At 60.3% G+C, this 187,127-nt stretch carries 167 protein-coding genes and 1 riboswitch; of the genes, 83 read left to right on the forward strand and 84 right to left on the reverse strand.

Annotated features, from left to right (window positions below; all coding sequences use genetic code 11):
- Positions 1-60: 60 nt before the first annotated feature.
- Positions 61-507 (reverse strand): response regulator, encoded by a 447-nt coding sequence (locus EJA70_RS21600; protein WP_158833378.1) that lies wholly within the window; start codon positions 505-507, stop codon positions 61-63.
- 252 nt (positions 508-759) lie between these two features.
- Here EJA70_RS21600 and EJA70_RS21605 point away from each other — a divergent pair, with 252 nt between their 5' ends.
- The 8 genes from EJA70_RS21605 (at position 760) to EJA70_RS21640 (ending at position 9,987) form a co-directional block, all read left to right on the forward strand.
- Positions 760-2,700 carry a DUF294 nucleotidyltransferase-like domain-containing protein gene (locus EJA70_RS21605; RefSeq protein WP_158833380.1) on the forward strand — a complete coding sequence of 647 codons (1,941 nt, stop codon included), beginning with the start codon at positions 760-762 and terminating at the stop codon, positions 2,698-2,700.
- Positions 2,697-3,404, forward strand: a complete 708-nt coding sequence (locus tag EJA70_RS21610; RefSeq protein ID WP_158833381.1) for a PolC-type DNA polymerase III — start codon at positions 2,697-2,699, stop codon at positions 3,402-3,404. The genes EJA70_RS21605 and EJA70_RS21610 overlap by 4 nt, the downstream gene beginning before the upstream one ends.
- A 245-nt stretch (positions 3,405-3,649) precedes the next feature.
- On the forward strand, positions 3,650-4,126 hold the full coding sequence (locus tag EJA70_RS21615) for an RNA polymerase sigma factor (protein WP_256677716.1): 477 nt from the start codon (positions 3,650-3,652) through the stop codon (positions 4,124-4,126).
- Entirely contained in the window at positions 4,123-5,097 is a 975-nt protein-coding gene (locus EJA70_RS21620) for a FecR domain-containing protein (RefSeq protein WP_158833383.1), read from the forward strand. Before EJA70_RS21615 ends, EJA70_RS21620 begins: the two co-directional genes overlap by 4 nt.
- 231 nt (positions 5,098-5,328) lie before the next feature.
- Positions 5,329-7,767, forward strand: a complete 2,439-nt coding sequence (locus EJA70_RS21625) for a TonB-dependent siderophore receptor (protein ID WP_158833384.1) — start codon at positions 5,329-5,331, stop codon at positions 7,765-7,767.
- Positions 7,768-7,841: 74 nt separating this feature from the next.
- Complete coding sequence (locus EJA70_RS21630) at positions 7,842-8,972, forward strand: PepSY domain-containing protein (protein ID WP_158833385.1); 1,131 nt, start codon at positions 7,842-7,844, stop codon at positions 8,970-8,972.
- Complete coding sequence (locus tag EJA70_RS21635) at positions 8,969-9,148, forward strand: hypothetical protein (RefSeq protein ID WP_158833386.1); 180 nt, start codon at positions 8,969-8,971, stop codon at positions 9,146-9,148. Before EJA70_RS21630 ends, EJA70_RS21635 begins: the two co-directional genes overlap by 4 nt.
- Before the next feature lie 209 nt (positions 9,149-9,357).
- Complete coding sequence (locus EJA70_RS21640; protein ID WP_158833388.1) at positions 9,358-9,987, forward strand: glutathione S-transferase; 630 nt, start codon at positions 9,358-9,360, stop codon at positions 9,985-9,987.
- A 208-nt stretch (positions 9,988-10,195) separates the two neighbouring features.
- On the opposite strand, the gene creD is transcribed toward EJA70_RS21640, so the two are convergent.
- Positions 10,196-11,566 carry a cell envelope integrity protein CreD gene (gene creD, locus EJA70_RS21645; protein WP_158833390.1) on the reverse strand — a complete coding sequence of 457 codons (1,371 nt, stop codon included), beginning with the start codon at positions 11,564-11,566 and terminating at the stop codon, positions 10,196-10,198.
- Between the two features lie 141 nt (positions 11,567-11,707).
- Here creD and EJA70_RS21650 point away from each other — a divergent pair, with 141 nt between their 5' ends.
- The gene (locus EJA70_RS21650) at positions 11,708-12,709 is read left to right on the forward strand and encodes an acyltransferase (RefSeq protein WP_158833392.1); all 1,002 of its coding nucleotides are present in this window, start codon (positions 11,708-11,710) and stop codon (positions 12,707-12,709) included.
- 2 nt (positions 12,710-12,711) lie between these two features.
- Here the strand turns inward: EJA70_RS21650 and creC are convergent, their stop codons facing one another.
- The 3 genes from creC to EJA70_RS21665 form a co-directional block, all read right to left on the reverse strand.
- On the reverse strand, positions 12,712-14,130 hold the full coding sequence (gene creC / locus EJA70_RS21655; RefSeq protein ID WP_158833394.1) for a two-component system sensor histidine kinase CreC: 1,419 nt from the start codon (positions 14,128-14,130) through the stop codon (positions 12,712-12,714).
- A complete protein-coding gene (gene creB, locus EJA70_RS21660; RefSeq protein WP_008078088.1) occupies positions 14,130-14,810 on the reverse strand; it encodes a two-component system response regulator CreB in 681 nt (226 codons plus the stop codon). The genes creC and creB overlap by 1 nt, the downstream gene beginning before the upstream one ends.
- Positions 14,811-14,878: 68 nt before the next feature.
- Complete coding sequence (locus EJA70_RS21665; protein ID WP_008078089.1) at positions 14,879-15,382, reverse strand: ATP-dependent zinc protease; 504 nt, start codon at positions 15,380-15,382, stop codon at positions 14,879-14,881.
- Positions 15,383-15,689: 307 nt separating this feature from the next.
- Here EJA70_RS21665 and EJA70_RS21670 point away from each other — a divergent pair, with 307 nt between their 5' ends.
- A complete protein-coding gene (locus EJA70_RS21670) occupies positions 15,690-16,577 on the forward strand; it encodes an acyltransferase (RefSeq protein WP_158833396.1) in 888 nt (295 codons plus the stop codon).
- A 1-nt stretch (position 16,578) separates the two neighbouring features.
- Here EJA70_RS21670 and EJA70_RS21675 read toward each other — a convergent pair whose 3' ends face one another.
- The gene (locus tag EJA70_RS21675) at positions 16,579-17,136 is read right to left on the reverse strand and encodes a DUF2780 domain-containing protein (RefSeq protein WP_008078091.1); all 558 of its coding nucleotides are present in this window, start codon (positions 17,134-17,136) and stop codon (positions 16,579-16,581) included.
- 150 nt (positions 17,137-17,286) lie between these two features.
- Between EJA70_RS21675 and EJA70_RS21680 the strand changes: the two genes are divergently transcribed.
- Together EJA70_RS21680 and EJA70_RS21685 are read left to right on the forward strand one after the other, a co-directional pair.
- The gene (locus EJA70_RS21680; RefSeq protein WP_158833398.1) at positions 17,287-17,922 is read left to right on the forward strand and encodes an RNA polymerase sigma factor; all 636 of its coding nucleotides are present in this window, start codon (positions 17,287-17,289) and stop codon (positions 17,920-17,922) included.
- Positions 17,919-18,593: an anti-sigma factor domain-containing protein gene (locus EJA70_RS21685; protein ID WP_158833400.1), complete on the forward strand. Its 675-nt coding sequence runs from the start codon at positions 17,919-17,921 to the stop codon at positions 18,591-18,593. Before EJA70_RS21680 ends, EJA70_RS21685 begins: the two co-directional genes overlap by 4 nt.
- 120 nt (positions 18,594-18,713) lie before the next feature.
- Here the strand turns inward: EJA70_RS21685 and fdhA are convergent, their stop codons facing one another.
- The 8 genes from fdhA to EJA70_RS21725 all read right to left on the reverse strand — a co-directional run bounded on the left by fdhA (position 18,714) and on the right by EJA70_RS21725 (position 28,959).
- Complete coding sequence (gene fdhA, locus EJA70_RS21690; RefSeq protein ID WP_008086916.1) at positions 18,714-19,913, reverse strand: formaldehyde dehydrogenase, glutathione-independent; 1,200 nt, start codon at positions 19,911-19,913, stop codon at positions 18,714-18,716.
- Between the two features lie 201 nt (positions 19,914-20,114).
- Positions 20,115-20,972: a formyltetrahydrofolate deformylase gene (gene purU, locus EJA70_RS21695; protein WP_158833402.1), complete on the reverse strand. Its 858-nt coding sequence runs from the start codon at positions 20,970-20,972 to the stop codon at positions 20,115-20,117.
- Between the two features lie 232 nt (positions 20,973-21,204).
- Complete coding sequence (locus EJA70_RS21700) at positions 21,205-21,837, reverse strand: sarcosine oxidase subunit gamma (protein WP_008086919.1); 633 nt, start codon at positions 21,835-21,837, stop codon at positions 21,205-21,207.
- Between the two features lie 129 nt (positions 21,838-21,966).
- On the reverse strand, positions 21,967-24,984 hold the full coding sequence (locus tag EJA70_RS21705) for a sarcosine oxidase subunit alpha (RefSeq protein WP_158833404.1): 3,018 nt from the start codon (positions 24,982-24,984) through the stop codon (positions 21,967-21,969).
- Positions 24,981-25,310 (reverse strand): sarcosine oxidase subunit delta, encoded by a 330-nt coding sequence (locus tag EJA70_RS21710; RefSeq protein WP_016986286.1) that lies wholly within the window; start codon positions 25,308-25,310, stop codon positions 24,981-24,983. Before EJA70_RS21710 ends, EJA70_RS21705 begins: the two co-directional genes overlap by 4 nt.
- A gap of 156 nt (positions 25,311-25,466) precedes the next feature.
- Positions 25,467-26,717, reverse strand: a complete 1,251-nt coding sequence (locus tag EJA70_RS21715; RefSeq protein WP_003206307.1) for a sarcosine oxidase subunit beta — start codon at positions 26,715-26,717, stop codon at positions 25,467-25,469.
- A 20-nt stretch (positions 26,718-26,737) separates the two neighbouring features.
- Positions 26,738-27,991, reverse strand: coding sequence for a serine hydroxymethyltransferase (locus EJA70_RS21720; protein WP_008086924.1), 1,254 nt, complete (start codon positions 27,989-27,991; stop codon positions 26,738-26,740).
- A gap of 257 nt (positions 27,992-28,248) precedes the next feature.
- Positions 28,249-28,959, reverse strand: a complete 711-nt coding sequence (locus tag EJA70_RS21725; protein WP_158833406.1) for a TraX family protein — start codon at positions 28,957-28,959, stop codon at positions 28,249-28,251.
- Between the two features lie 126 nt (positions 28,960-29,085).
- Between EJA70_RS21725 and EJA70_RS21730 the strand changes: the two genes are divergently transcribed.
- Positions 29,086-30,126: a low specificity L-threonine aldolase gene (locus EJA70_RS21730; RefSeq protein ID WP_158833408.1), complete on the forward strand. Its 1,041-nt coding sequence runs from the start codon at positions 29,086-29,088 to the stop codon at positions 30,124-30,126.
- A 279-nt stretch (positions 30,127-30,405) separates the two neighbouring features.
- Positions 30,406-31,230 carry an NAD(P)-dependent oxidoreductase gene (locus EJA70_RS21735; RefSeq protein WP_158833410.1) on the forward strand — a complete coding sequence of 275 codons (825 nt, stop codon included), beginning with the start codon at positions 30,406-30,408 and terminating at the stop codon, positions 31,228-31,230.
- Positions 31,231-31,439: 209 nt separating this feature from the next.
- On the opposite strand, the gene gbcB is transcribed toward EJA70_RS21735, so the two are convergent.
- Entirely contained in the window at positions 31,440-32,540 is a 1,101-nt protein-coding gene (gene gbcB / locus EJA70_RS21740; RefSeq protein WP_007911227.1) for a glycine-betaine demethylase subunit GbcB, read from the reverse strand.
- Between the two features lie 297 nt (positions 32,541-32,837).
- Here gbcB and gbcA point away from each other — a divergent pair, with 297 nt between their 5' ends.
- Entirely contained in the window at positions 32,838-34,133 is a 1,296-nt protein-coding gene (gbcA, locus tag EJA70_RS21745) for a glycine-betaine demethylase subunit GbcA (RefSeq protein ID WP_008083155.1), read from the forward strand.
- A 764-nt stretch (positions 34,134-34,897) separates the two neighbouring features.
- Here gbcA and EJA70_RS21750 read toward each other — a convergent pair.
- The 7 genes from EJA70_RS21750 to EJA70_RS21780 all read right to left on the reverse strand — a co-directional run bounded on the left by EJA70_RS21750 (position 34,898) and on the right by EJA70_RS21780 (position 43,417).
- Positions 34,898-35,464, reverse strand: coding sequence for a GNAT family N-acetyltransferase (locus tag EJA70_RS21750; protein WP_158833412.1), 567 nt, complete (start codon positions 35,462-35,464; stop codon positions 34,898-34,900).
- A gap of 148 nt (positions 35,465-35,612) precedes the next feature.
- Entirely contained in the window at positions 35,613-36,383 is a 771-nt protein-coding gene (locus tag EJA70_RS21755; RefSeq protein ID WP_158833414.1) for an electron transfer flavoprotein subunit beta, read from the reverse strand.
- 9 nt (positions 36,384-36,392) lie between these two features.
- On the reverse strand, positions 36,393-37,613 hold the full coding sequence (locus EJA70_RS21760) for an electron transfer flavoprotein subunit alpha/FixB family protein (protein ID WP_158833416.1): 1,221 nt from the start codon (positions 37,611-37,613) through the stop codon (positions 36,393-36,395).
- Positions 37,613-39,562, reverse strand: a complete 1,950-nt coding sequence (gene dgcB, locus EJA70_RS21765; protein ID WP_158833418.1) for a dimethylglycine demethylation protein DgcB — start codon at positions 39,560-39,562, stop codon at positions 37,613-37,615. The genes EJA70_RS21760 and dgcB overlap by 1 nt, the downstream gene beginning before the upstream one ends.
- Positions 39,563-39,725: 163 nt before the next feature.
- Entirely contained in the window at positions 39,726-41,786 is a 2,061-nt protein-coding gene (gene dgcA / locus EJA70_RS21770) for a dimethylglycine demethylation protein DgcA (RefSeq protein ID WP_158833420.1), read from the reverse strand.
- 15 nt (positions 41,787-41,801) lie between these two features.
- The gene (locus tag EJA70_RS21775) at positions 41,802-42,332 is read right to left on the reverse strand and encodes a DUF5943 domain-containing protein (RefSeq protein ID WP_005792152.1); all 531 of its coding nucleotides are present in this window, start codon (positions 42,330-42,332) and stop codon (positions 41,802-41,804) included.
- 107 nt (positions 42,333-42,439) lie between these two features.
- Positions 42,440-43,417 carry a dipeptidase gene (locus tag EJA70_RS21780; protein ID WP_060542339.1) on the reverse strand — a complete coding sequence of 326 codons (978 nt, stop codon included), beginning with the start codon at positions 43,415-43,417 and terminating at the stop codon, positions 42,440-42,442.
- Between the two features lie 234 nt (positions 43,418-43,651).
- Here EJA70_RS21780 and EJA70_RS21785 point away from each other — a divergent pair, with 234 nt between their 5' ends.
- The 4 genes from EJA70_RS21785 to EJA70_RS21800 all read left to right on the forward strand — a co-directional run bounded on the left by EJA70_RS21785 (position 43,652) and on the right by EJA70_RS21800 (position 45,272).
- Positions 43,652-44,053 carry a lysozyme inhibitor LprI family protein gene (locus EJA70_RS21785; RefSeq protein WP_158833422.1) on the forward strand — a complete coding sequence of 134 codons (402 nt, stop codon included), beginning with the start codon at positions 43,652-43,654 and terminating at the stop codon, positions 44,051-44,053.
- Positions 44,054-44,264: 211 nt separating this feature from the next.
- On the forward strand, positions 44,265-44,519 hold the full coding sequence (locus EJA70_RS21790) for a type II toxin-antitoxin system RelE/ParE family toxin (protein ID WP_158833424.1): 255 nt from the start codon (positions 44,265-44,267) through the stop codon (positions 44,517-44,519).
- Positions 44,503-44,826: a helix-turn-helix domain-containing protein gene (locus tag EJA70_RS21795; RefSeq protein WP_158833426.1), complete on the forward strand. Its 324-nt coding sequence runs from the start codon at positions 44,503-44,505 to the stop codon at positions 44,824-44,826. Before EJA70_RS21790 ends, EJA70_RS21795 begins: the two co-directional genes overlap by 17 nt.
- A gap of 29 nt (positions 44,827-44,855) precedes the next feature.
- Positions 44,856-45,272, forward strand: coding sequence for a DUF3010 family protein (locus EJA70_RS21800; protein ID WP_158833428.1), 417 nt, complete (start codon positions 44,856-44,858; stop codon positions 45,270-45,272).
- A 143-nt stretch (positions 45,273-45,415) separates the two neighbouring features.
- On the opposite strand, the gene EJA70_RS21805 is transcribed toward EJA70_RS21800, so the two are convergent.
- The gene (locus EJA70_RS21805; protein ID WP_158833430.1) at positions 45,416-46,360 is read right to left on the reverse strand and encodes a GlxA family transcriptional regulator; all 945 of its coding nucleotides are present in this window, start codon (positions 46,358-46,360) and stop codon (positions 45,416-45,418) included.
- Between the two features lie 206 nt (positions 46,361-46,566).
- Between EJA70_RS21805 and EJA70_RS21810 the strand changes: the two genes are divergently transcribed.
- From EJA70_RS21810 to EJA70_RS21835, 6 genes are all read left to right on the forward strand, one after another.
- Positions 46,567-47,511, forward strand: coding sequence for a choline ABC transporter substrate-binding protein (locus tag EJA70_RS21810; protein ID WP_158833432.1), 945 nt, complete (start codon positions 46,567-46,569; stop codon positions 47,509-47,511).
- A 75-nt stretch (positions 47,512-47,586) separates the two neighbouring features.
- Positions 47,587-48,474 carry a 3-keto-5-aminohexanoate cleavage protein gene (locus EJA70_RS21815; RefSeq protein ID WP_123454174.1) on the forward strand — a complete coding sequence of 296 codons (888 nt, stop codon included), beginning with the start codon at positions 47,587-47,589 and terminating at the stop codon, positions 48,472-48,474.
- Between the two features lie 157 nt (positions 48,475-48,631).
- Positions 48,632-49,597, forward strand: a complete 966-nt coding sequence (locus EJA70_RS21820) for an L-carnitine dehydrogenase (RefSeq protein ID WP_158833434.1) — start codon at positions 48,632-48,634, stop codon at positions 49,595-49,597.
- Positions 49,598-49,730: 133 nt separating this feature from the next.
- Complete coding sequence (locus EJA70_RS21825; RefSeq protein ID WP_158833436.1) at positions 49,731-50,207, forward strand: thioesterase family protein; 477 nt, start codon at positions 49,731-49,733, stop codon at positions 50,205-50,207.
- Positions 50,208-50,230: 23 nt separating this feature from the next.
- A complete protein-coding gene (locus EJA70_RS21830; RefSeq protein WP_158833438.1) occupies positions 50,231-51,394 on the forward strand; it encodes a gamma-butyrobetaine dioxygenase in 1,164 nt (387 codons plus the stop codon).
- A gap of 411 nt (positions 51,395-51,805) precedes the next feature.
- The gene (locus EJA70_RS21835; protein WP_158833440.1) at positions 51,806-52,069 is read left to right on the forward strand and encodes a hypothetical protein; all 264 of its coding nucleotides are present in this window, start codon (positions 51,806-51,808) and stop codon (positions 52,067-52,069) included.
- Positions 52,070-52,182: 113 nt separating this feature from the next.
- On the opposite strand, the gene EJA70_RS21840 is transcribed toward EJA70_RS21835, so the two are convergent.
- The 3 genes from EJA70_RS21840 to EJA70_RS21850 all read right to left on the reverse strand — a co-directional run bounded on the left by EJA70_RS21840 (position 52,183) and on the right by EJA70_RS21850 (position 55,422).
- Positions 52,183-53,286, reverse strand: a complete 1,104-nt coding sequence (locus EJA70_RS21840) for a GlxA family transcriptional regulator (protein ID WP_053124577.1) — start codon at positions 53,284-53,286, stop codon at positions 52,183-52,185.
- A gap of 514 nt (positions 53,287-53,800) precedes the next feature.
- Positions 53,801-55,177 (reverse strand): L-serine ammonia-lyase, encoded by a 1,377-nt coding sequence (locus EJA70_RS21845; protein WP_158833442.1) that lies wholly within the window; start codon positions 55,175-55,177, stop codon positions 53,801-53,803.
- A 65-nt stretch (positions 55,178-55,242) separates the two neighbouring features.
- Positions 55,243-55,422, reverse strand: a complete 180-nt coding sequence (locus tag EJA70_RS21850; RefSeq protein WP_045123272.1) for a hypothetical protein — start codon at positions 55,420-55,422, stop codon at positions 55,243-55,245.
- A gap of 191 nt (positions 55,423-55,613) precedes the next feature.
- On the opposite strand from EJA70_RS21850, the gene EJA70_RS21855 reads away from it, so the two are divergent.
- The 3 genes from EJA70_RS21855 (at position 55,614) to choV (ending at position 58,648) form a co-directional block, all read left to right on the forward strand.
- A complete protein-coding gene (locus EJA70_RS21855; protein ID WP_158833444.1) occupies positions 55,614-56,561 on the forward strand; it encodes a choline ABC transporter substrate-binding protein in 948 nt (315 codons plus the stop codon).
- A 66-nt stretch (positions 56,562-56,627) separates the two neighbouring features.
- A complete protein-coding gene (gene choW, locus EJA70_RS21860; protein WP_008085763.1) occupies positions 56,628-57,473 on the forward strand; it encodes a choline ABC transporter permease subunit in 846 nt (281 codons plus the stop codon).
- Entirely contained in the window at positions 57,470-58,648 is a 1,179-nt protein-coding gene (gene choV, locus EJA70_RS21865) for a choline ABC transporter ATP-binding protein (RefSeq protein ID WP_158833446.1), read from the forward strand. Before choW ends, choV begins: the two co-directional genes overlap by 4 nt.
- Before the next feature lie 253 nt (positions 58,649-58,901).
- On the opposite strand, the gene betT is transcribed toward choV, so the two are convergent.
- On the reverse strand, positions 58,902-60,899 hold the full coding sequence (gene betT / locus EJA70_RS21870; protein ID WP_158833448.1) for a choline BCCT transporter BetT: 1,998 nt from the start codon (positions 60,897-60,899) through the stop codon (positions 58,902-58,904).
- A gap of 429 nt (positions 60,900-61,328) precedes the next feature.
- On the opposite strand from betT, the gene betI reads away from it, so the two are divergent.
- The 9 genes from betI to yccS all read left to right on the forward strand — a co-directional run bounded on the left by betI (position 61,329) and on the right by yccS (position 75,419).
- Positions 61,329-61,922 carry a transcriptional regulator BetI gene (betI, locus tag EJA70_RS21875; protein ID WP_158833450.1) on the forward strand — a complete coding sequence of 198 codons (594 nt, stop codon included), beginning with the start codon at positions 61,329-61,331 and terminating at the stop codon, positions 61,920-61,922.
- A gap of 88 nt (positions 61,923-62,010) precedes the next feature.
- Positions 62,011-63,483, forward strand: coding sequence for a betaine-aldehyde dehydrogenase (betB, locus tag EJA70_RS21880; RefSeq protein WP_158833452.1), 1,473 nt, complete (start codon positions 62,011-62,013; stop codon positions 63,481-63,483).
- 141 nt (positions 63,484-63,624) lie between these two features.
- The gene (gene betA, locus EJA70_RS21885) at positions 63,625-65,328 is read left to right on the forward strand and encodes a choline dehydrogenase (protein WP_008085774.1); all 1,704 of its coding nucleotides are present in this window, start codon (positions 63,625-63,627) and stop codon (positions 65,326-65,328) included.
- A 281-nt stretch (positions 65,329-65,609) separates the two neighbouring features.
- Complete coding sequence (locus EJA70_RS21890) at positions 65,610-67,052, forward strand: TldD/PmbA family protein (RefSeq protein WP_158833454.1); 1,443 nt, start codon at positions 65,610-65,612, stop codon at positions 67,050-67,052.
- Positions 67,052-68,389: a TldD/PmbA family protein gene (locus EJA70_RS21895; RefSeq protein WP_158833456.1), complete on the forward strand. Its 1,338-nt coding sequence runs from the start codon at positions 67,052-67,054 to the stop codon at positions 68,387-68,389. Before EJA70_RS21890 ends, EJA70_RS21895 begins: the two co-directional genes overlap by 1 nt.
- A gap of 190 nt (positions 68,390-68,579) precedes the next feature.
- Positions 68,580-70,007 carry a multidrug transporter subunit MdtD gene (gene mdtD, locus EJA70_RS21900; RefSeq protein ID WP_158833458.1) on the forward strand — a complete coding sequence of 476 codons (1,428 nt, stop codon included), beginning with the start codon at positions 68,580-68,582 and terminating at the stop codon, positions 70,005-70,007.
- A 296-nt stretch (positions 70,008-70,303) separates the two neighbouring features.
- Positions 70,304-71,689 carry an ATP-dependent RNA helicase DbpA gene (dbpA, locus tag EJA70_RS21905; RefSeq protein WP_008085781.1) on the forward strand — a complete coding sequence of 462 codons (1,386 nt, stop codon included), beginning with the start codon at positions 70,304-70,306 and terminating at the stop codon, positions 71,687-71,689.
- Between the two features lie 148 nt (positions 71,690-71,837).
- A complete protein-coding gene (locus tag EJA70_RS21910; protein WP_158833460.1) occupies positions 71,838-73,016 on the forward strand; it encodes an NAD(P)/FAD-dependent oxidoreductase in 1,179 nt (392 codons plus the stop codon).
- Between the two features lie 219 nt (positions 73,017-73,235).
- Positions 73,236-75,419 (forward strand): YccS family putative transporter, encoded by a 2,184-nt coding sequence (gene yccS / locus EJA70_RS21915; protein ID WP_158833462.1) that lies wholly within the window; start codon positions 73,236-73,238, stop codon positions 75,417-75,419.
- Between the two features lie 127 nt (positions 75,420-75,546).
- Here yccS and EJA70_RS21920 read toward each other — a convergent pair whose 3' ends face one another.
- The gene (locus tag EJA70_RS21920; RefSeq protein ID WP_158833464.1) at positions 75,547-76,284 is read right to left on the reverse strand and encodes an ABC transporter substrate-binding protein; all 738 of its coding nucleotides are present in this window, start codon (positions 76,282-76,284) and stop codon (positions 75,547-75,549) included.
- A 255-nt stretch (positions 76,285-76,539) separates the two neighbouring features.
- Here EJA70_RS21920 and EJA70_RS21925 point away from each other — a divergent pair, with 255 nt between their 5' ends.
- A complete protein-coding gene (locus tag EJA70_RS21925; protein ID WP_158833466.1) occupies positions 76,540-76,992 on the forward strand; it encodes a GNAT family N-acetyltransferase in 453 nt (150 codons plus the stop codon).
- 122 nt (positions 76,993-77,114) lie between these two features.
- On the opposite strand, the gene EJA70_RS21930 is transcribed toward EJA70_RS21925, so the two are convergent.
- The 3 genes from EJA70_RS21930 to EJA70_RS21940 form a co-directional block, all read right to left on the reverse strand.
- Positions 77,115-77,411 carry a helix-turn-helix domain-containing protein gene (locus EJA70_RS21930; protein WP_008081019.1) on the reverse strand — a complete coding sequence of 99 codons (297 nt, stop codon included), beginning with the start codon at positions 77,409-77,411 and terminating at the stop codon, positions 77,115-77,117.
- Between the two features lie 77 nt (positions 77,412-77,488).
- On the reverse strand, positions 77,489-77,980 hold the full coding sequence (locus EJA70_RS21935) for a M48 family metallopeptidase (RefSeq protein WP_158833468.1): 492 nt from the start codon (positions 77,978-77,980) through the stop codon (positions 77,489-77,491).
- A gap of 45 nt (positions 77,981-78,025) precedes the next feature.
- The gene (locus tag EJA70_RS21940; RefSeq protein ID WP_158833470.1) at positions 78,026-80,149 is read right to left on the reverse strand and encodes a bifunctional diguanylate cyclase/phosphodiesterase; all 2,124 of its coding nucleotides are present in this window, start codon (positions 80,147-80,149) and stop codon (positions 78,026-78,028) included.
- A gap of 321 nt (positions 80,150-80,470) precedes the next feature.
- Between EJA70_RS21940 and EJA70_RS21945 the strand changes: the two genes are divergently transcribed.
- Positions 80,471-81,139 (forward strand): polysaccharide lyase family 7 protein, encoded by a 669-nt coding sequence (locus EJA70_RS21945; RefSeq protein WP_158833472.1) that lies wholly within the window; start codon positions 80,471-80,473, stop codon positions 81,137-81,139.
- A 190-nt stretch (positions 81,140-81,329) separates the two neighbouring features.
- Here EJA70_RS21945 and EJA70_RS21950 read toward each other — a convergent pair whose 3' ends face one another.
- The 7 genes from EJA70_RS21950 to tkt form a co-directional block, all read right to left on the reverse strand.
- Complete coding sequence (locus EJA70_RS21950; RefSeq protein ID WP_158833474.1) at positions 81,330-81,704, reverse strand: DUF6124 family protein; 375 nt, start codon at positions 81,702-81,704, stop codon at positions 81,330-81,332.
- A 396-nt stretch (positions 81,705-82,100) separates the two neighbouring features.
- Positions 82,101-83,165 carry a class II fructose-bisphosphate aldolase gene (gene fba, locus EJA70_RS21955; RefSeq protein WP_007913760.1) on the reverse strand — a complete coding sequence of 355 codons (1,065 nt, stop codon included), beginning with the start codon at positions 83,163-83,165 and terminating at the stop codon, positions 82,101-82,103.
- A 245-nt stretch (positions 83,166-83,410) separates the two neighbouring features.
- A complete protein-coding gene (locus EJA70_RS21960) occupies positions 83,411-83,743 on the reverse strand; it encodes an MliC family protein (protein ID WP_008081029.1) in 333 nt (110 codons plus the stop codon).
- A 57-nt stretch (positions 83,744-83,800) separates the two neighbouring features.
- A complete protein-coding gene (locus EJA70_RS21965) occupies positions 83,801-84,022 on the reverse strand; it encodes a hypothetical protein (protein WP_007913756.1) in 222 nt (73 codons plus the stop codon).
- A gap of 34 nt (positions 84,023-84,056) precedes the next feature.
- Positions 84,057-85,220 carry a phosphoglycerate kinase gene (locus tag EJA70_RS21970; RefSeq protein WP_008081033.1) on the reverse strand — a complete coding sequence of 388 codons (1,164 nt, stop codon included), beginning with the start codon at positions 85,218-85,220 and terminating at the stop codon, positions 84,057-84,059.
- Between the two features lie 12 nt (positions 85,221-85,232).
- Positions 85,233-86,285: an erythrose-4-phosphate dehydrogenase gene (gene epd, locus EJA70_RS21975; RefSeq protein ID WP_158833476.1), complete on the reverse strand. Its 1,053-nt coding sequence runs from the start codon at positions 86,283-86,285 to the stop codon at positions 85,233-85,235.
- A 159-nt stretch (positions 86,286-86,444) separates the two neighbouring features.
- Entirely contained in the window at positions 86,445-88,442 is a 1,998-nt protein-coding gene (gene tkt / locus EJA70_RS21980; protein ID WP_158833478.1) for a transketolase, read from the reverse strand.
- Between the two features lie 258 nt (positions 88,443-88,700).
- Here tkt and EJA70_RS21985 point away from each other — a divergent pair, with 258 nt between their 5' ends.
- The 4 genes from EJA70_RS21985 to EJA70_RS22000 all read left to right on the forward strand — a co-directional run bounded on the left by EJA70_RS21985 (position 88,701) and on the right by EJA70_RS22000 (position 93,302).
- Complete coding sequence (locus tag EJA70_RS21985; protein WP_158833480.1) at positions 88,701-89,696, forward strand: metalloregulator ArsR/SmtB family transcription factor; 996 nt, start codon at positions 88,701-88,703, stop codon at positions 89,694-89,696.
- An 18-nt stretch (positions 89,697-89,714) separates the two neighbouring features.
- Positions 89,715-90,905, forward strand: a complete 1,191-nt coding sequence (gene metK / locus EJA70_RS21990; protein ID WP_008081040.1) for a methionine adenosyltransferase — start codon at positions 89,715-89,717, stop codon at positions 90,903-90,905.
- 236 nt (positions 90,906-91,141) lie between these two features.
- Positions 91,142-92,809, forward strand: coding sequence for an NAD-dependent DNA ligase LigB (gene ligB, locus EJA70_RS21995; RefSeq protein ID WP_158833482.1), 1,668 nt, complete (start codon positions 91,142-91,144; stop codon positions 92,807-92,809).
- 97 nt (positions 92,810-92,906) lie between these two features.
- Complete coding sequence (locus tag EJA70_RS22000) at positions 92,907-93,302, forward strand: DUF1090 domain-containing protein (RefSeq protein ID WP_158833484.1); 396 nt, start codon at positions 92,907-92,909, stop codon at positions 93,300-93,302.
- Positions 93,303-93,469: 167 nt separating this feature from the next.
- Here the strand turns inward: EJA70_RS22000 and EJA70_RS22005 are convergent, their stop codons facing one another.
- Positions 93,470-93,919: a cytochrome c gene (locus EJA70_RS22005; protein WP_158833486.1), complete on the reverse strand. Its 450-nt coding sequence runs from the start codon at positions 93,917-93,919 to the stop codon at positions 93,470-93,472.
- A gap of 127 nt (positions 93,920-94,046) precedes the next feature.
- On the opposite strand from EJA70_RS22005, the gene EJA70_RS22010 reads away from it, so the two are divergent.
- On the forward strand, positions 94,047-95,231 hold the full coding sequence (locus EJA70_RS22010) for a murein transglycosylase A (RefSeq protein WP_158833488.1): 1,185 nt from the start codon (positions 94,047-94,049) through the stop codon (positions 95,229-95,231).
- 139 nt (positions 95,232-95,370) lie between these two features.
- Here EJA70_RS22010 and EJA70_RS22015 read toward each other — a convergent pair whose 3' ends face one another.
- Together EJA70_RS22015 and EJA70_RS22020 are read right to left on the reverse strand one after the other, a co-directional pair.
- Positions 95,371-95,754 carry an MAPEG family protein gene (locus EJA70_RS22015; protein WP_158833490.1) on the reverse strand — a complete coding sequence of 128 codons (384 nt, stop codon included), beginning with the start codon at positions 95,752-95,754 and terminating at the stop codon, positions 95,371-95,373.
- Between the two features lie 39 nt (positions 95,755-95,793).
- Positions 95,794-96,627, reverse strand: coding sequence for an EamA family transporter (locus EJA70_RS22020; protein ID WP_158833492.1), 834 nt, complete (start codon positions 96,625-96,627; stop codon positions 95,794-95,796).
- Positions 96,628-96,941: 314 nt separating this feature from the next.
- Between EJA70_RS22020 and EJA70_RS22025 the strand changes: the two genes are divergently transcribed.
- Together EJA70_RS22025 and EJA70_RS22030 are read left to right on the forward strand one after the other, a co-directional pair.
- Positions 96,942-98,111, forward strand: a complete 1,170-nt coding sequence (locus EJA70_RS22025) for an MFS transporter (RefSeq protein WP_158833494.1) — start codon at positions 96,942-96,944, stop codon at positions 98,109-98,111.
- 291 nt (positions 98,112-98,402) lie between these two features.
- Positions 98,403-99,665, forward strand: a complete 1,263-nt coding sequence (locus EJA70_RS22030) for a sodium:proton antiporter (RefSeq protein ID WP_158833496.1) — start codon at positions 98,403-98,405, stop codon at positions 99,663-99,665.
- 83 nt (positions 99,666-99,748) lie between these two features.
- Here EJA70_RS22030 and EJA70_RS22035 read toward each other — a convergent pair whose 3' ends face one another.
- A complete protein-coding gene (locus EJA70_RS22035; protein WP_158833498.1) occupies positions 99,749-101,032 on the reverse strand; it encodes an amidase in 1,284 nt (427 codons plus the stop codon).
- The gene (locus EJA70_RS22040) at positions 101,019-101,435 is read right to left on the reverse strand and encodes a VOC family protein (RefSeq protein WP_158833597.1); all 417 of its coding nucleotides are present in this window, start codon (positions 101,433-101,435) and stop codon (positions 101,019-101,021) included. Before EJA70_RS22040 ends, EJA70_RS22035 begins: the two co-directional genes overlap by 14 nt.
- A gap of 112 nt (positions 101,436-101,547) precedes the next feature.
- Here EJA70_RS22040 and EJA70_RS22045 point away from each other — a divergent pair, with 112 nt between their 5' ends.
- Positions 101,548-102,444: a LysR substrate-binding domain-containing protein gene (locus EJA70_RS22045; protein ID WP_158833500.1), complete on the forward strand. Its 897-nt coding sequence runs from the start codon at positions 101,548-101,550 to the stop codon at positions 102,442-102,444.
- Here EJA70_RS22045 and EJA70_RS22050 read toward each other — a convergent pair.
- Positions 102,420-103,301 carry a formate/nitrite transporter family protein gene (locus EJA70_RS22050; protein ID WP_158833502.1) on the reverse strand — a complete coding sequence of 294 codons (882 nt, stop codon included), beginning with the start codon at positions 103,299-103,301 and terminating at the stop codon, positions 102,420-102,422. The genes EJA70_RS22045 and EJA70_RS22050 overlap by 25 nt on opposite strands.
- Positions 103,302-103,499: 198 nt before the next feature.
- Complete coding sequence (locus EJA70_RS22055; RefSeq protein ID WP_016984776.1) at positions 103,500-103,907, reverse strand: acyl-CoA thioesterase; 408 nt, start codon at positions 103,905-103,907, stop codon at positions 103,500-103,502.
- A gap of 190 nt (positions 103,908-104,097) precedes the next feature.
- Positions 104,098-104,197: riboswitch (S-adenosyl-L-homocysteine riboswitch) on the forward strand.
- Between the two features lie 23 nt (positions 104,198-104,220).
- Here EJA70_RS22055 and ahcY point away from each other — a divergent pair.
- The 4 genes from ahcY to EJA70_RS22075 all read left to right on the forward strand — a co-directional run bounded on the left by ahcY (position 104,221) and on the right by EJA70_RS22075 (position 109,752).
- Positions 104,221-105,630, forward strand: coding sequence for an adenosylhomocysteinase (ahcY, locus tag EJA70_RS22060; protein WP_123593618.1), 1,410 nt, complete (start codon positions 104,221-104,223; stop codon positions 105,628-105,630).
- A 191-nt stretch (positions 105,631-105,821) separates the two neighbouring features.
- Complete coding sequence (gene metF, locus EJA70_RS22065; protein WP_008083100.1) at positions 105,822-106,667, forward strand: methylenetetrahydrofolate reductase [NAD(P)H]; 846 nt, start codon at positions 105,822-105,824, stop codon at positions 106,665-106,667.
- 169 nt (positions 106,668-106,836) lie between these two features.
- Entirely contained in the window at positions 106,837-107,649 is an 813-nt protein-coding gene (locus EJA70_RS22070; protein WP_158833504.1) for an ABC transporter substrate-binding protein, read from the forward strand.
- 222 nt (positions 107,650-107,871) lie between these two features.
- Positions 107,872-109,752, forward strand: coding sequence for a DEAD/DEAH box helicase (locus EJA70_RS22075; protein ID WP_008083103.1), 1,881 nt, complete (start codon positions 107,872-107,874; stop codon positions 109,750-109,752).
- 323 nt (positions 109,753-110,075) lie between these two features.
- On the opposite strand, the gene EJA70_RS22080 is transcribed toward EJA70_RS22075, so the two are convergent.
- The 3 genes from EJA70_RS22080 to EJA70_RS22090 form a co-directional block, all read right to left on the reverse strand.
- The gene (locus EJA70_RS22080; RefSeq protein ID WP_008083105.1) at positions 110,076-110,651 is read right to left on the reverse strand and encodes a YceI family protein; all 576 of its coding nucleotides are present in this window, start codon (positions 110,649-110,651) and stop codon (positions 110,076-110,078) included.
- 31 nt (positions 110,652-110,682) lie between these two features.
- The gene (locus EJA70_RS22085) at positions 110,683-111,234 is read right to left on the reverse strand and encodes a cytochrome b (protein ID WP_007913713.1); all 552 of its coding nucleotides are present in this window, start codon (positions 111,232-111,234) and stop codon (positions 110,683-110,685) included.
- A gap of 347 nt (positions 111,235-111,581) precedes the next feature.
- Positions 111,582-113,351 (reverse strand): flavin monoamine oxidase family protein, encoded by a 1,770-nt coding sequence (locus tag EJA70_RS22090; protein WP_158833506.1) that lies wholly within the window; start codon positions 113,349-113,351, stop codon positions 111,582-111,584.
- Between the two features lie 222 nt (positions 113,352-113,573).
- Here EJA70_RS22090 and EJA70_RS22095 point away from each other — a divergent pair, with 222 nt between their 5' ends.
- Both EJA70_RS22095 and EJA70_RS22100 read left to right on the forward strand, forming a co-directional pair.
- Positions 113,574-114,980 (forward strand): adenosylmethionine--8-amino-7-oxononanoate transaminase, encoded by a 1,407-nt coding sequence (locus EJA70_RS22095; protein WP_007913711.1) that lies wholly within the window; start codon positions 113,574-113,576, stop codon positions 114,978-114,980.
- 209 nt (positions 114,981-115,189) lie between these two features.
- On the forward strand, positions 115,190-115,909 hold the full coding sequence (locus EJA70_RS22100) for a 16S rRNA (uracil(1498)-N(3))-methyltransferase (protein WP_099757406.1): 720 nt from the start codon (positions 115,190-115,192) through the stop codon (positions 115,907-115,909).
- 111 nt (positions 115,910-116,020) lie between these two features.
- On the opposite strand, the gene EJA70_RS22105 is transcribed toward EJA70_RS22100, so the two are convergent.
- A complete protein-coding gene (locus tag EJA70_RS22105; RefSeq protein ID WP_007913708.1) occupies positions 116,021-116,638 on the reverse strand; it encodes a hemolysin III family protein in 618 nt (205 codons plus the stop codon).
- Between the two features lie 162 nt (positions 116,639-116,800).
- On the opposite strand from EJA70_RS22105, the gene EJA70_RS22110 reads away from it, so the two are divergent.
- Entirely contained in the window at positions 116,801-117,721 is a 921-nt protein-coding gene (locus EJA70_RS22110; RefSeq protein WP_158833508.1) for a LysR substrate-binding domain-containing protein, read from the forward strand.
- A 189-nt stretch (positions 117,722-117,910) separates the two neighbouring features.
- On the opposite strand, the gene madM is transcribed toward EJA70_RS22110, so the two are convergent.
- From madM to pilG, 16 genes are all read right to left on the reverse strand, one after another.
- Entirely contained in the window at positions 117,911-118,675 is a 765-nt protein-coding gene (gene madM / locus EJA70_RS22115; RefSeq protein WP_095049482.1) for a malonate transporter subunit MadM, read from the reverse strand.
- 1 nt (position 118,676) lies between these two features.
- Positions 118,677-119,093, reverse strand: a complete 417-nt coding sequence (gene madL, locus EJA70_RS22120; RefSeq protein ID WP_008083127.1) for a malonate transporter subunit MadL — start codon at positions 119,091-119,093, stop codon at positions 118,677-118,679.
- Between the two features lie 66 nt (positions 119,094-119,159).
- Positions 119,160-120,080 carry a malonate decarboxylase subunit epsilon gene (gene mdcH / locus EJA70_RS22125; protein ID WP_158833510.1) on the reverse strand — a complete coding sequence of 307 codons (921 nt, stop codon included), beginning with the start codon at positions 120,078-120,080 and terminating at the stop codon, positions 119,160-119,162.
- The gene (locus tag EJA70_RS22130) at positions 120,077-120,697 is read right to left on the reverse strand and encodes a malonate decarboxylase holo-ACP synthase (RefSeq protein ID WP_158833512.1); all 621 of its coding nucleotides are present in this window, start codon (positions 120,695-120,697) and stop codon (positions 120,077-120,079) included. Before EJA70_RS22130 ends, mdcH begins: the two co-directional genes overlap by 4 nt.
- Positions 120,691-121,476 (reverse strand): biotin-independent malonate decarboxylase subunit gamma, encoded by a 786-nt coding sequence (mdcE, locus tag EJA70_RS22135; RefSeq protein ID WP_158833514.1) that lies wholly within the window; start codon positions 121,474-121,476, stop codon positions 120,691-120,693. Before mdcE ends, EJA70_RS22130 begins: the two co-directional genes overlap by 7 nt.
- Positions 121,473-122,324 carry a biotin-independent malonate decarboxylase subunit beta gene (locus tag EJA70_RS22140; protein ID WP_158833516.1) on the reverse strand — a complete coding sequence of 284 codons (852 nt, stop codon included), beginning with the start codon at positions 122,322-122,324 and terminating at the stop codon, positions 121,473-121,475. The genes mdcE and EJA70_RS22140 overlap by 4 nt, the downstream gene beginning before the upstream one ends.
- Complete coding sequence (locus tag EJA70_RS22145) at positions 122,317-122,616, reverse strand: malonate decarboxylase subunit delta (RefSeq protein ID WP_007913697.1); 300 nt, start codon at positions 122,614-122,616, stop codon at positions 122,317-122,319. Before EJA70_RS22145 ends, EJA70_RS22140 begins: the two co-directional genes overlap by 8 nt.
- Positions 122,616-123,488, reverse strand: a complete 873-nt coding sequence (locus EJA70_RS22150) for a triphosphoribosyl-dephospho-CoA synthase (protein ID WP_158833518.1) — start codon at positions 123,486-123,488, stop codon at positions 122,616-122,618. Before EJA70_RS22150 ends, EJA70_RS22145 begins: the two co-directional genes overlap by 1 nt.
- Positions 123,488-125,158, reverse strand: coding sequence for a malonate decarboxylase subunit alpha (mdcA, locus tag EJA70_RS22155; RefSeq protein ID WP_158833520.1), 1,671 nt, complete (start codon positions 125,156-125,158; stop codon positions 123,488-123,490). The genes EJA70_RS22150 and mdcA overlap by 1 nt, the downstream gene beginning before the upstream one ends.
- A gap of 321 nt (positions 125,159-125,479) precedes the next feature.
- Positions 125,480-125,845 (reverse strand): DUF6124 family protein, encoded by a 366-nt coding sequence (locus EJA70_RS22160; protein ID WP_158833522.1) that lies wholly within the window; start codon positions 125,843-125,845, stop codon positions 125,480-125,482.
- A gap of 530 nt (positions 125,846-126,375) precedes the next feature.
- Complete coding sequence (locus EJA70_RS22165; RefSeq protein WP_158833525.1) at positions 126,376-126,846, reverse strand: chemotaxis protein CheW; 471 nt, start codon at positions 126,844-126,846, stop codon at positions 126,376-126,378.
- Positions 126,839-132,736 (reverse strand): Hpt domain-containing protein, encoded by a 5,898-nt coding sequence (locus EJA70_RS22170; RefSeq protein ID WP_158833528.1) that lies wholly within the window; start codon positions 132,734-132,736, stop codon positions 126,839-126,841. Before EJA70_RS22170 ends, EJA70_RS22165 begins: the two co-directional genes overlap by 8 nt.
- A gap of 11 nt (positions 132,737-132,747) precedes the next feature.
- A complete protein-coding gene (locus EJA70_RS22175; protein ID WP_008084308.1) occupies positions 132,748-134,808 on the reverse strand; it encodes a methyl-accepting chemotaxis protein in 2,061 nt (686 codons plus the stop codon).
- Positions 134,809-135,065: 257 nt separating this feature from the next.
- On the reverse strand, positions 135,066-135,605 hold the full coding sequence (locus EJA70_RS22180) for a chemotaxis protein CheW (protein ID WP_007913675.1): 540 nt from the start codon (positions 135,603-135,605) through the stop codon (positions 135,066-135,068).
- 10 nt (positions 135,606-135,615) lie between these two features.
- Positions 135,616-135,981, reverse strand: coding sequence for a twitching motility response regulator PilH (pilH, locus tag EJA70_RS22185; RefSeq protein WP_008084306.1), 366 nt, complete (start codon positions 135,979-135,981; stop codon positions 135,616-135,618).
- Between the two features lie 60 nt (positions 135,982-136,041).
- Positions 136,042-136,446: a twitching motility response regulator PilG gene (gene pilG / locus EJA70_RS22190; RefSeq protein WP_007913673.1), complete on the reverse strand. Its 405-nt coding sequence runs from the start codon at positions 136,444-136,446 to the stop codon at positions 136,042-136,044.
- 225 nt (positions 136,447-136,671) lie between these two features.
- On the opposite strand from pilG, the gene gshB reads away from it, so the two are divergent.
- From gshB to EJA70_RS22225, 7 genes are all read left to right on the forward strand, one after another.
- A complete protein-coding gene (gshB, locus tag EJA70_RS22195; RefSeq protein WP_158833530.1) occupies positions 136,672-137,643 on the forward strand; it encodes a glutathione synthase in 972 nt (323 codons plus the stop codon).
- 166 nt (positions 137,644-137,809) lie between these two features.
- Positions 137,810-138,709 carry an energy transducer TonB gene (locus tag EJA70_RS22200; protein WP_008077848.1) on the forward strand — a complete coding sequence of 300 codons (900 nt, stop codon included), beginning with the start codon at positions 137,810-137,812 and terminating at the stop codon, positions 138,707-138,709.
- A 240-nt stretch (positions 138,710-138,949) separates the two neighbouring features.
- Positions 138,950-139,522, forward strand: coding sequence for a YqgE/AlgH family protein (locus tag EJA70_RS22205; RefSeq protein WP_008077846.1), 573 nt, complete (start codon positions 138,950-138,952; stop codon positions 139,520-139,522).
- Positions 139,522-139,959 (forward strand): Holliday junction resolvase RuvX, encoded by a 438-nt coding sequence (ruvX, locus tag EJA70_RS22210; RefSeq protein ID WP_158833532.1) that lies wholly within the window; start codon positions 139,522-139,524, stop codon positions 139,957-139,959. The genes EJA70_RS22205 and ruvX overlap by 1 nt, the downstream gene beginning before the upstream one ends.
- Before the next feature lie 80 nt (positions 139,960-140,039).
- Positions 140,040-140,546, forward strand: coding sequence for a bifunctional pyr operon transcriptional regulator/uracil phosphoribosyltransferase PyrR (pyrR, locus tag EJA70_RS22215; protein WP_122604421.1), 507 nt, complete (start codon positions 140,040-140,042; stop codon positions 140,544-140,546).
- Between the two features lie 27 nt (positions 140,547-140,573).
- Positions 140,574-141,578: an aspartate carbamoyltransferase catalytic subunit gene (locus EJA70_RS22220; protein ID WP_007913665.1), complete on the forward strand. Its 1,005-nt coding sequence runs from the start codon at positions 140,574-140,576 to the stop codon at positions 141,576-141,578.
- On the forward strand, positions 141,575-142,846 hold the full coding sequence (locus tag EJA70_RS22225) for a dihydroorotase (RefSeq protein ID WP_158833534.1): 1,272 nt from the start codon (positions 141,575-141,577) through the stop codon (positions 142,844-142,846). The genes EJA70_RS22220 and EJA70_RS22225 overlap by 4 nt, the downstream gene beginning before the upstream one ends.
- Before the next feature lie 83 nt (positions 142,847-142,929).
- Here the strand turns inward: EJA70_RS22225 and EJA70_RS22230 are convergent, their stop codons facing one another.
- Positions 142,930-143,349: a TM2 domain-containing protein gene (locus EJA70_RS22230; protein WP_008077835.1), complete on the reverse strand. Its 420-nt coding sequence runs from the start codon at positions 143,347-143,349 to the stop codon at positions 142,930-142,932.
- A 250-nt stretch (positions 143,350-143,599) separates the two neighbouring features.
- On the opposite strand from EJA70_RS22230, the gene EJA70_RS22235 reads away from it, so the two are divergent.
- The gene (locus tag EJA70_RS22235) at positions 143,600-144,223 is read left to right on the forward strand and encodes a C40 family peptidase (RefSeq protein ID WP_008077834.1); all 624 of its coding nucleotides are present in this window, start codon (positions 143,600-143,602) and stop codon (positions 144,221-144,223) included.
- Between the two features lie 83 nt (positions 144,224-144,306).
- On the opposite strand, the gene rpoH is transcribed toward EJA70_RS22235, so the two are convergent.
- The 4 genes from rpoH to ftsY form a co-directional block, all read right to left on the reverse strand.
- Positions 144,307-145,161, reverse strand: coding sequence for an RNA polymerase sigma factor RpoH (gene rpoH / locus EJA70_RS22240; RefSeq protein ID WP_158833536.1), 855 nt, complete (start codon positions 145,159-145,161; stop codon positions 144,307-144,309).
- A 114-nt stretch (positions 145,162-145,275) separates the two neighbouring features.
- Positions 145,276-146,301: a permease-like cell division protein FtsX gene (gene ftsX / locus EJA70_RS22245; protein ID WP_158833538.1), complete on the reverse strand. Its 1,026-nt coding sequence runs from the start codon at positions 146,299-146,301 to the stop codon at positions 145,276-145,278.
- Complete coding sequence (gene ftsE, locus EJA70_RS22250) at positions 146,298-146,969, reverse strand: cell division ATP-binding protein FtsE (protein ID WP_008065082.1); 672 nt, start codon at positions 146,967-146,969, stop codon at positions 146,298-146,300. Before ftsE ends, ftsX begins: the two co-directional genes overlap by 4 nt.
- On the reverse strand, positions 146,966-148,501 hold the full coding sequence (gene ftsY / locus EJA70_RS22255) for a signal recognition particle-docking protein FtsY (RefSeq protein WP_158833540.1): 1,536 nt from the start codon (positions 148,499-148,501) through the stop codon (positions 146,966-146,968). Before ftsY ends, ftsE begins: the two co-directional genes overlap by 4 nt.
- Between ftsY and EJA70_RS22260 the strand changes: the two genes are divergently transcribed.
- From EJA70_RS22260 to EJA70_RS22285, 6 genes are all read left to right on the forward strand, one after another.
- Positions 148,500-148,694: a hypothetical protein gene (locus tag EJA70_RS22260; RefSeq protein ID WP_025112092.1), complete on the forward strand. Its 195-nt coding sequence runs from the start codon at positions 148,500-148,502 to the stop codon at positions 148,692-148,694. The two genes, ftsY and EJA70_RS22260, sit on opposite strands and share 2 nt — an antisense overlap.
- Before the next feature lie 152 nt (positions 148,695-148,846).
- Positions 148,847-150,202, forward strand: a complete 1,356-nt coding sequence (locus EJA70_RS22265) for a pitrilysin family protein (protein ID WP_008077830.1) — start codon at positions 148,847-148,849, stop codon at positions 150,200-150,202.
- Positions 150,195-151,685 (forward strand): pitrilysin family protein, encoded by a 1,491-nt coding sequence (locus EJA70_RS22270; protein ID WP_158833542.1) that lies wholly within the window; start codon positions 150,195-150,197, stop codon positions 151,683-151,685. The genes EJA70_RS22265 and EJA70_RS22270 overlap by 8 nt, the downstream gene beginning before the upstream one ends.
- The gene (rsmD, locus tag EJA70_RS22275) at positions 151,685-152,299 is read left to right on the forward strand and encodes a 16S rRNA (guanine(966)-N(2))-methyltransferase RsmD (RefSeq protein WP_158833544.1); all 615 of its coding nucleotides are present in this window, start codon (positions 151,685-151,687) and stop codon (positions 152,297-152,299) included. The genes EJA70_RS22270 and rsmD overlap by 1 nt, the downstream gene beginning before the upstream one ends.
- A gap of 63 nt (positions 152,300-152,362) precedes the next feature.
- Positions 152,363-153,358: a hydrolase gene (locus EJA70_RS22280; protein WP_158833546.1), complete on the forward strand. Its 996-nt coding sequence runs from the start codon at positions 152,363-152,365 to the stop codon at positions 153,356-153,358.
- Positions 153,355-154,185, forward strand: coding sequence for an AraC family transcriptional regulator (locus tag EJA70_RS22285; protein WP_158833554.1), 831 nt, complete (start codon positions 153,355-153,357; stop codon positions 154,183-154,185). The genes EJA70_RS22280 and EJA70_RS22285 overlap by 4 nt, the downstream gene beginning before the upstream one ends.
- 77 nt (positions 154,186-154,262) lie before the next feature.
- Here EJA70_RS22285 and EJA70_RS22290 read toward each other — a convergent pair whose 3' ends face one another.
- On the reverse strand, positions 154,263-155,117 hold the full coding sequence (locus tag EJA70_RS22290) for a sulfurtransferase (protein WP_158833556.1): 855 nt from the start codon (positions 155,115-155,117) through the stop codon (positions 154,263-154,265).
- A 32-nt stretch (positions 155,118-155,149) separates the two neighbouring features.
- Positions 155,150-155,821, reverse strand: coding sequence for a TetR/AcrR family transcriptional regulator (locus EJA70_RS22295; RefSeq protein WP_008088393.1), 672 nt, complete (start codon positions 155,819-155,821; stop codon positions 155,150-155,152).
- A 146-nt stretch (positions 155,822-155,967) separates the two neighbouring features.
- On the opposite strand from EJA70_RS22295, the gene EJA70_RS22300 reads away from it, so the two are divergent.
- From EJA70_RS22300 to EJA70_RS22320, 5 genes are all read left to right on the forward strand, one after another.
- Positions 155,968-157,398 carry a coniferyl aldehyde dehydrogenase gene (locus EJA70_RS22300; RefSeq protein ID WP_158833558.1) on the forward strand — a complete coding sequence of 477 codons (1,431 nt, stop codon included), beginning with the start codon at positions 155,968-155,970 and terminating at the stop codon, positions 157,396-157,398.
- 28 nt (positions 157,399-157,426) lie between these two features.
- Positions 157,427-157,972 (forward strand): twin-arginine translocation pathway signal protein, encoded by a 546-nt coding sequence (locus EJA70_RS22305; protein WP_158833560.1) that lies wholly within the window; start codon positions 157,427-157,429, stop codon positions 157,970-157,972.
- Positions 157,973-158,103: 131 nt separating this feature from the next.
- On the forward strand, positions 158,104-159,699 hold the full coding sequence (locus tag EJA70_RS22310; RefSeq protein WP_158833562.1) for a GMC family oxidoreductase: 1,596 nt from the start codon (positions 158,104-158,106) through the stop codon (positions 159,697-159,699).
- A 115-nt stretch (positions 159,700-159,814) separates the two neighbouring features.
- Positions 159,815-160,294: a pantetheine-phosphate adenylyltransferase gene (gene coaD, locus EJA70_RS22315; RefSeq protein WP_008088403.1), complete on the forward strand. Its 480-nt coding sequence runs from the start codon at positions 159,815-159,817 to the stop codon at positions 160,292-160,294.
- A gap of 145 nt (positions 160,295-160,439) precedes the next feature.
- Positions 160,440-160,691, forward strand: coding sequence for a YfhL family 4Fe-4S dicluster ferredoxin (locus tag EJA70_RS22320; protein WP_003213796.1), 252 nt, complete (start codon positions 160,440-160,442; stop codon positions 160,689-160,691).
- Positions 160,692-160,766: 75 nt separating this feature from the next.
- On the opposite strand, the gene EJA70_RS22325 is transcribed toward EJA70_RS22320, so the two are convergent.
- From EJA70_RS22325 to EJA70_RS22335, 3 genes are all read right to left on the reverse strand, one after another.
- Positions 160,767-161,090, reverse strand: coding sequence for a multidrug transporter (locus tag EJA70_RS22325; protein WP_158833564.1), 324 nt, complete (start codon positions 161,088-161,090; stop codon positions 160,767-160,769).
- Between the two features lie 69 nt (positions 161,091-161,159).
- Entirely contained in the window at positions 161,160-161,972 is an 813-nt protein-coding gene (mutM, locus tag EJA70_RS22330) for a bifunctional DNA-formamidopyrimidine glycosylase/DNA-(apurinic or apyrimidinic site) lyase (RefSeq protein WP_158833566.1), read from the reverse strand.
- A gap of 12 nt (positions 161,973-161,984) precedes the next feature.
- Entirely contained in the window at positions 161,985-162,797 is an 813-nt protein-coding gene (locus EJA70_RS22335) for an HDOD domain-containing protein (protein WP_178116960.1), read from the reverse strand.
- Between the two features lie 227 nt (positions 162,798-163,024).
- Here EJA70_RS22335 and EJA70_RS22340 point away from each other — a divergent pair, with 227 nt between their 5' ends.
- The 6 genes from EJA70_RS22340 to ilvD all read left to right on the forward strand — a co-directional run bounded on the left by EJA70_RS22340 (position 163,025) and on the right by ilvD (position 170,889).
- Positions 163,025-163,564, forward strand: coding sequence for a type 1 glutamine amidotransferase domain-containing protein (locus EJA70_RS22340; RefSeq protein WP_158833570.1), 540 nt, complete (start codon positions 163,025-163,027; stop codon positions 163,562-163,564).
- Between the two features lie 323 nt (positions 163,565-163,887).
- Entirely contained in the window at positions 163,888-165,084 is a 1,197-nt protein-coding gene (locus tag EJA70_RS22345) for a class I SAM-dependent rRNA methyltransferase (RefSeq protein WP_008088415.1), read from the forward strand.
- Positions 165,085-165,528: 444 nt separating this feature from the next.
- The gene (locus EJA70_RS22350; RefSeq protein ID WP_158833572.1) at positions 165,529-166,602 is read left to right on the forward strand and encodes a SagB family peptide dehydrogenase; all 1,074 of its coding nucleotides are present in this window, start codon (positions 165,529-165,531) and stop codon (positions 166,600-166,602) included.
- Positions 166,599-167,576 (forward strand): diiron oxygenase, encoded by a 978-nt coding sequence (locus EJA70_RS22355; RefSeq protein WP_158833574.1) that lies wholly within the window; start codon positions 166,599-166,601, stop codon positions 167,574-167,576. Before EJA70_RS22350 ends, EJA70_RS22355 begins: the two co-directional genes overlap by 4 nt.
- Positions 167,569-168,792 (forward strand): MFS transporter, encoded by a 1,224-nt coding sequence (locus tag EJA70_RS22360; protein ID WP_158833576.1) that lies wholly within the window; start codon positions 167,569-167,571, stop codon positions 168,790-168,792. The genes EJA70_RS22355 and EJA70_RS22360 overlap by 8 nt, the downstream gene beginning before the upstream one ends.
- 255 nt (positions 168,793-169,047) lie before the next feature.
- A complete protein-coding gene (gene ilvD, locus EJA70_RS22365; protein WP_008088424.1) occupies positions 169,048-170,889 on the forward strand; it encodes a dihydroxy-acid dehydratase in 1,842 nt (613 codons plus the stop codon).
- Positions 170,890-171,143: 254 nt separating this feature from the next.
- On the opposite strand, the gene EJA70_RS22370 is transcribed toward ilvD, so the two are convergent.
- Positions 171,144-172,205, reverse strand: coding sequence for a haloacid dehalogenase-like hydrolase (locus tag EJA70_RS22370; protein ID WP_158833578.1), 1,062 nt, complete (start codon positions 172,203-172,205; stop codon positions 171,144-171,146).
- A gap of 241 nt (positions 172,206-172,446) precedes the next feature.
- On the opposite strand from EJA70_RS22370, the gene EJA70_RS22375 reads away from it, so the two are divergent.
- Positions 172,447-173,838 (forward strand): L-cystine transporter, encoded by a 1,392-nt coding sequence (locus EJA70_RS22375; protein WP_008088428.1) that lies wholly within the window; start codon positions 172,447-172,449, stop codon positions 173,836-173,838.
- Between the two features lie 110 nt (positions 173,839-173,948).
- Here the strand turns inward: EJA70_RS22375 and EJA70_RS22380 are convergent, their stop codons facing one another.
- Positions 173,949-174,461, reverse strand: a complete 513-nt coding sequence (locus EJA70_RS22380; RefSeq protein WP_158833580.1) for a dihydrofolate reductase — start codon at positions 174,459-174,461, stop codon at positions 173,949-173,951.
- Positions 174,462-174,546: 85 nt separating this feature from the next.
- Here EJA70_RS22380 and EJA70_RS22385 point away from each other — a divergent pair, with 85 nt between their 5' ends.
- Both EJA70_RS22385 and EJA70_RS22390 read left to right on the forward strand, forming a co-directional pair.
- Entirely contained in the window at positions 174,547-175,920 is a 1,374-nt protein-coding gene (locus EJA70_RS22385) for a DUF2868 domain-containing protein (RefSeq protein WP_158833582.1), read from the forward strand.
- Positions 175,913-177,289 carry a GTPase/DUF3482 domain-containing protein gene (locus tag EJA70_RS22390; protein ID WP_158833584.1) on the forward strand — a complete coding sequence of 459 codons (1,377 nt, stop codon included), beginning with the start codon at positions 175,913-175,915 and terminating at the stop codon, positions 177,287-177,289. Before EJA70_RS22385 ends, EJA70_RS22390 begins: the two co-directional genes overlap by 8 nt.
- A 129-nt stretch (positions 177,290-177,418) precedes the next feature.
- Here the strand turns inward: EJA70_RS22390 and EJA70_RS22395 are convergent, their stop codons facing one another.
- From EJA70_RS22395 to EJA70_RS22425, 7 genes are all read right to left on the reverse strand, one after another.
- Complete coding sequence (locus tag EJA70_RS22395; protein ID WP_158833586.1) at positions 177,419-177,976, reverse strand: phosphonate degradation HD-domain oxygenase; 558 nt, start codon at positions 177,974-177,976, stop codon at positions 177,419-177,421.
- Entirely contained in the window at positions 177,976-179,109 is a 1,134-nt protein-coding gene (locus EJA70_RS22400; protein ID WP_256677718.1) for a TIGR03364 family FAD-dependent oxidoreductase, read from the reverse strand. Before EJA70_RS22400 ends, EJA70_RS22395 begins: the two co-directional genes overlap by 1 nt.
- Positions 179,110-179,252: 143 nt before the next feature.
- Entirely contained in the window at positions 179,253-180,278 is a 1,026-nt protein-coding gene (locus EJA70_RS22405; protein WP_034153698.1) for a putative 2-aminoethylphosphonate ABC transporter substrate-binding protein, read from the reverse strand.
- Positions 180,279-180,314: 36 nt separating this feature from the next.
- Positions 180,315-182,039 carry a putative 2-aminoethylphosphonate ABC transporter permease subunit gene (locus EJA70_RS22410; RefSeq protein ID WP_158833590.1) on the reverse strand — a complete coding sequence of 575 codons (1,725 nt, stop codon included), beginning with the start codon at positions 182,037-182,039 and terminating at the stop codon, positions 180,315-180,317.
- The gene (locus EJA70_RS22415; RefSeq protein ID WP_158833592.1) at positions 182,039-183,115 is read right to left on the reverse strand and encodes a putative 2-aminoethylphosphonate ABC transporter ATP-binding protein; all 1,077 of its coding nucleotides are present in this window, start codon (positions 183,113-183,115) and stop codon (positions 182,039-182,041) included. The genes EJA70_RS22410 and EJA70_RS22415 overlap by 1 nt, the downstream gene beginning before the upstream one ends.
- 258 nt (positions 183,116-183,373) lie before the next feature.
- Positions 183,374-184,237, reverse strand: coding sequence for a LysR family transcriptional regulator (locus tag EJA70_RS22420; RefSeq protein WP_053124875.1), 864 nt, complete (start codon positions 184,235-184,237; stop codon positions 183,374-183,376).
- 13 nt (positions 184,238-184,250) lie between these two features.
- Positions 184,251-186,506, reverse strand: a complete 2,256-nt coding sequence (locus tag EJA70_RS22425) for a heavy metal translocating P-type ATPase (protein WP_158833594.1) — start codon at positions 186,504-186,506, stop codon at positions 184,251-184,253.
- Between the two features lie 84 nt (positions 186,507-186,590).
- On the opposite strand from EJA70_RS22425, the gene cadR reads away from it, so the two are divergent.
- On the forward strand, positions 186,591-187,040 hold the full coding sequence (gene cadR / locus EJA70_RS22430; RefSeq protein WP_158833596.1) for a Cd(II)/Pb(II)-responsive transcriptional regulator: 450 nt from the start codon (positions 186,591-186,593) through the stop codon (positions 187,038-187,040).
- Positions 187,041-187,127 lie beyond the last annotated feature (87 nt).

Below are 187,127 nucleotides of genomic sequence, written 5' to 3' on the forward strand. Positions count from 1 at the left end.
CTCCTACATGAGATCACCTGTAGGAGCTGCCGAAGGCTGCGATCTTTTGATCTTCAAACCTCAGGACTCGATACCTAATTCATGTTTCACCAACGCCAATAACTTCACCGTATCAATCGGCTTGAGCAGAAAATCCACCACGCTCAAATGCATCGCCGCAATCGCGTCCTTCACATCGGCATCGCCCGAGACAATGATGATCGGCATCGCCGCCCGCACCGATTCGCGTACCTGCCGAATCAAATCCAGGCCATCGACATTGCCCATGCGCAGATCGGTGATCACCAGGCCAATCGAAGGTTTCTCGGCGAGCATCTTCAGGGCTGTCTCGCCACTGGCCGCCGTCATGCAACGAATACCGTCCAACGCGAGAATCTCCGACAACAGCTCCCGGGCGTCCTTGTCGTCATCGACGATCAGTACACGCTGCGGCGGCAGGTCGGGTTCGAGCATTACTGCGCTGAGCGCCTCTCGCTCGGCATCGCTCAAAATATCGTGGTCGGACATGGCGTTCTCTAAGTGTTCAAAACAGTCCCTTGGCAAGTGGTCAGACATCGCTGGGCAGAGCTTCAATGTGCACTTCGTCGGATTTTTTTCCAAGGGGGTAACCAAGGGAATTTCCGACTGTTTGCGTAGGGCATCTCCGAAACTTCGCCAATGGTGGCAAAACCTAGACTTACGTCCAATGGGCACCCTGTCCGTAGGGGCCGACCATGGCCGTAACGATCCGACAACAACAATTCGAAAAAGACTGCGGTAATGGTTATGAGTAAAGCGGACGCCTTCACCCAGGCAGGGAAAACCGCGGTATTGCAGAACATTCAGGGCACCCTGCAATTCCTCCAGCGCTTCCCGCCCTTCAATCAGATGGAACATGCCCACCTCGCGTATCTGGTGGAGCAATGTCAGCTGCGGTTTTACGCTCAGGGCGAGAGCATCATCAAACCCGTCGACGGCCCGGTCGAACACTTTTATATCGTCAAGCAGGGCCGGGTGGTCGGCGAACGCCAGCACATCACCAAACCCGGCACCGAGACCACGTTTGAAATCACCACCGGCGAGTGTTTTCCGCTGGCCGCCCTGCTCGGCGAACGCGCGACGCGCACCGAGCATCTGGCCGGCGAAGACACTTTCTGCCTGCAACTGAACAAACTGGCATTCATCAAACTGTTCGCCCTCTCCAACGCCTTCCGTGATTTTGCCTTGCGCGGGGTCAGCAGCCTGCTTGATCAGGTCAATCAGCAAGTGCAGCAGAAAGCCGTGGAAACCCTCGGCACACAGTATTCGCTGAACACCCGCCTGGGCGAGTTGGCCATGCGTCACCCGGTGACGTGCAGCCCGGACACGCCGCTGCGTGAAGCAGTGAAGTTGATGCACGAACAACAGGTCGGCAGCATCGTCGCCGTGGATGAACACAAGGCGCCGTTGGGGATTTTCACCCTGCGCGATTTGCGCCATGTGGTGGCCGAAGGCATCGGTGATTTCAGCGAAGCCATCGAACGCCACATGACCCGCGCGCCCTTCTATCTGTCGCCGGATCACAGCGCGTTCGATGCGGCGATTGCCATGACCGAACGGCACATCGCTCACGTCTGCCTGGTCAAGGATCAACGCTTGTGCGGCGTGGTCTCCGAGCGCGATCTGTTTTCCCTGCAACGGGTCGATCTGGTGCATCTGGCGCGGACGATTCGCAGTGCGCAACGGGTCGAACAATTGGTGACCCTGCGCGGCGAGATCGGCCAACTGGTCGAACGCATGCTCGCCCACGGCGCCTCATCGACGCAGATCACCCACATCATCACCTTGCTCAACGACCACACCGTGTGCCGGGTCATCGAGTTGACCCTCGCCGAAAAAGGCGACCCTGGCGTGCCGTTCAGTTGGCTGTGTTTCGGCAGCGAGGGCCGCCGCGAGCAGACGCTGCACACCGATCAGGACAACGGCATTCTGTTCGATGCCCGCGATGCGGCGCATGCCGCAGAAATTCGCGGCAAGCTGCTGCCCATCGCCCAGCAGATCAACCAGAGCCTGGCGCAGTGCGGCTTTACCCTGTGCAAAGGCAACATCATGGCCGGCAACCCCGAGCTGTGTTTGTCGCGGGCGGAGTGGGCGCGGCGTTTTGCGGCGTTTATTCGTGAGGCGACGCCGGAGAACCTGCTCGGGTCGAGCATTTATTTCGATCTGCGCGTGGTCTGGGGCGATGAAATAGGCTGCGAACAACTGCGCCAGGGCATTCTTGATCAGGTCGGCGACAACCGTTTGTTCCAACGCATGATGGCCGAGAACGCCTTGCGCAACCGTCCGCCGGTGGGGCGTTTCCGTGAGTTCGTATTGGCGCGCAAGAATGGCGAAAAAGCCACGCTGGATCTCAAGGTTCAGGGCCTGACGCCGTTTGTGGACGGCGCACGCTTGCTGGCGTTAGCCAACAGTATCGACGCCAACAATACCCTCGAACGTTTCCGGCAACTGGTCGACAAAGAAGTCATCGAGCGCCTGGATGGTGCGGCCTATGAAGAGGCGTATCACTTCATTCAGCAGACGCGCATGCAACAGCATCAGTTGCAGACCCGCGAGAATTTGCCGTACTCCAACCGTGTCGATCCCGACAGCCTCAATCACCTGGACCGGCGCATCCTCCGCGAATCCTTGCGTCAGGCGCAACGCCTGCAAAGCAGCCTGACCTTGCGGTATCAGCTATGAGCCTGTTTTCGTGGCTGCGCCCGGCGAGTCCGGTGGTGCCGGCGGAGTTGCAGCAGCGTCTGACCAAGCTGCCGGTGATCACCGAGCTGAGCGACTGCAGCCTGCGTGAGCAACGCTGGGTGGTGCTGGATCTGGAAACCACCGGGCTCAACCTGAACAAGGATCGCGTGCTGTCGATCGGCGCGGTGGTGATCGAGGACGGCGCGATCGACTTCAGCCAGCAGTTCGAACGCACGCTGCAATGCCGCGAGTTGAAGCTCAGCCCCAGTGTGTTGATTCACGGCTTGGGGCCGAATGCGATTGCCGCCGGCAGCGAGCCTGCCGAGGCGTTGCTGGAGCTGCTGGAGTTTATCGGCGACAGCCCGGTGCTGGCGTTTCATGCGCCGTTCGATCAGCACATGCTCGGGCGCGCGCTGAAGGAACATCTGGGGCACAAGTTGCAGCAGGTGTTTGTGGATGTCGCCGATATTGCGCCGCTGGTGTGCCCGCAAGCGCAGATTCGCGAGGCGGGGCTGGATGAGTGGATCGAGTGGTTTCGGCTGGAGGTGTTTGAACGGCATAACGCGAGCGCCGATGCGTTGGCCACGGCGGAGTTGGCGTTGATTCTGTTTAGCCGGGCGCGGGGGCAGCAGATTCATAGCCCGTTGAATTTGCAGCAGCGGTTGAGCCAGTGGAAGCGCCGCCAGCAAGCCCCCTCCTTCTAAAAGCCCCCTGTAGGAGCTGCCGCAGGCTGCGATCTTTTGACCTTGATCTGCAAAAACAAGATCAAAAGATCGCAGCCTGCGGCAGCTCCTACAGGTTTATCCAAACGTGTCACCTGACCAGTGGCCAATTGCTAACCATTCCCACCTCTGCCAGAATCGCGAACAATTCGCGTTAGTTAATATTTCCCAATCGGTGATGCCCGGTGTCGTCAGTCCCAAGCCCTCACAGTGAACTTGTTGGTGCGATGTATCGCGACCATCGCGGTTGGCTATTGACGTGGCTGCGGCGCAACGTGGCCTGCCCGCAACGTGCCGAAGACCTCAGTCAGGACACCTTCGTGCGCCTGCTCGGCCGCGACGAGTTGCTGACACCCCGCGAGCCACGAGCGTTTCTGGTGGCGATCGCCAAGGGCCTGCTGTTCGACTACTTCCGTCGCGCCGCGCTGGAACAGGCCTACCTCGCCGAATTGATGCTGATCCCTGAAGGTGAACAGCCTTCTATAGAAGAACAGCAACTGATCCTCGAAGACCTCAAGGCCATCGACCGCCTGCTCGGCAAACTGTCGACCAAGGCCCGCGCCGCGTTCCTGTATAACCGCCTCGACGGCCTCGGCCACGCCGAGATCGCCGCCAGGCTCGGCGTGTCGGTACCGCGCGTGCGCCAATATCTGGCGCAAGGCATTCGCCAGTGCTACATCGCCCTGTACGGTGAGCCGACGTGAGCCCGGCCAGTTCCCGCCCCGTCCCGGCGCATGTGCTGGACGCGGCGATTGCCTGGCAACTGACCCTCGATTCGAGCAGCCCGCTGGAACGCGAAGAGTTCGCCAAATGGCATGCGGCGCATGAAGAACACGCCCGCGCCTGGCGCCAGTTGGGCATGCTTGATCAACGTTTCAGTGTGGCCAAAGGCCCGGCGCGCAATGCACTGCTGCAATCACGCGAAGGCATTCGCCGGCGAGTGCGCAAGCTCGGCAGCGGGCTGGCCAGCGTTGTGGTGATCGTCGGTCTCGGGCTGTTCGCCAGTGAACGGTGGCTGCCGCTGGACTACTGGCTCGCCGATCAGCGTACGGCCACGGGCGAACAACGCACCGTGCGCCTGGCCGATGGCACCGTACTCAACCTCAACACCCACAGCGCAGTGGATGTGCGTTTCGATGAGAAGCGCCGACTGATCGTGTTGCAGGAAGGCGAGATTCTGGTCGAAACCGGCCACGGCGATGCGCGGCCATTTATTGTCGAAACCCGCGAGGGCAGCATGCGCGCCCTGGGCACGCGCTTCCTGGTCAAGCGCGAGGACGAAGGCACACGCCTGAGCGTGTTGCAGTCGGCGGTGGCGGCCCACGCGCAATTCAATCCTGAAGAACAGATCCTGCGCGAAGGCCAACAAGTGCTGCTGCGCAGCGATGGTCTGGGCTCGATTGTCGCCCTCAACCCCGGCGCCGATGCCTGGACGCGCGGCATGCTGGTGGTCGACAACGCACGGCTGGGCGATCTGGTGCATGAGCTCGGGCGTTATCGACGCGGACACTTGGGCGTGGCGCCGGAAGTGGCGGACTTGCGGATTACCGGCAGCTTTCCGCTGCATGACACCGATAAAGCCCTAAACGCCCTGCTGCCCACTCTTCCGGTGCAGATCGAGCAGCACACACAGTATTGGGTGACGGTCGCGAAGGCTGATTCCAAGCCTGAATGATCGGGTGGCTGAGCGGCCGCCATCGCTGGCAAGCCAGCTCCCACAGGGATCTGTGGTGAATATCAATTTTGTGAACAGCACTGAAACCTGTGGGAGCTGGCTTGCCAGCGATGAGGCCGCAGTAGCCTCCACTTTCAGTAAATCAAAATTATTTTCATCCAGCCCTATCACTTTTCGAGTTTCATCCGGCACACAGGCAATTGAGAAATATTTCCATTCAGGAGCCGCCGTATGTCCCGTTCGCTAGACACCTTGTTGCGCCCCAGTCTGCTGGCCGTCGCCATTGCTTTCAGCACACCGCTGATCAGCAGCCCGTTGCTCGCCGCTGAACAAGCATCCAGCGTGCGCGCCTACAACCTGCCGGCCGCACCGCTGTCGACCACCCTGAACCAGATCGCCAGCCAGGGCGGCCTCGCGCTGTCGCTGAATCCGGCGCTGGCGGCGGGCAAGACCTCGGCACCGGTCAGCGGCCAGTACGACGCGGCCGGCGCCCTGCGTGCGGCCCTGCGCGGCACCGGTCTGCAACTGGAGCAAAGCAGCGCGGGCACCTACAGCCTGGTCGCCGTGCCTGACGGCGCAATGGCCCTGCCGGAAACCGCGATCATCGGCGTCGAAAACACCGAAAGCGCCTGGGGCCCGGTTGAGGGCTACACCGCCACCCGCACCGCCGCCGGCACCAAGACCGACACCGCGCTGGTCGAAGCACCGCGCTCGATCTCGGTTGCGACCCGCCAGCAAATGGACGACCGCAGCGTACACAGCCTCGATGACGCCGTGCGCTACATGCCGGGCATCACCGCCAGCAGCTATGGCAGCGATACGCGCATCGACTGGCTGCGCGTGCGCGGTTTCGAGCCGACCCAATTCCTCGACGGTCTGCCGCTGCCACGTGGTGTGTACGCCAACCCGAAACCGGAAACCTGGAACCTCGACCGCCTCGCCCTGCTCCGTGGCCCGGCGTCGTCGGTGTACGGCCAGACCCCGCCAGGCGGTTTGCTCGACATGGTCAGCCGCCGGCCGAGCGCCGAAGCCAGCAGCGAAATCCAGTTGCAGTACGGCAGCGACAATCACCGTCAGATCAACTTCGCCAGCACCGGCAAGATCGATGACGCCGGCCAGTTCCTGTATGGCATCAGCGGCGTGGTGCGCGACAGCGACACGCAGATCGACCACATCGAAAACAAGCGCTACAACATCGCGCCGAGCCTGACCTGGAACATCGACGACGACACCAGGCTGACCCTGCTCACGCAGTTCACCCGCGACGATACCGGCGTCACCAGCCAGTTCTACCCGATCCAGGGCACCAAGATCGACATGCCGTTCGGCAAGATCTCTCACCACAAGAACCTCGGTGATCCGGACTACGACTACTACGACCGCACTTACTACGCGCTCGGTTATGCCTTCGAACATCGCCTGAACGATGTCTGGCAGTTCAAGCAGAACCTGCGTTACACCAAGTCGGATCTGGCGTTCCAGACCGTCACCGTCAACAGCTACAACCCGTCGTTCGCCGGTTTCACCGTGGACGATCAGGGCAATGTCGGCCGCGGCACCACCAACGTCGATGAAGACATCAGCCAATTCGCCGTGGACAACAACTTCCAGGCCGATTTCGCCACTGGCGACATCCGCCACACGCTGCTGCTGGGTCTCGATCATCAGCGCAGCAACACCAACTACACCTCGATCTTCGGCTCCGCACCGAGCATCAACGTCAACAACCCGATCTACGGCCAGACCATCGTGCGTCCACCGCGCTCCAGCGCGTTTTACGATTACGACCAGAAGACCACCCAGACCGGTCTCTACGTGCAGGACCAGATGGCCCTCGACCAGTGGCGCCTGACCCTCGGCGGACGTGAAGACTGGGTACACACCAGCACGCAGTTCATCAACAAGGGCGACGCCACCAACACCCAGCGTGACAAGGCGTTCAGCGGCAACGCGGCGATCAGCTACGTATTCGACTCGGGTTTTGTGCCGTACCTGTCCTACGCCGAATCGTTCCAGCCCACCAGCGGCGCCGACGCCACCTCGACCGACTCGTTCAAGCCGACCGAAGGCAAGCAATGGGAACTGGGTATCAAGTACCAGCCGCCGGGCAGCAAAACCCTGCTCAGCGCTGCGGTGTATGACCTGACCCAGAAAAACGTTTCGGTCAATTCCATCGTCAACAACGTGACCATCACCAGCCAGACCGGCGAAGTGAAAGTCAAAGGCCTGGAGCTGGAAGCAGTCTCCGACGTGACCGATAACCTGAAAGTCATCGCCGCCTACACCCTGGCCAAGTCCGAAGTGCAGAAAGGCGTCGACAAGGGCAACCGCCTGCAACTGATGCCGAACCAGCAAGCCTCGCTGTGGACCGACTACACCTGGCACACCGGCGTGCTCGATGGCTTCGGCGTTGGCGCCGGCGTGCGTTACACCGGCAACACCTACGGCGACAAAGGCAACACCTGGCTGGGCAAGGCGGATGCCTATACCGTGTTCGACGCGAGCGTGCATTACGACCTCGGCCGTCTGGACAACAGCCTCAAAGGCGCGTCGCTGGCAGTCAACGCGACCAACCTGTTCGACAAGGACTACATTTCCACTTGCGACGGTTTCTATTGCTACTACGGCGACCAGCGCAGCGTCGTCGCCAGTGCCACTTACAAGTGGTAAGCGACTGAGCTGAAACAGGCCCTGTTACCAGGCCGTCCCTCGGGGACGGCTTTGGTGTTTTTGAAGGTCATGAAATGAAAAGTAAAACAATTCGTCGCTGGTCGTTCATCCACACCTGGACCAGCCTGATCTGTACCGTGTTTTTGCTGATGCTGGCATTGACCGGTCTGCCGTTGATTTTCAGCCATGAAATCGACCACCTCCTCGGTAACGCCCCGGAACTGCGGGAGATGCCGGCCGACACGCCGCAGCTCAATCTGCAGCAACTGGTGGATGCCGCACAGAAACATCGGCCGGGCGAAGTCATGCAGTATTTCGGTTACGACGATGAAGACCCGAACGCGGCGTTCGCGATCATGGCAAAAACCGCCGGCACCGAACCGAACTCCTCGCACACCTTCATGCTTGATGCACGCACCGGTGAAGCGCTGGAAACCCCGTCGGCCAACGGCGGTTTGATGCTGTTTATCCTGCGCCTGCACGTCGACATGTTCGCCGGGCTGCCGGGCAAGTTGCTGCTGGCGTTCATGGGCTTGCTGTTTGTCGTGGCCATCGTGTCCGGGACGGTGCTGTATTTGCCGTTCATGCGCCGGCTGAAATTCGGCACCGTGCGCCAGGACAAATCGACGAGGTTGCGCTGGCTCGACCTGCATAACCTGATCGGCGTGGTCACGCTGACGTGGGCGTTGGTCGTCGGCGTCACCGGCGTGATCAGCGCCTGCGCCGACCTGCTGATTGCCGCCTGGCGCAACGATGCACTGACCGCGCTGATCGAACCATACCGCGATGCCCCGCCGCTGACGCACCTGGCGCCAGCCACACGTTTGCTCGACATCGCCGCTGAAGTCGCGCCAGGCATGAAGCCGGATTTCATTGCCTTCCCCGGCACACGGTTTTCCAGCGAGCACCATTACTCGGTGTTCATGAAGGGCGGCACGCACCTGACCTCGCATCTGCTGACGCCGGTGCTGATCGACGCGACGACTTTGCAGGTCACCGCCGTCGCCGAACGCCCGTGGTACATGGACGCCATGGGTATGTCGCAACCGTTGCACTTTGGTGACTACGGCGGCATGCCGATGAAAATCCTCTGGGCCACGCTTGATGTACTGACCATCATCGTCCTCGGCAGTGGCGTGTACCTGTGGGTGGTGCGACGCAAGGCCGCCAAACCGCTACTGGAAACGACGGAGGCGTCTGCATGAAACCGCGTCAGTCGAATTTCTGGAAAGTCTTCAGCACGCCGATCGTGATAGCGCTGCTCAGTGCGGCGGGGTTGTTTGCGGCGTTGCTGGGTGACGGGATCTGGGATGCGTTGAGCTGGGTCGGGCTGGGTGTGCCGGCGTTTCTGGCGCTCAGGGGATTGCTGCAGCGCCGGTGATTTTTGTGTTGTCGGTGATGGCCTCATCGCTGGCAAGCCAGCTCCCACAGGGGTTTACGCTGAATCTGAAATTTGTGTTCACTGCAAAACACTGTGGGAGCTGGCTTGCCAGCGATGGCGATCGCCAAGGCACCATCATTTCCCTCGCCAGCCACAGAGGTTGTGGCTAGGCTAACCTCCTGCTCTTCGACGATCACCGAGGTTTGCCAATGTCCGCCCCCAGCATGACCCTGTACCACAACACGCTCTCCCCGTTTGTACGCAAAGTGATGGTACTGCTGCACGAGACCGGCCAGCAGGATCGTGTCGCGTTGCAAGACTGTGTGCTCAGCCCGGTCAGCCCCAGCGCTGAACTCAACGCCGACAACCCGCTGGGCAAAATTCCGGCCCTGCGCCTGGCCGATGGCAACGTCATCCATGACAGCCGTGTGATCCTCGAATACCTCGACCATCAACATGTCGGCAACCCGCTGATCCCGCGCGAAGGCTCGGCTCGCTGGCGCCGTCTGACCCTCGCCTCGATGGCCGACGGGATCATGGACGCCTCGGTGATGGTGCGTTATGAACAAGTGCTGCGTGCCCCGGAAAAGCACTGGGACGAATGGCTGGAGGCCCAACGCGAGAAGATCCGCCGCGCCCTGAATCTGTTGGAGAACGACGCGATTGCCGAGCTGACCAGCCACTTTGACGTGGCGGCGATCAGCGTGGCCTGCGCGTTGGGCTACCTTGATCTGCGCTTCCCGGATCTGGGCTGGCGTGAGGCCAACCCGCAACTGGCTAACTGGTTTTTTGAAGTGAGTCAGCGACCGTCCATGATCGCGACCATGCCCAAGCCTTAGTTTTTTGGCGCCTGCTCCGGCCTCATCGCTGGCAAGCCAGCTCCCACAATGGAATCGGTGATGACACCAACCACCGATCCGCCACAAACCCCGTGGGAGCTGGCTTGCCAGCGATGGCGGCAACTCGGTTCCACAGGCAAATAGCCGATAATCCGCGTCATCAATTCATCCTTCCAGCGCTGATCCTCACGCAACCCCAGCGACCGGCTCATTGCATTGCCCCCACATCAAACTCCAATGGTTCTGCGGGTTTCTGCCCTATTCCGTACCAATCCAGTTTGCGCGTCAGCACCATGAACACGCCGAGCAGACCGAACAGCAACAGCGAGCCCATCAGCAAGGCGTAATCCTCGGCGCTGAGCAATCCATAAAGCAGCCCATACAACGCCGCCAGCCCCGCCGAAAAACTCAAGCCATGGCGCACGCTGCGCAGCACATGGCAAACGTAAAACCCGATCAACAACACGCAACCACTGGCCGACAGCAGATACGCCAGGGCAAAGCCGATGTGCTCCGACAACGACAGCAACAACAGATAAAAGAACGCCAGCGCGACACCCACCAATGCGTACTGCACCGGGTGCACCGCCAGGCTTTTGAGCACTTCGAAGAGAAAGAAACCGGCGAACGTCAGAACGATGAACAGCAGCGCATATTTGATCGCCCGGTCACTCTTCAAGTACTGATCCACCGGATCGATAAAACTCACGCCGAAACTGCGACCATTGAACGCCGCGCAGTCATTGCTGGCCACGCAACGGCTCATCGCGTCCTGCAAGTTGGTGGAGAAGAACGTGGTCTGCCAGTCCGCGTTGAAGCCCTGATCATTGATCTCACGCTTCGCCGGCAGGAAGTTGCCGATGAAGCTTGGATGCGGCCAGTTGGCACTGAGGCTGACACTGCTGGTTTTGCCCACAGGGAGCACTTGCAATGAACCGGTGCCTTGCAGGCGCAGGTCGAACGCGAAGGCCAGTTCGGTGTTTTTGCTGGTGTCGAGCAGCGGCAACGTCACGCGCACGCCTTCGCCGAGCCAGCCAACCTGCGTGCCCGGCACAAAGTCCAGGCGCTGCCCTTCGAACTCCAGTTTCAGGGCATTTTCGATTCCGCGAATGTCGCTGATACCGACAGCGAGAAACGGCGCATCGAACCGATAGTCAGTGAAGTCTTCCTTGATGCCCAATTGCGCCGGCAACGAGAAATGCCCGTCGATGCGATTGTCGGCATGAAACAGCCGCGCCTCGTAAATACCCCGGGCGCGCAGTTCAGTCTGCACCTGGCCATCGAGTTCGAAACGTTCCGGCAGGAAATACAGACGCCCGCGCTCTTCGCGTGGATCGTCGTAGCGCTGATTGGTCTTGTCGTTGATCTTCCAGTTGTGAATCACTTTCCGATACGGCACCACCATCACCGGCCCGCTTACCTGCTGGCTGTAACTGGAGCTGCGGGCGATGTCTTCAAGTACGCCGTCACGCAGTTGCTGACGCTCGTCGATGACGCCATCGATCATCAGCAGGGGAATCAGCAACAACAGGATCAGCAGGGCAATCGCCCCCAGTTTCAGTGCCAGACTTCGGTTCATAAGGTCGCTCCCTTGTTGGAATGGGGCGAGTCTGCGAGCGCTGTATGGTTTTGTGATGGAGGTTGTGTGGGATTTGCGTGGAAATACCTGTAAAAGGTTTTTCCCATTTACGGGGCAGTGCTCAGAGAAAGGACGATCACGTTGCGCAACAACTCATTCGATTTGATCAGGCACCTGGCAGCGTTGATGGTGCTGGTCAGCCATCACTTTGCCCTGTCGGGCCTGGAAGAACCGGGCATTGCCGGTTACAACTCGCTGGGCGGTATCGCCGTGACGGCGTTCTTTTCGATTTCCGGCCTGCTGATCAGCCAAAGCTTTCTCAACTCGCGCAGCTTTGCCGATTATCTGGGCAAGCGCGTGGCGCGCATTTTCCCGGCGTTGATCCTTTGCGCTTTTGTGATGACGTACCTCGCCGGGGCGGTGTTTGCCGACGGCTATGTCACGGGCTTCGGCGCCCTGCTCGACTTTCTGCGCATCTCGGTGTTCGGGCGGGCCAACATTGAACCGATCACCCAGGGATTTATTGTCAGCGAATCCTTCAACGGCAGCCTCTGGACGCTGAAGATCGAGTTCGGCTTTTACCTGTTGCTGGCGCTGGCATTGGGCATGTACAGACGAGCACTGATGCCGTGGGTGTTGCTGGCTGCGTTTGGCGTGGCGACTTACGTTCTGGGCAATCACGTGCCTGGCGCGCTGGCGCAAAAGCTGGCGGTTTACAGCGCGGCCGGCATCGCGTTCTTTGCCGGCGCAGTGATTGCCTTCAACCAGCAATACTTGAGCGATCGACGCGTGCTGGCAATCGCGCTGGTGACTGGGGCAGGCCTGATATTTTTCAGCGTCGGCACGCCGCTGGCCAGCGTGCTGGCGACCTTGGGTTTGTGCCTCGCGACCCTGAGCCTGGGCTTGCTGTACGTCGACAAAACCCTGCGCGGACGATTCGATATTTCCTACGGGATGTATCTGTACGCCTTCCCGGTGCAGCAACTGATCATCAACAAGACCTCACTGACGTTTGTTCCGTCGATGCTCGTGTCGGCCTTGATCGTGATTGTGCTGGCCACGATTTCGTGGCGCCTGGTCGAGCAGCCGGCGCTGCAGTTTGTCCATCGACGAAAGCGCGCGCTGGCCGCCACGCAGCCCTGACGTTACGGCAGGCTGAGCGTCACTTCGACGCCTCCGGGCACATTGCGCACAGCCAGCCGGCCACCATGCAACTTGACCACTTCTTCAACGAAGTTAAGCCCCAGCCCGGTGCTTTTACGGCCGCTGTCGGGACGGGGCAGTGAGTAAAAGCGTTCGGTCAGGCGCGGCAAGGCGTAATCGGGAATCGGTGCGGTTTCATTGAACAATCGAAACTCGATCTGTTCGCCAACGCGCTCGGCACTGAAACGCAACACACCCTGCTTCGGGGTGAAATCCAGTGCATTTTCCAGCAGATTGCCCAGCGCCTGACGCAGCAGAAACGGCTCGCCGATCAGCAACAGCTCCGCAGCTATCGTCTGCTCGACGCGCAATTGCTTGCCCTCGATCCGCGCGGCCTGGCCCTGCAACAGTTCATCGACCAACACTGCCAACGGCACCGCCACTCGCTCTTCAAGACCCTGACGCTGTTCAACTTGCGCCAGGTTCAGCAGGCGCTCGATCAACTGCTGCATCCGCGCACTTTCGCTATCGATGTTGCCGACGAAACGCAGGCGCTGCACGGGCGGCATTTCACCTTGCAGCAACTCGGCTGCGCCACGAATCGCCGCCAACGGGCTCTTCAATTCATGGGTCAGCGTGTGCACGTAGCGTTCGACGTAGGCCTTGCCCTCCAGTTGCGTGCGCATCTGTTCGACCGCCGTGGCCAGTTGCTCCAGCTCGCCGCCGCGATAGTGCGGCACTTCCACGCGCCGGCCTTCGCTCACGGCCTGGGCATAACCGGTCAGGCGACGCAGTGCGCGGCTCAGCCACCACGACAGCAACGCGCCAAACAACAAGCCAAGGCCGATCAGGCCGGCGCCATAAAACAGCAGGCGCCGTTCGGTGCGATCGACATAGGGCTGCAATGAGCTGTTGGGTTTGGCCACGGTGACCACGCCGATAATCTGGCCGTTGTCGCGGATCGGCGCGCCGACGTGCATCACCGATGAACTGGCATCATGTGGATCGCTGCGGGTCGAGCGTGCGCCGTATTCGCCGCGCAACGTCAGGTAGACGTCGTTCCAGCGCGAGTAATCCTGGCCGACCGCGACACCGCTGGAATCGAGCACGACAATGCCTTTGGCGTCGGTCACGTAGATACGGTGGTTAACCTGATTTTTCGGCAAGCCCCAGATCGTCGCTTTCGGCTGGCGCTCGCCATAGGCACGCAGCAGTTCGGGCCAGCGATTTTCGCTGAGGGTCCCGGCCTTGAAATCGTCACGTAGTATTTCCGCCATCAGGTTCGCGGTGTCCACCAGGGTTTCTTCGGTGGACTGGCGCACGCCCGGGCGGATTTCTTCCATCACGGTGTTGAGCACGAAATAACCGGTCAGGCCGATAAACAGCACATACACCAGAAATATCCGCAGCCCCAGTGACATCAGCTGTGCCCCGGGCTGTAACTGTATCCGAGGCCACGGTGGGTCTGGATCGGTTCGGCCTCTGCACGCACCAGGCGTAGTTTGGCGCGCACGCTTTTGATGTGGCTGTCGATGCTGCGCTCGTAGCCGGCGTCGGCCGCCACGCCCAGCGCGTCGAGCAATTGCTCGCGGCTGAACACCCGTTCGGGTTGTTCGAGCAGGCATTGCAACAGACGGAATTCGTGGCGAGTCAGACTCAAGGGCTGGCCGCGATAGCTGATCTGTACGCGTTCAGGGTCGACGCGAAACAGCGCCGAAGCGACGTCCACTGAGGCTCGCGGCGCCATGCGTTTGAGGATGGCCTTGACCCGCGCCGCCACCTCGCGAGGACTGAACGGCTTGACCACATAGTCGTCGGCGCCGATCTCCAGCCCGACCACACGATCAATCTCTGCATCACGAGCGCTGAGGAACAGCACCGGCACTTCGCTGAAGCGCCGCAGCTGTTTACAGGTTTCGAAACCGCTGATGTCCGGCAGGCCGATGTCGAGGATGATCAGGTCGGCCGGGGTCTGCCGCTGATGTTCCAGCGCCGCCGCGCCGAGGCTCAGCCACGTGGTGCCGAACCCCTCGCCTTGCAGGGCGAAAATCAGCGTGTCGGCAATCGCCGCTTCGTCTTCGACAATCAGGATATGAGGCATGGCGTCCGAGCCCGTGGGTTAAGTGCGCGAACGGTGCCCCAAGCCTGACGTTACGTCAATGAGACCACTTAGCAGTCCGGCTTGTCGGCCGTGAAGCGCCGCGCCGGATTCACGGCTGCGCCGAACTCGCGCAAGGCTTTGGCACCGATCAGCAGCGGGTAGTTGAAGTTGCTGCGGTCGGTCAGGTTGACCTCAACGGTACGCTTGACGTTGCCCAGACACAGCTCCAGATCGACCACCGGACGCTTGGCGACTTCGGTGCTTTCGCCCTCGTCCTCTTCATCCGAGCGGCTCTTGATCTTGCTGATCCGCGCGACCTTGTGTTCGTAGACTTTGTTGCTGGCGTCTTTGGTGCCGAGGCGGAAACGCACCCAGTCGTCGCCATCACGGGTGAAGGTTTCGATGTCCTTGGCCGACAGCGAGGCGGTCAGCGCGCCGGTATCCATCTTGGCCTTGAGCACTTCACCGCCGATTTCCGGCAGCGCGATGTATTCGTAGCGCCCGTACAGGGTCGGCTCGGCGGCCATGACCGGCAGGGCGACGAGGGCAAACAGTGCAAGGAGGGATTTCACGTAAGGGGCTTCCTTGAAAAATGAGGGCGGCAGACGCGAGATTTTAGACACCCGGCGAGCAATTCGTTCGCCCGAGAGACTGCATCGCTGGCAAGCCAGCTCCCACAAGGAACTTCAATGAATGCAATTCTTGTTAACACCAGAGAAACCTGTGGGAGCTGGCTTGCCAGCGATGAGGCCAGCACATTCAATACGATATCTGGCATCAGCATACCGCCCCAAAAGTGAAACATTCGTCAGCGCCGATTTGGCCTGTCGCGCGAAGCTGCTTATCATGACGCGCCCAACCCACGTCATAGAGTTGCTTATGCGCCGCCTGCTCACCGGCTGTTTCGTCACCCTGCTGCTGTTGCTCAACACCCTGATCCTGATCGGGCCGTTGCTGGTGTTTGCCTTGCTCAAACTGGTCGCGCCGGGCCGCTGGCGCGACTATGCGTCGGCGGCGGTGATGTGGATCGCCGAGACCTGGGCCGAAATCGACAAGCTGATTTTCCGCCTGTGCATTCCCACCCAATGGGACATTCGCGGCGGCGAAGGCCTGCGCGGCGACACCTCGTATCTGGTGATCAGCAACCACCAATCCTGGGTCGACATTCCGGCGCTGATCCAGACGCTGAACCGACGCACGCCGTTCTTCAAATTCTTCCTCAAGAAGGAACTGATCTGGGTACCGTTTCTGGGATTGGCGTGGTGGGCGCTGGATTACCCGTTCATGAAGCGCTACACCAAGGCATTTTTGGCGAAGAACCCCGAGCTGGCGGGCAAGGATCTGGAAATCACCAGACAGGCTTGCGAGCTGTTCAAGCGTCAGCCGGTGACCGTGGTGAATTATCTGGAAGGCACGCGCTACACGGCGGCGAAAAGCGCCGAACAGCAATCACCGTTCAGCCACCTGCTCAGGCCCAAGGCCGGCGGTGTGGCATTTGTGTTGGCGGCGATGGGTGAACAACTGGACGCGATTCTCGACGTCACCGTGGTTTATCCACAGGAGAACATTCCGGGGTTCTGGGACTTGATCAGTGGCAACGTGCCGCGCGTGATCATCGACATCCAGACCCGCGAACTCGACCCGGCGCTGTGGCAGGGCGATTACGAGAATGATCCGGCGTTTCGCCAGACGGTCCAGAGCTGGGTCAACCAGCTCTGGAGCGAGAAGGATCAGCGCATCGCCGAACTGCGCAGCGAGCGCCGCTGAATCAGCTACCGGTGCCGGCGCCCCAGATGCTGCCCAGGCTTTGCAACAGCGGGCCGCCGACGCCTTGGTCACCCAAGTACTTGAGCAGCACCGGGGCAAACTGGCCGACCATGCCGCTGTCCATGCCCAAGGCACCGAAAGCGTTGTTCAGGTCATTGGTGTCCTTGACGTTGCCCAGCGCGTTTTCCAGACCGGCGGACTTGCCGGACTGACCGAGCAACCCGCTCAACGCCGCCAGGTTACCGCTACCGCCCGACAGCTTGTCGATGCCCGGTACTTCCTTGGCCAACTGCGAATAATCGGTGCTGCTCAATTGGTTCTTGGCCAGGCCAAGCATCGCGCTGGTGCCGCCGACGGCTTGCTGCGGGGTAACGCCCAGACCGGTGACGGCTTGCAGCAGACCGGCGGTTTCCGAAGTCGGCGCGGCGGCCGTGGCAGCGTTGCCGCCCTGCATGCCTGCAGCAGCCTTGGTCACATCGTCGAGGCTGAAACCGGCAAACACCGGGCTGGCCGCAAGGGTCATCAGCGAAGCCATTGCAATACCACGTGAAATCTTCATTCAGACATCCTCTTGCGCTGTGAAAACCACCCGTTGAATGGGCAGCGAAACTGCCGGTTTGACCGGGTATCCGCCGGCATGTTCCGGCGCGGCGCATCCATTTTCATCCGGCCTGCGTATATAAAACGTGAAATCCCGGACACCCTCGCGATGAATGGCACAACCGCTGTCGCTGAACTAGCCTGTGAACAGTCCGAGTCGCGCCCTCGTGCGTTCAGCCTTGCCTGGAGAGTCGTCATTTCCATCGCCGACACCGATCCATTGCGACAGCTGTTGGCCCAGTGTTCACTGGGAGATCGGCGCGCCTTCGAAACCTTGTACCGCAGCGTCGGCCCACGCCTGCACGGCGTGGCCCTGCGTTTCATGGGTCGTGCGGATCTGGCCGAAGAAGTGCTGCAGGAAGCCTTCGTGCGCATCTGGAACAACGCCTCGCGCTACGACGCGCACCTGTCGGCGCCGTTGACCTGGATGATCAACATCACCCGCAATCAAGCCATCGACCAGCTACGCAAACACCGCGACCGGCCGTTGACCGATCTGGAACAGGACGCCCTGCCGGACGAAAGCCCCTCGGCCCATGATCAGTTGAGCAGCGCCCGTGAGGCTCACGCACTCAACCGCTGCCTGGAAACCCTCGACGGCATGCAGCGCCAGTCGATCAGCGTGGCCTACTTTCAGGGATTGTCCTGCTCGGAACTGGCCGAACACCTGGCCACACCGCTGGGGACGGTGAAATCGTGGATCCGCCGTGGCATGGAACGCCTGCGTCGGTGCCTTGAATCATGAACTACCAGACCCCCGCCCTGCGCCGCGCCCTCGCCGCCGATTACGCCATCGGCCTGATGTCGGCGCCTGCGCGGCGACGGTTTGAACAATGGCTGCTGGATGACGCGGCGTTGCGTGCGGAAGTGGCGCAATGGCAGGAAACGCTGGCGAGCCTCACCGAATCGCTGCCGGAACATCCGCTGCCCGACCGTGTCTGGCAAGGCATTACCGCGCGCATAGAACCGCAAGTGCTGCATGTGCCGGAGAAACGGCCGTTCTGGAATTGGCTGCGGCTTGCGGCGGCAGCATGTTCGATCGTCGTGCTGGTGTTCCTCGGCTCGCTGTACAACCGCGATGATGCCCGCTATCACGCCACGCTGCTGACAGCCGACGCGCAACCGGCGCTGAAGGTCGAGGCGCATGCGGAATACCTGCAAGTCGAGCCGCTGACACTGGCCGCCGTCGCGCCTGATCGCAGCCTGGAACTGTGGGCAATTCCCGCCGATGGCAAACCGATCTCGCTGGGTGTGATCCCGGTGGGGGGCAAGGGTAAAGTCGAGTTGAGCGCGGCGCAGAGGGTGTTGATTGGTCAGCCGATTGCGCTGGCGGTGAGTCTGGAGCCGAAGGGTGGTTCGCCGACTGGGCAGCCGACTGGGCCGGTTCTGTATCAAGGGGCGTTGGCGGCTCTCTGAGTGCATAAAGTCAAAAGATCGCAGCCTGCGGCAGCTCCTACATCGATCCGTGTAGGAGCTGCCGAAGGCTGCGATCTTTTGATCTAAAAAAAGGCGACCCGAAAGTCGCCCTTTTTTTACTTACGCCGCACTGAACAACTTATGCGGATCAATCACAAACTTCTTCGGCACGCCCGCATCGAACTCGCCATACCCTTCCGGCGCCTGATCCAGACTGATCACCTGCACACCCACCACTTCGGCGATGTTGATGCGATCCCACATGATCGCCTGCATCAGTTGGCGGTTGTACTTCATCACTGGAGTCTGGCCGGTGTGGAAGCTGTGGGATTTCGCCCAGCCCAGACCGAAGCGAATGCTCAGGCTGCCCATTTTCGCCGCGGCATCCACAGCACCCGGATCTTCGGTTACGTACAGGCCCGGGATACCGATTTTGCCCGCTACGCGCACCACGCCCATCAGCGAGTTGAGCACGGTGGCCGGGGCTTCCGATTTCGCGCCGTCGTGGCCGTGACCGCGGGCTTCGAAGCCGACGCAGTCCACCGCGCAGTCGACTTCCGGCTCGCCGAGCAGCGCGGCGATCTGTTCGTGCAGCGGCGCGTCTTTCGACAGGTCGACGATTTCAAAACCTTGCGCTTTGGCGTGGGCCAGGCGAATGGTGTTGACGTCGCCGATGATCACCACCGCAGCACCGAGCAGACGTGCAGACGCGGCAGCGGCCAGACCGACCGGGCCAGCGCCGGCAATGTAAACGGTACTGCCCGGGCCGACGCCCGCAGTGACCGCGCCGTGGTAGCCGGTCGGGAGGATGTCGGAGAGGCAGGTCAGGTCGCGGATTTTCTCCATGGCCTTATCGCGATCCGGCAGTTTCAGCAGGTTGAAGTCGGCGTACGGCACCAGCACGTATTCGGCCTGGCCACCGGTCCAGTCGCCCATGTCGACATAACCGTAAGCGCCGCCGGCACGGGCCGGGTTGACGGTCAGGCAGACGCCGGTGTGTTGCTCTTTGCAGGAACGGCAGCGCCCGCAAGCGACGTTGAACGGTACCGAGACCAGATCACCGATTTTCAGGTTTTCGACGTCGGAGCCTTTTTCGATCACCTCGCCGGTAATCTCGTGGCCCAGCACCAGACCGGTCTGCGCCGTGGTACGGCCGCGCACCATGTGTTGGTCGGAGCCGCAGATGTTGGTGGAAACCACTTTGAGAATGACCCCGTGCTCGATCTTGCGACCGCGCGGGTCCTGCATTTTCGGATAGTCGATTTTCTGTACTTCGACCTTGCCAGCGCCGAGATACACCACACCACGATTGCCAGACATGCTTTCACCTCGCTGTTGTTTTTATGGAACCGCGTTGCCCAGGCAGGCAGCGCGTTAAATGCTCGGGTACAGATGCTGTTTCTTGTGTTGCCTGTCAGGGCCTCATCGCTGGCAAGCCAGCTCCCACAGGGATTTGTGTCGTTCACAGAATTTGAATTCAACACTGAATCCTGTGGGAGCTGGCTTGCCAGCGATGGCGATCTAGAGAACGACCGTACGATTGGCGTTCAAAAACACCCTTCTTTCGATGTGATAACCCACGGCCCGCGCCAGTGTCAGGCCTTCAATATCGCGCCCCTTGGCAATCAGATCCTCAGGGTAATGACTGTGATCCACCGCCTCGACGCCCTGGGCAATGATTGGCCCTTCATCCAGATCGTTATTGATGTAATGCGCCGTCGCGCCAACCAGTTTCACGCCCTTGTTATAAGCCTGGTGATACGGCTTGGCGCCCTTGAAACCCGGCAGCAGTGAGTGATGAATGTTGATCGCCTTGCCATCGAGCTTGCGGCACAACTCCGGCGACAGCACCTGCATGTAGCGGGCGAGGATCACCAGTTCAGCGCCGGACTCTTCGATCACCTGCCACACCTGACGCTCCTGCGACGGCTTGTCGTTGGGGTCGAGGGGGAAATGGTAGTAGGGAATCTGGTGCCAGTCGGCCAGTGGCTTCAAATCCGGATGGTTGGAGACCACCGCCGCGACGTCCATCGACAACTGGCCGATGCGCTGGCGATAAAGCAAATCGTTGAGGCAGTGATCGGCCTTGGAAACCATGATCACCACTTTTGGCCGGTAATTCGGTGCGGTCAGTTCGAAGATCATGCCGAAGGCCTGGCCACGTTCGACGAGGCCTGCGCGGAAGGACTGCTCGTCGAAGCCGTCAGGCTGACGGAATTCCACGCGAATGAAAAAGCGCCCGGAGAGGCGGTCATCAAACGAATGGTGCTCGGTGACGTAGCAACCCTGCTCGAACAGAAAACGCGTGACCGCGTCCACGGTGCCGAGGACGCTGGGGCAGTCGGCGGTCAGAATCCATGTGTCTGGGGCGCGGCTCATGGTGCGGTGACTCCTGTTCTTGTGCGGGGTGTCAGGTTTTTCCCTCACCCTAGCCCTCTCCCAGAGGGAGAGGGGACTGACCGAGGTGTTCTTTCGAGCTACGCCGACCTGAAAATCTGAAGGTGAATGCAGATCGCAAAAACACCCGAGATCGGCTCCCTTTCCCCCTCTCCCCCCTGGGGGCGGTCCGACGTTTCGGGAGGGCTGGGGTGAGGGGGTAGCTTTTGATCTTTCAGGCCTGAACGCTCAACCCGTACTCGGCCGATGCATCCTGCAACCACAACCACCAATAATCCGAAAAACTGCGACGAATCAGCAGCTCCCAAGTGTCTTCAGCGGTATGACGAATCATCAGCTGCGACTTGGCGAACACCGTGCCGACCGCTTTACCCACCGGAAAGTTATTCGGATGCACGTCATAGCTGGTGGATTTCATCAGCACCTGACGCACGTTCGGCCCGCTCAGTTCGAGCACTTGCTGGCCGCCGCTGACGTTGACGATCGCGATGTGCAGATCGCCCAGTGCTTCACGCAGTTTCTGTTCGGCGGCGAATTCTTCACCGCTTGGCACGATCAGCAGCCACTCGTCCGGGCCCATCCATTGCAGGCTGGTTTCGCCTTTGACGATAACGCTCAGCGCGCCGGGCAGTTCGATGCCCAGGGCCTTGTGCACACCGGCGGCGAACGCGGCATCGTGGCCATCGCCACGAATGGTCAGGTGGCCGAGGAGTTTCTTTTCACGCACGATCACGCCGGCGTTCTTGCGGCCCTTGCCGACCAGGCTGGCGAGGTCGGCATGGTGCAGCGACGACTCGGCCTTGGCGCCGGTGGTCGGGCGTTGTTGGTAAACATTGGCTGTGGTCATAAAGCACCTTCCTGAATTCGTAATCCCTGTGGGAGCGGGCTTGCCCGCGATTGCGATCCGTCAGTCACAGATGTGTTGTCTGATCTGACGCCATCGCGGGCAAGCCACGCTCCCACAGGTACTGTGGGGTCAGATGTTCTGGCGATCCCCCTTCGGATCGAAGAACACCGAAGAAACGATTTCCGCCTCGATCACGCTGCCATCGGCCAGCGGTGCAAACACCCGCTCACCGAGGCGCTTCAGACCGCCCTTGACCACACCCATGGCAAACGAATAACCGAGGGAGTTGTGCGCGTAGCTGGAGGTCACGTGGCCGACCATGGTCATCGGAATCGCCTGCTTGGTGTTGAACACCAGTTGCGCACCTTCCGGCAGCCACACGTTCGGATCGATCGGCTTCAGACCGACCAGTTGTTTTCGCTGATCCTTCACGCAGTCTTCACGGTTCATGCCACGCTGGCCGATCCACGAGAACGGTTTGGTGCGACCGACGCACCAGCCCATGTTCAAGTCGTCCGGGGTCATCGAGCCGTCAGTGTCCTGACCGACAATGATGAAACCCTTCTCGGCACGCAGTACGTGCATGGTTTCAGTGCCGTACGGGGTCAGGTTGTACTGCTTGCCGGCCTCGACGATTTTCTCCAGCACGCCCATCGCATAGTCGGCCTGCACGTTGACTTCGTACGACAGCTCACCGGTGAACGAGATACGGAACACCCGCGCCGGCACACCGCCGACCAGACCTTCTTTCCAGGTCATGAACGGGAACGCTTCGTTGCTCAGATCAATGTCGGTCACGGCGCTGAGCAACTTGCGGCTGTTCGGCCCGGACAGGGTCATGGTCGCCCAGTGGTCGGTGACGGACGTGAAGTAGACCTTCATGTCCGGCCATTCGGTCTGGTGGTACAGCTCCAGCCATTGCAGCACGCGAGCCGCGCCGCCGGTGGTGGTGGTCATGACGAAATGGTTGTCGGCCAGACACGCCGTGACACCGTCGTCGAAAACCATGCCGTCTTCTTTGCACATCAAACCGTAGCGAGCCTTGCCCACGTCGAGCTTGGTCCAGGCGTTGGTGTACACGCGGTTAAGAAACTCGCGGGCATCCGGGCCTTGAATGTCGATCTTGCCGAGGGTCGAGGCGTCGAGCAGGCCGACACTGTCGCGCACGGCTTTGCATTCACGCTTCACGGCGGTGTGCAGATCTTCGCCGTTTTTCGGGAAGTACCAAGGACGTTTCCACTGGCCGACGTCTTCAAACTCGGCGCCGTTCTTCACGTGCCAGGCATGCAGGGCGGTGTGACGCACCGGTTCGAAGATGTGCCCACAGTGACGACCGGCCACGGCGCCGAAAGTCACCGGCGTGTAGTTCGGACGGAACATCGTGGTGCCCATCTGCGGGATGGTTACGTTCAGCGAGCGGGCCGCGATGGCCAGACCGTTGACGTTGCCGAGCTTGCCCTGATCGGTGCCGAAGCCCAGCGCGGTGTAGCGTTTGACGTGTTCGACCGACTCGAAACCTTCGCGAGTTGCCAGCTCAATGGCAGCAGCGGTCACATCGTTTTGCAGGTCGACAAATTGCTTCGGCGCCCGTGCGGTGTTCTTTTCATGCGGCACCTGGAACAGCGCCAGCGTCGGTTCTTCGTGACGGCTCAGGGCTTTCGGCAGCACGCCTTCGACGGTCTGAAAACCGGCTTCAGCAGCAGCGCGCACGCCACCTTCAAAACCGTCAGCCAGCGAATCGCCGAGACCGTAAACACCGTTGATGCCACCGACGCACACGCGTTTCTGCGGTGCTTCGCCCGGCACGAAACCGAGGATGTCTTCACGCCAGGTCGGCTTGCCACCGAGGTGCGAAGCCAAGTGAACGACCGGGCTGTAACCGCCGGAACTGGCAACCACATCGCAGTCGAGCCATTCGCCCGGACTGGTCACGGCGTGGGCTTTAACATCAATCGCCGCCACGCGGGCAGCGGTGACGCGTTTGCTGCCACGGGCCTCGATCACGGCGCTGCCAGTGAGAATCCGAATGCCTTTGGCACGGGCTTCTTCTACCAATGCACCACGCGGATTGCTGCGCGCATCGGCGATGGCCACCACTTGCAGACTGGCGTCGAGCCAATCCAGCGCGACGCGATAGGCGTGATCGTTGTTGGTGCTGAGGACAAGCTTCTTGCCCGGTGCCACGCCATAACGGCGTACGTAAGTCGACACCGCACCGGCAAGCATGTTGCCCGGCACATCGTTGTTGCCGTAAACCAGCGGACGCTCGCAAGCACCGGTCGCCAGCACGACACGCTTGGCGCGAACACGGTGGATACGCTGACGCACCTGACCAATCGGCGCACGGTCACCGAGGTGATCGGTAAGACGTTCGTGAATGGTCAGGAAGTTGTGGTCGTGGTAACCGTTGACCGTGGCGCGCGGCAACAGCAGCACGTCCGGGGTGTTCTTCAATTCGGTGATGACACTGGCGACCCAGTCCATCGCCGGTTTGCCGTCGAGGCTTTCACGGGAATCGAGCAGGCTGCCGCCGAACTCTTCCTGCTCATCGGCAAGAATCACTCGGGCACCGCTGCGCGCCGCTGCCAGTGCAGCGGCGAGACCGGCGGGGCCGGCGCCGACGATCAGCACGTCGCAGTGCTGGTTCATGTAGTCGTAAGTGTCCGGATCGACTTCGGTCGGCGAACGGCCAAGACCGGCAGCCTTGCGAATGTACTTCTCGTAGGTCATCCAGAACGATTGCGGGTACATGAAGGTTTTGTAGTAGAAACCCGGCGGCATCAGCTTGCCGCCGACCTTGCCGAGAATGCCCATCATGTCGTTGTTGACGCTCGGCCAGCCATTGGTGCTGGTCGCGACCAGACCTTGATACAGCGCCTGCTGCGTGGCGCGCACGTTGGGGATCTGCGTGGCTTCGGTAGCACCGATCTGCAATACCGCGTTCGGCTCTTCGGCACCGGCAGCAAAGATGCCGCGCGGACGCGAATACTTGAAGCTGCGGCCAATGATGTCGACGCCGTTGGCGATCAGCGCGGCGGCCAGCGAGTCACCCTCGAAGCCCTTGTAGCTCTGACCGTTGAAGGTGAAGCTCAGCACTTTGTTGCGGTCGATCCGTCCACCGTTGGACAGGCGATTGGTCTGGCTCATACCTTCTCTCCCAGCGCCGTCGTGGCTGTTTTCGCCGTATCAGCCTTGTCGGTGAATTGCGGCTTGGTGCCGATCTTGTAGGTTTCGAGAATCTCGTAGGTCACGGTGTCGCGGGTGACGTTGAAGTACTGACGGCAACCGGCGACGTGATCCCACAACTCGTGGTGCAAACCGCGCGGGTTGTCGCGGAAGAACATGTAATCGCCCCACTCCTCGTCGGTGCAGGCGCCTGGATCGAGCGGGCGCGGAATGTGCGCCTGACCGGATGCGTGGAATTCCTCTTCGGAGCGCAGTTCGCCGCAGTGAGGACAGAAGATATGCAACATGGGGATTTCTCCTATCAAGCGCCGTGAAAACGTAGCGAGCGAAGGCAAGACAAGGCAAAAACAGGCGAGAAAGCGGAGCTTAGTTTACTAAGTGAGCATTTCGAGCCTGTTTTTAACGCCGTATTGCCGAGCGCAGTAGTTTTCATGGGGCCTTTGTTAGTGGGCAACCGCAGCAGCGCCATGTTCATCGATCAACGCACCGTTGTGGAAACGGTCGATGGAGAAAGGTGCGGCCAACGGGTGCATTTCACCCTTGGCCAGACTCGCGGCAAACACGTTGCCAGAGCCAGGTGTGGCCTTGAAGCCACCGGTGCCCCAACCGCAGTTGAAGAACATGTTCGGTACCGGGGTTTTCGAAATGATCGGGCAAGCGTCCGGGGTGGTGTCGACGATGCCGCCCCACTGGCGGTTCATGCGTACGCGGGACAACACCGGGAACATCTCGACGATGGCCTGGATGGTGTGCTCGATCACCGGGTACGAACCGCGCTGGCCGTAGCCGTTGTAGCCGTCGATACCGGCGCCGATCACCAGGTCGCCCTTGTCGGACTGGCTGATGTAACCGTGCACGGCGTTGGACATGATCACGCTGTCGATAATCGGTTTGATCGGCTCCGACACCAGTGCTTGCAGCGGGTGGGATTCGATCGGCAGACGGAAACCGGCGAGCTTGGCCATGTGTCCGGAGTTACCGGCGGTGACCACACCGACGCGCTTGGCGCCAATGAAACCCTTGTTGGTTTCAACACCGATGCACACACCGTTTTCCTTACGGAAACCGATCACTTCGGTCTGCTGGATCAAGTCCACGCCCAAAGCATCGGCAGCACGGGCAAAGCCCCAGGCCACGGCATCGTGACGGGCGACGCCGCCGCGACGCTGAACGGTCGCACCCATCACCGGGTAGCGGGTGTTTTTCGAGCAGTCGAGGTACGGAATTTCGTCAGCGACTTGCTTGGCGTTGAGCAGTTCGCCATCGACGCCGTTGAGGCGGTTGGCGCTGACCCTACGCTCGGAATCACGAATGTCCTGCAGGGTGTGGCACAGGTTGTAGACGCCACGCTGGGAGAACATCACGTTGTAGTTGAGATCCTGCGACAGGCCTTCCCACAATTTCATCGCGTGCTCGTAGAGGTGCGCCGACTCGTCCCACAGGTAGTTGGAGCGCACGATGGTGGTGTTGCGCGCGGTGTTACCGCCGCCCAACCAGCCCTTCTCGACCACGGCAACATTGGTGATGCCGTGTTCTTTCGCCAAGTAGTAGGCAGTCGCCAGACCGTGCCCGCCACCGCCGACGATGACCACGTCGTAGACCTTCTTCGGCGTCGGTGTGCGCCACATGCGCTGCCAGTTTTCGTGGTGGCTGAGGGAGTGTTTGAAGAGGCCGAAGCCCGAATAGCGTTGCATAGTCAGTTACTCCAGAACACTCAGCGATAAACCGGGAAGTCTGCGCACAGGGCCGACACTTGCTGGGCAACATTGGCTTCGACATCGGCATCACCGAGGTTGTCGAGGATGTCGCAGATCCAGCCGGCCAACACTTCGCACTGGGTCACTTTGAAACCGCGAGTGGTGACAGCCGGGGTGCCGATGCGCAAGCCCGAGGTCACGAACGGCGATTGCGGGTCATTCGGCACGGCGTTCTTGTTGACGGTGATGTGCGCACGGCCAAGGGCGGCGTCGGCGTCTTTGCCGGTCAGGCCCTGACGGATCAGGCTGACCAGGAACAAATGGTTGTCGGTGCCGCCGGACACTACATCGTAGCCACGTTTGATAAACACGCTGGCCATCGCCTGAGCGTTGTCGATCACTTGTTGCTGATAAGCCTTGAAGCCCGGCTCCAGCGCTTCCTTGAAGCACACGGCTTTACCGGCGATGACGTGCATCAGCGGGCCGCCCTGAGCGCCGGGGAAAACCGCAGCGTTGAGCTTCTTCTCGATCTCTTCGTTGGACTTGGCCAGGATCAAGCCGCCACGTGGACCGCGCAGGGTTTTGTGCGTGGTGGTGGTGACCACGTCGGCGTACGGCAGCGGGTTCGGGTACAGACCGGCGGCAACCAGACCGGCGACGTGGGCCATGTCGACGAAGAGCAGCGCGCCGACTTTGTCAGCGATCTGGCGGAAGCGTGGGAAGTCGAGGGTCTTCGAGTAAGCGGAAAAACCGGCGACGATCATTTTCGGCTTGGATTCGACGGCGAGACGCTCGACTTCGTCGTAATCGATCAGCCCGGTGTCGGTGTTGATGCCGTACTGCACGGCGTTGTAGAGCTTGCCCGAGGACGACACTTTGGCGCCGTGGGTCAGGTGACCGCCGTGGGCCAGGCTCATGCCGAGGATGGTGTCGCCCGGCTGGATCAGCGCCAGGTAAACGGCGCTGTTGGCCGACGAACCGGAGTGCGGCTGAACGTTGGCGTAATCGGCGCCGAACAGCTGCTTGGCGCGTTCGATGGCCAGTGCTTCGACTTTATCGACGTGCTCGCAGCCGCCGTAGTAGCGCTTGCCCGGATAACCTTCGGCGTATTTGTTGGTCAGGCCGCTGCCCTGGGCTTCCATTACGCGTTTGCTGGTGTAGTTCTCTGACGCGATCAGCTCGATGTGATCTTCCTGACGTTGCTCCTCGGCATTCATCGCCGCCAGCAGTGCATCGTCGTAACCCTGGATCTGGTCTTGCTTGCTGAACATCGCGTCTCTCCCAGCGGCATCTTTGCGCCATTCGTCTCGGTAAGGCACTGGCAATGATGGCAGTGCCCTTTGATGCCGATGGTATGACCGGCGCAGACAGCTCAAATGCCTGCGCGCGCCACGCAAAGGTGCGTTTACGACATGGCTGAGAATGACCCGAAGAATGCATCCCCCTGTAGGAGCTGCCGAAGGCTGCGATCTTTTGACTTTGATTTCCAAGATCAAAAGATCGCAGCCTTCGGCAGCTCCTACAGGGGTTATGCGAGCAACTGGCGGATGGCGAGCAGCAGGAGGAAATGCGCGGGGTAGAGGGCGTAAGCCCAGCGGCGCATTGGCGGTGGCTGGAGATGTCGCCCATGTCGCAACAGGAACACTCCGAGCATTGGCGCGAACAGACAGGTGGCGATGCCGAAAATGGCAACGCTATTACCGAAGATTGCCGATTCATACAGCACCTGCCACTGATTCGCTGCGAGACAAATCAATCCCGATAGCACGCTGAAATACCACGGACGGCGAAACACCAAGAGCATCACCAACGGCAACAGCACGCCGAAGAAGCCGAACATCAGTCGCTCCGGGAACACAGCGGCCAGCGCCAGTGCGGTGATACCCAACAATCGCGCCATGATCGTGGGGTCCTGCCACGCACGCGCCACGAGCAACCCCAGCGCCAGCGTCGGCAGCACATTCAGTGTATTGGGATCGGGAATGAACAGCCGGTACGGAATCTCGCTCACCAGGCTGAACAGCAACAACCAGCCCAGATACCGCCACTCCATTCTCCGCGATCCATCGCGCGAAAGATTCGCCGCCATCGCCAGACAAAACCACGGAAACGCCAACCGCCCCGGTACGTACAGCCAATCGGCGGAGAACCCGACATATCGCAGGTGATCGAGCAACATGCTCAACAGCGCCAGCCACTTGAGCAGATCCAGCGCGCCGTCGCGTTTAGTCAGGTGCATAATCGGCCTGCGTCCATGTAATGTTCTGACAGCGACATCCCGTGTGCTCCCCGGAAGATCTTCGGTAAAGTGCGCACCATCATTGACCACGAGCCTTCACAAGAGTCTCGACCACGGAAGCCGGCCATGACCGACAAGAGCCAACAATTCGCCAGCGACAACTACTCCGGTATCTGCCCTGAAGCCTGGGCTGCGATGGAGCAGGCCAACCACGGCCACCAGCGCGCTTATGGCGACGATGAATGGACCGCACGCGCGTCCGACCATTTCCGCAAACTGTTCGAAACCGACTGCGAAGTGTTCTTCGCCTTCAACGGCACCGCCGCCAACTCGCTGGCCCTGTCGTCGCTGTGCCAGAGTTACCACAGCGTGATCTGCTCGGAAACCGCTCACGTCGAAACCGACGAATGCGGCGCCCCGGAATTCTTCTCCAACGGCTCGAAACTGCTGATCGCCGGCACTGAAAACGGCAAGATCACCCCGCATTCGATCCGCGAAGTCGCGCTCAAGCGCCAGGACATCCACTACCCGAAACCGCGCGTGGTCACCCTGACCCAAGCCACCGAAGTCGGCAGCGTCTACACCCCGGAAGAAGTCCGCGCCATCAGCGCCACTTGCAAAGAACTGGGCCTGCACCTGCACATGGACGGCGCGCGCTTCTCCAACGCCTGCGCCTTCCTCGGCTGCTCGCCAGCGGATCTGACCTGGAAGGCTGGTGTCGATGTGCTTTGCTTCGGCGGCACCAAGAACGGCATGGCCGTGGGTGAAGCGATCCTGTTCTTCAACCACAAACTGGCGGAAGACTTCGACTATCGCTGCAAACAGGCCGGGCAGTTGGCGTCGAAAATGCGCTTCCTCTCGGCCCCGTGGGTCGGCATTCTCGAAACCGACGCCTGGCTGAAATATGCGCGCCACGCCAACCACTGCGCGCAATTGCTGGCAGAACTGGTCAGCGACATCCCCGGCGTCGAACTGATGTTCCCGGTGCAGGCCAACGGTGTGTTCCTGCAACTGTCGGAACCGGCCATCGCCGCCCTGACCGCGAAGAACTGGCGCTTCTACACCTTCATCGGCAAGGGCGGCGCACGCTTCATGTGCTCGTGGGACACCGAAGAAGAACGCGTCCGCGAACTGGCCCGCGACATCCGCGAAGTCATGTCCGCCTGACCTCAGGACTTACCAACATCCCCTGTGGCGAGGGGATTTATCCCCGATCGGCTGCGCAGCAGTCGTAAATCCTGAGAACGCGGTCTTACGGATAGATCGCATTCGTAGGTTTTGGGGCTGCTTCGCAACCCATCGGGGCGGTGCGACGTTTCGCTAAATCCCCTCGCCACAAAAGCCCCTCCCTCAAGCAATCTCAATGCCCTGCTTCTGCCCTGAAAGACTTGGTCTACATTGTCTGTCGAGCCCTTCGCTCACATAACAATAAGCAGGAGCATCGGCATGTCGTTACAAGGCAAAACCCTGTTCATCACCGGCGCCAGCCGTGGCATTGGCCGTGAGATTGCGCTGCGTGCCGCGAGGGACGGGGCCAATATCGTGATTGCGGCGAAGAGCGCCGAACCCCACGCCAAACTGCCCGGCACCATCCACAGTGTCGCCGCCGAAGTCGAAGCGGCGGGCGGCAAGGCCCTGGCATTGCAAGTGGATGTGCGTGATGAGGACGGCGTGCGCCGGGCACTGGCCCAGGCCAACGAGCATTTCGGCGCAATCGATGCGCTGGTGAACAACGCCGGGGCGATCAAGTTGACCGGTGTGCAACACATCGAACTCAAACGTTTCGACCTGATGCACCAGATCAACACCCGCGCGGTGCTGCTGTGCAGCCAGGCCGCCCTGCCCTATCTGAAAAAATCCACCGGGCACATTCTCAACCTGTCGCCACCGCTGAATCTGGCGAGCAAGTGGTTTGCACAGTTCAGCCCTTACACCGTGACCAAGTACGGCATGAGCATGCTGACGCTGGGGATGAGCGAGGAGTTTGCCGGTTACGGCATCAGCGTCAATTCGCTGTGGCCGCAGACGATGATTGCTACAGCGGCGATCGAGTTTCAGTTGGGGAATCGGGAGTCGTTCAAGCAGGCGCGAACGCCAGCGATCATGGCGGATGCGGCGTACGTGATTCTGGATAGCAGCGGGCGGCAGATGACCGGGCGGTTGTTGATTGATGAGGAAGTTTTGCGGGAGAGCGGTGTGACGGAGTTCGGTCAATATCGCTTTGATCGAGAAAGCGACGCGGCACTAATGCCGGATTTGTTCGTTGACTGAAAAGCCCCTCACCCTAGCCCTCTCCCGGAGGGAGAGGGGACTGAATGAGGGATATTTGAGAATTACGCCGACGTGAAACTGCTGTACCGAATCCACAATCGATAAGGTCTTTCAGGTCGATGTATAGCGCCAGACACCTCGGTCGGCCCCCTCTCCCTCTGGGAGAGGGCTGGGGTGAGGGGCAAGCCATACGCAAAAATTCACCCCACTCAGAAATCGATACGCACGTCACCCTTCGGCACACTGCAGCACGACAAAATAAACCCTTCGGCCTCGTCGTCCTCGGTAATCCCGCCGTTGTGCTCCATCTCCACCTCGCCCCCCAGCTTGAGCACCTTGCACGTCCCGCAAATGCCCATGCCGCAAGCTTTCGGAATCATCAAACCAAGCTTGGCCGCCGCCGCATGCACAGTCTCACCCGGGGCCACACGAATGCTCTTGCCGGACGAGGTGAACTCGACCTGATGCAGATCCGCCGCATCGATCTCCGGCGCATCCGCTGCCTGTTCGGCTTGCTCCACCGCATCGGCACGCGCTTCTGGTGGCGTCGCACCGAAGGATTCTTCGTGATAACGCGACATGTCATACCCGGCCACTTCCAGCAGGCGCTTGACCGCGTTCATGTACGGCGTCGGGCCGCAGCAGAATACTTCGCGCTCAAGGAAGTCCGGCACCATCAATTCGAGCATCTTGTGGTTCAGGTAACCGCGATAACCGGCCCATGGCTCACCCAAGCCATGCTTCTCGCAAATCAGATGCAGGCTGAAGTTGTCGATCCGCGACGCCATGTGCTCCAGCTCGCGGTGGTAAATGATGTCTTTCGGCGAGCGCGCGCTGTGGATAAAGGTCATGTCGACGTTGGCGTTGGTGTCGTAAAACCAGCGCGCCATCGACATGCACGGCGTGATACCGACGCCGCCGCTCAGATAGAGGACTTTCGGGCTCGGGAAGTCGATGGCATTGAACAGCCCGACCGGCCCGTGCACCGCCAATTCCTGCCCCTCGTGAAGCGTGTCGTGCAGCCAGTTCGAAACCTTGCCCCCCGGCACCCGTTTGATCGTCACCGAAAAGCTGTACGGCACCGACGGCGAACTGGAGATCGTGTACGAGCGCATGATCGGCTGGCCTTCGATTTCCAGCTCCAGGGTCACGAACTGCCCGGGCTTGAAGAAGAACAGGATCGGCTGGTCGGCCATGAAACAGAAGGTGCGCACGTCCCAGGTTTCCTGGATGACTTTGACGCAACGGACGATGTGTCGGCCATTGGCCCAGGTCTGGGTGGTGACCGGATTCAGGAAGCTGTTGGACATGCTGTTCTCCACGGCCGACTGTCGGCCTCATGTCGGCGATTCTGCGTATAGCGCGAACCGCCCGTTTACCTATCCGCGACATCGGCATACTTATCGCGACCAGCCCCCAACCACCGGGGGTTGCGCGTCGGGAACAGATTGCACCATGTCGCCCATGGATAAGGTTCCGCCCCGCGCCGGCCCCACACTCGCCCCAACACCAAGACAGCTTCTTTACACCTTGCGTAGCAACCGTTAGCAGCACACCTGATCAGCCACTTTTCGCCGGCCACGCAGATGGCCATGAGGATCACATCGATGGACGTCACCGCAAAAATCAGCCTGGGCGATCCGCTGGAACCCGCACGCAAGGCCACCGCACAAATGCTCCAGGAGCGTGAACGGACGTTTTCGCTGCCACAACCGTTTTACAGCGATGAACGACTCTTCGATATCGACATGCAGGAGATCTTCCAGAAAGAGTGGTTGATCGCCGGCATGACCTGCGAGATCCCGGCGAAAGGCAACTACCTGACACTGCAGATCGGCAAGAACCCGATCATCGTCATTCGTGGCGCCGAAGGCGTGGTTCATGCCTTCCACAACGTCTGCCGCCACCGCGGCTCGCGCCTGTGCACCAGCGAAAAGGGCAAAGTCGCAAAACTGGTCTGCCACTACCACCAGTGGACGTACGAGCTGGACGGGCGCCTGCTGTTCGCCGGCACCGAAATGGGCGCCGACTTCGATATGAAGCAGTACGGCCTGAAACCGGTGAACGTGAAGACTGCCGGCGGCTATATCTTTATCAGCCTGGCAGAGAATCCGCCGGCCATTGATGACTTCCTGTCGACGCTGAACCATTACATGGAACCGTACGACATGGAGAACACCAAGGTGGCGATCACCACCACCTTGATGGAAAAGGCCAACTGGAAACTGGTGCTGGAAAACAACCGCGAGTGCTATCACTGCAACGCGTCACACCCGGAGCTGCTGAAAACCCTGCTGGAATGGGACGACGTCACCGATCCGCGCGCCGATCAGGCGTTCAAGGATCACGTTGCTGCCTCTGCCGCTGCCTGGGAGGCCGAGAAGATTCCTTATGCCCACGCCAGTTTCGGCCTGCGCAACCGCATCGTGCGCATGCCGTTGCTCAAGGGCACCGTGTCGATGACCCTCGACGGCAAACAGGGCTGCGCGAAACTGATGGGCCGGATCAAGAACCCGGACCTCGGTTCGATGCGCATCCTGCACCTGCCGCACTCGTGGAACCACTGCATGGGCGACCACATCATCGTCTTCACCGTGTGGCCGATCAGCGCGCAGGAAACCATGGTCACCACCAAGTGGATCGTGCACAAGGATGCGGTTGAGGGTGTGGATTACGACGTCGAGCGCATGCGTCAGGTGTGGGATGCGACGAATGATCAGGATCGGCGTCTGGCTGAGGAGAACCAGCGCGGGATCAACTCGACGGCGTATCAGCCTGGGCCTTATTCGAAGACCTACGAATTTGGTGTGGTCAACTTTGTCGATTGGTACAGCGAGCGCTTGCTGAACAACCTTGGGGCTGAGCCTGCGCCTTACCTCAAAGGCGTCCCCGTCCAAGGCTAAAAGCATCGCTGGCAAGCCAGCTCCCACAGGGTTTTGCGGTGTACACATATATTGTGATCACCTGAAAACCTGTGGGAGCTGGCTTGCCAGCGATGGCATCCTCACATTCTGCTACGTTTCAATTGAACGAATTCTGATCAACCACCCCACACCCCATACCCACCACGCCCCACAGCCTTCCGCAAACAAGTTATCCACACACCCACCCACAGCAAATGGGGACAACTGTGGATGACTCGGAAAATATCCCACTGATTTGCAAAGAAAAACAGTGACTTATCCAGAAGGACGGTTTTGAAAACACAATGATCATTTTTTGATCAACAGCCTGCAAGCCACGCCATTCGTGGCGTTCAGCGGATGGCGAACACCTTATCCACAGAAGCACCAACAGAGATCGGGGGTAACTTTGCGCGTGCTGTGGAAAAACCCTGAAGACTGCGAAATACCGGGCTTTACAGGCAACTCATCGTGTCAAAAGCGTAAATTGATCATTTATTGAACAACTCTGTGAAAGCCACGTTTTATATAGCGCTCAGGGGTTAGCGAACATCTTATCCACAGAAGCGCCAACAGAGATCGGGGGTAACTTACGCAGTTATCCCGCAGAAAAATCCCATAAAAACCGTAACTTAGGTTGGTCGTTTTTTGATCTGAAGCCTGAAAGCCACAGTAGGCGTGGCTTGCAGCGAAGGGCGAACACGTTATCCACAGACTGACCAACAGCGATTGTGTGTAAACACTGTCCAGTGGATAACCGAAGGTTAAGCGCGGTGCATCAGATAGGCTTCCCCGGTCACCCGAATCAGCGGATGAGGCGTCACCTGGCAGGTTTTGATGATGCCGAAGCCATGGCGCTCATAGAATCGCCGTGCACCGGTGTTGGCCGCGTAGTCGATCAGGCTCAGGCCTTTAAGCGCCAACTGATCGGCACGCGCCTGGGCATGCTGGAGGAACTGCACGCCCAAGCCCATATTGCGCCAGCCCTCATACAGCGCCAGGCTGGAGATGTACAACGAATCCGGCACTTCCATATCGGCATACGGTGCCAGCACCGGATCGGTGGGCGGCGTTTGCTCGGGATCTTCGCGCATGACGTAGCTGTGCATCATGCCAACAACCTGACCTGCAGCCTCGGCGATCAGGCAGTTCTGCCAAGAGAAATCCACGTCGTCGCGGGCATAACGTCGCTCGCCGACATCCAGCAGCGCCTCCCCAGGCTCGGCCAACTGGCTCCAGATGTAATCCGAGGCGCCCTCCGAGGAAATCTGAAACAAACGCGCAATGTCGCGCGCATCCGTGCGCCGTGCAGGGCGAAACTCAACAGTCATTCACATTATTCCTATGGCAAACCCACCAACCTGTAGGAGCTGACGAGTGCAACGAGGCTGCGATCTTTTGATCTTGTTTTCAAAGATCAAAAGATCGCAGCCTCGTTGCACTCGTCAGCTCCTACAGAGATTTGGGGGGTGTCGGGTGTCAGCGGACGACACCTTCTTCGATGAGGAGTTTGAGGATGGCTTCGGCGCCGGCTTGTGGGGTGACGCCTTTGAGCACTTGTCCACCGCCGCCACTGGCTTTGGCGGTCGCGGCTTTCATGCGGTCGGCGCCGCTTTTGGCTTTGATCACTTTCAGGCGTTTAGGCCTTGGTTTGGCCGGTTGCAGGGTGGCGACAGACAGGAGTTCGTCGTCGACAACCTCGATGTCGTCTGCTTCCAATACGCCACGGCGCGCCGGGCCGTAGGCGCTCTGCCGAGGTTTCGGCGCAGCGTTATCCACAGTCGCCAGAAACGGCAGCTTCACCTTCAACCGTCGCCGCTGACCACGCGGCAAGGCTTGCAGCACCAGCGCCGAGCCGTCGTTGATCGACTCGACCTGCGCCAGCCCAACCACCAGCGGCCAACCCAGCCCTTCGGCCAACAGGAACGGCAACATCCCCGAACCTTCACCGGTTTCCGCCTGGCTGCCGGTCAGCACCACTTGCGCACCTGCATCACGCAGATACGCGGTCAATGCTGGCAAGGCATCGGCGCCAGCGGGCTGCTCCAGCACATGCATCTGCTCCAGGCCCATGCCCAGATAGGCGCGCAACGCCGGTTCCGCCACGTCGCCGGCGTGCAGCACTTGCAGGTTATCCCCAGCCAGTTGCAGGCCCAGCTCCACGGCGCGCGCGTCCTGGTCGGCGCGACGCGGGCGGCCGGAAGTCGGGTGGGCGCCGATTGAAACCAGACTGATAACTTTCGTGTTCATCGCGTTTCCTTAGGCCGCATCGCGCTTGGATTCATTGCGGTAAGCCGAAACGGCTTCGATCAACGCTTGCAGAATCGCCGCGCTCTCGCCGATCACCGAGAGGTCGGCACGCTTGATCATGTCGCATCCCGGGTCAAGGTTGATCGCCACCACCTTGTCGCAGGCGCCAATACCTTGCAGATGCTGGATCGCCCCGGAGATACCCACAGCCACATAGACCCGTGCGGTAACCCAAGTGCCGGACGCGCCGACCTGGCGATCACGGGCCATGAAGCCGTCATCGACGGCAACCCGCGAGGCGCCTTCTGTAGCACCGAGCGCCGCCGCCGTTGCGTGGAACAGCTGCCAGTCCTTGACGCCGTTGCCGCCGGAGAAAATGAATTCGGCTTCGGCCATCGGAATCGCCGCCGGGTCCACTGCTACCGCACCGAGATCTTCGATCCGCGACAGGCTGCGCGCGACGCTTGTGGATAACTCTACCGGCAAGGCTTCATGGCGGGTTTCGCTGACCGGCTCGGCGCATTCGGCGGCAGCCAGAATCAACCGCGCAACCGGCCGGGCAAGGTCTTGCAGCCCAGCGCCGGCGCGGCCGATGCACTCTTGATCCTTGACCTGCCAGACCCGTGTGGCCGGGCGCTCGCCGAGTGCCGCCGCAAAGCGTCGGCCGAGTTCGCCGCCACCGCTGCGACTGTCCGGCAGCAGCCAGTGACGCGGGTTGAACTGGTTATCCACAGCACGCAGACCCTGTACCCGTTGCTCCGGTGCATAACCGCTGAATTCTTCACCTTCGAGCACCAGCAAGCGATCCACCCCGGCAGTGGCGAAAGCGTTTTCCTTGTGCTCGCCAAAGACCACCGCCAATACTGCGCCGTCCTGGCCCGCGAGTTGATGGGCAAGGCCAAGCAAATCGCGGTCGTGGCTGCTTAAGCGGCCACCGACCATGTCCGGCACCACGCTGATGAAGAACGCCGGGGCCGGCACTTGATGCAGCGGCAATTGCACTTCCACAGCGGCCGAACGTTTGACCGCCCCGCCCTGTTGCGCGCCGCTGCGATCGATCCGCTTGATGCCGTTGGGGCCGATAAAACCGATGCCGTGCAGATTCTTGCGAAGGATGCCGTTCGGCCCCATCCAGCTGTGTTGCGCCGGTTGCATCGCCGCATGCAACGGGTGCAGGCGGTTACGCGCAATCCATTCGGCGCGCGGGTCGCGGCGGATAATATCGCTCATCAGTGGGCCTCCGCAGGTTCACGTTTGGCCGGGGTCGCAGGCTTGCTCGGCGCGGCGTCTTCGAGCAGCGCATCGGCGACCAGTTCGGCGATGTCCTTGATCAGCGGACGCGGTTCGACCACGCCTTCGAGCATCGCCGTGCACTGTGGACAACCCACGGCTACCAGTTCGGCGCCGGTCTCGCGGATGTCTTCCATGCGCATGTCGGGAATCCGCTGCTTGCCCGGAATGTCAGTGATCGGCGCCCCGCCACCGCCGCCGCAGCAGCGCGAACGGAAGCCGGAACGTTGCATCTCTTTGACTTCGATGCCGAGCGCACGCAGCACTTCACGCGGCGCTTCGTACTCGCCGTTGTAGCGACCGAGGTAGCACGGATCGTGATAGGTCACGCTATTGCCTTTGTGCTGTCCGAGATTCAGCGCGCCGGCCTGAATGATTTCCGCCATGTAGGTGCTGTGGTGCTGCACCAAGTAGTTGCCGTCGAACGCGCCGTACTCGTTTTTCAGCACGTGAAAGCTGTGCGGATCGCAGGTGACGATGCGGTTGAAGCTGTATTTGCCCAGGGTCTGGATGTTGCGTTTGGCGAGCAACTGGAAGGTTGCTTCGTCGCCCAAACGGCGGGCCACGTCACCGCTGTCACGTTCTTCGAGACCGAGCACGGCGAAGTCGATTTTCGCCGCTTTCAGCACTTTGACGAAGGCGCGCAGGGTGCGCTGGTTGCGCATGTCGAACGCACCGTCGCCAACCCAGAACAGCACGTCGGTGGATTTCTTTTCGCTGAGCAGATTGAGATTCAAATCCGCCGCCCAGTTCATCCGCCCGCCCGGGGCAAAACCACCGGGGTTGTCAGTAGCGATGAGATTTTCGAGGACTTCGGCGCCCTTGTTCGGCGTCGCGCCTCTTTCCAGGGTCAGGTGACGGCGCATGTCGACGATGGCGTCGACGTGCTCGATCATCATCGGGCATTCCTCGACGCAGGCGCGGCAGGTGGTGCACGACCACAGGGTTTCGGCGTCGACCAGACCGTTGACGATTGGTTGATGCGGATTGCCTGAGTGTTCGCCAATGGGTTTGCCGGGATACGGGCTGCCGGCGAATTTTGCATCGGTGCCGCCCGCGAGGCCGACGACCATATCCTGAATCAGTTTTTTCGGGTTCAGCGGCTGGCCGGCGGCGAAGGCCGGGCATGCAGCTTCGCACTTGCCGCACTGCACGCAGGCGTCAAAACCGAGCAACTGGTTCCAGGTGAAATCCTTGGGTTTTTCCACCCCCAGTGGTGCGTTCGGATCGTTCAGATCCAGCGGCTTCAAACCGGTGGAACGACCGCCGCCAAAACGTTCGGCGCGACGGTGCCAAGCCAAGTGCAAAGCACCGGCGAAGGCGTGCTTCATCGGCCCGCCCCAGGTCATGCCGAAGAACAGTTCCGACACGCCCCACAACACGCCGATCCCGAGGATGCCCGCGAGCACCCAGCCACCGAAGTTCTCCGGCAGGATTCCAGCCACCGGCAAGGTCAGCAGGAAGAACGACGCCGAGAACGCCAGCAGGCTTTTCGGCAGGCGCATCCACGGGCCTTTCGACAGCCGCGCTGGCGGGTTGCGCCGACGCAGATAAACGAAGATCGCGCCGACGAACATCACCGCCGTCATCAGCAGCAAGGCGTAACCGAGAATGCGGTTATGCAGGCCAAAACCGTGCACCAGCAGCGCCAGCACAATCGACGCCACCGCACCGCCGGCCGTGGCCACGTGGGTGTTGGCGATGTATTTGTCCCGCGCGACGACATGGTGCAAATCGACCATGTAACGCTTGGGCATGGCGAGCAGGCCGCCGATCAGATCGACCTTCGAGGCCCGGCCCCGGCGCCACATGGCCACCCGCCGCAACGCGCCGAGGACACCAAGGCCGATAGCTGCGAACAACAGGATTGGAAGAAGGGTGTTCAACATGGTGAAGCTCCCACCAGTACAACCTGGAGAAACACGGCGTTCAATGATCGTTCCCACGCTCTGCGTGGGAATGCATCCCGGGACGCTCCGCGTCCCAAGCGGACGCAGAGCGTCCATTGCGGCATTCCCACGCAGAGCGTGGGAACGATCGGTTCACTAGCCCTTAGAAATCCTTGCACAACCGCAACGCGTCATAGATCGCGGCGTGGATGTTGCGCTGCGCCACGCAGTCGCCGATGCGGAACAGCAAGTAGCCGTCGCCCGTCTCGCTCAGCGATGGTTGCGGCTGGATCGCGAACAACGCTTCGACGTCGATCTGGCCCTTGTTACGCGAACCCTCTTTGAGCGCGTAGTAGATTTCCTCATCCGGACGCACGCCGTTCTCCACCACCACCTGGTCGACCACCCGTTCCTCTTTGGCGCCGGTGTATTCGTTTTCCAGTACCGCGACCAGTTTGTCGCCTTCGCGGTAGACCTTTTCCAGCATCATGTCGCCGGTCATGATCACTTCTTTCGGGTACATGCTGCGGTAGTATGTCGGGAACGACGTACCGCCGATGGCCACGCCCGGTTTGATGTCGTCGGTGACGATCTCGACCTGGCTGCCCTTGTCGGCGAGGAAGTCGGCAACCGACATCCCGGTGAACTCGCAGATGGTGTCGTAGACCAGCACGTTCTTGCCCGGCGCAACCTTACCGTCGAGCACGTCCCAACTGCTGACCACCAGCCCTTCGGCAGCGCCCCAGTGTTCGTTCTGTTCCAGATACGGATGCCCGCCGACCGCCAGCACCACTACGTCCGGACGCAAGTCCATGATGGTGTCGGCATCAGCCGCCGTGCCCAGTCGCAGATCGACTTTCAGCCGCGCCAGTTCCAGCTGGAACCAGCGGGTGATGCCGGCGATCTGGTCGCGCTGCGGTGCTTTCGAGGCGGTGGTGATTTGCCCACCGATGAATTCTTTCTTCTCGAACAGGGTCACGTCTTGGCCACGCTCGGCGGCAACGCGTGCCGCTTCCATCCCGGCAGGGCCGGCACCGACGATCACCACTTTGCGTTTCGGCCCGGTGGATTTCTCGATGATGTGCGGCACGCCCATGTATTCACGGGAGGTCGCGGCGTTCTGGATGCACAGCACGTCCAGACCTTGGTACTGACGGTCGATGCAATAGTTGGCGCCGACACACTGCTTGATCTGGTCGATCTGGCCCATCTTGATCTTGGCGATCAGGTGCGGGTCAGCGATGTGCGCGCGGGTCATGCCGACCATGTCGACGTAGCCGCCTTCAAGAATCCGCGTAGCCTGGTTCGGGTCCTTGATGTTCTGTGCGTGCAGCACCGGCACCTTGACCACTTCCTTGATCCCGGCGGCCAGATGCAGGAACGGCTCCGGTGGATAACTCATGTTCGGAATCACGTTGGCCAGGGTGTTGTGGGTGTCACAACCCGAGCCGACGACGCCGATGAAATCGAGCATGCCGGTGTCGTCGTAATACTTGGCGATCTGCTTCATGTCCTCGTGGGACAAACCGTCCGGGTGGAACTCGTCACCGCACAGACGCATGCCCACGCAAAAATCGTCACCGACCTCGGCGCGCACGGCTTTCAGCACTTCCAGACCGAACTTCATCCGGCCTTCGAAGGTGCCGCCCCATTCGTCGGTACGCTTGTTGACGCGCGGGCTCCAGAACTGGTCGATCATGTGCTGGTGCACCGCCGACAGTTCAACGCCGTCAAGACCACCGGCCTTGGCCCGGCGCGCGGCCTGGGCGTAGTTGCCGATGACCCGCCAGATTTCTTCCGGCTCGATGGTTTTGCAGGTGGCGCGGTGCACCGGCTCACGGATCCCCGACGGCGACATCAGGGTCGGCCAGTTGAAGCCGTCCCAGCGCGAGCGCCGGCCCATGTGGGTAATCTGAATCATGATCTTGGCGCCATGCTTGTGCATGGCGTCGGCCAGATTCTGGAAGTGCGGGATGATCCGGTCGGTCGACAGGTTGACCGAGCTCCACCATTCCTGCGGGCTGTCGATGGCGACCACGGAGGAGCCGCCACAGATCGCCAGGCCGATGCCGCCCTTGGCTTTCTCTTCGTAATACTTGACGTAGCGGTCGGTGGTCATGCCACCGTCAGTCGCGTAGACCTCGGCGTGTGCGGTGCTGAGCACGCGGTTGCGGATGGTCAGTTTGCCGATCTGGATCGGCTGGAACATTGCTTCGAAAGCCATGGCGGGTTCCTCGACTTACAACGGCTTGACGGTGAACAGGCCGTCGTCGTGGCCTTCTTCGGAGCCACCGTAGACTTGCTCGGCAACCGTGCGAATCTTGCTGCCGCGCGCCTCAAGAATCTGGTCCATGGCCCCGGCAAACCAGCCGGTGAACATGTAGTCGACCTTGCGTCCGACCTTGCCGTACACATAGACGAATGCCGAGTGTTCGAGCTTGACGCTGGCGGTGCCTTTGTCGAGGTCGATGTCCTGGATCTTGAACAGGCCCCAGCCGCGTTGCGACAGGCGTTTCATGTAGTGCTCGAACACCGCGACGCCTTCCAGGCCGTGGCATTCGGCTTCTTTTTCGCACCAGTGCCAGGCGGACTTGTAGCCGGCCTTGTAGAGGATCTCGGCGTAGGCGTCAGCGCCCAGCACTTCCTCGATGCCCATGTGGTTATTGACGAAGAAATGCCGTGGCACGTAGAGCATCGGCAGGGCGTCGGAGGTCCAGACACCGGTCTCGCTGTCGACTTCGATGGGCAATTGCGGGGCGATCTTGGCCATGGAAACTTAACTCCAGAAAAATTTTAGATTCAGTGTTGGCCGCGGCCCTCACCCCAGCCCTCTCCGAGAGGGAGAGGGAGCAGATCGGCGGCGGTCTTGAGTAAGCGTTACTCGCCCCAGACGTCTTTCAGGACGTTGACCCAGTTCTCACCCATGATCTTGCGCACCACGCGCTCGGGATGGCCGCGCTTGAGCAGGGTTTCGGTCAGGTTCGGGAACTCGCCGACGGTGCGGATGCCCAGCGGGTTGATGATCTTGCCGAAGCTGGTCAGACGGCGGGCGTAGCCCTTGTCATGGGTCAGGTATTCGAAGAAGTCCTGACCGTGACCCTGGGTGAAGTCGGTGCCAATGCCGATGGCGTCTTCGCCGACGATGTTCATCACGTATTCGATCGCTTCGGCGTAGTCGTCGATGGTCGAATCGATGCCCTTGGCGAGGAACGGCGCGAACATGGTCACGCCGACAAAACCGCCGTGGTCGGCAATGAACTTCAGTTCTTCATCGGACTTGTTGCGCGGGTGCTCTTTGAGACCCGACGGCAGGCAGTGGGAATAGCACACCGGTTTTTTCGATTCGAGGATGACTTCTTCAGAAGTCTTGGAACCGACGTGGGACAGGTCGCACATGACGCCGACGCGGTTCATCTCGGCAACGATTTCACGACCGAAGCCCGACAGGCCGCCGTCACGCTCGTAGCAACCGGTGCCGACCAGGTTCTGGGTGTTGTAGCACATCTGCACGATGCCAACGCCGAGCTGCTTGAACACCTCGACATAGCCGATCTGATCTTCAAAGGCGTGGGCATTCTGGAAGCCGAAGAGGATGCCGGTCTTGCCCTGCTCCTTGGCTTTGCGGATGTCGGCGGTGGTGCGCACCGGCATCACCAGGTCGCTGTTTTCGCGGATCAGCTTCTGGCTGGCGGCAATATTGTTCACGGTCGCCTGAAAGCCTTCCCACACCGACACAGTGCAGTTGGCTGCCGTCAGACCGCCCTTGCGCATGTCTTCAAACAGCTCGCGGTTCCATTTGGCAATGATCAGACCGTCGATAACGATGCTGTCGGCGTGTAATTCGGCTGGGCTCATCAGGCGTCCCCTTATTGGCGATTCATGCGCCGAATCGTCTGCCGGCGCTTTGGGGCCAGCATATGCCTCGGTGCCGGGGCGACCGGGTGCAAAAACGACAGGGGAATTGCCGAAAGCGTCAATCCGCGACAAAGGGTCGCCAGCCGCTCCGATCAGCTACCTGTTCAAGCCCGCAAGCTTGAGCCAGAATCTCCGGCATCTTGGAAACACCACTGGATTAGAGCGGCGACAACAATGAAATCGATCTTCCTGGCTTTGGCACTGATTGCGACCGGCGTACACGCCGCCGAAGAGTCCGACAACAACCCCTGCGACGCCGTCGAAAACGACGTCCAGACCCTGGAATGCTCGACCTACAGCCGCACGACCGCCGAAGACCTGCTCAAGGACAACTACGCCAGCCTGACCGAACGCATGCAGACGGCGTATGGCAAAAATGCGACGCAATTGGCGGACATCACTGCCAAGATCAAGACGGCTCAGCAGCAGTGGCTGAAGACGCGGGACGCGGATTGCGCGGTGGAGGCGTTCCCGGCCACTGCTGGCAGCAAGGCGTTTACGATTGCGCAGAATGACTGCGTGGCGCGGATGAGTGATGAGCGGTCGGAGTTTTTGGAGTCGATTGGGCAGGAATAGTCCTTAAACTCGGAGGAAAATTGGAACCGCTTTTTGCTTTCACCGCGTGAATCTCCTCTTCTTACGGAAAATACCGACATCGCCTACGCCTATTGCGTGAAAGCCTCGATCTACGGGCCTTTCACGCAATATGCTGACAACAGTTCTTGATTGGCCGCCTTTAAAATATAAGCAAAGATTCGCGAATCTTATAAAAGACTTATATTCTTCCATGAACAGCATCCACTGGACACGAAAGGCCGTTAAGCAACTCTTGAAATTGCACTCCGTGCATCAGGTACAGGTTCGAGATGCCATTACGGCGCTTACCAACATGCCTGATGTAGGCAATGTCAAAGCACTGATTGGCCATGACTACGCCTACCGCCTGCGTGTCGGCACTTATCGAGTCATGTTCGACTGGGATGGCGCAATCAAAGTGGTCAGTATTCAAGAGGTCAAAAAACGCGATGAACGCACCTACTGACATCCAAATCATCAACGACGCAGAGGGCAACCCAGCCTTCGTGGTCATTCCATACGCGCAATACGTTGCGCAAAAAATGCAGCCCGATCTGATCCCCCATGAGGTGGTTAGCCGCATGGTCGACGGGGCGACACCGATCCGTGCCTGGCGCGAGCACCTCAACCTGACTCAGGAAGAAGTCGCCAAACGCATGGGCATTTCGCAACCGGCGTTTGCCCAGCAGGAAACCGTCGCCAAGCCTCGCAAGGCTACGCGTGAGAGAATTGCAGCGGCGTTCGGCATCACCGCCAATCAGCTTGAGCTGTAAGCTGTCCTCTTCACTTCAAGGAATTCCCCATGAACATCTGCGGCATTGAAATCAAAGGCAGCGAAGCGATCATCGCCGTGGCCGCTCTCGACGGTTCGGCCTTGAGCCACGTTCCCCTCGCCACCAAGAAAATCGCCCTCGAAGAGGATGACGAAGCGGCCAACGTGAAGTTGTTCGCGGCGCAGGTGGCGTCGTTTGTGCGGGAGAATTCGGTTGACCGGATTGCGATCAAGAAGCGCAGCAAGAAGGGTGAGTTTGCCGGTGGGCCGACGACATTCAAGATTGAAGGGATTTTCCAGTTGCTCGATGGCTGCGAGGTGACGTTGTTGTCGCCGCAGACGATCAATGCGCAGGCGAAGAAGCACAATTTTGAACTGCCGGGGACGTTGAACAAGTATCAGCATGAGGCTTATAAGGCGGCGTGTTCGGCGTTGGTGAAGAAGTAACCCGATTCCCGAAATCACCTTGGAACCTGTGGGAGCGGGCTTGCCCGCGATGGCGGTGTGTCAGGCAATAACACTGTTGGATGTGCTGGCCTCATCGCGGGCAAGCCCGCTCCCACAGGGTTCTAGGGTGTTGCTGAAACCACTCAGGCCTGGGCGGTACGCCGGTCTTCGCGCGGGCAGCGGGCGAAGCGGGCGCGGTAGCTGCGGGTGAAGTACGACGGGGATTCGAAGCCGCAGGCGATGCTGACTTCGAGCACGCTCATATCGGTCTGGCGCAGTAGCTGCCGGGCCTTTTCCAGGCGCAGGCGCAGGTAAAAATTGCTCGGCGTATCGTTCAGATGCAGCCGAAACAACCGTTCCAGTTGCCGCCGCGTCACCTTGATCGATTCTGCCAATTGCAGCGTGGTCAACGGCGGTTCGCTGTGCTGCTCCATCTCGCCGATCACTTGCACCAGTTTCTTGTTGCTGATGCCGTAACGCGTGGCGACTTCCATGCGCTGGTGGTCTTTGCGCGGACGAATGCGCCCCAGCACGAATTGTTCGCTGACCTGAATCGCCAGTTGCGGGCCATGGGCCTGGGCGATCAGATCGAGCATCAAATCGATGGACGCGGTGCCGCCCGCCGAGGTGATGCGCCGACGGTCGATCTCGAACAGCTCCTGAGTGACGCTGAGCTGCGGATAAGATTCCTTGAACGCGTCGATGGCTTCCCAGTGCAGGGTCAGGCGATGGCCATCGAGCAGGCCCGCTTCAGCGAGGACAAAGCTGCCGGTGTCGATGGCGCCGAGGGTCACGCCATCGTTATCCAGCCGCCGTAACCAATGTTGAAGGGTTGGTGTGGCGAACTTCAGCGGCTCAAACCCGGCCACCACCAACAGCGTCGCGCCTTTCTTCAACGGCTCCAGCGCCGCATCGGCGTTAACCGACATGCCGTTACTCGCCAGCACCGCCCCGCCATCGGCACTCAACACATGCCAGCGGTACAACTCGCCACGAAAGCGGTTGGCCACGCGCAGCGGTTCGATCGCAGAAATAAAGCCGATGGCGGAGAACCCCGGCATCAGCAGAAAGTAGAAATCCTGGGACATGTGCGCACTCGATTCGCGGGTAACGAGAGGGAGGGTAGCGTGGCTCGTTGATACGCCGATTGTCGTCGGCGTTCAAGGGCACAGGTCGCTACAGTGCAAATGCCAGTCGCCGCAGTGCGCTTTCATGGGCGTATAGCTGCGTAACTTTGCATCACCGGCACGACAGATGCCGGAACTCACAATAACGACCTGCCGAGGAACCCGACATGAAACGACTGATCAGCAGCTGTGTTCTTGCACTCAGCGGTACCGCTTTCTTGAGCGCCAGCGTCATGGCGGCCGACCCGGCAACGTGCCAGAACGTACGCATGGGCGTGGTCAACTGGACCGACGTGATCGCCACCAGTGCCATGACCCAGGTCCTGCTCGACGGCCTCGGCTACAACACCAAACAAACCAGCGCGTCCCAGCAAATCATCTTCGCCGGGATTCGCGATCAGCGCCTCGACCTGTTCCTCGGTTACTGGAACCCGCTGATGACGCAGACCATCACCCCGTTCGTCGATGCCAATCAGGTCAAAGTTCTTGAAGCACCAAGCCTGAAAGACGCTCGCGCGACCCTCGCGGTACCGACTTATCTGGCGGACAAAGGCCTGAAAACCTTTGCCGACATCGCCAAATTCGAAAAAGAACTGGGCGGCAAAATCTACGGCATCGAGCCTGGCTCGGGCGCCAACACGCAGATCAAGGCAATGATCGCCAAGAACCAGTTTGGCCTCGGCAAGTTCCAGTTGGTCGAGTCCAGTGAGGCCGGCATGCTCGCCGCCGTCGATCGCGCCGTGCGCCGCAAAGAGGCCGTGGTGTTCTTCGGCTGGGCGCCGCACCCGATGAACGTCAACGTCAAAATGACCTATCTGACCGGCAGCGATGACGCCCTCGGCCCGAACGAAGGCATGGCCACGGTGTGGACCGTCACCGCACCGAAATACGCCGAGCAGTGCCCGAACGTTGGCCGTCTGCTGACCAACCTGACGTTCACTGCCGAGGACGAGAGCCGGATGATGCAGCCGCTGCTCGACCACAAGGACGCTTTCGAATCGGCCAAGCAATGGCTCAAGGATCACCCCGAAGACAAGCAGCGCTGGCTCGAAGGTGTGACTACTTTCGATGGCAAACCGGCCGCTGAAAACCTCCAGCTGACCAGCAAATAACTCACCCCGAATCAACGCTCCGCAGCCCCGAAAAGGGCTGCGGACAGACCCATCACGCCTGAAGGAAACCGCACCATGAACCACGACGTCATCATCACCTGCGCACTCACCGGTGCTGGCGACACGACCGCCAAGAGCCCACACGTGCCAGTCACCCCGAAACAAATCGCTGCGGCGGCCGTTGAAGCGGCCAAGGCCGGCGCCACGGTTGTGCACTGCCATGTGCGCGATCCGCAGACCGGCAAGTTCAGCCGTGACGTGGCGCTGTACCGCGAAGTGATGGAGCGCATCCGCGAGGCCGACGTCGACATCATCGTCAACCTCACCGCCGGCATGGGCGGCGACCTCGAAATCGGCGCTGGCGAGAACCCGATGGAGTTCGGCCCGAACACCGACCTGGTCGGCCCGCTGACCCGTCTGGCGCACGTAGAAGAATTGCTCCCGGAAATCTGCACCCTCGATTGCGGCACCCTGAATTTCGGCGATGGCGACACCATTTACGTCTCGACGCCGGCGCAATTGCGTGCCGGCGCCAAGCGCATTACCGAGCTGGGCGTGAAGGCTGAGCTGGAAATTTTCGATACCGGACATCTGTGGTTTGCCAAGCAGATGATCAAGGAAGGTTTGCTCGATAACCCGCTGTTCCAGCTGTGCCTGGGTATTCCTTGGGGCGCGCCGGCGGATACCACGACGATGAAGGCCATGGTCGATAACTTGCCCGCCGACGCAGTGTGGGCCGGGTTTGGGATTGGCCGGATGCAGATGCCGATGGCGGCGCAAGCGGTGTTGCTTGGCGGCAACGTGCGGGTCGGGCTGGAAGACAACTTGTGGCTGGACAAAGGCGTGCTGGCGACCAATGGCCAATTGGTTGAACGCGCCAGCGAAATCCTCAGCCGCCTCGGCGCCCGCGTCCTGACCCCGGCGGAAGGTCGCAAGAAAATGGGCCTGACCCAGCGCGGTTAACCCTCAGCTCAAAAAATGGGCTCTGACTGCCCCCCAAATTTCACCTGTAGGAGCTGCCGAAGGCTGCGATCTTTTGATCTTGTTTTTTAAGATCAAGATCAAAAGATCGCAGCCTTCGGCAGCTCCTACAGGGATTACTTTCCACGGGAAAATTCCTATGAGCTTTATCACCGAAATCAAAACCTTCGCCGCGCTGGGCAGCGGTGTCATCGGCAGTGGCTGGGTGGCACGTGCGCTGGCCCATGGGCTGGATGTCGTGGCCTGGGACCCGGCGCCCGGCGCTGAAGCAGCGCTGCGCAAACGCGTGGCCAATGCCTGGGGTGCGCTGGAGAAAAACGGTCTGGCGCCGGGTGCTTCGCAGGATCGTCTGCGCTTTGTCGCGACCATCGAAGAGTGCGTGCGTGATGCCGATTTCATTCAGGAAAGCGCCCCGGAACGTCTGGAGCTGAAACTCGATCTGCACAGCAAAATCAGCGCAGCGGCCAAGCCGAATGCGTTGATTGGTTCGAGCACTTCGGGGCTGTTGCCGAGCGAGTTTTACGAGAGTTCGACAAACCCGGAACGCTGCGTGGTCGGCCACCCGTTCAACCCGGTTTACCTGTTGCCGCTGGTGGAAGTGGTCGGAGGCAAAAACACTGCGCCGGAAGCCGTGCAGGCAGCGATGAAAGTCTACGAATCCCTCGGCATGCGTCCGTTGCACGTGCGCAAGGAAGTACCGGGGTTCATCGCCGACCGCTTGCTTGAAGCGCTGTGGCGTGAGGCGCTGCATTTGGTCAACGACGGTGTCGCGACCACTGGCGAGATAGACGATGCGATCCGTTTTGGTGCTGGATTGCGCTGGTCGTTCATGGGCACGTTCCTGACTTATACGCTGGCCGGTGGTGATGCAGGTATGCGCCACTTCATGTCGCAATTCGGCCCAGCATTGCAGTTGCCGTGGACCTATCTGCCGGCGCCGGAACTGACTGACAAGTTGATTGATGATGTGGTCGAAGGCACCAGTGATCAACTCGGTCGGCACAGCATTTCGGCGCTGGAACGCTATCGTGATGATTGCCTGCTGGCGGTGCTGGAGGCGGTGAAGACCACCAAGGAAAAGCACGGGATGAGTTTCAGCGAATAGGCCGTTTAATGATCGTTCCCACGCTCTGCGTGGGAATGCAGCCCGGGTCGCTCCGCGTCCCAGAAGCGTGACGCAGAGCGTCACAAGAGGCGTTCCCACGCAGAGCGTGGGAGCGATCGCGTCAGGAGAAAACATGCCCCACCTCACCACCTACCAAACCAGAATCATCCCCGACTGGGTCGACTACAACGGCCACCTGCGCGATGCCTTCTACCTGCTGATTTTCAGCTACGCCACCGATGCCCTGATGGATCGCCTCGGCATGGACAGCAACAACCGCGAAGCCAGCGGCCACTCGCTGTTCACCCTCGAGCTGCACCTCAACTATCTGCACGAAGTGAAGCTCGATACCGAAGTCGAAGTACGCACGCAAATCATCGGCCACGACAGCAAACGCCTGCACCTCTATCACAGCCTGCACAAGGTCGGTGACGATCAGGAACTGGCCGGCAACGAGCAAATGCTCCTCCACGTCGACCTCGCCGGCCCACGTTCGGCACCGTTCAGCGCCGACACCTTGAGCCGTCTACAAAGCATCGTCACCGAGCAAAAAGACTTGCCCGCGCCCGCTTACATCGGCCGCGTCATCGCGCTGCCACTCGCCAGGTAATCCATTGATCGCAAGGAGCCGCCATGAACACCGCTGCCGCTGTTGCCGACTTCCGTACTTATCCGTTGATCAGCGCGCTAAGCGGCGTGCAGAGCCTGGCGGATCGCGTGGCCATTGAATGGGCTGACGGTCGCATCAGCCCGTTTCACCACGTTTGGTTACGGGACAATTGCCCGTGTGAACGTTGCGTCTACAACATTACCCGTGAGCAGGTTTTCGAGATTGTCGACGCCGCTGAAGATCTGAAACCCGCAGCCGCAAACATCGATACAGACGGCTGCCTGAGCATCGACTGGCAGGACGGCCACCTCAGCCGTTTCGATCCGGGCTGGTTGCGCGCACACGCCTACGACGACGATTCCCGCGCCGAACGATTGGCCGGCAAACCGAAACCCTATCTGTGGCGCAGCGATTTGCAGTTGCCGGTGTTCGAGTACGCGGCGTTGATGAATGACAACGCCGCCCTGCTGCAATGGATGCTCGCCATCCGCGACATCGGCCTGACGCAAGTGCGTGGCGTGCCCACCGAGCCCGGTTCGCTGACGCTCATTGCCCAACGTATTTCGTTCATCCGCGAGAGCAACTTCGGCGTGCTGTTTAACGTGCAATCGAAGGCCGATGCCGACAGCAATGCCTACACCGCTTTCAACCTGCCATTGCACACCGACCTGCCCACTCGCGAGCTGCAACCGGGGCTGCAATTACTGCATTGCCTGGTGAATGACGCCGAGGGCGGCGAGAGTATTTTTGTCGACGGTTTCGCGATTGCCGATGCGTTGCGCAGCGAAGATCCGGCGGCGTTTCAGGCGTTGTGTGAAATCCCCGTGGAGTTTCGCAACAAGGATCGGCATAGCGACTATCGCTGCCTGGCGCCGATCATGGCTTTGGATGCTCTGGGCAGGGTCGCCGAGATTCGCATGGCGAACTTTTTGCGCGGGGCGTTTGAGACGTCGGTGGAACAGATGCCGTTGTTGTATCGGGCGTATCGGCGGTTTATTGCGATGACCCGCGAGCCGCGGTTTCGGCTGATGCAGCGGCTCAATCCCGGTGAGTTGTGGTGCTTTGATAACCGCCGCACGTTGCATGCGCGCAATGCGTTTGATCCGGCCACGGGGGCGCGGCATTTTCAGGGCTGCTATATCGACCGGGATGAGTTGTTGTCGCGGATCCTCGTGTTGCAAAGATAGACCGCGTCATCGTTCATCGCGGGCAAGTCGAATCGTCGCACCGCCGCTCCCACAGGGTTCGGTGGCGTTTCACAAATATGCGACCAGACTCGAAACTTGTGGGAGCTGGCTTGCCAGCGAAGACGTCGGCAGGAACAACAAATCTCTAACTGATTCACAGCCAAAAAAAGCCCCGGTGCAAGCCGTGACAGGATCGGGGCGCAAGCTACTGTTGAGGAGCTGCCGTGCGAGGGTGACCAAACCTTCGTGAAGCGAGCTTGCGCCAGTGTGCCCACTCCCCTTGTTGACGAGTTAGCCGAAAACGACCTGTTCATAGTCGTCGCAGCCACACAGACAAAACGCCCTTGCCGTGCCCGCCCCAGCCTTACAGAATCGAAGCAAGACCTCCGTTGCCACAGAAGGATTTGCGTGATGATGTACGCCGATTTGATTGACCAGGAAGATCTGTTGGGCCAGCTCAAGGCGTTGGGTATTCAAGTACCCAGTGGCACGACCGCCGAGCAGGCTTGCGAGTGCGCGGTGCGCGGTCTGGATAATGTTCGCGCGTTTGAACTGCGCAAGATGGTCAAGGACATGTATACCAGCGGCGCCAGCATCCAGCCGGCGGTGCGGCAGGCGATCGACAAACAGTTGTTGCCGGCCTTGGCGGATTTCCAACAGAACCACATCGCCTGACAGGACGCCATCGCTGGCAAGCCAGCTCCCACAGGATCGGTGCGGTACACAAATGTTGTGTTCGCCCGGATCACTGTGGGAGCTGGCTTGCCAGCGATGAACGATGACTCGATCTACAACCTTACGCTGGCAAACGTCGACTCATTGCGTGCCTGACTCAACGCCGACATCGGCCCCGACAGCGGCGACATCACGATCGCTTGCGGCAGCGGCAGCATCGCCACTTGCTGGGTGGTGTTGGAACCTACGCGTTCGTCACGCGGCGGAATGCCAAAGTATTCGCGGTAGCATTTGGAGAAGTGCGGCGTCGAGACGAAACCACACACCGACGCCACTTCGATGATCGACATCGGCGTCTGCTTGAGCAGTTGCCGCGCGCGGATCAAACGCAGCTTCAAGTAGTAACGCGACGGCGAGCAGTGCAGGTATTTCTGGAACAAGCGCTCCAGCTGTCGACGCGACACGGCCACATACACCGCCAGTTCATCCAGGTCGATCGGCTCTTCCAGATTGGCTTCCATCAGCGCAACGATTTCCTGCAACTTCGGCTGATTGGTGCCGAGCATGTGCTTGAGCGGCACGCGCTGGTGATCCTGCTCGTTGCGGATGCGCTCGTAGACGAACATTTCCGAGATCGCGGCGGACAGTTCACGGCCGTGATCGCGGCTGATCAGGTGCAGCATCATGTCCAGCGGCGCGGTGCCACCGGAGCTGGTGAAACGGTTACGGTCGAGGGTGAACAGACGCGTGCTCATGGCCACGCGCGGGAAAGCTTCCTGCATCGCTGCCAGACATTCCCAGTGCACGCTGCAATCGAAACCATCGAGCAACCCGGCGCAGGCCAGTGCCCAACTGCCGGTGCACACGGCGCCGAGACGCTTGGACTGACGCGCCTGACTTTGCAGCCACGAGACGTGTTCACGGGTCACGGTGCGTTGAATGCCGATACCGCCGCAGACGATGATGGTGTCCAGTGGCGGGGCTTTGTGCATGGAAGCGTCGGGAGTGATTTGCAGACCGTCACTGGCCCACACCTGGCCGCCATCGACGGTGAGGGTGCTCCAGCGATACAGCTCGCGACCGGACAATTGGTTGGCCATGCGCAGGGGTTCTACTGCGGAGGCCAGAGAAATCAGCGTGAAATTGTCCAGCAGCAGAAAGCCGATGGATTGAGGCGCACGGTTCTGGGGTTGGGCCCCGGAGTTGAACGACGTCATCGCGGTATCTCCTCACACAAAGCGGGTGATGGCCTCAGGCGGAGGCTCTTGTTATTGCCAGCGTTCTCGCGTGGGAGACGGGCTTTGTTATGACAGAGCAATTGCCATGCCTAAAGTTGGATGGCCGTTCAATAACTCCTGAAAACGACGTCGCGACGCGTCTATACGAGCCGTCCGACGAAAGGTATTTCGAAGTGCCATCAGCGACGGGGAAAGCGCGGTTCAGGTGGCTGTGAGCAAATCGGTAGCACTTGTGGGAACTGGCCTGCGCGCGGTTTGCGGGGAGTGTCACCGCAAGCACGGGTGACAGACGGTAGGAGGGCTGGGCGCGTGTAACAGCTGGGAAAGACTCTTATCTGATTGCGACGCGCTAAAAGGTGGCGTGGTTTATTGACCGTGTTCACTTAGCGCGCAGTTTTGACTGGTCTAGCGCTATCGCGAGCAGGCTCACTCCTACATTTGGAATGCGTTCCCCTGTAGGAGTGAGCCTGCTCGCGATTGGGCCGATGCGGTCTCAGCACTCCACAGCGCTGACCGCCAGGCCACCCCGCGAGGTCTCTTTATATTTGTCATGCATGTCGGCCCCGGTATCGCGCATGGTGCGAATCACCCGATCCAGCGAAATAAAGTGCTGACCATCCCCGCGCAACGCCATCTGCGCCGCGTTGATCGCTTTCACCGCGGCAATCGCATTGCGCTCGATGCACGGCACTTGCACCAGACCGCCGACCGGATCGCAGGTCAGCCCAAGGTTGTGTTCCAGGCCAATCTCCGCCGCGTTGCACAACTGCTCCGGCGTAGCACCGAGAATCTCCGCCAGCCCCGCCGCCGCCATTGCGCACGCCGAACCAACTTCGCCCTGACAACCCACTTCGGCGCCCGAGATCGAAGCATTCTTCTTGCATAGAATCCCCACCGCCGCCGCACTCAGGAAGTAGTCGACCACGTTGGCGTCCGTCACCGCTTCGCTGAACTTCATAAAGTAATGCAGCACCGCCGGAATGATCCCCGCCGCACCATTGGTCGGCGCCGTCACCATGCGCCCGCCCGCCGCGTTCTCTTCATTCACCGCCAGCGCAAACAGGTTGACCCACTCCATCGCGCTCAGCGTCGAGCCAATCACATTGGGCTTACCCAATTCCTGAAGACTGCGATGCAACTTCGCCGCACGCCGCCGCACATTCAAACCGCCGGGCAGGATGCCTTCGTGTTTCAGCCCCTGCTCGACGCAATCCTGCATCGCTCGCCACAGTTTCATTAGCCCAGCGCGGATTTCTTCCTCGCTGCGCCAGATCTTCTCGTTAGCCATCATCAATTCAGCGACGCGCAAGTTGTTCTTCTTGCACAGATCCAGCAGTTCAACCGCGCTGGAAAAGTCATAAGGCAATTCAGTGCGATCCAGATCGACCACACCGCTCGACGCCTGCGCTTCATCCACGACAAAGCCGCCGCCGACTGAATAGTAGGTGTCGCGGTGCAGTTCGCCGTGATCGCCGTCGGCAACAATCGTCATGGCATTGGGGTGGAACGGCAGGTTCTCGTCGATCAGACGCATGTCCCGCGCCCAGACAAACGGCACCGACAAACGACCATCCAGTAACAGCGTGTCGGTTTCACGCAGTGCCTGAATGCGCGGGCCAATCTGCGCCGGGTCGATTGCGTCCGGCCATTCGCCCATCAGGCCCATGATCACCGCGTTGTCGCTGCCGTGACCGATGCCGGTGGCCGACAGCGAACCAAACAATTGCACTTCGATCCGCCGCACCTGTTCCAGGTGATGCTGGCCCCGCAACGACTCGACAAACAACGCCGCCGCGCGCATCGGCCCGACGGTGTGGGAACTGGAAGGGCCGATGCCGATTTTGAACAGGTCGAAAACGCTGATAGCCATTGCTGCAGAGCTCCTGAGGATGCCGGTCCGGGACGCGAAAGCGCCCGCTGGCGGAGCTGCTACGCTCAAGCTGCGATCCGCCGGAATGCCCGCATCATCAGGCTTTTGTCGGAACGCACGGCGTCTGGCACCGACGCACTCATGTCCACCAGCGCCGCGCCGTTTTCGCCCCGGTTTTCACCGTTTTTGTGCGGTTCAGAGGGCTGATCGGGGCAGAAAAAAGCTGTAAACGACGTCACCGACACTAGATACGACCATCCCTGTACTGGATACGACCCCCCCTGTAGGCGTCAGATTTTCACTGGTACATGATCGTTATGACTCGATTGCAAGGCGCCGTGGTAGAGCTGTCTCCAGAACGCCATCCAACCGCAACCTATAAGTGCGGTGGTCCACAGTCGGAACACTGCCAAAAAAAACACCAAGGAGTCCATCCATGAAAGGTTCCCCGTCGTTGTTATTGGCCGCCATGCTGAGTCTGCCGTTACTGGCGCAAGCTGCAGAACCGGCGCAGTGCAGTACCGTGAATTTCTCCGATGTCGGCTGGACTGACATCACCGCGACCACCGCCACCACTTCTGTTGTTCTCAACGCCCTCGGCTACAAGACCAAGACCACCATGATCTCCGTGCCCGTGACCTACAAGTCGCTGGCCGACGGCAAGAACATGGACGTGTTCCTCGGTAACTGGATGCCGACGATGGAAAACGACATCAAGGCCTACCGCGACGCCGGCACCGTGGAAACCGTGCGCACCAACCTCAAGGGCGCCAAGTACACCCTCGCCGTGCCGCAAGCCCTGTATGACAAAGGTCTGCACGACTTCGCCGACATCGCCAAATTCAAGAAAGAACTCGACGGCAAGATCTACGGGATCGAGCCTGGCAACGACGGCAACCGCCTGATCCAGAGCATGATCGACAAGGATGCCTTCGGCCTGAAAACAGCCGGTTTCAAAGTCGTCGAATCCTCCGAAGCGGGCATGCTCTCGCAGGTTGACCGCGCGCAAAAACGCGACACCGCCGTGGTCTTCCTCGGCTGGGCGCCACACCCGATGAACAAGCGCTTCAAGATTCAATACCTGACCGGTGGCGATGATTTCTTCGGCCCCGATTTCGGCGCGGCGACCGTGGCGACCAACACCCGCAAGGGTTACGCCGAGGAATGCAGCAACGTCGGGCAGTTGCTGAAGAACCTGGAGTTCAACGTCGACATGGAAAGCGAACTGATGGGCAACATCCTCGACGACAAGATGAAGCCTGACGCGGCCGCCAAGGCCTGGCTGAAAAAGAATCCACAGGTGCTCGATACCTGGCTCGCTGGCGTGACCACCATTGACGGTAAACCAGGCCTGGAGGCCGTGAAAGCCAAGATTGCCCAGTAATCGCTTATGCCGGGGGAGCTTGCTCCCTCGGGCTGTTTATTTCCTTGCATGCGGACGTTCACTACCATGCTGATTGATCAGAAAATACCTCTAGGCCAGTACATCGCGGGCTTCGTTGAATGGTTGACGCAACACGGCGCCAACACCTTCGACGCAATCGCCGTGACCCTGGAAACGATGATCCACGGCGTGACGTTTGCGCTCACCTGGTTCAACCCTTTTGTCTTGATCGGCCTCATCGCCCTGCTCGCGCATTTCATCCAGCGCAAATGGGGATTGACCGTTTTCGTCATCGCCTCCTTCCTGCTGATCCTCAATCTGGGGTACTGGCAGGAAACCATGGAAACCCTCGCCCAGGTGCTGTTCGCGACCCTGGTCTGCGTGGTCATCGGCGTGCCGTTGGGCATCGTCGCCGCGCACAAACCGATGTTCTACACATTAATGCGTCCGGTACTCGATCTGATGCAGACCGTACCGACCTTCGTTTACCTCATTCCTACCCTGACCCTCTTCGGGCTGGGTGTGGTGCCGGGCCTGATCTCCACGGTGGTGTTCGCCATCGCTGCGCCGATCCGCCTGACCTACCTGGGCATCCGCGATGTCCCGCAAGAACTGATGGACGCCGGCAAAGCCTTCGGCTGCTCGCGTCGCCAATTGCTCTCACGGATCGAACTGCCTCACGCCATGCCGAGCATCGCTGCCGGCATCACCCAGTGCATCATGCTGTCGCTGTCGATGGTGGTGATCGCCGCACTGGTAGGCGCCGACGGACTCGGCAAACCGGTGGTCAACGCACTGAACACTGCTGATATCGCCTTGGGCTTCGAAGCGGGCCTGGCGATCGTACTGCTGGCGATCATGCTCGACCGTATCTGCAAACAACCCGACGCCAAAGTAGGGGGTGACGCATGAGCATAATTCGCTTCGAAGACGTAGACGTAATCTTCTCCAAGGATCCACGCGAGGCACTCAAGCTGCTCGATCAGGGCATGACCCGCAACGAGATCCTGAAGAAAACCGGGCAGATCGTCGGCGTGGAAAAAGCCACGCTGGATGTCAACAAGGGTGAAATCTGTGTACTGATGGGTCTGTCCGGTTCGGGCAAATCGAGCCTGCTGCGCTGCATCAACGGCCTCAACACCGTGAGCCGTGGCAAGCTGTTCGTCGAGCATGAAGGCAAGCAGATCGACATCGCCTCCTGCACCCCCGCCGAGCTGAAAATGATGCGCACCAAACGCATCGCCATGGTCTTCCAGAAGTTCGCCCTGATGCCGTGGCTGACGGTGCGCGAGAACATCAGTTTCGGTCTGGAAATGCAGGGCCGTCCGGAGAAGGAACGCCGTAAGCTGGTCGATGAAAAACTCGAACTGGTCGGCCTGACGCAATGGCGTAACAAGAAGCCCGACGAACTCTCTGGCGGTATGCAGCAGCGCGTTGGTCTGGCGCGGGCGCTGGCGATGGACGCCGACATTCTATTGATGGACGAACCGTTCTCGGCACTCGACCCGCTGATCCGTCAGGGCCTGCAGGATGAACTGCTGGAACTGCAACGCAAGCTGAGCAAGACCATTGTGTTCGTGAGTCACGACCTTGATGAAGCACTGAAGCTCGGCAGCCGCATCGCGATCATGAAGGACGGCCGGATCATCCAGTACAGCGTGCCGGAAGAGATCGTGCTGAACCCGGCGGACGACTATGTGCGGACCTTTGTCGCGCACACCAATCCGCTCAACGTGCTCTGCGGGCGCAGCCTGATGCGCACGCTGGACAAGTGCAAACGCATCAACGGTTCGGTGTGTCTGGATCCGGGCGGCGATTCGTGGCTGGATCTGGCTGAAGGCAACACCATCAAGGGTGCGCGGCAGAACGGTTCAGTGTTGAATTTGCAGAACTGGGCACCGGGGCAAGCGGTGGAAGGCCTGGAGCGCAAGCCGACGTTGGTGGATTCGAACATCGGCATGCGTGACGCCTTGCAGATTCGTTATCAGACCGGCAACAAACTGGTGCTGCACGATAACAATCATGTGGTGGGGATCCTGGGCGACAGCGAGCTCTATCACGCGTTGCTGGGCAAGAACCTGGGCTAAGAAACCCGGACACAAAAACGCCGCGAGAGGATCGCGGCGTTTTTGTTGGTGCAGATATTCAGCTGTGAATACAGGATCTGTGGCGAGGGGATTTATCCCCGATGGGCCGCGAAGCGGCCCCAAGTCGTCAAACGCGGTAATCCAGGAAAACCGCGTTTGACGGTTGCAGGACTGCTTCGCAGCCCATCGGGGATAAATCCCCTCGCCACAATGGTTCTGCGGTGCGGCTGATTGCACTGCAGAACTTCAAGTCTTAGCTGTACACCCGGCCAAGGAGCTGCCGATGGCTTTCAAACTGATCGAGCACATCCCGCGTGATCTGATCCTGCGTGAAGCCCATCAGGTCGTAATCCTGGCTGCCGTTGTGCAGATACACCTCGGCGCGGTAGTAACGCTGGCGCGCTTCATCGGACTGGGCCGATTCGGTCGGCGTCGCCAGATAACCGTCCAGGCTGACTTCGTAAACGAAAGGGTTGCCCTCTTCCATCTCGACGCGCACACCCATGCAACGCTTGGATTTACCCAGCAGCGTCTGCACTGTCAGACCCTGCGCACGCATCTGCGCGGTGGCGTCTTCCAGCGCCGGGCTGACTTGCTTGTCCATGAAACGCTGCACCACCGATTGGCTCGGCTGCAGATCCAGCTGGGTCAGACGCTCGCTGAAACCGCGACGACCGCGCTCTGCCAGTTGCGCTTGCTCCTGTTCGATCTGCACGTCCTGGCGCATCGCCTTGTGCAGGCCGAACATGAAGAACACCAACACCACCGAGAACGGCAGACCGGCCAGCACCACCATGGTTTGCATGGCTTCGAAGTTACCGGCAAACAGCAGACCGATGGTCACCAAGGTGATCACCACCGACCAGAAGATCCGCAGCCAGTGCGGCGCATCTTCGTCGACGTTGCCGCCCTTGCAGGACAGATTCGCCATCATCACCGCGCCAGAATCGGCCGGGGTCAGGAACAGCACGAAGCCAACGAAGATCGACACACCGATGACGACTTTCGACGCCGGGTAATGTTCAAGCAATTGATAGATCGCCATCGACGGCTGTTCCAGCGCCGTCTTGCCAAGCTCCACCGCCCCATGGTTCATCACCAGGTCCAGTGCCGAGTTACCGAAGATCGACAGCCAGGCCAAAGTGAAGCCCAACGGAATCAGCAGCACGCCGGCGACCAGTTCACGCACGGTACGACCACGGGAAATACGCGCGATGAACATGCCGACGAATGGCGCCCAGGAAATCCACCATGCCCAGTAGAACAGCGTCCACAGGCCCATCCAGCGCTCGGACTTGGCGTTGTCACCTTCGTACACATACAGGTCGAAAGTTTTCAGCACGATGCCGTTGAGGTAATCGCCGATGTTCTGCACGAAGCCGTTAAGCAGGTGCAAGGTCGGGCCGAACAACAGCACGAAAATCAGCAGACCGCTGAACAGCACGATGTTCAGGTTGGACAGACGGCGGATGCCGTTTTCCACGCCGGACACGGCAGCGATGGTCGCCACGGTGCTCATCACGATGATCACGATCAAAAGGTTGGTGTTGCTGTGTTCCATGCCGAACAGGTTTTCCAGGCCCGACGACACTTGCAGCGAACCAATCCCCAGGTTCGTCACCAGACCGAGCAGCGTCACGAACATGCCGAAGCCGTCCACCGCATGACCGGCCGCGCCTTTGACCCAACGCTCGCCGACCAGCGGATACAGCGCCGAACGCAGGGCCAGCGGCTGGTTATGACGGTAAGCAAAGTACGCCACGGCCAGACCGACCAGTGCGTAGATCGCCCAGCCGTGCAGGCCCCAGTGCAGGAACGTCAGTTGCACCGCCTGACGCGCGGCCATGTTGCTGGCCGAGGCGCCTTCCGGCGGATTGAAATAGTGATCCAGCGGCTCGGATGCGCCGAAGTACAGCAGCGAAATACCGATACCCGACGAGAACAACATCCCCGCCCAGGCGCCGTAACTGAAATCCGGGGTGTCGTCCTTGCTGCCCAGTTTGAGTTTGCCGTACGAGGAAAACGCCAGACCGACGACAAATACCAGGTAGGCGGCAATCACCACCATGTAGTACCAGCCGAAGCTGCGCGACAACCAGGCCTGAGCGATACCCAACAGTCTGCCGGCCTCTTGCGGGGCGATAATCAGAATGGCGGTCAACAACAGAATCAGCGCGGTAGAGGTGTAAAACACCCAACCGTTGACCGTCACCTTCTCGGGCGGGGTCTTTATAAGCGAGGCAGAACTCATGGCACAAATGCTCCAGGCAGTGCGAGAGAAGAACACAAGGCAACACGGAACCCGACCAATCGGTTAGTTGGCAGCCGACCGGCGGGTGATATAAAGACACCCCGAAAAAAGCCCGAACCTGCCGAAATGGCGCCGCGAATCGCTTTCGTGGCCGAAGGTGGACGGACGTTCATCCGAAACCTGGCCCTGAGCGTCTTGCCCTTTCAATACGTCCATCGAATCGCGAACCGCGCCATGCCCCATACAGGTTTCAAGCATTTTCGGATGTCGGTTTTATCGCCACTTACACGTAGGAAAAATCTGTAGGCAGCGACGATTTGTCGCAGATCTTATTCTTTGTTGATTGAACGTTCAATCAAAACAAAATAGACTGGCCGTCAATCCGATAGGCGTCATTCGCCGCTCGGAAGGCCTAAGGAGATGTGCAAGATGCCCAAGGTCGGTATGCAACCCATCCGCCGCCAACAACTGATCGAAGCCACTTTGCAGGCGGTCGATCAGGTCGGAATGGGGGACGCCAGCATTGCGCTGATCGCCCGTTTGGCCGGTGTCTCGAATGGCATCATCAGTCATTACTTTCAGGACAAGAACGGCCTGATTGCCGCCACGATGCGGTATCTGATGACCGCCCTCAGCGAGAGCGTCACCGCGCGCCGTCAGGCGCTGGCAGATGACAGCCCACGGGCGCATCTGCAGGTGATCATCGAAGGCAACTTCGACGCCAGCCAGGTCAATGGCCCGGCAATGAAAACCTGGCTGGCCTTCTGGGCCACCAGCATGCACCAGCCGTCTTTGCACAGGTTGCAGCGGATCAACGATCACCGTCTGTATTCCAACCTGTGCTGCCAGTTCCGCCGTGTGTTGCCGCTCGAAGATGCGCGCACCGCAGCGCGTGGCCTGGCAGCGTTGATCGACGGCTTGTGGTTGCGCGGCGCTTTGTCGGGAGACGCTTTCGACACGGCGCAGGCGCAACAAATCGCTTACGAATACATGGATTTCCAATTGGCCAAGAAGGTGAGCTAGAGCACACAGAAAACGCTCGGCCCCTGAACGCCACCGCAGCCTCACCGCGGTGGTCAACGCCAACCACCAATGCACTTGCGAGGACACTATGGCCCGTTTCGAACTGCAAAAACTTTACATCGATGGCGCGTACTCTGACGCCGGCAGCGATGCCACCTTCGAAGCCATCAACCCGGCTAACGGTGAAGTCCTCGCACAGGTGCAACGTGCGACCAAGGAAGACGTCGAGCGCGCTGTAGTCGCCGCTGAAAAGGGCCAGAAAATCTGGGCCGCGATGACCGCCATGGAGCGTTCGCGCATCCTGCGTCGCGCCGTCGACATCCTGCGCGAGCGCAACGATGAACTGGCCGCGCTGGAAACCCTGGACACCGGTAAATCCTTCTCCGAAACCAAATACGTCGACATCGTTACCGGCGCTGACGTGCTGGAATACTACGCAGGCCTGGTGCCGGCGATCGAAGGCGAGCAGATTCCACTGCGCGACACTTCTTTCGTCTACACCCGTCGCGAGCCGCTGGGCGTTGTCGCCGGTATCGGCGCGTGGAACTACCCGATCCAGATCGCGCTGTGGAAATCCGCGCCAGCCCTGGCGGCCGGTAACGCGATGATCTTCAAGCCAAGCGAAGTCACCTCGCTGACCACTCTGAAACTGGCCGAGATCTTCACCGAAGCCGGCCTGCCAAACGGCGTGTTCAACGTCCTGACCGGCAGCGGCCGTGAAGTCGGCACTTGGTTGACCGAGCACCCGCGCATCGAAAAAATCTCCTTCACCGGCGGCACCGACACTGGCAAGAAAGTAATGGCCAGCGCTTCGGCTTCGTCGCTGAAAGACGTGACCATGGAGCTGGGCGGCAAGTCCCCGCTGATCATCTGCGACGACGCCGATCTCGATCGCGCTGCCGACACCGCAATGATGGCCAACTTCTACAGCTCCGGTCAGGTCTGCACCAACGGCACTCGCGTGTTCGTTCCGGCGCACCTGAAAGCTGCTTTCGAAGCCAAGATCGTTGAACGCGTTGCACGCATCCGCATCGGCAACCCGGAAGACGAAAACACCAACTTCGGCCCGCTGGTCAGCTTCGCGCACATGGAAAGCGTGCTGGGCTACATCGCCAAGGGTAAAGAGCAAGGCGCTCGCGTACTGTGCGGCGGCGATCGTCTGACCGACGGCGAATTCGCCAAAGGCGCATTCGTCGCACCAACCGTGTTCACCGATTGCACCGACGACATGACCATCGTCCGTGAAGAAATCTTTGGCCCGGTCATGGCAATCCTGTCGTACGAAACCGAAGAAGAAGTGATCCGCCGCGCCAACGACACCGACTTCGGCCTGGCCGCCGGTATCGTCACCAAAGACCTGAATCGCGCCCACCGCGTGATTCATCAATTGGAAGCGGGTATCTGCTGGATCAACGCCTGGGGCGAGTCCGATGCAAAAATGCCGGTCGGCGGCTACAAGCAGTCGGGTGTTGGCCGTGAAAACGGGATCAGCTCTCTCAATAACTTCACTCGCATTAAGTCCGTGCAAGTCGAACTGGGTGAGTACGTTTCGGTATTTTGATTAGCTGATCAGCTACGAGCGGCAAGTTTCAAGCTGCAAGTAAAAGCAGTTTGTGTTTGCCGCCCTACCCGATCTCAAAGCCACAGCTCGCTGCTTTTCCTTGCAGCTAGAAGCTTGAAGCTTGCAGCCCCCGGAGGGCCTATGTCCCAAGAATTCGATTACATCATCATCGGTGCCGGCTCGGCCGGTAACACCCTGGCGACCCGTCTGACTGAAGACGCCGGCGTCACCGTTCTGCTGCTTGAAGCAGGCGGCCCTGACTACCGTCTCGACTTCCGCACGCAAATGCCGGCTGCTCTGGCGTTCCCGCTGCAAGGTCGTCGCTACAACTGGGCTTACGAAACCGACGCCGAGCCACACATGGACGGTCGCCGGATGGAATGCGGTCGCGGCAAAGGCCTCGGCGGTTCTTCGCTGATCAACGGCATGTGCTACATCCGCGGCAACGCGATGGACTACGACGGCTGGGCGAAACTGCCGGGGCTGGAAAACTGGTCGTACCTCGACTGCCTGCCGTACTTCCGCAAAGCCGAAACCCGCGACATCGGCCCGAACGATTATCACGGTGGCGAAGGTCCGGTCAGCGTGACCACGCCGAAGGCTGGCAACAACCCGCTGTTCCACGCCATGGTTGAAGCCGGCGTGCAGGCCGGTTACCCGCGCACCGAAGACTTGAACGGTTACCAGCAGGAAGGCTTCGGCCCGATGGACCGCACCGTGACGCCGAACGGTCGTCGTGCTTCCACTGCCCGTGGCTACCTCGACACCGCGAAAAAGCGTTCGACCCTGACCATCGTCACCCACGCCCTGACCGACAAGATTCTGTTCGAAGGCAAGCGTGCGGTTGGCGTGCGTTATCTGGTCGGTTCGGCGGAAGAGCGCGTTGAAGCCAAAGCGCGTAAAGAAGTGCTGCTGTGCTCCGGCGCCATCGCTTCGCCGCAGATTCTGCAGCGTTCCGGTGTCGGCCCTGCCGAGCTGCTGAAATCCCTCGACATCCCGGTCGTTCACGATCTGCCGGGCGTCGGTGAAAACCTGCAGGATCACCTTGAGCTGTACCTGCAATACGCTTGCACCCAACCGGTTTCGCTGTACCCGTCGCTGCTCTGGTACAACCAGCCGGCCATCGGTGCCGAGTGGCTGTTCAACGGCACAGGCATCGGCGCCAGCAACCAGTTCGAAGCCGGCGGTTTCATCCGTTCGCGTCCGGAATTCGAATGGCCGAACATTCAGTACCACTTCTTGCCGGTGGCGATTAACTACAACGGCAGCAACGGTGTGAAAGAGCACGGTTTCCAGGCGCACATGGGTTCCATGCGTTCGCCGAGCCGTGGTCGCATTCAGGCCAAGTCGAAAGACCCGCGCCAGCACCCAAGCATCCTGTTCAACTACATGGCCACCGAGCAAGACTGGCAGGAATTCCGCGACGGCATCCGCCTGACCCGTGAAATCATGCAGCAGCCTGCGCTGGACGCTTTCCGTGGCCGCGAAATCAGCCCGGGCATCGAAGTGCAAACCGATGAGCAGCTGGACAAGTTCATCCGCGAGCACGCCGAAACCGCGTTCCACCCGTCCTGCTCGTGCAAGATGGGCACCGACGAGATGGCTGTGGTTGATGGCGAAGGTCGCGTGCACGGCATGCAGAGCCTGCGTGTGGTCGATGCCTCGATCATGCCGATCATCACCACCGGCAACCTGAACGCGCCGACGATCATGATCGCCGAGAAAATCGCCGACAAGATCCGTGGCCGCCAGCCGCTGCCACGCAGCACCGCGCCGTACTACGTCGCGGGCGATGCACCGGTCAAAGGCAAGCCGATGCGTGATATCACCCCGGCTGCTCAGTAAGACTTGATAGCGCATCAAGGCTGATCGCTGGCAAGCCAGCTCCCACAGGGTTTTGTGTCGTACACACATAATGTGTTCAGCAAAAAACCTGTGGGAGCCTGGCTTGCCAGCGATGGGGCCCTGAGATTCAGCACAAATTCCCCCGCTGCACAGTAAATCCCCCTACACCCCCTCTTCACTTGATCCTACCCCCACGCAGGCCTACTCTAGACCTCGCGCAACCGTTTCACCCCCTTCCTCGCCGTAGCTCTACCGCTTCCCCCTGACAAGGAGGTTCCCGAATGTTCGATTTCCACCCCCAGCTCAAGCAGCGCTTCGCTGCCTTGCGCACGGGCGCTGAGTTTTTTTCCCTGCGGTATGTACGCGAGTCCGGGCAGTACCTGTCGGTACGCAAGAACGTCGCCGAACCACCGAGCCTGAGCCGTGACGAAGGTGCGATGCTCACCGTTCGCGTCAATGGCGTTGAGGCCTACGCGGCCACCAACGATTTGTCGCAACAAGGCCTGCAAGCCGCGCTTGAACGCGCCGAACTGCAAGCCCGCCGGCTCAAGCCGCACGCCTTGCTCGACCTGCGCGATCAGCCGGTGTCCAGCGACCGCGCTGATTACTTTTCACCCAATCTCGAACAACCCTTTCCGTCCCTGAGCGAATGCTTCGAGCTGCTCGGTGCGGAATCCGCCTCGGTGCCAAAGGATGAGCGCCTGGTGAACTGGGAAGTGAGCATCGGCATCACCCACGTCGAACAGATCTACCTGAGCAGCGCCGGGGCTGAATTGCGCCAGGCCCAGCGCTTCGTCTATCCAGGCCTCGACGTCACCGCCTACGACGGCAACGACAGCCAGACCCGCAGCCTCGGCCGCGAAAACTTCGGCCAACAGGGCGGCGCAGACGTGATCAGCCGTTGCGGACTGATCGGTGCCGGCCCGCAAGTCGCCGATCAGGCGCTGCAACTGCTGCTCGCACCGAACACCCCGCAAGGCCCGCGCGACCTGCTGTTAATGCCCGATCAGATGATGCTGCAGATCCACGAATCCATCGGCCACCCGCTGGAACTCGACCGCATCCTCGGCGACGAACGCAATTACGCCGGCACCAGTTTCGTTAAAGCCAGCGACTTCGGCAGCCTGCAATACGGCTCGAAACTGCTCAACGTGACCTTCGATCCGGGCATTCCCGAAGAGCTCGCCAGCTACGGCCATGACGACGACGGCACGCAGGCGAGCAAACAATTTTTGATCCGCGAAGGTCTGTTGCTGCGGCCGCTGGGCGGTGCGCTGTCGCAATTCCGTGCCGGCATGGATGGCGTCGCCAACAGCCGCGCCTGCGGCTGGAACCGCGCGCCGATCGACCGCATGGCCAACCTCAATATCGAGCCTGGCGATCAGCCGTTGAACAAACTGATCGAAGGCATCGAGCACGGCATTTTGATGAGCACCAACCGTTCGTGGTCGATCGACGATGCGCGCAACAAATTCCAGTTCGGCTGCGAATGGGGCCAGTTGATCGAGAACGGTGAACTCAAAGGCGTGGTAAAAAACCCGAACTACCGGGCGATTTCCGCGCACTTCTGGAAAAGCCTGCGCGCCGTCGGCGACGCCAACACCGTCAAGGTGCTCGGCACGCCGAACTGCGGCAAAGGTGAACCGAACCAGGTGATCCGCGTCGGCCACGCTTCGCCGGCCTGTGTATTCAGCAACGTTGATGTGTTTGGGGGAGACGCCTGATGAGCATTTCGAAGAGTCAGTCCGACGCCTTCAAGGTCATGGTCAATTGGCTGCGCGACAGCGTACGCGAGCCGGAACAGTTCACCCTCAGCTATGCCGCCGAGTCTTCGGCGTTCGTACGTTTCAACCACGCCAAGGTGCGCCAGGCCGGGCAAGTGCAGCAGGCCAACATCGTTCTGAAGCTGATCAACGACGGGCGTCACGCCGACCTGCAAGTCACCCTGTCCGGTGATCAGGAAGGCGATCTGCAACGCCTCGCCGAAGGTCTGCAACAACTGCGCGAAACCCTGCCGCTGCTGCCGCAGGATCCGTATCTGCTGCTCAATCACAACGGCTGGCAGAGCAAAAATGTGCAGGAACATCCGTTGCCGGACACGGAACAGGTGGTCGATGAAATCTGCGCGGCGGCTGAAGGTCTCGACTTGGTGGGGTTCTATGCCGCCGGCCCGATCAGCCGTGGTTTCGCCAGTTCTTCGGGGGCGTTCGGCTGGCATCAGGCCAACAGTTTCAACTTCGATTTCAGCCTGTTCCACGACAATGGCGAAGCGGTGAAAGCCAGCTACGCCGGGCATGACTGGAGCAGCGAAGGGTTCGCCAAGCGCTTCGGTCAGGCGCGCGAGCAACTGGAATTTCTCGGTCGTCCGCTGCGCACCTTGGCACCGGGGCAGTACCGCGCGTATCTGGCGCCAGCGGCGTTGGAAGAAATCATGGGCATGTTGAGCTGGGGCGGTTTCTCGGCGCAGTCGATTGCCAGCAAAAGCAGCCCGTTGCAGAAGCTGTATGTCGGCGATCAGGCGTTCAGTCCGCTGGTGTCGCTGGAGGAGAAAGTCAGCGAGTCGCTGAGCCCGGCGTTTTCCGGCGAAGGTTATCCACGCAGTGATCTGCGCCTGATCGTCGAAGGCAAGGCGGGCGATCAACTGGTCGGCTCGCGCAGTGCCGCCGAATATGGCCTGACGGCCAACGGTGCCAGCGGCGGTGAATCGCCGAGTGCGCTGAACATGGCTGCCGGTGTTCTGTCTCAGGCAGAGATCCTCAAGCAGTTGGGCACCGGGTTGTACATCAGCAACCTGTGGTACCTGAACTTCTCGGATCAACCGGCGGCGCGCATGACCGGTATGACTCGGTTTGCAACCTTCTGGGTCGAAAATGGCGAGATCCAGGCGCCGGTGAGCACCATGCGTTTTGACGACAGCGCTTACAGTCTGCTGGGTTCGCAACTGGAGGCACTGACGGCAGAGCGCGAGTTGCTGCTGTCGGCGAGTACATATAGCCAGCGCAATACCTCGTCGGCGTTGCTGCCGGGCGCGCTGGTTAGCCGACTCACGCTAACGCTGTAAAACAAAGATCCCCGGCACACCGGGAATCAACTGTTGGAATAGAAACTGTGGCGAGGGGATTTATCCCCGATGGACTGCGCAGCAGTCCCGCTTTTTTGGGGCCGCTGCGCGACCCATCGGGGATAAATCCCCTCGCCACAGGGTTTCATGTTTGAACAAGAATTTGGATTAACCACCCATCAGAGGTTCCATGCCCAACCGCCCGCCTCTCGACGCCATCACCGCCCGCTGGTTGCCGTGGGTCGTGGCCATTGCGTTCTTCATGCAGTCCCTCGACGGCACCATCCTCAACACCGCCCTGCCGGCCATGGCCCGCGATCTCGCCGAAGATCCGTTGCGCATGCAGGGTGTGGTCATCTCCTACATGCTCACCGTGGCATTGCTGATCCCGGCCTCTGGCTGGATCGCCGACCGCTTCGGCACCAAGAAAATCTTCTTCGGCGCGATTCTGCTGTTCAGTTTCGGCTCTTTGCTTTGCGCGCTGTCGAGCAGCCTGAGCATGCTGATCGGCGCCCGAGTGATTCAGGGCCTGGGCGGTGCGCTGATGCTGCCGGTCGGGCGCCTGGTGGTGTTGCGTGCTTATCCGCGATCCGAACTGGTGCGGATCATGGGCTTCATCACTATCCCCGGCCTGCTCGGCCCGCTGATCGGCCCGACCATGGGCGGCTGGATGGTCGAATACCTGACGTGGCACTGGATCTTCCTGATCAACCTGCCGGTCGGCGTCATCGGTTGCTACGCAGTATGGAAGTTCATTCCCGACCTGCGCGGCACCGAGCGCACACGCTTCGATAGCCTAGGTTTCCTGCTGTTCGGCGCGGCGATGATCCTCATCACCATCGCCATGGAAGGCCTCGGCGAACTGCACTTGCCGCACCTGCGGGTGATGTTGCTGCTGTTCGGCGGCATGGCCTGTCTGGCGGCATACTGGTTGCGCGCCGGGCACATCGAAAACCCGCTGTTTGCGCCGTCGCTGTTCAAGACCCGCACCTTTGCCGTCGGCATTCTCGGCAACCTGTTCGCACGTTTGGGCAGCGGTGCCCTGCCGTTTCTGGTGCCGTTGCTGCTGCAAGTGGCGCTGGGTTATTCACCGTCGCAAGCGGGGATGAGCATGCTGCCGCTGGCCGCTGCGGCGATGATCGCCAAGTGGGTGGCGCGACCGCTGATTGAGCGGCTCGGTTATCGCATCGTCCTCACCGGCAATACGTTGGCACTGGGGATCATGCTGGCGAGCATGGGCCTGGTCAGCGAGCAGACGCCGTATTGGTTGCTGCTGTGTCTGCTGGCGGTACTTGGCGCGATCAACTCGCTGCAATTTACGGCGATGAACACGGTGACATTGATTGATCTGGATGATGCGAGCGCCAGCAGCGGCAACAGCTTGTTGTCGGTGGTGGCACAGTTGTCGTTGAGTCTGGGCGTGGCGTGCGCCGGTGCGTTGCTTGGCGGGTTTACGGCGGAGGTCGGTAATGATGGTGTGGAGACTGTGCTCGGTGCCTTCCAACTGACCTTCGTCACCGTCGGGATCATGGCGATGCTCGCGGCGACGATCTTCTCGCAACTGTCGAAAGAAGACGGCCGCCGCGCGAAACGCCCGGAAGAACACATCGAACACTGATTCATGCTGAAGGGCTTCTGTGGGAAGGGAATTGTGGTGAGGGGCTTTTGTGGTGAGGGGATTTATCCCCGATGGGTTGCGTAGCAGCCCCAAAAGACTGTATGCGGTCAGCCTGACAAACTGAGGTGACAGATTTGGGGGCGCTGCGCACCCCATTGGGGATAAATCCCCTCGCCACAGATGAGTTCCTGCACAACAGGGGTTCAGTGGTTTTAGTCGCTGTTCGTCCAGAACTTTCGAGGAAAGTGGCACGGGGCTGCTACACTGCGCGACATTTTGTTTTGCAGGCCAGTCCCGTGACCACCATCGCCACCGCTTTTAATACTCTGCCGCTGTCCGCCGCCATGCTGGCTAACCTCGAATCCCTCGGTTATGCCCAGATGACGCCGATCCAGGCGCAGAGCTTGCCGGTGATCCTCAAGGGGATGGACCTCATCGCCCAGGCCAAGACCGGCAGCGGCAAAACCGCCGCGTTCGGCATCGGTTTGCTCAACCCGATCAACCCGCGCTACTTCGGTTGCCAGGCGCTGGTGATCTGCCCGACGCGTGAGCTGGCCGATCAGGTCGCCAAGGAAATCCGTCGTTTGGCCCGCGCCGAAGACAACATCAAGGTCCTGACCCTGTGCGGCGGCGTGTCCTTCGGCCCGCAGATCGCTTCGCTGGAGCACGGCGCGCACATCATCGTCGGCACCCCGGGGCGCATTCAGCAGCACTTGCGCAAAGGTTCGCTGGTCCTCGACGGCCTGAACACGCTGATCCTCGACGAAGCCGACCGCATGCTCGACATGGGTTTCTACGACGCCATCGAAGACATCATCGTCAAGACCCCGGAGCGCCGTCAGACCCTGTTGTTCTCCGCGACGTACCCGGTGGGCATCAAGCAACTGGCCTCGAAGTTCATGCGTGATCCGCAAACGGTGAAAGCCGAAGCGTTCCACGATGACACGCAGATCGAGCAGCGCTTCTACGAGATTTCCCCGGAAGATCGCATGAGCGTGGTGACCAAAGTCCTGCACCACTTCCGTCCGGCGTCCTGCGTGGCGTTCTGCTTCACCAAGCAGCAAGTGCAGGAAACCGTCGATCACCTGACCGCCAAAGGCATTTCCGCCGTCGGCCTGCACGGCGATCTGGAACAGCGTGATCGCGATCAGGTGCTGGCGATGTTCGCCAACCGCAGTACTTCGGTACTGGTCGCCACCGACGTCGCCGCCCGTGGTCTGGACATCGATGCGCTGGACATGGTGATCAACGTCGAGCTGGCGCGTGATTCGGAGATCCACATTCACCGCGTCGGCCGTACCGGTCGTGCTGGCGAAAAAGGTATCGCGATCAGCCTGGTTGCTCCGGGCGAAGCGCATCGCGCACAAGCCATCGAACAGCTGCAGAAATCGCCGCTGAACTGGGATCAGGTCGATAACCTCAAGTCCCAAGGCCTCGCGCCGCTGCAGCCGCCGATGACCACGCTGTGCATCGGTGCTGGCCGTAAAGACAAGGTTCGTCCGGGCGACATTCTTGGCGCACTGACGGGTGATGCCGGTATCCCCGGTGCGCAGGTTGGCAAGATCGCGATCTTCGACTTCCAGGCGTATGTGGCCGTCGACCGCACCGTGGCCATGCAAGCCTTGCAGCGCCTGAACGACGGCAAAATCAAAGGCCGTTCGCTGCGCGTCCGCATCCTGTAAGAACAACGTAACTCCCCTGTGATCGTTCCCACGCTCTGCGTGGGAATGCATCCCGTGACGCTCCGCGTCACATAACAACGGACGCAGAGCGTCCATGGCAGCATTCCCACGCAGAGCGTGGGAACGATCATTGTGTGAGGACACCGTTTTGCGCTCTACCGAAGTCGTGATCATTGGCGCAGGCGCCGCTGGGTTGATGTGTGCACTGACCGCCGCCGGGCGTGGGCGTCAGGTGTTGCTGCTCGACCATGCGAACAAAGCCGGCAAGAAAATCCTGATGTCTGGCGGTGGCCGCTGCAATTTCACCAACATGTACACCGAGCCAAGCAATTTCCTCTCGCAGAACTCGCATTTCTGCAAATCCGCACTGGCGCGTTACACCCAGTGGGATTTCATCGGCATGGTCGGCAAACATGCCGTGCCGTACCACGAGAAAAAACTCGGCCAGCTGTTCTGCGATAACAAATCCAGCGACATCCTCGAAATGCTCCTCACCGAGTGCGATCAGGCCGGCGTCGAGTTGCACCTCGACACTTCGATCCAGACCATCGAGAAAGTCGAAAGCGGTTACCTGCTCGACACCACCCTCGGTCAGGTCCAGTGCCAGTCGCTGGTGATCGCTACCGGCGGCCTGTCGATCCCGACGCTGGGCGCCACCGGTTTTGGTTATCAGGTGGCCAAGCAGTTCGGCCATGAACTGCTGCCGACCCGCGCCGGCCTGGTGCCGTTCACCATCACCGATCAGCTCAAGGAACTGTGTACCGAGCTGTCCGGGACGTCGGTGGATTGTCTGGTCAGCTGCAACGATCAAAGCTTTCGCGAGAACATCCTGTTCACTCACCGTGGCCTCAGCGGCCCGGCGATTTTGCAGATCTCCTCGTTCTGGGAGTCTGGCGACACGGTGGAAATCAACCTGCTGCCGGATCACGACGCGGCGAGCTGGTTGCAACAGCAAGTGGCCGAGCGGCCCAACAGCGAGCTGAAAACTTTGCTGGGTGAAATCTTCACCAAGAAGATGGCCAACCTGTTGGCGGATAACTGGTTTGTCTCCAAGCCGATGAAGCAGTACACCCACGCTGAGTTGGCGGAAATCGCCGAGAAGCTCGGCAGCTGGAAAGTCGTGCCGGCGGGCACGGAAGGCTATCGCACTGCAGAGGTAACACTCGGTGGCGTCGATACCCGAGAAGTGTCCTCCAAGACCATGGAATCGCTGAAAAGCCCGGGCCTGTATTTCATTGGCGAAGTGCTCGACGTCACCGGCCACCTGGGCGGCTTCAACTTCCAGTGGGCCTGGGCCTCCGGCTACGCCGCCGCGCAATACGCCTGACCGAAACAACACTCCCCCTGTAGGAGCTGCCGCAGGCTGCGATCTTTTGATCCCGCTTTTTAAGATCAAGATCAAAAGATCGCAGCCTTCGGCAGCTCCTACAAGGGGTCGCGGGGCGATCAAGGAACACTTTTTGCTGTCAGATGTGATCGGCGCCATTGCGCCGGCGTCATTACTGGCTCAATTTAGCGGCATCGCCTCGGAAGGCCTTCGCACTTCATGTCCTCGACCTCGTTTCGTCAGTCTTTGCGGCGCCTGTGGGCGCTGGATAAATTCAGCTACAGCGTGCGGGTGTTCATCGCCCTGACCGGCAGCATGGCGCTGTGTTGGTATCAGGATGAAATGGGCCTGTTGATCCCGTTGTTCCTGGGGATTATCGCCAGCGCCCTGGCCGAAACCGACGACAGTTGGCAGGGCCGCCTCAACGCCCTCGCCGTGACGCTGGTGTGCTTCAGCATCGCCGCGCTCTCGGTGGAATTGCTCTTCCCCTACCCCATCGTGTTCGCCATTGCCCTGGCGCTGGCGAGTTTTGGCCTGACCATGCTCGGTGCGCTCGGCGAGCGTTATGGGGCGATTGCTTCGGCGACGCTGATTCTGTCCGTGTACACGATGATCGGCGTCGATCAACGCGGTGGCGCGGTCACCGATTTCTGGCACGAACCGATGCTGCTGGTTGCCGGCGCCGCGTGGTACGGCTTGCTCTCAGTGTTGTGGCAGGCGCTGTTTTCCAACCAGCCGGTGCAGCAAAGTCTGGCGCGATTGTTTCGCGAACTGGGTTTTTACCTGAAGCTGAAAGCCTCGTTGTTCGAGCCGATCCGCCAGTTGGACGTCGAAGCCCGGCGCCTGGAGCTGGCGCAACAAAACGGCCGCGTGGTCGCTGCACTCAACAGCGCCAAGGAAATCATTCTGCACCGCGTCGGCAATGGTCGCCCAGGCTCGAAAGTCAGCCGCTACCTGAAGCTGTACTTCCTCGCGCAAGACATTCACGAACGCGCCAGCTCTTCGCACTATCCGTACAACGCCCTCGCTGATGCGTTTTTCCACAGTGACGTACTGTTCCGCTGTCAGCGCCTGCTGCGCCAACAAGGCAAAGCCTGCCGCGCGCTGGCCGAATCGATCCAGATGCGCCAGCCGTTCACCTACGACGCGAGCTTCGCCGAAGCGCTGAGCGACCTCGACGCTTCCCTCGAACACCTGCGCATCCAGAGCAACCCGGCCTGGCGCGGATTGCTGCGCTCGCTGCGCGCACTGGCGGCCAACCTCGGCACCCTCGACCGTTTGCTCAGCGACGCGAGCAACCCCGACGCCCTGGCCGATGCGACCGACAGCAGCCTGCTCGACCGCTCGCCGCGCAACTTCAAGGACGTCTGGATTCGCCTGCGCACGCAACTGACGCCGACGTCGCTGTTGTTCCGTCACGCCCTGCGCCTGCCGCTGGCGTTGATCATCGGCTATGGCATGGTGCATCTGATTCACCCGTCGCAAGGCTACTGGATCATCCTCACCACGCTGTTCGTCTGCCAGCCGAACTACGGCGCCACTCGACGCAAACTCGGTCAGCGGATTTTCGGCACAGCCATCGGCCTGACCGTGGCCTGGGCGCTGTTCGATCTGTTCCCGAGCCCGTTGGTGCAGTCGTGTTTCGCCATCGCCGCCGGCGTGGTGTTCTTTACCAACCGCACCACCCGCTACACCCTGGCGACTGCAGCGATCACCATCATGGTGCTGTTCTGCTTCAACCAGGTGGGCGACGGTTACGGGCTGTTCCTGCCACGACTGTTCGATACCCTGCTCGGCAGTTTGATTGCCGGGCTCACGGTGTTCCTGTTCCTGCCGGACTGGCAGGGTCGACGCCTGAACAAAGTGCTGGCCAACACCCTGACCTGCAACAGCATCTATTTACGGCAGATCATGCAGCAATACGCCGCCGGCAAGAGCGACGACCTCGCCTACCGTCTGGCCCGGCGCAATGCGCACAACGCCGATGCGGCGCTGTCGACGACGCTGGCGAACATGCTCATGGAGCCGGGGCATTTCCGTAAGGAAGCGGATGTCGGTTTCCGTTTCCTGGTGCTGTCGCACACGTTGCTGAGTTATCTGTCAGGGCTGGGTGCGCATCGCGAGACCCAGTTGCCGGCGGAGGTGCGCGAGCATCTGATTGATGGCGCCGGGGTGAAGCTGGCGGCGAGTATCGATGAAATCGCCCAAGGGCTGGCGAGCAAGCAGCCGGTGGCGATTCAGAGCGACGAGGAAGAAGCGCTGGCCAATGAGCTGGAGCAGATGGCTGATGAGATTGATGAGGGGCAACGGTTGGTGCAGACGCAGTTGGCGTTGATCTGCCGGCAGTTGGGGCCGTTGCGCACTTTGGCGGCGCACCTGATCAAGGACACCGCTGAAGTTTGAGTTGCCTTGGCGAGCCTCATCGCTGGCAAGCCAGCTCCCACAGGATTTGTATACACCGCGAACCCTGTGGGAGCTGGCTTGCCAGCGATGAAGCCATCAGCAACAACACAACCCTGAAATCAGAAACTCACATCCCATGCTGCCTCAACAACTTGTCATAACTCCCATCCGCCTTCATCGCCGCAATCGCCTTATCAAACCCCGCGACAATCTGCTCATGCTGCGGATTCTTCAGGCTGACCAAAATATGCAGGCTGTTCTCACTCAACGGCCTGGGCAAAAACTCCACCGCGTTGCGCACCTTGGCGGATTCCCGCGCCAGGTAATACTTGGCCACGTACTCATCCTCCAGCGTCAACTTGACCCGATCCGCCGCGAGCATGCGCACGGCCATGGCAAAGTTATGCACAGGCACCTTCTGCAACGCCGTGTCGGCATCGAACGGCGCGGAATAGGCATAACCGCGCACCACCGCAATCGGATAGGTGTGCAGTTGTTGCAGATTGGCATAGTCGAGTGGCGTGTCTTTGCGCTTGAGAAAACGGATGCGGTTGAGCAGGTATTCCCCGGAAAACTGCCCGAGTCTGGTTCGCTCGTCGTTGTACCAGGCGTTGACCAGCACATCGTAACGGCCCTCACCAACCCCCAGCAGCGCCCGCGCCCAAGGCACCTGCTCATAACCGCTGGCATAACCGGCCCGGGCCAACGCGGTGCTGACAATGTCGGTGGCCAGGCCACCATTGACCAGCGTGTCGTCGGTAAAGGGCGGCCAGATATCAAACACCAGCCGCAGCTTCTCCGCTGCAGCGCTTTGACTCAGCAACAGCAATCCGATCAAAGCAAAGGCTCGATGCAATCGCGGCATGCTTGAAAATCCTTAGCGGGCGGGCTGCCCAGCGTGTTTTCAGTCAAAACCCCAAGGCCCCGTACCGGCGAAACCCAGGCACTAACATTAGCTCAATGGAGCCAAGGCACTGCGCTCACCAGCAGATTACACAAAGAAGTCATCCGTGCGAGAAAGGAATGATGGCATTTTGACCTTTATCACAGACTCTTACGCCATACAGACATCTTTGGCGCGGGCGCTTAGTATCGGGCGACACGTTCAAGGAATCGGCACATGACAATCGAGTGGGTCTGCAAACATCACAGCGATCTGGGCAAAGAGCAGTTGTACGCGTTGTTGAAGCTGCGGTCGGAAGTGTTCGTGGTCGAACAGAAATGCGCCTATCCGGACCTCGACGGCCAGGATCTGGAAGGTGATACCTACCACCTGATGGGGTGGGATGACGACCAGTTGATGGCTTATCTGCGTCTGCTCGACCCGGAGTCTCAGGGCGGTGACGTGGTGATCGGCCGCGTGATTACCGCGCCGCAAGGTCGAGGCAAAGGGCTGGGGCACGAGATGATGGAACAGGCGCTGAAACACGCCGAGAAACATTGGCCGCAAGTGCCGATCTATCTGTCGGCGCAGGCGCATTTGCAGGGGTATTACGGTAAGTACGGGTTTGTTGTGGCGGGTGAGGAATATCTCGAGGATGACATTCCGCATATCGGCATGCGTCGGGCTTGATGGCCTCATAGCTGGCAAGCCAGCTCCCACAGGTTCAACGGTGAACACAAATTTTGTGTCCGACTGATAAGCCTGTGGGAGCTGGCTTGCCAGCGATGGCGTCAGCTCGATCACTGCAAGAATTAAGGATACTCAAGCACAGCCTTGATCTGCCGCAGATTGCGCTCGATCCACCCACGATCAATCGCCCCCCACTCACGAATCCGGTAGCGCCCGGCATGGTTGCGTGCGCCCTCTTCCTGCTCGAACTCACAGACGATATCCAGATCGGCCAACGCCGCGATGGTGTCCTGCGCGGTGCGCCGGGGCATGCCGGTGACGTCGGTCAGCGTCGGGACGCTGGGGGCCAGGCCGCTGTCGATCAGGTAGGCCACATACAAACGGCGGTAGAAACTGCTTTTGGTCTTGCTTACGTCCATGCATGGACCCCGTTGATTAGAAAGTCAAAAGATCGCAGCCTTCGGCAGCGCCTACAGGGGCTGTGATTTTTTGATCTTTATTGCATGTCGCGCCAGGTCAGGTACACGCGCAGATCGAACTCGATCTGGTGATACCCCGGCAGCATGTGCTCGCACAATTTATAAAACGCCTTGTTGTGATCCGACTCTTTGAAATGCGCCAGTTCATGCACGACGATCATTTTCAGAAAGTCCGGCGCGGCCTCCTTGAACAACGAGGCGATACGAATTTCTTTCTTGGCCTTGAGCTTGCCGCCCTGCACCCGCGACACCGTGGTGTGCAGGCCCAACGCGCGGTGGGTCAGGTCGAGACGGTTGTCGAACAGCACCTTGTCGATGGCCGGGGCGTTGCGCAGGTATTCCTGTTTCAGGTCCAGTGCGTAGCTGTACAACGCCTTGTCGCTCTGCACATCGTGCCGCCCCGGATAACGCTGGCTGAGGTAATCGCCCAGGCGCCCTTCGGCGATCAATTGGCGCACCTGATCCTGCAATTGCGCGGGATAGGCCTGGAGGTACTTCAACACAGTCATGGACGGGCGACACGGTTCGAAAAAAGGTGCGCCAGTGTAGCGAATTCAACCGGGCAGCGCGCTCCAGTCGAAAGGCTCGGCGAAGCTGGCGGCGTCTTCGGCGATCAACGGCCGCGCGACGAGGAAACCTTGCACGTACTCGCAGCCGTGGGCTTGCAGCCATTGGTATTGCTCGACGGTTTCGACCCCTTCGGCAATCACCAGCAAACCGTATTGTTTGCACAGATTGATCACCGTACTGACCAGTGAGGCGTCGCGAGCAGAGTCCGGCAATCGGGCGATGAGATGGCGATCAAGTTTGAGCGTGTCCAGTTCCAGATCACGAAGGTGCGCCAGCGAGCAAGGCCCGGAACCGAAGTCATCGAGCGCGACCCGAACCCCGAGATTACGCAGCAAGCGCAGTTGCTTGCGGGTTTCGTCGGGGTTTTGCATCAGCGCTTCTTCGGTGACTTCCACCTCCAGTTGCCGAGGTTGCAGGGCGTGTCGCTCCATCACCTGACGCAACTCGGTGACCAGATTCGGCAAGCTGAATTGGGTGTTGCTCAAGCTCACGCCAAGCACCAGATCCTCAGCGAACAGGGTTTCCCAGGCTTTGCGCTGGCCGGCGCCACGATGATAAATCCAACTACCGAGCCGACTGATCAACCGCGCTTCTTCCAGCAACGGCAGGAACAGCCCCGGCGGGACATCGCCGACGCTGGGGTGCTGCCAGCGCAACAAGGCTTCAAAACCGCGAATCTGCCCGGTATCAATGGCCACCTGCGGCTGATAGACCAGGTTGAAATCGCGGTTCTCGATGGCGGTGCGCACGCTCTCTTCAAGCATCAAGCGCGAGCGCGCGCGACCGTTCATTTCGTGATCATAGAAGCGATACTGCTGACGCCCGGCGCGCTTGGCTTCATACATGGCGATGTCGGAGGCACGCAGCAAACCGTCGAGGTTGGAACCGCAGTCCGGGAACGTGGCGATGCCGATACTGGCGCCGAGAGCGATGTCGAGTCCTTCGATTTGCTGACAGATCGACACGCGTTCGATGAGTTTCTCGGCAATTTTCGCCGCTTGCTCAGGAAACTCCAGGTCCAGTAACGCGGTGAACTCATCGCCGCCCATGCGCGCAAGAATGTCGAACGGGCGCAGGCACGCCTTCAATTGCTCGGAGACCCAGCGCAACACGCGGTCGCCGGCATCATGCCCCAACGAGTCGTTGACCCGTTTGAAACCGTCGAGATCCAGGTACAACAGCACCCAACTGCTGTCGCTGCGTTCGCCGCGCAACAGCAGGTTTTCCACCGTCTGGTAAAAGCCTCGGCGATTGAGCAGGCCGGTCAGTGGATCCGTCACGGCCTGAAACTCGAGCTGTTGGTGCAAGTGGCGCACCACCGACATGTCGAGCACCGTCACCACCATCGCATGTTGTTCGCTGGGCAGTGCCGCGCAGGACAAGGCCACCGGCACCTGCTGGCCGGGCGCAGTGCGCAATAACGCGTCGTGCAGTCTTAACGTTTCCCCACGTTTGTAACAGGCGTAGAAATCGGAATCGGCCCACAGCGGAATATGCGGTTTCTGCAGGTAATCGAGAAACTCCTGACCCTCCAGCTCCTTCACGGGCGCATTGAGCAGCCGCGAGATCGCCGGATTGGCGAAGCGGATCAAACCGTCCTCACCCACCACCAGAATCCCCTCGGCGGCGTTATCCAGCACCGAGGCATTGAAGGCACGCGCCACTTCCAGGTCATGGCTCAAACGCTGCAAGGCGCGGCGGTTGCGCTGGTGCTCCAGCAACGCCTGCACCTTGGGCTTGAGAATCTGCGGGTCGAACGGTTTGAACAGGTAATCCACTGCGCCACTGGCATAGCCCTTGATCACGGCATCCTGAGATTGCTCGTTGGCGGTGAGGAAAATAATCGGTGTAAGCCGTGTGCGCTGGCTGCCGCGCATCAGCCGGGCGACCTCAAAGCCGTCCATGCCCGGCATCTGCACATCCAGCAGCACCAGATCGACGTCGTGTTCGAGCAACAGACTGAGCGCCTCGAAACCGGAGGCAGCGGTGATGACCTGCCAGTCCTGGCGTTGCAGCAACGCGCGCATGCTGATCAGGTTTTCAGGGTAATCATCAACGATTAAAAGGACAGAGCTGCCTTCACCTGGCTGGGGTTGCGCGCATTCCATGCTGCTTCTCTTGTCGGGACTACAGGCCGGTTCCGGTAAAAACCGTACACATACTGAGCGTTCACTCTAGTCCGGGATCTGTAAAAGCAGTAGCTGTCATCAGGCCATCATTTCGCCAAAGCTGCGATTTACCGACTAACGGTCACCGCTACAGCCCCCGGAATTCGGCGAAGATGGCATTTCGACAGGATGTTGACGTCAATCATCTGCCAAACGGGCGTTAACAAAAAACATCACTACGCTTATAAAGACCGCCCCCAAAAGGCGCGGACTAGAGCTTCTGGCACCCGCGTTCAGGATGAACTGAGTGGAACAACCGACATGATTGATCTCGCAACCTGGAACCTCAGCGTTCCCGTCGGCAGCCCGCCATACACCGTTGAAACCTCGAAGCTGGTAAAAGGCTTCAAGGATCAGTACTTCCATTCCGACACCGGCACCTTGTTCTTCTGGTCACCGGTTACCGGGTCAAAAACCGAAAACGCCATTTATCCGCGCACTGAACTGCGCGAGACCTACAGCAACGGCACCCTGCGCAATTGGTACTACCCCGACGCCGACAACTTGTTGCGCGCGACCGTCACGGTCAACAAAGTGCCCAGCTCCGGGAAAATCGTCATCGGCCAGATTCACGCCTACGAAAGCCAGAAGCCGATGGTTAAACTCGAATACCAATACAAGACCAAAACCGAGACCGGCAACCTGGTGATCAAAGTCCGCATGCACCCGGACGAGGATGAAAGCCGCGTTATCACCTTGGCGACCGGGATCAAACTGGATCGCGAATTCAACTACCTCATTCACTTGAGCCCCGGCGGCGCACTCGGCATCAGCGCGGCGGGTTATCAGTGGGATTCACAGATCAGCGCGACTTGGCGGGTGAAGCCGCTGTACTTCAAAGCCGGGGTTTATGTGCAGGACAACACCGGATACACCAGTGAAGGCGGCCAGGTGACCTTCTCCAAACTCGACATCGATCACGATAAATAACTTCGCCGAGGCCCCCCAAACCCTGTGGGAGTTGGCTTGCCAACGATGACGGCCTCAAAGTCACCTAATTTCCTAAGGTTCACATCCGATCCAACTGTAGGAGTGAGCCTGCTCGCGATGACGGACCAACATCCAGCATCAGTGCTGACTGATCCACCGCAATCGCGAGCAGGCTCACTCCTACAGGGGGTCAGCTGGGTATTACAGACTGCGCCACTTCCACATTATCCAGAACGCGATTTACCGCCAGCTCTGCCAGCATGATGATCTGCTGAATCGCCAGAATCGTATGCCGCTGCGGGCTATCGACATACGCCGCAATATCACTGGTCATGATGCTCGCCGAGGCCAGCGATTCACATGCATGGGCCAACAGGCTTTCGTTATCCATGTCAGGAGCAACCTGAAACATGGTGCTGGGCTTGTGGAATCTCAGGGCGGTGACGTTCGGTTTGAGGTAATGATCGAGCGCACGCTCGGCAGCGTCGTGGAGCTTTCTGGAATCGAGAGATTCGTACGGGGATGTGCAATCGCCTTCGGGCGGATTGGGTGTTGGTTTGATCATCGTGAAACTCCAAGTGATGCATTGAGCTGCCACTGATCGCTGCGACGCGACGGATGGAGGCAGCTGTACGCGGGGTCGCAGACCGGATCACTTGGAAATCCGGCATACCCGAGGGTATTCCGCGCACAGCCACCATCGACCAAACACAAACACCGAAGCGTTACGGTTTGGGGTGGCGATTATGCACCAAGTGAGCTGAACGGACTGCGACGTCCGATCGCTGAATTCAGCGATCCCCAGAGCCTATCCATCCTACTTCCGACGGACAACCGACGCGAGCTGTCGGAATAATCACTCCGAACGCCAATATCTGTAGGACAAGCACTTTGCCTACAACCCGCCAACAAAAAACCCGCCTCTCGGCGGGTTTTTCATAATGCTATTGAAAGCTCAGGCTTAGTTAACCTTGGCGTTCAACTCCCCCTTCAGATAACGCTGATACATCGCTTCCAGCGAGATCGGTTTGATCTTCGAAGCGTTACCAGCAGTACCGAACGCTTCATAGCGAGCGATACACACGTCACGCATCGCAGTCACAGTCGCGCCGAAGAATTTACGTGGGTCGAATTCGCTAGGGTTGGTGGCCATCAGGCGACGCATTGCGCCGGTGGATGCCAGACGCAGGTCGGTGTCAATGTTGACCTTACGTACGCCGTACTTGATGCCTTCGACGATTTCTTCAACCGGTACGCCGTAGGTTTCTTTGATGTCGCCGCCGTACTGGTTGATGATCGCCAGCCACTCTTGTGGCACCGAGGACGAACCGTGCATCACCAGGTGGGTGTTCGGGATGCGTTTGTGGATTTCCTTGATACGGTCGATGGCCAGCACGTCACCGGTTGGTGGCTTGGTGAACTTGTAGGCGCCGTGGCTGGTGCCGATGGCGATGGCCAGGGCGTCGACCTGGGTGCGTTTAACGAAGTCAGCGGCTTCTTCCGGGTCGGTCAGCATTTGGCTGTGATCCAGAACGCCTTCAGCGCCGATGCCGTCTTCTTCACCGGCCATGCCGGTTTCCAGCGAACCCAGGCAGCCCAGCTCGCCTTCTACCGAAACGCCGCAGGCGTGAGCCATGGCCACGGTTTGTTGGGTAACGCGGACGTTGTAGTCGTAGTCGGTCGGGGTCTTGCCGTCTTCGCCCAGCGAGCCGTCCATCATCACCGAGCTGAAGCCCAGTTGGATCGAACGCTGGCAGACGTCAGGGCTGGTGCCGTGGTCCTGGTGCATGCACACCGGGATGTGCGGGAATTCTTCGATCGCGGCCAGGATCAGGTGACGCAGGAATGGCGCGCCGGCGTATTTGCGAGCGCCGGCCGAAGCCTGAACGATCACCGGGGAGTCAGTCTTGTCAGCGGCTTCCATGATGGCGCGCATCTGCTCAAGGTTGTTGACGTTGAAGGCTGGAACGCCGTAGCCGAATTCGGCTGCGTGGTCCAACATCTGGCGCATGCTGATAAGTGCCATTGTGTGTGTCTCTCCCGGTTGAGGGTCGTTAATCGTGCCAGCCTGCCGGAGCGGCGGCGGCTATTCAAGTGATTGCAGATCGGGGGTTGAGGCCCGGTCTGGTGATTCGATAAAGCAAATTCTTCTGAACTGCGCAGAACCCTTGTAGGAGCGAAGCTTGCTCGCGAATGCGCTGGCACATTCACTGTTGATGCAAGCTGAACCAGCGCTTTCGCGAGCAAGCTCTGCTCCTACGGGTGTTGCAATTACTCGGCTTTGCAGCCGCGGCCGATCAGGTCATTGGTGGCGACCCAGTACACTAGGCCTTCCTCTCCCTTGACGTGAAACGCCAGCATGCCGTCGCTGTACAGCGTGCCCGAGGCGCCCGGCTCTTCTTTCAGGCGATAGACCTGATCGCCGCCACCCAGTCGAACGTCGACTTCCTTCTGGCCGGCGTCGGCGTAACGCCACAGCACTTTGGCCTGGCTGTCGCAGGTCCAGGTCGTCCAGTTATCCGCCGGGGCAGACGACTGGAACAGGTTCAACTGCGCGCAACCGCCCAACAATGCCAACGCCGCAATGGCGATCAAGCCTTTCATCCGTGTTCCTCGACTGACGGCGCACGCCGCCAGCCCTGAGTTAAAGAGTCAGACCCGTCAAGGACAACCATGTTCCTTGGCCGGGGTTTGCGTCTCGTATTTGTCCAGACCGTCCGGCCCCGAGCGCTTGTTCAGCACCGGGTTGGTTTCGGCCTGCCAGTCGGCCTGATAACAGCCCTTCTGCGACTCGCTCGGTGCCGGCGTCGCTTCGGCCTTCGGGTTACTCCCGCAGGCCGCCAGCGTACCGGTCAGCAACAACAGCGCTAACGACTTGACCATGTAAACACTCCTTTGCCTGGCCAAACGGGCGGCCTCAGGCCTTGGCCCGGCTTTCCAGGACTTCAACGGCTGGCAGCACTTTGCCCTCGACGAATTCGAGGAACGCGCCACCACCGGTGGAAATGTAGGAGATTTGCTCAGCCACGCCATATTTATCGATGGCGGCCAGGGTGTCGCCACCGCCAGCGATAGAGAACGCCGAGCTTTCCGCGATGGCTTGGGCCAGCACTTTGGTACCGTTGCCGAACTGGTCGAATTCAAACACACCGACCGGGCCGTTCCACAGAATGGTTTTCGACGATTTCAGCAGTTCAGCGAAGTTGGCTGCGGTTTGCGGGCCGATGTCCAGAATCATGTCGTCAGCAGCGACGTCAGCGATCAGCTTGACGGTAGCTTCAGCGGTTTCAGCGAATTCTTTGGCAACCACTACGTCAACCGGCAGCGGCACACTGACTTTGGCAGCGATGGCGCGTGCGGTGTCGAGCAGATCCGGTTCGTACAGCGATTTGCCAACCGGGTGACCGGCCGCAGCGAGGAAGGTGTTGGCGATGCCACCGCCGACGATCAGTTGATTGCAGATCTGGCTCAGGCTGTTCAGCACGTCAAGTTTGGTCGACACCTTGGAGCCGGCAACGATGGCCGCCATCGGCTGAGCCGGCGCGCCCAGCGCTTTGCCCAGTGCGTCCAGCTCAGCGGCCAGCAGTGGACCAGCGGCGGCGACTTTGGCGAACTTGGCCACGCCGTGGGTCGAACCTTCGGCGCGGTGAGCGGTGCCGAAAGCGTCCATCACGAACACGTCGCACAGGGCGGCGTATTGCTGGGCCAGTTCGTCAGCGTTCTTTTTCTCGCCTTTGTTGAAGCGCACGTTTTCGAACAGCACGATGTCGCCAGCCTTGACGTCAACGCCGCCCAGGTAATCAGCCACCAGCGGCACTTCACGGCCCAGCGCTTTGCTCAAGTAGTCAGCGACAGGCTTGAGGCTGTTCTCGGCGGAGAACTCGCCTTCGGTCGGACGGCCAAGGTGCGAGCAGACCATCACGGCCGCGCCTTTTTCCAGGGCCAGCTTGATGGTCGGCAGCGAAGCCAGGATACGCGCGTCGCTGGTGACAACACCGTCCTTGACTGGGACGTTGAGGTCTTCGCGGATCAATACGCGCTTACCTTGCAGATCGAGGTCGGACATCTTCAACACGGTCATGGGTCGCACTTCCTACGGTTTTTTTGAAGTTGCTGTTTGCAGATAGTGTTCTGCAACGTCCAGCATTCGGTTGGCAAAACCCCATTCGTTGTCGAACCAGGCCAGGATGTTCACCAGCTTGGGGCCGGAAACACGGGTCTGACTGGCATCGACGATGGCCGAATGTGGGTCATGGTTGAAATCACAGCTGGCGTGCGGCAACTCGGTATACGCCAGCAGGCCTTTGAGCGGGCCAGTGGTGGCGGCCTCGCGCAGGATCCGGTTGACCTCATTGGCGTCGGTCGCGGTGGCGGTCTGCATCGTGATGTCGAGGCAGGACACGTTGACCGTCGGCACGCGTACGGCTTTGGCTTGAATTCGCCCGGCAAGTTCCGGCAGCAGACGCTCGATCCCGCGAGCCAGACCAGTGGACACCGGGATCACCGACTGGAACGCCGAACGCGTGCGGCGCAGGTCTTCGTGGTGATAAGCGTCGATCACTGGCTGATCGTTCATCGCCGAGTGAATGGTGGTGATCGACACGTAATCAAGGCCGATGGCCTTGTCGAGCAAACGCAACAGCGGCACACCGCAGTTGGTGGTGCAGGAGGCATTGGAGACCAGCAGTTCGTCGCCAGTCAGGCAATCCTGATTGACGCCGTAAACGATGGTGGCGTCGACATCCGCCTCGCTGGCCATCGGCTGCGAGAACAATACGCGCGGCGCGCCGGCATTGAGAAAGCGCTGGCCGTCTTCACGGGTGTTGTAGGCACCGGAGCATTCCAGCACCAGATCGACGCCCAGCGACGCCCAATCGATGCCTTCGGGGGTGGCACTGCGCAGGACCTTCACGCAGTCGCCATTAATATGCAGACAATCGCCGTCTACTCGCACTTCGCCCGGAAAACGGCCGTGGGTGGAGTCGAAGCGTGTCAGGTATTCGATGCTGGCCATGTCGGCCAGGTCGTTGATCGCGACAATTTCAAACCCGGCTTTCTCGCCTCGCTCAAACAACGCACGCAAGACGCAACGACCAATCCGGCCGTAGCCGTTGAGTGCAACTTTGTAAGGACGCGGTTGAGGCATGGGGTTCTCGATAGTATTCGCTACAACACAACCCCATGTAGGAGCTGCCGGAGGCTGCGATCTTTTGATCCTGTTTTTTAAGATCAAGATCAAAAGATCGCAGCCTTCGGCAGCTCCTACAGGGGAATGCGGTGGCTGGGGCCACCGCATTCGTACTGCTTAGTCTTCCAGCAGTTCTTCAGCCTGACCCAGGATGTTTTCCAGGGTGAAGCCGAACTCTTCGAACAGTGCCGAAGCCGGAGCCGATTCGCCGTAAGTGGTCATGCCGATCACGCGACCTTCCAGACCCACGTACTTGAACCAGAAGTCGGCGTGTGCCGCTTCGATGGCGATACGTGCGCTGACTTGCAACGGCAGAACGGCTTGCTTGTAGCCCGCGTCCTGAGCATCGAACACGCTGGTGCAAGGCATCGAAACCACGCGCACCTTGCGGCCCTGCTCGGTCAGCTTGTCGTAAGCCTGAACCGCCAGACCCACTTCCGAACCGGTCGAAATCAGGATCAGCTCAGGCTCGCCTGCGCAGTCCTTCAGTACATAACCGCCACGGCTGATGTCGGCGATCTGGCCGGCATCGCGTTCCTGGTGTTGCAGGTTCTGACGCGAGAAGATCAGCGCCGATGGGCCGTCCTTGCGCTCCAGAGCGTTTTTCCAGGCCACGGCCGATTCAACGGCATCGGCTGGACGCCAGGTGTCGAGGTTCGGTGTGGTACGCAGGCTGGTCAGTTGCTCGATCGGCTGGTGCGTCGGGCCGTCTTCGCCCAGACCGATGGAGTCGTGGGTGTAGACGTGGATCACTTGCTTCTTCATCAGCGCCGACATGCGCACGGCGTTGCGGGCGTATTCCATGAACATCAGGAAGGTCGCGCCGTAAGGCACCAGGCCGCCGTGCAGGGTCACGCCGTTCATGATTGCGGTCATGCCGAATTCGCGCACGCCGTAGTACATGTAGTTGCCGCTGGCGTCTTCAGCGCTGACGCCTTTGCAACCTTTCCACAGGGTCAGGTTGGAACCGGCGAGGTCAGCGGAGCCGCCAAGCAGTTCCGGCAGCAGCGGGCCGAAGGCGTTCAGGGTGTTCTGGCTGGCTTTACGGCTGGCGATGGTTTCGCCTTTGGCCGCAACTTCAGCGATGTAAGCCGAAGCTTTTTCGGAGAAGTCAGCCGGCAGTTCACCGCTCAAGCGGCGGATCAGTTCGTTGGCTTCGGTCGGGAACGCAGCGGAGTAAGCAGCGAAACGCTGATCCCACTCGGCTTCGGCCGCGCGACCTTTTTCCTTGGCATCCCACTCGGCATAGATGTCGGCCGGGATTTCGAACGGGCCGTAGTTCCAGTTCAGTGCCTTGCGGGTCAGAGCGATTTCCGCATCACCCAGTGGGGCGCCGTGGCAGTCTTCTTTGCCCTGCTTGTTCGGCGAACCGAAACCGATGGTGGTCTTGCAGCAGATCAGCGTCGGCAGCGGGCTCTTGCGCGCGGTCTCGATGGCGGTCTTGATCTCTTCCGGGTCGTGACCGTCAACGTTGCGGATCACTTGCCAGTTGTAGGCTTCGAAACGCTTCGGGGTGTCATCGGTGAACCAGCCTTCGACTTCGCCGTCGATGGAGATGCCGTTGTCATCGTAGAAGGCGATCAGCTTGCCCAGACCCAAGGTACCGGCCAGGGAAGCGACTTCGTGGGAAATGCCTTCCATCATGCAGCCATCACCGAGGAATACGTAGGTGTGGTGGTCAACGATGTTGTGGTTCGGGCGGTTGAACTGCGCTGCCAGAACTTTTTCTGCCAGAGCGAAACCGACGGCGTTAGCCAGCCCCTGACCCAGCGGGCCGGTGGTGGTTTCAACGCCCGGGGTGTAACCGAATTCCGGGTGGCCAGGGGTGCGGCTGTGCAATTGACGGAACTGCTTGAGGTCGTCGATCGACAGGTCGTAACCGGTCAGGTGCAGCAGCGAGTAGATCAACATCGAGCCGTGGCCGTTGGACAGCACGAAGCGGTCACGGTCGGCGAACGATGGATTGCTCGGGTTGTGCTTGAGGTAGTCGCGCCAAAGCACTTCGGCGATATCTGCCATACCCATAGGGGCACCGGGATGGCCGCTGTTGGCTTTTTGCACGGCATCCATGCTGAGGGCACGAATGGCGTTGGCACGCTCACGACGGCTAGGCATCGCTGATCTCCTGGGTTCTGGTAAGTCGAAACGGAAAAAAGGAGGGCATTTTCCCTCACCGGAGCGCCTCGGGGCAATGACAGATAGTCATCGAGGGGCGTTTTTCCAATGGATAGCGGCGCTTTCTGTTGGTGAAACCTTTCCGCTACTCGTTTGTAGAGTTAACCGTCTCGTGAGAAGTGCCATTTATCGAGCAATATCAAAACTTTTTGATATTGACCTTGCGATGAATTCCCCCCGTCACTAGACTGCGGCCCTATGAATTTACGCGTGCCTTCCATTCGCCATGACGATTGCGACGAGCTGGCGGCCCTGTGCAAGGCCGGCGGCGATCCGCTGCGGCTGAATGTATTGCGCGCGCTAGCCAACGATTCGTTCGGCGTATTGGAGCTGGCGCAGATTTTCGGCATCGGTCAATCCGGCATGAGTCATCACCTTAAAGTGTTGGCGCAGGCCGACTTGGTGGCGACACGCCGAGAAGGCAACGCGATTTTCTATCGCCGCGCCCTGCCCCACACCGAACTGTTGGGCGGCAAGTTGCACGCAGCATTGTTAGAAGAAGTCGACAACCTGACGCTGCCTGACGATGTGCAGACGCGCATTGAACAGGTGCACGGCCAACGTGCGGCGGCCAGTCAGGACTTTTTCGCCCGGGTCGCGGAGAAATTTCGCGCCCAGCAAGATTTGATCGCAGGCCTGCCGCAGTACCGCGACAGCGTGCTGGCCCTGCTCGACAAACTGAACTTCAATGGTGCGGCCACGGCCATTGAAGTCGGCCCCGGCGATGGTGCTTTTCTGCCGGAACTGGCGCGTCGCTTCCACGCCGTCACCGCGCTGGACAACAGCCCGGCGATGCTCGAACTGGCGCGTCAGGTTTGCGAACGTGAACAGCTGGCTAACGTCAGCCTGCAATTGGCCGATGCATTGAACGGCACAAGCCTTCAGGCCGATTGCGTTGTACTGAATATGGTGTTGCACCATTTCGCCGCGCCGGCCGATGCGCTCAAGCACATGGCCGACCTGCTGCAACCGGGCGGTAGCCTGCTCGTGACAGAGTTATGTAGCCACAACCAGAGTTGGGCCAGGGAGGCCTGCGGTGATCTGTGGTTGGGGTTTGAACAGGACGATTTGGCCCGTTGGGCCACCGCTGCGGGACTCGTTCCCGGGGAAAGCCTCTATGTAGGCTTACGTAATGGTTTCCAGATCCAGGTTCGCCATTTTCAGCGACCGACTGGCGACACTCACCATCGGTAAATTCAGGAAAACATCGAGATGAGCGAATACTCCCTCTTCACCTCCGAGTCCGTGTCCGAAGGGCATCCGGACAAAATCGCCGACCAGATTTCCGATGCGGTGCTGGACGCCATCATTACCCAGGACAAACACGCACGCGTTGCCGTGGAAACTCTGGTCAAGACTGGCGTGGCCATCGTTGCCGGTGAAGTCACCACCAGCGCCTGGGTCGATCTGGAAGAGATCGTGCGTAACGTGATTCTCGACATCGGCTACAACAGCTCCGACGTCGGCTTCGACGGCGCGACCTGCGGCGTGATGAACATCATCGGCAAGCAGTCCCCAGACATCAACCAGGGTGTTGACCGTGCCAAGCCTGAAGATCAGGGCGCCGGCGACCAGGGCCTGATGTTCGGCTACGCCAGCAACGAAACCGACGTGCTGATGCCTGCACCGATCACCTTCTCGCACCAGTTGGTGCAGCGCCAGGCTGAAGCCCGTAAATCGGGTCTGCTGCCTTGGCTGCGTCCAGACGCCAAGTCGCAAGTGACTTGCCGTTACGAAGGCGGCAAGGTTGTCGGCATCGACGCGGTTGTTCTGTCGACCCAGCACAACCCTGAAGTGTCGTACAAAGACCTGCGCGAAGGCGTGATGGAGCTGATCGTCAAGCACGTACTGCCTGCCGAACTGCTGAGCAAAGACACCCAGTTCCACATCAACCCGACCGGCCAGTTCATCATTGGCGGCCCGGTAGGTGACTGCGGTCTGACCGGTCGCAAGATCATCGTCGACAGCTACGGCGGCATGGCCCGTCACGGCGGCGGCGCGTTCTCCGGTAAAGATCCATCGAAGGTTGACCGTTCGGCTGCCTACGCTGGCCGTTACGTTGCCAAGAACATCGTCGCGGCCGGCCTGGCCGAGCGTTGCGAGATTCAGGTGTCCTACGCGATCGGCGTGGCTCAGCCTACTTCGATCTCGCTGAACACCTTCGGCACCGGCAAGATCAGCGATGACAAGATCGTCAAACTGGTCCGTGAAGTGTTCGACCTGCGTCCATACGCAATCACCACCATGCTCGACCTGCTGCACCCGATGTACCAGGAAACTGCAGCGTACGGCCACTTCGGTCGCACGCCAGAGACCAAGACTGTTGGCGAAGACACCTTCACCACGTTCACCTGGGAAAAAACCGACCGCGCCGACGCCCTGCGCGCTGCTGCTGGTCTGTAATATTTCCCCGGCAGTACCCAAAAGCCCCGCACGGTTCGCGCCGTGCGGGGCTTTTTTATGCCTTGAAGATCAAAAGATCGCAGCCTCCGGCAGCTCCTACCCTGATCAATGTAGGAGCTGCCGAAGGCTGCGATCTTTTGATCTTCCGACGTTGAAACAACCCGATAAACACCCGTCCGACCTCGCTCAAAATCCTGACTAACCTTCAAAAACCCCCATGAGCAAGGACGCTCACGATGCATTGGTTTTTGTTTGTTTTGCTGCACCTCCTAAGCCTGACTGGCTACGCCTCTCAATGCCCGGACTGGGCGCCCCCTCAAGCCCAGCGCGAAATCACCGTCCTGCAAAACCAGATCAACCAATGGGACGACGCCTACCACCGCGAAGGCCGCTCACTGATTGCCGATGAACTCTACGACCAATCCCTTGCGCAACTGAACGAATGGCGAGCGTGTTTCAAACTGTCCTCGCCAACCGATCCTTTGCGTACAGCTTCAGGCTCAATCGCGCACCCCATCGCCCACACCGGTCTGGATAAAATCCACAAAGCCGAGGCCGTAGAAACCTGGCTACGCGAGCGCAAGGATGTCTGGATACAACCTAAAGTCGATGGCGTCGCGGTGACGCTGATTTATCGCGAGGGCGTTTTGCAGCAGGCAATCAGTCGCGGGGATGGGGTTAGTGGTCAGGACTGGACGACGTCGGCGCGCAACATCAAAGCCATCCCGCAACGCCTCACACAACCGTTGGATCTGCTCGTGCAGGGCGAACTCTACTGGCAGCTGAACGAGCACGTGCAAGCCCAATCCGGGAGTGTTAACGCTCGCGCCACCGTCGCCGGCCTGATGGGACGCAAAAATCTGGAGGCCGAACAAGCCGCCGGAATTGGACTGTTTGTCTGGGACTGGCCTCAGGGCCCAGCGCAATTGCCCGAGCGAATCGCCGCGCTGACAAAACTGGGTTTCGCCACAGTTGAACCCTACAGCCATCCCGTCACCGACTTTGCTGCCGCACAGAAATGGCGCGATCACTGGTATCGCTCGCCCCTGCCCTTCGCCACGGACGGCGTGGTGTTGCGTCAGAGTCAGCGTCCACCTGCCGAGCGCTGGCAGGCTCGCGCGCCTTATTGGGCAATTGCCTGGAAATATCCGTTTGCCCAGGCGTTGGCTGAAGTACGCAGGGTCAACTTCAAAGTCGGTCGAACCGGGCGCATCACGCCAGTACTCGAACTCAAATCCGTCACGCTCGATGACCGTGAGATCAAACGGGTCAGCGCCGGCTCCTTCAAACGCTGGCAAGAGCTGGATATTCGCCCCGGTGATCAAGTGGCAATCAGCCTCGCCGGCCTGACCATTCCACGGCTCGACAGTGTGGTGCTGCGCGCCACCGCACGCACAGACCTCAACATCCCCCGCGCCGACGACTTTCACACCCTGAGTTGCTGGCAACCCACGCCTGGCTGCGAAAGCCAGTTTCTCGCCCGTTTGACCTGGCTCAGTGGCAAGCAAGGCCTGGCCCTGCAACATGTCGGTCGTGGCACCTGGGAGAAACTTTTGGAAACAGGCCGTCTGAACAACCTGCTGGATTGGCTGACCCTCGATGCCCGAGAGCTTGCTAACATTGCCGGCTTCGGCGAACGCAGCAGCGTGCGCCTGATGCACAGTTTCCACAGCGCCCGACAACAGCCGTTTGCACGATGGCTCAAAGCATTGGGCTTGCCGCCGACCGGTCAGGCACAACTGGCTGACTCATGGCAGGCGCTGGCACAACGTGATACCGAACAATGGCAAGCAGAAGCCGGTATCGGCCCCGGTCGCGCGGCGCAATTGAGCGCATTCTTTCGCGACCCGCAGGTGCTAGCCTTGAGCGAAACCTTACAGGCCGCCGGAATCGACGGTTTCTGAATACGCAATCCCGGCCCGCCGGGAACCCAACGGTCGCCGAGGCGCTCCAACAGCGCAGTGCCTACCCGACCCGAACGCCTTTGCACATGGAGCTTTTATGAAATTTCTCGCACCGCTGGCCATGCTGACCTTCTGCGGCATGCTTGCCGCCCCTGTCATGGCCGACGAAGACGCCCCGGGCCTGACTGGCTGCGCGGCCAAGAAGCAGGGCATCATCAACCAGATCGAACAGGCCAAATCGCGCGGCAATGCCGATCAGCAGGCTGGCCTGGAAAAAGCCCTGAGCGAAGTGACCGAACACTGCACCGACGCCGGCCTGAAGAAAGAGCGCGAAAACAAAGTGCTTGAGGCCAAACACGAAGTGAGCCAGCGCCAGGCGGATCTGGACAAGGCGATGAAGAAAGGCGATCCGGAAAAGATCAACAAACGCAAAGACAAACTCGCCGAGTCACGTAAAGAACTGCAGGACGCACTGGACGAAATCGACAAGTAATTGATGCCCTTGTGGCGAGGGGATTTATCCCCGATGGGCTGCGAAGCGGCCCCAAGTCCATTCAGCTCAGCTGTAACAGGCATACCTGGTTGAATGGATTTGCGACAGCTACGCCGCCGATCGGGGATAAATCCCCTCGCCACAGGGTTACTCAGCAGTCTTGAAGATCAATGATCGCGAAACTGTTTATGGCAAGCGCTGCAGGCATCTTCGACTTTCTGCACCGCAGGCCCGAGGTTGCTGGCCTTGTACGGCTGAATCTGGCTGGCGATCACCAATTCACCGGTGGCTGTTTCCAGCTGGCGGGCCATGTCCTGAAACTGTGCCTGTTTCTGCCAGACATCGTCCTTGGCGCTGGTGTGATCTTCTTCGCGAACCTGCGGGAAGTGCTTCCACGGTTCATGGGACAACGCGTCGAGTTTCACCGCACCTTCGGCGAACTTCGGCCCGTCGAACGGAATGCGTCCGCGCAACATGCCACCGAGGTCTTCGCCGGTTTTGAGCATCTGTTTGAAGATTGCCTTGCGCTGACCCAGTGGAGAGTTCGGATCGACACCGCCGCAGGCGGACAAGGTCAGACAGGCCAGCAATACAACAGCAATTCTTTTAAGAGTCATGGTGGCTTCAGGTCACGGAATCGGCGGCCAGTATCCCCGCGTCACCGACAAACACCAATAGCCCTATTAAAATTAAGGGTTGTCTGAACGCATGGAGCATTCGGGCAACCGGCACAGGAATTACTCCATGAACAGCCGTTCCCCGGCCTGGCGTCACCCGCTGATCCCGACCCTTGCGCTGCTGGCAATGCTTGCCGGCTGCACCGGTGGCGACAACGCCAAGCCGAAAACCCACGCCCTGGCCACTTACTCCAGCGCTAGCTGGGAAGCACTGCCGGCGGTGTCCGACAGCGATCTGGTCGCCGGTTTCGGTTCGTGGCGCAGCGCCTGCACACGACTCAAGGCTGATGCGGTATGGGGCACCACCTGCGCAGCCGCCGCCAATGTGCCGCAGAGCGCCAACGAGATTCGCGCGTTCCTCAAACAGAATCTCGACGTTTACGGCCTGCGCGCCGAAAACGACAACCCCAACGGCTTGATTACCGGCTATTACGAGCCGGTCTACCCCGGCAGCCTGACCCCCACTACGGTGGCCAATGTGCCGGTGTATGGCGTGCCCGAAGACATGATCATTGTCTCGCTCGACAGCATCTATCCGGAACTGAAAGGCAAGCGCCTGCGCGGACGTCTTGAAGGCCGCGTGCTCAAGCCTTACGACGATGCCGCGACCATTGAATCGAAAGGCATCAAAGCCCCCGTGGTTGCCTACCTGACCGATCCGATGAACCTGCAATTTCTGCAGATCCAGGGTTCCGGGCGGATTCAGACCGAGGACGGCAAACAGCTGCGCATCGCCTACGCCGATCAGAACGGCCATCCGTACCGGCCGATCGGCCGCTGGCTGGTCGAGCAAGGCGAGTTGAAGAAAGAAGACGTGACCATGAGCGCGATCAGCAACTGGGCCAAGGCCAACCCGGCGCGCATCCCGGAGCTGCTCGGCAGCAACCCCAGTTATGTGTTCTTCACCCGCAACCCGGACAGCAACGAAGGCCCGCGCGGTTCGCTGAACGTGCCGCTGACTGCCGGCTACAGCGCAGCAGTGGATCGCAAGGTGATTCCGTTGGGCAGTCTGTTGTGGCTGTCGACCACACGCCCGGATGGTACGGCACTGGTGCGCCCGGTGGCGGCGCAGGATACCGGCGGCGCGATTGCCGGCGAAGTGCGTGCGGATCTGTTCTGGGGCACGGGTGACGCGGCCGGGCAACTGGCCGGGGACATGAAACAGCAAGGGCAGATCTGGATGCTCTGGCCAAAAGGCGCGGCGCTGCCGCAAGTGCCGCAGGTGGCTGATACACCCAAGGACAAATCCTGAGATGTTTGTTGCCTGATCAATCGCCATCGCGGGCAAGCCCGCTCCCACAGTAATTGATGGTGACCACACATTTTGTGTACACCAAAAAAACCTGTGGGAGCGGGCTTGCCCGCGATGAGGCCATCAGCAACACTGATAATCAAACAGACACAAAGAAGAACGAAGCAATCAACCCCATCCCCACAAACCACACCAGCGAACGCAGGATCGCCCAGTCCGCCAGGTAGCAAATGATGTACAGCAGGCGACTGGTGATAAACAGCACCGCCAGTACATTCACCGTCACCAGCTCCGCCGTGCCCACCAGGTGCGCGACAATTACCGCCGCACCAAACGCCGGCGTCACTTCAAAGCTGTTCATCTGCGCCGCATGCGCGCGCCTTGCGACACCGTTGAGGCTTTCGAGAAAGTCGCGCGGATCATGGTTGTCACTCAGGCGGTAGCCGCCCACGGCCTTGGCCACCCCTGTGCAGATATACGGCAGGAAAATCGCGATCAACACACACCACAGAGCCACCGTCATAACGCCGTCCTTCTTTCGAGTTTTAGAATTCGCGAGCGGTCAGAACTTCATCACCAGCATGCCGATCAGCACCAACCCACAGGCTAAGAGCCGTGGCCGGCCAAAAGGTTCTTTGAGGTAGCGCATGCCGAACAGCACCACCAGGATCACGCTGATCTCGCGCAACGCTGCCGCCTCCGCAATCGAGCCCAACTGCATCGCCCATAGCACCAGAGCGTAGCTGGCCAATACGCAGAAGCCCACCGCCAAGCCCAGCTTCCATTGCTCACGCCAGAACTGCATGAACGCCGGACGCTTGGCGACCCATGCCAGCAGCGGAAACGGCCAGGCACTGAGCAACGTGACCCAGACCAGATAATCCAGCGGATGCGACCAGCGCCGCAGCGCCTGGCCATCGATGTAGGTGTAGCAACCGATGCACAGGCCGATCAGCGCCACCACCGGCAGCATCGACCACGGCAAGTGTTTGCCACCGCCGCCCTGCCACAGCAGGCACGCCATGCCGAACGGGATCAGCATGATCCCGAAGATCTGCTGCGTGGTGAGCACTTCACCGGCGAAGATCAAGGTCAGCGCCAGCACCACCAGCGGCGACAGCCCACGCATCAGTGGATAAACCAGCCCCAGATCGCCGACCCGATAGGCCTGGATCAGCAGATAGCGGTAGAGCAATTCAAACGCCGCTGAAGCCAGAATCCATGGCCAGATTTCCATCGGCGGCAAGCTCACAAATGGAAACGCAATGGCCACAACCAGCAGCGCCACGGTGTCCATGCACGCCACCACCAAAAGCCGTTCGGCACTGAACTTGATCAACGTATTCCACGTCGCATGCAACAGCGCCGCCATCAATACCAAACCCGTCGCCAGCACCCTTCACCCCTTATTTTTATGAGTCCCCGTGTAGGAGCTGCCGGAGGCAGCGATCTTTTGATTCTGATTTTCAACAACAAGATCAAAAGATCGCAGCCTTCGGCAGCTCCTACAGTGAAAATCGATAATTCGAATAGTCAGATTATTGATTCGCGATGTGTCAGCAGCTGTTTATACTGCAAGCGACCACGCCGCACTCAGTTGCGCACAGAAAAATTTCAATAATTCCTGCCTGCACCGACGCTCTTCGAGATCGGTCGTCGGCCTGCGTATGCCTGATCAACGCGTCAAGACTAACGACAGAGACCTTGCGCATGCCACTCGCCTTGCTTGCACTCGCTGTTGCCGCGTTCGGCATCGGCACCACTGAATTCGTCATCATGGGTCTGCTGCCCGACGTTGCCCGCGACCTCGCCGTGAGCATTCCGCATGCCGGCCTGCTGATCACCGGTTACGCGCTGGGCGTGGTATTCGGCGCACCGATCCTGGCGATCGGCACGGCCAACATGCCACGCAAAGCGACATTGCTGGGCATGACGCTGATGTTCATCCTCGGCAACATCCTCTGCGCCCTCGCCCCCAACTACGCAACGCTGATGGCCGCGCGGGTGGTGACGGCGCTGTGCCATGGCGCATTTTTCGGCATCGGTTCGGTGGTCGCCGCCGGGCTGGTGGCGCCGAACAAACGCGCTCAGGCGATTGCGATGATGTTCACCGGGCTGACCCTGGCCAACGTGCTCGGCGTGCCATTGGGCACAGCGCTCGGCCAGTACGCAGGCTGGCGTTCGACCTTCTGGGCGGTGTCGGTTATCGGTGTCATCGCTGCCCTCGCACAATGGTTGTGGCTGCCGAAACACATCCCCATGGACAAGGCCAACCTCGCCAGCGAATTCAAAGTGCTGGGCAAGGTCAATGTGCTGCTGGCGTTGGGCATGAGTGTGCTGGCCTCGACCAGTCTGTTCAGCGTGTTCACTTATATCGCGCCGATCCTGCAGGACATCACTGGCGTCAGCCCGCACGGTGTGACCGTGATGTTGCTGCTGTTCGGTGTCGGTTTGACCGGCGGCAGCATGCTCGGCGGACGTTTGGCCGATAGCCGTTTGTTGCCTTCGCTGGTCGGTGTGGCCTTGGCGGTGGTGGTGATTCTGGCGGCGTTCAGCCAGACCAGCCGCTCGGTGGTACCGGCAGCGATCACCCTGGTGCTGTGGGGGATTTTTGCCTTCGCGCTGTGCCCGATCCTGCAACTGCTGATCATCGATCAGGCGCATGAAGCACCGAATCTGGGCTCGACGCTGAACCAGAGTGCGTTCAATCTCGGCAACGCGGCGGGTGCATGGATCGGCGGGTTGGTGGTTGCCAGCGGCGCAGATCTGGCCGACTTGCCTTGGACGGGTGCCGTGGTCGGTGTGTTGACGGTACTGACGGCGTTGTTCTTCATCTACCTGCAACGTCGTAGCGCGACTGCGGTCAATGTGTCCGGCTAATCGTGTTGTGCCAGGAAGCGCCCTCACCCTAACCCTCTCCCAGAGGGAGAGGGGACTGACTGTGTTGAATGTTCGAGTTACATCGACCTGAAATTTCGAGCCGAACTCAGGCCCTGAAAGACTTGAAGATCTGCTCCCTTTCCCCCTCTCGCTAAGGGAGAGGGCTGGGGTGAGGGGGCTCTTGATCTCATCACACAATCAACTGTGTCCCGATCCTGACTCAACCCATCCAACACCTGCACCAAAGATTCGGTGCGCTATCTTTCCCCCCCCTCATCCAAAGGACCCCGGATGCTTGAACTCGTCGCCGCTTTCATCTGTTTGACCACCCTCCTCACCTTCGTCAACTTCCGCTTCATCGGCCTGCCGCCGACCATCGGCGTGATGGTTACCGCGTTGATGTTTTCCCTGCTGCTGCAAGGCCTCAGCGTGCTCGGCTACCCCGGCCTCGAAGAACGCGTGCAGCAACTGATCGGCCAGATCGACTTCGGCGATCTGCTGATGAACTGGATGCTGTCGTTCCTGTTGTTCGCCGGCGCCTTGCACGTGAACCTCAACGACTTGCGCAGCTACCGCTGGCCCATCGGCCTGCTGGCGACCTTCGGTGTCCTGATCGCCACGGCGGTGATCGGCAGCCTCGCCTATTACATCTTTGCCCTGTTCGGCTGGCACGTGAGCTTCCTGTACTGCCTGTTGTTCGGCGCACTGATTTCGCCGACTGACCCGATCGCGGTGCTCGGCGTACTGCGAACCGCCAACGCTTCGAAACCGCTGAAAACTACCATCGTCGGCGAATCGCTGTTCAACGATGGCACTGCGGTGGTGGTGTTCACCGTGTTGCTGGGCATCGCCCAACTTGGCGAAACCCCGACCGTTGGTGCCACCGCCCTGCTGTTCGCGCACGAAGCCATTGGCGGCGTCGTGTTCGGCGGGCTGATCGGTTATCTGGTCTACCTGATGATCAAGAGCATCGAGCAGCACCAGATCGAAGTGATGCTGACCCTTGCGCTGGTGATCGGCGGTTCGGCCATGGCCAGCGAACTGCACGTTTCGGCACCGATCGCGATGGTGGTAGCCGGTCTGATCATCGGTAACCTGGGGCGCAACCTGGCGATGAACGACATGACCCGCAAATACCTCGACGGTTTTTGGGAGTTGCTCGATGACATGCTCAACGCACTGCTGTTTGCGCTGATCGGCCTGGAGCTGTTGCTGCTGCCGTTCAACTGGTTGCACTTGGCGGCGGCAGGTTTGTTGGCGGTGGCGATTCTGTTGTCGCGCCTGCTCACCGTGGCCCCGGCGATTGTCCTGCTGCGCCGCTGGCGCACGGTGCCGCGCGGCACCATCCGCGTGTTGACGTGGGGTGGTTTGCGCGGTGGCGTCTCGGTGGCGCTGGCACTGTCGCTGCCGCTGGGCACCGAACGTGACTTGTTGCTGAGCATCACCTACATCGTCGTGCTGTCGTCGATTCTGGTGCAGGGCCTGACCATTGGCCGGGTTGTCCGTGGGGTGACTGCCCCACAAGGCGCCAGCGCTGCCGATGCTGCGCACTGACACTTGACCGGGCTCCGTCGCAGCGCATCTGCGCTGCGACGGAGTACACGCAACACCCTCCCCGCCCGATACGATCTCTTCCGTTAGCCGGACGCTCTCAGCACCGCATCCACCTGCTCGGCCGCGTGCAAAAGAATGCTGTCGTCTCGAAAACCGCCAATCATTTGCAGACCTGCAGGCAACGCCCCGGCGTTGCGCACGAGCGGAATGTTGATCTGAGGCAAACCGAACGCCATCCAGAATTTGCTGAAATCCGAAGGCCCGGTCGCGCCAAGGCCCAACGGGGCGACGATGCCGCAGCTCGCCCCCAGCATGGCGTCAAACGGTTTGAATATTGGTTCCAGCACAGCGGCCAATGCTGCCAAACGTTTCTTTGCCGCAGATTCCTGTTCCCACGTCGTCAGGCGGGCGCGTTCGATCATCGCCAACACTTCTTCGCTGAGTAGCTCAGGCTGCGCTTGCAGTTCTTTGGCCAGCGATCGGGCGCCCTCGCAATCGTTGATCAACAAATGGTCATCGAATACCGTCGCAAACTCCTCGGGCAACTCCACCTCGCGCACCTGATGGCCCGCCCGGCGCAGATCTTCAACGGCAGCGTCCAGCGATCTGGCGATGTCCTCATCGACCTGATCCCAGCGCGCGGTGCGACAGAAGCCGAACGTGCACAACTGCCGCTCATGAGCACTCGCCGGCAACCCAGGGATCAAGACCTGAGCCATCAAGTGCAGATCACGCACCGAGCGGCCATACCAACCCACCGTGTCGAAGCTCGGCGCCAGCGGTTTTACCCCCTCCAGAGAAACCAGCCCATAGGTCGGTTTGAACGCATACAGTCCGCAATACGAGGCCGGTTTGATCAACGATCCAGCGGTCTGCGTACCCAAGGCGATCGGAAAAAACCCGGCCGCCATCCCCGCTGCCGAGCCGGCACTGGAGCTTCCCGGCGTCCGCTCGAAATCATGCGGATTACGCGTCGGCCCGGTGTGCATGTACGCGAATTCGGTGGTGTGGGTCTTGCCCATGATCACCGCGCCGGCCTGACGCAACAGCGCGACGACATGCGCATCACGCGAAGGACAATTGCCTGCATAGATCGGCGAGTAAAACCCCGTGGGATGATCGGCGGTGTCGAAGATGTCCTTGATCCCCACCGGCACACCGGCAAGGAGGCCATTGGTATTGCGGTTTTTAATCTGGCGAGCCTGGCGGCGTACCTGATCCGGGTCGACCGCAACAAAGGCTTGTACGCTGTGCTCCTGGGCTTCGACACAATCGAGAAAATGCTCGGCGACCGATTCTGCGCTCACCATGTCCGAACGCACCATGTGCGAAATGGCAGTGGCGTCAGCCTGATTAAAATTGTGCATAGATACCCTGCAGATCAGTGAAGCCCTTTATCTCGATCGGGTTTCCGGCAGGGTCCAGAAAAAACATGGTCGCCTGCTCACCGGGCTCGCCGGCAAAACGAAGGCTGGGTGGCAGAACAAATTCCACTTGGGCTTCGATCAAGCGGTCTTTCAAGACGTGCCAGTCAGACATTTCGAGGATCACGCCCAGGTGCGGCATCGGCACGTTGTGCTCACCGACTTTGCCGGTGTTACTCACCGCAAAGGGCTCGCCCAGATGCAACGACAATTGATGCCCGAAAAAATTGAAATCGACCCAAGTGTCGGTGCTGCGCCCTTCTTCGCATCCCAATAAATCCCCGTAGAACTGGCGGGTAACCTGCAAATCACGGACGTGCATCGCGAGATGAAAAATCGATTGCATAGAGAACTCCTGACGATCGCCGGACGATAGAAACAGCTCAACAGTTGAAGACTGTGCGGTTGGCATCAAAAGAGATAGCCTGTAATTCTTTCCGTCATCAAAAGCATTTCTTATGGACTCGCGCTATTTAAGAAGCCTGATCACCGTCGTCGAATGTGGCTCGATCGCCCATGCCGCGCGCGTCGAAGGCTTGACGGCCGCAGCGATCAGCCAGCGTATTCTCGCCCTCGAACGGCAACTCGGCTTTGAGCTGTTGTCCCGCGTCGGCCACGCCGCCAAGCCGAGTCAGGCCTGCCTCGATTTACTGCCCAGGGCCAGACGCATCGTGCGCGAAGTGGCGTTACTGGCGGGAGATGCGGACCTCGCAGGGCTGACGGGACCGTTGCGCATCGGCGCGATTTCCACGGTTCTGACCGGGCTGTTGCCGGGAGCACTGCGCGCACTGACCGAGTTGGCGCCGGGGCTGACGCCGGTGATCGTGCCGGGAACATCGCGGTCGTTGTATCAAGCACTTCTTTCGGGAGAAATGGATGCGGCGATCCTCGTGGTTCCGCCGTTCGAGTTGCCCAAAGCGCTGCAAGCGGTGTCCCTGCGCAAGGAGCCGCTGGTGTTTCTGTCGAAGCAAACGTCCACGCAGAGCATCCCCGCACAACTGATGAACCAGCCCTACATCCGTTACGACCCTGACGCATGGGGCGGGCGGCACGCCGAGCACTATCTGGCGGAGCATGGACTGACGCCGACGCCGCTGGTCGATCTCGACGCGCTGGAGACCATTGCCATGCTGGTGACGGGCGGCATGGGCGTGAGCCTCGTGCCCTATTGGTCCGGTTTTGAGCAATGGGCTCAGCAATGTGCGGTAAGCCCGCTTGGCACTGACCGCTACGACCGTGAGATCGCGCTGATCAGCCCCGCCCAGACCGATCGGCCGAACATGATCAGCGCCTTGTGCAAAGCGCTTTCAACCGCCACCCCTGAGCGCAATCAATCTTTCTTCGACTCGCCTTGATCGTCTTCAGGGCCATCGACTTTCGCCGAGCCGCTCTCGCTGCGGATCTGCGCGTGGCTGATCAGGGCGAAGATAAAGCTGCCGCCGATGATATTGCCCGCCAGCGTGGGGCCGGCGAAGACCATCCAGAAATCACTCCACGGCAACTCGCCGGCAAACACCAGGTACGACACTTCGGCCGAACCGACGACGATGTGGGTGAAATCGCCGAGCGCCATGAGGTAGGTGATGAGGATGATGATCCACATCTTCGCGCTCTCCATGGACGGGATCATCCAGACCATGGTGGCAATCATCCAGCCGGAAACGATGCCTTTGGCGAACATCTGGCTGGCGTGGTTTTCCATGACCTTGCGGCCGATTTCGAGGAAGGCGTGGTCAGTCTTGGTGTCGAAGATCGGCAGTTCGAGCATCACGTATGCCACCAGAATCGTGCCACACAGGTTGCCGACCAACACCACTGTCCACAGCCGGATCAGCCGGCCGAAGTTGCGGACCGTCGGTTTGGTCATCACCGGCAGCACGGCGGTCAGGGTGTTTTCGGTGAACAGTTGCTGGCGGGCGAGGATCACCGCGAGGAAGCCTGCGCAGTAACCGAAACTGGCGATCACCTTGAATTCGTCGCCCTCGGGCAGGCGTGAATTGAGCAAGCCCATGCCCATCAGTGACAGGCCCATGGTCAGCCCGGCGGCGAGCGCCGACCACCAGAGTGCGGCAATGCTGCGCTCCAGCTCCTGATCGCCTTGGGTGCGGATGATTTCATGCAGGACGGCCGCACGGGGCGGCTGGTTTTTCTCGACTTCGTGCTGCTCTTTGGCCGAGAGGTCGGGGGTCTTGCCGTCAGTGGGCGTGGTCATGGCGAGGGAACCGTGGGGGGTGGTGTTTAGCTACGACCCTTGCGGCTTGTAATACGTTCTGTGAGCGCCACGCAAATCCTCCGCCGGACCTGTAGGAGCTGCCGCAGGCTCGGGCCGCGATCGGACGATCTTTTGATCTTGCTTTACAAAAACAAAGTCAAAAGATCGCAGCCTGCGGCAGCTCCTACAGGGGTCGCGTTATTTGGTGACTAATTCATCTTCCTGGAACTGGTCTTTGACGTATTTGATTTCGGTGCGGCCGTGCGGTGCCGGCAAACCGTCTTCGCCGAGGTTCACAAACACCATTTTCTCGACGGTCAGAATGCTCTTGCGGGTGATCTTGTTGCGCACTTCGCAGGTCAGGGTGATCGAGGTGCGGCCGAACTCGGTGGCGGTGATGCCCAGTTCGATGATGTCGCCCTGGCGCGAGGCGCTGACGAAGTTGATTTCGGAAATGTACTTGGTCACCACGCGCTGATTGCCCAACTGCACGATGGCGTAAATCGCCGCTTCCTCGTCGATCCAGCGCAGCAGACTGCCACCGAACAGGGTGCCGTTGGGGTTAAGGTCTTCGGGTTTTACCCATTTGCGGGTGTGGAAATTCATGGGGGACGGACTCCGAGGTGTTTGGGCATTAGGTTTACTCCCCCAGCTTCAAGTTGCAAGCGACAAGCTGCAAGTAAAAGCCGAGCCGCTGTTACTTGTCGCTTGCGGCTTGCCACTCGCAGCTCAAAGAAAGCTATAATCGCCCCCGTTTCAAAACGGTCATCTTCAATTGATACCGTTTTCCCGCCACCTGTCCGAGGGGCGCTGCAGCAGGTTCAACCTGTCAGGCTCGGATGGGGCGTTGACCGGCCTTAGGCTGGACACTAAACGCACAACGGCGCCCATTCGCATACATTACGAATGGAGGCTCTTCATGAGCGCTGTTATCACGCCTGCAGATTTTAACGATTACAAAGTTGCCGACATGTCCCTGGCTGCCTGGGGTCGTCGCGAAACCATCATCGCCGAATCGGAAATGCCAGCTCTGATGGGTCTGCGTCGCAAGTACTCCGGCGAACAGCCGTTGAAAGGCGCCAAGATCCTCGGCTGCATCCACATGACCATTCAGACTGCCGTGCTGATCGAAACCCTGGTTGCCCTGGGTGCCGAAGTACGTTGGTCGTCGTGCAACATTTTCTCGACTCAGGATCAGGCTGCTGCCGCTATCGCTGCTGCCGGCATCCCGGTTTTCGCCTGGAAAGGCGAGACTGAAGAAGAGTACGAGTGGTGCCTGGAACAAACCATCCTGAAGGATGGCGCGCCATGGGACGCCAACATGATCCTCGACGACGGCGGCGACCTGACTCAGCTGCTGCACGACAAGTACCCACAAGTACTGGATCGCGTTCACGGCGTGACCGAAGAAACCACCACCGGCGTACACCGCCTGCTGGACATGCTGGCCAAAGGCGAGCTGAAAATCCCGGCCATCAACGTCAACGACTCGGTGACCAAGTCCAAGAACGACAACAAGTACGGCTGCCGTCACAGCCTGAACGATGCGATCAAGCGTGGTACCGACCACCTGCTGTCCGGCAAGCAAGCGCTGGTCATCGGTTACGGTGACGTGGGCAAGGGTTCGGCTCAGTCCCTGCGTCAGGAAGGCATGATCGTCAAGGTTTCCGAAGTTGACCCGATCTGCGCCATGCAAGCGTGCATGGACGGTTTCGAACTGGTTTCGCCGTTCATCGACGGTATCAACGACGGTTCCGAAGCAAGCATCGACAAAGCGCTGCTGGGCAAGATCGACCTGATCGTGACCACCACCGGTAACGTCAATGTTTGCGACGCGAACATGCTCAAAGCCCTGAAGAAGCGCGCTGTGGTCTGCAACATCGGTCACTTCGACAACGAAATCGACACCGCTTTCATGCGCAAGAACTGGGCATGGGAAGAAGTGAAGCCGCAAGTACACAAGATCCACCGTACCGGCGCTGGCGCTTTCGACGCTCAGAACGATGACTACCTGATCCTGCTGGCCGAAGGCCGTCTGGTTAACCTGGGTAACGCCACTGGTCACCCAAGCCGCATCATGGACGGTTCGTTCGCCAACCAGGTTCTGGCGCAGATCTTCCTGTTCGGCCAGAAGTACGCCGACCTGTCGCCAGCCCAGAAAGCCGAGCGCCTGACCGTTGAAGTACTGCCGAAGAAACTCGACGAAGAAGTGGCTCTGGAAATGGTTCGCGGCTTCGGCGGCGTGGTCACTCAACTGACCAAGCAACAGGCTGACTACATCGGCGTCACCGTCGAAGGCCCGTTCAAGCCGCACGCTTACCGCTACTAAGACAAGAGCAGCTGCGAGCTTCTAGCTTCAGGCGGCAAGTAAGGTCAAAAGCCGGACTTGCCGTGCGAAGCCTGAGGCTCTGCCATCATTTCAAAACAGCGTCAGGCTACAGGCTACTAGCACAAGAGATCAGCGCACCTCCGCTGCTCTTGCAGCTTGAAGCTTGCAGCTTGTAGCTGGAGGTTTCCTCCATGTCCCAAGACCGTCGCTACAGCTTCGAGTTCTTCCCGACCAAGACCGATGCTGGGCATGAAAAACTGCTCGCCACTGCCCGTCAGTTGGCCACTTACAACCCCGACTTCTTCTCCTGCACCTATGGCGCTGGTGGTTCGACCCGTGATCGCACCCTCAACACCGTTCTGCAACTGGAAAGCGAAGTAAAAGTACCGGCCGCACCGCACCTGTCGTGCGTCGGCGACAGCAAGGACGACCTGCGCGGCCTGCTGAACGAGTACAAGGCTGCCGGCATCAAGCGCATCGTTGCCCTGCGCGGTGACCTGCCGTCCGGCATGGGCATGACCAGCGGTGAGCTGCGTCACGCCAATGAACTGGTGGAATTCATTCGTGAAGAAACCGGCGATCATTTCCACATCGAAGTGGCTGCTTACCCGGAGATGCATCCGCAAGCGCGCAACTACGAAGACGATCTGGCCAACTTCATCCGCAAGGCCAAGGCCGGTGCCGACAGCGCGATCACCCAGTACTTCTTCAACGCCGACAGCTACTTCTACTTTGTCGAGCGTTTGCAGGCGCAGGGTGTCGATCTGCCGATCGTGCCGGGGATCATGCCGATCACCAACTACAGCAAACTCGCGCGCTTCTCCGACGCCTGCGGTGCGGAAATCCCGCGCTGGATTCGCAAGCAACTGGAAGCCTACGGCGATGACACGCAAAGCATTCAGCGCTTTGGTGAGCAAGTCGTCAGCGAGATGTGCGAGCGCCTGTTGCAGGGCGGCGCACCGGGGCTGCACTTCTATTCCATGAACCAGGCTGAGCCTAGCCTGGCGATCTGGAATAACCTGAAGTTGCCTCGTTAAGCGTTAGAAGCAAGATCAAAAGATCGCAGCCTTCGGCAGCTCCTACATTGGTATTAATTACACCTGTAGGAGCTGCCGAAGGCTGCGATCTTTTGCTTTTAAATGCCCGAAACAGAGCTTGTGCCGGCACTTTCTGGCTCTTTCGCGTTTCTCGTCGTAATCTCAAGCCATGCCTTTGATCACGCAGTTATTCGCCGTGCTGGTTTTTGCTTGCCTGAGCTTCGCCGCTCGGGGCGAGAAGCTGCGTATTGTCACCGAGCCGTGGGCGCCTTACGTCTATGAAGAGAACGGCAGGAACCTCGGTCTCGACTACGAAACCACGGCCATCGTCTTTAAACGTCTGGGTATCGAAGTGGAATGGCAATTCCTCCCGTGGAAGCGTTGCCTGTCGATGCTGGAGACCGGTCAGGCTGATGGCGCGCTGGATATTTTTCACAGCGACGAGCGCGATGCCACCCTGCTCTACCCGAGCGAACCGCTGTCGGACGTCGAGTTCGTGATGTTCTACGCCAACGCCCGGCCGCATCCGTTCAGCAAACTCGAACAACTCAAGGGCCTGACCATCGGCACCTCACCGGGTTATCTGTACAGCCCCGACTTCAACAATTCGACGCTGTTTACTCGTGAGCCGGCGCCGACCCACGAAGCCAACTTCGGCAAACTGGTGCGCGGTCGCATCGACCTGTTGATCACCGATCGCCGCGTTGGTCAGCACTTGCTCGATGAATTGAATATTCGCGATCAGATCAGTGAAAATCCAACCGTTATTAGTCGTCAAAGCCAGTTTTTGGCAGTTCGGCGCAATGCCGGCATGGATTTGCTGGTGCAGCGTTTCGGTGCCGAACTCAAACGTTTCAAGCGTGAACCGGCGTATGCGGAGCTGAGCACACGCTACGGCGCCGCCCCGTCCGAGGTCACGCCGCTGGGCAATGCCTCGGCTAGCAGTAAAACCGTTGAGCAGCAGGAAAGCAGCGCGCAGTGATTGCTCTGTTATACTCCGGCGTTCCCGCCAGGCTCACGCCCGGACGCCCGGAACCGTAACAGGCCTCTCGACCCGCTACAGCGCAGCCTCCCAGCCCGCGCGAGCGCTCCAGACGTGCCTTCGGAACCGCAGCAGGACCGGACGGGATTGCGTCCTCTTAAACGTGATTCGCGCCAGGCAAGACTCCCATTGGGCCAAGCCCTAACTAAAACAGGATTACTCATGTCCTTTGCTTCCCTCGGTCTCTCCGAGGCTTTAGTCCGCGCCATCGAAGATGCGGGCTATACCGAGCCTACTCCGGTGCAACAGCGGGCCATTCCCGCCGTGTTGCAAGGTCGCGACCTGATGGTGGCGGCTCAGACAGGTACCGGTAAAACCGGCGGTTTCGCCCTTCCGATCCTGGAGCGGTTGTTCCCCAACGGTCACCCGGACAAATCCCAGCGTCATGGCCCGCGCCAACCGCGCGTACTGGTCCTGACCCCGACCCGCGAACTCGCGGCCCAGGTACACGAGAGCTTCAAGATCTACGCCCGTGACCTGAAATTCGTCAGCGCCTGCATCTTCGGCGGCGTCGGCATGAACCCACAGGTTCAGGCCATGTCCCGCGGTGTTGACGTGCTCGTTGCCTGCCCGGGTCGTTTGCTTGACCTGTGCGGCCAGGGCAGCGTTGACCTGTCCCACGTGGAAATCCTCGTCCTCGACGAAGCCGACCGCATGCTCGACATGGGTTTCGTGCACGACGTGAAGAAAGTCCTCGCGCGCCTGCCGTCCAAGCGTCAGAACCTACTGTTCTCGGCGACGTTCTCCAAGGACATCACCGATCTTGCCGGCAAGCTGCTGCACAACCCGGAACGCATCGAAGTGACGCCGCCGAACACCACGGTCGAGCGCATCGAACAACGCGTCTTCCGTCTGCCGGCCAGCCACAAGCGTGCGCTGCTGGCGCACCTGATCACCGCCGGCGCGTGGGAACAGGTGCTGGTGTTCACTCGCACCAAGCACGGCGCCAACCGTCTGGCCGAGTACCTGGACAAACACGGCCTGCCGGCTGTGGCGATCCACGGTAACAAGAGCCAGAACGCGCGCACCAAAGCGCTGGCCGACTTCAAGGCCAACCAGGTACGCATTCTGGTTGCCACCGACATTGCCGCGCGCGGTCTGGACATTGATCAGTTGCCACACGTGGTCAACTTCGAACTGCCGAACGTCGATGAAGATTACGTTCACCGTATCGGCCGTACTGGCCGTGCCGGTCGTTCGGGCGAGGCGATTTCGCTGGTCGCGCCGGACGAAGAAAAACTGCTGAAAAGCATCGAACGCATGACCAAGCAGAAAATCGCCGACGGCGACCTGATGGGCTTCGATTCGAGCACCATTGAAGCCGAGAAGCCGGAAGTGCGTGAGCGTCCGGACGTGCGTAACCCGCGCAATCCACGTGGCCCACGCGGCGACGGGCCGAATGGCGGCGGCGGTGGCGGCGGTCGTAAAGACAAAGGCAAAGACAAGGGCAAAGAGAAGCCGGCCGGTGAACGTGGCGAGCGCCCTGCCCGTCAGCAGAAACCGCGCGAAGGCACTCCGGCCCGTGAACAGCGTCCGAGCCAGCCGCCGCGTGCGGCAGCTGATCGTGCGCCGGACGAGTTCCTCGATGACGATGTGGATAACTTCGGTAACCGCGTTGACTACGTGCCAAAGCCTGCCCCGGCTGGCGGTCGCGGCCGTCGTCCAGGCGCACCGGCTCAAGGTGCTGGCGCAGGTTCGGGCGCACCACGCGGCGGTCAGTCGCAAGGTCGCCAGAACGGTCCGCGCAACAGCAACGGTTCGAGCACCGGCACCCCGCCAGCCAAACGCAGCGGCCCGCGCAACGGCGCACCGCGTGATGGTCAGCCGGCGCGTCGCGATGACGCATCGTCGTCGCGCAACCGTCGTCCAGCCCGTGACGATCAGCCACGTAGCGAACCGGCCGTGCAAAACCCGCGCAGCACTGGCCCGAAGATCATGCACAAGGAATCGAAAGCCGACCGCTTTCCAACGCCTGAGCAGCTCGATCAACTGCCAAGCCGCCCGCGTGGCGAAAAACCAGCCTTGCTGACCCGCAATCGCTGAGTTAACGCTGCAATGAAAAATGCCCCGCCTCGCAAGAGCCGGGGCATTTTTTATGGACGCCGCGAATATCCCTGCCCCCCCGTGCACACCAACCCTGTGGCGAGGGGATTTATCCCCGATCGGCTGCGAAGCAGTCGCAAAACCATTCAATGCGGTGTGCCTGATACCCCTCGGTTGCAGGTTTTTGGGCCGCTGCGCGACCCATCGGGGATAAATCCCCTCACCACAAAAAGCCCGACCCCACAGGGATTAGTGTTGTGGCGGGCAATAAAAAACGCCCCTGGCCTTTCAACCGGGGGCGTTTTTGTGTGGCAGGGGGAAAGTTATTTAACTTTCACGCCTTCCAGCGAGATGTCCAGATCCGCAGTTTGCGAGGTAGGACCTGGGCCCTTGATCCCGAAATCGTTCAAGTTCAGGGTGGTCTTGGCGTTGAAGCCAGCACGCTCGCCGCCCCATGGATCCTTGCCTTCGCCGTTGAACGTAGCCTTGAAGGTTACTGGCTTGGTCACGCCGTGCAGGGTCAGGTCGCCAGTCACGTCAGCAGTCTTTTCGCCGGTCGATTTAACGGCGGTGGAAACGAACTTGGCGTCAGCAAACTTGCCCACGTCGAGGAAGTCTTTGCTGGCGATGTGCTTGTCACGCTCAGCGTGGTTCGACCACAGGCTGGCGGTTTTCACGTCTACAGCGATCTTGCTGGCTTCAGGCTTGGCCGAATCCCACGAGAACGTACCGTCGAAATCTTTGAAAGTACCGTGGATGAAGCTGTAACCCAGGTGGCTGATTTTCCAGTCAACGAAGGCGTGCTGACCTTCCTTGTCGATTTTGTAGTCCGCTGCCATGGCCTGGGCCGAGAGCAGTGCAGAACCGATTGCCAGAGCGGCCAGAGTCTTTTTCAACATGCTTTCTTTTCCTTTGAGTCGAGGTTGAATTTCAGGCTTTGCGACCGAGCATTCGCGTCAGGGTCGCATCACGATCGATAAAGTGGTGCTTCAATGCTGCCAACGCATGGAGACCGGAAAAAATTACCAGCGCCCACGCCAGCCAGAGATGAATCACCCCGGCGGTATCTGCCTGATCCGGTAGTCCGGAAACCAGTGCAGGAACTTCAAACAGGCCAAACACCGGGATCCCGACACCGTCTGCGGTGGAAATCAGGTAACCGGCAAGCATCACAGCGAACAGCGCCAGATACAGAAACCCGTGGCCGAACTTGGCGCCGATACGGGTCATGCGGCTGTAGCTTTGCAGCGTCGGCGGCGGTGGGCTGATAAAGCGCCACAGCACCCGCAACACCATCACGGCCAGCAACACCAGGCCAATACTCTTGTGCAGATCCGGCGCTTCTTTGCGCCAGCTGCTGTAGTAATCCAGCCCGACCATCCACAAACCCAGCGCGAACAGCCCGAAGACCACCAGCGCCACGCCCCAGTGCATGAAGATGCTGACCCAACCATAGCGCGAAGAAGAGTTACGTAGCTGCATTGCCCAAATCCTGTGAGAACTGCGAACCAAGACTAGCGAGTTATCTATCGAATTAAAGCGGAAAATTTCGCTTTGAAATATCGAGAAATACGATCAAGAGTCTGTAAGTGGCTTGTTAAGGAAAGATTAAAGAGAAAAGTGTGGCGGGATGTTAGGTGGAAGATCCTGATGATGCGCTGTCTGGACAGGCCTCATCGCGGGCAAGCCCGCTCCCACAGTGGTCGGTGGCGTTCACAAATCCTGCGTTCACCTCAGAAACCTGTGGGAGCTGGCTTGCCAGCGATGGGGCCCTCACAGGCAAAAAAAAGCGCGGCATAAAGGCCGCGCTTCTTCATTCACCGCAAGGCTTACTGCGCCTTGGTCTCGGTCGTTGCCGCAGGCTTGGCCGCTGGCTTCTTCGCCGGCTCAGCCTTCTTCGCTGCCGGTTTCGCCGCAGGCTTTTTCGCTTCGGTTTTAGCCGCCGGCTTCTTCGCCGCAGGCTTGGCCGCCGCTTTCTTCGCCGGTGCAGCTTTCACTGGTGCCGCAGGTTTTGGCGCTTCCACCGGAGCTGGCGCAGGTGCCGGGGTCGGCGCAGGTGCTGGAGCGACCGGAGCAGGTGCAGGCTCTGGCGCCTTCACTGGCTCAGGCTTCTTCTCGTCATCCGAACCACCAAACAGCTTGCTGAAGAAGTTGCCCTTCTTCGCCGCCACGGCACCCGCCGCGCCTGCCGCTGCTGCAGCCGGAACCACTTTGGCTGGCTCGAACGATTTGCCCGCCGCCAGATCTTCAACCTGACTGGCCGCACGCTGGCCGGTGCGCAGTGCGCCTTCCAGGGTCCCCGGGTACAAGGTGTCGGTGTGTTCGCCAGCGAACGTCACGCGTTGCAGCGGACGTTCCCACAGGCGCCAGAACTTGCTGATCTGGCCCGGGCCGTAAGCCAGGTAAGCGCCGCCCATCGACGGGTCGGTGCTGTAGCGACGGATTTCATAACCGGTGAACGAGCCACGGGCCTGTGGATAAAACGCGTGCAGACGGATCAGCACCTGATCGACCATCTGCTTGTCGCCGAACGCCTGCATGACACGAGCGTTGTCGCCGGACAGGTTGATCACCACGTTGGCGCCGCCCTTCAGGGCTGGTTCGATCCAGAGCATGCCGAGACCGGTGTTGCTGTAGATCTCGCCGGACATGCGCGCCTTGCTTTCCCACACCGGCGTCTTGAACTTCAGCATGATCTGGTCGCGCCAGCCGTAGTTGGTGCCTTTGATCGCCGCCAGATGCTGAGCATCCAGTGCCGGCGTCAGCGCAATTTTGTTCAGTGCACGCAAGGGCACGGCCAACACCACGTAGTCAGCCTGATAGCCAACGCTGCCGACCTTGACGGTCACGCCGTCCTTGTCCTGGGTGATCGCGGACACTGGCGAGTTGGTCTTGATGGTTTTGATCTGTTTGACGAACGCTTGCGCCAGCACCTGGCTGCCGCCGACCAGACGCGATGCGCGCAGGTCACGGTCAGAGATGCCGCGATACACGCGGTTCTGCTGAGCGAAATACAGCAGCGACAGACGCGACGGCTCGTCGTAGTGAGTGCGGATGTCCTGGTTGATCAGCTGACGCGCGGTGGCCGGCAGGTTCTGCTTGTCGAGCCAGCTCGATACGGTGATCTGATCCAGTGCGTGCAGGGTGTTGGTCGCCGCCGGGTTCTGCGGGTCGTCGATCGAGCGTGCCAGATCGTCGAGGGTTTTCTGGTAGCGCTTCAAGGCGTCGGCGGTGGCCGGTTGCTTGGTCGCCAGATCAGCGGCGGAGAAATACTCGCCGTCGATCAGGTAGCCCGGGGTCCGCACGAACTCAGGTGCCGGCGTGGTGCCGAGCTTGAAGGTCGACACGTACTTGTTCAGCACCGGCTGCGTTTTGTCGTTGCCGATCCACTCGCTGGTGGCCATGCCCGAGCGACCGCCCAGGCTCGGTTTGGCTTCCAGCAGCGTGACCTGCCAGCCCTTGTTTTGCAGTTCGTAGGCAGCGGTCAGGCCCGACAGGCCACCACCGATCACGATTGCGGTTTTATCCTTGGCCAGCGCCGTAACGCTGAACAGCCCCAACATCACCAGCGCACAGGCGCGCAGCCAACCGACAGACATTCAGCGAACTCCGGAAATAACACAGAAAAAAGCAGTTATGCGGGTCAGACGACCCAAAGAACCGCGAAGAATACGTTAGCCATCAAAACGCCGCCAGCGACGTCTATCGGCTCATACAAAGTAGCTCAATCGACACAATGGGTTGTCCCCGCGCGATGCATTGCATAGGCTTGCGCGATTGTTTGCCCGCGCCTGACGCGAGCCGCCTCGAGGAGACTGTAAATGGGCCTGAATAACCAGTGGATGCAACGCGACCTCGCGGTGTTGTGGCATCCCTGCACCCAGATGAAAGACCACGAACAGCTGCCGCTGATCCCGATCAAGCGCGGCGAAGGCGTCTGGCTCGAAGACTTCGAAGGCAAGCGCTACCTCGACGCGGTCAGCTCGTGGTGGGTCAACGTGTTCGGCCACGCCAACCCGCGGATCAACCAGCGCATCAAGGATCAGGTCGATCAGCTGGAGCACGTGATTCTGGCCGGTTTCAGCCATCAACCGGTGATCGAGCTGTCCGAGCGTCTGGTGAAGATGACGCCGGAAGGCCTGAACCGGGTGTTCTACGCCGATAACGGTTCGTCCTGCATCGAAGTCGCGCTGAAAATGAGCTTTCACTATTGGCTCAATCGCGGCCAACCGAACAAAAAGCGCTTCGTCACCCTGACCAATAGCTACCACGGCGAAACCATGGCAGCGATGGCGGTCGGCGACGTGCCGCTGTTCACCGAAACCTACAAAGCGCTGCTGATGGACACCATCAAAGTGCCGAGCCCGGATTGCTACGGGCGCCCCGAAGGCATGAGCTGGGAAGAGCATTCGCGCAACATGTTCGCCGCGATGGAACAGACCCTGGCAGAAAATCATGACAGCGTTGCGGCAGTGATCGTCGAGCCGTTGATTCAGGGCGCTGGCGGCATGCGCATGTATCACCCGGTTTATCTGAAGCTGCTGCGCGAGGCCTGCGACCGTTATGGCGTGCACCTGATCCTCGATGAAATCGCCGTCGGCTTCGGTCGCACCGGGACGATGTTTGCCTGTGAACAGGCCGGCATTCGTCCGGACTTCCTCTGCCTGTCGAAAGCCCTGACCGGCGGCTACCTGCCGTTGGCGGCGTGCCTGACCACCGATGAGGTCTACAGCGCGTTCTACGACGACTATCCGACCTTGCGCGCCTTCCTGCATTCGCACAGCTACACCGGCAACCCGCTGGCGTGCGCGGCGGCACTGGCGACGCTGGATATCTTCGAACAGGACAACGTCATCGAGAACAACAAGGCCCTGGCCCAGCGCATGGCCTCGGCGACGGCGCATCTGGTCGATCACCCGAACGTGTCTGAAGTGCGTCAGACCGGCATGGTGCTGGCCATCGAGATGGTCAAGGATAAAGCCACCAAAGAGGCCTACCCTTGGCAGGAGCGTCGCGGTTTGAAGGTGTTCCAGCATGCGCTGGAGCGCGGCGCGTTGCTGCGACCGCTGGGCAGCGTGGTGTATTTCCTGCCGCCGTACGTGATCACCCCGGAGCAGATCGACTTCCTTGCTGAAGTCGCCAGCGAAGGCATCGACATTGCCACGCGTGACAGCGTCAGCGTCGCCGTGCCAAAAGACTTCCACCCCGGCTTCCGCGATCCGGGCTGATTGCCATCTAAAGGTTTGAAAAGAACCCTGTGGCGAGGGGATTTATCCCCGATGGGCGGCGAAGCCGCCCTAAAATCAGCAATCGCGGTGAACCAGAATGATCGCATTCTCTGATTTCACGACTGCTGCGCAGCCGATCGGGGATAAATCCCCTCGCCACAAAAGCTCTTCACTTCAGTGACTACGCGCCATTTTTTTAGAGACCCGAAATGAGACTGTCCCGCTTCTTTATCGACGCTCCCCTGAGCACCGGCGAACACGAATTGCCGGAGGCCCAGGCGCATTACATCAGCCGCGTGCTGCGCATGGCCGAGGGCGATGCGGTGCAGTTGTTCGACGGTTCCGGCCATGAATTTCGCGGCGCCCTGCTGGAAGTCGGCAAGAAACGCGTGACCGTGCAGATCGACGAGCAATTCGCCGGCCAGGTCGAATCACCGCTGCACATCCACCTCGGCCAGGGCTTGTCCCGAGGCGAGCGGATGGATTGGGCAATTCAGAAAGCCACCGAGCTGGGCGTAAATGAAATTACGCCGATCTTCAGTGACCGCTGCGAAGTCCGCCTTAAAGACGAACGCGCCGACAAACGCCTGCTGCACTGGCGTCAGGTAGCGATCAGTGCGTGCGAACAATGCGGTCGTTCGCGGGTGCCGGTGATTCATCCGCCGGTGTTGCTGGCGGACTGGATCAAGCAGACCGAAGCCGAGTTGAAACTGGTGCTGCACCCGGTGGCCGAGCCATTGGTGAGTCATGCCAAACCGGCGACGCTGGCGTTTCTGATCGGGCCTGAAGGTGGTTTGACGGATGCCGAAGTCGAGCAGGCCAAAAGCAACGGCTTCCACGCCGCCCGCCTTGGCCCGCGGGTGTTGCGCACCGAGACTGCGCCAGTGGTCGCTCTGGCTGTGGCCCAACAGCTTTGGGGTGATTTCTAGGGTCTCATCGCTGGCAAGCCAGCTCCCACAGGATCCTTGTTGGCCACAACATCCGTGAACAACGCTAAACCCTGTGGGAGCTGGCTTGCCAGCGATTGGCCGCGCCTCGGGCTACAGGACATAAAACAGAATCGCGACAAAGTGCAGCAAGCTCCCCGCGATCACAAACAAATGCCAAATCCCGTGCGCATGTCGCAATCGGTGATCAAGGGCAAAAAAGATAATCCCCACCGTGTACAAAACCCCGCCCGACGCCAGCCAGGCAAACCCGGTGGTGCCCAGCGCCGCAATCAACGGCTTCACCGCCACCAACACAATCCAGCCCATCACCGCGTAAATCACGATCGACAGAATCCGCGCCTCCGAGCGCGGTTTGATCTCTTGCAAAATGCCGATCAGCGCCAGCCCCCAGACAATCCCGAATAACGTCCAGCCCCACGGCCCACGCAGGGTCACCAGGCAGAACGGTGTATAGCTGCCGGCAATCAACAGGTAGATCGAAAAGTGATCGACCTTCTTCATGATCGCTTTCTTGCGCCCGCGCACGCTGTGGTACACGGTGGAGGCGCTGTAGAGCACCAGCAAGGTAAACGCGTAAATCGCCACACTGACAATCTTCCACGGGCTGCCGTCGAGGCAGGCGATCACCAACATCCAGACGCCGCCGACAAAAGCCGCCACTGCCCCGACCAGATGGGTCCAGGCGTTCAATCGTTCTCCGTGATACATGTATTGCTTACCTCATATTCATTACCGCAGCGCGCAAGGCTCCGGCCTTGAGCGTAAAAGCGCAATGTTTCTGTTGAACACGATCCCCTGTAGGAGCTGCCGAAGGCTGCGATCTTTTGATCTTCCGTGCACAATCGGCCGATACCAAAAAGAGTCCGCGCCATGCTGATCGACGAAGAATTGACCCTGAAAAAACTCGAGGTGTTCCTCGCTTTCATGCGCACCGGCAACCTCGCCCGTGCTGCTGCCGAGTTGCAGACCAGCAACGTCAGCGTGCACCGCGCCATTCATTCGCTGGAAAGCGCCCTGCGCTGCCCGCTGTTCAAACACGAAGGCCGCAACCTGACGCCGCTGGAAAGTGCTTACGTGCTGGAAGAACGCGCGCAGAAGCTGATCAACGACGTGGTCGAAAGCGTGCGCCTGACCCGCGAAGCCGCGGGGTTCTCCGCTGAACGCTTCAAACTCGGCTCGCTGTACTCGCTGACAGTGAAAACCGTACCGCAGCTGATCATGGGCCTGAAAATCCGTCGCAGCGAACTCAACATCGACCTGATCCTCGGCTCGAACATTGACCTGCTCTACAAGCTGAAAAACATGGAAGTCGACGCGATTCTGGTGTCGCTGGACGACAGCATCAACGACCCGGATTGCGAGCAGATTGCGCTGTTTTCCGACGACATCTTCCTCGCCACTCCGGCGGATTCAAAGTTTGCCCAGCGCAGTGAAGTGGATCTGGCTGAGGTGCGCGATGAAACCTTCATCACCCTGACCCAAGGTTTTGCGACCCATCAGGACGGTGTGCGGGTGTTCAAGCAGGCGGGGTTCGAGCCGAAGGTGGCGATGCAGGTGAATGACATCTTCACGCTGTTGAGCATGGTCAGCTCGGGAGTGGGTTATGCGTTGCTGCCGGGGCGGATTGCGGCGGTGTACGAGAACCGGGTGAAGCTGATTCCGTTGCAGGAGAAGTACCGGTTGCAGCAGCACATCGGTGTGGTGTTTTTGAAAGCCAAGGAGCGCGATCCGAATTTGCTGGCGTTGTTGGCGGAGTGCCGGATGTATGCGAATCGGCAGGCTGGGGCTTAGATCAAGATCAAGAGCTACCCCCTCACCCCAGCCCTCTCCCCCAAGGGGTAGAGGGGGAAAGGGAGCAGATCGGGGGCTTCTCAGAACCTGAGTTCCACTCAGAAATTTCAGGTCGATGTACCTCCTCCATCCACCCCGGTCAGTCCCCTCTCCCCCCGGGAGAGGGCTAGGGTGAGGGGCTTTTGATCTTCAGCCAACAATCCCGCGAACAATGAAGAACAATAGCGATGGCCCAAGCAAGCACCCCAGCCCGGTATGGAACGTCGCCGTCAACGCCCCATAAGGCACCAACCGCCGATCCGTCGCCGCCAATCCAGCTGTAACGCCGCTGACAGTCCCGGCCAAACCACCAAACACCATCGCCGAACGCGGGTTATCCAGGCCCATCCAGCGCGCCGCGACCGGCGTGCCGACCATCACCAGAATCGCCTTGATCAACCCGGTGGCAATCGACAGCGCCATCACATCCGACGTCGCGCCAATCGCCGCGCCCGTCACTGGCCCGACAATGTAAGTCACCGCGCCCGCGCCAATAGTGGTCATGCTCACCGCATCGCGATATCCGAACGCCCAGGCCATGCACGCGCCAACAATGAACGGCAGAATCGTGCCCAGCAGCAGCGCAATCACACCAATCAACCCGGCCTTCTTCGCCTCGGTCGCCTGCACTTCAAACGCCGTGGCCACAATCGCAAAATCACGCAGCATCGCCCCGCCCATCAGGCCGATGCCGGAGAACAACGTCAGGTCCGCCAGGCCTTTCTGCCCGCCGGTCATGGTGCCGCCGACCCACGCCAATACCAGACCAATAACGATGGCAATCGCCGAGCCGTGAATGCGTCCGAACGTCAGGCGTTTGGACAGAATCACCGACACCCACATGATCACGCCGACAAAAGCGAAGGCAGTGACCAAGCCGTTGTGTTCCAGACCTTTCTCGATGAGATCCCACATATCAGCGGCCTCCTACTGGCGTGCCGACCGGGGAGATTTCCGCCGGCTCGTCAGGCAGTGGCTCGCCCTTGTGAGTGCGGCTGATCAGCGCAATCGTAAAACCGCAGACCACCACCGAACCAATCGCCGCCAGCACTGCGACCGTGCCGCCGTGCAGCGCGGTGACGACGTTCTGTTGCGCGGCCATCGCCACCACCACCGGAATGTACATCGCGCCCCAAAAGCCGACGCCCATCTCGCAATCCTTGGTCATACCGCCGCGTTTCTGCATCCACAACCGCGCGCAGATCAGCAGGATCATGGCGATGCCGACCCCGCCGACATTGGATTTGACGCCCAACAACGCGCCGAGCATGTCACCCATGATCACCCCTGCCAGCGTACAGATCGCGAGCAGCGCCACACCGTAAATAATCATTGTTGTAGTCCTCAAAGTGCATCGTCGAATGTTGTTTTTGTTGTTCGAAGCTTGAGTCGCGGCGGTTTAGAGTTGGCGGCTACCCTCCTCACGCAACAGCGCTTGCAGGGTGTCGAGGCGCGCACTGTCGAAGGCTGTGACCGTGCCTTGCTCGAACACCCGGCGCGCCAGCCCGGTCAGCACCGCACCGGGCGGCAGTTCGATCTGTAAACGCACGCCGCGCTCATAAGCGCTTTGCACGGTGCCGCGCCAGTCCACTACGCGACACATGTTGAAGGCGAGGTCGTCGCGCAGCGCTTCGACTTTGGTCACAGGGCGTGCGCGACTGCCGCTCAGGTAAGCGATTTTCGGGGTTTTCAATTCAACCTTGGCGAAGGCTTCGGCGAGGGTTTGCGCCGGTTTTTCCAACAGCGGACAGTGCGACGGCACACTCACCGCCAGACGTTTTGCCAGACCGGCGCCACGACTGCGCGCCAGTTCGGCCACGGCTTGCATGGCCTCGTCACTGCCGGCAATCACCACCTGATTGTCGGCGTTGATGTTGGCCAGATACACCGGCGAATCTTCGCTGTGCACCTGCGCCAGCAGCGCTTCGACTGTGGATAATTGCAGGCCGATAATCGCGGTCATGCCGTAGCCCTGTGGATAAGCTTGTTGCATCAACTCACCGCGCAGGCTGACCAGATGTAACGCCTCGCTGAAGCTCAATGCGCCCGCAACCACCGCTGCCGGGTAAGCGCCGATGGACAGGCCGGCGACGTAATCCGCCGTGAGTCCGTCCTGCAACAATTGCCGTGAAGCTGCGACTCCGGCGATCAGCAAACAGAGTTGAACTGCTCTAGTCGTTCGCAATGCTTCGGCAGAATCGAGCAGCAAAACATCTTCGCCAAGCACATCGCTGGCCTCAACCAAGGTCTCCCGAGGCAAACGCTGAAGCATTCCCGCCTGCTGCGCGCCCTGGCCGGGGAACACCAGCAGACTGCTCACGCTGCCTGCTCCTGCGGGTTCCACGGGTCAGTCACCAAACAGGCCTGATACTCGTTTTTCAGCAGCACGCGTGCCGATCCGCTGGCCCACTCGCGTAATGCGACCGCACCGAACGGCGTCTGCAACTGCATGTCGACCCGGCACACGGCTTGATCGAAAATCGCGACGAATTTGCGTGCCTGATTACGCGTAATCAGTTGCGGTGTCCGCAGAATCAGATCGAGGTCACTGGCCGCGTGCATCGCTTCAAAACCACTGGCCAGTTCAAACCCGACACTGCCACTGACACCCCAGACCCAACCGCAATCGTCGAGCATTGGCCGCAGTTGTTTGAGCGCCTGCATGACCGGCAGATCGCGCTCGCTGTCGACGTGACACAGCGCTTCGGGAGTGACCCGACAGGCAATCGAATCGACCGCCATAAACGCCGCCAAGCGCTGCTCGCGCAACACACCCCGCACACCGACCGCGACGTAACCTTCCTCACTCAACGCCCGCCGCACCACCACCGGTTGTCCGGCGGCCAGCGACTCGACTGCCCACTGCGGCGCATCCGCCGGCAACTGCGCCGGGGTCATGCCCCAGAGCAGGTCGTGGGCCAGAGGCGTGCTCACCACTGCGCCCTCAGCAGTTCGCGGACTTTGCTGGAAGCAGCACGATTTTTCGCGCCGAGACGATTGCTCAGATCAGTGCTGGAGATATCGCTGATGGCTTGTTTCAGGCACTCGTTCACCCGCGCCAGATCCTCCGCCGTCGGCTGTTCAATCTGCTCAACCGACAGGGTTTCCCAAAGCAATCCGAGGCTCGCATAACTGTCGATGTCATACGCCATCGGCGGCACACTGGCGGCCAGCGCTTCCAGTTCTTCAACACTGCGCAAGGTCACCCGCGCCGCCGACGCCTTGCCCATTGCGTGCACCATCACGCCCGGGTCACGCAGCGCGATCAAACGATTGGCCTGGTAGCCATGAGCCAGAAACGCCCCGGACATCGCTTTACCGACCAACAACGCAATCACCGGATGCCCGGCCAGACGCGCACGGGCGTAACTGTCCGCCGCACCGGCCAGCGCCTGATGAATGCCGAGCGCTTCTTCGCGGCGACCGTAAGCCTGGCTCGGTACATCGACGATGGCGATGATCGGGCGCTTCTGGGATTTATCACGATCAGCAGTGATCGCGTCATCCACAGCCTTGGCCAGACCCCAGCCTTCGAGCAAGCCGACTTCGCCATTGCGAGCGCGAGGAAAACGATTGTCCGGGTCAGCCACCACAGCGATGAAACGCCCCAGCCCACCGTCAGCAACCCTCAACGATGGCGGCAGTCCTTCAACACTTTTAGCGCCCGCGCTTAAGGCGTTGAACCAGTTCAAACCGCGCAGTGAATAACCACTCATGAGCGCTCTCCTCGATACAGATCGCGAACCACCGACGGTTCGATTTGCGGGTCAGTGTTCAGACTGCTCAGGCGTTGCAGGAACCATTCGGCGCGCTGGCTGCGTGGCTGTGTCGGCAAACCCTGCTGCAGTAATTCACCGACCTGCTGACGAATCTTCGCCACGTCATCGGCGACATAACGATCCACCAGACCACTGGCGAAACGCTGCTCGCCACCGGTCAGACTCCAGATGAAGGGCCGGTCGCGCGAGTCGTATTCCTCGATCCCGGCTTCCTGTTCGATCACTTGCGGGCCGTTCAAACCGAGGCGTGCTTCCTGAGTCACCAGCAAATAGCTGCACAGCGCCGCCGCAATCGACATGCCGCCAAAACAACCGACGCTGCCCGCCACCACACCGACCACCGGTTGGTACTGCTGCAAATCGACAATCGCCGCATGAATATCGGCAATCGCCGCCAGCCCGAGATTGGCTTCCTGCAAGCGCACACCACCGGTTTCCAGCAGCAACACCGCGCGGGTCGGAATGCCTTTACGGTTGTCTTCAGCCGCCAGTTGCAGCGCGCCGGCAATCTTCGCCCCGCCGACTTCGCCGAGGCTGCCACCCTGAAAGGCGCCTTCAATCGCGGCAATCACCACCGGCAACCCGTCGAGGCTGCCCTTGGCGATCACCACACCGTCATCGGCCTGCGGCACCACGCCCTGACGTTCAAGCCACGGCGACATCACCCGTTGAAACGGATCAAGCAACTCGCGAAAGCTGCCAGCATCGAGCAAGGCCTTGGCCCGTTGCCGCGCGCCGAGTTCGACGAAGCTGTGTTTGTTGAGCAACGCGGCGCTGTCAGTCATGGCCTATCTCCTCGAAACCTTGTTCCAGTCGCAAGCGCACCACGCCCGGCGTCGCGCCGAAGTCGTGGATATCGATGGCCATTGCTGGCGGCGTGGTGCCGTCGAACATCCGCGCAAACAGGTGCTGCCAACGCAATTGCGCGCCGTTGACCGAGGTCTGCACATTGATCGTCAGCTTGCCGGCCAGGCCCGGTTCGATCAGCACTTCCAGATCACCCGAGCCGACACAACCGACCAGCGCGCGACCGCGTGGCGGCTGCCCGGCGGGGAATTCAAACGATAGGGTTTCCATCAAAACGCTCCCTGAGAGATGCCGTCGCGCTCGATACGGTCGAGCAGCAGCGTGGCGGCGAGCAAGTCGGCGGCGCCACCGGGCGAGGCATTCAATGCGATGAGTTGTTGATCCAGTTCGTGCAGCCGGCGGCGACCGCTGAGGCTGGCGCTGCCACCGGCGTCGAGCACGGCTTGCGCGCCGTGTTGCATGGCCTGCAGACCCTCTTCGCCGGCGCGGTAGAGCACGCAGGTGTCGGCCAGATTGGTCATGATTGCGAGCAAGGCGTCGAGACGAGCGTTCTGTTCGCCGTGACCGTTAGCACGACTACGTTTGAGTTGTGGCAAGCCGCGTTGCAGCACTGAGGGGAAGCCGAGTTGCGCTTCTTCACGAGCACCGCGTGCGCCGTAACGCAGGGCGACTTGGGCGCCGTGGCTCAGTGGTTTGGGTGCGTAGCGGTCATCTAACAAGGCCAGACGTGCAGCGCGCAGGGTTACAGCGTTGGCGCTGGAAGATTGCGGTTCCAGTGCAGTGGCCGTCACCAAAAGGCCCAAGGCCCAGATCGCCCCGCGATGCGTGTTCACGCCATTGGTGGTCGTGAGCATGGCTTGTTCACCTTCACGGCCGATGCGACCAATCGCTTCGCGCAACGTTGAATCGACTTCGCCGATCGCGCCCGCCGCTTCAGCCATCTCCTTGAACGCCGGCCACAACGACAGCGCCGAAGCGTGCATCAGGCCCAAGTGCAGATCGGTGTGCGCGCCGTTGCCGCGACGGTCGACCAGTGCCGGTTTCGGCGACAGATCGGCTTCGTCGATCAAGGCGTCCACCGCCAGATCGGCCAATCGATCAGCCAGGGACAGCGGTTTCGCTTGCAGGTTAAATGCGTGCATTACCAGCTCCTGAATTTGGCGGGCGGGTTGTACAGGCCGCCGGACCACTCGACCAGATCGGCCACGCTTTTCGCCGCGAGCAGTTCGCGGGTGGCGTCGGTGCGGCGGATGCCGAGGTCTTCGGGCAAGGCGATCAGGCCTTCGCGGCGCATGCGTTCGGTGTCTTTCGGGTTGTGGCGCAGACCGATGGCGGTGACGCCCGCAACGGCGGCGATCATTGCCTGACGCTCTTCCAGCGAACGCGCCTTGTACAGGTAGGCGATGCCTTCTTCGGTGAGCAGGTGGGTGACGTCGTCGCCGTAGATCATGATCGGCGCCAGCGGCATGCCGCTTTTCTTCGCCACTTCTACCGCGTCGAGGGTTTCGACGAAGGTCGGTTTGCCGCCCTCCTGGAAGGTCTCGACCATTTGCACCACGAGTTTTTTGCCGCGTTCGAGCATCGGTTGCTGCGAGTCGTCGTGGCGCATGTCCAGCCACGCCGGGGTGCCGTGACGGCGACCGCGCGGGTCGTGGCCCATGTTCGGCGCGCCACCGAAACCGGCGAGGCGGCCACGAGTCACGGTCGAGGAATGGCCATCGCCATCGACCTGCAACGTCGCGCCGATAAACAGATCTACCGCGTACTGCCCGGCGAGTTGGCAGAACATCCGGTTGGAACGCAGGGAGCCGTCGCGGCCGGTGAAGAACACGTCCGGGCGGGCGGCGATGTAGTTCTCCATGCCCAGTTCGGTGCCGAAGCAATGCACGCTTTCGACCCAGCCACTTTCAATCGCCGGGATCAATGTTGGGTGCGGATTGAGCGTCCAGTTGCGGCAGATCTTGCCCTTGAGGCCGAGGGATTCGCCGTAGGTCGGCAGAATCAATTCAATGGCAGCGGTGTTGAAACCGATGCCGTGATTGAGCGACTGCACGTTGTGTTTTTCGTAGATGCCGCGAATCGCCATCATCGCCATCAATACGTGCACAGGCTTGATGTGGCGTGGGTCGCGGGTGAACAGCGGTTCGATGTAGAACGGCTTGTCGGCCACCACGACGAAATCGACCCATGAGGCGGGGATGTCCACACGCGGGAGTTCGCTGACGTCGTCGACCAATTGGTTGACCTGGACGATGACGATGCCGTCGCTGAACGCGGCTGGTTCGATCAGTGCCGGGGTGTCTTCGGTGCTCGGGCCGGTGTAAATGTTGCCGGCGCGGTCGGCCATGAAACCGGCCGAGAGCACGACGTTGGGGATCAGATCCACCACCAGCCGGGCGTAGAGTTCGATGTAGGTGTGAATCGCGCCGACTTCCAACAAGCCGTCTTCAAGCAGCTGGCTGATGCGCAGGCTCTGGGTGCCGGCGAAGGAGAAATCCAGTTTGCGGGCAATGCCGCGTTCGAACAGGTCGAGGTGCTCGGAGCGACCGACGCTGGGCATGATCATGTGCAGGTTGTGGAGCTTTTCCGGGTCGGCTTTGGCCAGCGAGCGCGAAAGGAAATCCGCCTGCTTCTGGTTGTTACCCTCCAGCACCACACGGTCGCCGGGATGAATCAGCGCTTCGAGCGCGGCGACGATCTTGTCGGTGGGCAACACCACACCGTCGGCCAGCCCGCGCACCTTGTCGAGGCGGCGCTGCTTCTCGTCACGCCGCCGCGTCCAGCGCGAGTCGGGGGAAATTGTTGTTGTCATGCTCACTCCACGGGGTTCGCTGTCGTGGAGCTAAGGTAGGCGTGTGGGGTGGGGGCATCAATCAAGTACGGTGGTGAATCGTTACGCTGAGCGTAATGGTCAAGAGCGCCCTCACCCTAGCCCTCTCCCGGAGGGAGAGGGGACTGATTGGGGGATGCTCAAGGGATACGCCGACCTGATCGTGCTTTACCGAATCCATAATCGACTCGCTTTACCAAACCCATAATCGACTCGGTTTTTCAGGTCGATGTATGACGCCAGACACCTCGGTCGGCCCCCTCTCCCTCCGGGAGAGGGCTGGGGTGAGGGTCAGCTTTTAAGTCACTCCGTCGGCACCAATCTGTCCAACACGCGATTGACGGCCATTTCCGCCACCATCACCACTTGCGCAATACCCTGCAGGGTCTTGCGGTGCGTGCCTTCAACCATGGCAGCGTGATTGTTGAGCATCACCGTGGCCGAGCCGAGGGTTTCGCTGGCGTCGGTCAGCAGGGATTCGGTGTCGGCGTTGGGGTTGGCCATGTACAGCGTGTTCGGGGTGTAGGGCGTGGCCATGAGGTCGGCGTTGGTCGGGCCGAGGTAATGGTCGAGGGCGCGTTCGGCGGCTTCGTGGAATTTCTTCGAATCGGGGGATTCGTAGGGGGATGCCGGGTCGGTGGGCGGGGGGTTAGGCGTTGGTTTAATCATATTCAGGTTCCGAAATTAAGCTGGAACCGCTTCTCTGCTAAAAGAAGGGGTGGCAGCTGAACGCAGGTTAGCAGACCGGGGAACCTAAGGAAGCCGGCGCGCCGAAGCGCCCTGCGCACAGCCGCCATCGAATGCAGGCGCTAAGCCTGACGATGATGCATGTGCACCCTTAGATTAACCACGGGCTGCTAAACCCGATCACTGGGAATCAGTGACCCGATCCACGTTACGCAGCCAGCCCAAGGCGCACAAGCCGGCGGATTCTGGTACATGCGTAGGCAGCGGCGCAAGGATTTGTAGGCTAGGGAGCCGTAACACCGAGTGTCTTTAAACAGGTGTGCCGGAAAGTGTTTAAGGCATGACAGAAATCGGGGATTTGCCTGTAGGAATTTGGTGATGCTGCTGGCCCCATCGCTGGCAAGCCAGCTCCCACAGTGTCCGAGTTGTATTCGAATTTTGTGCACCACACAAAAACCTGTGGGAGCTGGCTTGCCAGCGATCAGGCCAGTCAGAGCAACACGAATTCTGGATCAGAAGACCAGCCCAGCCTCCACCAACAACTTCTCCAACCCCAACAAATCCGGCACCTTCGCCACCTGCTCCCCGACCTGCACCGCCGCCTGCTCCAACGCACACAACGGCACATCGACATAACTCAACTGACTGTCGAGCTTGTAAGAGCGCGGAATCCCCTGCACCAGCAGGGCAATGAACTTCAACTCCGGCAACCCGCCCAGGGCATTCAAAATCACGATCCGCGCGCGCTCGCCAATGACGATTTTCTGCCCGCACGCCGACTCAAAACTCAGCAACGGAATCTGCCGCTCCCGCCACTTCACTCGCCCCAGATACCACGGCGGCGTGTCCAGATCGAAGGCGCTGGCCTGATAGTCGATCAGCTCAGCGACAGCGACGTTAGGCAGGATCAAATTGCGATCCGCCAGCGGCAGCAATAGCCCGGTCAGCTGACTGCTGCGCTGATTATGCCGACGCTCATGCATGTTTCTTGCTCCATTGGGCAATGCTTTCAAGCAGCACCGACTCTTGATACGGCTTGCCGAGGTAGTCGTTGACGCCGATAGCCATGGCGCGGTCGCGGTGTTTCTGGCCGGTGCGTGAGGTGATCATGATGATCGGCAGGTGTTGCAGGCGCTCGTCGTTGCGCACCTGGGTGGCGACTTCAAAGCCGTCCATGCGCGGCATTTCGATGTCGAGCAGCATCAGGTCGGGCATGTGTTCTTCAAGCAGTAGCATGGCGTCGACACCGTCCTTGGCGGTCAACACGTTCATGCCGTGGCGTTCGAGCAAACGGCTGGTGACCTTGCGCACGGTGACCGAGTCGTCGACCACCATCACCAGTAGCGGCTTGTGCGGTTCGCTGTCGATCTCCGGCAGCGTCGGCGTCTGCGCAATCCGCGCTTGCATCGCCCGAATCGGCGCGAGCAAATCGAGAATCAGCACCACCCGGCCATCGCCCAGAATCGTCGCCCCGGACACGCCCTGCACCGCCGCGAATTGCGCGCCGAGGCTCTTGACCACGATCTCCCGGGTGCCGGCCATGGTGTCGACCTGCACGGCGATGCGCCGGTCGTTGTAATGCACCAGCAGCACCGGCAACGGCAGGTTCTGCCCCAGCAGTTTCGGCCGTGGCGCGGTTTTCAGCAGTTCGCCGAGATAGCACAGTTCATAGGTCTGGCCGCCGTATTGGTAGCGCGGCGGATCAACGCGGAAGTGCGCTTCAAGATCATTCGGCAACACGCGAACAATCCCTTCGATGGTGTTCAGCGGAATCGCGTATTGATCCTCGCCACACTGCACCATCAGCGCACGGTTGACCGACACGGTGAACGGCAGACGAATGCGGAAATGCACGCCCTGCCCCGGCACCGAATCGATACTCATGCTGCCGCCGAGCTGCCGCACCTCTTCGTGCACCACGTCCATGCCGACGCCGCGCCCGGAAATCTGGGTAATCTTTTCCGCTGTGGAAAACCCCGGTTGAAGGATGAACTGCAACACGTCGCGGTCGCTGATCTCGGCTTCCGGCGCGAGCATGCCGCGCTTGATTGCCTTCTTGCGCACGGCTTCCAGAGGCACCCCGGCACCGTCGTCGCGAATATCGAAAACGATGTCGCCGCCCTCGCGGGACAGGTCGAGGCTGATCTGCCCTTGCGCCGGTTTACCCGCCGCCAGCCGCACCTCGGCGGACTCCAGACCGTGGTCGACGGCGTTGCGCAGCATGTGTTCCAGCGGCGCCGCCATACGCTCCAGCACGTTGCGATCCATCTCGCCTTCAGCGTTGCCGACGACAAACGCGACGTCTTTGTTCAGCTCTTCGGCGACCTGGCGGACGATGCGTTTCAAGCGCGGCAACATGCGCTCGAACGGCACCATGCGCGTACGCATCAGGCCCTCCTGCAATTCGGTGTTGATGCGGCCCTGTTGCTGCAACAGGTTCTCGGCGTCGTGGTTGCGGCGATCGAGGGTTTCCTTGAGGTCGAGCAAGTCGGAGGCCGATTCGAACAGCGCCCGCGACAGTTGCTGCAACTGCGAATGGCGGTCCATTTCCAGCGGGTCGAATTCTTCGTAACCGAGGCGTTCGGCGTCGACTTGCTGGCGGCTGAGAATCCGCCCCTGGGTTTCGGTGTCGAGACGGCGCAGCTGATCGCGCATGCGTTCGATGGTGGTTTCCATCTCGTTCAGGGCGATCTGCGCGTCATTGACCTGCTGTTCGATACGGCCACGGAAGATCGAGGTTTCGCCGGCCAGATTGACCAGCTCATCGAGCAATTCGGCGGAGACTTTGACCATGTCCGCGCCAGCCTCGGCAGCCGGTGGTGCAGGTTCGGTCTTGGCGGGCAGCGGCAACGCTGGCGGTGTTTCGACCGTTACCGGATGACTGAAATTCTGGATCGCATTGATCAACCGATCCGCCGGCGGGCACGGTTGCCCGGCGCGCACGCCATCGAGCATTTGTGCCAAGCGATCATGCCCACGCTGCACCAGCGCAAACAGCTCCGCCGATGGCTGCAACGCGCCGCTGGAAAGACTTTCGTAAAGGTATTCCAGCTCATGCGCGAGGTCGCCGATCGGGCCGATTTCGACCATCCGCGCGCCGCCCTTGAGGGTGTGCAGATCGCGCAGCAGGGTTTCCACTTCCTGACGATTGCCCGGCTCGGCCTGCCAGCGCAGCAACGCGGCGCCGGAGTTTTCGATGATGTCGAAACCTTCTTCGAGAAAGATTTCCAGCAGCTCCGGGTCGTGACCGGCGCTGTCGTGCTCGGTTATTGCTGGCGGCGTTTCGGCAACGACCTGACCTTGGCGGACCTGACGGATGACTTCGATCAGATCCAGCGCCGGGGTCAGCGGCTGATGGTTTTGCAACTGATCAAGCAACAGCGCCAAGCGGTCATGGCTCTTGAGCAGCAAGCGCCCCAGGCTTTCGCTGTAGTGATAACGACGATCGACCAGACCTTCGTAAAGGCTTTCCAGCTCCTGGGCCAGATCGCCGATGGCCTCGACTTCGGCCATCCGCGCGCCACCCTTGAGCGTATGCAAATCGCGCTGCAACGAAGAAAGCGGCGCAACGTTGTCCGGGTCGCTCAGCCAGCGCTGCAAGGCTTGGCCTGAGCTGTCGAGAATGTCCACGGCCTCTTCAAGGAATATCTCGACAATCTCGTCATCGGGCTCAAGCGCCGTTGCCTTTTGCTGCAACTCAGCGGTGGCGCTGCCCAGTTCACGGATGCTCAGGGTGCGGCTGCCATCGCTGCGAATCAAGCCCATCGACGACGGGTCGAGGCTTTCATCGAGCAGATCATGCAGGGCACGAATCCGCTCTGGCTGCGGCGTGACTTCCTGACCCGCCGCCAGTTCGTCGAGCATGTTGATCAGCGCTTCGTGAGCGTTTTGCGCTTCCTGGAAAAACCGCTCGCTGACCGCCAGACTGCTTTCTTCCACCGCGCCATACAGGTCGAGCAAGGCTTCACACAGCACATCGACCGGCAGCAGATCGGCCATGTGCGCGCCTTCGCCGAGGGTGGTCAGCTCATCCAGCAACGCACTGAGTTCCTGACGCTCGCCGGGGTGTTGCTGCCAGCGCTGCAACAGGCTTTCGGCGTCGAGCAGGATGTCCATGCCCTGGGCGAGGAAGTTATTGATCAGTTGCGGATCGCGCTTGATTCGCAGGCCGGTGTGCGGCGCATCGAGGATCGACGCCAGGCGCTCGGCGAGCAGGGTTTCCGAGCGTTTGATCAGCGACTGTGCACCGACAATCGGCGCCAGCGGATCATGCTTGAGCTGACGCAGGCCGACGCGGAACAAGCCCTCGGCTTCAAGTAGCAACTCCACTTCGTCGAGGTCCAGCGGCAACTGGTGCGCCTTGAACTCGCGGGCCAGTTGATCGAGCGGTGCCGCGAGTTCGGCAATCGGCAACACGCCAGCCATCGACGCACTGCCCTTGAGCGTATGCAAGGCGCGCTGCAACTCGTCGCTGGCCTGTAGCGGCACATGCTCGGCGGCTTGATCGAGAAAGCGATTGAGGCTGGCGAGGTGGGTCTCGGCTTCTTTGCGGAAGATTTCCAGCAGCAGCGGATCGAGCGCCGCGACATCGTCGACGTCTTCGGCAGCCAGCGGTTCGTCACCCTTGGCCAAGGCGTGGGCACGGGCAGCCAGTTGATCGACATCGCTGCGTTGCCGTTGGCTGTTGGTGGCGAATTCGCTGATCAGTTCGGGCAGCAACAGCACGGTGTCGGTCAGCACTTGCTGCACCACCGAGCCCGGCTCGACACTTTGTTCGAGCACACGGTTGAGCAGGTTTTCCACCGACCACGCCAGTTCACCGAGAATCAGCGCGCGAACCATGCGCCCGCTGCCCTTGAGGGTGTGAAAGGCGCGTCGCAGTTCTGTCAGAGCATCGCGATCCTGCGAATTGGCGATCCAGAGCGGCAAGTATTCGTGGAGGACTTCGAGGACCTCGTCGGTCTCTTCGAGGAACACTTCGCGCAGCTCATCGTCGACCGGTTCTTCATCGGCCGGCGGCGGCATCAGGCTGCCGGGCGTGCTCAATGCCGGCGGGTTGAGCGCTGACACCGGGCTGGCCAGAACGTCGGCCAGCGACTGTACGGTTTCCGGATCATCGAGCGCTTGCATGTCCTGCATCACCAGCGCTTCGCTGGGGCTGAGCACGTCTTCGAGCACCGGCACGTGCGGCTCATTTGGAAAGAAACCCAGACTGGCGAGGGACTTCTGCGCGACGTCCAGCAATTGTTCGCCAGCTGCCTGTGGGTCATCGCTCAAGCGTTCGAGGTAATACTCAAGGCTGCTGATGACATCGGCCAGATGATCGAGTTGCTCCCAACCCGGCTCGTGCGGGTCGAGCAGCAAATGTTCGCGGATAAACCCGTTGCACGCTTCGACCAGACTCGCCGCCCGGCTGAGCGGAATCATCGCCAGCGCACCGCGCACCTGCGTCAGCAGCGCCGGCAACGCTTGCAGGTGCTGGCGATCCCAATCGGCGTCGATGTAGTCGACGATCATGTCCTTGGCCTGTTGCAGGCAGATGCGTGCTTCCTTGATCACGATTTGATGAATCTGCGTCAGGTCGGTGGTCGGCAGGCGCGCGTCTTCCGGGCTTTCCGGCTCGACGGTGCCGACCATGCCGGCCAGCGTCGCTTCGACGTAGAGCAAGGCACCGGCGACGTCCATCAGGATTGCGTCATTCGGTTCGCGCTGGCCCTGGGCAAGGCTGAGCACCACGGCCAATTGATCGATGATGACTTTGCGCGGCTGGCCGAAACCGAGCACGGCGAGGGTGTCGGCGATCTGCCTTAATGGCGCGAGCAGGCTTTCCAGATCCGAGGTGTGCTGGCGGTCGCTGCGCACGAACAGGTCGAGGCGTTCCTTGACCCGCACCAACTCTTCGCACAGAGCTGCCAGCACCGAGCGCATCGCATCGCGGTCGGGGCCGGCCAGGCGCGCGCGTTCTTCGTCGACCATCGCGCTGTCGGGCAACGCGTCGTCCAGCGAGTAGCGATCTTTCATGGTCAGCATCTGCCCGGTGGGATGTTCGGCTTTGGCAATATAGAACAACAGGCTTTTCAGCAGCTCCGCCGGCGCCGGCTGATTGAGGCCGGACAGGCCTTGTTCGAGCAGGCGCTTGAGCTCTTTGTCGGCGTCCTTGAACAGGCTGCGCAGCGCCGGGCTGTTGGCGATCACGCCTTCGCGCATGCCTTCGACCAGCGCCGAGGCGACTTGCCACAACGGGCTCAGCGGCGACTCAGCGCTCAGCGCTTCGAGACGGGTGAAGACTTTCGCCAGATAATCGAGATGCGTCTGGTCATCCTGTTCGCGCAGCAAACCGACCAAAGCCATTTGCAGCATCTGGCGCAGTTTACGCAGCACGTTCGGGAGCTCTGCCGGTTCAAGCTGCACCAGTGCTTCGGCGCTTAAGGGCGGCAGCTCGGGCAGTTGCGGGCTGAACAAACTGGTTTCCGAGAGCAGGCTTTCGCCCCGGGCGCTGCGCAGATCGTTGATCAGCGGCAACACCACCAGCGGCAAATCTCGGCGGGCGCTCTGTACGCGGTCGAGGTAGATCGGCAATTGCCCAAGGGCTTGCAGCAACAGGTGCAGCGCTTCGTCGCGGTGGCTGACGCGCTCGTGCTGCAGGGCTTCGACCAGATGTTCCATCTCTTCGGCGAGCAACGCTGCGCCGTAGAACTCGACCATCTGCAAACTGCCGTGGACCTGATGGATGTAATCCAGGCACTCGTCCAGCCCGGGAAAGGCCTGCGGATCATCCAGCACGGCTTCAATCGCCTGATGCGCCTGTTTCAGCGTTTCGGCAATTTCGCCCTTGACCCATTCCAGGGCCACATAGTCGTGCCGATCACCCATAACCGCTCCGATCACACTTTATCCGTCGCCGGCGCGGACGCTGCCGGCAAGGTGAATCCGGACACCGAACGGCGCAGCTGGCTGGCCATTTTCGCCAGGTTGCCGATGCTTTCGGCGGTGGCCGTGGAGCCGGACGAAGTCTGCGAGGTGATCTGCTGGATCACGTTCATCGTCAGCGAGATCTGCCCGGCTGACGAGGTCTGCTGCTGCGCCGCGTTGGAGATGCTTTGAATCAGCGCCGCGAGGGTCTTCGACACGCCTTCGATTTCTTCCAGGGCCACACCGGCATCCTGCGCCAGTCGCGCGCCGCGCACCACTTCGGTGGTGGTTTGCTCCATGGAAATAACGGCTTCGTTGGTATCGGTCTGGATCGCCCGCACCAGGGTTTCGATCTGCCGGGTGGCAGCGGACGAGCGTTCGGCCAGCCGTTGCACTTCGTCGGCAACCACGGCAAAACCGCGCCCGGCATCACCGGCCATCGACGCCTGAATCGCGGCGTTGAGGGCAAGGATGTTGGTCTGGTCGGCGATGTCGTCGATCAGGCTGACGATGTCGCCGATTTCCTGCGACGACTCGCCGAGACGCTTGATGCGTTTGGCGGTGTCCTGAATCTGTTCGCGAATGTTGTCCATGCCGTGGATGGTGTTGTGCACCACCTCGTTGCCCTTGTTGGCGATCTCCACGGAGCGCTCGGCGACCGCCGAGGATTCGGCAGCGTTGGCCGAGACCTGGTCGATGGATTCGGCCATGTCGCTGATCGCCGTCGAGGCTTCGGAAATCTGCTGGGCCTGATGCTCCGAGGCTTGCGCCAGATGCATCGCGGTGGCTTGGGTTTCCTGCACGGCGGCGGCGACCTGGCCGGCGGTGAGGTTGATGGTGGCGACCAGATCGCGCAACTGGTCGACGGAATAGTTGATCGAGTCGGCGATGGTGCCGGTGAAGTCTTCGGTCACCGAGGCGGTCACGGTGAGGTCGCCGTCGGCGAGGTCTTCGATTTCGTCGAGCAGGCGCATGATCGCGTTCTGGTTGCGCTCGTTCTTCTCGGCGGTTTCGCGTAACTGGCGATTGGTTTCCCGGACCATCACCAGACCGATGAGGATGATCGACGCCAGCGCCAGCAAACCAAGGACATAGCCGCCGATGGTGTCGGTGTTGCGCCCGCCGGCAAGGTTCTCGAAACCGGTGGCCAGGTGCGAGGCTTCGTCGAGCAGGGTTTGCGAGAGGCTGAAGATGTTGCTGGCCGATTCACGAACCTTGAACAGCTCTGGCGAGGTTTCGAGGATTTCATCCACCGAGCCGGAAACGAACTGGAACAGCTCGGAGATTTCACTCAAACGGGCACGGGCGTCGCGGTCTTCGACCTGGCTGATTTTCAGCGCCGGGTTGCCTTGCAGCATGCCGTTGAGCACTTGGCCGAAACGCGTGGCGTCGCGGCCAAAAGCATCGGCGGCTTGCTGCGAGTTTTCGTCGCCGGCAAGCACGGTGTTGACCGCGCCGAGGATGCGCTCAGCCAGCAGCGATTGACGCTGGGCCATCGCCACTTGCGCCGCCGGAGCACCGCGCTGGAGGAGGATTTCGACGACTTTTTCGTATTCAATCTGCAACTGTGGCACGGTTTCGGCCAGGGTCGCAGCCACCTGATGCAGCGACAGCACGGTCTGTTCGCTGGAGAGAATCGCGTCGGTGTTTTTCAGCAGGCGTTCCCAGTCGAGCTGCACGGCGCGCATTTCCGGGCGCACGGTGGCGGGCGCAGGCGGCAGGCCGGTGACCGGGTCGCCCTTCTTCAGGTAACCCCAGCGCTGGGCGAAATCGTTGCGCGCATCGCTGAGCAACTTGAACGCGGCAGCCTTGCCGGCGGCGGCTTCAGTGGCGTTCTTGGCGATGCGTTGCGAGAGCACGCGCAGCTCACCGGCGTGGCCGATGTACTGTTTGTCGTAGTTCGCCTGGGTGTTGAGGTAAGCGAAGTTGGCGAACAGCAGCATGATGAACACGATCAGTGCGATGAACAGCACGATGATCTGCGAGCGACTGCGCGATCCTTCCGCCGGCTTGCCTGTTTTTGCTTTTATCATCGGTCCTCGCCTGTTTGAAGCTCATCGAACAACCTGTGGGAGTTAGCCTTGTGAAGTGGAGCTTTTGTGGCGAGGGGATTTATCCCCGATGGGTCGCGCAGCGGCCCCAAGATTCGAGCTGTATCAAATACATCTCGAATGCAGCCTTTGGGTCGGCTTCGCCAACCATCGGGGATAAATCCCCTCGCCACAGGTTCCCTTGCCACAGAATCCCACCATTGCATGGCCCATTCCCACATGGGTCTCTGTTGTTTCGACTAGATTGCGACGCTCATGAACACCGGGGATTTCGCCAGGGCAAACAGGCTGAATACCCGCCAGTTCTGCTCGCGCCGAAAATAGCCTTTGACGAACTCGGCCTTCGAACCCTGGCGCTTGCTGATCGATATCGGTTCGAAGCTGTCCTGCTCGAAATGCTGCAGACCAATAACCTCATCGACCATCAGCCCGGCAAACACGTCCCCATGCTCCACCACCAACACCCGCCGCTGTTTGCGCAACGGCGACAGTTCATGCCCGAAGAAACCACACAAATCCATGATCGGCAGCAGCCGTCCGCGCAGGTTAGCCACACCCTTGACCCACGGCTTGACCCCGGGCAACTGAGTGAAGCGCGGCTCGTGCAGCACTTCGCTGACTTCGCCCATCGGCGCCACATACCAATGCTCGCCGAGGCGAAAGCCGATGCCGCTCCAGCGATCCTGGCGCGCCGGTTGCGACGGCAGGTCCGCCGCCAGCAAGCGGCAGCGCTGGTCGATTTGCCAGAGCAGTTCGAACGCGGTCAGCGATTCGCTCATGGTCGCGCGATCAGCCTTTGAGCACGTTGTTCAGGGTCTTGATCAGGGTGTCTTCGTCGACCGGTTTGGTCAGGTAGTCCTTGGCGCCCTGACGAGTGCCCCAGACCTTGTCGGTTTCCTGATCCTTGGTGGTGATGATGATCACCGGGATGTGGCTGGTCTCGGCATCCTTGGTCAACTGACGGGTCGCCTGAAAACCGTTGAGGCCGGGCATGACGATGTCCATCAATACCGCGTCGGGTTTTTCCTGACGGGCCAGGGCCACGCCGTCGGCGCCGTTTTCGGCCTTGAGCACTTCATGGCCGTGCTTTTCGAGCATGCCGGTGAGTTTGTACATTTCAGTCGGCGAATCATCGACGATCAGGATACGTGCCATGGTTTTCCCCATTTTTCTTGTCGACCCCCGGCCCGCTGGCCGAGCATCACTGTACGTGTCTTACTGCGGCAAAACGGCGGCAAAGCCCGGAACGTGGGCCTGGATCGCGTTGAGCAGTTCTTCCTTGCTGAAAGGCTTGGTCAAAAATTGATCGGAACCGACAATCCGCCCCTTGGCCTTGTCGAACAGCCCGTCACGCGATGACAGCATGATCACCGGCGTGGCCTTGAATGCACTGTTGTTCTTGATTAAAGCGCAGGTCTGATAACCATCCAGACGCGGCATCATGATGTCGACAAAAATGATCCCGGGATGGTTGTCGGCGATCTTCGCCAAAGCGTCGAAACCGTCAATCGCCGTGATCACTTCACAGCCGACATTCTTCAGCAATGTTTCGGCGGTGCGACGAATCGTTTTCGAGTCGTCGATCACCATGACCTTCAAGGCGCTGGACTGCTGTTCCATAAGAGGGCTCTACCGTCGCCTTTGCGAATCAAATTGTCCGTTTTGCGATGAGTAATGGCTGGAAACCCTTGATGCTCAAGGGCCAGCACGGCTTGGCAGCCTTTTTAGCACAGTCTCCAGATGCAATCTATCGACGGGTTTTTCCTTGACCGAAAACCCGCCCGGCGCCACTCTGGCGGCACTTTTTCAATACCGATCCGGTAGCCAATTTTCGAGGAAAACCCAATGAGCGTTCGCGTCGGGATTGTCATGGACCCTATCGCCAGCATCTCCTATAAAAAGGATAGCTCGCTGGCCATGCTGCTGGCCGCGCAGAAGCGTGGCTGGGAACTGTTCTATATGGAGCAGCGCGACCTGTATCAGGGCGAAGGTCAGGCCCGGGCGCGCATGAAGCCGCTGAAAGTCTTCGCCAACCCGGAAAAATGGTTCGAACTGGACGCCGAGCAGGACAACCTGCTGAGCGATCTGGACGTGATCCTGATGCGCAAGGATCCGCCGTTCGACATGGAGTTCGTTTACTCCACCTACCTGCTCGAACAGGCCGAAACCGCCGGCGTACTGGTGGTGAACAAGCCGCAGAGCCTGCGCGACTGCAATGAAAAGCTGTTCGCCACGCTGTTCCCGCAGTGCACGCCGCCAACCATTGTCAGCCGCCGCGCCGACGTGCTGCGGGAGTTCGCCGCGAAACACGGCGACGTGATCCTCAAGCCGCTGGACGGCATGGGCGGCACCTCGATCTTCCGTCACCGTGCCGGTGATCCAAATCTGTCGGTGATTCTGGAAACCCTGACCGCCCTCGGTGGCCAGCAGATCATGGGCCAGGCTTACCTGCCGGCGATCAAGGACGGCGACAAACGCATCCTGATGATCGACGGCGAGCCGGTGGATTACTGCCTGGCACGGATTCCGGCGCAGGGCGAAACCCGTGGCAACCTGGCTGCCGGTGGTCGTGGTGAAGCGCGCCCGCTGACTGAAAAGGATCGCTGGATCGCTGCTCAGGTCGGCCCGACCTTGCGTGAGAAAGGCCTGCTGTTCGTCGGCCTCGATGTGATCGGTGAAAGCCTCACCGAAATCAACGTGACCAGCCCGACCTGCATCCGTGAAATCGACAATGCGTTTGGCACTGATATCGGCGGCATGCTGATGGATGCGATCGAGAAGAAGCTGCAAGCCTCTAGCCGTAAGCAGCAAGCCTGACGGCCAGCTACAAGCCGCAAGCCATGAGCTACAAGCTTTTACTTGCAGCTTGCCGCTCGAAACTTGCAGCTGCCCTTATGTCGCTTGCCGCTTGAAGCTTGCAGCTAAAAACCAACATTGCGTTATCATGCCGAGCCCGTAAAAACGCGATGTTGGTTTTTCTGTCATGACCCTCCCGTCCGATCTGCCCGCTGAACTCGCCCACCGTGGCGTGCGCCCGGCCGATCGCCTCGGATTTACCCTGTTTCTCGCAGCGCTGATCCATTTGGCGCTGCTGCTCGGCGTCGGCTTCACGATGGTCGAGCCCAAGCAAATCAGCAAAACCCTGGAAATCACCCTCGCCACCTTCAAGAGCGAAAAGAAGCCGGAGAAGGCTGACTTTCTTGCTCAAGAGCATCAGGAAGGCAGCGGCACGCTGGACAAGAAGGCGATCCCGAAGACCACTGAGGTGGCGCCGTTCCAGGACAATCAGGTCAAGAAAGTCACCCCGCCACCGGCCGCCAAGCCAGAAGTGCAGGAAGCCGCGCCCAAGGCTGCGGTGACCACCGTCGCGCCAAAGCCGAAAAAGGCGCCGACCAAGAAAGAAGAAACCAAGACCGAGGTCAAACCGACGGTTGATGCGCCGGAATTCGACAGCTCGCAGCTGTCCAGCGACATCGCCAGCCTCGAAGCCGAACTGGCCAAGGAACAACAGCTGTACGCCAAGCGTCCGCGTATTCACCGCTTGAGCGCGGCGTCGACCATGCGCGACAAGGGTGCCTGGTACAAGGACGATTGGCGCAAGAAGGTCGAGCGCATCGGCAACCTCAATTACCCCGAAGAAGCACGGCGCAAGCAGATCTACGGCAATTTGCGCCTGATGGTGTCGATCAACCGCGACGGTTCGCTGTATGAAGTGCTGGTACTGGAATCGTCCGGCCAGCCGCTGCTGGATCAGGCGGCGCAGCGCATCGTCCGGTTGGCGGCACCGTTTGCGCCGTTTACCGGCGATTTGTCGGATATCGATCGGCTGGAAATCATTCGTACCTGGAAATTTGCTCGCGGTGACAAACTCTCCAGCAACTGAATATTTCAGTGACGATGAGACTCATTGTGGCGAGGGGATTTATCCCCGATGGGGCGCGCAGCGGCCCTGAATCCATTGACATGACCTGCCTGACACACCGTGCGTGATGGTTTTGCGACTGCTTCGCAGCCGATCGGGGATAAATCCCCTCGCCACAAAGCCATGTTCCAACAAGGGATCTGTGTTGTTGTCAGCATCTCCAGCTTGTCAGTTTGCCCCCCGAACGCCACACTAGCGCACATGAAAAACGTCAGCCCCAGCTACCTCAAGCATCAATTCCTGATCGCCATGCCACACATGGCCGATCCGAACTTTGCCCACACCTTGACCTACATCGTCGAGCACACGGCCAATGGCGCGATGGGGATTGTGGTCAATCGACCGCAAGAGCTGAATCTGGCCGACATTCTTGAGCAACTGCGCCCGGACATCGACCCGCCAGCACTGTGCCAGCACGTGCCGATCTTCATCGGCGGCCCGGTGCAGACCGATCGCGGTTTCGTTCTGCACCCGGCGGGCAAGACCTTCCAGGCCACCGCGCAACTGGATGGCGATCTGGCCCTGTCGACCTCGCAGGATGTGCTGTTCGCCATCGCGGACGGCGTCGGCCCGGCGAAAAGCCTGATCGCCCTCGGCTATGCCGGTTGGGAAGCCGGGCAACTTGAAGCGGAAATGGCCGACAACGCCTGGCTGACCTGCCCGTACGACGCCGACATCCTCTTCAACACCAGCAGCGAGCTGCGTCTCGAAGCGGCGGCCAGGCACTTGGGGATCAACCTCAGCCTGCTGACCAGTCAGGCAGGTCACGCCTGATGGCCCTGCGCCTGATTCTCGGCTTCGACTACGGCACCAAACAGATCGGCGTCGCAGTCGGCCAGGTGATTACCGGCCAGGCCCGCGAGCTGTGCACCTTGAAGGCACAGAACGGCGTGCCGGACTGGAACCAGGTCGAAGCCCTTATAAAAGAATGGAAACCCGACGCCGTCGTCGTCGGCCTGCCGCTGAACATGGACGGCACACCGAGCGAAATGTGCCTGCGCGCGGAGAAATTCGCCCGCCGCCTCAACGGCCGCTTCAACGTGCCTTTCTATACCCACGACGAGCGCTTGACCACCTTCGAGGCCAAAGGCGAGCGACTGGCGCGCGGCGGTCAAAAAGGCAGTTACCGCGACAACCCGGTGGACGCCATCGCCGCCGCTCTGCTGTTGCAGGGCTGGCTCGATGAAAACACTGCATTGTTTGAATCCTGACAAGCGCTTCGGCGCTTTTCTTTTGAGTGAAAAACCGAGTCGCGTCCAAGGATCCGACTCGCCCCCAACAAGGAGCAACCATGAGCCTGCCAAATCCCGCCGATCTGATCAGCCAGATGGCGACCCGCCTCAAGGCGCACCTTGCCCAGCGTGAAATCACTGAACCGCGTTACATCGGCATTCGCACCGGCGGCATCTGGGTTGCGCAGGCCTTGCTCAAGGAATTGGGCAGCGACGCGCCACTGGGCACGCTGGATGTTTCCTTCTACCGCGACGACTTCAGCCAGAACGGCCTGCACCCGCAAGTGCGCCCGTCCGCCCTGCCCTTCGAGATCGAAGGCCAGCATCTGGTGCTGATCGACGACGTACTGATGAGCGGCCGCACCATCCGCGCCGCCATGAATGAATTGTTCGACTACGGTCGCCCGGCCAGCGTGACCCTGGTCTGCCTGCTGGATCTGGACGCCGGCGAGCTGCCGATACGCCCCAACGTGGTCGGCGCGACCTTGTCGCTGGCGGCTCACGAACGGGTAAAGCTGTCCGGCCCCGAGCCGTTGACGCTCGAACTGCAAGACATGTCCCTTTAATCCGCCCTATTGAGAGTCCCCTTCGCGATGACGCCTCTAGATACCAAGCGCCCGCTGCAGCTCAATGATCAGGGCCAGCTGCGCCACTTCCTCTCGCTCGACGGCCTGCGCCGCGAGTTGTTGACGGAAATCCTCGACACTGCCGACTCGTTCCTCGAAGTCGGTGCCCGGGCGGTGAAGAAAGTCCCGTTGCTGCGCGGCAAGACCGTGTGCAACGTGTTCTTCGAAAACTCCACGCGCACCCGCACCACCTTCGAACTGGCGGCCCAGCGGTTGTCGGCGGACGTGATCACCCTGAACGTGTCGACCTCGTCGGCGAGCAAGGGCGAAACCCTGCTCGATACCCTGCGCAACCTCGAAGCCATGGCCGCCGACATGTTCGTCGTGCGCCACGGTGATTCCGGCGCTGCGCACTTCATCGCCGAACATGTTTGCCCGCAAGTGGCGATCATCAACGGCGGCGACGGCCGTCACGCGCACCCGACGCAGGGCATGCTCGACATGCTCACCATTCGTCGGCACAAGGGCGGCTTTGAAAACCTCTCGGTGGCCATCGTCGGCGACATCCTGCACTCGCGGGTCGCGCGCTCGAACATGCTCGCGCTGAAAACCCTCGGTTGCCCGGACATCCGCGTGATCGCGCCGAAAACCCTGCTGCCGATCGGCATCGAGCAATACGGCGTGAAGGTCTACACCGACATGACCGAAGGTCTGAAAGACGTCGACGTGGTGATCATGCTGCGCCTGCAGCGTGAACGCATGACCGGCGGCCTGCTGCCGAGCGAAGGCGAGTTCTACCGCCTGTTCGGCCTGACCACCGCGCGTCTGGCCGGGGCCAAACCCGATTGCATCGTCATGCACCCGGGGCCGATCAACCGCGGCGTGGAGATCGAGTCCGCAGTGGCCGACGGCCCGCACTCGGTGATCCTCAATCAGGTCACCTACGGCATCGCAATTCGTATGGCTGTGCTGTCCATGGCCATGAGCGGACAAACCGCGCAGCGTCAATTCGAGCAGGAGAACGCCCAGTGAAGCTCAGCATTCTCGGCGCACGCGTCATCGATCCAAGCAGCGGCCTGGATCAAGTCACCGACATTCACGTTGAAGCCTGCAAGATCGTCGCCCTCGGCGCGGCTCCGGCCGGCTTCAGCGCAGTAGAAACCATTGATGCCCAAGGCCTCGTCGCCGCTCCCGGCCTGGTCGACCTGAACGTTGCCCTGCGCGAGCCGGGTTACAGCCGCAAAGGCAGCATCATCAGCGAAACCCGCGCCGCCGCTGCCGGCGGTGTGACCAGCCTGTGCTGCCCGCCGAAAACCAAACCGGTGCTCGACACCTCCGCCGTGGCCGAGCTGATCCTCGACCGCGCCCGCGAGGCCGGCAACACCAAGGTGTTCCCGATCGGCGCACTGAGCAAAGGTCTGGACGGCGAGCAACTGGCTGAGCTGGTGGCGCTGCGCGACGCTGGTTGCGTGGCGTTCGGCAATGGTCTCGAAAGCTTCCGCAACACCCGCACCCTGTGCCGGGCGCTGGAATATGCGGCGACTTTCGACCTGACGGTGATTTTCAATTCGCAGGATCATGACCTGGCCGAAGGTGGCTTGGCTCACGAAGGCGCGGTTGCCAGTTTCCTCGGCTTGCCGGGTATTCCGGAAACCGCTGAAACCGTGGCCTTGGCCCGGGATCTGTTGCTGGTCGAGCAGACTGGCGTGCGTGCGCACTTCAGCCAGTTGACCAGCGCTCGCGGTGTTGCCCTGATCGCTCAGGCGCAGGCCCGTGGCTTGAAAGTGACGGCGGATGTCGCGTTGTATCAACTGATTCTGACCGATGAAGCGCTGATCGATTTCAGTAGCCTCTATCACGTGCAACCGCCGCTGCGTACGCGCGCGGATCGCGATGGTTTGCGTGCGGCAGTGAAGTCCGGGGTGATCTCGGCGATTTCCAGCCATCACCAGCCACACGAACGTGACGCCAAACTGGCACCGTTCGGCGCGACCGAGCCGGGCATCAGCAGTGTTGAGTTGTTGCTGCCATTGGCGATGACCCTGGTTGAAGATGGCTTGCTGGATCTGCCGACGTTGCTGGCGCGTTTAAGCGCTGGCCCGGCCGAGGCGTTGCGTTTACCGGCGGGCAAGCTGGCGGTGGGCGGTGCGGCGGATATCGTGCTGTTCGACCCACAGGCTTCGACGGTGGCCGGTGAGAACTGGTTGTCGAAGGGTGAGAACTGCCCGTTCATTGGGCATACGCTGCCAGGCGTGGTTCGTTACACCTTGGTGGATGGCCGGATCAGCCACCAGGCTTGATACCGAGTTGTATCAATCGCTGGCAAGCCAGCTCCCACAAGGATCACCGCGAATCCTGTGGGAGCTGGCTTGCCAGCGATGGCTTACTGGAAGGCGCCGCGATTCTGCGCGTTACGCACCGAGACCTGATCATTCAGCGTCCAGAAGTCATACAACACGCCAATAAAGAACAACCCGCCCGTGAGCAGATACACCAGCCCGCTGATCCATTTCCCCTGATACATCCGGTGCACCCCGAAGACTCCAAGGAACGTCAGCAGAATCCACGCGACGTTGTATTCGATCGGCCCAGCGGTAAAGCGCAGATCCGCCTCACGATCCATCGCTGGGATCAGGAACAGGTCGATCAGCCAGCCAATGCCCAACAAACCGAAGGTGAAGAACCAGATCGTCCCGGTCACCGGCTTGCCGTAGTAGAAGCGGTGAGCGCCGGTGAAACCTAAAATCCACAACAGGTAACCGATGACCTTGCTGTGCGTATCCTGGGATTGATAGCGGTTCATGAATGACCTCGTTTGCCTCGATAGATAAATATTTTCTGCATCTTTGTGACTTTTTTATGTCCAGCCGACAAGTGGCTCTTCACTGTTACACCTTGCGCAAAGCCTTGTGGGGCTTGGGTTCTGTCCGACAATTGAGTCAATTTGCCGCTTGTTGAGCGAAATTGACCCCTTGGTTGAATCGACCAACGGCCTCGGAAGAGACAAAAAAGCTGTTATAAAGTTGCGCGCTACCACTTAAGAGCCACGCCTAATGCGACCATTTTTCAAGACATGGCTAACCATCTGCCTATTAATGCCACTGGCCGCCCACGCCACCAATCGTGAGCAACGTCTTCCTAACGTTAACGGCTTCACCCCTAAATCCCATGCTTCGGCTCCTTCGAGCAAAAGCAGCAAAAGCAAAACCACCACGCTGAGCAGCAAGAGCCACAGCAAGCTGGTGCCACCGATGGCGAGCAAGGAAAGCAGCAACGTCCTCAGCCGCGCGGTAAATGTCCTCGGTACTCCTTATCGTTGGGGCGGCAGCAGCCCAAGTAAAGGCTTCGATTGCAGCGGTCTGGTCAAATATGCGTTCAACGACGCGACGTTTGACCTGCCACGCACCTCTAACGCCATGGCCAGCGGTCACGGCGAGAAGGTCGAGCGCAAGGACCTCAAGCCCGGCGACCTGATCTTCTTCAACATCAAGAGCCGTCGCGTCAACCATGTGGCGATCTATCTGGGCAACGACCGCTTCATCCACGCGCCGCGTCGCGGCAAGTCGGTGAGCATCGATACCCTGAACAAGCCGTACTGGGAAAAGCACTACGTGGTGGCCAAACGCGTACTGCCGAAAGAGCCGGCCAGCAAGCAATTGCGCGTGGTTCAGCGCTGATCTGATCAGCCTGAACGAAACGCCACATACGAAAACGCCCCGATCATTGCTGATCGGGGCGTTTTTTTTTGCCTGTTCACCGGTTACGCGGCGATCGACAACTTGAGCTTGTTCATCGCGCTCTTCTCGAGCTGACGGATACGCTCGGCCGACACGTTGTACTTCTGCGCAAGGTCGTGCAGCGTGGCCTTCTCTTCTGCCAGCCAACGCTGGTAGAGGATGTCACGGCTGCGGTCGTCCAGCACTTCCAGCGCTTCGTGCAGGTTGTGGTTGGAGTTGTCGCTCCAGTCGGCATCTTCCAGTTGACGCGCCGGGTCGTACCGGTGGTCTTCCAGATAGTTGGCCGGCGACTGGAAAGCGCTGTCGTCGTCGGCTTCAGCAGCCGGGTCGAAGGCCATGTCATGGCCGGTCAGGCGACTTTCCATCTCGCGCACTTCACGCGGCTCCACGCCGAGGCTTTCCGCCACACGGTGGACTTCCTCGTTGTTCAGCCACGCCAGACGTTTCTTCTGGCTGCGCAGGTTGAAGAACAGCTTGCGCTGGGCCTTGGTGGTCGCGACTTTCACAATGCGCCAGTTGCGCAGGATGAACTCGTGAATTTCCGCCTTGATCCAGTGCACGGCGAACGACACCAGACGCACACCCATTTCCGGGTTGAAGCGCTTCACGGCCTTCATCAGGCCGACGTTACCTTCCTGGATCAGGTCAGCCTGAGCCAGACCGTAGCCGGAATAGCTACGGGCAATGTGTACGACAAAACGCAGGTGGGCGAGCACCATCTGCCGAGCCGCCCCCAAATCCTGCTCATAGTAGAGACTCTCGGCCAGTTCACGCTCCTGCTCCGGCGTCAGCAATGGAATGCTGTTGACGGTGTGCACATAGGCTTCCAGATTCGCGCCCGGAACCAGTGCATACACAGGTTGCAAAGAATTGGTCATACGAAAAAACCTCCCACTTACATACTCGTGCCTCTCGGCACTGCGAAAAATTGACCGGGAATTCAAGTACAAGTTCCCAAAAAACCGCGAGGCCAATCACGCGCAAAAAAGATTCTACTTCGGCGCCAGCTCCCTGAGATGACGTGCGACTGCAATCCATGCACCGATATAACCCAACAGCACCGCGCCAAGCAAGAGCGACAGACCGTCGGCAACTGGCACTCCGGCCAGCGCGAAATCACTGCCGTACAAGCCGGCCAGCCCAACCACCGCGTCGTTCAGCCAGTTCAGGCCGAACGCCAATACACCCCAGGACAACAGCCCCGCACCGAAGCCATACAACGCGCCCATATAAAGGAAGGGACGCCGCACATAACTGTCAGTGCCGCCGACGAGTTTAATCACTTCTATCTCGGTGCGGCGGTTTTCAATATGAAGACGAATGGTATTGCCTATCACCAAAAGTAATGCAGAAACCAACAGCACCGTCAGACCGAAGACAAAACGATCGCCAAGCTTGAGGATGGCGGCCAGACGCTCGACCCAGACTAGATCAAGTTGCGCCTGTTGTACCTTCGGCAGCTCGGAAAGTTTTTGTCTTAATGCTTCCAGCGTCGGCTTGTCGACTTCGTTCGGCGTCACCAGCACCACGCCCGGCAGCGGGTTCTCCGGCAGTTCGCGCAAGGCTTCGCCCAGCCCGGACTGCTGCTGAAACTCTTCCAGCGCCTGATCGCGACCGACATATTCAGCGTCCGCTACGCCGGGCATGCCTTTGATCTGCTCGCGCAACGCTTCACCCTGCTGCGGGCTGGCATCGAGTTGCAGATACAGCGAAATCTGCGCCGCACGCTGCCACGAACCGCCGAGACGTTCGACGTTGTTGAGCAGCAGCGACAAGCCCATCGGCAGGCTCAGCGCCACCGCCATCACCATGCAGGTGAAGAAGCTGCCGATTGGCTGCTTGCCGAGGCGGCGCAGGCTGTCTAGCAGGCTGGCGCGATGGCTTTCAACCCACGCGCGGAACAGCGTGGCGAAGTCCGGGCCGTCGTCATCGTCGTGTTTTTTCTTCTTCGGCGGCTGCGGATCGGCGGCTTTCGGGGCCACCCGCTCGGAAACCTTGGGGCTACGTGTTGCACTCATTCCCCAGCCTCCCCGTCGCCGATCAAGCGGCCACGTTGCAGGGTCAACATGCGGTGGCGCATGCGCGCGATCAGGGCCAGGTCGTGACTGGCGATCAGCACGCTGGTGCCCAGCCGGTTGATGTCTTCGAACACGCCCATGATCTCGGCCGCCAGACGCGGGTCGAGGTTACCGGTCGGTTCGTCCGCCAACAGCAAGGCCGGGCGGTGAACGATCGCGCGGGCAATGCCGACGCGCTGTTGCTGACCGGTGGACAGGTCGCCCGGGTACAGATCGGTTTTATCCGACAGCGCCACACGCTCCAGCGCCGAATCGACACGCTTGGCGATTTCGGCCTTGGACAGCCCGAGAATCTGCAGCGGCAACGCGACGTTGTTGAACACCGTGCGATCGAACAGCAACTGGTGATTCTGGAACACCACGCCGATCTGCCGGCGCAGGAACGGAATCTGCGCGTTGCTGATGGTGCTCAGGTCTTGCCCGGCCAGCAGCAGTTTGCCGCTGGTTGGCCGTTCCATTGCCAACAGCAGGCGCAACAGAGTGGATTTACCGGCACCGGAGTGACCGGTGACAAACAAGAATTCGCCACGACGGACTCGAAAGCTCAGCTCATGCAAGCCGACGTGACCGTTCGGGTAGCGTTTACCGACCTGTTCGAAACGAATCATGAACGCTCCCGCTCGGCAAACAGTGCCTGGACAAAGGGTTCGGCTTCAAAGGTACGCAAATCGTCGATGCCTTCACCGACGCCGATGTAGCGGATCGGCAGGCCGAACTGCTTGGCCAGGGCGAAAATCACGCCGCCCTTGGCGGTACCGTCGAGCTTGGTCAGCGCCAGACCGGTCAGTTCGACGGTCTGATTGAATTGCTTGGCCTGGTTGATGGCGTTCTGGCCAGTACCGGCGTCGAGCACCAGCAGCACTTCGTGCGGCGCGTCGGCGTCGAGCTTGCCGATGACCCGGCGAACCTTTTTCAGTTCTTCCATCAGGTTGTCTTTGGTGTGCAGACGACCGGCGGTGTCGGCGATCAATACGTCGATGCCGCGGGCCTTGGCGGCCTGCACGGCGTCGAAGATCACCGAAGCCGAGTCGGCGCCGGTGTGCTGGGCGATCACCGGGATCTTGTTGCGCTCGCCCCAGACCTGCAACTGCTCAACAGCTGCAGCGCGGAAAGTGTCACCGGCGGCGAGCATGACTTTCTTGCCTTCCAGTTGCAGCTTCTTCGCCAGTTTGCCGATGGTGGTGGTTTTGCCGGCGCCGTTGACGCCAACCACCAGAATCACGAAAGGCTTGTTCTGCGAGGTGATTTTCAGCGGTTGTTCGACCGGTTTGAGCATCGCGGCCAGTTCGGCCTGCAGGGATTTGTACAACGCATCGGCGTCGGCCAATTCCTTACGAGCAACCTTCTGGGTCAGGCGCTGGATGATCTGCGTGGTGGCTTCGACACCAACGTCGGCGGTGAGCAGACGGGTTTCGAGGTCATCGAGCAGATCGTCGTCAATGGTTTTGCGGCCGAGGAACAGGCTGGCCATGCCCTCGCCGATGCTGGCGCTGGTTTTCGACAGACCCTGTTTCAGACGGGCGAAGAAACCGGCTTTGGTTTCTTCGGTGCGCGGGGCTTCGACGGGGGTTTCGGCAACCACTTCGACCGGCATGACTTGAGCTGCAACTACGGGAGCCGGTGCCGCTGCTGGCTCGGGCTGTTGCACGACTGGAGCAACAGGAGCAACAACGACCGGAGCAACAGGCTCAGGCGCAATAATTTCAGGAACAGCTTCAGCCACGACGGGCGCAGGCTCGATGATCGGCTCAACCACTGGCGCCGGCGCCACTTCAGGCACAAACGCAGCAGGCGCAGGAATCACTGGCGTAACGTGTGGCGCAGCCTCTTCAACCAATGCCACCGGCTCTTCCGCCACCGGCAAGGTCAGCCACGGCTCGGCCGCCGGGGTCAGCGGCAGTTCGGCCGCGACAGGCGCTTCAGGCTCTGGCTCAACCGGTTGCAACACCGGCTCGGCAAGCGGCAGAACGATCGGTGCCGGCTCTTCTTCTATTACCAGAGCCGGCGCGGGAGCGGGTTCAGGAATCGCGGGCGGCTGTTCGACGACGGGTTCCTGCGGTTTCTTACGCAGCCATCCGAACAGGCTTTTCTTCTCGCCAGCCGCAGCTGGGGTCTTCTTGTCGTCGTTGGAACCAAACATGGAGGACGGCTATCTCACGGTAGCGACGCGCCATAAGGGCGCCCCGGCAAATAAATATTCGATGCAGAACAGACTGTGTTTCATCCAGCTTGTTCACGCGCAACATTTTGTCGAGGCGCCACAGGCACCTCAAAGGTCGATTAATACGAAGGACTGGAACGGCATCGTCGGCGAAAACGCAGAGTTTAGCTGACAAACTCAAAGCTTCTGCCGGAAACCCATACAACCTATCGACCGATCAGTGGCTTGATAGGCGTGGCCGCCAGTAAAACGGATCAGTATCCTAGCACCTCCTCGCCCGCCTAGGCTAAGACCAAGCGGGCAGCCCAACAGGTTAAAAAACGAATGAATGCTCTAGCCCGCCGCGCCGCAGGCCTGCTGCTCAGCACAGTCTGCCTGCCCCTTTCGGCCCTGGCGGCCGACCCGCAACCGACCCACGAATTCACCCTCGACAACGGCCTCAAGGTCGTCGTGCGCGAAGACCATCGCGCGCCAGTGGTGGTCTCGCAGGTCTGGTACAAGGTCGGCTCCAGCTACGAAACCCCGGGCCAGACCGGTTTGTCTCACGCGCTTGAGCACATGATGTTCAAGGGCAGCGAGAAAGTCGGCCCCGGCGAAGCGTCGCTGATCCTGCGCGATCTGGGCGCCGAAGAGAACGCCTTCACCAGCGACGACTTCACCGCTTATTACCAGGTGCTGGCCCGCGACCGTCTGGGCGTAGCCTTTGAACTGGAAGCCGACCGCATGGCCAACCTGCGCCTGCCGGCCGACGAGTTCGCCAAGGAAATCGAAGTCATCAAGGAAGAGCGCCGCTTGCGCACTGATGACAAGCCGATGTCCAAGGCTTACGAACGCTATAAAGCCATGGCCTACCCGGCCAGCGGCTATCACACGCCAACCATTGGCTGGATGGCTGACCTCGATCGCATGAAGGTCGAAGAGCTGCGCCACTGGTACCAATCCTGGTACGTGCCGAACAACGCCACGCTGGTGGTGGTCGGCGACGTCACTCCGGACGAGGTGAAAACCTTGGCCCAGCGCTATTTCGGCCCGATCGCCAAACGCGACGTGCCACCGGCGAAAAAACCGCTGGAACTGGCCGAGCCGGGCGAACGCCAGATCACCCTGCACGTGCAGACACAACTGCCTAGCCTGATGCTCGGCTTCAACGTGCCAAGCATCGCCACCGCTGAAGACAAGCGTTCGGTCAACGCCCTGCGTCTTATCTCCGCGCTGCTCGACGGCGGCTACAGCGGTCGCATCCCGACACAACTGGAACGTGGTGAGGAACTGGTTTCCGGCGGTTCGTCGAACTACGACGCCTACACCCGTGGCGACAGCCTGTTCACCCTCTCGGCAACGCCGAACACGCAGAAGAAAAAGACCATGGCGCAAGCCGAGGCCGGTCTGTGGAAACTGTTGGAACAGCTGAAAACCACCGCGCCGTCCGCTGAAGAACTGGAGCGCGTGCGTGCACAAGTTATTGCCGGCCTGGTCTTTGAGCGTGATTCGATCACCAGCCAGGCCACGGCGATTGGCCAACTGGAAACCGTCGGCCTGTCGTGGAAACTGATGGACACCGAACTCGCCGACCTGGAAAGCGTGACCCCGCAAGACATCCAGAACGCCGCCAAGCTGTATTTCACCCGCGAACGTCTCAGCGTCGCCCACGTCCTGCCACTGGAGACGACTCATGAGTGAGCGCAAAACCCCACGTTTGATGCTGCTCGGCCTGATCGCCGTGGCGGTGATCGGCTCTGCTGCTTTCTTTCTGTCGCCAAGCGCTGACAGCAAGGCCAGCGAAGCCCTCGACAACGCCAAGACCAGCCAGAAGTTGCAATCGCTGGCCGAGCTCGACGGCAAAGCCCCGGCCAGCCGCAAACTCGACGTGCAGACCTGGAACACCGCCGACGGCGCCAAGGTGCTGTTCGTCGAAGCCCACGAGCTGCCAATGTTCGACATGCGCCTGATCTTCGCCGCCGGCAGTAGCCAGGACGGCAGCGCCTCGGGTCTGGCAGTGCTGACCAACGCGATGCTCAACGAAGGTGTGGCTGGCAAAGACGTCGGCGCCATCGCTCAGGGTTTCGAAGGCCTCGGTGCGGATTTCGGCAACGGTGCTTTCAAGGACATGGCGCTGGCTTCGCTGCGCAGTCTGAGTGCGCCTGAGCAACGTGAACCGGCGCTGAAGCTGTTCTCGGAAGTGGTCGGCAAACCGACCTTCCCGGCCGATTCCTTCGCGCGCATCAAAAACCAGATGCTCGCCGGTTTCGAATACCAGAAACAGAACCCCGGCAAACTCGCCAGCCTTGAGCTGATGAAACGTCTGTACGGCGATCACCCCTACGCGCATTCGAGCGACGGCAATCCGCAAAGCGTGCCGAAGATCACCCTCGCGCAATTGCGTGAATTCCACGCCAAGGCCTACGCGGCTGGCAACGTGGTGATCGCGCTGGTCGGTGACTTGTCTCGCGCAGAAGCCGAGGCGATTGCCAATCAGGTCTCTACTGCCCTGCCGAAAGGCCCGGCGCTGGCGAAGATCGCGCAGCCGCAGGAACCGAAAGCCAGCGTTAATCACATCGAGTTCCCGTCGAAGCAAACCAACCTGATGCTCGCGCAACTGGGCATCGACCGTGACGATCCGGATTACGCCGCGCTGTCGATGGGCAACCAGATCCTCGGTGGCGGTGGTTTCGGCACCCGTCTGATGAGCGAAGTGCGTGAAAAACGTGGCCTGACTTACGGCGTGTATTCGGGTTTCAGCCCGATGCAGGCGCGTGGCCCGTTCATGATCAACCTGCAGACCCGCGCGGAAATGAGCGAAGGCACCCTGAAACTGGTGCAGGATGTGCTCGCCGACTACCTGAAAACCGGGCCGACGCAGAAAGAACTCGACGATGCCAAGCGTGAACTCGCCGGCAGCTTCCCGCTGTCCACCGCGAGCAATGCCGATATCGTCGGCCAACTCGGCGCGATGGGCTTCTATAATCTGCCGCTGAGCTATCTGGACGACTTCATGCGTCAGTCGCAAAGCCTGACCGTGGAACAAGTCCGCGACGCCCTGAACAAACATTTGAGCACGGACAAAATGGTCATCGTCACCGCTGGCCCGACCGTGCCGCAAAAGCCGTTACCGGCCCCTTCTGATAAACCTGCCGAGCAACCGCTCGGGGTTCCGGAGCATTAATGGCGACTCGATCCCCTAAAAAGCCTGCGCAAAACGTTCACAACGGTGTGAACCAGTTGCGCATCATTGGCGGCCAATGGCGCAGCCGCAAGCTGAGCTTCCCCGACGCACCGGGCCTGCGCCCGACGCCGGACCGCGTGCGTGAAACCCTGTTCAACTGGCTGGCGCCGTACGTTGAAGGGGCCAAGGTACTCGACCCGTTCGCCGGCAGCGGCGCGCTGTTTCTCGAAGCGCTGTCGCGTGGCGCGGCCATGGGCCAGGCGCTGGACGCCAGCAACATTGCGGTGTCCAGCCTGAAAGAACACCTCGGCACCCTGCGCTGCACCAACGGCCAGGTGCAGACGGCGGACGCGCTGCGTTATCTGGAAACCCAGACCGCCAGCGCGTACGACCTGGTGTTCCTCGACCCGCCGTTCAACCAGAACCTGCTGCCTGCCGTGTGCTCCTTGCTCGAAGAGCGTCAGTGGCTGGCGCCCGATTCGTGGATCTACACTGAAAGTGAAACGGCGCCATCGACGCTGGGCCTGCCGGGCAACTGGCGCCTGCACCGCGAACAGAAATCCGGCCGGGTTTACTACGCGCTGTGGCAACGTACGGCAGAGATCGCCGGTTAATCGACCGGTCTGAATAAGCGGCGGCCCTTCCCATAGGGTCGCCGCGCTGCATCGAGAACCATCGTGTCCGCCTCTTCAGAACGCTTCACCCCCGCCCTCGGCCTCGGCAATCCGCACCTGCAAACCTTGTGGGGGCCGCTGTGGCGCAAAACCGTGCATATCCAGCGTGAGCGCGAGCGCCTGTGGCTTGAGGATGGCGACTTTCTCGACCTCGACTGGCATGGCCCGCATTCGGCAGACGCGCCTTTGGTGCTGGTGTTACACGGGCTGACCGGCTCTTCCAACTCGCCTTACGTGGCCGGCGTGCAAAAAGCCTTGGCCGATCAGGGTTGGGCCAGTGTTGCGCTGAACTGGCGTGGTTGCTCCGGTGAGCCGAACCTGCTGCCGCGCAGCTACCATTCCGGCGCCAGCGAAGACCTCGCCGAAACCATCAAACACCTGCGCGCGAAACGCCCATTGGCGCCGTTGTATGCCGTTGGCTATTCACTGGGCGGCAACGTGCTGCTCAAACATCTCGGCGAAACCGGCAGCGCCAGCGGCGTGCTCGGTGCGGTGGCGGTGTCGGTGCCCTTCCGCCTCGATCAATGCGCCGACCGTATCGGCCAGGGCTTTTCCAAGGTCTATCAGGCGCATTTCATGCGCGAGATGGTCGCCTACATCAAGAACAAGCAACGGCAGTTTCAGCACGATGGGCGCGAGGATGGGCTGGCGGCTTTGGCAGCGCTCGGTTCGCTGGAGAACATGCGCACGTTCTGGGATTTCGATGGCAGGGTGACCGCGCCATTGCACGGCTTCGAGAATGCCGAGGATTACTACCGGCGGGCGTCGAGCCGCTATTTTCTCGGCGAGATTCGCACACCGACCCTGATCATTCAGGCGGCAGACGATCCATTCGTGTTCCCGCACAGCTTGCCCCAGGCTGATGAGCTGTCAGCCTCGACCGCGTTTGAGCTGCAACCACGCGGCGGCCACGTCGGTTTCGTCGATGGCTCGCTGCGTCAGCCCGGTTATTACCTCGAACGCCGCATCCCGCGATGGCTGGCCAGCGTGCCCGCATGAGCGATCACGGCGAGTCGATCCATTTCTGGCAAACCGCGCCACTGGCCGGCGTCGAACTGTTGTCGGCACGCTACATCGATCATCGCTTCGCCCCGCATGTACACGACGGTTTTGTGATCGGGATGATCATGGCCGGCGCTCAGCGCTACCGTTATCGCGGCGCCGAGCATCTGGCCGGCAGCGGCACGCTGGTGTTGATCAATCCGGATGAGCTGCACACAGGCCACAAAGGCGCCGAAGACGGCTGGCTGTATCGGGCGTTCTATCCGGAGACCAGCAAGATTGTTTCGCTGCTCGATGAGCTGGAACTGTCGACGACCAGTCTGCCGGCCTTCGGCGCCACGCTGTATCGCGATCCGGACCTGGTCAGCGGTTTTGCACAATTGCATCGCTTGCTCGAAAGCCCGGCCACCGCGCTGCAACAGCAAACGGTGTGGGGCGAAATGATGTTGCTGCTGTTGCAGCGCCACGCGGCGGTGGGAGAAGTCGGCAACCCCGGCAAGGAGCACCGCGCAGTGCTGATCGCCAAGGATCTGCTGCACACCCACTTGGCAGCGCCACCGTCGCTGGAAGAGCTGGCGGCGGCGGTCAATCTGTCGCCGTTCCACTTCGCCCGGGTGTTCCGCCGCGCAACTGGCATGCCGCCGCACACCTGGCTGATGCTGCAGCGCATCGCTCAGGCGCGGGCCTTGTTACAGAGTGGCTGCTTGCCGCTGGAAGTCGCGACACAGTTGGGGTTTGCCGATCAGAGCCACTTGAGCCGACAGTTCAAGCAGGCTTATGGCGTGGGGCCTGCGGCGTATCGCAGTGCCCGCCTGAAAAGCTAAAAGATCGCAGCCTGCGGCAGCTCCTACAGGGAATGCATTCCAATGTAGGAGCTGCCGAAGGCTGCGATCTTTTGATCTTATTCGCCGGTGGCGATGCCGCGCGCCGGCTCGTTGATCCACTCGCTCCACGACCCGGCATACAACGCACCCAACGGATACCCCGCCAGGCACAGCGCAAACAGGTTTTGACACGCCGTCACCCCGGAGCCGCAATACGCGACCAGTTCCGACGGCGAACGCTCACCCAGTTGAGCCGCAAAGCGCTGCTTGAGCTGATCGGCCGGGAGGAATCGCCCGTCGCTGCCAAGGTTGTCGGTGAACGCCGCGCACTGCGCACCGGGAATGTGCCCGGCCACCGGGTCGATCGGTTCCACTTCACCCTTGAAGCGCGGCAAGGCGCGGGCGTCGATCAGCGTCAGCGTCGGCTGGCCCAGGCGCTGTTGCAATTGCTCGGCGCTGAGTAGCAAAGCTTCATCTGGCTGACCATTGAAATCGCCAGGGCTGACCGTCGGCGCATCCAGACTCAACGGCAAACCCGCCGCATGCCAGGCCTTGAGCCCGCCATCAAGAATGAACACGCCCTCGCGCTTGCCCAGCCATGCCAGCAACCACCACGCCCGCGCCGCATAAGCACCGGGGCCGTCGTCATACAAAACCACGTCGCTGTCACTGTTTATGCCCCAGGCTTGCAGGCGCTCGATCAACTCTGCCGGCTCGGGCAGCGGATGACGACCGGTGACGCCCTTGACCACTCTACCGCTGAGGTCGCGCTCAAGGTCCGCAAAGCTCGCCCCGGCAATGTGCCCTTCGGCATAGCTGCGCTGGCCGTAATCCGGATCTTCGAGGGCAAAACGACAATCGAGAATCACCAACCCGGGCTGTTCCTTGCGGGCATCCAGTGTTTGCGGGCTGATCAACTGCGCAATCGGCATAACGGGCTCCTGAGGGATTTCAACAGAACGGTTTATTTCACGTCTTCGAGGGCCTGGGCCAGCGGCACGTAGAACTCGTCGAACAGCGCATTGACCTGATCGCGCGCTTCATCGGTGACAAACCCGGCTTCGAGCACCAGCACCTGATACACGCCGCGTTTAACGGCCTGCTCGCTGAGGTGGTTGGAGTTTTCGCGGGTGGTGCACAGAAAGCGTACCCACGACGTCAGGATGATCCAGGCGTTGAGCGTCAGCGATTCAATCTGCACGCGATCCATCTTGAGGATCCCGGCGGCGACGAACCCTTCGTAGATCGCCGCGCCCTGGATCACGCAACGCTGCGAGAAGCGCCGATAACGGGCGGCCAGTTCCGCATCGCTGTCGAGCAGATGCTCAAGATCACGATGCAGGAAACGGTAACGCCACATCGCCGAGAGCAGCTCCTTGAGATAGAAGCGCTTGTCTTCCACCGTCGCGCCACGCCCCTGCGGCGGGCGCAGAAAGCTGTCGACCAAGGCTTCGTACTCACTGAACAACACGGCGATGATCGCCTGCTTGTTGGGGAAGTGGTAGTACAGGTTGCCCGGAGAAATCTCCATGTGCGCGGCAATATGGTTGGTGCTGATGCTGCGCTCGCCCTGTTGATTGAACAGCTCAAGGCTGTTCTGCACGATGCGCTCGCTGGTTTTTATTCGTGGGGCCATGGCTTGAGCTTTAATTCAGAGTGCGGTGAGGGGCATCTTACGACCTATCCGGAAATGGATAAAACAAAGCTGCACACGGAAGTCATTTGACTTTGTAGAGCATAGACTCTAAAAAGTTCATCATTACAAGAAATCCGGAGCCTACGATGACTGCCGATATTGCCTACCTGCAAACGCTGCAACAGCCTCTCGAAGAGCTCAACCGTTTGTTTGCCGGGCAACGCGCTGCGTACGCCGCCAACCCGATGCCACCTGCGGCCCAGCGCCAGCAATGGTTGAAGGCATTGCGCGATCTGCTGAGCAGCGAGCGCCAGGCCTTGATCGACGCCATCAGCGCGGATTTCAGCCATCGCAGCGCCGACGAAACCCTGCTTGCCGAACTGATGCCGAGCCTGCACGGCATTCATTACGCCAGTCGCCGACTCAGGGGCTGGATGAAACCATCGCGGCGCCACGTCGGCATGGCGTTCCAGCCTGCTGCGGCGAAGGTCATTTACCAGCCGCTGGGCGTCATTGGCGTGATCGTCCCGTGGAATTACCCGTTGTACCTGGCCATCGGCCCGCTGGTCGGCGCACTCGCGGCGGGTAATCGGGTGATGCTCAAACTCAGCGAATCGACCCCGGCCACCGGGCTGTTGCTCAAGGAACTGCTCGCGCGGGTGTTTCCCGAAGACCTGGTCTGCGTGGTGCTCGGCGAGGCTGACGTCGGCGTCGCGTTCTCGCGCCTGCCCTTTGATCATCTGCTGTTCACCGGTTCCACCAGCGTCGGCAAGCATGTGATGCGCGCGGCTGCCGAGAACCTCACGCCTGTCACCCTGGAACTGGGCGGCAAGTCGCCGGCCATCGTCTCCCACGACGCGCCACTGAAGGATGCTGCCGAGCGCATCGCCTTCGGCAAAACCCTGAATGCCGGGCAGACCTGCGTCGCCCCCGATTACGTATTGGTGCCGGAAGGCCGCGTCGGCGGCTTCGTCGAAGCCTATCGCCAAGCGGTGCAGAGCTTCTATCCGACCCTCGCCGATAACCCGGACTACACGGCGATCATCAACGAACGTCAGTTGGCGCGACTCAATGGCTACGTCAGCGATGCTACCAGCAAGGGCGCGCTGCTGATTCCATTGTTCGAACAGGGCCAGGGCCGGCGCATGCCGCACAGTGTGCTGTTGAATGTCAGCGACGAAATGACCGTGATGCAGGACGAAATCTTCGGCCCGTTGCTGCCGATCGTGCCGTATCGGGACTTGGAGCAGGCATTCGCTTACATCAATCAGCGCCCGCGACCTCTGGCTCTTTACTACTTCGGCTACGACAAACGCGAACAAAACCGCGTGCTGCACGAAACCCACTCGGGCGGCGTGTGCCTGAACGACACGCTGCTGCATGTCGCGCAGGACGATATGCCGTTTGGCGGCATCGGCCCATCCGGCATGGGCCATTACCACGGGCATGAAGGTTTCCTGACCTTCAGCAAGGCCAAAGGCGTATTGATCAAACAGCGCTTCAACGCGGCCAAATTGATCTACCCGCCGTACGGCAAATCGATTCAGAAACTGATCCAGAAGCTGTTTATTCGCTAACGTTCGTCATCGCCGGGTAATAACAACAATGCACCCAAGCCTGACCGAAACACCTGCGCTGTCACGCCGTGGCCTGCTGAAATTCAGCCTCGGTGCCACGGCGTTCCTCGCCACCGCCGGCCTTGGCGCCAGCCTCAGTGGTTGTTCCTCCAGCATCGCGGCCAACGGTTTCATCACCTTGCGCGATGGCGACCTGCTGTTTCTGCGCGCGCTGATTCCAGTGATGCTCGACGGCGCCGTGGCCGCCGAGAAAATGCCCGGTGCTGTCGACGGCACGCTCAAGTCGCTGGACTACAGCCTCGATCACCTGTCGCCGGAAATGCTCAAACTCACCCGGCAACTGTTCGATGTGCTGGGCATGGCCGTGACGCGCGGGCCGCTCACCGGCATCTGGGGCAGCTGGGAAAATGCCAGTGCCGAGGCGATGCGCAACTTCCTTGAGCGCTGGGAGAACAGTTCATTGCGTCTGTTGCGCATGGGGCATAGCTCGTTGCAGCAGATGGTGATGATGGCTTGGTACACCCGCGCCGAATCCTGGGCGCATTGCGGTTATCCCGGCCCGCCTACCGTCTGAAATTGAGGCGCGACCTTCGCGAGCAAGCTTTGCTCCTACAGGATTTGCGTTAAGCCCGTAGGAGTAAAGCTTGCACGCGAAGGGGCCAGCGGCCACACCCTGCATCCAAAATAATAAAGAGAATCTGACCGATGCCCGTACCCGACCCGTTCCGCGAAGGCCTCGCCCGAGGCTGGAAAGCCTACAACGGCGCACAACTGAGCGACGACCTGACCCTGGAAGCCGACGTCGCGATCATCGGCAGCGGTGCCGGTGGCGGCACCACCGCGGAAATCCTCAGCGCCGCCGGTTACAAAGTCCTGCTGATCGAAGAAGGCCCGCTGAAAACCAGCTCCGACTTCAAGATGCTTGAAGATCAGGCCTACAGCAGCCTTTATCAGGAAGGCATCGGCCGCATGAGCAAGGACGGCGCGATCACCATCCTGCAGGGTCGCGCGGTCGGCGGCACGACGTTGATCAACTGGACATCGAGCTTTCGCACGCCCGAACCGACCCTCGAACACTGGGCCCGGGAACATAACGTCAAGGGCCACAGCGTCGCCGAGATGGCGCCGTGGTTCGAGAAAATGGAACAGCGCCTCGGCGTCGCGCCGTGGCTAGTGCCGCCCAACGCCAACAACGACGTGATCCGCAAAGGCTGCGAGCAACTCGGCTACAGCTGGCACGTGATCCCGCGCAACGTACGCGGCTGCTGGAATCTGGGCTACTGCGGCATGGGCTGTCCGACCAACGCCAAGCAATCGATGATGGTCACTACCATTCCCGCGACATTGGAAAAGGGCGGTGAACTGCTCTATCTGGCCCGCGCTGACAAACTGCTGATCAACGGCGACAAAGTCACCGGCCTGCACTGCGTGGCGATGGACGAGCGCTGCGTCGAACCGACCGGGCGCACCATCACGGTCATGGCGCGGCATTACGTGCTGGCTGGCGGCGGCATCAACAGCCCGGCGTTGCTACTGCGCTCCGATGCGCCGGATCCGCACAAGAATGTCGGCAAGCGTACATTTCTGCATCCGGTGAACATGTCCGCCGCGCGCTTCGACGAGGTGGTCAATCCGTTCTACGGAGCGCCGCAGTCGATCTACTCCGACCATTTTCAGTGGAAGGACGGCACCACCGGGCCGATGGCGTTCAAACTCGAAGTGCCGCCGCTGCACCCGGCACTGGCGGCGACGTTGCTCGGTGGTTTCGGCCAGGAGAACGCGCAGCACATGGCCGATCTGCCGCACACCCACGCCATGCTCGCCTTGCTGCGTGACGGTTTTCACCCGGACAGCAGCGGCGGCGCCGTGGAATTGCGCGGTGACGGCTCGCCGGTGCTCGACTACCCGGTGTCGCCGTACGCTTGGGAAGGTTTGCGCAAAGCCTTTCACGTCATGGCGGAAATCCAGTTCGCCGGCGGCGCGAAGTCGGTGATGCCGATGCACGCCGACGCCCGTTACGTGAACAGCCTGGCCGAAGCGCGCACGCTGATCGATGGCCTGAGCCTTGAGCTGTACCGCACGCGCCTTGGCAGCGCCCACGTCATGGGTGGCTGCGCGATGGGTGAAGACCCGAAAACCGCCGTCACCGACAGCCTCGGCCGTCATCATCAACTGGGTAATCTGTCGATTCACGACGGCTCGCTCTTCCCCACCAGCATTGGCGCCAACCCGCAGCTGTCGGTGTACGGCCTGACCGCGCAACTGGCGACGGCCCTCGCCGAGCGGCTGAAAAATCCATGAAAAAGCGGATAATTGCCCTCGTCTATAGTGCTTTCTTACCCAACAGGCGACTTGGCCGACCGGGACGGCTGCGATACCATCCGACTCCCCAACGGACTCCCGCCAGGACGACGCGATGAACCGAGTGTTGTACCCAGGTACCTTCGACCCTATTACCAAGGGCCATGGCGATCTGGTCGAACGCGCCTCGCGCCTGTTCGATCACGTGATTATTGCGGTCGCTGCCAGCCCGAAGAAAAATCCGCTGTTCCCACTGGAACAACGGGTTGAACTGGCTCGCGAGGTCACCAGCCATCTGCCGAACGTGGAAGTGGTCGGTTTCTCGACGCTGCTTGCGCATTTCGCCAAAGAGCAAAACGCCAACGTGTTCCTGCGTGGTTTGCGTGCGGTGTCGGACTTCGAATACGAATTTCAGCTGGCCAACATGAATCGCCAGTTGGCGCCGGATGTCGAGAGCCTGTTTCTCACCCCGTCCGAGCGTTATTCGTTCATTTCGTCGACGCTGGTGCGGGAAATTGCCGCGCTGGGCGGCGATATCAGCAAGTTCGTCCACCCCGCCGTGGCCGACGCCCTGACCCTACGCTTTAAAAAGTAGGAGCTGCCGAAGGCTGCGATCTTTGTTTTTTGATCGCAGCTATCAGTGCCCTTGATCGCACCCGCGTGCACTGCGCTCGCCAATGCGGCACAATTGCGCGCATTGATTTATAGCGCCCGGGCCTGCCGCCCCGGCTGGAGTTAGCATGTCCCTGATCATCACCGACGATTGCATCAACTGCGACGTCTGCGAACCCGAGTGCCCGAACGCCGCCATCTCCCAAGGCGAAGAGATCTACGTGATCGACCCGAACCTGTGCACCCAGTGCGTCGGCCACTACGACGAACCGCAATGCCAACAGGTCTGCCCGGTGGATTGCATCCCGCTGGACGAGGCGCATCCGGAGACTGAAGAGCAGTTGATGGAAAAGTACCGCCTGATCACCGGCAAGGCCTGAATCGCTAAAAAAATCGCAGCCTGCGGCAGCTCCTACACAGATCTCATGTAGGAGCTGCCGCAGGCTGCGATCTTTTCACTCGCGCTGCTCAACCCCCTCTCCCGTACACCCCAGACACCGCACAAACGCCGCCCTCGCCGGATCCACCACCAACGCCTGTCCCGCATCGCCCACCCCGCCACCCAACGCGGTAAACGGCAACGACACGACAAACACCCCCGCACCAATCACTGTCGCCACCACCAATAAAGGTCGGGCAATCAGCAAGTCGCCGATCATCGCGTAGGCCGGGGGATTCTGGATGGTGTAGCGCGGATCACCGCTGCCGCTCTGCGTGGCCTGAGCGGCCAGACTGGTACACAGCAGCAGGGTGACAAACAGGACTTGCAAGGATTTCATGGCACGATCCTTCGGGCTGAACAGTGAGACAACTCACTATAGACCGTAGGACTGTTTCAGCCGTTTGCCTCAGCTCTGACAGCGCGGGCAGAACACACTGGCGCGCTGGCCCAGTTTCACCTCACGCAAACCGGTGCCACAGACCTTGCAGTGTTCGTTTCCACGGCCATAAACAAACAGCTCCTGCTGGAAATAGCCCGGCTGCCCGTCGCCGCCGATGAAGTCACGCAACGTGGTGCCGCCGCGCTCGATGGCAGCAGCAAGGATGCGTTTGATCTCGATCGCCAACTTCAGATAACGCGCGCGGGAAATGCCGCCGGCCTCGCGACGCGGGTCAATCCCGGCAGCGAACAGCGCTTCGGTCGCGTAAATATTGCCGACGCCCACCACCACCGCGTTGTCCATGATGAACGGCTTGACCGCCATCGACCGCCCGCGCGATAGCTGGAACAGCCGCTCGCCGTCGAACAGATCGGTCAACGGCTCCGGCCCGAGACGAATCAGCAGCTCATGATTGAGCGGATCGTTACTCCAGAGCATCGCACCGAACCGGCGCGGATCGGTGTAGCGCAGCGCCAGACCCGATTCCAGCTCGATATCGACATGCTCATGCTTCAACGCCGGCAGGCCGACTTCGACCAGACGCAAATTCCCGGACATGCCCAAATGGCTGATCAACGTGCCGACTTCGGCGTTGATCAGCAGATACTTGGCCCGCCGTTCGACCAGCACGATGCGCTGCCCCGACAGGCGCACATCGAGGTCTTCCGGGATCGGCCAGCGCAGGCGCCGATCACGCACGATCACCCGGCTGACGCGCTGGCCTTCCAGATGCGGGGCAATGCCGCGGCGGGTGGTTTCGACTTCCGGCAATTCAGGCATGGTGTTCTCGAATCAATGCGCGCCGAGGTCGCGGATCGTTTGTTTGAGGGTTTCGAAGTCGTAATCCGACAGCCCTACGTAATCGAGTACCAGCGGCCCGACCGCGTTCCATTCGAAATCTTCGGTCTGATTGCCCAGCACGCGATACGAGGCGCAAATGTGCTCGGCCATCTTCAGGATCGCCAGCAGGTTTTTCAGCTGGCTGTTGCGCGACGATTCATCGCTGAAAATCGCCAAGGCATTGTGGTGATTGGCGATGGCAGCGCTGACGTGTTCCGGCAGACGCCACGACTTGGCGGTGTAGTAACCGACCACAGCATGGTTGGTGTTGAACTCGCTGTTTTCAGTGTCGACCACGCGGCATTCCGGGCTGGCGTTGGCGTAAGCCTTTTCCAGCACCGTCATGTAATTGGGGAAGCGCTGCAACATCAGCGGCACGCCGCAATCGTGGAACAGGCCCAAGGCGTAGGCCTCGTCACCGGCCTGGGTGCCGACGCGTTTGGCCAGGGTCAGGCACGTCATCGCCACATCCTGGGCGGTGTCCCAGAAACGGTTGAGGGTGACGATGGTGTCGTCGTTCATCTCGCCCTTGATCGACTGCGCATTGATCAGGTTGATGATCGAACGGCTGCCTAACAGGTTCACCGCACGCTGGATCGAGGTGATCTTGTTGCTCAAGCCGTAATACGGCGAGTTGACGATTTTCAGCAGCGAGCCGGACAAGCCAGGGTCCTGCGCGATCAGCTTGGCGATCACCTCCAGGTCCGGGTCGGGCATGTACTGCTCCATTTGCAGATCCACCATGATCTGCGGTTGCGCGGGCACACTGATGCCTTGCAGCGATTGTTGAATCTGTTCGGTGGTCAGCTCTTGGGACATAAGTACACACTCTGGGACAGGCGGCGATTCTAACCGCTGAAACTGGACGGGGACACACCAATGGGCACATCGGAGGAACTTTCATTCAAGCTCAGGCTTCGGATTTCGTAAGGCCCGACGGACAATTTCTGTCCGGTGCGGCAACAAATCCCCACAGACTCAGGAGCTTATCGATGGCCACCTCCCTCAACGGCAAGCGCGTCGCTTTTTTGGTAACCGATGGTTTCGAACAGGTTGAATTGACAGGTCCCAAGCAGGCGCTGGAGCAGGCTGGCGCGCAGGTCGACATCCTTTCGGCCGAGGCCGGCAAGGTCAAAGGCTGGAATCACGACAAACCGGCGGACGACTTCACCGTCGACCAGACTTTCCAGGCGGCGAGTATTGAGCAGTACGACGCCGTGGTGCTGCCCGGCGGCGTGCAGAACTCCGACACTATTCGTATCGATCAGGATGCCCAGCATCTGGTCAAGACCGGCGCCTCGGCCGGCAAACCGATCGCGGTGATCTGTCATGGCAGCTGGCTGTTGATTTCCGCCGGGCTGGTCAATGGCAAAACCATGACCAGCTATAAAACCGTCAAGGATGATCTGGTGAACGCTGGCGCGCACTGGGTGGACAAAGAAGTGGTCAAGGACGGCAACCTGATCAGCAGCCGGCAGCCGGATGATATTCCGGCGTTCAGCAAAGAGTTGATCGATACACTGTCTGCCTAGCTTTCAAGGCAGTCTTCGCGAGCAAGCCCACTTCCACATGGGAATGCTTTTCTCCTTTCACACTGATCTATTGTGGCGAGGGGATTTATCCCCGTTCGGCTGCGCAGCAGTCGCAAAACCTGACAGCGCGGTGTATCAGACATACCGTGTCAGATGGCCTTGGGACGGCTGCGCCGTCCAACGGGGATAAATCCCCTCGCTACAGATAAGTCCCCTAGCCACAGGTAAATCCCCCCACATTGGGAACGCACCACATGTCCATTTGCCGGCCAATCAGCCGGCCTGACGCGCTATACTCCCGCTCTTTTTTCCGGAGCGACGTCATGTCCCTGCCTAGCCTGCGCCTCAAAGCCAATGCCGACCGTCGCCTGCGCAACGGCCACTTGTGGGTCTACAGCAACGAAATCGATGTGGCCGCCACCCCATTGCACGGCTTCAAGGCCGGCGATCAGGCGATCCTCGAAGCCGCCGGCGGCAAAACGCTGGGCATCGTAGCGATGAGCCCGAACAACCTGATCTGCGCCCGTCTGGTGTCGCGCGACATCAAGCTGCAACTGGACAAATCGCTGCTGGTCCATCGCCTCAACGTGGCCCTGTCGCTGCGCGATCGCCTGTTCGACAAGCCGTTCTATCGTCTGGTTTACGGTGATTCCGACCTGTTGCCAGGCCTGGTGGTTGACCGTTTCGGCGACATCCTCGTCGTGCAGATCGCCTCGGCGACCATGGAAGCGCACAAAGACGACGTGATCGCGGCGCTGACCCAAGTGCTCAAGCCAAGCGGCATCCTGTTCAAGAACGACTCTGCGGCACGTGATGCCGAAGGCCTCAACCGCTACGTCGAAACCGTGTTTGGCCTGGTGCCGGAGTGGGTGGCGCTGGAAGAGAACGGCGTGAAATTCGAAGCCCCGGTCATCCAGGGTCAGAAAACCGGCTGGTTCTACGACCACCGCATGAACCGCGCACGCCTGGCGCCGTACGCCAAAGGCAAACGCGTTCTCGACCTTTATAGCTACATCGGTGGCTGGGGCGTGCAGGCTGCCGCTTTCGGCGCCAGTGAAGTGTTCTGCGTCGATGCGTCGGCTTTCGCCCTCGACGGCGTTGAGCGCAACGCTGCGCTGAACGGTTTCGCCGACAAGATGACCTGCATCGAAGGCGACGTCTTCGAAGCGCTGAAAGAGCTGAAAGCCAGCGAAGAACGCTTCGACGTGATCGTCGCCGACCCTCCAGCGTTCATCAAACGCAAGAAAGACATGAAAAACGGTGAAGGCGCCTACCGTCGACTGAACGAGCAAGCCATGCGCCTGCTCAACAAGGACGGCATCCTGGTCAGCGCTTCGTGCTCGATGCACCTGCCGGAAGATGATCTGCAGAACATCCTGCTGACCAGCGCCCGTCACCTGGATCGCAACATCCAGATGCTCGAACGCGGCGGTCAGGGCCCGGATCACCCGGTGCACCCGGCGATCCCCGAAACGCGCTACATCAAGAGCATCACCTGCCGCCTGCTGCCTAACAGCTGATAGCCGAGCAAAAGCGGGGAGCCCAAGGGCTCCCCGCTTGTTTTCGGGCGGTGCAAGGCCGTCGATTGCCATTCAGTTTTTTCTTTTCCTACAACTAACTTCCTGGCCGCGTGCAGGAAATTTCTCTGCGTCTTTAAAACAGAGGAAAACAACTTACAAACACAGGCTTGAAGCAAGGTTTGCTCCGACAAATTTACGGAATCTTCCTACTTAATCTCCGCTTGCCATTAATCAATTACAAACTATGATTAAGTTGTCACCACGAGGTGGCATTCAATCTCGATGAACAAGGAGTTCATACTATGAAAGCAATTACTCTGGAAACTAACAAAATCGCAAACCTGGCTTTTCTGGTTGCCCCTAAAGCCCGCTAAGTAAGTCAGGACGCTGGGGAGTGCCGGCACCCCAGCGTCCTTCAGACATCTCCAGAGTGAAGCATTGAACATGCACATCAATCCGTACTTATTCATATTGCCGCGCACGCCCGGATTAATAGTCTGGAATTACAAAGACCACCTCCAGCACGAACTGGATCTTGATTACTCTTGTAGACTTGCAAAACTTATCAACAACCCAAACTTGTTCAATCAAGACAATATAATAGACACCCAACTATTAAACGCAGGAATAATAACTACTTCAAAGATTGACAGCCCAGAATGGGGCTGGGATGAACTGTCGAAGATTTATCACATCGGCACACAAAACATTCCGTGCGAACAACCACCGCAGAATATCCAAGAGTGGTCCAGACAATACCTGAGCCACTGCAATGAAGTGCTGGCCAAACCGGCGCCCGCGACAGAGCGCCCGGCACAGAGCACGCAGCCGCGCATCGCGCTCCCGGCGTCCCGCGTGTTGACCGATGACAGCCTTGGCCACGCGCTGCGCGAGCGCAAAACCTGCCGTTCCTATACCGGTGAAGCGATCACATTGAATGATGTCGCCACCCTGCTCTATCTATCCCTCGGCTATTTACACGAGCGCGACGACGACCGCGACGACAGCATTGCCAACGGTCTCGACGCGCGTCGCAGCAGCCCCTCGGGTGGTGGACTGAATGCCTGCGAGGGCTTTGTTCTGGCACAGAACGTCAGCGGCCTGCAGCCCGGCGTCTATGCCTATCATCCGGCAGAACATGCCTTGAGCCTTATCAACCCACTGCCGGAGTCGGCGCTGGGCCTGCTGCTCGGCGGCCAACACTTCATCAACAACTTGCCGCTGGGGCTGTTCATCACCGCGCGCTTCGACAAACTCTGGTGGAAATACGAGCATTCCCGAGCCTATCGCATGGCATTCGTCGAAGCGGGCCATCTGTCGCAGTCCTTCCAACTGGTGGCCACCGCACTGGGCCTCGGAACCTGGCTGACCGGAGCGTTCTCGGATGATCAGGTCGAAACCTTGCTGAGCATCACTGGCAGCGCGGAACAACCGCTGTTCTTCGTCGGTTGTGGCGCCAGCGACGGTCAGGCGATGTGCCAGGAAATGCAGGATCTGTTGCAGCAGGCCCAAACATGAGCTCACAGATTCAGCAGCAGACCGAAGCCCCCGAGTCGTGGGCACACAAGTTCATTCTCAGCGACTGGAACAATCGCGCTTCGGTACGTTCCAGCCAACACGATTACCAACTGCCGCCGGATCTGGCGCAGCAACTGGAAACCCGCCACTGGTTTCCACCCGCCTTTCTTCCGTACCTCGCACACCCTGTCATCCAGGCTGCGGGCAGCGCAGTCACCCACAGCCTGGCGGCCAGGCATCTGGTGCACTTTCTCGACTACACCACACTGCTCGAACACCGCATCGTCAACCGGGCCGTCGAAACCATCGTCCACGGCGAGTTGCCCGCCTACGTGCCCTCGCGCATGAAAAACGCCGCCCTGCAGCTCTACACCGACGAGGGCTATCATGCGCTGTTTTCCCATCAACTCGCCGAACAGATCGCCCGCCTGCATGGCATCACCGATCGCCCGGCGATGCCGTTGCGCATCACTCGCTTGAACGCATTGATTGCACGCACCCCGGAAGGCAACCGCCCGCTGGCCTGGTTTCTGCTTGGATTCGTGTCGGAAACCATCATTGCCCGGGAGTTGCTCGACGTTTGCCGCGACAGTCTGGTATCCAGTGTGAGCGACATGCTGCGCGATCACCTCGCTGACGAGGCCCGTCACAGCCGCTATTTCGCCGAGGTGTTTCATTACCTCTGGCTGACCCTGAACAGCCGCCAGCGCATGTTCAGCGCAAAAATACTGTTGGAGGTCATCAGGATTTTTTTCGAGGTCGATGAGCAATGGCTGCAACAAAGTCTGCGCAGTGAGGCTATCGCCGACAGCGCTATCAGGGAAATTCTCGATGGTTTGATCAACGCCAAAGCCAGCCGTCAGCGCGCCAGAACGGGTGCAACCGCGACGCTCGATGCCCTGAGAAAAGCCGGATTTTTCGCACTCGCCCACAACCAGAAACTTTTTGCCAAGGCAGGATTGATCGATGGATGAAGGAAAATCTGTGGTAACCACCCGCCAACGGCGCGGAGCAGTCAGTCTGCTGCTGGCGATGGTGCTGCTGGGGGTATTTCCACTGGATGTCCTGCTGCCCTCGTTTCCGGCGCTGGCCGAACACTTCGGCAGCACCCCGGCGGATATCGCGCTGTCGATCAGTCTGTTCGCCGTGGGCATTTCCTTCGCTCAATTGCTGATCGGCCCCCTGTCCGATGTCATCGGGCGCAAGGGTTTGCTGCTGTTGGGCATGACGATTTCGATTCTCGGTGCCCTCGGTTGCGTGGCCACCAGCGATTACCGGCTGTTTCTGCTGTTCCGGCTCATGCAGGCCTTGGGTTGCGGCTGTTTCGTGCTGTCCCAGGCCCTCGTGCAGGATCTGTTCGAAGGCGAACAGCGTGATCGACTGCGTATCCTGATGGTCACGGCTTCGGGGCTGTTCATCTCGGTATCACCGCTGGCCGGCACGTTCCTGCAAGCCTGGCTTGGCTGGCGCGGCAGTTTTTGGGTGTTTGTCGCGCTGGCCGCCGTGGTGATGATCAAGGCCTGGGCGTTTCTGGACAACAGCCGTCCGGCCCACAGCGGCACACGCCTGGGTTTCACTCGGTCATATCGACGGGTACTGGGAAATTTCGAGTTTGTCGGTTACTGGCTGATCTCGGCCTTCGCCTTTGCCTGCCACTTCTCGTTCATCGTCATTTCACCGCTGATCTTCATGGACCAACTGCAATTGGCGCCCTATGACTTTTCGCTGATCCTGCTGGTTTACGGGGCCGCGTATGTGGTTGGCGGCATCGTCGCCACGCTACTCAGTCGCAGGATAACGCCCGGCCAGCAAATCATCGTCGGCTTGAGCCTGATCCTCTTGGCGGGACTGGCGATGCTCTACCTGTCCTCGAATTTTGCCCTGGCGCCGGCGACCGTGCTGATTCCGATGCTGATCTGCACCGCCGGCACCACCATTACTCGCCCGGCGGCGACGTCGAGGGCCATGGGCCTGTTCCCCGAGGCGGCCGGCACTTCAGCCTCGGCCGGTAGTACCCTCATCTTTATTTGCGGCGGGCTGATCAGCGCCTTGATCAGCTTGAGCACAGCCAACCTGCAATCGACACTGGGCTACAGCTTTATGCTGCTCAGCGGCGTGGCATTGATGCTCAACTGGCGTATCAGCCAGCGCGCCAGAGTCTGCGAGGCCAGCGCCATTGGCGGCGATTAGCCTGCCGGTCGTCACGTCGCACACACCGTCGGCGCTGGAACAACACTTTGCGCCATTCCCTCCAGACGCCAGCGGTGTAGAATCGCCTGATTCATCGCCATTCATCCCCCGGCGGGTTTATGAGCTCAGGCTGAGACCAGCGGCGATCCCGCAACGTCATCGGCAGCTTCCGGACACACGGCCATTTCTGAGTGTTCCAGACGTTAATAGAAGCTCACTCCCATTTAGTACCTGATTAGCCGCCCGGAGTGCTCCATGCCAGATTACCGCTCGAAAACATCCACCCACGGCCGCAACATGGCCGGCGCCCGCGCACTGTGGCGCGCCACCGGGATGAAAGATGACGACTTCAAAAAGCCGATCATCGCCATTGCCAACTCGTTTACCCAGTTCGTACCGGGCCACGTGCACCTGAAGGATCTGGGCCAACTGGTCGCCCGCGAAATCGAACGCGCCGGCGGTGTAGCGAAAGAATTCAACACCATCGCCGTGGATGACGGCATCGCCATGGGCCACGACGGCATGCTCTATTCGCTGCCGAGCCGCGAGATCATCGCCGACTCCGTCGAGTACATGGTCAACGCCCACTGCGCCGACGCCATCGTGTGCATTTCCAACTGCGACAAGATCACCCCGGGCATGCTGATGGCTGCGTTGCGCCTGAACATTCCGGTGATTTTCGTTTCCGGCGGCCCGATGGAAGCCGGCAAGACCAAACTCGCGTCCCACGGCCTCGACCTTGTCGACGCCATGGTGATCGCCGCCGACGAAAGCGCTTCTGACGAGAAAGTCGCCGAGTACGAGCGCAGCGCTTGTCCGACATGCGGTTCGTGCTCCGGCATGTTCACCGCCAACTCGATGAACTGCCTGACCGAAGCCCTCGGCCTTGCACTGCCGGGCAACGGTTCGACCCTCGCTACCCACAGCGACCGCGAACAGCTGTTCCTGCAGGCTGGCCGCACCATCGTCGAGCTGTGCAAGCGTTACTACGGCGAGAACGACGAGTCGGTATTGCCGCGCAACATCGCCAACTTCAAGGCGTTCGAGAACGCGATGATGCTCGACATCGCCATGGGCGGTTCGACCAACACCATCCTGCACTTGCTCGCTGCCGCCCAGGAAGCCGAAATCGATTTCGACCTGCGCGACATCGACCGTCTTTCGCGCACCGTTCCACAGCTGTGCAAAGTCGCGCCGAACATCCAGAAGTACCACATGGAAGACGTACACCGCGCCGGCGGCATTTTCAGCATCCTCGGTTCGCTGGCCCGTGGCGGTTTGCTGCACACCGACCTGCCGACCGTACACAGCCGCAGCATGGAAGAAGCCATCGCCAAGTGGGACATCACCCAGACCACCGATGAAGCGGTGCATCACTTCTTCAAGGCTGGCCCGGCCGGTATCCCGACGCAAACAGCGTTCAGCCAGTCGACCCGTTGGGAAACCCTGGATGACGACCGTGAAAACGGCTGCATCCGCAGCTTCGAGCATGCCTATTCGCAAGAAGGTGGTTTGGCTGTGCTGTACGGCAACATCGCGCTCGACGGCTGCGTGGTGAAAACCGCAGGCGTCGACGAGTCGATCCACGTATTCGAAGGCAACGCGAAGATCTTCGAGAGCCAGGACAGCGCCGTACGCGGCATCCTCGCTGACGAAGTGAAGGCTGGCGACATCGTCATCATTCGCTACGAAGGCCCGAAAGGCGGCCCGGGCATGCAGGAAATGCTCTACCCGACGTCGTACCTGAAATCCAAAGGCCTGGGCAAAGCCTGTGCGCTGCTCACCGACGGTCGTTTCTCCGGCGGTACTTCCGGTCTGTCCATCGGTCACGCTTCGCCAGAAGCTGCGGCCGGCGGCGCGATCGGCCTGGTGCAGGATGGCGACAAAGTGCTGATCGACATTCCGAACCGTTCGATCAACCTGTTGGTCAGCGACGAAGAACTGGCGGCACGCCGCGCCGAGCAGGACAAGAAAGGCTGGAAACCGGTCGAAATTCGTCCACGCAAAGTGACCACCGCCCTCAAGGCTTACGCCCTGCTGGCGACCAGCGCCGACAAAGGTGCTGTGCGTAACAAAGCGATGCTTGACGGGCTGTAAGCATCAAATCGCAGCAATAAAAATGCCCCGCCAAGTGCGGGGCTGATCATTCCCACGCTCTGCGTGGGAATGTCTCAAGGGACGCTCCGCGTCCAGTGACGCGAAGCGTCACGGGCTGCATTCCCACGCAGAGCGTGGGAACCATCAACCCGATCCCTGTAGGAGCTGCCGAAGGCTGCGATCTTTTGATTTTGCCCTTAAAACAAGATCAAAAGATCGCAGCCTTCGGTGGCTCCTACAGGGGATTTTGGGGGTTACTGGATTTCTTCAGGTTTGACGATCACCCAGTTCTTGTCCGCCGTCACCGGCAACCCTTCCTTCGCCTGCGCCGCTGCATGTTTGGCCATCATGCCGTTCAACTGCGTCATGTATTTGTCCTTGCGGTTGATCCACAAGTGAATCCCGCCCTTCGCCACGTCAACATCGTGGAACAGCATGTAACCGTCGCTGGTCGGCGTATCGCCACCGACCAACACCGGTTTTTTCCACTCATCAATGTAAGTAAGGATCGCCGCGTGCTTGCCGGCCATCCACGTTGCCGGGGTCCACAGGTACGGCGTCAACTCCAGGCCCAGGTTGGCCTTCTCGTCATATTTGCCGGCAGTGATCTGCTTGCGCGCGGTGGTCAGTTCGTTGGTCTCGCGGTTTTTCAGTAGCGTGGTCACGCCAATGACGTTCTGCGGTTTGACGTTGTAGCCGTACTTCGGATCCGCCGCGACCATGCGCACCAGTTCCTCGGAAGCGGCGGTCATCACGTAAACCTCGATGCCGTTCTCCATCAACTTGTTGTACAGCTCAACCTGACCGGTGAAGATTTTCGGCGGCTGCACGTCAAGGGTTTTGACCACATCACCTTCGTAATAAGTCGCCGGCACCGGTTTGCCCGAAGCCATCAGCTCATCGACGTAGCCTTTGAGTTCCTTGAGGGTGAAACCGGAGAACACCTGCGCCACCCACGGGTAGCAGACCATGTCGTCGACTTCGCAGAGACGATAGTAGTAACTGAACAGGCTTTCCTTGTGGTCGGCGGTGTCCTTGAACGGCATCAGTTTCAAGGAGGGGTCGAGTTTTTCGCGGGTAATCAGGCCCTTGTTCTCCATGAACGGCAACAAGGACTCTTCGAGGTCGTAGCGGTAACTGGTGTTGTCCATGTCAAACACCGCGTAGTTACCTTTGTTGGCGTTGGCCGCGATCATCGCGTCCAGCGCTTTGGCCTGATCGGCGGGCCAGTATTTCAGGTCGGTGGCGAAAGCCTGAGAAGCCAGGCCCATGCCCACAGCCAGTGCGACAGCCAGAAATTTCGGTGCGAACTTCATCGACGCTTTCTCCCTGATGTAAAAGCATCGACGCTAACAAATGTGTATGACAGTCCTCGTCTGTCAGCGACCGCCCACGCCGCTATTTGCGCCAGATGCATTGCCGAGAGCGACACGCGCTTATTCCAAAAACGACGGACACCCTAAGATTTCGGTATTAAATCATTGCAAATCAAGCTGTTAGGCTTGCCGGTTCGCAGCAGCCCCGGAAGGCTGTTGGCAAAGTCTTTCTGGAGTTCTCATGAACCTACCGTTGATTCTCAACCTGCTGGTGTTCCTCGCCCTGCTCTTCGGTCTGGCGCAAACCCGCCACACCACGTGGAGCCTGGCGAAAAAAGTCCTGCTCGCACTCGCGCTGGGCGTGGCCTTCGGCGTGGCGTTGCACACCGTTTACGGTGCCGGCAACCCGGTGCTGAAAACCTCAATCGGCTGGTTCGATCTGGTCGGCAACGGCTACGTGCAGTTGCTGCAAATGATCGTCATCCCGTTGGTGTTCGCCTCGATCCTCAGCGCCGTGGCGCGTCTGCACAACGCTTCGTCGCTGGGCAAGATCAGCTTCCTGACCATCGGCACCCTGCTGTTCACCACCGCGATTGCGGCGCTGATTGGTATCGGCCTGACCAACCTGTTCGGCCTCACCGCCGAGGGTCTGGTCGCCGGCACCCAGGAAATGGCTCGTCTGCAAACCATTCAGACCGACTACGCCGGCAAGGTCGCCGACCTGAATGTGCCGCAACTGCTGCTGTCGTTCATCCCGCAAAACCCGTTCGCCGACTTGGCGCGGGCCAAGCCGACGTCGATCATCAGCGTGGTGATTTTCGCGGCATTCCTCGGGGTTGCCGCGCTGCAGCTGCTCAAGGATGACGTCGAGAAAGGTCAGAAAGTGATCAACGCCATCGACACCCTGCAAGCCTGGGTGATGCGTCTGGTGCGTCTGGTGATGAAGCTGACCCCGTACGGCGTGCTGGCGCTGATGACCAAAGTGGTCGCCGGTTCCAACCTGCAGGACATCATCAAACTCGGCAGTTTCGTCGTGGTGTCGTACCTCGGTCTCGGCCTGATGTTTGTCGTGCACGGCTTGCTGGTGTCGGCCGCCGGGATCAATCCGCTGCGTTTCTTCCGCAAGATCTGGCCGGTGCTGACGTTCGCGTTCACCAGCCGTTCCAGCGCGGCGAGCATTCCGCTGAGCATTGAGGCGCAGACCCGTCGTTTGGGGATTCCGCAATCGGTGGCCAGTTTTGCTGCATCGTTCGGTGCGACCATCGGCCAGAACGGTTGCGCCGGTTTGTACCCGGCGATGTTGGCGGTAATGGTTGCGCCAACCGTGGGCATCAACCCGCTGGATCCGCTGTGGATCGCGACGCTGGTGGCGATTGTGACGCTGAGCTCGGCGGGTGTGGCCGGTGTCGGTGGCGGCGCGACGTTCGCGGCGCTGATCGTGCTGCCGGCGATGGGTTTGCCGGTGTCATTGGTGGCGTTGCTGATTTCGGTTGAACCGCTGATTGATATGGGGCGTACGGCGTTGAACGTGAGTGGTTCGATCACGGCGGGTGCGATTACCAGTCAGGTGATGCAGCAGACTGATAAAGAGTTGCTGGATGCCGATGAGCATGCGGAGCTGGCTCAGGCTTAACTGCAACACATACTTGTGGCGAGGGGATTTATCCCCGTTGGGTTGCGTAGCGACCCCATTATTTTGGGGCTGCTGCGCAACCCAACGGGGATAAATCCCCTCGCCACAATTTAGGCTTTCTCCCAAACCTCAAAGCTGTACGCGGGTTTATCGCCCTCAGCTGGATTCGGCACGTTCGACACCAGTTTCCACTGGTTCAAATCAAACTCCGGAAACCACGCATCCCCCTCCGGGCTCAACGCCACGCGCGTCAGATACAGACGATCCGCCTGCGCCAGCCCTTGCGCGTACAACTGCGCGCCGCCAATCAGCATCAACTCATCAACGCCCTGCCCTTTCGCCCATTCCTCGGCGCGAACCACTGCGGCTTCCAGCGACGGATAAACTTCCGCACCTTCGAGCACCAGATCGGCCTGACGGCTGACCACGATGTTCAAGCGCCCCGGCAATGGCCGACCGAGCGAATCCCAGGTCTTGCGACCCATGATGATCGGCTTGCCCAAGGTCGTGGCCTTGAAGTATTTGAAGTCCCCCGGCAGGTGCCAGGGCATGCTGTTGTCGACACCGATCACGCGGTTTTCACCGAGGGCTGCGATCAGGCTGAGGGGGAGTGATTTAGTCATGCCGGCGAGGATACCAGAGCCGCGCTTACCCCGATAAGCGCCACAGCGGTTATGCTCAGCGCTCAATTGAGCGACGGAATGGCGCGTGACTGAACTGACTCAACTGCAAAACCTCTGGCTGACCGAGACCGTGCGCCTGCGCGAAGAACACGCCGGCACCCTCGAAGATCTGGAAGCCAATCGTCTGGCGCGCACCGCTGGCGGCGATCTGCCGAGCCGCATTCAACGCCGGGCGTTATGGCTGGCCGAACGTGACGGGCTGACGGCCGCACTCAAACACTGGCTGCAAGGCGCGCGTCTGGCGCTGGTGTTGCTGATGATCTTCGCGGTACTGAGCGGCGCCGGTCTGGCCTTCGCCGCACTCGGCCAGACGCCGGTCAATGTGTTCTGGGCCTTGGGCAGCCTGCTCGGGCTGAACCTGATTCTGCTACTGAGCTGGTTGCTGGGCTTGATCTTCGCCGGCGAACACGGCGCCACCCTTGGACGATTGTGGCTGTGGCTCAGCGAAAAAATGGCCCGCGACGCCAAAGCCGCGCAACTGGTGCCGGCACTGTTACTAATGCTGCAACGCAAGAAACTCAATCGCTGGGCGCTCGGTACGCTGGTCAACGGCTTGTGGTTGCTGGCGATGCTCAGCGCATTGATTCTGCTGCTGACGCTGATGGCGACCCGGCGCTACGGCTTCGTCTGGGAAACCACGATTCTTAGCGCCGACACCTTTATCCATGTCACTCACGCACTCGGTTATCTGCCGTCGCTGCTCGGTTTCAATGTGCCAACCGTGGAGATGATCCGCGCCAGCGGCGACGGCGCGCTCGACATCGAAAGCGCTCGTCAGGCCTGGGCAACCTGGCTGGTCGGCGTGTTGGTGGTGTATGGCGTGCTGCCGCGACTGCTGCTGACGCTGTTGTGTTTCTGGCGCTGGAACAGCGGCAAAACCGCGCTGCGTCTGGACCTGAACCTGCCCGGCTACGCGCAATTGCGTGAACGCCTGATGCCGACCAGCGAACGCCTCGGCGTCAACGATCCGGAGCCTGCGCAACTGCATCGTGTCGAAAGCAGCGTTGGCGAATTCGCCAGCGAAGGCGCATTGCTGGTCGCCATCGAACTCGACGAACAACGCCCATGGCCGCCCGCGCTGCCGAAAAATGTCAGCAATGCTGGCATCCTCGACAGCCGCGAGTCACGGCACAAACTCCTCGAACAATTGAGCCGCTTTCCGCCAGCACGTCTGGCGATTGCCTGCGATCCACGGCGCTCGCCGGATCGTGGCAGCCTCGCGCTAATCGCCGAGCTGGCGCGCAGCGCTGGCGAAACCCGCGTGTGGCTGCTGCAAGCGCCGCCCGGCGAAGCGCTGGACGCCGAACGCCTCGGCGACTGGCACATAGCGCTGCAACAGCTTGATCTGGAGTTTGCCGATTGCGCGCCGTTGAACTGGCTGGAGACGGGTCATGACTGATGCCTGGAAAGCGCCGCTGAAACTCGCGGTGGTCGGCCACACCAACGTCGGTAAAACCTCGCTGCTGCGCACGTTGACCCGCGATGTCGGCTTCGGCGAAGTGTCTCATCGCCCAAGCACCACACGGCATGTCGAAGGCGCGCGGTTGTCAGTGGACGGCGAGCCGTTGCTCGACCTCTACGACACGCCGGGGCTGGAAGATGCCATCGCCCTGCTGGATTTTCTCGAACGCCTGGAACGCCCCGGCGAACGCCTCGATGGCCCGGCGCGACTGACGCGGTTTCTCGACGGCAGCGAGGCGCGCCAGCGCTTTGAGCAAGAAGCCAAAGTGCTGCGGCAATTGCTCGCTTCCGACGCCGGTTTGTATGTGATTGATGCCCGCGAACCGGTGTTGGCCAAATATCGTGATGAGTTGGAAGTCCTCGCCAGTTGTGGCAAACCGCTGCTGCCGGTGCTGAATTTTGTCAGCAGCGCCAACCATCGCGAGCCGGATTGGCGCGAGGCGCTGGCGCGGCTGGGGCTGCATGCGTTGGTGCGTTTCGACAGCGTGGCGCCGCCTGAAGATGGCGAGCGGCGGCTCTATGAAAGCCTTGCGCTGCTGCTGGAAAATGCCCGTCCGCAATTGGAACGGTTGATTGCTGATCAACAGGCTCAGCGCCTGGCGCGTCAGCAAAGTGCGGCGCGATTGATTGCTGAGTTATTGATCGACTGTGCGGCTTGTCGGCGCAGTGTTGTCAACGAAGCCGAGCAGGAACAGCAAGCCATCAGCGAACTGCGCAAGGCTGTCCGTCAGCGCGAGCAGAAGTGTGTTGAGGCGTTGCTCAAGCTGTATGCGTTTCGTCCGCAGGATGCGGCGGCGAGTGATTTGCCGTTGCTCGATGGGCGCTGGGGCGACGATTTGTTCAACCCGGAAACCTTGAAGCAACTTGGTGTGCGGGTGGGTGGCGGAATTGCTGCCGGTGCGGCGGCAGGGGCTGGTGTGGATTTGCTGGTTGGCGGGATTACCCTTGGCGCAGCGGCGTTGGCAGGAGCGATTGCCGGGGGTGCGCTGCAGACGGCGCGCAGTTATGGCAGTCGGTTGCTCGGCAAGATCAAAGGGCAGCGTGAGTTGACAGTGGATGACGGGGTGTTGCGGCTGTTGGCGTTGCGCCAGCGGCAGTTGGTGTTGGCGCTGGATCAGCGGGGGCATGCGGCGATGGATGCGGTTCAGGTCGCTACTCCGCAGGATAAAACCTGGCGTGAGGGCAAGTTGCCTGAGGCGCTGAACAAGGCGCGGGCGCATCCGCAGTGGTCGTCGTTGAATCCGCAGGCGAAGTTGAATCAGGCGGAAAGGCAGGAGCAGATTGAGGCGTTAGCCAAAGGGCTCTAGTGCCTGACCTGGCCCCATCGCTGGCAAGCCAGCTCCCACAGGGATCTCGGCTGATCACAAAAAATTGTATTCACCGAAAAACCTGTGGGAGCTGGCTTGCCAGCGATGGCAGCAACCCGGTTCCAAGACCTAAGCAGCCAACAATCGCGCCGCTTTCTCCTTCAATACGACCAAATCCATCACCGGCACCGCCATCTCCTTGGCCAACTCATCCCACTGGCGCATGCGCAGGCTGACGGCACACAACGGATCTCGCTCAAACTCATCCGCCTCAGCCTCCGTCATCACCCCGCCCTGATACTCCAGCGTCCGCCGACTCGCCTCACTCAACCGCTCGAAATACCCCGGCTCACGCAGCGTCAGATACCGCTTGGCCTGCACGTGATATTCCACTAGCCGCGCCAGCCGCTCGCTGAAACCGGCCTCGCGCAAATAATCCGCACCCAGCCGCTCATGGCTGACCACGCCATACCCGCCCATGTTCTCCGCGCCTTCGGCACACAAATGGCCGATGTCATGAAAGAACGCCGCCAGCACCACTTCATCATCAAAACCCTCGGCGATCGCCAGTTCAGCGGCCTGGGACATGTGCTCGATCTGTGACACCGGTTCGCCGATGTAATCGCTGGTGCCAAAACGCTCATACAGCGCGAATACATTGGCGACGGTTTGCTCGTGACCTGTCATCAAATTTCCTCCAACAACTGTGCAACGTTGCGTTCGGCCATCGCCGGGCCGACGCTCATGCCGACGCCGGTATGCATCAGCGCCACACTCAACCCCGGTGCCGGGCGCAGCAACGAAAACGGCCCCGCCCCCCGAGCACCATAGACGCCCTGCCAGCGCTCGACCACTTGCACTTTGCAGCCCAGGGTCTGCTCGGCCAGTTCGATCATCCAGTTGTCCACTTGCTCGGCGTTGAACGGTGAAGCGTCGCTGCCGTAATGGTGCGAGTCGCCGATGATCAGTTCGCCGTACGGCGTCGGGCTGATCAGCAGGTGAATGCCGTTGTCGTGCAGGTGCAGTTGTTCACGGAGGATCTGCGCCTGCACCGCCGCCGCTTCCGGCAGATCGGCGAAGGCGCCGTAGTGCACGCAACTGAGGCCGGTGAGCAAGGCGTGTTGCAGATTCAGATTGATCTGCGGTTTGGCTCGAAGCATTTGCAGGCGGCAGATTTGCGGGTCGAGCGCAGCGATCGGCTCGGTCAGCAGGGTTTGATAATCGTGGCCGGAGCAGACGATGATTTGCTTCGCGGTAAAGCTGCCGGCGGTGCTGTGCAGGTGACAGGGTTCGACGTCGCGCACCAGTGTGGAGAAGTGAAACTCGACGCCGAGGTCGCGGCGCAAGTAATCGATCAGCGCCGGGATCGCTTCGCGTGAGTACAACTGTTGATCGTCGATGCCGTGGAGGGCGGCGCGGTGATGGCTGAACTGGCCGTTGTAGAGATCGCGCAGGGCGGCGCCGCGCAGCAGTTGAATGTTGTAACCGTGTTCCACGGCGCGACCGTTGCAGAAGGCTTCGAGCAGATGTTCTTCGGCTTCAGTGCGGGCGAACAAATACGAACCATTGCGCTTGATTTGCAGGCCGGCGAGTTGCGCCCAGTCGCCCCAGATCTCGCGGCTGGCTTTGGCTAGCTCAAGCATTTGGCCTGGCGGCTGGCCGGTGACCAGGGCCTGGCCGAAGTTGCGCACCGAGGCGCCGAGGGGCGTGGCGGTGCGTTCGAAAACGGCGACCTTGAGGCCGCGTTTGGCGGCGGCGTAGGCGTGCGATAGGCCGAGAATGCCGGCGCCGACGATGAGCAGGTCTTTGTGTTGTGTCATATAGAGGTGCTCTGAATGAGAGGCCGTCATCGCTGGCAAGCCAGCTCCCACAGGTATCGAGGTGTTCACAAAATTCGTGTTCACCGCAAAACCCTGTGGGAGCTGGCTTGCCAGCGATGAGGCCCTGTCAGTCGATTAAGATCTTACTTGGCAGCCACTTTCTCGGACTTGCCGTCATAACGTTTGCGCCACTCGGTCAGGATCTCGTCGCGATTCTTCGAGGCCCAGGCAAAGTCGTTCTTGATCAGACGTTGCTCATAATCCGCCGGCAACTCGGTCTGCGGCTTGGCAATCCCCGGCTGCGCAAGAACCGCAAAGTTCTCCTTGTACAGATCCATCGCCTCAGCACTCGCCGAGAAGTCCGCCAGTTTCTTCGCCGCTTCTTCATGCGGTGTACCTTTGATCACCGCAGTCGCTTCGATCTCCCAGCCCAGACCTTCTTTCGGCAGGATGATGTCCAGTGGCGCGCCCTGACGCTTCAGCTGTACCGCCGGATATTCAAAGGAAATACCGATCGGGAACTCGCCCGCCGCCGCTAACTTGCAAGGCTTGGAACCGGAGTGAACGTACTGGCCGATGTTCTGGTGCAGACCGTCCATGTACGCCCAACCCTGCTTCTCGCCGAAGGTTTGCAGCCAAGCGCTGACGTCGAGAAAACCGGTGCCGGACGACGCCGGGTTGGGCATAACGATCTTGCCCTTGTACTCAGGTTTGGTCAGATCCTGCCAGCTCACCGGTTTGCTCAGGCCCTGCTTCTCGGCTTCGACAGTGTTGAAGCAAATGGTCGCGGCCCAGACGTCCATACCGACCCACGCTGGCGGGTTGGCGGCGTCGCGGTAGTTCGCGCCGATCTTGCCGAGATCCTTCGGCGCGTAGCTTTGCAGCATGCCTTGCTGGTCGAGGATCGCCAGGCTGGAAGCCGCCAGGCCCCACACCGCGTCAGCCTGTGGACGGGCCTTTTCGGCGAGCAGTTTCGCGGTGATGATCCCGGTGGAATCACGCACCCATTTGATCTCGACGTCCGGGTTAGCCTTTTCGAAGGCTTCTTTGTAGGACTTCAGTTGCTCGGCTTCGAGGGCGGTGTACACCGTCAACTCGGTTTTTGCCGCGAAGGCATTCAGGCTGAAAGTAGCGAGCACAGCAGCGGCCAGGGCCATAGGCTTGAACATGATCGTTTTCCTGTAATGAGTTGAACGGGGTTGGAATCAGCGACCGGGCGCGGTTTGCCGCCAGGCTTGAGAACGGCGCAGCAAGCCGCGCGAAGCCCACGCCAGCAGCAAGGACAAGCCCGCCGAGGTGAACAGAATCAGGGTCGACATCGCTGCCGCGCCGCCGACGTTGCCGGCGTCATCCATGTTCAGCACCGCCACCGCCGCGAGGATGGTGTCGGGGCTGTAGAGGAAGATCGCCGCCGACACCGTGGTCATCGCCGAGACGAACAGGTAGCGCACGATGTCGAGCAGCGCCGGCAGGCAGATCGGCACGGTGACGCGCAGGTAGTGGCGGTACAGCGGCGCCTTCAGCGACAGCGCAGCGGCTTCGAACTCGGCGTCGAGTTGGCGCAATGCAGTGGTCGCGGTCATTTGGGCGGTGGTCAGGTAGTGCGCAATGGTGCAGACGATCAGCAGCGTCATCGTCCCGTACAGCACATGCAGCGGGTTACCCGTGAGGTTGAAGAAGAAGACGTAGCCGAGACCGAGCACCAGCCCCGGCACCGCCATCGGCACAAAACTGAGCATGCGCAGCGCCAGGTTGAGGCCGCGCTGGTCGCGGGTTTTCTCCATCAGATAAGCGCCGGTAAAGATCAGCACGCTGCCGATCAGCGCCGTGCCCAGCGCCATTTTCAAACTGTTGCTGTAAGCCAGCCAGCCACCGCCGGCGGTCTCGTTGAACTGATAGTGGTTGAGCGACAGCGACAGGTTGTACGGCCAGAACTTCACCAGCGACGAAAACACCGCCATGCCGAGCACCAGAATCAACGCCGCGCTGATCAGCAAAACAATCGCCAGATAACAGCCATCGCGCAGTTTCGACGGCGCCGGTTTGAATACCTGCGCCCGACCGCTCATGGAGTCGCCGTGACGCCGACGCAGCCAGGCATCGACACCGAAGCTGAACAGCGCCGGCAGCAACAGCACCATGCCGATCAATGCGCCGCGACCGAATTGTTGCTGGCCGACCACAGCTTTGTAGGCTTCCAGCGCCAGCACTTGATAGTCGCCACCGACCACCACCGGCACACCGAAATCGGTGATGGTCAGGGTGAACACCAGACAGAACGCGGCGAACACAGCCTGACGCGTCGCCGGCCAAGTGATGCTGCGAAACGCCTTGGCCGAACTGGCGCCCATGCTCGACGCGGCATCGAACAGCCGCGCATCGGCCAGCGACAATGCCGAGAGCAAAATCATCAGCGCATGCGGGAAGGTGTAAATCACCTCGCCCAGCACAATCCCCCAGAACCCATAAATGTTGTCCGAGAGCAGCCCGCGCAACATGCCTTGGTTGCCGAACAGATAAACCAGTGCAATCCCCGGCAGCATCGACGGCGCCATCAGCGGCAACAGGGAAATCCCGCGCCAGATGCCCTTCGCCGGAATCATCGTGCGTTGCAGCGCGTAGGCAAACAGATAGGCCAGCGGTACGACGATGGCCGCAACGCTGAGGGACACTTTCAGGCTGTTGCCGAGCAGCCAGTGGAAATTCTCGCTGCTCACCATCTCCTTCGCCGCGATCCAGCCACCGCCCTGCCCGGCCTCATTACTAAAGCCACGCCAGAAGATCGCCAGCAACGGCAGCAACACCGCGACGCCGAGCAACAGCAGCAAGAGGACTTTACCGCCGACGACAAAAATGCGATCGCCGATCTCCGCTTTCGAGGACTGTCGCACCTGCTTGTGCGGTAGCGGCAGCGCGAGGTTGCTGTTCATCAGGCAAACACCTGCAGGCTGCGCGGCGGCAAGGCGACCATGATTTGCTGGGCGCCGAGGCGCGGCATGGCTTCCGGCGCGAGTTCGGCGAGCAAGGCGTGGCCCGGCAGTTGATCGAGTTCGAAGCTCATGCGACAGCGGTTGCCGAGGAAGGTGATTTCGCGGACTTTGGCCGGGAACAGGTTCTCTTCGTGCACCGGCGGGTTGACGTTGATCGCTTCCGGGCGGCAGAACAGTCGGCCCGAGGCGCGCTGAACGCTGCCGTCGCTGAGGCGCAGGTTCATCCCGCCGACCTGAGCGTGACTGTCGCTGCTGCGCTGGAACGGCAGCCAGTTGCCTTGGCCGACGAACTCGGCCACGAACGGTGTGGCCGGGCGGTTGTAGATTTCCTGCGGGGTGGCGTATTGCTCGACGCGGCCGTTGTTCATCACCGCGATACGGTCGGCCATCAGCATGGCTTCGTCCTGATTGTGCGTGACCATCAGGGTGGTGATGCCGAGGTTGCGTTGCAGTTGGCGCAGTTCGGTACACAGATGCTCGCGGACGCGGGCGTCGAGGGCGGACATCGGTTCATCAAGCAACAACAGCGACGGTGCTGGTGCCAAGGCCCGAGCCAGAGCAACGCGCTGTTGTTGGCCGCCGGACAATTGGCCGGGGTATTTTTTCTCGCTGCCGATGAGGCCGACCAGTTCCAGCATCTGGCCGACGCGGCGGCGCACTTCGTCGCGACCGCTGCCGGCGAGGCCGTAGGCAATGTTCGCTTCGACGGTCAGGTTGGGGAACAACGCGTAGGACTGGAACAGAATCCCGTAGTCGCGGGCTTGCGGGGCGAGGTGCGAGACGTCGCGATCGCCGAGGTAAAGTTCGCCGCTGTCCTGCTTCTCCAGACCGGCGATGCAGCGCAGCAACGTGGTCTTGCCGCAGCCCGATGGGCCGAGCAGGCACACCAGTTCACCGGCGGCGACGTCGAGGGAGACGTTATCCAGCGCGGTGAAAGCGCCGAAGCGTTTCTGCACGCCGCGCACTTTCATCGGCGCACCGGGGTTGGTCAGGGCAGTTGCGATGGCAGGATTCATGGACAGACCTCATCAAGCAGATGGGGCCAATCCTAGAGTTGTAATGCGTCCGTCATGTGGCAACGAGGCAAAAACGACCGATAGTGGTATTCGGGGATTTTGGTTCAGAGGATTCAGATCATGGGTTGTTTGATCTGGCCTCATCGCTGGCAAGCCAGCTCCCACAGGTATTTCTGGTGCTCACAAAATCTGCATTCACTGAAGATCCTTGTGGGAGCTGGCTTGCCAGCGATGAGGCCAGCACAGGCACTGAAGATCTCAGGCCGGGGACATTTCCTGCGCCAACCCAAGGAACGCCGCAGGCAACCGCGCGCCCTTGCGCTCTTTCAGGCAATACAGATACTCAGGAATCTGCGGCGCATTCTCGATCGTCAGCACGCGCAACTGCGGATCATGCGGCACTTCCTGCCGGGCAATGATGCTGATGCCGATATTGCGCAACACCGCCTCACGAATCGACTCACGGCTGCCAATCTCCAGCAACGGCCCGAAACTCACCCCGGCACTCGCCAGCAACTCTTCGGTCAACCGCCGCGTGGTCGAGCCCGACTCACGCATCAACAACGTATGCCCGGCCAGCGCACTCAACGCCACATGTTCCTGCACAGCCAGCGGATGATTGCGATGCACCGCCAACACCAGCGGATCAGTACCGAGTACCCGACGAATCAACCGCGCGTCATCCAGCAATTGCGACGACGCGGCGATGTCCACCCGGTAATCCTCCAGCGCTTCCAGCACCTGCTGCGAGTTGCCGATTTCTACCGACACTTCCACCTGCGGCAATCGCTCGCGAAAGGTCTTCACCAGATCAAGAATGTAATACGGCGCAGTAGCGGCGATGCGCAAAGTGCCCTGCACCTGACCGCTGTTACGCAGGAAAAACTCGATGTCGGCCTCCTGCTGCAAAAGCGTCTTGACCATCGGCAGCAACCGCGCGCCTTCGTCACTGACGCTCAACCGTCGACCACCGCGATAAAACAGCTCCACCGAATACTGACTTTCCAGATTGCGAATCTGCGTGGTCACGGTCGGTTGGCTGAGGCCGAGTTTTTTCGCCGCCAGCGTGATGCTGCCCAGGCGGGCGACCATGTAAAACGCTTTCAACTCGGCACTCAGCACAACCATTCCTCATCTATTTGCGCAACAGGCGCAAACCGTTGAACACCACCAACAGGCTCACGCCCATGTCGGCGAACACCGCCATCCACATGGTGGCGAGCCCGGCGAAGGTTACCGCAAGAAAGATCGCCTTGATCACCAGCGCCAGCGCGATGTTCTGTTTCAGGATGCTGGCGGTGTTGCGCGACAGGCTGATGAACGCCGGGATCTTGCGCAGATCGTCGTCCATCAGGGCGACATCGGCGGTTTCGATCGCCGTGTCGGTACCGGCCGCCGCCATGGCGAAACCGATCTCGGCGCGGGCCAGTGCCGGCGCATCGTTGATGCCGTCGCCGACCATGCCCACACGATGGCCCTGCTTGTACAGATCTTCAATGGCTTGCAGTTTGTCGGTTGGCAGCAAATCACCGCGAGCCTCGTCGATGCCGACCTGCGCGGCAATCGCTTGGGCGGTGTGGACGTTGTCGCCAGTGAGCATCAGGGTTTTCACCCCGAGTTCATGCAACTGACGGATCGCTTCGCGGCTGGTTTCCTTGACGGTATCGGCCACGGCGAACAGCGCCAGCGGGCCGGAACTGTCGAGCAGCAGCACCACGGATTTGCCCTGTTTCTCCAGCGCGAAGAGTTTTTCTTCCAGCGCTGGCGAGCACAGGCCGAGTTCTTCGACCAGACGATGGTTGCCCAAATGATAGGTCTGGCCGTTGATTTCGCCTTTGACGCCCCGCCCGCCCAGCGCTTCGAAGTTATCCACAATCAGCGCGGCAAAGTTTTTATCCACAGCGGCGTTGGCGATGGCCAGCGACACCGGATGGTCGGAACGTCCGGCCAAGGCAGCGGCGATTGCCGGTGCCGTGGCATCGGCGGTCGCGTCGAGGGACAGGTAATCGGTCTGCACCGGTTTGCCGTGGGTGATCGTGCCGGTTTTATCCAGCGCCAGATAGTCGAGCTTGAAACCGCCCTCCAGGTACACACCGCCCTTGACCAGAATGCCTTTGCGCGCCGCTGCCGCGAGGCCGCTGACGATGGTCACCGGGGTGGAAATCACCAGTGCGCATGGGCACGCGACCACCAGCAACACCAGCGCGCGGTAGATCCAGTCGAACCACACGGCGCCCATGAACAGCGGCGGAATGATCGCCACGGCCAAGGCAAACACGAACACCACGGGCGTGTAGATTTTCGAGAATTGATCGACGAAGCGCTGGGTAGGCGCACGTGCGCCTTGAGCCTGTTCAACCGCATGGATGATGCGCGCCAGGGTCGAGTTGTTCGCCGCTGCGGTCACCGCGTATTCCAGCGAACCAGCCTGATTGATGGTGCCTGCGAAGACTTTGTCGCCGACGGTTTTTTCGACCGGCAGGCTTTCGCCGGTGATCGGTGCCTGGTCGATGGTCGAACTGCCGCTGACCACTTCGCCGTCCAGCGCAATGCGCTCGCCCGGCTTCACCCGCACGCGGGCGCCGAGTTCGACGCTTTTTACCTCCTGTTCAATCCACGAACCGTCAGCCTGCAACACCGTGGCTTGCTCTGGCGTCATCTGCATCAGGCCGCTGATCGCATTGCGCGCACGGTCCAGCGAGCGCGCTTCGATCAGCTCGGCGACGGTGAACAGGAACATCACCATCGCCGCTTCCGGCCACTGGCCGATGAGGATGGCACCGGTCACGGCGATGCTCATCAGCGCGTTGATGTTGAGGTTGCGATTCTTCAGGGCGATCCAGCCCTTTTTATAAGTGGTCAGGCCACCGCTGAGGATCGACACCAGCGCGATGATCGCCACCACCCAGGTGGGCGCGGCGTTGGTGAAATGAATGACTTCGGCGGCGAGTGCACCGACGCCGGACAGCGCCAGCGGCCACCAGTGTTTTTTCACCGGCGCCGGGGCTGGCGAATCGACGCCCGCCTCCAGCGGTTCGGCGTGCATGCCGAGGGATTTGATCGCTTCGGTGATCGGCTCGGTACCCGGCAAATTGTGGGTCACGCCGAGTACGCGGTTGATCAGATTGAATTCGAGCTGCTGCACACCGGCGAGTTTGCCGAGCTTGTTCTGGATCAGCGTCTGCTCGGTCGGGCAGTCCATCGCCTCGATGCGGAAACTGCTCAGCCGCGCATCGGCGGTAGTCTTTTCGCTCAGTTGCACCAGTGCAGGCGCAGCCGCTGTCGACGAGCAGCAAGAATCTCCGCCATGGGCATGCTTATGCACAGGCTGCAATTTATGACTGTGATCGTGGCCGTCGCCGGGCTTGTGGGTGTGCTGGGAATCGCTCATTGGTCGCGTCCATGAAGGTGCCTGTTGCCAAGTAAAGACCCTGTAGCCACTATAGGGTCAAGCACCCTTTTGGAGATTGCCGTCATGAAGATCGGAGAACTGGCCAAACTCACCGACTGCGCCGTGGAAACCATCCGCTACTACGAGCGCGAAAACCTCCTGCCGGAGCCGGCCCGCAGCGACGGCAACTACCGCGTCTACACCCAGGCCCACGCCGAACGCCTGACCTTCATCCGCAACTGCCGCACCCTCGACATGACCCTCGAAGAAATCCGCAGCCTGCTGGCCATGCGTGACAGCCCGCAGGATCAGTGTGAAAGCGTGAATATGCTGATCGACGAACACATTCAGCATGTGAAGGCTCGGATTGATGGGTTATTGGCGTTGCAGACACAACTGCTCGACCTGCGCCAACGCTGTGGCGAAAGGCCGATGGCGGAGCAATGCGGGATTTTGCAGCGGCTGGAGGTCAGCGGCGGAGTCGTCGCCACCGAAGTCGAACACTCCCACGTAGGCCGCAGCCACGGCCATTGAGCCCAAAACAAAACCAAATGTAGGAGCTGCCGCAGGCTGCGATCTTTTGATCTTATAAACAGCAAGATCAAAAGATCGCAGCCTGCG

The sequence above is a fragment of the Pseudomonas sp. PB103 genome (assembly GCF_009764635.1).
In the GTDB taxonomy this organism is placed as follows: domain Bacteria; phylum Pseudomonadota; class Gammaproteobacteria; order Pseudomonadales; family Pseudomonadaceae; genus Aquipseudomonas.

Coding starts and splice junctions, on each gene's coding strand:
- EJA70_RS22235 (WP_008077834.1), top strand. CDS start 143,600: ATGCGACCATTTTTCAAGACATGGCTAACCATCTGCCTATTAATGCCA.
- EJA70_RS22180 (WP_007913675.1), bottom strand. CDS start 135,605: ATGAGCGAATCGCTGACCGCGTTCGAACTGCTCTGGCAAATCGACCAG.
- EJA70_RS22035 (WP_158833498.1), bottom strand. CDS start 101,032: ATGCACAATTTTAATCAGGCTGACGCCACTGCCATTTCGCACATGGTG.
- EJA70_RS21815 (WP_123454174.1), top strand. CDS start 47,587: ATGAACCACGACGTCATCATCACCTGCGCACTCACCGGTGCTGGCGAC.
- EJA70_RS21945 (WP_158833472.1), top strand. CDS start 80,471: ATGATTGATCTCGCAACCTGGAACCTCAGCGTTCCCGTCGGCAGCCCG.
- creC (WP_158833394.1), bottom strand. CDS start 14,130: ATGTCACTGGGGCTGCGGATATTTCTGGTGTATGTGCTGTTTATCGGC.
- pilG (WP_007913673.1), bottom strand. CDS start 136,446: ATGGAACAGCAGTCCAGCGCCTTGAAGGTCATGGTGATCGACGACTCG.
- EJA70_RS21845 (WP_158833442.1), bottom strand. CDS start 55,177: ATGGCTATCAGCGTTTTCGACCTGTTCAAAATCGGCATCGGCCCTTCC.
- ilvD (WP_008088424.1), top strand. CDS start 169,048: ATGCCAGATTACCGCTCGAAAACATCCACCCACGGCCGCAACATGGCC.
- EJA70_RS22200 (WP_008077848.1), top strand. CDS start 137,810: ATGACCCTCCCGTCCGATCTGCCCGCTGAACTCGCCCACCGTGGCGTG.
- EJA70_RS21780 (WP_060542339.1), bottom strand. CDS start 43,417: ATGAGCCCAGCCGAATTACACGCCGACAGCATCGTTATCGACGGTCTG.
- EJA70_RS21725 (WP_158833406.1), bottom strand. CDS start 28,959: ATGCACCTGACTAAACGCGACGGCGCGCTGGATCTGCTCAAGTGGCTG.
- EJA70_RS22165 (WP_158833525.1), bottom strand. CDS start 126,846: ATGCATGAGCGTCGGCATAATCAGCGCAGCAGTCAGCTGACCGGGCTA.
- EJA70_RS22175 (WP_008084308.1), bottom strand. CDS start 134,808: ATGATAAAAGCAAAAACAGGCAAGCCGGCGGAAGGATCGCGCAGTCGC.
- EJA70_RS21795 (WP_158833426.1), top strand. CDS start 44,503: ATGAACGCACCTACTGACATCCAAATCATCAACGACGCAGAGGGCAAC.
- EJA70_RS21755 (WP_158833414.1), bottom strand. CDS start 36,383: ATGAACACGAAAGTTATCAGTCTGGTTTCAATCGGCGCCCACCCGACT.
- creD (WP_158833390.1), bottom strand. CDS start 11,566: ATGAACCGAAGTCTGGCACTGAAACTGGGGGCGATTGCCCTGCTGATC.
- EJA70_RS22055 (WP_016984776.1), bottom strand. CDS start 103,907: ATGAATTTCCACACCCGCAAATGGGTAAAACCCGAAGACCTTAACCCC.
- gbcA (WP_008083155.1), top strand. CDS start 32,838: ATGGACGTCACCGCAAAAATCAGCCTGGGCGATCCGCTGGAACCCGCA.
- EJA70_RS21670 (WP_158833396.1), top strand. CDS start 15,690: ATGCGCCGCCTGCTCACCGGCTGTTTCGTCACCCTGCTGCTGTTGCTC.
- EJA70_RS22350 (WP_158833572.1), top strand. CDS start 165,529: ATGCACATCAATCCGTACTTATTCATATTGCCGCGCACGCCCGGATTA.
- EJA70_RS22270 (WP_158833542.1), top strand. CDS start 150,195: ATGAGTGAGCGCAAAACCCCACGTTTGATGCTGCTCGGCCTGATCGCC.
- epd (WP_158833476.1), bottom strand. CDS start 86,285: ATGCCTCAACCGCGTCCTTACAAAGTTGCACTCAACGGCTACGGCCGG.
- EJA70_RS21965 (WP_007913756.1), bottom strand. CDS start 84,022: ATGGTCAAGTCGTTAGCGCTGTTGTTGCTGACCGGTACGCTGGCGGCC.
- EJA70_RS22085 (WP_007913713.1), bottom strand. CDS start 111,234: ATGCAGCTACGTAACTCTTCTTCGCGCTATGGTTGGGTCAGCATCTTC.
- mutM (WP_158833566.1), bottom strand. CDS start 161,972: ATGCCTGAATTGCCGGAAGTCGAAACCACCCGCCGCGGCATTGCCCCG.
- EJA70_RS22265 (WP_008077830.1), top strand. CDS start 148,847: ATGAATGCTCTAGCCCGCCGCGCCGCAGGCCTGCTGCTCAGCACAGTC.
- choW (WP_008085763.1), top strand. CDS start 56,628: ATGCTGATTGATCAGAAAATACCTCTAGGCCAGTACATCGCGGGCTTC.
- EJA70_RS22030 (WP_158833496.1), top strand. CDS start 98,403: ATGCTTGAACTCGTCGCCGCTTTCATCTGTTTGACCACCCTCCTCACC.
- EJA70_RS22375 (WP_008088428.1), top strand. CDS start 172,447: ATGAACCTACCGTTGATTCTCAACCTGCTGGTGTTCCTCGCCCTGCTC.
- EJA70_RS22220 (WP_007913665.1), top strand. CDS start 140,574: ATGACGCCTCTAGATACCAAGCGCCCGCTGCAGCTCAATGATCAGGGC.
- EJA70_RS21840 (WP_053124577.1), bottom strand. CDS start 53,286: ATGACGTCGTTCAACTCCGGGGCCCAACCCCAGAACCGTGCGCCTCAA.
- betI (WP_158833450.1), top strand. CDS start 61,329: ATGCCCAAGGTCGGTATGCAACCCATCCGCCGCCAACAACTGATCGAA.
- EJA70_RS21715 (WP_003206307.1), bottom strand. CDS start 26,717: ATGCAACGCTATTCGGGCTTCGGCCTCTTCAAACACTCCCTCAGCCAC.
- EJA70_RS22300 (WP_158833558.1), top strand. CDS start 155,968: ATGACTGCCGATATTGCCTACCTGCAAACGCTGCAACAGCCTCTCGAA.
- EJA70_RS22230 (WP_008077835.1), bottom strand. CDS start 143,349: ATGAACCGCTATCAATCCCAGGATACGCACAGCAAGGTCATCGGTTAC.
- EJA70_RS22405 (WP_034153698.1), bottom strand. CDS start 180,278: ATGTTCAAGCCTATGGCCCTGGCCGCTGCTGTGCTCGCTACTTTCAGC.
- EJA70_RS21835 (WP_158833440.1), top strand. CDS start 51,806: ATGATGTACGCCGATTTGATTGACCAGGAAGATCTGTTGGGCCAGCTC.
- EJA70_RS21800 (WP_158833428.1), top strand. CDS start 44,856: ATGAACATCTGCGGCATTGAAATCAAAGGCAGCGAAGCGATCATCGCC.
- EJA70_RS21675 (WP_008078091.1), bottom strand. CDS start 17,136: ATGAAGATTTCACGTGGTATTGCAATGGCTTCGCTGATGACCCTTGCG.
- EJA70_RS21930 (WP_008081019.1), bottom strand. CDS start 77,411: ATGGACGTAAGCAAGACCAAAAGCAGTTTCTACCGCCGTTTGTATGTG.
- EJA70_RS21775 (WP_005792152.1), bottom strand. CDS start 42,332: ATGGCCAAGATCGCCCCGCAATTGCCCATCGAAGTCGACAGCGAGACC.
- gbcB (WP_007911227.1), bottom strand. CDS start 32,540: ATGTCCAACAGCTTCCTGAATCCGGTCACCACCCAGACCTGGGCCAAT.
- gshB (WP_158833530.1), top strand. CDS start 136,672: ATGAGCGTTCGCGTCGGGATTGTCATGGACCCTATCGCCAGCATCTCC.
- EJA70_RS21605 (WP_158833380.1), top strand. CDS start 760: ATGGTTATGAGTAAAGCGGACGCCTTCACCCAGGCAGGGAAAACCGCG.
- EJA70_RS21925 (WP_158833466.1), top strand. CDS start 76,540: ATGACAATCGAGTGGGTCTGCAAACATCACAGCGATCTGGGCAAAGAG.
- EJA70_RS22310 (WP_158833562.1), top strand. CDS start 158,104: ATGCCCGTACCCGACCCGTTCCGCGAAGGCCTCGCCCGAGGCTGGAAA.
- rsmD (WP_158833544.1), top strand. CDS start 151,685: ATGGCGACTCGATCCCCTAAAAAGCCTGCGCAAAACGTTCACAACGGT.
- ftsX (WP_158833538.1), bottom strand. CDS start 146,301: ATGAGTGCAACACGTAGCCCCAAGGTTTCCGAGCGGGTGGCCCCGAAA.
- mdcE (WP_158833514.1), bottom strand. CDS start 121,476: ATGAGTGGTTATTCACTGCGCGGTTTGAACTGGTTCAACGCCTTAAGC.
- EJA70_RS22295 (WP_008088393.1), bottom strand. CDS start 155,821: ATGGCCCCACGAATAAAAACCAGCGAGCGCATCGTGCAGAACAGCCTT.
- EJA70_RS22400 (WP_256677718.1), bottom strand. CDS start 179,109: ATGACACAACACAAAGACCTGCTCATCGTCGGCGCCGGCATTCTCGGC.
- EJA70_RS22170 (WP_158833528.1), bottom strand. CDS start 132,736: ATGGGTGATCGGCACGACTATGTGGCCCTGGAATGGGTCAAGGGCGAA.
- EJA70_RS21855 (WP_158833444.1), top strand. CDS start 55,614: ATGAAAGGTTCCCCGTCGTTGTTATTGGCCGCCATGCTGAGTCTGCCG.
- EJA70_RS22110 (WP_158833508.1), top strand. CDS start 116,801: ATGCTGATCGACGAAGAATTGACCCTGAAAAAACTCGAGGTGTTCCTC.
- ligB (WP_158833482.1), top strand. CDS start 91,142: ATGCATTGGTTTTTGTTTGTTTTGCTGCACCTCCTAAGCCTGACTGGC.
- betA (WP_008085774.1), top strand. CDS start 63,625: ATGTCCCAAGAATTCGATTACATCATCATCGGTGCCGGCTCGGCCGGT.
- EJA70_RS22390 (WP_158833584.1), top strand. CDS start 175,913: ATGACTGATGCCTGGAAAGCGCCGCTGAAACTCGCGGTGGTCGGCCAC.
- EJA70_RS22260 (WP_025112092.1), top strand. CDS start 148,500: ATGGAGGACGGCTATCTCACGGTAGCGACGCGCCATAAGGGCGCCCCG.
- EJA70_RS22360 (WP_158833576.1), top strand. CDS start 167,569: ATGGATGAAGGAAAATCTGTGGTAACCACCCGCCAACGGCGCGGAGCA.
- EJA70_RS21705 (WP_158833404.1), bottom strand. CDS start 24,984: ATGAGCCAGACCAATCGCCTGTCCAACGGTGGACGGATCGACCGCAAC.
- EJA70_RS22340 (WP_158833570.1), top strand. CDS start 163,025: ATGGCCACCTCCCTCAACGGCAAGCGCGTCGCTTTTTTGGTAACCGAT.
- dgcA (WP_158833420.1), bottom strand. CDS start 41,786: ATGGCTTTCGAAGCAATGTTCCAGCCGATCCAGATCGGCAAACTGACC.
- choV (WP_158833446.1), top strand. CDS start 57,470: ATGAGCATAATTCGCTTCGAAGACGTAGACGTAATCTTCTCCAAGGAT.
- EJA70_RS21640 (WP_158833388.1), top strand. CDS start 9,358: ATGTCCGCCCCCAGCATGACCCTGTACCACAACACGCTCTCCCCGTTT.
- ruvX (WP_158833532.1), top strand. CDS start 139,522: ATGGCCCTGCGCCTGATTCTCGGCTTCGACTACGGCACCAAACAGATC.
- EJA70_RS21790 (WP_158833424.1), top strand. CDS start 44,265: ATGAACAGCATCCACTGGACACGAAAGGCCGTTAAGCAACTCTTGAAA.
- EJA70_RS22005 (WP_158833486.1), bottom strand. CDS start 93,919: ATGACTCTTAAAAGAATTGCTGTTGTATTGCTGGCCTGTCTGACCTTG.
- EJA70_RS21720 (WP_008086924.1), bottom strand. CDS start 27,991: ATGTTCAGCAAGCAAGACCAGATCCAGGGTTACGACGATGCACTGCTG.
- EJA70_RS21920 (WP_158833464.1), bottom strand. CDS start 76,284: ATGCCGCGATTGCATCGAGCCTTTGCTTTGATCGGATTGCTGTTGCTG.
- EJA70_RS22010 (WP_158833488.1), top strand. CDS start 94,047: ATGAACAGCCGTTCCCCGGCCTGGCGTCACCCGCTGATCCCGACCCTT.
- tkt (WP_158833478.1), bottom strand. CDS start 88,442: ATGCCTAGCCGTCGTGAGCGTGCCAACGCCATTCGTGCCCTCAGCATG.
- EJA70_RS21830 (WP_158833438.1), top strand. CDS start 50,231: ATGAACACCGCTGCCGCTGTTGCCGACTTCCGTACTTATCCGTTGATC.
- EJA70_RS21700 (WP_008086919.1), bottom strand. CDS start 21,837: ATGACCACAGCCAATGTTTACCAACAACGCCCGACCACCGGCGCCAAG.
- fdhA (WP_008086916.1), bottom strand. CDS start 19,913: ATGTCTGGCAATCGTGGTGTGGTGTATCTCGGCGCTGGCAAGGTCGAA.
- madM (WP_095049482.1), bottom strand. CDS start 118,675: ATGTGGGATCTCATCGAGAAAGGTCTGGAACACAACGGCTTGGTCACT.
- EJA70_RS22100 (WP_099757406.1), top strand. CDS start 115,190: ATGAGACTGTCCCGCTTCTTTATCGACGCTCCCCTGAGCACCGGCGAA.
- EJA70_RS22025 (WP_158833494.1), top strand. CDS start 96,942: ATGCCACTCGCCTTGCTTGCACTCGCTGTTGCCGCGTTCGGCATCGGC.
- betB (WP_158833452.1), top strand. CDS start 62,011: ATGGCCCGTTTCGAACTGCAAAAACTTTACATCGATGGCGCGTACTCT.
- EJA70_RS22320 (WP_003213796.1), top strand. CDS start 160,440: ATGTCCCTGATCATCACCGACGATTGCATCAACTGCGACGTCTGCGAA.
- EJA70_RS22355 (WP_158833574.1), top strand. CDS start 166,599: ATGAGCTCACAGATTCAGCAGCAGACCGAAGCCCCCGAGTCGTGGGCA.
- EJA70_RS22415 (WP_158833592.1), bottom strand. CDS start 183,115: ATGAATCCTGCCATCGCAACTGCCCTGACCAACCCCGGTGCGCCGATG.
- EJA70_RS21890 (WP_158833454.1), top strand. CDS start 65,610: ATGTTCGATTTCCACCCCCAGCTCAAGCAGCGCTTCGCTGCCTTGCGC.
- EJA70_RS21805 (WP_158833430.1), bottom strand. CDS start 46,360: ATGTCCCAGGATTTCTACTTTCTGCTGATGCCGGGGTTCTCCGCCATC.
- EJA70_RS21615 (WP_256677716.1), top strand. CDS start 3,650: ATGTATCGCGACCATCGCGGTTGGCTATTGACGTGGCTGCGGCGCAAC.
- EJA70_RS22105 (WP_007913708.1), bottom strand. CDS start 116,638: ATGTATCACGGAGAACGATTGAACGCCTGGACCCATCTGGTCGGGGCA.
- EJA70_RS21710 (WP_016986286.1), bottom strand. CDS start 25,310: ATGTTGCATATCTTCTGTCCTCACTGCGGCGAACTGCGCTCCGAAGAG.
- EJA70_RS22285 (WP_158833554.1), top strand. CDS start 153,355: ATGAGCGATCACGGCGAGTCGATCCATTTCTGGCAAACCGCGCCACTG.
- mdcA (WP_158833520.1), bottom strand. CDS start 125,158: ATGACAACAACAATTTCCCCCGACTCGCGCTGGACGCGGCGGCGTGAC.
- EJA70_RS22160 (WP_158833522.1), bottom strand. CDS start 125,845: ATGATTAAACCAACGCCTAACCCCCCGCCCACCGACCCGGCATCCCCC.
- EJA70_RS22090 (WP_158833506.1), bottom strand. CDS start 113,351: ATGTCTGTCGGTTGGCTGCGCGCCTGTGCGCTGGTGATGTTGGGGCTG.
- pilH (WP_008084306.1), bottom strand. CDS start 135,981: ATGGCACGTATCCTGATCGTCGATGATTCGCCGACTGAAATGTACAAA.
- EJA70_RS21825 (WP_158833436.1), top strand. CDS start 49,731: ATGCCCCACCTCACCACCTACCAAACCAGAATCATCCCCGACTGGGTC.
- EJA70_RS22040 (WP_158833597.1), bottom strand. CDS start 101,435: ATGCAATCGATTTTTCATCTCGCGATGCACGTCCGTGATTTGCAGGTT.
- purU (WP_158833402.1), bottom strand. CDS start 20,972: ATGAGCCGCGCCCCAGACACATGGATTCTGACCGCCGACTGCCCCAGC.
- yccS (WP_158833462.1), top strand. CDS start 73,236: ATGTCCTCGACCTCGTTTCGTCAGTCTTTGCGGCGCCTGTGGGCGCTG.
- EJA70_RS21735 (WP_158833410.1), top strand. CDS start 30,406: ATGTCGTTACAAGGCAAAACCCTGTTCATCACCGGCGCCAGCCGTGGC.
- EJA70_RS22095 (WP_007913711.1), top strand. CDS start 113,574: ATGGGCCTGAATAACCAGTGGATGCAACGCGACCTCGCGGTGTTGTGG.
- EJA70_RS21960 (WP_008081029.1), bottom strand. CDS start 83,743: ATGAAAGGCTTGATCGCCATTGCGGCGTTGGCATTGTTGGGCGGTTGC.
- EJA70_RS22345 (WP_008088415.1), top strand. CDS start 163,888: ATGTCCCTGCCTAGCCTGCGCCTCAAAGCCAATGCCGACCGTCGCCTG.
- EJA70_RS21935 (WP_158833468.1), bottom strand. CDS start 77,980: ATGACTGTGTTGAAGTACCTCCAGGCCTATCCCGCGCAATTGCAGGAT.
- EJA70_RS21625 (WP_158833384.1), top strand. CDS start 5,329: ATGTCCCGTTCGCTAGACACCTTGTTGCGCCCCAGTCTGCTGGCCGTC.
- cadR (WP_158833596.1), top strand. CDS start 186,591: ATGAAGATCGGAGAACTGGCCAAACTCACCGACTGCGCCGTGGAAACC.
- metF (WP_008083100.1), top strand. CDS start 105,822: ATGTCCCAAGACCGTCGCTACAGCTTCGAGTTCTTCCCGACCAAGACC.
- creB (WP_008078088.1), bottom strand. CDS start 14,810: ATGCCTCATATCCTGATTGTCGAAGACGAAGCGGCGATTGCCGACACG.
- ftsE (WP_008065082.1), bottom strand. CDS start 146,969: ATGATTCGTTTCGAACAGGTCGGTAAACGCTACCCGAACGGTCACGTC.
- EJA70_RS21785 (WP_158833422.1), top strand. CDS start 43,652: ATGAAATCGATCTTCCTGGCTTTGGCACTGATTGCGACCGGCGTACAC.
- EJA70_RS21820 (WP_158833434.1), top strand. CDS start 48,632: ATGAGCTTTATCACCGAAATCAAAACCTTCGCCGCGCTGGGCAGCGGT.
- EJA70_RS22205 (WP_008077846.1), top strand. CDS start 138,950: ATGAAAAACGTCAGCCCCAGCTACCTCAAGCATCAATTCCTGATCGCC.
- EJA70_RS22150 (WP_158833518.1), bottom strand. CDS start 123,488: ATGCACGCATTTAACCTGCAAGCGAAACCGCTGTCCCTGGCTGATCGA.
- EJA70_RS22290 (WP_158833556.1), bottom strand. CDS start 155,117: ATGCCGATTGCGCAGTTGATCAGCCCGCAAACACTGGATGCCCGCAAG.
- EJA70_RS21985 (WP_158833480.1), top strand. CDS start 88,701: ATGAATTTACGCGTGCCTTCCATTCGCCATGACGATTGCGACGAGCTG.
- EJA70_RS22305 (WP_158833560.1), top strand. CDS start 157,427: ATGCACCCAAGCCTGACCGAAACACCTGCGCTGTCACGCCGTGGCCTG.
- EJA70_RS21810 (WP_158833432.1), top strand. CDS start 46,567: ATGAAACGACTGATCAGCAGCTGTGTTCTTGCACTCAGCGGTACCGCT.
- betT (WP_158833448.1), bottom strand. CDS start 60,899: ATGAGTTCTGCCTCGCTTATAAAGACCCCGCCCGAGAAGGTGACGGTC.
- EJA70_RS21940 (WP_158833470.1), bottom strand. CDS start 80,149: ATGGAATGCGCGCAACCCCAGCCAGGTGAAGGCAGCTCTGTCCTTTTA.
- EJA70_RS22045 (WP_158833500.1), top strand. CDS start 101,548: ATGGACTCGCGCTATTTAAGAAGCCTGATCACCGTCGTCGAATGTGGC.
- EJA70_RS21760 (WP_158833416.1), bottom strand. CDS start 37,613: ATGAGCGATATTATCCGCCGCGACCCGCGCGCCGAATGGATTGCGCGT.
- EJA70_RS22050 (WP_158833502.1), bottom strand. CDS start 103,301: ATGACCACGCCCACTGACGGCAAGACCCCCGACCTCTCGGCCAAAGAG.
- EJA70_RS22145 (WP_007913697.1), bottom strand. CDS start 122,616: ATGGAAACCCTATCGTTTGAATTCCCCGCCGGGCAGCCGCCACGCGGT.
- EJA70_RS21600 (WP_158833378.1), bottom strand. CDS start 507: ATGTCCGACCACGATATTTTGAGCGATGCCGAGCGAGAGGCGCTCAGC.
- EJA70_RS22140 (WP_158833516.1), bottom strand. CDS start 122,324: ATGACTGACAGCGCCGCGTTGCTCAACAAACACAGCTTCGTCGAACTC.
- EJA70_RS22070 (WP_158833504.1), top strand. CDS start 106,837: ATGCCTTTGATCACGCAGTTATTCGCCGTGCTGGTTTTTGCTTGCCTG.
- EJA70_RS22080 (WP_008083105.1), bottom strand. CDS start 110,651: ATGTTGAAAAAGACTCTGGCCGCTCTGGCAATCGGTTCTGCACTGCTC.
- EJA70_RS22380 (WP_158833580.1), bottom strand. CDS start 174,461: ATGACTAAATCACTCCCCCTCAGCCTGATCGCAGCCCTCGGTGAAAAC.
- EJA70_RS22015 (WP_158833490.1), bottom strand. CDS start 95,754: ATGACGGTGGCTCTGTGGTGTGTGTTGATCGCGATTTTCCTGCCGTAT.
- fba (WP_007913760.1), bottom strand. CDS start 83,165: ATGGCACTTATCAGCATGCGCCAGATGTTGGACCACGCAGCCGAATTC.
- EJA70_RS21895 (WP_158833456.1), top strand. CDS start 67,052: ATGAGCATTTCGAAGAGTCAGTCCGACGCCTTCAAGGTCATGGTCAAT.
- EJA70_RS21635 (WP_158833386.1), top strand. CDS start 8,969: ATGAAACCGCGTCAGTCGAATTTCTGGAAAGTCTTCAGCACGCCGATC.
- ahcY (WP_123593618.1), top strand. CDS start 104,221: ATGAGCGCTGTTATCACGCCTGCAGATTTTAACGATTACAAAGTTGCC.
- EJA70_RS21970 (WP_008081033.1), bottom strand. CDS start 85,220: ATGACCGTGTTGAAGATGTCCGACCTCGATCTGCAAGGTAAGCGCGTA.
- ftsY (WP_158833540.1), bottom strand. CDS start 148,501: ATGTTTGGTTCCAACGACGACAAGAAGACCCCAGCTGCGGCTGGCGAG.
- EJA70_RS21630 (WP_158833385.1), top strand. CDS start 7,842: ATGAAAAGTAAAACAATTCGTCGCTGGTCGTTCATCCACACCTGGACC.
- EJA70_RS22395 (WP_158833586.1), bottom strand. CDS start 177,976: ATGACAGGTCACGAGCAAACCGTCGCCAATGTATTCGCGCTGTATGAG.
- EJA70_RS21950 (WP_158833474.1), bottom strand. CDS start 81,704: ATGATCAAACCAACACCCAATCCGCCCGAAGGCGATTGCACATCCCCG.
- EJA70_RS21750 (WP_158833412.1), bottom strand. CDS start 35,464: ATGACTGTTGAGTTTCGCCCTGCACGGCGCACGGATGCGCGCGACATT.
- EJA70_RS22425 (WP_158833594.1), bottom strand. CDS start 186,506: ATGAGCGATTCCCAGCACACCCACAAGCCCGGCGACGGCCACGATCAC.
- mdtD (WP_158833458.1), top strand. CDS start 68,580: ATGCCCAACCGCCCGCCTCTCGACGCCATCACCGCCCGCTGGTTGCCG.
- EJA70_RS22370 (WP_158833578.1), bottom strand. CDS start 172,205: ATGAAGTTCGCACCGAAATTTCTGGCTGTCGCACTGGCTGTGGGCATG.
- EJA70_RS21730 (WP_158833408.1), top strand. CDS start 29,086: ATGACCGACAAGAGCCAACAATTCGCCAGCGACAACTACTCCGGTATC.
- EJA70_RS21685 (WP_158833400.1), top strand. CDS start 17,919: ATGAACTACCAGACCCCCGCCCTGCGCCGCGCCCTCGCCGCCGATTAC.
- EJA70_RS22075 (WP_008083103.1), top strand. CDS start 107,872: ATGTCCTTTGCTTCCCTCGGTCTCTCCGAGGCTTTAGTCCGCGCCATC.
- madL (WP_008083127.1), bottom strand. CDS start 119,093: ATGATTATTTACGGTGTGGCGCTGCTCGCGATCTGTACGCTGGCAGGG.
- pyrR (WP_122604421.1), top strand. CDS start 140,040: ATGAGCCTGCCAAATCCCGCCGATCTGATCAGCCAGATGGCGACCCGC.
- EJA70_RS22000 (WP_158833484.1), top strand. CDS start 92,907: ATGAAATTTCTCGCACCGCTGGCCATGCTGACCTTCTGCGGCATGCTT.
- metK (WP_008081040.1), top strand. CDS start 89,715: ATGAGCGAATACTCCCTCTTCACCTCCGAGTCCGTGTCCGAAGGGCAT.
- EJA70_RS21680 (WP_158833398.1), top strand. CDS start 17,287: ATGAATGGCACAACCGCTGTCGCTGAACTAGCCTGTGAACAGTCCGAG.
- rpoH (WP_158833536.1), bottom strand. CDS start 145,161: ATGACCAATTCTTTGCAACCTGTGTATGCACTGGTTCCGGGCGCGAAT.
- dgcB (WP_158833418.1), bottom strand. CDS start 39,562: ATGTTGAACACCCTTCTTCCAATCCTGTTGTTCGCAGCTATCGGCCTT.
- EJA70_RS21610 (WP_158833381.1), top strand. CDS start 2,697: ATGAGCCTGTTTTCGTGGCTGCGCCCGGCGAGTCCGGTGGTGCCGGCG.
- coaD (WP_008088403.1), top strand. CDS start 159,815: ATGAACCGAGTGTTGTACCCAGGTACCTTCGACCCTATTACCAAGGGC.
- EJA70_RS22325 (WP_158833564.1), bottom strand. CDS start 161,090: ATGAAATCCTTGCAAGTCCTGTTTGTCACCCTGCTGCTGTGTACCAGT.
- EJA70_RS22410 (WP_158833590.1), bottom strand. CDS start 182,039: ATGAACAGCAACCTCGCGCTGCCGCTACCGCACAAGCAGGTGCGACAG.